Genomic DNA, 227,320 nt, shown 5'->3' on the forward strand with positions numbered 1-227,320 from the left:
GGATCGGTAGCGGGGCAAGCAGCGTCGGCGGTGTGCGCCCGTCGGGCATCGTTTATTACCAAAGCAGCGCTGCCGATCTGACCCGGCAGGGCGTGCACCGCCTCCCTCCGCCCATCTCGCGGGGTCAACAGCCAGACCGGCCAAGCCGGGGCGTGGCGCCGGCCCCGTGTGCCTATCCAGCCTTCACCAGCACCGCACTTTCGAACTCCAGCACCTTCGCGCCGGTCGAATCGTGCGCCTCGCAGACGATCGTCAGCAGCCGCCAGCCGGGCCGTGAGGCCAGCGCTCGATGCGCGAGCGCGCGGCGTGTGAAGGTGATCGTCTCGCCCGCATAGACCGGCTTCAGCCATTTGAGGTTCTGGAAGCCGGGCGAGGGGCCGAACTCGGGCTGCGGGCCGGGACCTGCCCATTCTCCCGTCGCGGCATCCTCGCGCTTTGCGAGGTTGTATTTCATCCACGTCGCAGCCGTGTGCCAGCCTGAAGCGCACAGCCGCCCGAAGACGCTGTGCTCGGCTTCCTTTTCGTCCATGTGGAAGCGCTGCGGATCGTACTTCGCCGCGAAGGCCTTGATCTCGTCGGCCTCGAACCGGTGCGAGCCAAGCGTGATCGTCTCGCCGAGGCGGAAATATTCGTCCAGCGTCATGCGGCCGCTCCCGTCGCGCGCTTCAGGAACATGCCGGTGTTCTGGAGTTCCAGCACTACCTCGCCGCGCTGGTTCGTCAGTTCGTGCTTCACCGTGACAAAGCCGAGATTGGGTCGGGATGAAGAGGCGCGCGTGCCGGTCACCGTGCTTGTGCCGCGCAGCGTATCGCCCGCCAGCACCGGCCTCTTCCAGCGCACATAGTCGATGCCGGGCGAGCCCTGCGAGGTGGAATCGAGCAGGAAGCCGTCGCACATCAGCCGCATGAACATGCAGCAGGTGTGCCAGCCGGAGGCTGCCAGACCGCCCAGAATACTGGCCTTGCCCGCTTCCTCGTCGAGATGCATCGGCTGGGCGTCGAACTCGCTCGCGAACTCGATGATCTCCTGCGCCGTAACATGCTTGGTGCCGAGATCGATCGTCGCGCCTTCGGCGAAATCCTCGAACGCCCACTTCTTCTCGGTCATCGGCAAATCCTGTTCAAGGTTGAACAGCCATTGTGACGGCGCCGGACTGGCTATGCAATGACCCTCGGTATCATTGCCTTGGGCCAGTCGAGGCCCTCACGTGTTGAACTTGAACAGCAGCACGTCGCCGTCCTGCACGACATATTCCTTGCCTTCGTCGCGTGCCTTGCCGGCTTCTTTGGCCGGCGTTTCGCCGCCCAGCGTCACGTAGTCGTTGAAGGCGATCGTCTGCGCCCGGATGAAGCCGCGCTCGAAGTCGGTGTGGATCACGCCTGCCGCCTGCGGCGCCTTCGCGCCCTTCTGCACGGTCCAGGCGCGGGTCTCCTTCGGGCCGGCCGTGAAGTAGGTGATGAGGCTGAGGAGGTCGTAGCCGGCGCGGATGAGGCGGTCGAGGCCCGGCTCTTCAAGGCCAAGGTCTCCGAGAAACTCCGCGGCCTCCTCGTCGGCCAGTTGCGCCACTTCCGCTTCGATGGCGGCGGAAATGACGACCGACTTCGCGCCCTGCGCCTCGGCCATTTTTGCCACGGCCTCGGTGTGCTCGTTGCCGGTCGCCGCCTCGGCCTCGGCGACGTTGCAGACATACAGCACGGGCTTGGACGTCAGCAGGTTTAGGCCTTCGAGGATTTTGAGGTCGTCGGGCGCGATGCCGTTCAGCATCATGCGAACCGGCTTGCCTTCTTGTAGCAGGGCCAACGCCTGCTCCATCACCGGCAGAAGCGTGGTGGCTTCCCTATCCTTGGTGCTTGCGCGCTTGCGCATCTGCACGATGCGGCGCTCGAGGCTTTCAAGGTCCGAAAGCATGAGCTCCGTCTCGACCGTCTCGGCGTCGGCCACCGGATTGATGCGACCCTCGACATGAGTGATGTCGTCGTCCTCGAAGCAGCGCAGCACGTGCACGATGGCGTCGACCTCGCGGATGTTGGCGAGGAACTGGTTGCCCAGCCCTTCACCCTTAGATGCGCCGCGCACGAGGCCCGCAATGTCCACGAAGGAGATACGCGTCGGGATGATCTCCTTCGACTTTGCGATATCCGCTATCTGGCGCAGCCTCGTGTCCGGCACGGCCACTTCGCCGGTGTTCGGCTCGATGGTGCAGAAGGGGTAGTTGGCGGCCTGTGCCGCAGCGGTCTTGGTCAGCGCATTGAACAGCGTCGACTTGCCGACGTTGGGAAGCCCAACGATGCCGCATTTGAAGCCCATGATGTGGTCCTATCGGGAGAAGAGATTTTGCACAGGGCTATGGGCGAAAGGGCAGACCATCGTCAACCCCCTGCGGCCTTGGTGCGGCTACGTGGCGACGCTCCAGCCGAGCCATGCGGCAAGCGCCACGACTGCCAATCCCATCAGCGCCAGGATGCCGTCCTTGGCGAGCATTGCAAGGCAGAAGAGCATCACCGCAGAGGCGATTATCGTAGCCGACATGGGCACCAGCTCGAAAATGGGCGTCACGATGGCTAGGCAGACACACACCGCAGCCCAAAACCGCTCGAGCGGCGGCGATACCAGAAACGCCAGCCTCTTGCCCGTCAGCCCATCTACGAGGCGCGCTGGCTTGGACAGAAATGAAACCGCCTTGTCGAGCCGCGTCTTTGAAATTTCGCGCTCCAGCAGAAGCCGGGGCAGCCATAGCTTGTGCCGCCCCACAACCATCTGGATTGCGATCAGAACGATCAGCAGGCCGCAGAAAGACGATACGCCGAACACCGCGCTTGCCGGCGAAATCATGATGAGAGCCGGAACCATGATAAGCGGAGGGAACGCGCCATCGCCAATCTGATCGACAATATCAGCCACCGAAACGCGCTTTTCGCCTTCGGCCGCGTCCTCGACACAGTCGAGCACGTCCTCGATCGATTCTGGCTCGCAGTTCTCTTCCATGCTGTTCGAGACGCGTGGGCAAGCCGAAGGTTCCGGCCTTGCAGCCGTCAATCGGTCTTGGAGACGCGATAGCGGCTGTGGACCGCACCGTTCGCAAGCGGTTTGGCGAAGTCCAGGTCGAGCCATCTATCGGCACCCGCGCCGCCGAATGCCGGGAGGCCCGAACCGAGGATGACCGGTATGGTGCCGATCTCGATGGTGTCCAGCAGGCCTGCATCGAGAAACTGCCGGGCGAGGTCGCCGCCGCCGAACATCCATATCCGTCCGGTCGCGCCTCGGCGGCGCAAGCTTTGCAGCAGTTCTGCGGGGCTGCCGGCCATGGCCTCGACGCCGTCGGGTGCATCGGCGATGGACCTGCTGGTGGCGACCGCGGTCGGCCAGCGGTTATAGTCCCAGCGGCCGCCCCTTCGTGCTGCGTCATAGGAACCGCGGCCCATCACGATGCCGCTCAACGAATCCAGGAACGCGTCGAAATCGTAGTCCGCATCCGCCGGAAACCGTTCCAGCCAGTCGAAGCTGCCGTCCGGGCGGGCGATGTAGCCGTCGAGGCTCATTGCGAACATGTAGATCACGTCGCTGCCGTGCATGGGAATCACTCCTTGTTGCCAAAGAGCTTTCGTAGCATGGCGGCCATCGGGCCACTGTCAGGAGCGTTGACGGCGGGCTGCTTGGGCCGCGCCTGCCGGATGTGGCTTTGCGCCTTGGGGGCCGGTTTCGCAGGCTTCGGTGTTTCCGTGCCCTGCACGGCGAGGCTGGTCTTGTTCATGAAGCCGTTGTCGTCGCCGGCCACGAGCATGGCTGCGTTTTCGGCTATGGCGTCCAGCAGCGGGTCCAACCACTCGCGGTCGGCCTTGGCAAAATCGCCCAGCACGTGGTGCGTCACCATCTCCTTGATGCCGGGATGGCCGATGCCGATGCGCACGCGGCGGTATTCCTTGCCGCAATGGGCGTCGATCGAGCGGATGCCGTTATGGCCGCCTGCGCCTCCGGCGGTCTTGATACGCACCTTGCCGGCAGCGAGATCCAGCTCGTCGTAAAGCACTGTGAGATCGGCTGGCGTCAGCTTGTGGAAGCGCATGGCCTCGCCGACCGACTGGCCGGAGAGATTCATGAACGTCTGCGGCTTGATGAGCAGCACTTTTTCACCGCCGAGCCTGCCTTCGCAGATCAGCCCCTGGAACTTCTTCGACCAGGGCGAAAAGGAATGGCGGCGGGCTATCGCGTCCGCCGCCATGAAGCCGACATTGTGCCGGTTGTTCTCGTATTTCGAGCCGGGGTTGCCCAGACCAACGATGAGCTGCATCCGTGCGCTCCCCGGTTAAGCGACTATTCCTCGTCGCCCTCTTCTTCCGTCGTCTCGGTGGTCGCTTCCTCGGACTCTTCGGCCTCGGACTTGAGGACGGCCGGTGCGGCGATCGTGGCGATGGTGAAGTCGCGGTCGGTGATCGTTGGCTTCACATCCTTCGGCAGCTTGACGGCCGAGATGTGGATAGAATCGCCGATGTCCGTGCCGGCGAGATCGACCTCGATGAAGTCGGGGATCTCGTTGGCGGGCACATGCGCTTCGATGTCGTGGCGCACGATGTTCAGCACGCCGCCGCGCTTGATGCCGGCCGACTTCTCGTCATTGATGAAGTGAACCGGGATGTTCACCGTGACGACCGTGTTCTTGCTGACGCGCAGAAAGTCGACGTGTACGGGGAAGTCGCGGACCGGATCGAGCTGGTAGTCCTTGGGCAGAACCTGATGCTTCTTACCGTCCACATCGATCGTGGCGATGGTGGTCATGAAACCGCCGCCGTGGATCTTGTAGTACAGGTCCTTGTAGTTCAGGGCGATGGCAAGCGGGGTCTGCTTGTCGCCGTAAATGACTGCTGGCACCTTGCCGTTGCGACGAAGTTCACGGGCGGACCCCTTACCGACCGTTTCGCGCGCCTCGGCCTTGAGCTCGTAAGACTGGCTCATGGCATTTCCTTTCGTTTCATAGCTGGAGCGTTTGCGAGCCTGAGCCCCCAAACGTCGAAAGCGGCATACACCGGAGCATGATCTTTTCCGAAAACCGGCGAACCACTTTTCGGGATCATGCGTCGGGACAGCCGCTCCCATCCGCGTTGCCTCCAAGGGTGTCTACGCGGGTGGCGGTCCTATAGCGGAAGAGGTGGCTGCGTGCAAGCGCGCAGCCCTTTGCGACTAGCGGCCCTGCAGGACGCGCACCACCGCTGGCGTGAGCTGGCCGCGTGCGCCGGAATTGATGTCGCCGCGCGTCAGCCGGCCGGACGTGATGCCGTTGGTTATGCGCTGGCAGTAGGTGCGTGGAGCATTGCGAACCGACGTGTTCATCACTGTCGCCATCGCCTGCCGCTGGTTCAGCGGCTTCGCGCGGATGTTCGTGACGCAGTTGTTGACGAACTGGGTGCGAAGCCCCGGGCTCCCGCGCAACGCCTCGCGGCTGGCATCGTAATTCGTCTGCGTTACGCAGCCCGACAGCATCAACGCCGCGGCCGCAGCCAACGCCGGCTTCATCAAAGACATGGCTTCCCTCCAGAATGCATGCCCCGCCCGGAGCCGATCTTTCCGATAATCTTCAAGGTTGCAATAGGGTGCAACCTTGAATGGTTGTCGAATCCACAACGCAGGAAGTCAGATTTTCGCACGCAGTTCGCGTGCGCCGGGCAGGAATATCGTCAGCAGGCCGAGGAAGGGCAGATAGGAACAGACCAGAAATACCCATTCGATGCCGCGCAGGTCTGCCAGCACGCCAAGCACGGCCGCGGCGATGCCGCCCATGCCGAAGGCGAAGCCGAAGAAGATGCCCGCGATCATGCCTACGCGGCCGGGCACCAGCTCCTGCGCGAACACCACGATGGCCGGAAAGGCCGACGCGATGATGACGCCGATGATGAAGGACAGCACGCCGCTCCAGAACAGATCCGCGTAGGGCAGGGCCAGCGTGAAGGGCAGTACGCCCAGGATCGAGAACCAGATGACGGTGCGCGAGCCGAAGCGGTCGCCCACCGGCCCGCCCATCACAGTGCCCAGCGCCATCGCGCCGAGGAACAGGAACAGCATCATCTGCGATTGCTGGACGGTGACGTCGAACCTCTCGATCAGGAAGAAGGTGTAATAGCTGGTGATGCTGGCCGTGTAGATGTTCTTGGTGAAGACCAGCAGAGCCAGAACCACGAGCGCGATGATAATGCGGCGGCGTGGCAGCGGCAGCGTCGTGCTTGCAGGCGGCCGTCCGGCATTGGCCGCATGGTAGCGGCCGTACCAGTTGCCCACCTGCTTCAGGATGACGATGCCCAGAAGCGCCAGCACCGAAAACCACGCGACGCTCGTCTGGCCGCGCGGCACGACGATGAAGGCGGCCAGCAGCGGGCCGATGGCGGTGCCGAAATTGCCGCCTACCTGAAACAGCGATTGCGCCAGCCCGTAGCGCCCGCCCGACGCCATGCGCGCGACGCGCGACGCTTCGGGGTGGAAGATCGCCGATCCGATGCCGATCATGCCTGCGCCCAGCAACAGCAGCGGATAGCTGGACGCGAAGGCCAGCAGCAGCAGGCCGCACATGCTCGACGCCATGCCCACCGGCAGAGACTGGGGCATGGGGCGCTTGTCGGTGTAGAGCCCGATGGCGGGTTGCAGCAGCGAGGCGGTGACCTGGAAGGTCAGCGTCAGGAGGCCGATCTGCCAGAAGGCGAGCGCGTAATCTTCCTTCAGCATCGGATAGATCGCCGCCAGCAGCGACTGCAGCACGTCGTTGAGGAGGTGGCACAGGCTCACCGCCAGTATGACGGGGAAGACGGTGCTTTCGGCAATGGGGCGTACCGGGCCCGCGGTCGTGTCGGCCAAGATAGGCATCCTGATTGTACGGCAGGCTGCATAGACCCATTGCAGGCGGCGTCCTTCGTGGTTTGGTCGAATAGTTTCGCGAGTGGGCCAACCTGTCGAGAGCTTGATGCAACGCAGACACTTCGGCGCCGCGCCGCTGATGCCCGACGATCTCCAGAGTCGGCTCGACTGGATCGAGGCGGCGCCGGGGCAGGTGGTGGCGGCGGCGAGCGACTTTCCGGATGGCCACATGGTGGAGCCGCACCGCCACGGCAGGGCGCAACTCATGCATGCGCTGTCTGGGGTGGTGATGGTTTCGACGGCACAGGGCCGCTGGATGGTCCCCCCCGACCACGCGATGTGGATACCTGCGGGCGTCGAGCATTGGGTAGAGATGCTGGGGCTGGTGAGGATGCGCTCGGCCTATGTCGCGCCCGGAGCCGCTCCCGGCCTGCCGGAAGGATTGCGCGTGCTGGCGATGAGCGAACTCATGCACAGCCTGATCGTGGAAGCGGTGCAGATACGCGCGGCCGACGGCACGGATGCCAGGGCGAGCGCGCTGATGCAGCTTATCCTGCTGGAAATCCCCCGCCTTGAGGAACGCCCGTTTGCGCTGCCCTTTCCGGCCGATGCACGGCTCGCAAGGCTGTGCCGCCGTTTCCTGACAGCCCCGACACCGCATGTCGCCATCGACGAATGGGCAAACGAAGCGGGTATGAGCAGGCGCAGCTTTACCCGCGCCTTCCTGCGCGAGACGGGCCTGAGCCTTTCCGTCTGGCGACGGCAGGCGACGCTTTTTGCCGCCCTGCCGCGGCTGGCGGAGGGAGCGGCTGTGACTCAGGTGGCGCTTGACCTCGGCTACGACAGCGCGCCTGCCTTCACGACCATGTTCCGCCGTATGCTCGGCGCTTCGCCGCGCAGCTATATCAGCCAGACGGTACAGGATTGAGTCGGGACTTTGTCATGGCGCTGTCGCGTAGGTCGCGGTAGGGGACGTCCATGGATCAAAGCAACATTGCACACGAACCCGTCCAGCCAGACATGGCCGAGCTTTTCCGCGTCTTCGGCAAAATCGGGCTGCTGTCGTTCGGTGGGCCTGCCGGCCAGATCGCGCTGATGCACCGCATCCTCGTCGATGAGAAGCGCTGGCTCGACGAGCCGCGTTTCCTCCACGCCCTCAACTACTGCATGCTCCTGCCGGGGCCGGAGGCGATGCAGCTTGCGACCTATGCCGGCTGGCTGCTCCGCGGCGTCAAAGGCGGGCTCATTGCCGGCCTGCTGTTCGTGCTGCCGGGTGCGGCAGTGCTGATGGCGCTGTCCACGGTCTATCTGCTCGCTGGCGAGGTGACGATCGTGCAGGGTCTGCTCTTCGGCCTCAAGGCAGCCGTGTTGGCTGTCGTGGTGGAGGCGTTGGCCAAGGTGTCGAAACGGGCGCTGAAGAACCAGTGGATGGTCGCGCTGGCGATCCTCGCCTTCGTCTCGATCGCCTTCCTGCAGCTGCCGTTTCCGGTCATCGTGCTGGGAGCGGCCGTCATCGGCGCGCTTGGCCATGTCCTTGCCAATGGCGACGGCAAGGCTGTCGGCGCGCCTGCACCGGAGCTGCCATTGCCGGAATGGGCCCAGCCTTCGTGGGGGCGCTTCATGCGCACCAGCGCCATCTGGCTCGCCGTGTGGCTGGTGCCGCTGTTCCTGCTCCACGCGATCCTCGGCGGCAATCACGTCTTTTCGCAGGAAGCGAACTTCTTCTCCATCATGGCGGCGGTCACCTTCGGCGGGGCCTATGCGGTGCTCGCCTGGGTCGCGCAGCAGGCGGTCGAGGTCTATGGCTGGCTGCGCCCGGACGAGATGCTGACGGGCCTCGGCCTGGCCGAAACCACCCCCGGCCCGCTGATCCTCGTGCTCGCCTTCGTCGGCTTCCTCGGCGGCGCGCGGCTATCGGGGCTCGATCCGGTTCTGGGCGGGCTGGGCGGTGGGCTGGTGGCGCTATGGTTCACCTTCGCGCCGTGCTTCCTGTGGATTTTCGCCGGCGCGCCCTATGTGGAGACCGTTCGCAACGTGCGTTGGCTGTCAACGGCATTGGCCGCAGTCACAGCCGCCGTCGTCGGCGTCATCGCCAATCTGGCGCTTTGGTTCGGGCTGCACGTGCTGTTCGCCGACATCGAGGAGGTCGCGGTGGGGCCGGCACTCCTGATGGTGCCCGACCTTTCGAGCATCGACCTTGCCGCGGCGCTGATCGCGCTTGCCGCCGGCATCGCGTTGCTGCGCCTGCACGTCAACATGATCGCCGTGCTTGCGGCGGCCGCTCTGGTGGGCATGGTTTGGGTTCTGGCGGCCTGACCGCCGCCTGCTAAGACGCTAGTCGAACAGGCTGGAGACGGATTCTTCGCTGGCCGTGCGCGAGATCGCCTCGCCGATCAGGTCGGCGATGGAAACGACGCGGATGTTGTGCGCGGCCTCTACAGCCGAGGTCGGCTGGATTGAATCGGTAATCACAAGCTCCTTGAGCTTGGACGAGGTGATGCGGGTGACGGCGCCGCCCGAAAGCACGCCGTGGGTGATGTAAGCCGTCACGCTGGTCGCGCCGTTGGCCAGCAGCGCGTCGGCCGCGTTGCACAGCGTGCCGCCCGAATCCACGATATCGTCGATCAGCAGGCAGTCCTTGCCGCGCACGTCGCCGATGATGTTCATGACCTCGGATTCGCCCGGTTTCTCGCGGCGCTTGTCGACGATTGCCAGCAGTGCATCCAGCCGCTTAGCGAGCGCGCGGGCGCGCACCACGCCGCCCACGTCGGGCGACACTACCATGACGTTCGGCAGTTCGTAGTTCTTCTTCACGTCGCGCGCCATCACAGGCACGGCAAAGAGGTTGTCGGTAGGAATGTCGAAGAAGCCCTGGATCTGGCCGGCATGCAGGTCCAACGTCAGCACGCGGTCCGCGCCCGCCTGCGTGACAAGGTTCGCCACCAGCTTGGCCGAGATGGGCGTGCGGCCGGAGGCGCGGCGATCCTGCCTTGCATAGCCGAAATACGGTATCACCGCCGTGATGCGCCGGGCCGAGGAGCGACGGAAGGCGTCGATCATGATCAGCAGTTCCATCAGGTGGTCGTTTGCGGGGTAGGAGGTGGACTGAAGGACGAAGACGTCCTCGCCGCGCACGTTCTCCTGTATCTCGACGAAGATTTCCTGATCGGCGAACCGGCGTACCGTCGCCTTGCCGATCTGGATGTTGAGATATCGGGAGACGGCTTCGGCCAGCACCCGGTTGGAGTTGCCCGCAAAGAGTTTCATGGAGTTTCCCCGGCGAAGGATATGAGCGGGCTTTTAGCGGTGTGAGTTCTTATTGCAAGCGCGAAGGCAGCTTTTGCCGCTTCAACCCAAAGAAACCGACTCCCGCCGCACCGTCACCCGGGCCGCCCGGCAAGCCATGTGGCGAGATCGTCCACCGTGCGGTCGGCTATGGTTTCCATGGTGGACGGGTCGACGGAGGGCCATCCCTCGCCGCCGCGAGACGGTGCGCTGGCCTGCCCCTGTATGCGGTGAACGCGGGTTCCGGCCGGGTCCATCACGTCCCAGACATAGATCACGGTGGTCTGGCCATCATCCGAGAAGGCCGAGAAGTAACCCTTCATCACGTGTGTGGCCGAGCTTTCGCCTGCGCCCACAAGCGTGATGCCGCGCGCGCTGGCGCGTGTGGAAAGCCGCGCGGCGAGCGGTGTCGAGGCCTCGCCCGAAGCGCCTACCACCGGTGCGAATTGCACCCGCGCATCGGTGTTGATCGCCGCGACGGTCGCAGGCGGCTGGCTTGCCGTTGCAGCGGGCGGCTGCGCGGCCGGCTGTTCGATCGGCAGTTGGGTCTGTGTTTGCGGCGGCGGGGTGGGCGTGTCGGTGCTGACGAGCGCGGACGGTTCCAGAACATCCTGCGTGCTGGTGCAGGCGGCCAGCGCGGCGGCAGCGCCGAGCAGCATCGCCGTAAGGGCGGAGCGTCTCATCCCAAGGGTCCTCCTGCGCACGCCAAACGGGACGGCCCTTTCAAGGCCAGCCGCTACGCGCACCGGTTGTCGTCCCTCCATAATGGAGTCACCGGACGATCAAGTCGAGATCATGGCGAGAAAGAGGCTTGGGATCGTTTTCCGTCGTAAGGTAGGTGCGGCCCAGCGTCATCGCCGTCTCGCTGTCGGAATCCATGATAATCATGTGCGCGAAAAGCGTCATGTCCGGCGCGATGGGCTCCGGGTTGCCGGCGTAGAACATCGGCATGTCCATCCACGACGGCGTGAAGCGCGCGCCTACAGAATAGCCGCAGGCATTCAGCCTGTGGCGCGTCAGCCCATGGGCTTCCATCACACGGGCGTGTGCGTCGAACACGTCGCCGAAGGTCTTGCCCGGCACCATCGCCTTCTCCACCGCTATCAGCGCGTCGCGTGCAGCATCGAAAAGCTCCTGATGCCGCTTCGAAACCTTGCCCGTCAGCACCGTGCGCATCATCGGCGCGTGGTAGTGGTGGAACACGCCGGCCCATTCGAGCGTGAGCTGGTCGTTCTTGTTGAGCTTGCGGCGGCCGGCCTTGTAGCGGCACAGCAGCGCGTCGGCGCCCGAGCCGATGATGAACTCGTTGGCCGGATAGTCGCCGCCGCCGGCAAAGACGGCCGCCTGCATCGCCGCCAGGATCGCGCCTTCGTCGCCCCCCTGCTTGACGAGTGGAAGGGCGGCGTCGAGCGCGTCGTCGGAGAGGGCTGCGGCCTTCTGTGCCTTGGTGATCTCGGCAGCGCTCTTCAGCAGGCGCAGGCGGCTGACGATGTCTGAGGCGTCTTCCGTGGTGCCGAAGGTCTTGAGTTCCTCGTCCAGCAACCGGCCGTTCTTCGCCGTCAGCCCGTGGGTGTCGTATTCCACGCCGATGCGGCAGCCCAAGAGGTCGAGGTCGTTGAGCAGATTGCGCAACTCGGCAGCCGGGTTGGCGCCGTCACGGTCGGTCCACACGACTATGTTGTCGAGGATCGATGTGTGGCGAGCCTGGCGCAGGTCGGCCGACCGCGTCATCAGCACCATCGAGCCGTCCGCCTTCACCACGAGGCACTGGAAGAAGCAGAAGCCGAACGTGTCGTATCCGGTCAGCCAATACATGCTCTCCTGCGCAAACAGCAGCATCGCATCGAGCTTGCGCTCGGCCATCTCGATGACGAGACGGTCGCGTCTGGCGTCAAACTCGGTCTTTTCAAAATGCAGCGCCATCAGCGGTCCTCCAGAACGATCGCCGAAACCTGGCGTCCATAGTCGGGCTCCCTGCGGTGCGTTGCGCGCCGGTAGGAGAAGAAACTGTCCTCGTCCGCGTAGGTGCAGCGACCAATCATCCCGGCCGATACACCCGCCCGTGCCAGCCTGTCGACCGTGTAGCGGTTGAGATCGAACATCGCGTGCCCCGCATTGGCGGACGCGGCGAAATAGGCGTCGTTGGCGGCATCGGCTTCGATGAACCGCGCGACGAATTCCGGCCCGACCTCGTAGTTGTCGGGCCCGATCGATGGACCGAGCACGGCTACGATGCGCTCGCGCCTGGCCCCGAGTTCCTCCATCGCGTCGACGGTCGCTTCCAGAACGCCCGTCAGCGCGCCCTTCCAGCCTGCGTGCGCGGCGCCGATGACGCCCGCCTGCGCGTCGGCATAGAGCACAGGGCCGCAATCTGCGGCCAGAACGCCGAGGGCGATGCCGGGACGATCCGTGACCATCGCGTCGGCCTTCGGTCGCGGCGAGGAAAACGGCTCGCGCACGATCAGCGCGTCTGCAGAGTGGACCTGATAGAGCGTGACGAGGGCCGCAGGCTTCACGCCCATCCAGGAGGCGACGCGGGCGCGATTCTCCGCTACGCGGTCGCTGTCGTCCTGCGATCCGACGCCGACATTGAGCCCTTTGTAGATGCCGTCCGACACGCCGCCGGCACGCGTGAAGAACCCGTGCCTGATGCCCTTTTCGGCGAATCTGTCCAGCACCGGAGACCGGATCGGGTCCGGTCGAACTGTTTCAAGCATGCGCCGCCTTTGTTCCTTCCGGCCGCTCTTCCCGCACCCTTGGATGTCGTTCTCGCGGCGGCCGATTTGCGCGCGGATCGTGGGACAGGGGAGGGGGAAAAGTCAATCCGCTGTCTCGAACGGTGGCAGCGACACGCCCTGCGGCGCTATCATCAGCACCTTGAACAGCGAGCCCATCGCGTCCGGCCCCGCAAGCCGTTCCGCCTCGGTTTGAAGGCGCTTCCGGGTCGCTTCATCGGCCCTTTCGCCAAGTGCCCCGGCGCGCTCCAGCAGTCCCATGCCCAGCAGAAACTGGCCCTGCGTCATCATGCGCGCGCTCAGCCCGTGCGTGCGCGCAACCTCGGCAAGCGCCGCGAAATCCACATGCGAGGTCAGGTCTGCCGCGCCGGGATTTGCCAGCACCTCGTCGAACGCGTGAGCGCGGACGGCCTGAAGCGTATCGCCGAGGCCCGGCTGCACGTGGCCGTAGTCGATGAACAGGCCCGCCCCGCCGTGGCGGGCGATCCGCGCGGCAATCTCATCCATCAACGCCTCCCGGGCGGGCGCTGCCTCGAAGATCGCGCCGTCGGGAGCCTCGTTCGCGGCGCGTGGCAGCAGCGCTGGGTCGATGCCGGCAGCGCCGACGCCAAAGGTCAACTCGCCCGCCTCGTCCAGCGCCACCATGCGCTCGCACCAACCCAGCGGCGTCTTGACGAACTGGCGGACGGGCAGGGCGTCGAAGAGCTCGTTGCCGACAATGACCAGCGGCAGCGACGGCAGGCTGGCGATGTCGGCAAACCATGTGGGTTTCGCCCTGCCGCTCGCGAGCTTCGCCTTCTGGATTTCAACCAGTCGCGGGCTCGCCTCGACCATGGCAACGCGCGCCAGCGTGACGAAGGAAGGGTCCAGCCTGCCAAGCGTCCGCAGCATGTCCGCCATCAGCGTGCCGCGGCCGGGGCCGATCTCGGCCAGAACCGATGGAACCGGTTTGCCCAGCGCCGCCCACGCAGACCAGGCCCATACCGCCAGCAACTCGCCGAACATCTGGCTGATTTCGGGCGCGGTGGTGAAGTCGCCCGCCGCACCGAACGGTTCGCGTGTGGTGTAGTAGCCGGCGTCGGGGTCGAACAGGCATGTCGCCATATAGTCCGCGACCGTGATGGGGCCTGACGCCGCGATGAGCCGCGCGAGGCGATCCTTCAGCGCGGTCATCGGGTGGCTTCGGCCGCCCTTTTGGCCCGCAGCATCGCCCATACGCCCAGCAGCACCATCGGCAGCGAGAGAACCATGCCGGTGGTGAGCCAGCCGCCGGCCAGATAGCCGATATGCGCGTCGGGCTCGCGGAAGAACTCCACGAAGATGCGCGCGGCGCCGTACCACGCCACCATCGCGCCTGCCACGAATCCGGGTTGCTTCAGCTTGAACCCCGAATGGGTCAGCAGCCGCAGGACGATGAAAAGCGCCAGCCCCTCGAGCAGCGCCTCGTAAAGCTGGCTCGGGTGGCGCGGCTCGGGCCCGCCATTGGGGAACACGAAGGCCCACGGGACGTCGGTCGGCCTCCCCCACAGCTCGGAATTGATGAAGTTCGTCACCCGCACCAGCCCGAAGCCGACGGGGGCGCTTGCGGCGATCACGTCGAACAGGCTCCACGGGCTGAAGCCTCGCCTCCGCGCAAACAGGATCATCGCGATGGTGACGCCTGCAAGCCCGCCGTGGAACGACATGCCGCCCTGCCACACGGCGAGTATCTCCGCCGGTCGCTCGATATAGCGCGCGAGATCGTAGAACAGGATGTAGCCGATGCGGCCGCCCAAGACGACGCCGGCCGCCGCCCACAGCAGGAAGTCGTCGATGTCTTCATGCGTCATCGGCGCGCTTCCGCCCGCCCACAGCCTGTCGTTGGAAATCAGCCTTCTGGAATACCACCACGCGAACAGGATGCCGATCACGTAGCCCAGCCCGTACCAGTGGATCGCCAGTGGTCCGATCTGGACGATCACCGGGTCGATCTGGGGGAAGGGCAGGGCGGCCAGCGGCAGGAGAAGTTCGGTCACGTCTGGCGTCCCGGTGCCGGTTTCGTTGGCGACCATATGAGCGCAGGGCAAGGCGAGGTCAAGAAGGCAGGCCGCGACGCCCTGCGCCTTGCATTCGTCCGCGGCCCCCACTACTTCCATATCCGGAAACGAGAGTGAGGCGCTGCCATGTCGACCGGACCCAACCGCATCCTGGACGAGTTCGCAAAGCTGATGACCGATGCCGCCGGCGCGGCGCAGGGCGTTCGCCGTGAGGTCGAGACGGCCTTCCGCGGGCAGGCCGAACGCATCCTCAATTCAATGGATATCGTGCAGCGCGAGGAGTTCGAGGCCGTCCGCGAGATGGCGCTCAAGGCGCGGGCCGAAAACGAAAAGCTCTCGGCGCGCATTGCGGAGCTTGAAGAAAAGCTTGGCCTCGGCGGCTCCGGCGAAGCGGAGAAGGCTTCTCCCAGGGCCCGTACGAAAAAAACTTAGTAAATTTCCGCTTAACTTTTCCACATGGCGCCGTCGCGAAAAACGCTTGTGCGAGAGTCGCTTAGACTCTGCCATTGAATCTGCTTGTGAATCTCTATCCACACCGCATGTGGGTCTGTCCCCAAAAAGGGGCTGTTCACGCGACTCTGCATCAATACACTGAATTTGTTGCATGATTCGAGACGCCAATCCGGCGGCTTCTCATGTGTCGGGTAGTGGGGTCCGGCAGAGCCTTGTATGCGTTGCTCGCCGCCTTTCTTCCTCAGTAGCTGTTTCTCGTACCGCGTGCACCGCAACAGGGGCGTACGCGAACGCCTCCTCATGACTGACGGGAAGAGATTTCTCCATGGACTTGCTTGAACTGGACGTAGCCCGCGACCTCCACCCGGTGGATGTCATCGAGCACGTCGCGAACATGAACGACTGGTCGTTCGAGCGCACCGGAGACGACGAGATCGCCATCTCGGTCGCCGGGACATGGACCGACTACCATGTCTCGTTTTCATGGATGGAGGACTTCGAGGCGCTGCACCTTGCCTGCGCTTTTGACATCAAGGTTCCGGAGAACCGTGCACTGGAAGTGATGCGCCTTTTGTCGCTCATCAACGAGCAGATGCTTTTCGGGCATTTCGACCTGTGGGAGCAGGAGGGCGCCATCATGTTTCGCCAGGCGCTGCTGCTTGCCGGCGGGGCCGAGCCTACCAGCCAGCAGGTCGAGGTGCTTCTGTCCTCCGCTCTCGAAGCCTGCGAGTGCTACTTCCAGGCGTTCCAGTTCGTCGTCTGGTCCGGCTCGAGCGCGCGCGACGCCCTGTCGAACGTGCTGTTCGAGACCCAGGGTTCCTGCTGAAGGCTTTGCAGCGATGAGCGGCGACAACGCGTTGCGGCCCGAGATAACCTTTGCGGATTTCGATAGCATCGACATTCGCGTAGGCACCATCATTGCCGCCGAGCCCTATCCGGAGGCGCGCAAGCCCGCCATCAAGCTGCGCATCGATTTCGGCCCGGAGATCGGCGAGAAGAAGACTTCGGCGCAATTGACCCGGCACTACACGCCCGAGACGCTGACCGGACGGCAGGTAATGGCGGTGGTCAACTTTCCACCGCGCCAGATCGGCAAGTTCATGTCGGAAGTGCTGACGTTGGGCTTTCCCGACGAGGATGGCGAGGTGGTGCTGGCCGCCGTGGACAAGCCCGTGCCTAACGGCGGCAAGCTGTTCTGACCGAACCGCCATTTCCGGCGAGCAGGACGATGATCCACGAAGACGAATACGTTGCCGGCAACCCGCGCTTTGCAGGCAGCCGCCTGCTGGTCGTGCTGACCGGATGCTCAGGCGGCGGAAAGTCGACCTTGCTAGGCGAGCTTTCGCGTAGGGGCTACGAAGTGCGTCCCGAGGCCGGCCGGCAGGTGGTGCGCGAGCAGATGCATCTCGGTGGCGACGGCCTGCCCTGGGCCGATGTGCTGAAGTTTGCCGAACTGACCGCCTCGCGGACGATGTACCAGTTCAATATGGCGGTGCCCCAGGAGCGCCCGATCTTCTTCGACCGATCTCTGGTCGATCTCGTGTCTCATCTGAGGCTGAAGCAGCTTACGGTCCCGGCGTATCTCGACCGGGCCGTGCAGCTCTATCGCTACGCGCCCAGCGTTTTCGTCACGCCGCCGTGGCGCGAAATCTACGTGAACGAGGCCGAACGCTCGAAGACGTTCGAGGAAGCCTGTCTCGAGTACGAAGCTCTCGTTGTCGGGTATGAGGCGGCTGGCTATCTGCTTGTCGAGGTGCCGAGGCTCGAGGTCGGCAAGCGCGCGGATTTCATTATCGAGCGTCTGTGACGAGCGGGCGGCCTCAGGCTGGAATGCGGATCACGGCGCGAAGGCCGCCCGCAGGGCTGTCGTCCAGCGTGATGTCGCCGCCATGGCTGCGGGCGATGTCGCGGGCGATGGAGAGCCCCAGACCCGTGCCGCTTGCATCCTGATTGCGCGCATCGTCCAGCCGCACGAAGGGCTTGAACACGTCCTCGCGCTTGTCGGCCGGGATGCCGGGCCCATCGTCATCGACGATGATGAGCAGCGATCCGCGCGCGTGGGTGGCGACGATGTCTACGTTCTTCGCATAGCGGAAGGCGTTGCCGACAACGTTGCCGAGCAGGCGCGCGAACGCGTTGGGCCGAACGTGCACTTCCGGGCTGCCGGTCAGCGAGGTGGAGAGCCTGCGCCTGCGCAGCTTGGCTTCCTCGGAAAGCTTTTCGAGCAGCGCGGCAAGGTCCAGCAGCCCGGTGTCCTCGCCAGCCTCGCCGCGCGCAAAGGCGAGATAGCCTTCCAGCATTGACTGCATGTCGTCGATATCCTGATCGAGCGCTTCACGGTCCATCTTGCTGCCACCCAGCGCCAACTGGAGCTTGAAGCGGGTGAGGATGGTACGCAGGTCGTGGCTCACGCCGGTGAGCATCGCGGTCCGCTGCTCGATCTGGCGCTCTATGCGCTCACGCATCAGGATGAACGCAGCGCCGGCGCGGCGCACCTCGTCCGCGCCGCGCGGACGGAAGTCGCTAGGCATCGGCCGCCCCTTGCCGAAGCTCTCGGCGGCTTCCGCGAGGTTGAGGATGGGCCTGATCTGGTTGCGCAGGAAGGCGACCGCGATGGTCAACAGCACCAGCGACGTGCCTACCATCCACAACAGGAAGATGTGTGTGTTGGACGCGTAGGTCTGGCTGCGCCGCGCAAAGACGCGCAGCACCTTGTCCTCCAGCCGCACCCTGATCTCGACGATGTTTGAGTTGCCCACCGTGTCGAGCCAGTACGGGCGGTTGATCTGCTGGTTGATCTGTTCGCTGAGCGAATAGTCGAGGATCGAGAAGAACGGCTTCGGGCCGGGCGCCGGCAGCGGGTCGGGTGGCAATATGTCGATCTTGAGCTGCAGCCGGTCCTGCGCGATGCGGATCACGTCGGCATAGTTGTCGCCGGGCGGATAGGTCTCGATCATGTCGATGACGGCGGCGATGTCGCGGGTGACGGCGGCCGACAGGCGCTGGGTGACCGTCTGCCAGTGCCTTTCCATGAAAACGAAGGCAATGACCGACTGAAGCAGGATCATCGGCGCGATGACGATAATGAGCGAGCGCGCGTAGAGGCGCTTCGGCATGTGGCGGGCGACCAGCCGCCAGAAGCGCCCGAAGCCGCGCGAAAGCGCGCGGGGCAGGTTCGAGGAACGGTCAGCCTGCCTCGTCTCGTCTCGCGCCGTTATGTCGGAACTCGCCATCAGCCCTTTCCCGCGCCGCTTCCAGGGCACGGTTCAAGTCTATTCCACACTCAGCCTGTATCCAACACCGCGCACTGTCTGGAGCCAAACGGGGTTGGACGGGTCACGCTCGATCTTGCGGCGCAGCCGGTTGATCTGCACGTCGATGGTGCGTTCGCCCACTTCGGAGTCCGAGCCTACCAGCTCGTGGCGCGGGATGGTGTCGCCGGCACGCTCGGCGAAGATGGCGAGTATTTCCTGTTCGCGATCGGTGAGCTTCAGCACCTCGCCGCCCCTCTTCAGCTCGCGCCGCGAAATCTGGAACGTGTAGGGGCCGAAGACGATCTGCTCCAGCTTGGGCGTCTGCTGAGGGCCGCCCCGACGCAGGATGTTGTTGAGGCGCAGCAGCAGTTCCCGCGGATCGAAAGGCTTGGGCAGGTAATCGTCGGCGCCAGCCTCCAGCCCGGCGATGCGGCTGTCGGTTTCAGACAGGGCCGTCAGCATGAGTATCGGAACGTTCTTTTCCGTGCGCAGAGATTCGGTGAGCTGGACCCCCGTCTCGCCCGGCATCATCACGTCCAGCACGATGAGGTCGAAGTCGAGGCCCGTCAGCTTGCGCCGGGCTTCCGCCGCGTTGCCGGCCACCGTCACGCGATAGCCGTTCTCCGTCAGGAACTGTTTCAGCAGGGTACGGATGCGGGTGTCGTCGTCCACGACCAGCAGGTGAGGGGCGTCATCGCCGGGAATGTTCAAATCCTGCGTCATGGGCAAGTCCTTCAAATGCTGCGCGCCCCGTGGCGCAATCCTAGCCCGCCTCTCTCTCCCGGTCATCCCGGTAGTCGCCGTCAGCCACAGTTTCGCCTGCGATCTGAGCTCGCTGCTCCGGATTTACCATACCCATGAGGAACCGCTCGATGGCGCCGCGGTCTTGCGGGGCGGCCTCCGCCAGTGCCGCAGCGATGCGGCGGGATTGCGGCGCGGCCAGCGCCAGCGCCAGCGCGCGGCCCTTCGCTGTCGGATAGAGCTCGCGCTGCCGGCGGTCTCGCGGACCCTGAACCTGGATGATGTGGCCGGTGTCGATAAGCTGCTTGAGCACGCGCGCGAGGCTCTGCTTGGTGATCTTCAGCACTTCCAGCAGCTCGGCCACCGTAAGGCCGGGCCTGCGGTTGACGAAGTGGACGACGCGGTGATGCGCGCGGCCGAAGCCGTATTCTCCCAGGATCTGGTCGGGGTCCGACGTGAAGTCGCGATAGGCAAAGAAGAACAGCTCGATGATCGAGAAGTCGATGCCGTCCTCGCCCGTCAGTGCGGATTTGATCGGATCGCCGGCCCTGACTTCAGCCTTTGTCATGTCGCGCTCGTTGCTGCTGTCGCTCAATTTATGTCAGCCTTGTTGACATAAATTGGGGCGGATGGTAATTTTTGCCAAACTTTCGAGCCGAATGCGAACGAAAAGAAAAGCCGGGCACGGTTTACCCGGAACTTCCTTCAATCCGCCTCGCATCCGACGTAAAGTTGCGGTTCTGCACATCCGGTTAGGCGATCGTGCGCCGCGCGTCCAACAAAAACAGGGCTTTGGGCCTCTAGGGAGACATCTATGGCATCCGTTCCTTTCGACCAGCTTGACGGTCACATCTGGATGAACGGCGAATTCGTCAAATGGGCGGACGCGAAAATTCATGTGCTGACCCATGGCCTGCACTATGCCAGCGCGGTGTTCGAGGGGGAGCGGGCCTATGGCGGCGAAATCTTCAAGCTGACCGAGCACACAGAGCGGCTGCACGAATCCGCGCGCCTGCTGGGCTTCACCATTCCCTATTCCGTCGCCGAGATCGACGATGCGTGCCGCGACCTGCTGCGCATGCAGGGCTTCTCCGACGCCTATGTCCGCCCGATCGCGTGGCGCGGCTCGGAGATGATGGGCGTCTCGGCCCAAAACAACCGCATCAATTGCGCCATCGCCATCTGGCAGTGGCCGAGCTATTTCGATCCCGAGCAGCGTCTCAAGGGCATCAGGCTCGACATGGCCGAGTATCGCCGGCCCGATCCGCGTACCGCGCCGTCGAAGTCAAAGGCGGCGGGCCTCTACATGATCTGCACGCTCTCGAAGCATGCAGCAGAATCCAAGGGCTATGCCGACGCACTGATGCTCGACTGGCGCGGTCAGGTCGCGGAAGCCACGGGCGCAAACGTCTTCTTCGTCAAGGACGGCAAGATCCACACGCCCAAGCCCGACTGTTTCCTCGACGGCATCACCCGCCGCACCGTGATCGATCTTGCGCGCGCGCGCGGCATCGAGGTCATCGAACGGGCGATCATGCCGGAAGAGCTGGAGGGCTTCGAGCAGGCTTTCCTCACCGGCACGGCAGCGGAAGTGACGCCTGTTGCCGAGATCGGCCAGTACCGCTTTGTGGTCGGCGACATCGCCCGCACGCTGATGGAAGACTACATGGCCGAAGTTCAGCCGAAGCGTGCGGTAGCAGCCGAGTAAAGGTTGCCGCAGCACGGGGGATGGTTGTCCCCCGCGACACGCTCGGTAGCGTAGACGTCGGCGCGATCCTGACCGCCATCGTCGGCACAGTGATGAAGAACCGCGGCTGAGTTTCGAGAGTTTGCGTATGCGGGGCGGCTTGCGGGCCGCCCTTTTCGTTTCTGCTAGGGCGGTCTATGTCAGGCTGCAAAAGGAGACCGTCATGGGTGAATTGAGAGCCGGGATCGTTCCCGTCACGCCGTTTCAGCAGAACTGCACCATTCTGTTCGACGAAGCGGAGAAGCGGGGCGTGGTGGTAGACCCCGGCGGCGACGTTCCGCACATTCTTGCCGCCATCCGCGACAACGGGCTGACGATAGAGGCGATCTGGATCACCCATGGTCATATCGACCATGCCGGCGGCGCTATGGAGTTGAAGGAAGCGCTAGGCGTCGACATCATCGGCCCGCACAAAGACGATCAGCCGCTTTTGTCGCGCATTGAGGCACAGGCGCAGATGTACGGCATTCAGGGTGTGCGCGACTGCACGCCCGACCGATATCTGGATGAAGGCGAGACGGTTTCATTCGCCGGCCACGATTTCGAGGTGCTGCACTGCCCCGGCCATGCGCCGGGCCATGTCGTGTTCTACAACCGTGCCGCCAGGTTCGCGCATGTCGGCGACGTGCTGTTCCACCGCTCCATCGGGCGCACGGATTTGCCGGGCGGCGACCACGACACCCTTATCCGCTCGATCAAGGAAAAGCTGCTGCCTCTTGGCGACGATGTCGGCTTCATCTGCGGCCATGGGCCGGGAAGCCGTTTCGGCGACGAACGCCGCGAGAACCAGTTTCTGGTCTGATTGGCATGCTGCGGAGACGATCTCGCAGCAAAGCCGAAAACCCCGCCAGCCTGCATGGCGGGGTTCACAATCCGCATCGCGGACGGTTCACATGACTGTCAGGTTGACAGCCTTGGGGCCTTTGCCGCGCTTGTCGGGCTCGGTCTCGAACGACACCTTCTGGCCGTCCTCGAGGCCCGGCAGTCCCGATGCCTGAACGGCCGAGATATGGACGAAAACGTCCTTCTGGCCGTCATCCGGCGTGATAAAGCCGAAACCCTTGGCATGATTGAAGAATTTCACAGTTCCGCTCTGGGGCATGGGAAGCTCCTTATCTCCCACTGTTCATCTATTGCGGGGTGTCATTCCCGCACAATCTCGCGCCTTACCTGGGGGAGAAGAAACAGCTTTCCTCGCGTCGGGGTATTGCCGAAAGCCCTCTTGTTCACGCGGTCGTCCCGGTCAGCAGGGCCTTGAATGGTCTTGCTCTGTAGCACTGGCACCGGGGGGTATCCTATTCCAGTCTCCGGGCCGGCAAATGCCCGAACGGAAGAAATAGTCCTTCATTTTCGCGTTGCGGGCAAGCAAAAGATTTGCGCGACACGCCGATGAGCCTGCCGCCGTTCTTGCGTCCAAAGAACTGTATCTGGAATGCTTATGCCTGCCGCGTTTATGTCAGCCCGGCTGGAAGAAAACCGCCTCGGAAAACGTGAAATCGAGCGCGTCGCCTTCCGGTTGCCGCGTGGTCTGCACCGGCGCCGACTGTGCCCAGACGACGGCTTCCGGAAAGCCTTGGCGGTCGTCGCCCGGCAGCATCAGGAATGTCAGCCCCCGTGCCAGCAGATGTCGGGCGATCGGGCCGAGTGCGGCGCGGATGAACTGCCTGTCTCGCGCCAGCACGATCTGCGCGCCCGGCAGGCCGCGGCGGCGCAGCCTTGCGCAGATCAGCGGGTGGCAGATGCCGTCGAGTTCGACGCCTAAGGCCACGCAGCCCAGCGTTGCGTGTTCGTCGAGGAGGCGGCGGTGGCCGTCGCTTATCCGGCCCGTTGGAATGTCGTGCACCCGCAAGATCCGGGCGCTGCGGCCAGGGCGAAACGCCGCCGCCGGCAGGGGGATGACCAGCGCGCCATGCGAGCGGTCCTCAAACCCGACATTGCGGTTGATCTCGCGCATCGAAGGCGATGCGGTCAGGTCGGTGTAGTCGATGGCGGCATCGGCGGCCAGACGGCGCATCAGAAGCGCCGCCATCCATTCGTGTCCCGGCCGCAGGTAGAACGCCCCGAGATTGACGACCTTCTGCGGCGTTCCGGTATAGGCGGTGCGCGTGGAGGGTATGGTCAGGCAGATGCCGGCATCGGCGCCGCGGGCGGAGACGATCTGCCCAACCGAGGGCTCGCCGATATGCGACGCATAGGCAAGCAGGCGTTCCAGCCCGGCGCGCCAGGCCTCGGGCGAACGATCGGCAAAGCCTTCGGCCAGCAGCGTCACCGCAGCGTCGGTTTCGCCCGAATGGATCGGCCGCAGTTTCAAGTTTCCCCCCGGAACATTGCTTGACGGTTCATGTAGATGACAACGAATCTACCGTCGCGAATGTTCATATTACATTGAGGGGAACGGTCGCAAACCGCTTACGCGGCGACCCTGACGCGCATCGACAGCATCATTTCAAGATCGTGCAGCGTGTCGATCTGCAGGATGTCGAAATCCTCGTCGGCAAGGTCGATGCCGTAATCGGTTTCCAGCATGGTCAGGACTTCGGTCGCGGCCAGCGAATCCAGCCGGCCCGTCGAAAACAGGGCCTCGTGCTCGCCGACCGGCGGCAGGCCGCGATCCGCCATCACCGCGAATATGGTTTCCCTCAGGCGTGCGCTTGCAAGCTGTGTCATGCGATTGCTCCGGAAGTTGCGACGGCCAGCGCGGGACGGTCCTTCGGCTGGGTTTCGGTTTGCGAGGCGGCGTCGAGGGTCGCCGCCAGCGCCCTGCGGTCCACCTTGCCGTTGATGTTGACGGGCAGGGTATCGAGAATGCGGATCGGGTCCGGCATCATGTAGCGGGGCAGCGTCTTCAGAAGCGCGGCGGCGATCTCGTCGGCTGGCAGGGCGCTGTTGCAGAAGCCCACCAGCCCCTGCGCGGATCCGTCGATCACCGGCCACGCTACGACGGCCACCATGTCGGTGCCCGCCGCGCGGCGCAGGTGCATTTCCACTTCTTCCAACTCGATGCGGTTGCCCTTTACCTTGACCTGGTTATCGGTGCGGCCGAGATGGTGGAACACGCCGTTTTCGTCGCGCATGCCCAGGTCGCCGGTCAGATACCAGCGGCGGCCGTCTATCTTGCGGAAGCGGTCGGCCGTCTGCTCCGGCGCCCCGAAATAGCCAATCGCAAGCTGTGGGCCGGACAGTGCGATCTCGCCCGGCGTGCCGTCCACCAGCGGCTTCTGCCGGGCGTCGAGGATCGCGATGTCCATGTTTTCATAGGGCGTGCCGATTGCGACGATGCCGCGGCTGGGCGTGGTGACGGCGGGGGCGGTGAGGCGCTGGCGCATGCAGACCACAGTGCCTTCGGTGGGGCCGTAGATGTTCTCGACGACACCGTTAGGCGTCGCTTCTGCCCAGGCCCGCGCGGCCTCGACCGGCAGCGGTTCGCCGCAGAAGATGGAGAGGCGCAGGCTGGGAAACACGCCCGGCTTGAGCGACCTGTTCCGGCGCATCATGGCGACCAGCGTCGGCACCGACATCCATACCGTGAGGTTGCGTGCGCGCACGAACCGGCCGGGAGCCAGCATTTCGAGCGCCGAAAGCACATGCAGAGATGCGCCGGCTTCGACGCAAAGGAAAAGATTGTGCACGGTAAGGTCGAAAGTGACGTCGCAGGTCTCGGCCAGCCTGTCGTCGCAGGTGAGCTGCGTCCACAGCCTTGTCTGTTCCAGGTAGCTCGCCAGCGAGCCGGCCGAGATCATCACGCCCTTCGGCAAGCCCGTCGTGCCGGAGGTGAAGATGATGTAGGCAGTATCGTCCGCACCCACCTGCGCCGGTTCGCGCATTGGTCGGCTGCCGATGTCACCGAGGCGAACCACGTCCTTGCCGGACGGGGCTTCGATATCGCGCGCGCCGTCGGCGATGATGATCTGGCGGGGTGCCGCCTCCATCACGGCAGGCGTCAGCAGGCCGGCGCCCTTCGCGTCCACCACAAGCGCGTCCAGCTCCAGCATCCGCAGAAGCGCGACGATGCGTTCCTCCGGCCATTTCAGGTTCAGCGGGACGTAGGCCGCGCCAGCGAGGCCAGCGGCGAGGATGCCGGCATATGCCTCCATGCTACGCGTCGCGAGCACGCCGACGCGGCGCGGCCGCCCGCTTTCGCAGAGGTATCCGGCCAGCCGCGAGACGGTTTCACCCATCTCGCCGTAGGTCATGTCGCGTTCGGTATCGGAATAGAAGAGCCTGTCGGGATATTGCCCGACCGAGCGGAGGAAGCCGGCCGATATGTTGTAGGTCGCCGTCATCTGCGTTCCTCGTTCCGCCTGCCCTGTTGCAAGGATGAGTGGAAGAGAATTACCGCACCGGCCCACGCGCCCGCAACGTTAGCCTGTTCTTAACCTTAACCGCCGGCAGCTGTGGGTAGCGCCGCCGAACGTCCCTGCGAATCCTCCTGACACTAGGCTGGCGCCGCCGCCTGCTAGAAGGCGGGAATACACCCACCCGAGGAATTTCGATGCTCCAGGTCCACACCGTCCCCGCCCTCCTGCCGGTCGATACCGCTGTCGTGGAACTGCGCCAGTACACGCTCCATCCCGGCGCGAGGGAAACCCTCGTGGCGCTGTTCGACAAGGAGTTCGTCGAAACGCAGGAAGCGTGCGGCATGTCGGTTCTCGGCCAGTTTCGGGACCTCGACCGGCCCGACCATTTCGTCTGGCTGCGCGGGTTCGCCGACATGGACCGCAGGGCCGAGGCGCTCGCGGCATTCTACGACGGCCCGGTCTGGCGGCGGCACCGCGATGCAGCCAACGCGACGATGATCGATTCCGACGACGTGCTGCTTCTGCGCCCATCGGCTCCGGCCCCCATCGCGCTGTTGGACCGCGGGGATCGTCCTTCCGGTGCGTCTGAACTGCCGGGCTCCGTTTTCGAGGCTGTGATCTGCCCGGTTGCGCCCGAGGAACTGGACGCCTTCGCCCAATGGTTCGCTTCCGAGATGGAGCCGGCGTTGAACGAAGCCGGCGGGGATGTCGTGGCCAGCTTCGTCACCGAGCCTGCACGCAACACCTATCCGCGCCTGCCCGTGCGGGAAGATGCTTCCGTCTTCGTCTGGCTCGCACAGCTGAAGGCGGGAAGCCCGCTGCTGCACCCTGAGCAGTCGCGGGTGGGCGCTGCCCTTTCGCGTGAACTCGCCGGTCGCACCGAACCCGTCCGTCTGCGCCTTGCGCCGACTGCCCGGTCGCTGTTGCGCTAGATCTTCGGCAACACCTCTTCGGCAACTGTCTTGCGATAAAGATGCCACGTGGCGTGGCCGAGAATGGGGATCACCACCACAAGCCCCGCAAAGAGCGGCAGGCTGCCCAGAAACAGCAGGATCGCCACGATCAGCCCCCAGCAGAGAATTTGCAGGGGATTGGCCATGAAGACCCGCGCCGAGGTGTGGATGGCCGACCATGCGCCGACATCGCGGTCGATCAGCAGCGGGAAGGCGACCACCGTCGTGGACAGTACGATCACCGCGAAGACGAAGCCGATCGTGTTGCCGACGATGATGAGCGACCAGCCGCCGGCAGTCCCGAACAGTTGCGACAGGAAAGCCGGGATCGATGCGGGCGGCTGCGACCCCATCAGTGAGACGTAGAGAGCCTGAGCCACCAGCAGCCACGCAATGAAGATCGCGAAAAGCATGAGGCCGACGGCCGCGATGGAGGGCAGGGCGGGCGAGCGGCGCAGTTCCAGCGCATGCCGCCATGAGGTTTCCATGCCCAGTTCGCGCCTGCGGCTGATCTCGTAAAGGCCGATCGCTGCGAAGGGTCCAATCAGGGCGAACCCGGAGGCCAGCGGGAACAGCATCGGCAGGGCGTTGCCGCCCGATGTCCATGCGGCCAGCACGACGCCGATCAGCGGATACATGACGATGATGAACATGATGTGCGAGGGCTTCGCCATGAAGTCCTCGCGCCCGGCGCGCAGGCAATCGTACAGATCGCCGATATCGATGGTGCGTACCGCCGGGTAGGCCGTAGAGCCCTGTGCTCCCGCGTAGACGTGAAAGTTCGCCATGACCGTTCCTCCAACCGCTTGCGCGATTGTGGGTTTCGATACCCGGCCACCTCTGCCACTCACACCCGCCCGGGACGGTGGCCGTTTCGACCCACAACCCGTTGAGCCCCAGACATAGCACGATCGTCGCGCCGCGTCGCTGGCGATGCTGCGATTTCGTTGGCTTGCGGCGCGTGGCGATAGTATCTTTGGCCGTCCAGCGGGGGCTTTCGCGATGAATGCCGACGACTACATGCCGGACGCCGCGACGGTAGCGGCGATCGAGAAGGATATCGCAAACTACAATACAAGACGTGCGCATGCCCGACGCGAAATCGACCGTCGGATGCCGATGTTGCTTGGGCTTTACGCGCTCGGCTGCTTCGCGGCCTTTGTGCTTCTCCTTGCCAACTTCGGGTCGCTGCCGGAGAAGCTGGCGATGTTCCTGCTCGTGGGTGGCGGCATCGGCGCGATAGCGGGCGGCGTAGGCGTGGCGAACCATGCGCGTCGGCCGGGTGTCGACACGCAGCAGCAGTTTCGCAATCACATGCTGCCGGTGCTGTTCGGCTTCGTGGAGAACCTGCGCTACTCGCAGGGATACGAGCCGCGCAGCTTCTCGCGCATGCCGGATGCCGTGAAGGGGAGCTTCAACAAGAAGACCTTCGGCGACATCATCACCGGCAGGCTGGGGGACAAAAGGTTCGAGATTTACGAGACGACGCTGGTCTACAACAGCAAGAACAGTTCGACCGTGGCGTTCAAGGGCCTGGTCCTGGGGTGCGGCACGGCGGAGGAAATGCCGGGCACGCTCGTTGCGGTGCGCCGTCCGCCCTCCGGCTTCAAGCAGTCGGTAGACGCGCTGATGCGCTCTTTGAGCGGGCTTTTCGGCGGCCAGCGGCTGGAGACGGTGCTGAGCCGCAGTCGTCTCGACAACACCTACGAGTTTATCACCGACAGGCCGGACGAGGCGAGGGCGCTGCTGAAGGGCCGCACCGGCGAAGTTCTGGCCTGGGTGAACCAGACATGGCGCAGCGACAGGCCGCGACTGGCCGTGCGGCGCGCCGAACTTTTCGTCCTGCTGCCCAGCACGAAGGACTTCTTCGAACTGCCACCGCTGGAAAGGCCGCTCGACTATGGCGCGCATCTGGCTCCGATGGTTCGCGACTTCGCCTCGCTTCTGGCCATCGTGGAGGAGGTGCAGCGCGGCCCGCTGCCGGTGCCTGATCCCGACGAGGTCCAGGCGGCGGCGCTAACTGAAGAGCCGGCGGCAGCTGCCGAGGAAGGTTTCGTGCGGCTTCTCGACGACGTGCCGCCGGTAGATAACAAGAACTGATCGGTCCCCCCGAAGTGTCGAGCATGGCTGGACCAACAAATCCTTGTGTTTGTATCGGTTTCGTGCGATGAGTGCAGTGTTCGGGCATTTGCTGACCCGGAGACTGGACCGTTAAGGACGACCTTTCCCCGACATTGTGAACTCTCGACGATCCGCGATCCTGCGCATGTCGCGCAGACGCAGCTTACCAAAGGGAACAGGAGTTTTCCCCCCATGGCCCAGACCGGCACCGTAAAATTCTTCAATGCAACCAAGGGCTTCGGCTTCATCACGCCGGATGACGGCGCGAAGGATGTGTTCGTCCACATTTCCGCAGTCGAGGCCTCTGGCCTGCGCACCCTCGTCGACGGCCAGAAGGTCTCGTTCGACGTGGAGCCCGACCGCATGGGCAAAGGCCCGAAGGCGGTCAACCTTTCCGCAGCCTGATTGCGGCTTGCGCCGGTTCCACCGGCGCGCTTGCGATTGAGAAAGCGGCGCGAGCCATCGCGCCGCTTTTCTTTTATTGCCGTGTATGCTGACACCCTCCTGTCAGCAGCCGGTGGTGGCCTGCAGCCAGTTCCGCGACGCCTCTTTCCATTCGTCCTGACTCTGCCCATATTCCGGCCATGGCCAAAGCTCCCGACAAGAAGACCGCTTCGCGCGCGAATGACGACGCGTTCGGCGCCCGTTCGCGCAAGAGTCCGCTGACGGACTATCTCGACGCTTCCGAACCGCTCCATCGAGACGGTTTCGGCGAGACGGCGCAAACAGAGTTTCAGGGGGCTCCGCTGACAGGTTCCGTTTCCGATTGGGCCGAGCAGATCGCGCAGGAGGCCGACAAGGGGGCACCGAAACCTGCCCGGAAGATACCCGAGCGTTCGTCCGCGCCCACGCGCTCGGCGCGCGGCACGTCGATGGGCGGGGCAGCCTCGCCGAAGGAGCGCGCGGCCGCGGGCCTAAACCCGGTCGCCGGTCTCGACATCGCGCTTGAGGATGTGGAGAAGCTTTCCTCGTCGGGTGTGACCGCCACGGTCGCAGCACTGTCGCGGCTGATCGAGACGGGCGATCCCAATCTGCGCAAGGAGGCGTGGGTTCCCCACCGTCCCGCCCGCCCCGACAAGTCGGAAGGCGGCATCGAGCTGCGCATGGAGACGCCGTTCAAGCCATCCGGCGACCAGCCGACGGCCATCGCCGATCTCGTCAGCGGCGTGAAGGAGCTCGATCGAACCCAGGTGCTGCTGGGCGTCACCGGCTCCGGCAAGACGTTCACGATGGCCAAGGTGATCGAGGAAACGCAGCGCCCGGCGCTCATCCTCGCGCCCAACAAGACGCTGGCGGCCCAGCTCTACGGCGAGTTCAAGAGCTTCTTCCCCAACAACGCGGTCGAGTATTTCGTCTCCTACTACGACTACTACCAGCCCGAGGCCTACGTACCGCGCTCGGACACCTATATCGAGAAGGAATCGTCCATCAACGAGCAGATCGACCGCATGCGCCACTCGGCGACGCGCTCGCTGCTGGAGCGCGACGATGTCATCATCGTCGCCTCGGTGTCGTGCATCTACGGTATCGGCTCGGTCGAGACCTACACGGCCATGACCTTCCAGATGGAAGTGGGCGACAGGCTCGACCAGCGCCAGCTTCTGGCCGATCTTGTGGCGCAGCAGTACAAGCGGCAGGACATCAACTTCACGCGCGGCTCGTTCCGCGTGCGCGGCGACACGCTCGAACTGTTCCCCGCGCACCTTGACGATCGGGCATGGCGCATCACGCTGTTCGGCGACGAGATCGAGGCGATCACCGAGTTCGATCCGCTGACCGGGCACAAGACCGGCGACCTCAAGAGCGTCAAGATCTACGCGAACTCGCACTACGTGACGCCGCGGCCGACGCTCAACCAGGCGATCAAGTCGATCAAGGAAGAGCTCAAGTTCCGCCTCGTCGAACTGGAGCAGGCCGGGCGGCTGCTGGAGGCGCAGCGGCTGGAGCAGCGCACGCGCTTCGATCTTGAGATGCTGGAGGCGACCGGATCCTGTGCCGGCATCGAGAACTATTCGCGCTACCTGACCGGCCGTGCACCAGGCGAGCCGCCGCCGACGCTGTTCGAATATGTGCCCGACAACGCCATCGTCTTCATCGACGAAAGCCACGTAACGGTGCCGCAGATCGGCGGCATGTATCGCGGCGACTTCAGGCGCAAGGCGACGCTGGCCGAATACGGCTTCCGCCTGCCGTCGTGCATGGACAACCGGCCATTGCGCTTCGAGGAGTGGGACGCGATGCGCCCGCTTACCGTCGCGGTGTCGGCGACGCCTGGCGGTTGGGAGATGGAACAGTCGGGCGGCGTCTTCGCCGAGCAGGTCATCCGCCCCACCGGCCTGATCGACCCGCCGGTGGAGGTGAGGCCCGCCCGTTCGCAGGTGGACGACGTGCTGGGCGAAATCCGCGAAACCATCGCCAAGGGTTATCGCACACTCTGCACCGTGCTCACCAAGCGCATGGCCGAGGAACTGACGGAGTATCTGCACGAGCAGGGCGTGCGCGTCCGCTACATGCACTCCGACATCGACACGCTGGAGCGTATTGAAATCCTGCGCGATTTGCGGCTCGGCGCGTTCGACGTGCTCGTCGGCATCAACCTGCTGCGCGAGGGCCTCGACATTCCCGAATGCGGCTTCGTGGCGATCCTCGATGCCGACAAGGAAGGTTTTCTGCGTTCCGAGACATCGCTGATCCAGACCATCGGGCGCGCAGCGCGCAACGTCGACGGCAAGGTCATTCTCTACGCCGACAACATAACGGGCTCGATGGAGCGTGCGATGGCGGAGACCAACCGCCGCCGCGAGAAGCAGCTCGCCTATAACGAGGAGCATGGTATCACGCCCGAGAGCGTGAAGAAGAACATCGGCGACATCCTCAATTCGGTCTACGAGCGCGACCACGTGCGCCCGGACATCTCCGGTGTCACCAAGAGCGGCCAACTCGTCGGCAACAACCTCAAGGCGCATCTGGAGCATCTGGAAAAAGAGATGCGCGACGCAGCGGCCGATCTCGACTTCGAGCGCGCGGCGCGGCTGCGAGACGAGGTCAAGCGCTTGCGTGAGACCGAGCTTGCCATCGCAGACGATCCGCTGGCACGCGAGGTCGAGATGGAGAGCCCGGATTCGGGACGGCGCAAGGGCCAGCACAACAAGGGCAAGGCACGACACCGCACCGTCGGTGACGATGGCGGCCTGTTCCGCAAGCCGGACCTCGACGAGATGGGCACCTCCGGCGATCATTCGACGCCGGCTGGCAGCAGCCTTTTCAGGAAGAACACGCTGGACGAGATGACCGTCGGCCGGACCGAGAAGCCGGTGCGGGGGCACGTGCCGGCCAAGCCCGATCTCTCGCGTACATCCGAGGAGGAGGCCAAGCCCGTCCGGCGAGAGCGTGCCGGTATTGGGTCTTATGAAGATCCGGCTGATGCGCGCAAGGAGACGCGCAGGTCAAGAAAGACCGGCAGGCCGGGCCGCTGAGACAAGTTCGCTGGAGAACGCCCTGCGTTTGCGGGCGTAGTGCCTTAGGGCAGGGGACGCATCAGGCGTTGCTGTATTCCGAAAGGCCGGCGCTGACCATGTTCAGCGGCAGCCTGCTACCGCCGCGATAGGCCGCGACGACACGCTCGGCTACGGCATCGCGCCGCGCTTTTTCGCGCGAGGTAACGCCCAGTTCCCGGCACACAGCCTCGATGATGGGTTGCATGGTCGCGAGCTCCTGCTGCGAAAGGACATTGCCTGTCGCGCGCCCGCCTTTCATAATCGTTACAGCCGAAGGCATCCTGGCGTTCCTCTCCCAATCGCAGCCTTCGCTGCGCTTTGCATGCCCGTTCCGCCATTAATTTTTTCAGTGTATGCCGATTTTCGGCCGCATCAAGGCGAGATTCGCCGATTCTGCGGTCGAAAGGCGGGTGTGACGCATTTGCCGCACGGCAGTGGAGCTCAAGTCGGTTCCCCAATGCCCGCTGGACCAGTTCATTCATCTTTGCCGGCTTTGATTTCGGGTGCGCCAGCGTGCTAATCCGCGACTGCACTCCATCTTCCGGCGTTTCGATGCTCCGCACAAATCAAACTGCTTCTGAGGGCCCGCTGCGAGCGAGGCGTCCGTGACCGCGACCGTCTTCGCCGCCGTCCTCCTGGCCGCGGCCATGCACGCGACATGGAACGCCCTGCTCAAAGTGAGGCTCGATCGCTTCGCCGCGGTGTCGCTGATGAGTTTCGGCATGGGCGTGGCGGTGCTGCCGGCGCTGCCGTTCGTTGACGTGCCGTCCGGCATCACCTGGATGTGGATCGCGATCTCCGTCGTCCTGCATATCGGCTACAACTATTTTCTCGCGCGCGCCTACGAGACGGGCGATCTCGGGCAGGCCTATCCGCTCGCACGCGGGACGGCGCCGCTGCTGACGACCGTCGGCGGACTCGTCCTGATCGGCGAGGTACCGGGCGCGATTGCGGTCGGCGGCATCCTGCTGCTTTGCGCGGGCACATTCGTCATGTCGCTGCGCGGCGGGTCGCTGCAAGGGTTCGGCGGGCGGCCGGTCGTCTACGCGCTGCTCACCTCGGTCTTCATCGCGGGGTACACCCTCGCCGACGGGTCGGGCGCACGCTCGGCGTCTACCGCCATCAGCTATATCGTCTGGCTCTTCGTGCTGGAGGGCATCGCCGCCATCGCCTCATGCTTCATGATCCGCGGCACCAAGACGATCCGCATCATGCTCCCGGAATGGAAGATTTGCCTCTTCGCCGGACTGCTCAGCGCACTCGGCTACGGCATCGTCATCTGGGCGATGACCAAGGCCCCGATCGCGGCGGTCGCCGCGCTGCGCGAAAGCTCGATCCTGTTTGCGATGGTGCTGTCCGTCGTCATGCTGGGCGAGACGATGACGCGCTGGCGCGTCGCTGCTGCGCTGCTGATCGTCGGGGGCGTGGTTGCGCTCCGGCTCGGCTAGCTACTCCAAAAACGCTCATGCGCGACGGATACATTCTCGTCATGATGCGTTGCTAGCAATCGTGTTCCACGACTGAGGGGATTCCATTCATGAAGATCGCGGTTCTCGGTGGCGACGGTTTCATCGGCTGGCCGACCTGCCTTCACCTTTCGGATGCTGGCCACGACGTCCACATTCTCGACAACCTGTCGCGCCGGTGGATAGACACCGAACTGGGCGTGCAGTCGCTCACCCCGATGGACTCGATACAGGAGCGCACGCGCATCTGGTATCAGGAGACCGGGCGGCGCATCCACTTCCACCTGATCGACCTTGCCCGCGATTACGAAATCCTCAAGGGCTGGCTGGCGGCAGAGAGGCCGGACGCCATCGTCCACTTCGCCGAGCAGCGCGCCGCGCCCTATTCGATGAAAAGCGACCGGCACAAGAACTACACGGTCAACAACAACGTCAACGCGACGCACAACCTGCTCAACGCGCTGGTTGAAACCGGGCTCGACGCGCATCTGGTGCATCTCGGCACCATGGGCGTCTACGGCTACTCGACGGTCGGCGCAGCGATTCCCGAGGGCTACCTGCCGGTCGGTGTCGATACGATGGCGGGCGAGACGGTCAAGCAGGACATCCTCTATCCCGCCAATCCCGGCTCGATCTACCATATGACCAAGTGCCTGGATCAGCTTCTGTTCCAGTTCTACGCGAAGAACGACAGCCTGCGCATCACCGACCTGCATCAGGGCATCGTGTGGGGTACCCATACCGCGCAGACCCGCCGCCACGTCCAGCTCATCAACCGCTTCGACTATGACGGCGACTACGGCACGGTGCTCAACCGCTTTCTGATCCAGGCCGCGATCGACTATCCGCTGACGGTCCATGGCAGCGGCGGGCAGACGCGCGCCTTCATCCACGTCCAGGACTCGGTGCGCTGTATCGAGCTTGCGCTGCAGAACCCCCCGACACGCGGCGACCGCGTGAAGATATTCAACCAGATGACCGAGACCCATCGCGTTCGCGATCTGGCCGAGATGATCTCGCGCCTCACCGGCGCGCGCATTGCCTGGCTGCCCAACCCCCGCAAGGAGGCGGCGGAGAACGATCTGGTGGTACACAACGAGCAGTTCCTCGAGCTTGGTCTCAAGCCGATCACGCTGGAGGAGGGGTTGCTGGAAGAAGTCATCGACGTGGCAAAGAAATACGCCTACCGCGTCGACCGCAGCCGCATCCCGGCCGTATCCGCCTGGACGAAGGATATCGCGCCGGTGATCGAGCGCGACCCGGAAGGCAAGCGGCTGAAGAGTGTGAGCTAGGGCGCGGCCCTTATTTGCATGATACCCCGCTACGCCTACGCCACTCTCGTCACCAATGCGGACTACGCGCTCGGGGCGACCGCGCTTATGCGGTCGCTCAGGTTGACGGGCACGGACGCCGACCTTGTCGTGATGCACACCGGTGGCGTGGACGAAGCCGCGCTACGGCCCCTGGCGGCTCTCGGCGCGCGGCTTTACCGCGCCGACCTGCTGCCGACCTCCGACGCCTTCAACGAAAGGCACCAGCGCGCCCGCATTCATGCGGGCAACCCTTTCACCAAGGGCCGAAAGCCGGGTTTCCACACCCCGCTCGATAATTTCGCCAAGCTCAGGCTGTGGGAGTTGGAGGAATACGAGCGCGTCGTCTTCATCGACGCCGACGCCGTCGTGGTGCGCAACATCGACCGGCTGTTCCTCTACCCCGAATTCAGCGCCGCGCCGAACGTCTACGAAGGCCTAGCCGACTTTCACCGTCTCAATTCCGGCGTTTTCGTCGCCAAACCTTCGCCCGTGACATTCGACGCCATGCTCTCCCGCCTAGACGCGCCCGACGCCTACTGGCCGCGCACCGACCAGACGTTCCTGCAAAGCTTCTTCCCGCACTGGCACGGCATGCCGGTGTTCTACAACATGCTCCAGTATGTGTGGTTCAACCTGCCCGAGCTGTGGGACTGGAAGTCGGTGCACGTCGTGCACTATCAGTACGAGAAGCCGTGGGAGGCCGACCATCCTAAGTCTGCGATGCTCGCCCCCCTCATCGATCTCTGGAAAGCCTATCTCGCCGGCGAAGCACCGGATGTCGACCGACTGCCCAACCCGAAGCCCAGTGCAGTGAAGGAGTAGCGATGCCGACCACGCTGGTTTCCGGCGGTGCGGGTTATGTGGGGCGGTTCATTGTCAATGCGTTGATCGAAGGCGGCCACGACGTCGTCGTGATGGGGCGCAGCCAGCCGGCGGCGGAGCTGTTCATCGCTCCGGTGCGTTTCGTGGAAGGAACGCTCGACGCCGCGCGCGACCAGACTGCAAGCTTTGCCGGCGTGGAGCATTTCGTGCACGCCGCGTTCGACCATGTTCCCGGCCGCTACCGGGGCGGCGAGGGCGACGATCCTGCGGGTTTCCGGGCACGCAACGTGGATGGCTCCATCGCCCTGTTTCAGCAGGCGAAGGCAGCGGGCATCAAGCGCGCGGTCTTCATCTCGTCGCGCGCCGTTTACGGAACACAGCCGCCCGGATCGCTGCTTTCCGAGGAGACGTCGCCGCACCCCGATACGCTCTATGGCGACGTCAAACTGACGGTGGAACGGCGCCTTCATGCGCTCTCCAACGCGGCGTTCGTCACCGCTTCTCTTCGTGTCACCGGCGTATACGGTCCTGCGGGACCCGGCCGGCCGGACGACAAATGGACCCTGCTGATCCGCGACTGGCTCGCCGGCAAGCCGATCGAGCCGCGCGTCGGCAGCGAGGTTCATGGGAAGGATGTCGGCAGGGCGGTGGCTCTCATGCTGGACGCGCCCAGGGACGAGGTCAGCGGCGAGGTCTTCAACGTCTCGGACCTGATGGTCGATCGAAGCGACGTGCTGGCCGCGGCACAGCAGGCAACCGGCGCTTCCCTGCCGCTTCCGCCGCTGGCGGATGCCTCCCGCTTCAACCGGATGCAGACCGACAAGATTGCAGCGCTTGGCTGGCGGCCGGGCGGGGCGAAACTGATGCGCGAGACCGTGCGCGGGCTGGCGGAGCGGCTCAAGGTCGTGACCTGACGAACGTTCACATGGTGATTCAACAAACTGCGATGTTGAATCGCATCTTTCGCGCAAGCGACTGATTTTGCTCGATTATGGAACCAGCGCTTTCGGCGCCATGTCGAGATGCAGATGCGATCCATGATAGGGGTGCGCCTCGCACACGGCCTCGTCCAGTTCGACGCCCAGCCCCGGCTCGGCCGAGGGTATGACGTGCCCGTCCTGCCATTCGATCTTCTTCTTCAGCAGGGTGGCGTGGAAGCCGTCCCACTGTTTCAGCGATTCCAGAATGAGGAAGTTCGGCAGCGTTACCGCAAGCTGGATGTTGGCCGCGCCCACAATCGGGCCGCAATAGCAGTGCGGCGCGATCTGGATGTGGAACGCCTCCGCCATCGCCGCGATCTTCTTCGTCTCCAGAATGCCGCCTGAGCGTCCCAGATCAGGCTGGAGGATGGTCGCGGCGCGGTTCTCGATGACGCGCGCGAACTCCCACTTGGTGGTCAGCCGCTCGCCGGTGGCGATGGGGATCGACGTGCCGCGCGCCACCTGTGCCATCACTTCCGGCATGTCGGGGGGCACCGGCTCCTCGAACCACAGCGGATCGTAAGGCTCTATCGCGCGCGCCATGCGCAGCGCGCCCGACGCCGTGAACTGGCCGTGCGTGCCGAACAGGATATCCGCCCTGGTGCCTACGGCATCGCGGATGGCCTTCACCATGCGCGCGGACGTGTCTATGTCGACCAGCCGCGGCTGGTGACCGTCGAAGGCGGTGTACGGCCCTGCGGGATCGAGCTTGACCGCGTCGAAGCCCTGCCGGACATATTCCGCCGCGCATTCGGCTGCCAGTTCCGGGTCGTTGTAGACGTTGCGGTCGGGGTTGTCGGCTTCCGACGGCACCACGCTGCCCTCGTGCGGATAAAGGTAGGTATAGGATCGCAGCGTCTCGTGCACGCGCCCGCCCAAAAGCATGTAGACCGGCTTTCCGGCTTCCTTGCCGATGATGTCCCAGCACGCCATCTCCAGCGCCGAAACGCAGCCCATCATCGAGATGTCGGGGCGTTGAGAGAAGCCGGAAGAATAGGCGCGGCGGAAGAAGGTCTCGATATCGTGCGGGTCGCGCCCGACAAGGTAGCGTTCCGCGCAATCCTCGATCATCTTTGCCGTAACATGGGGGCCGAACGTGGCGCTGTAGGCCTCGCCGTAGCCGACCACGCCGCCGTCCGTCGTCAGTTTCACGAAGATGAAATAGCGGCCGCCGATGCCGGGGGGCGGGTTGCCGACAACCCATGTCTTGACGTCGGTGATCTTCATGCGTTGTCCTCCAGCACCATTTCGCCGCCTTTCCAGCCGGTCATGATCGCGGCGGCGTTGGTGTTGCCAGACACGACGTTCGGAAAGACCGAGGCGTCGATCACGCGCAGCCCTTCCAGACCATGCACCTTCAGGCGCGGCGAGACCACCGCGGTGGCAGCGTCCGGCCCCATACGGCAGGTGGAGACGGGATGGTAGACCGTGCCCGAGCGCTTGCGGAAATCCTCGATCAGGTCCTCGTCACTGCGGATGGACGGGCCGGGCAGCACTTCCTCGTCGATCGCCTCAGCGATTGCCGGGGCCGCGGCTATCGTGCGCAGGAACTTCACTGCCGCCAACATCTCTGCAACGTCGTGATCCGTCGAAAACGCGTTGGCGACGATCTTCGGGTGCTCCTGCGGGTCGGTGGAACGGATGGTGATCGCGCCGCGGCTGGTAGGGCGGCAGTTCGACAGGCCGATGGAAAAGCCCGGCCATGGGTCGGGTGACAGGATCGGCCGCTCGCCGGGCTTCGGCAGCACGGTCGAGAACGCCTGGAAATAAAGCTGCATGTTGGGGCGGGCGAGAGCGGGGTCGGTGCGGAAGAACCCACCGCCCTGGTTCATGCTCATCGACAGCGGCCCGTTGCGCAGCAGCAGATAGCGCGCGCCCACCAGCATCTTGCCCCACCACGGCCTCAGAAGCTGGTTCAGCGTGGCCGACTTCGCGCGCCATGTGTAGTTGATGCCCTGATGGTCCTGCAGGTGCGCGCCTACATTGTCATTGGCTTCCAGCACGGAAATCCCGTTGTCGCGCAGCAGCGCGGCAGGGCCGATGCCCGAAAGCTGAAGAAGCTGCGGCGAATTGATGGAGCCACCCGAGACGATGACCTCTCGCCCCGCGCGCGCCTCACGTTTGTGGCCGCCTTGCAGATATTCGACGCCGACCGCGCGCCTGCCCTCGAAAAGGATGCGCGTCGCCAGCGCCCCCGTCTCGACATGCACGTTGGCGCGCTTCATCGCCGGGCGCAGGAACGCGCGCGCCGCAGACATGCGCCGTCCGTTGCGGGTGGTGATCTGGTAGACGCCGACGCCTTCCTGCCGCTCGCCGTTGAAATCGGGATTGAGCGGCAGCCCAGCCTGCTGCACGGCCTGAAGGTAGAGGTTGCACAGTGGGTGGACGAAGCGCGTCAACTCGGTCACATGCACCGGGCCGCCGCGCCCGCGCCACGCATCCTCGCCGGCCTCGTTGTCCTCTATGGCCTTGAAGAGGGGAAGCACGTCGTCATAGCCCCATCCGGGGTTGCCCGCATCGCGCCAGTCGTCGAAATCCTCGCGCTGACCGCGCACCCACACCATGGCATTGATGGAGCTGGACCCGCCCAGCACCTTGCCGCGCGGCCAGTGGTCGGCATTGCCCGCCAGCCCCGGATCGGGCTCTGCGCGATAGTTCCAGTTCACGGCCGGGTCGAAGAACGTCTTGCCGTAGCCCAGCGGCATCTGGACGAAGAAGCGCCGGTCGCTTCCGCCGGCTTCCAGCACAAGCACCGTATGCCTGCCGCTGGCCGAAAGCCGCTCGGCAACAACCGAGCCCGCCGACCCCGAGCCGATCACGATGAAATCGAACTGCTTCATGAAACGATTGCGGCGAGCGCGCTAACCCCTTGTGTTTTGAGTCAGCTTAGCCTTTCAAGAGCTTGTGCGTCACGGGCGCATTCCGTCACCGCTTGTGAAAAATGCGACCGGCGGTTACCCATGCGTTCAGCCATGAACGAGGAGCATCCATGAACCGCAACGACGTCAATCCTGTCGGCGAACTCACGCTGCGTACGCTGGCGATGCCCGCCGACGCCAATGCCGCCGGCGACATCTTCGGCGGTTGGGTCATGGCGCAGATGGACCTTGCCTGCGGCATCCGCGCTGCCGAGCGGGCCAGGGGCAGGGTGGTGACGGCGGCGGTGAAGGAGATGGCTTTCGCCAAGCCGATGAAGGTGGGCGACACGCTTTGCGTCTATATCGACATCACCAGGGTCGGCCGCACCTCCATGACCCTGCGCGTCGAGGCGTGGGCCCAGCGCTACCTCTCCGACCTGATGGAGCGCGTCACGCACGCGGATTTCGTCATGGTCGCGCTCGATGGCGAGGGCAAGCCCAAGCCGGTCCCCGCAGAGGGCTGAACTCAGGGCCTATCCCTGTGCCCCGTCGAAGCGTGCGCGTGCATCGTTGATGCGCTGGATGTTCGTGCGCGCCCAGCCGGCCAGCGCGTGCACGGGCGCGCGCAGTTCGCGGCCCAGTTCGGTCAGTTCATAGTCCACACGGGGTGGGATGGTGGGATAGACGGTCCGCGTCACCAGCCCGTCGCGCTCCAGCCCGCGCAGCGTCGTCGTCAGCATCTTCTGCGAGATGTTACCGATCAGCCGGCGCAACTCGTTGAAGCGCATCGGCCCCTCGCTCAGATGCTCGACCACCAGCACCGTCCACTTGTCGCCGACCCGGGACAGCACGTCACTCACGGCCTGGCAGGCGGTTTCGTCACGGTGACTCAGTGTCAACAAAGTGCCTCCTTGTGCGGCGCAATACCAGTTTCATATATAGCCCCAGTATCTAACGGATACCAGAATCCCGCGAAAGGATAACACAATGGCAAAGCCAAAGATTGGGGTAATCATCGGTTCCACGCGCCCGGGCCGCTTCGGCGACAAGCCGGCGGAGTGGGTCGCAGAGCTTGCGAAGGCAACCGGTGAGTTCGACGTCGAGATCATCGATCTGCGCGACTTCCCGCTGCCGTTCTTCGACGAGCAGGCTTCCCCGGCATGGGCGCCCTCGCAGGCCGACGGCGCCAAGGCTTGGCAGGACAAGGTCGCCAGCCTCGACGGCTACATCATCACTGCTGCCGAGTACAATCGGAGCCCCACCGGCGTTCTCAAGAACGCGCTCGACTACGCCTATAACGAGTGGAACAACAAGCCGGTCGCGTTCGTCGGCTATGGCGGCGTCGGCGGCGCACGCGCGGTAGAGCAGCTGCGCCTGATCTCCGTCGAGTTGCAGATGTCCCCGATCCGCAACGGCGTCCACATCGTATGGGCCGACTATGCGCAGGTCGCTTCCGGCGACAAGAAGCTTTCCGATTTCGCCCATCTCAACCAGGCAGCCGGCGACATGCTGAAGCAGTTCTCCTGGTGGGTCAAAGCGCTCAAGACCGCGCGCGACAACGACACGGCGACCGCCAAGGCTGCCTGATCCTGATTTCGAAAGGCACGACGCGGAGCAGACCTCCCCTCCGCGTCGTGCCTTTTTCTTATTGGTTGGGCATCATCTCGCGGTGAATCTTCACCGCACGCGAGGCAAGCACCTTGTCGATACGGCGGCCGTCGAGGTCGACGACCTCGAAACGCCAGCCATGTGCCTCCACATATTCGCCGGTCTCGGGCAGGTGGTGCATGTGGGAAAGCACGAAGCCTGCAAGCGTCTCGTAGTCCCGCTTCTCCGGCAGCCTGATCGTCAGCAGATCGGCCATCTCGTCCGTCGGCAGGTAGCCCGCCAGCAGCCACGACCCGTCCTCGCGCTGAACCGCTGCCGGCTCGTCGCCGACGTCCAGATCGGACTTGAATACGCCGGTGATCGTTTCGAGGATGTCGGCGGGCGTCACCACGCCTTCGAAATCGCCGTACTCGTCATGCACGAGCGCGATCGGGATATCCGCTTCCTTGAGCGTCGTCAGCACGTCGAGCGCATCCGCGTTGTCGTGGACGATCGGCGCCGGACGAACCAGCGCGGCGAGGTCGAAGGTCCGCCTGCCGATAAGCATCGCCAGCGCGTCGCGCGTGCGGATGACGCCGATCATCTTGTCGACGCTGCCTTCGGCCACCGGCACCACCGAATGGCTGGTTTCGATGAGCTTTCTGCGCAGGTTGGCCTTGCTGTCGAGGCTGTCGAGCCAGTCGACCTCGGTGCGCGGCGTCATGATCGCACGGACGCTCCGGTCGGCCAGCCGCATCACGCCGGCAATCATCTTGCGCTCGTCGCTCTCGACCACGCCGTGGCTCTCCGCTTCCGCGATCAGGCTGGCAATTTCCTCGTCCGTGACCTTCGTTTCGCTTTCCTCGCCCTGGCCGAGCAGGCGCAGCACGAACTTGCCGGATACGTCGAGCAGCCACACCAGCGGCGCGCCGACGATGGAGAGCAGGCGCATCAGCGGCGCAACGCGCGAGGCGACCGCCTCGGGGTTGCGCAACGCGATCTGCTTGGGCACCAACTCCCCGATGATCAGCGAACCGTAGGTGATGATGGCGACCACTGAGCCGACGCCAAGCGTGCCAGCGAGGCCCGGCGACACCCCGGCCTCCGTCAGCCAGGCCGTCAGACGCAGGCCCAGCGTCGCGCCCGAAAAAGCGCCAGACAACACGCCGACAAGCGTGATGCCGATCTGTACCGTGGACAGGAAGCGGCCCGGGTTCGAGGCCAGCTTAGCTGCGGTCGCGGCTCCCGACTGGCCCCGGTCGGCCATCGCCTTGAGGCGTGAGGGCCGGGACGAAACCACTGCGAGTTCCGACATGGCAAGAAGGCCGTTGATGCAGATGAGTACAACGACGACGGCAATTTCAATTGTGAGCATGCCATCGCAATAGCATCGGCAATCGCGTCAGGCGACAGGAATCTTGACGTGGCGGCAACGCAGATCAGCGGCAGGCGACGTAGCCGTTCGACCGGTCCTTGATGTCGAAATGGAAATGGTCGGCATGGGCGGCGTTGTAGCCGGGGCCGAGAACGGTCGTGAAATACTGGCAACCGCCCGACCGCACATTGTTCAGCAGGCTGCGCTGGCGGAAGCTGAACCAGCCCGGCTTGCGCACGTCGATGTCGCGGCCGTTGCTTAGCTCGATGCGCATCACATCGAGCGCGTTGCCCTGCGAGTGCTCCGACGGCGTGCTGGTGCCCGCGATGCGGCGGCACGAATAGCTCGATCCCTGATGGATGGTCTTGACGCCGGACAGGTAGCGCCAGCGTGCAGAGGGTGAAAGCTGCTCCCGCGTCCAGCTGGCGAATGAAGCCGCCATGGCGCAGGTCAGCGTGGCCGCCGGCTTCATCTCGATGTTGCCCGGCAGCATGGAAACCTGGACCGGATGAGCGATGCCGCACGACGCCCCGTCGTTGATCGGCGCGAGGTCACGATAGGTGACGCCCAGCCTGCGCAGGACGCGGCGGCATTCCACCTCGCTTGCCGGCATGTCGAGGCCGGAAGGGCGTGACATGAAGGGGTAGGCCGCCTCGCGTATGCCGGAGGGGGTCAGGCGGGCCAGCCCGCGCGGCTGCGAGGAGAATGCCGAGGTGCGCGTCTGGTTGTCGACCGTCGGCTTCAGCGACAGCACGTTCATCACCGAACAGGATGAAAAGGCCAGCGCGCCCAGGCCGATGGCCACAACCGCCATTGCCGTGCGCACGCGATGGCTGACCGACGCGCGAACTTTCGCTGCCCCGTTACGCATTACTCCGGGCATCCCGTCTTCCCTGTCCCAACAGGAAGACGATGCTAGCGCCAAAGGGTAAAGGAAATTCCAGCGCGTGGGTTCACGCCTGTGGCCGAAATGCGGCCCCGCCTACTGGCAGAAGGTCGAGCCGCCGCGACGTTCGGCCATGTCGAAATGGAAGTGGTCCGCGTGGTCCGCGTCGCTGCCCGGCCCGAGAACGGTCTTGAACGGCCCGCAGGCGGCATCCCGTATCGCCGAAATCAGCCGTGCCCTGCGTGGTTCCGCACGCTGATAGGCGCGCACTTCGATCCGGGTTTCGTCTTCAAGCTCGAGCGCGCCCCAGTCTAGCGCGTTTGCGAAGGCGTGTTCCGACAGCGTCTGTGTGCCATTGCGCGGGCGGCAGACGTATGAAGACACCTGATCGATTGCGGTGAGGTCCGAGCCGAACTCCTCGCGGGTCATGGGAATGACATGGTCGCGCACGAAGGTGGCTGTCGCCTCCGCCATCGCGCAGGTCAGCACGGCCTGCGGTCGCAGTTCGACTTCGCCGGGCAGCGAGGTAACCGTCAGGGGATGAGGGGCCGAACAGCCCGATTCCTCTTTCAGCGGCTCGTGTTCGGAGAATTCCACGCCGAGTTCGCGCAGCCTTGCGCGACATGCGACTTCGTCTGCCGGCATCGGCTCATCCTTCGCCTCCTCCTGCTTCGGCGCATCCGTCGCTTCTGCCGGCTCGTCGGCTGTCTCCTGCGCCGGATCATCAGCCTCTTGCGGACCAGCCGTTTGCTCAGGCCGCGAATCGGGCGCGTCCATCTTTGCAGGAAGCTCTTCGGTATCGGCGGATTGTGCCCGCTCCGGCAAAGGCGAGGGCGCCTGCATGGTCGAGGGCAGTTCCTCCTCCGCCTCCTGTGCCATCGCCGGGGGGCAGAAAGTGGCAACCAGCGCCATCGAAAGGAATATCCGCAAAGCGGTTGCCGGCATCATCCTCCGGACATGGGACCGATCGAGGGGAGCGGCAATGGCCCGCACCATCACTTAGCGTTACCGCGCCTTACGCTCCTATCGCCTCGAGCCCTTCTTCCAGCCAGTCGCCCAGCATGGGCATGCCCAGCAGATAGCCGGAAGCGCGGCGGCCGGCTCCGCGCTGGCGGGCCTCTGCCACGGCATTGTCCCATTCCTTGATGTCGAAGTCGCCCCGGCCGATCCAGGCCATGGCTATGAGCTCGGCAGCCTCGTCGACGTTGAGGTCGTTGATGAGCGCGCGCAGCTCGCGTTCCGTAAGGTCCTCGACCTCTTCTTCCGCCAGCCCGTCGTGGTGGTGGGCATCGCGCGACTGGTCGTCCAACTCGATCTCATGTTCGTTGCCAGCCTCGTATTCGTGGTTCAGCGCGGCGCTGATGGCCTTCGCCTTGAGGATGAAAAGGCGCACCGTGTCGGGGTCGATCGTCAGATCCCATTCTTGCTCGACGGGCTTCTGCAACGGGTTTCCTCCTGCTTGCCTTCTTATGATAGCGGATTTCCCGTGATTTTCACCGGGCAGATGTGCGATGCGTAGCGGCATCCCTCCCTCCTGTGTCGTCGGGCATTATCATGTCGCTGCTTCTCTCTCCCAAGGTCCTTCCGGTCCTGATGCTCATCGCGTCCAACATCTTCATGACGTTCGCGTGGTACGGCCACCTCAAGTTCAAGTCCGCGCCGCTCGTCACGGTCGTGATGATCAGCTGGGGCATCGCCTTCGTCGAATACTGGTTCGCCGTGCCGGCCAACCGCATCGGCCATCAGGTCTATTCGGCGGCCGAGCTCAAGACGATCCAGGAGGTCGTCACGCTCTCCGTCTTCGTGGTGTTTTCGGTGCTCTACCTGAAGGAAGGGATCACGTGGAACCACGTCGCAGGCTTCGCACTGATCGCCGGTGGCGCGGCGCTGATCTTCCGCGCATAATTTGCCGGCAAGCGGCAATTGTTGTCTGGACCAGTCAAAATTGTTCGTGAAAACTGCGCCGGAATTGTTATATTTAAGCGAACAGGCATTGAACGGTTCGTTGGCCGCGGCTCCCGGACCGTTTTCTTTTTGTGTCTCGCGCCAGTGGCGCGGGCCTGAAGAAGGAAGGAAAGGCGACTGATATGAACAAGGTCCCGATGACCGTCGGTGGGTTCGAGACGCTGAAGGAAGAGCTGCGCTGGCGCCAGCAGGAAGAGCGTCCACGCATCATCGAGGCGATTTCGGAAGCGCGTTCGCACGGCGATCTTTCGGAGAACGCCGAATACCATGCCGCCAAGGAATCGCAGAGCCTCAACGAAGGCCGCGTCAACGAGCTGGAAGACCTGATCGCGCGGGCCGACGTCATCGACGTGTCGAAGCTGTCTGGCGACAAGATCAAGTTCGGCGCGACCGTCGTGCTCCTCGACGAGGACACCGAGGAAGAGAAGACCTACCAGATCGTCGGCGACCAGGAGGCTGACGTGAAGGCGGGGCGCATCTCCATCTCCTCGCCCATTGCGCGCGCGCTGATCGGCAAGGAAGTGGGCGACGAGGTCGAGGTCAACGCACCAGGCGGCGCGCGCGGCTACGAGATCGTGGAGCTGCGCTGGGCGTGAACGATACCGGGCAGGCCGGCGCGGCGGCTCAAGTCGACATGTCGCGCCTGCTGGTCGTCGCTCCCAACTTCAAGCGCCGGCTTTCGGGCGTAACCAGCACCATCATCCAGCTCGTACCGTTGCAGGCGAGGGCCATCGGCATCGCGACGCTTGGGCCTGGCCTGCCGCCAAGTCTGCCCGCGATGAAATGGCGGCAGGTCGCCTCGCTCTGGCGGCGGCCTCTCGGCGCGCGTTTTCGCGTCTGGCACGCACGCCGAAACGTCGAAATGCTGGCAGGCGTGGTTCTGCGCGATGTCCTCCGGATGCCGCTGAAGCTGCTCTTCACCTCGGCTTCGCAGCGCGAGCACACCGGATGGACGCGCTTTCTCATCCGCCGGATGGACGCGGTCGTGGCGACCAGCCGCAAGACGGCCGCCTATCTGACCGTCCCCAATACCGTCGTCATGCACGGCATCGACACGGCGCGGTTCCACCCGGCTGCCGACCGCGCCGATGCAGCAACTGCGGTGGGGCTTAATGCGCAACAGCTATATGTCGGCTGCTTCGGGCGTGTCCGCCGGCAGAAGGGCACGGACCTGTTCGTCGACGCGATGATCGCACTTCTGCCGCATCATCCACGCTGGTCTGCCGTCATCGCTGGGCGTGCGACCGCACAGCACAAGGCGTTCGAGGATGAATTGCGTGCCCGCGTGGCGGCAGCCGGCTTGTCGGACCGCATCCTCTTCGTTGGCGAGCACCGCGACATCGAGCGCTGGTACCGCGCCCTGTCGCTGTTCGTGGCGCCGCAGCGATGGGAGGGCTTCGGCCTCACGCCACTGGAAGCGATGGCGAGCGGCGTGCCGGTCGTGGCGACCGATGTCGGCGCATTTTCCGAACTGATCCTCGAGGGCGAAACGGGGACCGTGATCCCCGCTGATGATGTTGAGGCGATGCGGATGGCGATCGAGCCCTATATGGCCGATCCCGACACGGCCTTCGCCGATGGACGGCGGGGGCGGGCGCATGTCGAGGCGAATTTTGGTCTGGACCGCGAGGCGGACCGATTGATCCGCATCTACAAAGACCTTCTATTGCCGGGATAGAAACAGGACGAACTGTCGGGAAGGCTGGTCGACATGGCGGGGCTCATCGAATCTCTCGAAAAGGCGATCACGAAGCTTTACCGCAAGCGCATCGCGCGACGTCTCTACGAGCAGTCGTCCAAAGCGGTCGAGCGCGGCCCGTTCAAGGGCATGAAGCTCATCGCGTTCTCGCATATTTCAAGCGCCCCGCTGGCTCTCAAGCTGTTCGGCCTCTACGAGCAGGAAGTGGTGGCGTTTCTCACCTCGCTGAAGGACCGGGACACGCTCATCAATCTTGGCGCGGGCGATGGCTATTACAGCGTCGGCCTCATCCGCGCCGGCATCGTCAAGCGGGCGCTCAGCTTCGAGATAGACGAGAAGGGCCGCAGGGCGATTGCTGACAACGCGGCGCAGAACGGTGTCGCAGGCAGCGTCTCGATCTTCGGCGCGGCCGATGCGGGCTTGCTGGATACATTGACGGCCGAGGGGGTCGATCCGGCATCGACCATCCTGTTGTGCGACATCGAGGGAGCCGAGTTCGACGTCATCGACGACCCGCTCGTCGCGGCGTTGCAAGGTGTGGCGTTTGCCATCGAGCTGCATGATTTCCGCTTTGCCGACGGTGCCCGGCGTCTTGAAGCGCTCACCGCGCGGTTGTCGCAAACCCACGATGTCGAGATCGTCAAGGCGGGGCCGGCCGACTGGTCAGGCATCGCCGAGCTGGAGGCGCTGCACGACAACGCACGTGCACTGGTAACCTCAGACGGACGCAAGAAGTTGGGACTTTGGCTCTTTGCGCGTCCGAAAACCGTTTAGTCGAGCAAGTAGAACGAGTTGTTGCGCGAACGGCCCATCAGCCGATAGCCGCGCTTTGCGAAGGCGGCCGCGCAGGCGGGGTAGTCTTCGCCGTTTCCCGGATGCTCGATCACGATGCGGCGCGGCAGCAGCGCCACGTCGCTGCGCTCTATGAACGGCGCAAGCACCCTGTCCTCGTGGCCCTCGATGTCGATCTTCAGCCCATCGATGCGTTCGACACCTGCCTCTGCGAGGATCGACGACAGCGTGCGGATCGGTATCGAGCCCGCCACTTCATCCTCCACCGATACGATGGCTATGTCGTTCTTGCGGATGCTGAGCGAGCCCATGCCTTCGCGGTCACTGACCGCGCAGGAAAAAATGGAGATGTTGTCGAGACCGGACGCACTCGCGTTCCAGGCAAGTCGCCTTGCCATCAGCCGGTTGGCGTCGATGGCGACGACCTTGCCCTGCGGCCCAGCCTGCTTTGCCAGCGGCAGGGTGTAGAGGCCGATATTTGCACCGATATCGAGGAATGTGCCGCCGGGGGGCACACCTTGGATCAGGAAGTCGATATCGGCGGCGTTGTAGGCGGGGTTCAGCAATATGCCGAACTCGATGAGGTTGTTTCGTCCGCGCAGGCGATAGGCGCACCCGCGAAAGGTGACGTCCAGCGGGCGCTCGCCGCCGCCCATGATGAGGCGCGTCATCGTCCTGCGGAAAAGCCCTCGATGCAGCACGCTTCCCGCAGCCAACGCGATCAGCGCCTTCTGCCGCGCATTGGGCGCGAAGTGGCCGAATGGCAGATGCTCGTCGTTGTCGACGCCTTCATGTTCGCTGCTGGGGAGCGGTCTTGTCGCCGAAACCATCGTGGTTACTCGCCTATGCCGACCAGCCCCTCGTCCTTGACCTGCTTGATCGTCAGCGCCGTGCGCACGGTGTCTACGTTTGGCGCAGACGTCAGTTCCTCGATCACAAAGGTCTGGAACGTCGTCAGGTCGCTCGCAACGCAGTGAAGCATGAAGTCGGATTCGCCCGAAACCATCCATGCCCGCCGCACGATCGGCCAGTTGCGCGTACGTTCCGCGAACGCCTTGAGCTCGGCGTCCGACTGGTGCTGCAAGCCGATGAGGCAGAAGGCCACGACATCGAGGCCCAGTTCGCGGGCGTTCAGCAATGCGCGATAGCCGCGAATGACGCCTGCGTCCTCCAGCCGCTTTACCCGCCTCAGGCAGGGCGGGGCCGAAATGCCGACGCGGCGCGACAGCTCGACATTGGTCATCCGGCCGTCGTTCTGAAGCTCCTTGAGGATTTTCCAGTCGATGGCGTCGAGATCGGCCTTTATGGGCATATGGCAGTTCCGGCGGGCGAGGGTGAGTGAGAATCTGTCGCGACTGGGTGGCGAAACTAACGGATAATGTCCGTCTCTCCAAAGCTTTTCGGGTGCGGCGCACCGCTTTGTGTCGCCAGGCGGGCACGATACCGTGACTTTCCCCAGCCTAGTGGCGGGCGGAACAATTCGTCGCCTTGCAAGGGGTGTACCACAACACCTAGATTAGGCGGAGAATAAGCGAAACCGTTTCACGGCAGTTCACACACGCGCCCGCGAGGGGCAGCGCAGCGGCGGAAGGCATAGTCATGACAGCGAAACACGCGCCTGTCCTCATCATCGGCTCTGGCCCTGCCGGCTATACGGCGGCAATCTATGCCGCGCGCGCGCTGCTCGAGCCGGTGTTGATATCGGGCATGCAGCAGGGCGGGCAGCTCACCATCACCACCGATGTCGAGAACTATCCGGGCTTTGCCGATCCGATCCAGGGCCCGTGGCTGATGGAGCAGATGCGCGCGCAGGCCGAGCATGTTGGTGCCGAAATCGTCGTGGACCTGGTCACCAACGTGGACATCGACGTGCGGCCGTTCCGCGTCTCGACGGATTCGGGCGCCCAGTACACCTGCGACGCGCTGATCGTGGCGACGGGCGCGCAGGCCAAGTGGCTGGGCATCCCCAGCGAGGAAACCTTCATGGGCTTCGGCGTTTCGGCCTGCGCCACCTGCGACGGCTTCTTCTACCGCGGCAAGGATGTGGTGGTCGTGGGCGGCGGCAACACGGCCGTCGAGGAAGCGCTATACCTCGCCAACATCGCCAGGAGCGTGACTGTCATCCACCGCCGCGACGAGTTCCGCGCCGAGCGCATCCTGCAGGAGCGCCTGTTCAAGAAGGATAACGTCAAGGTCGTCTGGGACCATGTGGTGGACGAGATCGTCGGCGACGTGCGCAAGGCGCCGCTGCCGCCGTCGGTCAACGGTCTTAAACTCAGGAACATCCGGACCGGCGAAGTCTCCGAGATGAACGTCGATGGCCTGTTCGTCGCGATCGGCCATGCGCCGGCGGTCGACCTGTTCGCCGGCAAGCTCAAGCAGAAGCCCAACGGCTATCTGTGGACTGCGGCGGATTCGACGGCGACCGATGTGCCCGGCGTCTTCGCGGCCGGCGACGTGACCGACGACATCTATCGTCAGGCGGTAACTGCTGCCGGCATGGGCTGCATGGCAGCGCTCGAGGCCGAGCGCTACATCGCCGAAATGGAAGCTCACCGCGAAGCGGCCGAATAGCCGCCCCGCATTCTGGTTGAGGGGACCGGATCTATGGCTCTGGACTGGGACAAGCTGCGCGTCTTCCACGCGGCCGCCGAGGCGGGGTCGTTCACCCACGCCGCCGAAACGCTGCGCCTGTCGCAGTCGGCGATTTCGCGGCAGGTGAGCGCGCTGGAACAGGATGTCGGCGTGGCGCTTTTCCATCGCCACGCGCGCGGCCTCGTGCTGACCGAGCAGGGCGAGATGCTCTATCAGACCGCGCACGAAGTGCTGATGAAGCTGGAAAGCGTGCGCATGCGGCTGACCGAGGCGAAAGATCGCCCGTCCGGGCCGCTGCGCGTCACCACGACGGTGGGGCTGGGCTCCGGCTGGCTGACCGAGCGCGTGCAGGAATTCCTCGACCTTTATCCGGAAATCCAGCTTCAGCTCATCCTCGCCAACGAAGAGCTTGATCTTACGCTTCGCCAGGCCGACTGCGCGATCCGCCTGCGCCAGCCTCAGCAGCCCGATCTCATCCAGCGCAAGCTGTTCACGGTGCATTTCCACCTCTACGCGTCGCCGTCCTATGTGAACAAGCACGGGAAGCCGCGCTCGATCGAGGAACTCGACCAGCATCGCATCGTCACGTTCGGCGAGCCGGTTCCGTTTCATCTGGCAGACATGAACTGGCTGGAAACGGCCGGGAGGCCCGAAGGATCGAGGCGCCACGCATCGCTGCAGATCAACAACATCATGTCGATCAAGGTTGCCGTCGAGCGCGGGGCCGGTATCGCGATGCTGCCCGACTACATGGTCGAGAAGGACTCAGGCCTCGTCCAGCTGATGCCCGAGACCGAAGTGCCGTCCTTCGACACCTATTTCTGCTACCCGGACGCCATGAAGAACCAGGTGAAGCTGCATGTCTTCCGCGATTTCCTCATCGCCAAGGCTCGGAGCTGGTCGTACTGATCCTGCCGATAAAACAGGCATCGTAGGGCGAGTGGGTAATCATCGTGCATCCTCTTTCAGCCATGCAGAAGTCGCATAGGTGCATTGCAAAATACCTTGCTTGCAATTTGGGCAGATAGAGCCCATATCCTAATCATCTCCCGGGCGCGTTCCTCCTCCCATTAGCGCCCGCGAGTGTTCCCCTCTGGAGGTTTTGCCTAACGGCACTTCCAACAACTTCAGCCGGATCCTTCCAGATCCGGCTTTTTTCTTGCCTGCATGACGGGCGTGGCCAAATCGTCTTGGCTATCCATCCGCACAACTCATCTGGCCTTCGTGCTGGCTTGGCCGCGTATGCGCACCATGCCGCCTCACCATGTAACGGTGACTTGTAACTCCCCGTAACCTGCACATGCGGGCCGAACGCGGCTAATGATTTCTGCAGGACGCGGTGGCGCGACGATGCCACGGGGGATGGGGGCATCTCCTGCAGCTTCGGCGCGCAATGCAAACATCGTGTCCCTTCCATAACCGTCTCCGGGCTTGCTCGGCAAAAAGCGGCGGACCTGACGAAATCGGCTAACCCGGTCGCGGTCTGCAAGAAAAACGGCGCCAGTCCCAAGAGCTGGCGCCGTTTTCTTTTGTGCAGACGTCAGGCGGCCTTGCCGTGGGCGTTCATCACGTCGTCCGCCAGGCGGCCGGTCAGTTCGGCCATGTGGTCGAACCTTGCAACGTAGGTCGCCACGCCGGCGGTGGCCGAACGCAGCTCGACGATCAGATTGCCGATCTCTGCCTGGGGCATCGTCGCTTCCACGACGTCCCATCCGTCCCACCCCGGCCGTCCGTCGAAGCCCAGTATCTGGCCGCGCCGCTGGGGCACGATCGCCGTGACCTTGGCTGTCGTGTCCGACGGCGTATAGATTTCCACCTTGAGGATCGGTTCGAGCAGCACCGGCGAGCAAGCCGCCATGCCTTCCTTCATGCCCAGCCGTGCGGCCTGCTGGAAGGCCATGTCGGACGAATCCACCGTGTGGTAGGAGCCGTCGGCCAGGTTCACGGCCACGTCCACGACCGGGAAGCCGAGCGGTCCGGCCTTGAGATAATCGCGTATCCCGTTCTCGACCGAGGGAATGTACTGCTTGGGCACGACGCCGCCGGTGATGGTGTCGGTGAACGCGAAGCCCGCGCCGCGCTCCAGCGGCTTGATGTCCAGCACCACGTCGCCGAACTGGCCGTGGCCTCCGGACTGCTTCTTGTGACGGCCGCGCTGGGTCACCGATTTGCGGATCGTCTCGCGATAGGGCACCTGCGGCGGGTGGGATTCGACCGCGATCTGGTACTTGCCCTCCAGCCGCTCCACGGTGACGCGCAGATGCATCTCGCCATGGCCGGAGATGATCGTTTCGCCTGTGTCCTGGTTCTGCTCCATCGACAGCGACGGGTCTTCCTGCAGCAGTCGCTGCAGGCTGGCCGAAAGCTTTACGTCGTCCTTGCGCTCGCGCGGCCGCAGCGCCGTCGTGTAGACCGGCGGCGGCACGTCGAGGCTGACCAGCGGCCCCACGCCCTTGGCGGTGCTGAGCGTATCGCCGGTGGCGATGTCGTCCAGCTTGCCCAGCGCCACCGTCTCGCCTTCCTCCGCAGCCGCGATCTTGGACTGGTCTTTGCCCAGCATGCGGTAGAGCCCGGACACCTTTCCGCCGGCGCCGCTGGAGGCAAACACCTCGCTTGCATCCGCGATGCGTCCCGCAAGCACGCGCGCCATCGAAAGCTTGCCGCCGTGTGGGGTGTGCACCGTCTTCATGATCTGCAGTGCCGGCTTGCCGTCTGGAACGCCCAGCCGAGCGCGCGTCGCGTCTGCATCCGGCGCGTCATGGCGGATGGCCTTGAGCAGCCGGAGGACGCCGTTGCCCTTCTCTGCCGAACCGATCAGCACCGGCGTCACCGAGCCTTCGCGAAGGTCGGCAGCTAGGTCGTCGAAGATTTCGTCGCGGGGCGGCTCGATCTCTTCGAGAAGCTGTTCCATCAGCGCATCGTCGTGATCGGCCAGCGTCTCCAGCATCGAGAAACGCGCCTCGATTTCCCGCGCCTTGTCGTCGTCGGGGATTTCGGTGATCTCGCTTTCGGCGTGCTCGCGATAGACGTAGGCGCGCTCCAGCGCCAGGTCGATCGACCCGACGACGATGCCGTCCTTGCGCAGCGGTATCTGGCGCAGCAGCAGGGGCGTCGAGCTTGCCGGCTGAAGCAGCTTCAGCGTGTCGCGCACGCCGGCGCTCGCCTTGTCGATCTTGTTGAGAAAAAGCATGCGCGGGACGCCCATGGCGTCGAGCTGGCGCATGATGAGCTGGAGGGCGGGGAATTTCTTCTCGTCCGGTTCGGCCACGACGATGGCGAGGTCGCAGGCCGCCAGCACCGGCTGCGCCTCAAAGGCGAATTCGATTGAGCCGGGGCAATCGACGAAGGTGATGCTTTCGCCCATGAAGTCCGTCGTGGCGAAGGTTGCCTCGACGCTCATCTGGTGCGCGCGGGCTTCCGCGGAATGGTCGCCCACCGTGCTGCCCGACGCTACCGTGTTCTGTCTCTGGATGGCGCCTGTCCGCGCCAGAAGCGCTTCAAGCAGCGTTGTCTTTCCGCTCGCGAAGGGACCGACGATGGCTACGCATTTCGGTCCCTTGCGTCGTTCTCCGGCTCTTTTACCCATGGTGACCAGACCTCCTCTCACGCGTTTCCTCATGAGCGGCGGCCGGCCCGCGGCCGTCGCGTGGCCACGACGGCTCTGCGGCCGTGCGGGGCCATGAGGCATCGTCACACGGGACAGGGATCAGGGCAAGAGGGAGACGGGCGGCAGGGGCCGCCCGCGTTGCAGATCAGGTCAGCGAGCCGGCGAAGCGCTGGATGCGCGTGCAGGCTTCTTCCAGCGCCTCGTCCGATGCGGCATACGAGATGCGGAAGTTGGGGCCGAGGCCGAATGCCGAACCGTGGACGACCGCCACGCCTTCGGCTTCCAGCAGTTCGGTGATGAAGTCCTCGTCGGTCTCGATCACCTTGCCGGCAGCCGTTTTCCTGCCGATCAGCCCCTCGCACGAGGGGTAGACGTAGAACGCGCCTTCGGGCGTCGGGCAGGTGATGCCGCGCGCCTGGTTGAGCATCGAGACCACGAGGTCGCGACGGCCCTGGAAGACGGCCTTGTTCTTCTGGATGAAGTCCTGCGGTCCGTTGAGCGCCTCGACGGAAGCCCATTGCGCGATGGTGCATGCGCCGGAGGTCTGCTGGCCCTGGATCATGTCCATCGCCTTGATGAGCGCGAGCGGGCCTGCTGCATAGCCGATGCGCCAGCCGGTCATCGCATAGGCTTTGGACACGCCGTTCATCGTCAGCGTGCGTTCGTAGAGTGCAGGCTCCACCTCGGCGATCGTCCTGAAGACGAAGTCGCCATAGGTCAGGTGCTCGTACATGTCGTCGGTCAGCGTCCAGACATGCGGGTGCTTCAGGAGCACGTCGGCCAGCGCGCGCAGCTCTGCCTCGCTGTAGGCCGCGCCGGACGGGTTGGACGGCGAGTTCATCAACAGCCACTTGGTCTTCGGCGTGATCGCCTTTTCGAGCACTTCGGCCGTCAGCTTGAAGCCATTGTCGATCGATGTGTCGGCGAAGACCGGCGTGCCGCCACACAGCGCCACCATCTCCGGGTAGCTTACCCAGTAGGGGCGGGGCACGATCACCTCGTCGCCGGGGTTCAGCGTCGCCATGAAGGCGTTGAACAGGATCTGCTTGCCGCCGGTGCCGACGATGGTCTGCTCGGGCTTGTAGTCGAGATTGTTCTCGCGCTTGAACTTCCTGGCGATGGCCTCGCGCAGCGGCACGATGCCCGACACCGGCGGATACTTCGTCTCGCCGCGGCGGATGGCCTCGATGGCCGCGTTCTTGATGTTGTCGGGCGTGTCGAAATCCGGTTCGCCTGCACCCAGCGAGATTACGTCGCGGCCTTTGGCCTTCAGCTCGCGTGCTTTCTGCGTGACCGCGATGGTCGCGGAAGGCTTTACGCGTGAAAGGGCATCGGCGAGGAAGGCCATGATCTGTCTCCGGTGGGAAATGGCCGCTGGTCGCGACCGGCTTTGGACGGCGATCTAATGTCGCATCGGGCCGGGAATCGCAAGCGCGGAAAGCATCGGGAGCGCGGGTTTCATCCCATTAACAGACGGTAAATCCTTCGGTGGGAAGTTGTCGGCACACGCATTGCAGGGGGCGTGGAGGAAACTGCTTGGCGCGCAGCATCGCCCTTGCGCATGTCGACATCGACGAGCATCGCATCGCGACCGGTGCGTGGGGGCCGTTTACACTGAAGTCCGCGTTCCAGCCTATCTTCTCCTTCGATCGCGGCAAGCTCGTGATGGCGGCCTTCGAAGGATTGCTGCGGCCTTTCCGCGACGGCGAGGTGATGTCGCCGCCTGCGTTCTTCGCCTCCCTTTCGGCGGCAGAAAGGCTGCATGTAGAAACCCTGGCGCGCACGCTGCATATTCTCAACGCCGGAGCGCATCTCGATCCGGCAAAGAAGCTCTTCATCAATTTCGACCCGTCCGTGTTCTCGGATAGGGAAATCATCGCCAATGCGCTGCGCGACATGCGGCTGACGATGCATGAAGCAGGCATCGACGCCCGCGACGTGGTCTGCGAGGTGACGGAGCAACGCTCGACCTCCCAGCAGGCGCTTGAGGGATTTGTCGCGGCGCTCCGCGACGACGGGTTTCGCATCGCGGTAGACGATTACGGCGCGCAGCAATCCGACATGGAGCGGATTTCCGCGCTCAAGCCGGACATCGTCAAATTCGACGGCCGCTGGATCGCGCGGCTCATGGAAACCCGGCAGGGGGTGGCGCTTCTGGCGCTGATGGTGGGTGAGTTTTCGGCGCGCGGCATCACCGTCGTTTTCGAGGGCATCGAGGAAGGCTGGCAGATCGAGGTTGCCGAGGCTGCTGGCGCACACATGGTGCAGGGCTTCGCGCTGGCCAGGCCCGAGCTGGCCCCGACGAGCTTCGCCGTCCTGCACCCGGACCCGCAGGGGCCCGCCGCGACGGATGCGCACGTGCGACAGCGCCGCGTCGGCGGCAGTTCGGCAAAAGCCTTCGGTCGCCGCGTGGCGTCATGACGATGCTCGAGCAGCTGGACCGGGGGATATCCGCCGACGAGATCGGCATCGAAACCGCGCGCCACGGCAATCTGGTGCTGCGCAGCGCCTTCCAGCTCATCTACCGGCGCGACGGTGACACGCTGCGCGCGGTGGCGGCGGAGGGGTTCCTGCGTCCATTCGACAAGGGCATGCCGATTGCGCCGCGCCCTTTCCTTGCGTCGCTCAAGGCGGCCGAACGCGCGCTCGTGGAGCGTTACGCCGTGGCGCTGCACCTTGCGAACCACCGTCACATCGATGTCGAGGGCCTCGATCACGTGCTGGCGGTGGGCATCGGGGCCGGCTTCGCAGATGATCTCCCGTTGTTCCTCGTCCGCGCGGAGGTGCCGGCGTCGCGACTGATCTGCACCTTCCGCAATCCGTCCGCGTTCGCTCCCGGCACACTCAGCGTGGTCGCGCGCACGCTCAAGGCGCTCGGCGCGCGCGTCGCCATCGGCGGTCTGGTCGAGGAGCAACCTCCGGTGGGTGCGATCCGCTCGCTAGAGCCCGATATCGCCCGGATCGATGGGTCATGGTTCCGCCGCGTGGCTGAAAGCGAAAGCGCCCGCAGGCTCCTGCCGGACCTCGTCGGCGGGTTCAGGGCACAGGGCGCGCAGGTGCTCGTCGAAGGCATAGAGACGCGCCACCAGCTTGCCGCTGCGCTGGAGGCGGGGGTAGATCTCTTTCAGGGGTTTCTTCTTTCAAGCCCGCTTCTGGCCGGCACGGCCATCGATACCGCCACGATCGACCTTCCAGATATCTTCTCCGACGAGGCCAACGTCATACCGTTGTTCGGGCCGCTGTTCGGCCGCGCGTGACCCATCAGCCGCGTTGAAGGCAGGTCCAAAACTTGTCATTGGAGCGATCGCTCCTTTCCCGGTACGAAAATCCGAACTGGAAAAGGGGACGCCAATGCTCACGCTTTATGGAATGCACGACAGCGGCAACTGCTACAAGCCGCGCCTGCTGATGGCAAAGCTCGGCCGGCCGTTCCGCCATGTCGAGGTCAACTCCATCACGGGTGCGACGCGCGAGCCGGGCTTCCTCGCCAAGAACCCCAACGGCAAAGTGCCGCTTCTCGAGATGGAAGATGGATCGCTGCTGGCGGAATCGAACGCGATTCTCCTTTATCTGGCAGAAGGCACCCGGTTCGTGCCGGAGGACGCCTACGAGCGCGCGCTGGTTTATCAGTGGTTGTTCTTCGAGCAATATAGCCACGAGCCGTTCATCGCCGTGCGCCGCGCCCTCAAGAAGTATCCCGAGCGCGCGAGCCAGGCGACGCCCGAGCGCATGGCTCAGCTTCTGGAAGGGGGGCACAGGGCGCTGGACGTGATGGAGCGGCAGCTTGGCAGGACGCCCTTCATGGCGGGCTCTGCGATCAGCGTGGCGGACATCGCGTTGTTTGCCTACACGCAGGACGCGTCCTTTGCCGGCTACGAGATGGGGAGATTCCCGCACGTTTCGAAGTGGCTCGATCGGGTGCGCGCCGACGACGGCCATGTCTCGCTCGACTGGCTGCCATAAGGCGAGCAGCACGTTTCAAAGCCGCGGCGTTGATTTTCATATGATTTTCGTTTTGCCATCGGAATGCTGTGGAACATTCGTTGCGAAGTTTCACGAAAATGAAACAAAACTGTTGCCGAGCCGTCACATAGCGTCAATACTCCCGATTGCGGAACCGGCCAGCCAGTGGCGCAGCCTTTTTGCGGCGCAACGGGCCGGGTCTTTCGCCAACGAATAACGGGAGTGCAACATGAAGACCCAAGGCTTTGCGGCAGGCCTCGCCGCGACAATCACCATTTTGTCCACATCTGCCGCATTCGCGGTCACCGAGATCTCGTGGTGGCATGCGATGACCGGCGCGAACAACGAAGTCGTCGAGACGCTCTCCAAGGAATTCAACGAGAGCCAGAGCGAATACAAGGTCGTCCCCGTCTTCAAGGGAACCTATCCCGAGACGCTGAACGCCGGCATCGCCGCCTTCCGCGCCCGCCAGTCGCCGCACATCATCCAGGTCTTCGACGTCGGCACCGGTGTCATGATGGCCGCCGAAGGTGCCATTCGTCCGGTCGCCGACGTGCTGCCGCTGGGCGGCCGCGACTTCAACAAGGACGAGTACCTGCCGGGCATCGTCGCCTATTACTCCAAGCCCGACGGCACGATGCTGTCGTTCCCCTACAACTCTTCCTCGCCGATCCTCTATTACAACAAGGATCACTTCGAGAAGGCCGGTCTCGACACCGAGAACCCGCCCAAGACGTGGCCGGAAGTGTTCGATGCGGCCAGAAAGATCAAGGAATCGGGTGCGGCGCCATGCGGTCTCACCTCCACTTGGCTGACCTGGATTGGCCTTGAGAACTTCGCCGCATGGAACAACCTCCAGTACGGCACCAACGAGAACGGCCTGGCCTCGACCGATGTCGAGCTCAAGATCAACGAAGGCCTGTTCGTCACGCATTTCCAGAACATCGCCGATCTGGCCAAGGACGACACGTTCCGCTACGGCGGCCGTACGTCGGAAGCCAAGCAGCTCTTCCTGTCGGGCGAATGCTCCATCTTCACCGAATCGTCCGGCGGCCTCGGCGACGTGATCAATTCGGGCATGAACTATGGCCTCGGCCAGCTTCCCTACTACCCGGAGGCCGAAGGCGCACCGCAGAACACCATCCCCGGCGGCGCCAGCCTCTGGGTGTTCGAGGGTCACACGGACGAGGAATACAAGGGCGTCGCGACGTTCTTCAACTTCCTCTCGCAGACCGAAATCCAGGAGCGCCTGCATCAGGTTTCGGGCTACCTGCCGGTGACGATGGAAGCATATGAAGCCACCAAGGCTTCCGGCTTCTACGATGAGAACCCGGGCCGCGAAATCCCGATCACTCAGATGATGGGCAAGGCGCCGACCGAGAACTCGCGCGGCGTGCGACTCGTCAACCTGCCGCAGGTCCGCGACATCCAGAACGAAGAGTTCGAAAAGATGCTGGCCGGCGATCAGGACGCACAGACGGCTCTCAACAACGCCGTCGAGCGTTCCAACGCTGCCATTCAGCAGGCAATCGGCAACTAAGCCGCCGCGCCTTCAACTCGACCGCCCGCGCGCCAGCCGCGCGGGCGGTTCTTGCACAGTCGAGGAGGCCACTTGTCCCCGCGCGTCACCTTCCCAAACAAGATACTGCCATACGCGCTGCTGCTGCCGCAGCTGGTGATCGTGGGCATATTCTTCTACTGGCCGGCCAGCCAGGCGCTCTACCAGTCCGTCCTGCGGGAGGACCCGTTCGGCCTGCGCAGCACCTTCGTAGGGCTGGCGAATTTCCGGCGCGTGCTCAACGACCCGAACTATCTCAACGCGGTGCAGAACACCGCCGTGTTCTCTGTGGCCGTGGCCTTCCTGGCGATGGCGGTGGCTCTGCTTTTGGCGGTGATGGCCGACAAGATCATCAAGGGCAAGGGTTTCTACCGCACCATGCTGATCTGGCCCTACGCGGTCGCCCCGGCCATTGCGGGCATGGTGTGGCTGTTCATGTTTAACCCGACCATGGGCACGTTCGCGTTCATGCTGCGCTCGTCGGGCTATGCGTGGGATCCGCTGCTCAAGGGCGACCAGGCGATGCTGCTGGTCATCGTGGCCGCCGCGTGGAAGCAGATTTCCTACAATTTCCTGTTCTTCGTCGCCGGCCTGCAGGCCATTCCCAAGACGCTGATCGAAGCTGCCGCCATCGACGGTGCGGGCGAAACCAAGCGTTTCTGGACGATCGTGTTTCCGCTTCTGGCGCCGATCACGTTCTTCCTGCTGGTCATCAACACGACCTACGCATTCTTCGACACCTTCGGCATCATCCATGCCGTCACCGGCGGCGGGCCGGGCAAGGCAACCGAGACGCTGGTCTACAAGGTCTATCACGACGGCTTCGTGAACCTGATCCTGGGCGACTCGGCGGCGCAGTCGGTGATCCTCATGGTCATCGTGATCGCGCTCACGGCCATTCAGTTCCGCTACGTGGAAAAGAAGGTGCACTATGGCTGATACGACCGCACCCCAGTCCACCGCCGCAGTCCTCGGCCGGCGCGAGGAAGGCGCGATGCTCGGCATCAGCCGTACCTCGCGCTACATCGCCCACGCAATCCTGATCCTCGGCGTCATCGTCGTCGCCTTTCCGATCTATTACACCTTCGTGGCCTCGACCCATTCGCTGCAGACGATCCTGCGCCCGCCGCTGCCCTTGCTGCCGGGCGACCGCTTCTTCGACAATTACTATCAGGCGCTGTTCGGCGGCGTGGGCCGCATCGGCGGCGTCAGCGTCGATTTGCTGCTGTTTAACACCACGGTGATGGCGCTCGGCATCGCGGTCGGCAAGATCATCATTTCGGTGCTGTCGGCCTTCGCTATCGTGTTCTTCCGGTTTCCGGGGCGTATGTTCTTCTTCTGGGTCATCTTCATCACCCTGATGCTGCCGGTCGAGGTGCGCATCCTGCCGACCTACAAGGTCATGGTCGATCTCGGGCTCATCGACACCTATACCGGCCTCATCCTGCCGCTGATGGCGTCGGCGACGGCGACGCTGCTGTTCCGGCAGTTCTTCCTCACGATCCCCGGCGAGCTGGTGGAGGCTGCGCGTGTCGATGGCGCCGGGCCGTGGCGCTTCTTCAAGGACATCCTCCTGCCCCTGTCGAAGACGAACATCGCAGCGCTTTTCGTCATCATGTTCATCTACGGATGGACGCAGTACCTCTGGCCGCTGCTGGTCACAAACCGCAACGACATGAACACCATCGTCATCGCGCTGAGGAAGATGATCTCCTTTGCCGACGCCGACACCCAATGGCACCTCGTGATGGTGACCTCCATCCTGGCGATCCTGCCCCCGATCATGGTGGTGCTGTTCATGCAGCGCTGGTTCGTGAAGGGTCTGGTAGAAACCGAGAAGTGAGAAGTTCACGCTTATGGCGACAGTCGAACTCAAAGACGTAAGAAAGACCTATGGCGGCCGTGTGGAGGCCGTGAAGGGCGTGTCCATCGACATTCCGGATGGCGCCATGTGCGTGCTGGTCGGCCCGTCCGGCTGCGGCAAGTCCACACTGCTGCGCATGATCGCGGGGCTGGAGGAGATCACGTCGGGCACGGTTTCCATCGGCGGCGAGGTGGTCAACACGCGCGGTCCGGCCGAGCGCGACATCGCGATGGTGTTTCAGAACTACGCGCTCTACCCGCATATGAAGGTCTACGACAACATGGCCTACGGCCTGCGCAATCGCGGCATGGCCAAGGACGAGATCGACCGGCGGGTGCGCGAGGCGGCAGCCACGCTGGGCCTTGCCGAATTGCTGGAGCGCAGGCCGCGCGAGCTTTCGGGCGGCCAGCGCCAGCGCGTCGCCATGGGCCGCGCCATCGTGCGCAGCCCCAAGGCGTTCCTGTTCGACGAGCCGCTGTCGAATCTGGACGCCAAGCTGCGCGGCCAGATGCGCATCGAGATCAAGAACCTCCAGCGCGCGCTGGGCGTCACGAGCGTCTACGTGACCCACGATCAGGTCGAGGCGATGACGCTCGCCGACACGCTCGTGGTGATGAATGGCGGCATTGCGGAGCAGATCGATACCCCGATGGCGATCTACGAGAAGCCGGCCAGCATCTTCGTTGCGGGCTTCATCGGCTCGCCGGCGATGAACCTTCTGGCTGCGCACGGCGCGGAGCAAGGCAAAGGTCTGACGCTTGCTTCGGGCGGCGCGATCAAGCCGCGCGACCTCGCGGCGCCCGAGGCGGGTCGGCAGGTGCTGCTCGGCGTGCGGCCCGAGCATCTCACGCTGGTTTCCGACAGCAAGAATGCCGACATCGAGATGAAGGTGACCGCGGTGGAAACGCTGGGCGCCGATACGCTGGCGCATGGCAGGCCTGTCGCTGGCGACGCGCGGGGAGGGGAACTCATCGCCCGGCTGCCGGGCAGCGTGCGCATCAGCGAGGATGATGTCCTGCCGCTGGCGATCGATGCCGGTGCTGCGCATCTGTTCGATGCCGGAACCGGCAAGCGCATCTGAGAAAAGTTAAAGCGATCAGGCGGGACGCATGAAATCGTCCCGCCATCGCATCGGGCAATCCGGCCGGCCTGCTTGCGAGGCTGGCCGCCAGTACATCCGTGACTTGCCAGCACAAAACCGACCCGGGTCGGTCCTGCGCGAGCGCCAGCCATGATTGCCGAAGAGCCCGACCGGCCTTTCCGCCATCCGTCGCTGACGGTCGATCAAGCATCTCTCGATGCGATCCGTCGGGCTGAGGCGCATGTGGGTATCGCCGTCCGGCAGTTCAAGGGCGGAGCCTTGCTGCGCTTACGAAACGTATTTCCAGGTTGTCGGCGCGCTGCGGCCGATCGTGTCCACCACGTCGTTCAGCGCGTCGATATCCACATAGTAGAAGCGGGAGAGCTGCACGGCGATTTCGTCGCGGGCGAAGCCGCGGGCCATGAGAAATTCGGCTGCGACGGTAAGCTCGGCGCGTTCCGTCAGGCGGCGCTTCGCACCGTCATCGGATGGAAGAAGCATGATCATATCCCTGTCGTTCTGTTCTTGTCGTTGTGACGCACGGCGCACGTACCGGGAACCTTGGGGGAACTCGGAAGCACAGGACGAATACTGGGAGAAACGATCCGTTCGGACTTGAGATTGCGAATCGGATGCCCTGATTATGGCAGTTCGGCCCGATTGCACAAGAAGAAGTCACGGAGGCGCAAGCTTCGCGCAAGGTTCACACAAGAAGATTTCGCAGGTCAGAAGGTGAAAGACGCTTGGGCAGGCGCCGGCGGGGCGAGGTCTACCCCTTCATGCGCCAGCAGCCGCTCCTTGGTGGCAGAGCCGCCGGGGGCGGAAAAGCCGCCGATCTTCCCGCCGGCCGCAAGAATGCGATGGCACGGCACCACCAGCGGCAGCGGGTTGCGTCCCAGTGCCTGGCCCGTCTCGCGCGCCATCTTCGGGAAGCCTGCCCTGTCGCAGAGCTCGCCATAGGTGGTGATCTCACCCTGCGCCAGCTTCAGCGCCGCGGCGTAGATGGCACGTCGGAAAGGGTCCACGCCGGCAAGATCGAGCGGCAACGCGGAAAAATCGACGGTCTCGCCCTGCGCATAGCGGCGGATGAGCGCGACGGCGTCGGTCACGAAAGACGGCACGTCCCGTCCCGCCGGCCCCACAGTGCCGCTGGCCGCCCATTTCACGATATGCCGTTCGGCGGCCTCGTGGGTCTTCTCCGGCAGCGCAAGCCGGCTCAACCCAGCATCGCTCCATGCGATGGCTACGAAGCCGAGCGCGGTTTCGAAAACAAGATGGCCGGACAAGGGGCTTCTCCCATCGACTCGGGTTCAATCTATCACGTCCGTATGAACGAACAAATAGGGAACTTCGCCTATGCTGACACGTCCGCTGTCACCTTGGGGCATGCCGGCTTGCGGCGTGCGTGTCGCTGTTGTATGGCTCGGGCGGGTGGAGAGCACGAGATCGACGAAGAAAGAGCGCGCATTTGCCTCGATTGCGTTCCGACATCGCGCTTTGCGCACTGCTTGCCACCAGCCTGCTGTCTGCTTGCACGACGGCCGATCTGGCCAATGATCCCCAGCTTCGCGCCCAGCTTGAACAGTCGACCGTCGAGGCCGACGATCCGGCCTTGCCCGACGAAGTAGCCGCCGTGCCGGAAACTCTTCAGCGCGAGGTCGCCGAGGTTGCTGCTGATGCGTCGGCCGTTGAGGTTGCAGCCGAGGCGGCAAGCTTCACGCCGTCCGCATTCGCCGGCCCGACGCCCGACAACCCTGCCACCGCCGCTATCCAGCCCCGCAAGATTGCAGCCCGGAGCCCGGAGCTCGACGCGCTCATAGCCCGCTATGCTGCGCACCATGAAATTCCCGTCGAGCTTCTGCGCCGGGTGGTCAATCGCGAAAGCACCTTCAATCCCGCCGCCCGCAACGGCCCTTATTGGGGGCTGATGCAGATCCTGCCGCAGACCGCGCGCACAATGGGCTTCAAGGGCTCGCCCGAGGGGCTGCTCGATGCCGAGACCAACCTGATGTATGCCGGCAAGTATCTGCGCGGCGCCTATCTGGTGGCCGGCGGCAACCACGATCTCGCGGTGCGCTTCTATTCGCGCGGCTATTATTACGACGCCAAGCGCAAGGGCCTGCTGGAAGCAACGGGGCTCCGCCCCGCGCGCAGCCGCATGCCCGGCTCTTCCTGAGGCCGTTCTTCCGGCCAGTCACGCCCCTATCGGCACTTTCAGCTCCTGACCCGGAAAGATCAGGTTCGGATCGGATATCAGCAGCGGGTTGGCGCGCACGATGCGCTGGACCTGCGCCGAACTGCCGTAATGCTCCTGCGCGATCTTCGACAGCGTATCTCCGGCCCGCACCACATGGCGGCGAAAGCCTATATAGTTCGGCACGATGCGCGGCCCGTATATCACCGGCACGATCACCTTGTTGATCTCCGAGCCGTCCTGCGCACTTTCCTCAAAGACCTCGACGAACAGGCGGTCGAGCTGGAATGCGGCGTTGCCGATCGCCGCCTGCACCTGAAACTGGCCGTGCTCGCCCGTGCCGCCGCCCACATTGAAGAAGCCGGTGCGCTCGTCGTGGCCCTCGTGCACGCGCCAGTTCAACGTGGCCTCGAAGCCCTGGCCGATCCCTGCGATCAGCACCGGGTCGCCGACGAGGTCGAAGGGCTTCGGCTGCTGGATGAAATTGGGCATGGCGATGATCCCTCTCTCGCGTTCGCCCTGCCCGTCTTTCCCCTCTCAATATTAGGCGAAACTGATGGAAAAGGGGAGGGCTGACGTTCCGCCTCGAGCAACCGCAGGTGGCCGGTCACTTTGCCGTGAATCGCGACGTGTCGCGGTGATTTCGCCGCAGATCGCGTCTAGCTGCGTTTCCATGATCCAGATGAATCGCCGCAGCATCCTCGCCCTTCCGCTTCTCGCCGGTTTCGCCACCGTCGCGCGCGCGACGGAAAACGAAATCCTGGCCGAGCGCGTCGCCCCGTTGCTCGACCGCGCGGAGGGGCTCGAGCCTCTGAAGGCCGTGGTCATCGCGCGCAATGGGCGCGTGGTGGCCGAGCGCGGCTATGGCGGCAATTCGCCTTCACGGCCCACCAACATCAAGTCGGCTTCCAAGTCGGTGGTGTCGGCCATGGTGGGCATCGCCATCGGCAAAGGCCTGCTGGAGAGCGCGGACCAGAAGATCGCGCCTCTCTTGCGTGCCGACCTGCCGGCCGATGCCGACCCGCGCCTCGATGACGTCACCATCGGCAACCTTCTGTCGATGCAGGCCGGGCTGGGCCGTACGTCGGGGCCGAACTACGGGCGCTGGGTTGCCAGCCGGAACTGGGTGCGCGCCGCGCTCGCCATGCCGTTCGAGGACGATCCCGGCGGACGCATGCTCTATTCGACCGGCTCCACGCATCTGCTTTCGGCCATCCTCACCCGCGTCAGCGGCCGCACCATGCTGGACCTCGCGCGCGAATGGTTCGACCCGCTCGACGGGTTTGCCATCGGCGGGTGGGAGCGTGACCCGCAGGGCATCTATCTGGGCGGCAACCAGATGGCGATGAGCACGCATTCGCTGATCGCGTTCGGCGAACTTTATCGCAATGGCGGACGCACGGCCGAAGGCACGCGCATCGTGCCTGCCGACTGGATCGAGCAGTCGTGGCAGCCGCGCACGCGTTCGCCCTTCAACGGCTACCGCTACGGCTATGGCTGGTTCCTGCACGGCATCGGCGGGCAGGAGGTGCGCTTCGCCTGGGGGCATGGCGGGCAGATGCTCTACATCGTGCCGGAGTTGAGCCTCACCGTCGCCATGACGTCCGACGAGAACCAGCGCTCGGCGCGCAACGGCCACCGGGACGACCTCAACGCGTTGCTTGCCGGGATCATTGCGCAGATTTGAGCTAACCGCTTACTGCTAATTAAGGGCTTTGTGCTTCAATGTGCGCATGACCAAAAAGCCCGAGTCCAAACCCGCAGCCGGCGGGGCCGAAAAGCCGCAAGCCAAGCGTTCCAAGCTCAAGCTTGCACTGTTCGCCCTCGTGCCGCTCGTGCTTGCCGGCGCCGGTTATGGCGGCTGGACCTTCTATGCAACCGCCGCGCATCATGCCGTTGGGGACCATGCGGGCAAGCCCGACCCCATCGCCGTTTCCGCGGTGCCGACGGAGATCGCGGCCGAATCCTCCTTCACCCACTCGCACGGTCTCGCCCGGATCATCGAGCACAGGTGCGGCCGCATCAGGATCGACCAGCTCAAGGCGCTCAGCCAGGAAGAAGCGCGCGCCGACGGCATGCTGGCGGCACTTTCGTGGGAGGCTGCGGCACGCCGCACCGCGGCGTTGAACGACATGACATGTCCGCGCTTCCTTTCCGAGATCCGCAGCGCCAATGCCAAGGCGGCCGCCGTCCTGGAAGCCCGCGCGTCGGCTGACAAGAAGTCCGGCGGACACTGACCGCAGGCGCGGCTACTCTCCCAGCACAACCTCCACCTGCTCGCGCAGCCACATATGCGCGCTGTCGCGGTCGTAGCGGCGGTGCCAGTACATGCCCATGTCCATGTCGGCAAATCCCACCGGCAGCTCGAAAATATCCAGCTTGAGCCGGTCGCGCACCCGGTGTGCGAACTGCACCGGGAGCGAGCCGATCACGTGACCCTGCGCGATGGCGAGCGCGATGGCCTGAAAGTGCGGGAGCGTCAGCACCACGCGCCGGCGGCGGCCTATCGCGCCGAGGGCGGAGTCCAGCCCGGTCGACAGCCCGCCATCGGTCGAGCAGATCGCCTGCGGCAGGGCGCAGAACAGGTCGAGCGGCATCGTCTCGCCGGGCGCGACGCCCGCCTGCGCCAGCGCGTCGTGACCCGCCTTGGCGACCGCCACCAGCCGCGACTTGAACAGGAATTGGAACGCCGCCCATTCGGGGATATCCACCGGCGGTGACAGGGTCAGGTCGATGGAGCCTTCTGTCAGAACGTGCGGCATAGCGCGTGGGCCCCCGTCGAGAAACTGCAGCAGCACGTTCGGCGCCGCGGCAAGAACGCGTACCGAGAGTTGCGGCATCAGCAGCGTCGAGAAATAGTCCGACCCCAGCAGCCGAAAGGTGCGGCCCGACCGCGCCGGATCGAACACAGCCTGTTCCGTCAGCGCCTGGTCGATGCGCACCATCGCGTCCCTCACCGTCTCGGCCAGCGAAAGCGCGCGCGGGGTAGGCACCATCATGTTGCCTTCGCGGACGAAGAGCTGGTCTCCGACGAGGTGGCGCAGCCGGTTGAGCGCCGAACTCACGGCAGGCTGGCTGAGGCCGACGCGCTCGCCCGCCTTGGTCACGCTGCGCTCCTGCATCAGCGCGTCGAACACGCGCAGGAGGTTGAGATCGAGCGAGGCGAAATTCATCGGGTCAATCCAGCCGATACGATCATTCAATTACCGGTAGAAACCGCCCCAGCGTAATCTATCCGTGGCCTGTTGGTCGAGGACGCATTGTCGAGCAAGGAGGAATGCAGATGGCTACCTACGTGATCGTTCACGGTGCCTGGCACCATGGAGACCTGATGCGGCCGGTCGCCGCCCATCTCGAGGAGGAGGGGCACACGGTCCACACACCCACCATCCGCGGCAACGCGCCCGGCGACCCGAAGCGCACCTCGCTGGAAGACGCCATCGGCTCGATCGTCGCCTATATCGAGGCCGAAAGTCTGTTCGACATCGTGCTTGTCGGGCACAGCTACGGCGGCATGGTCATCACCGGCGTGGCCGATCGCGTGCGGCCCGGCACGATCCGCCGCCTGGTCTACTGGAACGCCTTCGTGCCCAATGACGGCGAGGCGCTCAACGATCTCGTGCCCGACTATTTCACCGCGATGTTCGACCAGATGTCGGAGGCCGACGGGACCGTCATGATGCCCTTTCCCATCTGGCGCGAAGCGCTCACCAACGACATGAGCGAGGAGGAGTCGAAGGCCGCCTACGACAGGCTCGTGCCGCAGCCCTACCGGACCTTCACCGACAAGATCAGTCTGTCGCGCCCACCGGCGGCGTTCGAGATGCCCAAATCCTACATCAATTTCACCGAGGATACCGGCATGCCGTCCAACATGCCCTGGCATCCGCGGCTGTCGGCAAAGCTCGGCCTGTTCCGCCTCGTGCAGGGGTCAGGCAGCCACGGCGTCGGCTTCAGCAACCCCGCGCTCGCGGCCGAGCGCATCGCCACCGCCGGCCGCGATTGACCGCCGGAACTCCTACTGCGCGGCTTCCACCATCGCCCTGTCGGCTTCGCCCACGCGCACCTCGTCGGTGTGGGCGAAGCCCTTGGTATAATCGAGCACCGAGATCACCTCGGGCCGAAGCTCGAACACCGCGACGCCGGAAACGTCTAGCCCGGTCATCATCGGCCCATATTCCGGATACTTCTTCGGCAGCTCATCCATGAGGATTGTGCGGATCGTCGCCTCGTCGCTGACCGGAAAGGCGCGCGCCGCCATCGACAGGCCCGCAATCGCCATCGGGTCGGTGGTGTCGTGATCGATCGTCAACGAGACGCGGTTGTCGCGTGCGAGGTTCTTCGCCTTCTGGGTATCCTTGCCGGTCATGAACCACAGCGTCAGCCCCTTGCTGACATAGCCCACCGTCGTGGCCTGCGGCCAGCCGTCGGGGCGCAGCGTGGCGAGCGTGAGAATGCGGTGCTCGTCGAGCAGCTTCAGGATCGTGGCGTGAAGATCTGCATCCATCAAAGCCTCCTGTCGTGGAAACGGCAGCAGGGTAGGACGCGGAGCAAGGCGAGGCGTTGACGTGGGTCAAAGGGGTGGGCGAAGCCCTTGCTATAATCGAGCACGGAGATCACCTTCGGCCGAAGCTCGAACACCGCGATGCTACTCAAAGTCGGTCAAGTGAAATCGCCTCATGCAGGCAGGAATCACAAACTGCTGAATAAAACCCGGAGGCTTGCGCGAGCGCGATGAAGGCGGACACTATGCCAGTCGCTAGAGACGAACCCACGACGGTGGCAGATGCAATACGCAACAGGAGAGACAATGAAAGTTGGCGATGAGGTGGTCGCCGATGGGATAAGAGGCTTGGTCGTCTGCGATTTCGATAGCCGCGAGTTTGCAGAAGGCTACGTAGACTGGGACAGTCCTACAATCGCAATGCTCGGTGGGGGCACTCTGTTATCTGGCGTTATGATCATGACCGTCGAAGCCGGCATGATCCACTATGTAGAAGGAAGCGGCGTGATCGAACGCGTCACATCCTAGAGTAGACAACCACTCCCCTATTTTGCTCGGTTTATGAATTCACGACCTAAGCCGCGTCAGCCATGCCTTGTGTCGGCGCGACTGTTGCTACGACGGCATCGGCTGACCATTCGCGAAAACCCGGGTCAGTGCGCAACGCGTCGAGACTGCGGGGCGAGGGGAGCGGTCCCTGCCAATCCTCGAAGGCGAATGCCAACGCTATGCCAGCTTCATGAATTGCGTCGTCAAGCGTGTCGGCAACCGTTGTCACTCCCGGCACGTCGGGAAACGATACGCCGTAGCCGCTTCCCTCTTCCTTGTGGATCAGTGCGATGTAGTGGGTCGCCATCTCAATCCTTTGCCAGCCGGCTTGTGCGTAGATCGAGCGCACGGTGCATGCCGGTAAATCTTGCGCGGATGCATGATGATCACGAGACGACCGTCAGGATGGCGGTATTCGTGGTGTGTGAGCCGCGCACCGAGACAAGCGCGAAACCATCCTGCTGCAATTGCCTGATGATATCGCGACTATGTCTCAGCATCATTCTACCCGAAATACCCCTGCAGCGGCCGCACTTCCAGGCTCCCCGCCTTCAGGGCCGCGATCGCCTCGGCCGCGGCCGCAGCGCCGGCCATCGTCGTGTAATAGGGCACCTTTTGCATCAGGGTCGCGCGGCGTAGCGACTTGGAGTCCGACACGGCCTTCTGGCTGTCGGTAGTGTTGAACACGAGCTGGACCTGCCGGTTGCGGATGGCGTCCTCGATATGGGGGCGGCCTTCCAGCACCTTGTTGATCTTCTCGGCCGCAACCCCGTTCTCGGCAAGGAAACGCTGGGTACCGCCGGTGGCGAGCACGCGGAAGCCGAGATCGGCGAGGCGCTTCACCGAAGGCAGGATTTTCACCTTGTCGCCGTCGCGCACCGAGACAAACAGCGTGCCCGAGCGCGGCAGGTCTACACCCGCTCCGAGCTGGCTCTTGGCGAAGGCCAGCGCGAAGTCTGTGTCGAGGCCCATCACCTCGCCGGTCGACTTCATCTCCGGCCCCAGCAGCGTGTCGACGCCGGGGAAGCGGGCGAACGGGAAGACGGCTTCCTTCACCGCGACATGCTTGAGCTGCGACAGGTCCGGCTTGCTGCCATAGTGGCCGAACGCGCCGTCGAGCTTTTCGCCGGCCATGATGCGGGCCGCGATCTTGGCGATCGGGCGGCCGACCGTCTTGGCGACGAAGGGCACGGTGCGCGATGCGCGGGGGTTGACCTCCAGCACGAAGATTTCGCCGTTCTTGATGGCGAATTGCACGTTCATCAGGCCGCCGACATTGAGCCCCTTGGCAAGCGCCGCCGTCTGCCGCTCCAGTTCGTCCACCACGTCCTTGCCGAGCGAGTGCACCGGCAGCGAGCAGGCGCTGTCGCCTGAATGGATGCCGGCTTCCTCGATGTGCTCCATGATGCCGGAGACATAGACGTTGTCCCCGTCGCACAGCGCATCGACATCCACCTCGATGGCTTCCGACAGGTAGGTGTCGAACAGCAGCGGGTTCTTGCCCAGCAGCGTGTTGATCTGGCCGGTCTTGTCGTTCGGGTATTTCTGCTTGATGTCCTCCGGCACGAGGCCGGGCACGGTGTCGAGCAGGTAGGTCTGGAGCTGGCCTTCCTCGAAGATGATCTGCATGGCGCGCCCGCCCAGCACGTAGGAGGGGCGCACCACCAGCGGGAAGCCGAGCTCGGAGGCCACTGTGCGCGCCTGCTCGACCGAAAACGCGATGCCGTTCTTCGGCTGCTTCAGGTTCAGCTTCTTCAGGAGCTTCTGGAAACGGTCGCGGTCCTCTGCAAGGTCGATCATGTCGGGCGCGGTGCCGAGGATGGGGATGCCTGCCTGTTCCAGCGCTTCGGCCAGCTTCAGCGGTGTCTGGCCGCCGAACTGCACGATCACGCCGTGCAGCGTGCCGGCCTTCTGTTCGGCGCGCAGGATTTCCAGCACGTCCTCGTCCGTCAGCGGCTCGAAGTAGAGGCGGTCGGAGGTGTCGTAGTCGGTCGAGACCGTCTCCGGGTTGCAGTTGACCATGATGGTCTCGTACCCGGCATCCGACAGCGCGAAGCAGGCATGGCAGCAGCAATAGTCGAACTCGATGCCCTGGCCGATGCGGTTCGGGCCGCCGCCCAGGATGACGACCTTCTTCTTGTCGGACACCTTGGCCTCGTCGGCCAGCGTGCCCGCGAACGGCACCTCGTAGGTGGAGTACATGTAGGCCGTGGGCGAGGCGAACTCGGCCGCGCAGGTGTCGATGCGCTTGTAGACCGGGTGTACGTCGAGCGTTTGGCGAATCTTTTGAATCTCTTCGGCGTCCTTCTTCACGAGGGACGCGAGGCGGGCGTCGGAGAAGCCCATCGCCTTCAGCATGCGCAGGTTGTCGGCATCCTCTGGCAGGCCATGCTCGCGGATGCGGGCTTCCATCTGGATGATGCCGTCGATCTGCTCGAGGAACCACGGGTCTATCTTGCACATGGCGTGCACGTCTTCCAGCGACGTGCCGGTGCGGATCGCCTGCGCCACCATGCGCAGCCGGTCGGGCGTCGGCGTGCCGAGCGCGGCGCGGATGGCGTTCTTGTCGTCGCCCTGGTTCAGGCCGGGGATCTCGATCTCGTCCAGCCCGGTCAGCCCCGTCTCCAGCCCGCGCAGCGCCTTCTGCAGCGATTCCTGGAAGGTGCGCCCGATGGCCATCACCTCGCCGACCGACTTCATCGCTGTGGTCAGCGTCGGCTCCGCACCGGGGAATTTCTCGAACGCGAAGCGCGGGATCTTGGTGACGACGTAGTCGATGGAAGGCTCGAACGAGGCGGGCGTCGCGCCGCCCGTGATGTCGTTGTCGAGCTCGTCCAGCGTGTAGCCCACCGCGAGCCGTGCCGCCACCTTGGCGATCGGGAAGCCGGTGGCCTTGGAGGCCAGCGCCGACGAACGCGAGACGCGCGGGTTCATCTCGATGACGACGAGGCGGCCGTCGGCGGGGTTGACGGCGAACTGCACGTTCGAGCCGCCGGTCTCAACGCCGATCTCGCGCAGCACCGCGATCGAGGCGTTGCGCATCATCTGGTATTCCTTGTCCGTCAGCGTAAGCGCTGGCGCGACCGTGATCGAGTCGCCGGTGTGGACGCCCATCGGGTCGAGGTTCTCGATGGAGCAGATGATGATGCAGTTGTCCGCTTTGTCGCGGACCACCTCCATCTCGTACTCCTTCCAGCCCAGCACCGACTCTTCGATAAGCACCTCCGTGGTGGGGGAGGCGTCGAGGCCGGAATTGATGATGTCGAAGAACTCGGCGCGGTTGTAGGCGATGCCACCGCCGGTGCCGCCCATGGTGAAGGAAGGGCGGATGATGGCGGGCAGGCCGACATGGTCCAGCGCCTGTGCTGCCACGCCCATGGCGTGCGCGATGTAGCGCTGCTTGCGGTCGCCTTCGCCGAGGTTCCACTCGGTCTCCAGCGCGTCGAGCGCGGCGTCGAGGTTTTCAGGGTTCGACGCCTTCACCTCCGCGCGGCGCGCCTCGTGCTGCTTGCGGTCGGCGTCCTTGACGTCGGATGCGTTGGCCAGCATCGAGCGCGGCGTTTCCAGCCCGATCCGCGCCATCGCCTCACGGAACAGCGAGCGGTCCTCGGCCATGTCGATAGCCTCGGCGTTGGCGCCGATCATCTCGACATTGTAGCGGTCCAGCACGCCCATGCGGCGCAGCGACAAAGCGGTGTTCAGCGCGGTCTGGCCGCCCATGGTCGGCAGCAGCGCGTCCGGGCGCTCCTTGGCGATGATCTTGGCAACGACTTCCGGCGTGATCGGCTCGATGTAGGTCGCGTCGGCCAGCTCCGGGTCGGTCATGATCGTGGCCGGGTTGGAGTTGACGAGGATGATGCGGTAGCCCTCGGCCTTCAACGCCTTGCATGCCTGCGTTCCCGAATAGTCGAACTCGCATGCCTGGCCGATGACGATGGGGCCGGCGCCGATGATGAGGATCGACTTTATGTCGGTGCGTTTTGGCATGGGATGTCCGTTCGGCAGGCGCTTGCGCAGAACCCCGACAGGGAACGGCCCGGCCGGTGCGCAAGGGGTGGAATCTGTCAGGCTAGGCGGGCCTTATAGGGTATGGAGAGGGGGGAGGGAACCCCGGAAATGGGGCAATCCAGCGGAAAGACCTCCGGCGTTCGGCGCGCTCCGGTCCGCGTGCTGGCGTACGGCGCGAAGCGCGCGGGGCGAAGGCTTGTTTCGGCCTTGTCCGTCTGGAACACTCGGATCGTGAAAGGACGCTGCTTCGATGCGAAGATTGCCGTGCCTTGCCGTTATGTTTGCCGCGCTTCTCGCGCCGCAGCAGGCCGCCGCCTTCATGCTGGTTCCCGACGAGGCTGGGCATGGCCGCTATGTAGTGGTCATCGAAACCGCCTCGGGCGACCACGTGCCGCTCGACCTGCTGCCGCCCGGCTTCCGCCAGCTCGGCGGTCCGGCCTGGGCGGGCGAGGGGCTGACCTTCCGCTGGCGCTATTTCCGCAGCCCGGAGCAGGGGCGCGCTGTGGTGGTGTTCGACGAGGACGACCGGGCGGTGATGGAGTTCGCGTTCTCCGGCGACGAGCTTGCCGACGGCGATACCATCGCGGCCGCCGCAGCGCTGGTGGATGGCGAAGGCCGTGCGATCACCACCATCTACGCCTCCGCGCGAGTTAAGGGTCGGCACTTCGAGAATGGCGAGACGGCCTCCACGCTTCATGCCCCCATCGGCATCGCGCCCGACGGCTGGGACGAGGTCGCCGGCTTCACCTTCTTCACGATGAAATACTATGCGATCCAGAACCTCGACGAGGCCGGCGTGGCCGTCGCGATGCGCCGTGCGGTGCACCGCGTGACGGCGGGTACGGGAACGGAAGAGTGGGCGCGTCCCCGCGACTGAGCCCCGGTCAGTGCCCGGACGAGAGCTTGAGCCCGACGATGCCCGCGACCAGCAGTGCGATAGACACGATGCGTCCGGCGGTTGCCGCTTCCCCCATGAACAGGACGCCGACCACGAAGGCGCCGGCAGCCCCGATGCCGGTCCAGATAGCGTAGGCTGTGCCCAGCGGCAGCGCCTTCAGGGACATCGACAGGAACAGGAAGCTGACGGCCATGGCGGCCACGGTCACGGCCGTCGGGCCCACGCGGGTGAAGCCTTCGGAATATTTCATCGACGTTGCCCAGACGACCTCGAACAGGCCGGCAATGCCCAGGAAGACCCATGCCATGATACGTTTCCTTCAACGAAAAGCCGCATGACGTGCGGCTCACCGGATGCTATATATATCCGACCAGACGGTTTGAAAAGAGGCTAGGCGCATGGGCAGGAAAAGAACGATCGACAGGGACGCCCTGCTCGATGTGGCCGAAGCGATCGTGGCCGAGCAGGGCGCCGGGCGGCTGACATTCGACGAAATCGCCAAACGCGCCGGCGTCAGCAAGGGCGGCGTGCTCTACTGCTTCGCCTCAAAGCAGGAGCTGGTTGCCGCGATGACGCGCCGCGACCTCGATCGTTTCGCGGCCGAGGTGGCGGCGCATCGCGCGCAGGCCGGCGAGGGCACGTCTGCCGGGATGCGTGCCCACCTTGCCGCCACCCGACACGAGAGTCACGCACTGGCCGCACGCGCGGCAAGCCTCATGGCGACGCTCGCCGAAACGCCGGAACATGCGGGGCTGCTGCGCGACTATTATCGCGAGCTTCTGGCCCGGCTCGGCGGCGACGGGCGCTCGCGCGTGGCCCTGTTTGCCGCCGAAGGCGCATTTCTGCTGCGCGGGCTCGGGCTGGTCGATTTCAGCGAAGCGGAGTGGAACGCGCTGTTTGCCGATATCGAAGGCCAGATCGCGCGCCCTGTCGGTACGGAAAGCAAATCTTAGCACAGCGCGCCTATACTTTGCCTCCAGCGGTAAGGGGGCCACCGTGGCGGATAGCAAGAGCGACATTCTGGGCTTGCAGATCGAGGCGCTTTACAAGGGTGCGCCCGCGTCCCTGTTGAGCATCGTCGGAGCCTTCATCGCGCTCTGCGTCTATTGGCGGCCGGGTCTGGAAATGCCGCTGGCCATCTTCTTCTTCGCCGTCTGCGCCGTCGCGATAACCCACGTCGCCAGCGCTGCGGTGCGCCATGCGGGTTACCGCGACCGTTGGAGCCCGCTTGCATGGTCGCGGCTGGCGCGCGGCATTTATCTCCTGTCGGGCACGTTCTGGGGACTGGGCTCGGCTTTCATGCTGGCTCACGGCAGCGTCGAGCAGGCTATCGTGGCATGCTGCCTGCTGATGGGAGCCATCACGGTGACCTTTCCGGCAGCCGTCTACGTGCCCGCCTACAACCTCTTCCAGATACCGGCGCTGGTGTTCGTGGCCTGCGGCCTCGCGGTGAGCGGGATGGATTACGGGATCGTGCTTGCCGCCGCTGCGCTCATGCTTTGCGCCGTCATGTCGGTGATCGGGCAGGGGGTCGGCTCGCAGCTTGCTCTGGCTCTGGCGCTTTCGGAAGAAAACAGCCGCCTCGTCGCCAGGCTGGAGGAGCGCGGCGCGGCACTCGAAGTCGCCAATGCGGAGCTGTTTGCCCAAAGCAACACCGACCCGCTGACGGGCGTCGCCAACCGTCGCCAGTTGATGAGTTTCTTGCGCGAGGTCGGCGGCCGGTGCGCGCTTCTGGTCGTCGATGTGGATCACTTCAAGAGCTACAATGACAGCTTCGGCCACGCCGAAGGCGACACCTGCCTGAAGCTGATAGCCCGCACGCTGGAAGGCGGCGTGATCGCCGGGCGCGACCTCGTCGCCCGTCAGGGCGGCGAGGAGTTCGTCGTCGTGCTGGCCGACCGGTCGCTCAAGGACGCCGAACTGCTTGCAGAACAGCTGCGCGCCTCCATCGAGGCTCTGGAGGGGCGCAGGAAGGCGCAGCTTCGGCGCGGCGTCACCATCAGCATCGGCCTGGCATGGCGCGGCACGAAACGCGACAAGCCGATCGCCGATCTCATGCAGGAGGCCGACGCCGCGCTCTACGAAGCCAAGCGCACCGGCCGCAACCGCGTCTGCCATGGCGGCAGTGACGATGCGGCGCGGGTGGTCGCCTGACGCTACGCCGCCGCCATTTGCGCGCGCGCTCCGCCGATCATCAACGCGGCCTTTGCCGCTTCCCTGCCCTTATGCACGAAGTGGGACCGGAAGATCGCCTTGTGATATTCGGTCTCCTGAAAATGGTGAGGCGTCAGCGAGACGGATAGAACCGGCACGCCGGTGTCGAGGCCTGCCCGCATAAGGCCGTCCACGACCGCCTGTGCCACGAAATCGTGCCGGTAGATGCCGCCATCCACCACAAGGGCTGCGGCGGCAACCGCGGCGTAGCGGCCGGATGCGGCCAGGTCGCGCGCCAGAAGCGGCATCTCGAAAGCGCCGGGAACGTCGAACACGTCGACCCGATCGTCCGGGATGAGTTCGAGGAAACCGTCGAGCGCCCGGTCGACGATATCCGAATGCCAGTTGGCTTTGACGAAGGCGTAGCGGGCGGGTGTCATCGTGATCTCCTTTGGCTGTGACACGTCACCCAAGGCGATCACGCGCAGGACGGACGCCCGAAGGCATCCGCGCCGCCCGTTCTCTTCCATCCGGACTCTGACCGTCGGCTCAGGCATCGCACCTGATCTGCTGACCCTTCCGCAAGGAAGGCGCTCGCGGGCTCGCAACTTGCGCTGCATACCGCCGGTGGGGAATTTCGCCCCGCCCTGAGAACGGGGCAATGCTAGAATTTCCGCATGGCGGCTGGCAAGCCTCGCCGAGACACACTTATGATCCGCCCACGACTCATCGCATGAGGGCACGTCATGAGCGGTTTGCTTGCGCTTCTCGACGATGTTGCCGCGCTGGCCAAGCTGGCTGCGGCGAATGTGGACGACATAGCGGGGCAGGCTGCCAAGGTAGGCACCAAAGTTGCCGCTTCCGTGCTGGACGACACGGCCAAGGCCGGCGCAAAGGCGGCCGGCGTGGTCATCGACGACACGGCGGTGACGCCGAAATACGTCCACAACCTGCCCGCAGCGCGCGAGCTTCCCATTGTCTGGAAAATCGCGCGCGGTTCCATCTTCAACAAGCTGGTGCTGCTGCTTCCCGTCGCGTTGCTGCTGGACTGGCTGGCCCCGTGGCTGATGACGCCGCTGCTGATGATCGGCGGCGCCTATCTCTGCTACGAGGGTGCCGAAAAGGTTCTCCACCTGTTTGCCGCCGGCGACGATCTTGAGGAAGAGCCGCAGACGCTCGACGCCGCCACGCTCGAAGAGGCGCGCGTGGCAGGCGCGATCAAGACCGATTTCGTGCTCTCGGCGGAAATCATGACCATCGCGCTGGCCGCCATCGAGGCAGAAGGGCTGCTGGCGCGCGGCATCGTACTCGCCCTTGTGGCCATCGGCATCACCGTTCTGGTGTACGGCGCCGTCGCAATATTGGTGAAGGCGGATGACGCAGGGCTGGTGATGGCGCAGGCGGGACGTCTGCGCACGACCCGCGCGCTGGGGCGCGGCATCGTCAAGGGCATGCCTGGCGTGATGACCGCCATCTCGACCATCGGCACTGCGGCGATGCTGTGGGTCGGCGGTTCCATCGTGCTGCACGGGCTGGAGGCGTTCGGCTTCGGCGCGGTCAGTCACCTCATCGAAGGCGTGGCGGAGCGCGCCGCCCATATCGCAGGCGCGGGCGAAGAGGCGATACGCTGGATTGTAACGGCGGCGCTGGACGGCGTATTCGGGCTCGCCCTGGGTACCGTGCTGGTTTTGCTGGTGAACCGCCTTGTCGCGCCGGTGTTGGCGGCCGCACGAAAATAATAATCACCCAAATGGTTGACTAATTGGGTTGGGCAATATATTCAACCATAAGGGTGAATGAATGGACGACGAAACGCTCTCACGCATATTGAAGGCAGCCGGCGACACCACGCGGCGGCGGATCCTGACGCTGCTGGTGCAGGAAGGTGCCTTGAGGGTGACGGCCCTGGCCGCCCATTTCGACATGTCCCTGAACTCCGTCTCCAAGCACATCAAGGTGCTGGAGGAGGCAGGGCTGGTCACCCGCCGCACCGTGGGCCGCGAGCATTTCATCGCGGCTGAACTCGAGCCACTGAAGGTGACCGAGGCATGGTTCGGCGACTTGAAGTCCATCTGGGAACTGCGCCTCGAGGCGCTGGAAGAGTTGCTGGTCGCGAAGGATGACGACAATGCCCCAACAGGAAATGCGCGAAGCGGGACTGCCCGCAATGGAACTGCATGAACTGGAACTGAAAGTGAGCCGCCGGATACCGGCACCGCGTGAAACCGTCTTCAACGCATGGCTTTCGCCCGACCTGATGGCGAAGTTCATGCAGCCCTCCACCACGCGGGTCGGGCCTTCGACGGTCGAGAACGATCCGGTCAGGGGCGGGCGTTTCTCGATACTGATGAGAACGCCTGAGAAAGACGTGCCCCATGCCGGCACCTATCTGGCGATCGATCCGCACTCGCACCTGTCCTTCACGTGGGAGTCGCCGCATTCGCTCGACGACAGCGTCGTCAGCATTGACTTCGCCGAGCCGGAACCGGGCGTCACCGACGTAATGCTCAGACAGGTGAAGTTCAGGAGCGAGCAGGCGCGTGACGGCCATACGCAAGGCTGGACGCTGATCCTCCAATGCCTGGAAGAAACGCTCGGCTGACGGGAGGCGACCATGCTGCTTCAGGACAAGACCGCCGTGATATACGGAGGCGGCGGGGCGATCGGCTCGGCCGTCGCGCGGGTGTTCGCACGGGAGGGCGCACGGGTGTTCGTGGGCGGGCGCTCCATGGAAAGGCTCGATCGCGTCATTAGCGATATAAGCACTTCCGGCGGGATCGCCCAAGCCTCGCAGATCGACGTGCTTGACGAGCAAGCGGTCGATGAACACGCGGCGATGGTTGCTGCCGAGGCGGGCGGGATAGACATCGCGCTCAACGCAGTCAGCTTTCCGCACGATCAGGGGACGCCCATTGCCGATCTCTCGCAGGAGACGTTCATGCTGCCGGTCGACCGGTTCCTGCGCGCTTTGTTCATCACGTCGAAAGCAGTTGCTCCTTACATGGGCTTGCGGCGGCAGGGTGTGATCCTGACGCTGTCGGCGCCCGGCGCGACCATGGCTGCTGGTGGGCATCTCGGCCACGCGGCATCAATGGCCGGCACCGAGGCGTTCTCCCGCGTGCTGGCGGATGAACTCGGCCCACGCAACATCCGGGTCGTGTGCATGCGTCCGCACGCAATCGCCGACGCGCCGGCCGTAGGCTCCTACACCGGCGCTCTGTTCGCGCCCAAGGCCGAGGCGATGGGGCTCTCCGTAAAGGAATGGCTTGGCGGTGCGGCGCAGGCGACCATGCTCAGGCGCCTCCCGCGACTGGACGACGTTTCCGAAACCGCGGCGTTTCTCGCCTCGGACCGTGCGGCCGCGATGACCGGCGCGGTGGCCAACCTTACCTGCGGCGCGATTGCGGACTGAACCACATCTTCAGATGCGGCCGGTCAGCCCGGCCTGGCGGGCGCGTTGCGGTCCGCCAGGCCACGCATAAAGTTTTGCCTCCGGCAGTGGAGGGGAGAGCGTGCATAAAATGCGCGCCTCGGCCCGCGACTGGACGCCGATGGGGCTTGCGCCGAAGCTGGCCGCACGCTGGCCTCCGTCGCGCATGGAGCGCGTGACGTAGCCCTGCCCGACGCGGAAGAACAGGTCGAGGTTCTTCTGTGTCGCCAGTTCTATCAGGGGCGTGAGTGTCGTCTGGCCTGTCATGCGTCGCTGGCGAAAAGTGGACTTGCCGGACGCTAGCCTCCCTGATTTAACACTTGATTAACGATAAGCGGGGGCTGGCGATGCGCATCGTGGCCGGGCTGTTGGTGGGCATCCTGATAGGGGCGCTTGCGGCGCTGGCCCTGTCGGTTGCCGCAACATGGATTTTCGACATCTCGCAAATGGAAGGCGCCTATGCGATGGGCGTCGCGTTCTTCTACATGCCCGCAGGCGCGCTTATCGGCGGGATCGCCGGGGCAATCTTCGCATCGACGCGCTGAGCCGGCATTTCAAAATCCACATGACCGGATGCAACGCTTTGGCTAGTCTGCGGTTGTAGAGCGCCGGCATTCAGCAGGGGCCGGCGCGTGCGAGGGAGCAGGACCATGCGCTGGAGAGGTCGCCGCGAAAGCAGCAATGTCGAGGATCGCCGCGGTCAGGGTGGGGGCATACCCGGTGGTTTCGGCCGCGGTGGACGAGGCATCCCCATCCCCATAGGGCGTGCCGGCGGTGGCGGCATCTCGGGTATATTGCTGCTGGTAGTGCTGTTCTTCGTGCTGCGCGCCTGCGGCATAGACCCGATGCAGATCCTCGAAGGCGGCCCGGTCAACCCTCAGGTGTCAGAGCAGAGCGCACCCGGCGCCCAGCCCACCGACGAGGAGGGCCAGTTCGTCTCGGTCGTCCTGGCTGAGACGGAAGACGTCTGGAACGGCATCTTCCAGGCTGAGGGCCAGACCTATCGCGAGCCGACAATGGTGCTGTTCACCGATCAGGTGCAGTCGGCCTGCGGGTTCGCGTCGTCGGCGTCCGGGCCGTTCTACTGCCCCGGCGATTCGCGCGTCTATATCGACCTCGGCTTCTTCCGCGAGCTATCGCAGCGCTTCGGCGCGTCGGGCGATTTCGCGCAGGCCTACGTCATCGCGCACGAGGTCGGCCATCACGTCCAGAACCTCATCGGCGTCCTGCCCGAGTTCAACCGCCAGCGCCAGTCGATGAGCCCGACGCAGGCCAACGAGATGTCGATGCGGGTCGAGTTGCAGGCCGACTGCTTCGCCGGCATCTGGGCGCATTACACCGACCAGAAGGGCCTCCTGGAAGAAGGCGACATCGAGGAAGCCCTCAATGCTGCGCACCAGATCGGCGACGACACGCTTCAGCGCCGCACGCAGGGCTATGTCGTGCCCGAGAGCTTCAACCACGGCACGTCCGAACAGCGCATGACATGGTTCTCCAACGGCTTCCGCAACGGCCGGCTGGAAGATTGCGACACGTTCAACAACGACATCTGATGTAGGTGGGGGGACTTCCAAGTCCCCATCCACAATCTGGCTGATGCAAGCGCTAGGGCGGCGAGCAATTCTAGCGCCTATCCCGTAGCCTACGCGACGATATGGGTCTGGGAGTTCAGTCCCACATAAGGCGACCAATGGCCTGGTTAGATCCCATCTCTTTTTGCCTCCGCCGGCATGCTGTCGTGCGATGGAAGTGTCGAACGGCATCGGCTGCGTCGCGGCAGGCTCTTCGATCTTCGATAAATGGCTTCGTGGGATAACATCAACTACCCACAAGGTTCGGGATCGCCAGAACAAGCCCGGGGAACGCGATCATCAGCCCAACAACGACGAAGTCGATGATTAGAAACCACCATATGCCGCGGAAGATCGCAGAAGTCGAGACGCGATCGCCTACGACGCTTTTCACCACGAAGACGTTGAGACCGACCGGCGGCGTTATCATGCCCACCTCGAGCAACTTTACGATGAGAACGCCGTACCAGATCATGCTTGCGTCCGACGCGACCATCACCGGCAGGATCACCGGCAGCGTGAGTAGCAGGGCGCCCATCGGTTCCAGAATGAGCCCCAACAATACGAAGAGTACGGTCAGGCCGATCGCCAGTATCCATGGCTCGGCGCCGAAGCTTATGACGAACTCGGACAGAACGCCTGCGACATCGCTGATCGACAGAAAGCGCGTCAGAAGATTAGCGCCGATCGTGATCACGAAGATTGTCGCGGTCGTGTAGGTGGTTTCACGAATCGCATTCCACGCAACCCGCCAGCTGAGCGTCCTGTTGAGAGCGGCAACGCCGAAGGATGCGAGGGCACCGACAGCGCCGGCTTCAGTGGCGGTGAAAACGCCGGAGAAAAGGCCGCCGAACACTATGCAGATCAGAAGCAGCGTCGGCCAGACCTCCTTGAACGCCTGCGTGCGGGCGCCAGACTGGATCTTTTCCATCGACCTGGGTGCGAGAGACGGGTTGAGCTTCACTCGGATCAGAATGACGACGATGTAGGACAGGGCGGTGAGCAGGCCCGCGCCGATGCCGCCCAAGAAGAGTAGGCTGACCGGGGTCTGGGTAAAGGTACCAAAGATGATAAGGAGGATGGACGGCGGTATCAATGCGCCTACGGTGCCCGCCGCAGCAATGCTGCCAGTTGCAAGCTCTGGCTTGTAACCCGCCCGCAACATTTCCGGTACGGCGATGCGTCCCATGGCCGCCGCGCAGGCGACGCTCGAGCCCGTTACGGTCGCGAAACCCGCCGAGCCCACCACGGCGGTAATGGCAAGACCTCCCGGCAACCTCACGAACAACACGCGACAAAGGTTGAACAACCCGCGGGTCAGGCCAGCGTGGAAACAAACGAAGCCCATCAACAGAAACATCGGGATGGAACTGAGTGTCCACTTTGCGATGAAGTCGTAGACGACTGCTGAAAGAACGCCGAAGGCCCCTCGTTCCCCGATGAGGATGAACAGGCCTACGAACGACACGGAGGTCAGCGCCACTGCGATCGGGATTCTTGCCAGAATGAGGAAGACCGCCAGCCCGATGCCGGCGAAACCGATTAGGAGGTCGCTCATTCTTCGGGGTCCTCGCGGTTGCCGAATCCGAGGCTGTCTTGAGCGGGGTAGAAGAAGACGACACAACGGTAGATCAATGTCAGGGTCATCAGAGCGAACCCGACCGGAAGAAAATAATAGGAGGGCCAGATGTCGAGCCGTACGCCTTGCGTGAACACGAACGCGCCGACCTCGCGCTTGCTTTCGGCATCCAGAAAGGTCCGGTACGTGAGCACCGCGTAGACGACGATCGACAAGAGCCATGAGATGAAAAGCGCAAAAGTCTGCAGCGACTTCGACAGCATCTGGGTGACGACTTCGACGGAGATGTGCGCATTCATGCGCTCGGCGAATGCAAGCGGCAGGAACGCGATGCCGACCATGTAGTAGTTGGATACGATCTCCACCGTTGCGGGGAATCCGCGCGCAGATGCGTAGCGCGCAAAGACATCGACCGACACGTGGATCATCATCGCAACGACCAGGATCGCGGCTATGATCTGCGTAGCATCGAGGGCGCGGGCTAGAATGCGGCCCATCGTTGTGATCATGGCTGGATGCTCCCGGGAAGGTTGTGCCGCCCGCACGGCTTCAAGGTGCAGGCGGCACATACGTTACATACCGTAGGTAGCCTTGTCCGCCTCGCCATACATGTTCTCGCGGAACAGTTCGGCGACCTGATCGGCATTCGCGGGATCAATGTTTGCTACTAGCCCTTCCCATTTGGCGACGAGGGCGTTGAAGCGTTCGATCTTGCCCTGCGCATCCGTCACTCCGAACGACTCCTCGTTGAGCCGGGCGATCTCTGTGAGGTCTTCCTGGACAAATGCGTTCTTGGCATCGAGCATCGCCTGCTCGGGCTCGACCACGGTTACCCCGATCTCCGCCACGCCCTTCTCATGATAGGCAGTGTCGTCTGCATAAGTATTGGCGACGGATCGCCCGATGGACTCGGCTGCCAGATCCATTACGGCTAGACGGGTCTTTTCATCCCATCCGCGCCACGCGTCGAGATTGGTGTTGAATAGAGCGTTGATGTAAAGAGAGCCGATTGGCATGTCCGTGACGTGCTTCGCCACGTCCTTGAGGCTCAGCGTTACAAGCGCCTCGTAGGGGTGGACGTTCACGTCGATAGTGCCCTGCGAAAAGCCTTCGTAGATATCGCCTGCAGGCAGGTTCACCTGAGCCGCTTCCATCGCTTCGGCCCAGCGACCGTAAGCTGAGAAGCTGCGGATACGTTTGCCCTTAAGGTCGTCAAGCGAAGCAAGCGGCGTCGTTGAAATGAGGCGATAGGGGGCCGTTGACGTGAAGCCAAGGAACACCTGCCCCTGCGCGATCCACTCGTTGCGGCACGCTTCGTCAGTGAAGCAGTACTCGCTCGCCGCGCCGGCCATTGCCACGATGTTGGTTCCGGTCATGCCAAGGTCGCCGATGAGGTTCGACTCCTTCAGTTCCGCACGATGATATGAGGCCACCACGTAGCCGATGTCGGCGACGCCGTCGCGTATCCCGGGAAAGGTCTCGCTGAAATTGAGCAGCGACGAGCCGGCGAATAGCCGTGCATCGAGCGCACCGTCAGTACGCGCCGACAGGTTCTCGGCAAAGTATTTAGGTCCGGAAACAATCGGCGAATTGTCCGGCATACCGATCGCGAAACGCAGTGTATCCGCTCCGGCAGCGGAAAGCGTGATCACGGACAATGCCGTGGCCGCGCAGAGACAACGAATAAGGCTAACCATTCTAACTCCTCCCAACTTCGCAGAATGAAACGAAATTCACTCAATGAATTTCATGAATCTGATGCCAATGCAAATTAAATGTTGTGATGCAACTCGCGCATCGCCAGATGAAATGATTGGCCTACCATGTGTCGATGCGCCTTTGCCCTTGGCGCTTCACCGGGCCTGCCGCCGAGAAGGCGGAAAGAATACGGTGGCGTGATTCCGACGGGTCAATGACGTCGTCGATTTCGAGCACTGCGGCCACATTCAGCGCCTTGCCCCGTTCGTAAAGCTGATCGACGAGCCTGCGGAAAAGCGCCTCGCGCTCAGGACCTTCCGCCGCGGCAGCGAGGTCTGCACGGTATGCCAGCCGAACCGCTCCTTCGAGGCCCATGCCGCCGAACTCGCCCGTCGGCCACGATAACGTGGCTGCGGTGGCGGCGAAGCTTCCTCCGCCCATCGCCATCGCTCCCAGCCCATACGCCTTGCGCACGACAAGCGTCACCATCGGCACCTGAATTGACGCGGCGGTGACAAACATGCGCGACACGTGCCGCACAAGTGCTGTCTTCTCCGCTTCGGGTCCCACCATGAAGCCCGGAGTGTCGCACAGCGACAGCAGCGGCAGGCCGAAACTGTCGCAAAGCTGCATGAAGCGAGTGGCCTTGTCGGCGCAGTCGGCGTCGATAGCGCCGCCAAGTACACGCGAGTCGTTGGCTAGAATGCCGACGGCCCGGCCTTCCAGCCGCACTAGCGCGGTAACGAGGCCTGGAGCGAACGCCCGTCGCAGTTCCATCACCGAACCGGTGTCGGCAAGCTGCTCGATAAGCGTACGGACGTCGAAAGCCCGCAGACGGTTTTCAGGCACCACATGGCGCAGCAGGCGTTGGTCTGCGGCTTCCCAGCCAGAAAGATCGCCTTGGAAATAGGAAAGGTAGCGCCGGGCCTCCGCTACAGCCGCCGCCTCGTCCTCGACCACCAGATCGACGACGCCGTTGGGGGCCTGAACGGCAATCGGCCCGACATCGTCGGGTTGGACTATGCCCAGCCCGCCGCCTTCGATCATGGCGGGACCGGCCATGCCGATCGTTGAATCTTTCGTTGCAATGATGACGTCGCAGCAACCCAGCATCGCTGCGTTGCCCGCAAAGCAGCGGCCTGTCACGATGCCGATCAGGGGCACCTTGCCGTTCAAGGCGGCGAGCCGGTGGAATGTCATCGACGACAGGCCGCTTACGCCGGTGAAATCGGTGTCACCAGGACGGCCCCCACCGCCCTCGGCCCACACCATGACGGGGATCGACCAGTTGTCGGCGAGCGCCAGCATCCGATCCTTCTTGTGGTGCGCGTTGATGCCCTGCGTTCCGGCCAGAACGGTATAGTCGTAGGCGAGCGCCATGCACCGGCTCTTCTCCGGCGTGAAGCTATCGGAGTTGACGCTGCCGACTGCGGCGATCATTCCATCGGCGGGGCTTATGCGAAGCAATTCGTCGATGGAGCGTCGCGAGCGCTGCGCTGCAAGGGTCAAGCTCCCATATTCGACGTAACGGGTCTCGTCGAAGAAATCGGCGAGGTTCTCGCGGATCATGCGCTTGCCGATCTTGCTGCGGCGGGCCACGGCTTCGGGACGACCAACGTCCGCCAGGCTACTTCGCCGCTCCAGCAGTTCGGCAAGTTCAGGGCGAACACGGTCGAGGTCTTGGCCGTTCTCGACGGCTTCTGTAGCCAGTTCCGCACCACCGGGCCGCAGGAAGAATACGGCGGCTGCCGGTTCGGTCACTTCTCCTAACTCGCACAAGACGGAGGTGATGGTGCCCGCCGCTTCGGCGCTGATCGCCATCTGCATCTTCATGGCCTCGACGAGCGCAAGCTGCTGTCCTTTTGCAACGGTTTGCCCCAACTCTACATCTATCTGAACGATCATGCCGGGCATCGGTACCGTTACTGCCATCTCGCCATCGGGCGGCTCGATGGCGGCGATGCGTCGCGCAGGGGCCGAAGGCATGTCTTTCTTATGGTCGTCGTCGCGGAAATCCTGCGCGGCCAATGCGAGGAGATCGGGCAGCCTTTGCTCGACGAAGCGTGTATGAAATTCGAGCCTTGCGACCGAAGGTTGCGCAACCAGCCCTCGAAGGAATGAGAGGTTCGTCTCTACGCCGAGCACTCTCATTTGCTCGAGCACCCGGCTCAGCTTTCCCACAGCCGTGGCAAAGTCCGATCCGCGCGAAACGGCAATCACTTTAGCGAGCAGGGAATCGTAGGACGGGCTGATCCGATAGCCGGTATAGGCGAGCGTATCGACACGGATGCCAGGTCCTGTAGGCAGGTCAATGGCTGCTATGGTACCGCCCGATGGAATGGTGGTGCCATCCGGCATCAGCTGTTCCATGTTCACGCGGGCCTGGATCGCATAGCCCCGCGGGAGAGGAGGGGATGAGGGATCCAGACCTAACTCTCCAAGCCTTTCGCCGAAGCCGATTCGCAACTGCGTGGCGACTAGGTCTACGCCGGTGACCTCTTCCGTCACGGTGTGCTCGACCTGCAACCGCGGGTTCGCTTCCATGAAATAGAATGCGTCTGCGTCAGTATCGACAAGGAATTCGAAGGTTCCGAGACTTCGATAACCAACATCGCGCGCCAGCTTCAGCGCTGCTTCGATCACGCGACTACGCAACTTTTCTGGAAGGCCGGGGCAGGGGGCGATCTCGATGAGTTTCTGATGACGACGCTGCAGGCTGCATTCACGATCCCACAGATGCGTGACCTGGCCGGCGCCGTCTCCAACCACCTGCACTTCCACGTGGCGCGCACGCGCGATGAAACGTTCAATGTAGACGGCGTCCTGACCGAAGCTCGTGCGCGCCTCGGAGCGACATACCGCATACGAATCCGCAAGATCGTTCGAGCTTGTGACAATGCGCATTCCGCGCCCGCCACCACCGGCGACGGCCTTGATCATCGCCACGGCATCCGGGCCAAGCCCGTCGAAGAACCTGTGGGCCTCTTCGACGGATATGCCAGCGCGCGACCCCTCGGGCAGGGGTACCCCTAACCGGGCAGCCGCCTCTCGCGCGCTGACCTTGTCGCCGAAGACTGCCAGAGTTTCTGGTCGGGGGCCTATGAACGCGATGCCTGCGGCTTCGCAAGCGCGTGCAAATTCCGCGCTCTCACTCAGAAAGCCGTAGCCCGGATGTATCGCGTCACAACACTCATCGCTTGCGATTGCAATGATGCGGGCAATATCGAGATAGGCGGCTGGGCCAACACCTTCCAGCGCGCGCCAGCGATCTACATGCCGCAGATGCAGGCATTCTCTGTCGTCCTGGGGTGCGATGCCGACGCTCGTAAAGCCCAGTTCGGAGGCAGCACGCGCGATCCGGATGGCAATCTCGCCACGGTTGGCGATGAGGATTGTTCTGTTGGTCAAGTCGAACTGCCTGTAACGCGGATGGTTTGGTGCCCGTTGAAAGCGCCTGTGCGGGATGTCAGTCCTGGCGCTTCGCATACACCCCTGCCTTTTCCCGGTCCCATGCATCGCCGGCGGTCAGCCCGACATTGCGCAGGACATGCTTCTCGATCTTCTGGGTCGGCGTCTTGGGAAGGTCGGCTACAAAGCGCACGTAGCGCGGGATCATGAAGTAAGCGAGATGCGGCCGCAGAAACTCGATCAATGAAGCGGGATCGAGCTTTTGACCCTCCACAAGAGACAGGACCGCGAGAACCTCGCTCTCGCTGATTTCGCTATCGACCGCGACCGCGGCAGCCTCCCGTATGGCGGGATGAGCCATCAGCGCGGCCTCGACCTCGAAGGAGGAGATGTTTTCCCCGCGCCGGCGGATCGTGTCCTTGAGCCTGTCGACGAAGAAGTAATTTCCGTTCGCGTCCCTGCGGAACGTGTCTCCCGTATGGAACCAGCCATTCCGCCAAGCCTTGGCGGTAGCTTCCGGGTCGCCGTAGTAGCCGTGCATCATCGCCCACGGGCGATCCGTACGTATGATGAGTTCGCCGCTTTCGCCCACGGGAACTTCGCAGTCCCATTCGTCGACGATGCGCAGTTCTACGCCATCTCGCGCGCGGCCGCAGGTCCCTTTGGTCGTAGGGTTGGGCTCAGAGACGATGGGAAGCGACACCTCCGTCATGTTGAACGAGGTGTAGATGTCGAAGCCGAAGCGACGGCGAAGTTCCGCAGCGTCATCGTCCAATGGCTGTTGGATGATGTAGCGCAAATGCCCCAGTTTCTCTTCAGCGCATTCCGGTTGAGACAAAAGGAACCGCGTCATGACGCCGAGGAGAATCGCGAATGTGGCCTTGGTTTCGGCGATCGTCTGCCAGAACGCGCTGGTGCGAAAACGCTCGATCACCGCAACGGAACCGCCGCGTCCCATCATCATCATGCAGGGTAGCACTCCCGCGACATGGTACATCGGCAGGTTCACCAGATAGCGATCGTCCGCACCGAGGAAGTGCACGGCCTTGCCGGCGGTTTCGATATGCAGGTACGAACACATCACACCCTTCGAAGGGCCGGTGGTGCCTGAGGTGTAGAGGATGCACTGCATGTCGAACGGCAGGATTTCCCTCTGGAGGGCAGCGGGTTCTTCACCTGCCTCATCGAGCATTGACGCGCTGACGCGAGGAACGTTGCCGTCTCCCAAGGCTCCAGTGCCGAAGACGACGAGCTTTTCGAGGGCTCCGCGATCCACGGCTTCGATATGTTCGATCAGCCCATCGACGGTGACGAAAATCTTTGCGCCCGAATTACGGATCACTCGTTCGAGCAGGGATCCGCGATAGGCAGGATTGACGTGGACGGCGACAGCGCCAAGATAGTTCGCTGCAAACCACACACGAAGCGCATCGGGGCCATTCGGCAGCGCAATCAGCAGCATGTCGCCCTGCGCGAGTCCGAGCGCCTGTAGGCCTGCGGCTGTCCGCCGCGTTTCCTGAACGGTGCGTGCGTACGACCATTCGACGCCCCCCTCGAATGTGGCATAGGTCCGTTCCGGATGCTCTCCGGCGCGCTTCTCCAGCAGATAACGCAGAACGCAGTCTTCCGAAGCCGGGATGCGCACATCGTGGGTGTGATGGCGTGGCTGCGATGTCGGTTGCGCGTTCTGCTTCAATTTCCGTCCCTCCCTGGCCTGGGCGCATGCATCACAGGCTGCGACATCGCGCGTCTTGGCGAAGTCAATCCGAGGCAAGATCCATGGCGATGTTTTGAAGATGCCCGCTCCAAAGCTGTGCAAATGTTGATTGCCCAGCAAGCGCGCCAAAGCCGCCAGCGGCTGGCTTTCGGTCTGTCGGCCAACCCGCCGAACCGAGTGAGGCGATGAAATTCATCTTCTGATTTCCTCCCGCACGCAGACTATTGGTGGCCGGACGAGAGGTCAACAGAATTTCACATGATGCTACTCATTTCATCAGGCGGTATGGCGGCTGACGCCGGCGGATTCGACTTCCTGCTTGGAGTGCAATGATCGGCGCGCAAGAATCGCAATCGGCTCGAAGCCGTAACCTTCCCCTCTCCGGTGGATCAGCCCGGCATGTGTGCCGCCGAAATGCGATGCCAGGAGCACTGCGTTGCGGCTGGCGCAGAAGTCGAGCAAGGACATCCGTGTGCGATAGGCCGTCGCTCGATCTTCGCACAGTGACGAACCCCAATCAGGCCGATAGACCTGCAAGGGGTGATGGAAGCTGTCGGCGGCGAAGAGAAAGGTGTCGGGGCCGTTCTCCAGTATAAAGGCGAGTTGCGTTGCGGTGTGGCCGGGCACTTGCATCGCACGAAGGCCGGGGAACACCTCGGCGTCGTCATCTATAAGATCCAGCTGCCCTGCCTCCACTATGGGGGTAATCGCTTCTCGCAGGATCGAAGCCTGTTCGGGGTAGAGTGCGAGGCCGGCGCCGTCTGCTTGCCAGTGTGCATATTCCCGCCTGCCGACAACGTAGCGGGCGTTGCGAAATGCCGGCTCCCATCTGCCGTCGATGCACTGTGTATTGTTCTTTATGTGGTCCGTGTGCAAGTGGGTCAGCAGCACCATATCGATGTCTGATGGTGCAATACCTGCTGCGGCAAGGCTCATGAAGAAAGGCGCATTGGCGAGGCCCTTGTCCTGGTGACGGCCGCGACCGGTATCTACAAGGACAAGTTTGCCATCCAGTCGGAACGTCCAGCCATGAATGCTTGAGACGAGTTTGCCCTTCTCGGCATCATAGTACGGCATGGTGCCGACGAGCGGCGCCTCGGCGAAAACGTGAGGCGAAAAATCGGGAAAAAGGCTCTCTGGCGGAAAAGCCGCGCCCATCGATTCATTGATAGGAGTTAGGTCGAGCGCGCCGCTGTCTATGGTGTTCACATCCTGCCTCTCGCTCGATCCCGTCATCCGCATCGTTACTCGCGCTATGAACTTGTGCCGGGAGCGCTTCAAGGGTGCAGGAGCGCCATATCGTGATGGCAGTACCCGCTCGCCGTTGACTATGGCTGGTGGTAGCCGAGCTGGCTGCGGATGCGCTTTGCGACTTCCTGAAGCCGCTTGAGATGGACCGGTTTGCCGTTTTTGATGAGTTGCGGTGTCAGGCCTGCAATCGAGATCGCGCATACCGGGTGGTTCTCATTGTCGAATACCGGCACAGCCAGTGCAGTCAGCCCCAGCGCAACGTCGTCGATAGCGCACTCCCATCCCTGTTCCCGGATGAGTGCGAGACGCTTGCGCAGTTCCTTTTTCGACGTGATGGACTTCTCGCTCAGCTTTTCCATCGGTTGGGAAATCAACCGCTCAATCTCCTCATCGGGCTGGTAGGCGAGCAGCAATTTCGGCGCACCGCCGCAATTGAGCGGCAGTGTGCCGCCAACCTGCCACCAGTGAACCTCCAGGCCGCGCATGTCGTGCACGCGGTCGAGGCAGACTGCCGCGCCTTCCTTGAAGATCGAAAGGAAGGTGGTCACGCTGAATTCGCTGGCAAGCTCCACCAGTGCGGGCTGGGCGATCGCCCTGAGATCCTGGGTGTCACCTACATTGGATGCGAGGTCGCGAATGGCCCGACCCAGCCGGTAGTGATGGGTGAGCGGGTCCTGCGCGATATAGTTGCTCTGCATGAGGGTAAGAAGGAGTCTGCGCGTGGTGCCCTTGTCCAGGCCCGTGACGCTACTGACCTCGGCCAGCGTCTGCAAGTCCTTGCCCGCAAAGGAATTCAGAACCACCAGCGCGCGCGTTACCGCACGCACGTTCTGCACCGACGAGCCGGTGGTTTGATTCCCCGCCATGTTTATCTTCTTCCCAGCCATTGATACCAATCCCGCAACCTGGAATGTCGGACGCCGACATGTCAGTCAAAGGGCGATACGATGCGCTATCTGAACGCTACCATACCGGCGTTCGTCAAGTCCCTATGCCGGGTGGATCACTCAACCTCACAGAAACATGCCTACACGCCAGGCGTGCAGCGGCGTTATCGGCTCAAGGCCAGCGATGGTCGCGGAACTGCTCGCGCAGTGTCCCCTTCTGAATCTTGCCGGTTGCAGTGTGCGGAATTTCATCGACCACGACTACGTCGTCCGGTAGCCACCACTTCGCTATCTTTCCCTCCATGAACGCCAGCAGTGCCTCGCGCGTGGGCGCACGGCCTGGCTTTGGAACGACGATGAGGAGAGGTCGCTCGTCCCATTTCGGATGCGGTCGACCGATCGCGGCAGCCTCCGCCACGTCTGGATGGCTGACGGCGAGGTTTTCGAGATCGATGGTCGAGATCCACTCGCCCCCTGACTTGATGACATCCTTGGCGCGATCCGTAATCTGCATGTAGCCCATGGGATCAATATGAGCGACATCGCCCGTGTCGAACCAGCCCTCGGGAGTAAAGCTGGCGCTTCCCGCGCCGCGATAATAGGCACTTGCGACCGCGAAACCCCTCACCTTGAGATTGCCGAAAGACTGGCCGTCCCAGGGTTTTTCCACATCGTCGTCGTCAGTAATTTTCATTTCGACCCCGAAAGGGGCGTGACCCTGCTTCTGGCGGATGCTCATAAGTGCGTCGCTGCTGTAATCCGCATATTCAGGCTTGATGGTAGCCAGTGTTCCCACCGGACTCATTTCGGTCATGCCCCACGCGTGAATGACCTCGACGTCATAATCTCGCTGGAATTTTTCGGTGACGACGCGAGGGCAGGCGGCTCCACCTATTACAACGCGCTGGAGCCATGGCAGCTTCAGGCCTTTGGCCTCAAGATGCTGCAGCAGCATCAGCCATACGGTCGGTACGGCAGCGCTGAAAGTCACGCGCTCCGTATCCAGCAACTCGAAAATCGACGCGCCGTCCATCTTCTGGCCCGGCATTACGAGCTTAGCCCCAACCAGCGGGCAACTGTGCGCAAGTCCCCATGCATTGGCGTGGAACATCGGCACCACGGGCATGACGACATCGCGAGACGACAGGTTCATCGCGTCGGGAAATGCGTTCCTCATGGCGTGAAGCACGTTGGACCGGTGCGAGTAGAGCGCTCCCTTTGGATTGCCGGTCGTGCCTGACGTATAACACATGCCGGAGGCCGCCTTCTCATCAAGCTCGAGCCATCCGAAATCGCCATCGGCATCGAGGAGCCAATCCTCGTAAGATATCGCGTTCGGCAGGCTCGTCTGCGGCATATGCGTTGCATCGGTCAGGACGATCACCCGCCGCAGGGTCGACACCGATGGCGCAATACCCTCAAGCAGGGGCACTAGCGACAGATCGACAAATATCGCCCGATCCTCCGCGTCGTTCATGATCCAGCTGATCTGCTCGGGAAACAGGCGGGGATTGAGCGTATGGTAGACGCCGCCCATACCCATGATGCCGTACCATGTCGCCAAGTGTCGGCCGGTGTTCCATGCAAGCGTCGCGATGCGGTCACCGGGGACGAAGCCCTCCCCGTCGAGAAGTTGCGCCACTTTCAGCGCCGTTGCGCGAACGTCGGCATATGTCGTTCGCGTGATTTCGCCTTCGACCGAACGCGAGACGACTTCACGCCTGCCGTGCTGGATTGCGGCATAGTCGATAATCTTATGACAGAGCAGCGGCCAGTCCTGCATTAATCCATTCATGACCATCCTCACGTTGCACTAGGGATTGAACTCGACCATGGACGAGAAAAGCGCGCCTGCAACGGTCGCTGCCCTTCTAGTCCATGGTTGTCCTGGGAGGACTAACCCTTCAGTCCGAGCGATCCGGGGTTCATCAAGCCCCGCGGGTCGACCGCCTTCTTGACGTCGCATAGCAACGACCAAGTGCTGTCGTTGAGGATTTCGCGGAATGGATAGTCGCGTGCGACCTGCCAACTCACACCACCCAAAGAAGCGTAGAGCTCCTGCGTCCCTCGCCGCAGCCGGGCGACTGCGTCACGGGCCTGTGGGTTGGCAGCTCTATCGCGCCAGGGCTTCACGACTTCTGCGCCCAGGCTCTGCTCGTGGAGAGAGGTGATTTCGTCCATCCAGTAAAAGGCGGGCTCGATGAAGAACTCGTTGCCCACGGTCATTGTCATGATCGTGTAGACGATACCGTGTTCGGCCATGTCCGCCGCCCGCTCGGCGAAATAGGCGTCGTTTGCCTGAACGACGCGCTCGGCGTCGCCAAGGGGAAACACGGCGTGGATGGGCACCCAGCGCTCTCCATTGAGGCCGAGCATCCCGCGCACGGGCGAAAACGGCTTGGACCGCATCACTTTGGGTACGCTGTTGGGGAGGCTCTTGCCGGTGCGTTCGCCGATCGCCCTGAGTGTCGAGACGTTGACGGCCAGTTCCGGTGCGTTGCGTGCCTCAGTAACGATATGAAGCGTGTAGGGATGCTTCATCAGGAAAGAGGTGCCGGAGGTGGCTACGTCAACCGCGTTCTTCACACCTGCCAGCAGGGACTTGCCGGCGCTGGCCACGTTGCCCAGCGTTTTGAGGCTGTCGGAAAGGCGGTTGACGCTGGCCGAATGCTGCGCCTTGGTTCGATCGATCCCGAACCCTTCGGAAACCATGCGGGTTCTCGCCATGGCTGTCTGTGCAAGCGCCATGTCCTTGAGGCTTTCGAAGCCGAAGGTCAGATAGTCGACTTCGGCTGGCTTGGGCCAGAGCCGCAACGTGGCGCCTGCCTTGATGCCCATTGCGCCGTTGTCGCCGAGGAACATGCCTGTGAGGTCGGGGCCGCCGAAACGGGTAAAGGGCTTGGTGCCCTTGCGTCCTCCGGAGCCTGTGGTGACGATCCGCCCATCGGCGAGAACCAACGTGATGCCGAGGACGCTTTCGGCCACCGTTCCGTTGAGTGCCGAACCAAAGAACGCGCTGTTTTGCGAGAGGGCACCGCCTACTGTGGCGCGAATGCCTGAAAGCGGCCCCCAGTATCCGGTCCGCAGGTTGGTCCCTTCAAGGGCCTCGTTGACCTCTTCCCACGTCACGCCTGCTTCAACCGTTATGTACATGTCGGTCGTGTTGACCTCGACGATGCGGTTCATGTTGCGCGCATCGATAACGATGGAGTCAGACCGCTCGGGCAGGTAGCCCTTGGTGTAGGACATGCCGCCGCCGCGCGGAACGACTGCGACGCCCGCCTCTGTTGCAAGGCATACGGCAGCGGAAAGTTCTTCGGCATTCGAAGGCATGACCACCGCAAGCGGCGCGATGCCCGGCTGCCAAAAGATATCGTTGGCATAGAAGAGCCGCGTCTCATGGTCCGCCTTCACGCGGTCTTCGCCCAGCGCCTGTTCAAGCGCGGCGATAACCATCAGGTCGTCGGTTCTGATGTGTTCACTGATCGACATGCCATCCTCCATTGCAGTCCACAATTCGAATAGGAGTTGCAAATGATCGTGTCAATCAGTACCATCAGGTTCACGATGTGAAACGGTATGTGCCAGTTCAAGGTTCGTTGCGGCCACAGTCGCGAGCCCGTTCAGCAAACATCTTCCCCCTTCCAAACAATCGATCGTGTCATAGAATGACATACGGGTCATGGATTGACAGCCTGCGCTGGCGATGTATAGGCTGCCCGACGTTGGTGGAGGCTGACAGGGAGGCACTTCTTCACGCATTGCGGAATGGACGAGACATGCCATCGTGGCATGGTGAGCCAAAGCCGCAGACGTTTCCCCGGAGAAACGATTGGCCATATCCATAAGGATGGTGGGCGGGTTCGTGCGCGCTCAGATCGGCCTGCGTGTTTGAGGTGACAGATTGCCAGCTTCCCGGCGGAAACGCCGATCGCCACCGCCCGAGAAGGGCGGCAGCCAAGTTGGAGGAAGTTGATGATCATGAAGACTGGAACTATGCGTCTTGGAGCAGCTCTCGCGGCTGCCGCATTCTCCCTGGCGGGCTCCGCCTGGGCCGATCCCGCCCCCGGTCAGTACAATATCGGGATTATCAGCGACGATACGGGTCCGCTGGCTGCAGCGGGCATCTCCTATCATCGCGGCGCCGATCTCGCCATCGAGGAGATCAACGCCAACGGCTTTGCCGGTGAGGGTGTAACGCTTAACCTCCTCGTCAAGGACAGCGCCACGGATGCGGCGCGCGCCGTCCAGGCGATGACTCAGTTCGCGGCCGACCGTACCGTGCTGGCAACTACCTGCTGCATCATCACGCCCATCGCGGGCGCCCTGTCGCCGATCGCCATGAACAACAACCTGCCGCTGGTCATCTACGGGGCCACCCGCGAAGGCCTGCCTCAGGAGCCGTATGTCACCTCGGTCGTGGCGTTGCCTGGGCCGCAGGAGGTGATGATGTCGGAACGTCTGGCTAGCGAGCTGAAGCCCAAGCGCGTCGCCTACTATACAACGGGTGACAACGACATCTTCCTGGCCCGCGCGCACGCCGTTAAGGCTGTGTTCGAGGAGGCCGGTGCCGAAACGGTCGCCGAGATTTCGACGCTGGCCAACGACACCGACTTCACTGGTCCTGCAACGCAGGGCATGGGCACCAATCCCGACGTCATCATGGTAATGACGACGCAGCAGCCTGCCGTGGGTATCATTTCGGCGTTGCGCCAGCGCGGCTACGAGGGTCTGATCGGGACGTCGGAGGTGATCTCCCCGCCGGCCATTTACCAGAAGTCTGGTGATCTTATTGAAGGTATTCCCTTTGCGCTGTCGTTCCAGCCCGGCCTGTCGGACAGCCCTGAGGCGACGACCTTCATCGAGGCTTATCAGGCCAAGTATAACGAGCTTCCGGACGTCTACTCCGCCCAGGGTTACACCGCGATCCACTACATCGCTCAGGGCATGAAGGCGATCGACGGCGAACCCACCCGCGAGAAGCTGGCCGAGGAAATGTGGAAGATCACCTCGATCGATCACAACCTGTATGGCGGTCAGGAAATCGTCAACGGACAGGCCCAGATTCCGGAGACGTTGATCGTCAACTGGAACAGCGACGGCGAAGTCGCCCTCTGGGAGAACCAGTAACATGCAACTGTTCCTCGAGCAGCTTGTAAACGGGATTGCGCTCGGTTCGCTGTATGGTCTGTTCGGCATAGGGTTCGGGCTGGTTTTCGCCACGCTTGGGATTCTGAACACGGCCCACGGCGCTTATGCCAGCTGGGCCGCCATCATCGGCTACTTCGCCGTGGTATGGTATGATGTGTCTTTTCCGGTCGCGATCGCCGTCGGTGTCATCGGTGGCGGCGTGCTGGCAATACTCGTCGATCAGATCGGTTTTCAGCCGCTCAGGAACAGAAAGACGGGCATGCTGGGGGCATTGATCACCAGCATCGCCTTTCTCATCATATTGGACAGCCTTGCGGGCATGGCGACAAACCATCAAAGCTGGGCTTTCCCGTCACGGACCTATCCGCGCGGTATGCTCGATCTGGGCTTCATGCGCATTCCGTACATGCAGCTGATCATCATCGGCGCGATGGTGTTTTGTGCCGCCGGCATCTATTTGCTTATACAGAAGACACGGATCGGCGCGGCCATGCGCGCCGTCGGCTGGAATGCCGAAGCTGCTTCGCTCGGCGGCGTCAACGCCCGCATGGTCATCCTACTGACAGCCTTCCTCGCCGGTGCGACATCCGGCCTGGCAGGCGTTCTCGGCGGAGCCGCGACCTCCAACATCTCCTACATGCTCGGCGAGGGGCTCTTGCTCAAGGGCTTCGCGGCAGTGGTGGTGGGCGGCTACGACGACGTCCGCGGAACCGTGCTGGCCGGCATCCTGCTCGGCATTTGCGAAGTGTTCATTGCGCAATACCTGTCGACCACGTTCCGCGACGGCTTCACCTACATCCTGCTGCTCACCTTCCTCGTGATGCGGCCCCGCGGCATCTTCGGCAGCGGCAACTTTATGAGAGCCTGACGATGGAAGCCATTCTGGATTTCTGGGCAGCGTATTCTGCCACCATAGCCTTCGGCCTTGTAAACTCGTTCATCGCGTTGAGCTGTTATGCCGTGCTTTCGGCTGGCGTTCTCAGTTTCACAACGGTGATGTTCGCAGCGGTCGGCGGCTTCGTCGCCGCACAGATGATCGGCATGTTTGCCCTTCCTCCGCTGGTTGCCTTCCTGTTTGCAGGCGTTGCCGGAGGCGTGGCGGCTGCGGTCATTGCGGTCATATTCCTTCGTCTTGAAACGCACTGGATGGCACTCGCCAGCCTTGCGCTTGTGCTGATCACACGTGTCGTGGTGCTCAACACGCCGACCCTTACCGGCGGTGTCCAGGGCATGCTCGTTCCCGTCCGCGTGAGTGTCCTTGAACTTTTCCTCGCGCTCGCGGTCACGGCGTTCGTATTCTACCGGATGCACAATTCCTGGTACGGGCTGGTGTCGCGGGCGGTGCGGGAGGACCCATCGGTGGCATCCACCATGGGGATCAGCACCTATCGCGTTCAGTTCATCGCGTTCCTCATCAGCGGCGCTGTGGGGGGCATTGGCGGTGCCGCGCTCGCGACAACGCTTCAGTTTATCTCGGCCGACACCTACTTCCTGGCACTCGCTTTCACCATGATCGCGTCGACCGTCCTCGGCGGCTCGTTCCACTGGTTCGGCCCGATTGTCGGCGCTTTCGTGTTCACTGCTCTGCCAACCACGATGCAGGCGGTTCTGCCGGAAATCCAGGACGTCGCAAAAGGGGTCGTGCTGCTCGTCATCATGATTCTTCTGCCTCGTGGCCTGGTCGATCCCCGGGTACTCAAGCTGCGCCTGTCGCGCAGCCCAAAAACCGCGGAGCAGCCTGATGCATGATACGCCGACACTGCTGCAACTGCGTGCCGTCGCCAAACATTTCGGCGGGGTCGCCGCCGTCGGAGGACTATCGACCACCGTACGCAAGGGCACTGTCCACGGGCTGATCGGCCCCAATGGTGCAGGCAAGACCACGGTGATCAACTTGATCACCGGACTCTTCCACCCCACCGACGGAGAAATCCTGTTCGACGGCCACAATCTCGAAGCGAAACCGCCGCATGAAATCGCGGCCCTGGGCATCAGCCGTACGTATCAGAACGTACGCCTGTTCAGCGGCATGTCAGCGCTTGAGCAAGTGCTGACAGGCTGTTTCCTCAAACGCGGTTCCAGCTTGTTCGCCTCTTTCGCAGGCCTGCCGGCCGCGCGGAGAAACTGGGAAGAGGCGAGAGCAAAATCGCTGTTGCTTCTCGCTCGGGTGGGCATGGCAGGCAAGGCTGACGTTCTGGCCGAAACGCTATCCTACGGCGAGCAGAGGCGTATCGAGATAGCGCGCGCGCTTGGCTCGGACCCCAAGCTTCTTCTGCTCGATGAGCCCACCGCCGGCATGAACCATGCCGAGAGCCAGGCAATAGGCCAGCTCGTGCATGAACTGCGCGATAGCGGCCTCACCATCCTCATGGTGGAACACAATATGGGGCTGGTCACTGAATTCTGTGACAGCTGCACGGTCATGAATTTCGGCAAGCTTCTCGCAGAGGGCACTCCTCGGAGCTGCATCGACGACCCTGAAGTGCAGGCTGCTTATTTTGGACGGAAGAACGATGCTAAACGTATCCAACCTGTCGGCTAGCTATGGCGCGATCCGCGCGGTCAAAGGCATCAGCCTGAAGGTCGGGCAGGGTTCTCTCTGCGTTGTCCTTGGTTCAAACGGTGCCGGAAAATCGACCACCCTGCGTAGCATCGCGGGGCTCCATCGGCCTGTCGAGGGATCGATAACGCTTCAGGACCGGGAAATCTCGCGTCTCAAGATTCACCAGGTCGTTCGTCATGGTCTTGCCCTTGTGCCGGAAGGCCGAATGGTCGTGGCGCCTCTGACGGTAGAGGAGAACCTGGATCTCAGCGGATTTGCCGGCCGCGGCAGCGATCGCAGCGACCGTGAGCGTGTCTACGAATTGTTTCCCCGTCTCAAGGAGCGGCGACAGCAGAAAGCGGGTCTCCTGTCGGGCGGAGAGCAGCAGATGCTCGCCATCGGCCGCGCACTCATGACCCAGCCTCAGGTTCTGGTTCTTGACGAGCCGTCCATGGGCCTCGCGCCATCGATCGTGGATCTCGTGTTCGACGCCATCGTGGCGCTTCACAAGCAGGGTCAGTCGATCCTGCTGGTGGAGCAAAACGCGGCGATTGCCCTGTCGGTCTGCGATTATGGTTATGTGATGCGGCGGGGCGAGATCGTGGTGGAGGGCACTGCCGAAATGCTTCGGGAAAGCCCCGAGGTTATGAAGGCCTATCTCTCCTGAGCCAGTCGGTCGCTAGGGTCTCGACCTTACCGGCTCTCACATCGGCCAAGCGGAGGGTTTGGCGTGAAGACACGCATTACGCAACTATTCGGCATCCGCCATCCGATCATCCAGGGCGGAATGCACATGGTCGGCTACGCCGAACTTGCCGCCGCTGTGTCAAATGCCGGCGGGCTCGGTATCATTACTGGCCTTACCCAGAAGACACCGGACAACCTCGCCCGTGAAATCGCCCGCTGCCGCGAGATGACTGACGCGCCTTTCGGCGTCAATCTCACCTTCTTGCCTATGGTCTCATCGCCCGACTATCCGGGCTTGGTAGATGCGATCATTCGCGGCGGCATCAAGATTGTCGAGACGGCCGGCAACAATCCTCAGCAATACCTGCCGGCGTTGAAGGAGGCGGGTATCAAGGTGATCCACAAGTGCACCTCCGTCAGACATGCGCTCAAGGCCCAGTCGATTGGTTGCGACGCGCTGTCGATCGACGGCTTCGAATGCGGTGGTCATCCGGGCGAGGACGACATTCCGAACATGATCCTGCTGCCGCGCGCCGCCGACGCCTTGGAAGTGCCGTTCGTCGCGTCTGGTGGCATGGCCGACGGCCGGTCGCTGGTGGCCGCGCTGGCTCTTGGCGCGGATGGCGTGAACATGGGAACGCGTTTTCTCGCGACACGGGAGGCGCCCGTCCATGAAAACGTCAAGGCGGCGATCGTCGCTGCCAGCGAGCGCGACACGCGTCTGATCATGAGACCGTTGAGAAATACCGAGCGCGTTCTCGTCAATTCTGCGGTTGAGCGTATCCTGGAGATGGAACAGGCGCGGGGCCGGGACCTGCGTTTCGAGGATATCGCAGACGAGGTGTCTGGCGTCTATGGGGCCGTCATGAAGGAGGGCAAGCCCGATATCGGCGCATGGTCCTGTGGCATGGTTGCAGGCCTTATCGACGACGTGCCCAGCGTGAGTGACTTGATCGCCCGCATCATGTCGCAGGCCGACGCCATCATTCGAGATCGTCTTGCCGCTATGGTGCCATGATGCCGGGGTTGTTCGATACCGTCGTTACGGAAGTGGATGGCGTGCTGTGCGGACCTGCTCGACAGCCGCGTCAGATGCTGTCCGACCAGAGTTATGCAGGCCACGCCTCTATCCACGACGACGCGACGGCGCGGAAACTCGGATTTCAGGGCGGCACCATCGAAGGGCCGACACACTTCTCTCAGTTCGCACCCCTTTGTTGCAGCATCTGGGGTGAGCAGTGGCTCGCAACGGGCTGCATCTCGGTTCACTATCGAGCGCCGTCTTTCGATGGCGAGGACGTCATTGCGTGGTTGCGCCGGCCGGGCATCGACGAACGGCAGGCCCAAATATGGATGACCAAGACAGACGGTGTCGAGGTCTTGCGCGGCACCGTCTCCATGGAACCAAGTGCAGCGCAGACCGCACTGGAGGAGAGGATGGCGGGACTGGTTCTCTTGCAGGATGCCGTCATCCTGCGTGACGTGAGCGTGGGCACAAAGGTTCCCAGAGTTGCGGTGAGGATGGCCCCCGGCGCACGAATGGGCTTGCTCTATCCATTCTCGCTCGCCGATAAGTTACGCGTCATTACGGAGCCCTCGCCAGCCTATTCAGACGATCACAACCCCTGGGGCAGGCGGATTGTGCCGATGGAGATGATAAGCGTGCTGATGCAGCACACATGGGACGATACGCTGATCGGTGTGCGCGGGCCCGCCGTCGGGCTGTTCGCGGATCAGGAAATTCGTCTGCTCGGAGGGCCCGTTTTCGTCGATGTTCCTTATGAGGTCGAGCGAGAAGTGGTTTTTCTCAGTGGCAGCCCCCGCACTGAAAGCGTCTGGGTGCGCACGATGCTTTACGAAGCGGGCGGCACGAAGCCAGTAGCGCAGATGCTGCTCAATTGTGCGATCATGAAGGAAACTTACGCCGGCTATGAAGCCGAGCGTGAGGCGCTCTATCGACGATGAATACGTCATCGCCAGCTTGGGAACGGCGATAGGAGACAAGAGGCGGTCATCGGCCGCCTCTTCTCTCTGTCATTGCAAACGTTCAGGCCGCGTCACGACCGGGAGAGTCTTCAAGATATTTCAGCTGTAGCCGCTCGATCTCCTCGAAACCGATCAGGCTGACGAATTCGTGGTGCACCATGCGCTTGTGCGGCAGGTTGCGCGAGTGCTTGTCTTTGACGAGCTGCGCAAGGTTTTCCTGAAGAACCTGCGCGACGCTCATCAGGGGAACGAGCGGGAACGTTGCAAGGCCGGCCACGCTCTCGATGTCGACTGGAGCCAGTTCCTGCTCCAGCCAACCCAGAACCTGAAGCGAGAGCGGGACGCCGGCTTCCTGACGCAACGCCCTGAGCGCATCGAGATTACGAAACGTGTTGCTGATCGGCTGAACGACGTCCGCTCCCGCCGCCACATAGGCCTTGGCACGCGCTATAGCCTCGGGCACGGAAGACGCATCGGTGCGGGCTACAATGAGCATATTGGGGTTGCAACGGGCTTCGACCGCGGCTTCGATCTTGCGTGCAGCCTCCTCCATTGGAATGGTCTCCACACCGGAAACGCAGATCGGGCAGCGCTTGGGTGCTACCTGATCTTCCATGATGACTGCCGCTGTGCCCGCGTTCTCGAACTCCCGGACAGAACGCATGACGTTGATTGCATTGCCGTAGCCGGTGTCGATATCGGCGACCACCGGGAGATCGACTGCATTGACGACGTTACGCACTACGCCGACATTCTCCGTAAGCGTATAGAGTTCGGCATCGGGCATGCCTAGCAGCGATGCTGACACGCCAAATCCGCTGGTCATGATGGCCTCGAAACCTGCGCGTTCGATCATCTTGGCGGAGAAGGCGTCGTATGCGCCGCCCATCCATACGGTTTTCTGGGCGAGTACACGTTCACGGAATTCGGGGCTTGGGCCACGATGCATCATCTTTAACTCCCTTCCTGCTGCTGACCGTTCTTGCCGGCAGCCTCGCGTTGCTTGATGTAACCGACCAGTCCACCGGCGGAGAGCGTTCCCCGGTCGGCATCCGAGAGAGGCTCGATCGGCAGCGACGTACCTTTGGTAAGGTTGCGAACCTCGTTGGCGTCGTAATCGACCTCAATCTCGTCCCAACGTTCGACCATGCCCAAAATGCCCGGGCATGTGGCCTGCGGGAAACCCATGTTGATCTCACCGCGCCAATATCCGGGCGAGAAGGATTCGCAGACGACACCTGCAATGCCCATGTGGCGCATTGCGCGCATCGGCGGATAATGTGGATGGCCATAGCCGAAATTATGGTTGCCGACGAGGATGTCGCCCGGCTTCACCTTGTTGCGGAAGTCAGGGTCGTAAGCCTCCATCGCCACCGCCGCCAACTCCTCGATGTCGGTGATCTTGATGTTCTTGACGCCGACGATCTGGTCGATGTCGAAGTCGATTTCATCGAAGATGAATGCAACCCGGCCGCGGAGTGTTTTCAATGTCATCGCATGTACTTTCTGGGATCTGCGATCTTTCCCTCGATCGCCGATGCGGCGACGGTGGCAGCGCTGCACAGATAGATCTCTGAGTCGGGACTGCCCATGCGCCCTTTGACATTAAGCGTTCCCGTGGAGACGGCGCGCTGCTTGACTGTCATGGTGCCCATTCGCCCGAAGCAATAATCGCATGTCGGGGCCGAGACGAACGCGCCTGCTTCGGCCAGGATGGAGATGAGGCCTTCACGGCCGGCGGCGGCCATGATTTCCTGGCTGGTGGGAACCACATTCAGCTGGAAGCCGGGGGCGACTTGGCGCCCTTCTAGGATTTGCGCAGCAACCCGCAGGTCTTCGATGCGTCCCGATGCACATGAGCCAAGGTAGCCGACATTGAGCTCCAGTCCGAGATAGTCGGTGAGGTTGCGTGAATTCGCGGGAGTAGGGGGAATGACGATCAGCGGCTCAAGCTGGTCGAGGTCAATCTCATAAACCGCAGAATACTCTGCGTCGGGATCGCTGTAGAACGGCTCGATCTTCTTCCTGGCGCGAGGCAGGGCGTAGGCCAGGCGTTCTTCGTCGGGATTGACGATTGCAGTGATCGCGCCGGTGAACATTGCGAGCCCGGTAATGGTCTGGAGACCTTCCGTGGATAGCTGCGAAAGTGCTGGGCCACCAAGCTCCAGAACCTGGAAGCGGCAGGAGGCAGGTCCCATTACGCGTACCAGATGATGGAACACGTCGCGTGCCATGACGCCCCTGCCCAGCGTGCCGACCAGATTCACTCGAACCGTCTTGGGCACCTTTATCGAAATGCGCTCGCGCACCAATGCCTCGAGCAGGCTGTGGCGAATACCCATTGCCAGTGTTCCGAAGGTGCCGAGTTGGCTGATATGGCCGTCGAAATGGACCACGAATGCACCCGGCACGGCATAGCCGACTTCGGAGGCGACCTGGTGGCCGATGCCCTTGCGCTCGTAGAGCGGGACGTTGTTTTCCGCACACCAGTTGCGGGTGATGATGTGAAGTTCTTCCTCTTTCGGCGTCGCGGCGGGCACCATGTGATCGATGAACATCGCGTAGCGGTCTGGCTCTGCAACTCGGTCGATGCCGAACTCCTCTTTCATCTGTCTGAAATACACGTCGGTATATCCGGGGAAGTCGTAGGCGATGACATAGTCGGGCTTTGCCATTACCTCGTCGCCGGCCTTGACGTGGTCCTTGCCGGACACCCGAGCCAGTATCTTTTCCGCTATCGTGTAGCCCATGTCAGGTTCACCCAGTGTCGGCGGAAGGTTGCCTACCGCCTGTGTTCGTTGTTGCGGTTCGACTCATTCCGGCGTGACAGGCGAAAAGCCGTAGCCTCGGTCGGTGCGAAAAATCCGGCCAGCGTGAGGGGCGCCGAAATGCATCGGCATCAGGAGCGCGTCGTTGTCAGCGCAATAGTCGAGCAGTCTGCGCCTGGTGGTTTCCGCCAGATCGACATGTTCGCAAAAGCGGCTTGTCACTTGCGGCTCGTAAACCTGAACCGGATAGTGGACCACATCGGCCGATATCACGAAGTTGCCGCCTGCGGATTCGTATTTCACCATAAGCTGGTTGAGCGTATGGCCGGGCGCCTCCTCGACCGTCAGGCCAGGAACGATCTCGTCACCACTGTTCACGAATTCTGCTTTTCCCGCGGCCACGATCGGCAGGACGCTGTCTTCGATCACTGCCACGTTTTCCGGGAACAGGCTGGGGCCTTTTCCGTCGCCGGTCCAGTGCTCGTATTCCTTGCGGCCGAAAATGTAGCGGGCGTTGGGAAAGGCTGGAACCCACTGTCCATCGACCTTGCGCGTGTTCCAGCCAACGTGGTCGATATGCAGATGGGTACAGAAGACGATGTCTATATCTTCCGGATCAAACCCCGCAGCCGCAAGATTTTCCATGAATGGAAGATCCAGCATGTGAAAACGCTGGAATATCGGTAGCGCGCGGCTTTTGCCGTTACCCGAACACGTGTCGATGAGGATGTTTTTCCCGTCCAGCGTAACAAGCCAGGAGTGGATGCTGCTCCACGAGCGCCCACTCTGCGCGTCGAAGAAGGTTTTGCCTCCCGCGACCGGATGACGTTCGAACATCGCGGGCTCGAATTTTCGGAGCATGAATTCGGGCGGATAGCCGAGTTCCGACACTTCCTCAATTCGCCTGACTACCGCATCGCCTACCCTGAAATGCGCCACGAGCTCCTCCTTTTCCTCGTGAGGTCTAGGTCTAAGCCTTGGGCGATGAGCGTGTCAATATGCAATGATAGTGTCATACCGTGAAATACAAACGGCTATAGCAAGGCGCGACCATGTTATCTGGTGATTTATGGGTTATCTATTGACCCTGTCTGGATAGTTCCATAACGATACGACGTTTAGTGGCCGGGCAGGTGCTTCGGCATCGCGCCGAGCGGGAGCGAAACTCTGCTGGCGGCGACGGGAAGGAGCCTCATGACGATCAAGGGCAAGGCCTGCATTGCGGGCGTCTATGAACATCCGACGCGCCGCGCGGACGACATTTCACTGGCTGAACTCCATGCGGATGTAATTCGCGGTGCGCTAGACGATGCCGGCCTTTCTATCGGCGATGTGGACGGCTTTTTCTGCGACGGTGATGCCCCGGGCCTCGGTGCGTTGTCCATGCTGGACTATCTGGGAATGCGCGTGCGGCACGTCGAGGCTTCGGAGAGCGGCGGCGCTACCTACCTGTCACATGTCGCCCACGCCGCGCAGGCAATTGCGGCGGGCAAGCTGAACGTAGCCGTTATATCGATGGCTGGTCGCCCGCGCGCTGAGGCGGCTGCGGGCGGTGTTGCGCCCCGGCCGTTCCCCCCATCCACTCCCGACCTGCAGTTCGAGCTTCCCTATGGTGCGGAGTTGGTCAACGAATATGCGCTTGCCGCCATGCGCCATATGTACGAGTTCGGCACCACTGCCGAGCAGCTTGCATGGGTCAAGGTCGCCGCGTCGCAACATGCTCAGCACAATCCTCATGCGATGATGCCCAAGCCCGTGACGGTCGAAGACGTGTTGGCCTCGCCGATGATCGCCGATCCGCTGCATCGACTGGATTGCTGCATCGTCAGCGACGGGGGTGGCGCTGCAATCGTGGTACGGCCGGAGATCGCGCGTGATCTGAAGCGCAGATCCGTCACCGTGTTGGGTCACGGTGAGGCAGCCAAGCATCAGAATGGCGGCAGGATAGACCTTACCTACTCGGCAGCCGCGTGGGCCGGGGCGGATGCCTTCGCCGAAGCCGGTCTTAAGCCGCGGGACATCGACTATGCCTCGATCTACGACAGTTTCACCATCACGGTTATCACGCAGCTTGAGGATCTGGGCTTCTGCGCCAAGGGCGAGGGCGGTCGTTTCGTCGCCGACGGGGGGATCATATCGGGGGTGGGCCGGCTTCCGGTCAACACCGATGGCGGCGGTCTGTGCAACAATCACCCCGGCTATCGCGGCGGGATGACCAAGATTATCGAGGCGGTGCGCCAGCTTCGAGGCGAGGCCGCACAGGCGGTGCAGGTCAAGGATTGCCGGCTTGCGTTGGCGCAGGCGATGGGCGGGTCGCTTGGCACGCGCCATGCCGCTGCCACACTTATTCTGGAGGCGCAGTGATGGCGGACATACTCGGCGAACGTGTTGCGGCCAGCCCTGACCCCACAGTCGATACCAGAGCCTATTGGGAAGCGTCCAACGAAGGTCGCCTCCTGATCGGACGTTGCAAGTCGTGCGGCGAAAAGCATTTCTATCCGCGGACCCGATGCCCTCGATGTCTGGCTGCGGATACTGAGCTGGTGGAAGCTACAGGCAACGGAACCCTCTATTCCTACAGCGTCATGCGGAGAGCGAAAGTGCCCTACGCTGTCGCGTATGTCGCACTGGAGGAAGGTGTGACGATGATGACCAACATCGTCGGGTGTTCGCCTGACGATCTCAATATCGGCATGAAAGTCAAAGTCGATTTTCGGGTCAGCGAGAACGGCCAGAAGGTGCCGATGTTCCGGCCGGCGTGACCCCTTCCGGTTACGAAGAGGGTGACGATGGACTACGAGCAGATAATCTACGAGCGGGCGGACGGCATCCTTACGATCACGCTCAATCGCCCCGACCGAATGAACGCTTTCACCTATCGTATGCGCGATGAGTTGCTGGATGCCTTTGCAAGGGCGGAAGGCGACGACGAAATACAGTCGGTTATCATTACCGGGGCAGGGCGCTCTTTTTGCGCCGGTGCGGACCTTGCGGGTGGCGAAAGTTCGTTTGCCGGGGTGGATGCCGAATGGCGAGATGGAGGGGGGATGGTCGCTTTGGCGATGTATGCCTTCAACAAGCCTATCGTTGCGGCCTTCAACGGTGCCGCTGCAGGCATCGGTGCAACGCTGTGCCTGCCGGCGGATATTCGCATCGCTTCGGAGCACGCGAAGTTCGGTTTCGTCTTCACGCGGCGCGGCATCGTGCTCGAAAGCTGCGCTTCGTGGTTTTTGCCGCGCATCGTGGGCATTGAACAGGCTTTGCGATGGTCCTTGTCCGGCAGGGTCTTTTCCGCGGCGGAGGCGCTGGCAGGCCGGCTGATATCCGAGGTGGTGCCGCCAGGTGAACTTCTGCCCCGTGCGCGGGAAATCTGCGGCGACCTGACAGAGCAGACGAGTGCGGTCTCGGTCGCGCTCGTGCGGCAGATGCTGTGGCGGATGTCCGCCACAAGCCATCCCATGGAGGCGCATCGTGTCGAGTCGGCGATGTTTTCCGCCATGGGCTCATCGCCGGACGCCGCAGAAGGTGTCGCAGCTTTCCTTGAGAAGCGACCCGCCCGCTTTGCCATGCGGGCGTCATCCGATATGCCGGAAGCCTATCCGTGGTGGGAGGAGCCCCGCTTCACACCACTAAACGATACCTGACGGCGTCTCCGCTTACGCACCCCTGATGGCTGCGGCGGCTCCGCCTCTCTCCTCATCCTCCAGTACCCGGCGCAGAAGCTTGCCGGCAGCGCTGCGTGGAAGTTCGCTGCGCAGTTCCAGCCCTGTCGGCAGTTCATATCGACCGACCCGCTCCGAGAGGAAGGTACGCAAGGCGTCGAGCGTCATCGGCTTCGTCCCGGGCTTCATGGTGACGAAAGCCTTAACCGTCTGGCCGCGATAATCGTCCGGGACCCCGATCACCATAACCTCAGCGATGTCCGGATGTTCGTAGATCGCGTTTTCGATGTTGGTTGGATAGATGTTGAAACCACTTGAGATGATCAGGCTCTTCTTTCGGTCAACGAGATAGTAGAGGCCATCTTCGTCGCGATAGCCGATATCGCCGGTCAGAAAATAGCCGTCAACGAAAGCGGCGGCGTTTTCCTCCGGACGGTTCCAGTATCCGCGGCAGACATTTGGACCTCGTATCCGCAACTCGCCGGTCTCGTTGTCGCCCAGCACACGCGTCGACTCGTCGAGCGCGACCACCTCCAGCTCGATACCCGGTTGCGGTATGCCAATGATGCCTGGTTTCACCTGCGCTGACTGCGGAATGAGCGTACCGACAGGGGCTGCCTCCGTAAGTCCCCAGCCGCCGAGCAGCTTGCACCCGACCATGCGCTCGATCCGTTGTGCGATTTCTCCGGGAAGTGGTGCGCCCCCGGAAATACAGAACCGAAGCGAACTGAAATCACGGCTCTCTGCTCCGGGGTGACCCGAAACTGCAATCCACATCGTCGGAACTCCAGCAAAGATCGTTAGTCTTTCCTCCTCGATCTGGCTGATAACGGCTTCGACGTCGAAGCGTGGGTGCAGAAAGACGCAACATCCTTCGCGGAACTGGCGAAGAAGCAGAAAAAGCATGGCGAAGGAGTGAAAGAGGGGCAGGACGCCAAGGACGCGCTCTTCGCCGGGCTGTTCCGCCCGCACGTCCTTCCAGTGCACGGCAATGTCTATCGCTGCCGTCAGGTTGCCATGAGTCAACATAGCCGCCTTGGGGTGGCCGGTCGTACCGCCGGTGTATTGAAGCACCGCGATATCGTCGGTCGACGGCATCGGCCAGAACGCAGGATGCTGCGAAGCCATCAGTTCGTCGATTGGCGAGAATCGGCGGTCGTCCGGCAGCGGCGCTACCTCGTCGGTCCCTGCGCCCCATCGCTTTTCGCTCGCAACCCAGATGCGCTCCAGGCCCGACGCATCGGCTATGGCGGCGCAGTTTGCCAGCATGGCCGCCTGATCGGTCGTGATCAGCAGGTGCGCGCCGGTGTCGGACAGCTTGAAGCTCAGTTCGCGCGGGGCGTCCATAGGGCTCAGGCTGACCAGTCGCGCGCCGATGCGCATCAGCGCATAGAATACGATATAGTAGGAGGCAGTGTTCGGTAGGTACACGGCAACCGCATCGCCCTTTTTGACGCCGGCATGGAGCAACCCGGCCGCCAGGCTGACGGACTCCTGCCTGATCTCACCGAAGGAAAGGTGGTTGCCGCGATAGACCAGCGCCGTCTTGGTGCCGTAACGCGCCACGGCTTCGTCCATCATTGCCGGAATGGGTTTGGTCACGATCTCCACATCCCAACGGCAGGTCGAGGGATATGCCTTCTCCCAAGGATGTATTTTGCGAGCTGGGTTCTGCTGCTCTTCCGTCATCGTATCGTCTCCTGCGCCTTGATCGTCGAATGCGGTTCCCACGCCAAGGTGCGCCTTTCAGTGTTGCGCCGGATCGTCTTCCGCAAGGAGGTGAGGAGGCGCGTGCACGCTCAAACCTCCATCTACCGGGATGATGGCGCCCGTCACGTAGCCGCCGCCGTGACCACAGAGAAACAAGACGGTTGCGGCAATGTCTTGCGCCCGTCCGATCCTGCGAAGGGGGAGGACCGATGCGGCATGTTCACGGCCGGCATCTTTTTCGAGCGCGAACGACGTCATTTTCGTCTCGAAGGGACCGGGTGCGATGGCGTTGACGGTAATTCCGCGTGGGCCCAGCTCATTAGCCAGGATGCGAGTCAGATGATGGACCCCTGCCTTGGAGGCAGCATAGGAATAAGCGTCTCCACCACAGGGAATCATGCCCGCGCTTGAGCCGATGTTGATGACGCGTGAGGGGCCATGAGGTCCGGCTGAAGCCTCCAGCATCGGTACGAGATCGCGCGTCAGCGAAAAAAGACCCGTAAGGTTTGTCGCCAGAACCTTCGACCAGCCTCCCCATGGAAACGCCTCCAAACGCGCGCCCCAGGTGGTTCCTGCATTGTTGATCAGGATATCGAGACGTTCGCAGCGTTGTTCTATCGAGTTGGTAAGCCGCCGCACTCCGTCTTCGTTCGATATGTCGCCTTCCATAGCTTCGCACGAACCAAAGGCGCTCAGTTCTGCGGCGGTCTGCTCACATGCGGCAAGCTTTCTGGATGCAAGGATAACCCGTGCGCCGCTGCGCACTAGCGCTTCGGCGGCATGGCGACCCAGTCCCGTCGCACCTCCGGTGATGAGCGCGGTGCGACCCCGTGAGGAGAACAGCGCGTCAGCGTCCATTAGTAGCCCAACTCGGAGGCGACTTTGTCGGCGTGGTATGTGTAACCGCCAAGCAACTCGGAGGAGAGCCTGGCCGCCTTCAGATAAAGCCCGACATCATGCTCTTCGGTCATGCCGATGCCGCCGTGCAACTGCAGGCATTCGGCAACGGCGTTGGACGCGACGTCGCTCGTCTTGGCCTTGGCAACGGCGACGTACAGCTTTGCCCGCGGATCGCCGGCGTCCAGCGCGATAGCGGCGCGCTGCGTCGCCGACCATGCGTCTTCCAGATCGCAGTGCATCTGCGCGAGCCGATGCTGAAGCGCCTGAAACGAGGCCAGCGACCTGTCGAACTGCTTGCGCTCGCGCAGATATTCCACAGTGCGCCCGAATATCTCCTCGACCGTGCCGCAGGTGTTGGCCGCAAGCCACACACACGCGACTTTAAACGCCATATCCAGCGCATCCTCGCCGAGGTCGACGCTGCCGGCCAGGGCGAAATTCTCGAAGTTGACAGCTGTCAACAGGCGGCCGTCGGCCATGCGCGTCGCAACTCTGGATACTTCCCCGGTCCCGACCGGCGCAAAAACGAGGGTCCTGCCATTCGGCGTCGCGGCCGCCACGAGGAGTGCATCGGCCGATGCCGTGTCCACCGCCCATTCAGCCTTGCCGCTAAGCTTGCCCTGCGGGGAAATCTGTACGGTCGGCTGGTCGTGATTTTCCAGCGCTAGGCCCACAATGCAGTCTCCCTGGGCGATGCGCGAAAGCCAGTCACGCGACAAGTCCCTTTTCCCGAACCTAGCCAGAGTGCAAGCGGCGACCGTCGCGCCCAGCAATGGCGATGTCACCAGCTTCCGGCCCAGTTCCCTCGCCGCCAAAGCGGCAGTCATCATGTCCAGGGCCGCGCCACCGAATTCCTCCGGGACGAGAACTCCACCGAGACCGGAATCGGTTACGTGTCGAAGCGTTTCTGGCCCGTAGGCAACCTTCGGTTCGGCGGCAAGGAGCTCGCGCGCAGTGCGCAAGGAGATCGCCGCGGCCATCTGTCTGGTGCTGCCCCGCACCATTTCCTGTTCGTTTGAAAGGATGAATGACATGTCAGGCCTTCGGGAGTTCGAGGATTTGCTTGGCGATGATTTCGAGCATGATCTCCGTCGTGCCACCTTCGATGGAATTACCCTTGCTGCGAAGCCAGCCTTTGCCGACCCCGCTCAGCGACGCGCCGTCGGCCCAGCCAAAAGCACCGGGACCTTCGAGAGAGACGAGAAGCTCCTGACGGCGCTTGTTCAACTCCGTACCTCCAAGCTTCAGAACCGCCGATCGCGCGCCAAGCGAGCCGCCGCTCTCCAGTTCCTCCAGATACCGCAGACGGGTCGCCTCAAACGCAAGGGTATTGACAGCGGCGCGCGCGATTTCGGCACGCAGGAGTTCGTCCGACAGCCGCCCGCCCGTCGCCGCCGCGGCTTTGGCTGCTGCCGCGTCGAGTTCTTCTGCATCGAAGAGATTGCTGCCGCCGCGCGCGATCATCTCACGCTCGTGGGTCAAGAGATACTTCGCAACATCCCAGCCCCGGTTAACGCTGCCGACGACGTTTCCTGCCGGCACCTCCACCTCGTCGAAGAAGGTCTCGCAAAACGGCGAACTGCCGGAAATCAGACGGATGGGCTTGGTAGAAACCCCCGGTGTCAGCATGTCGATCAGCAGGAATGTGATGCCAAGCTGCTTCTTTACGGCAGGATCGGTGCGCACGAGGCAGAAGATCCAATCGGCCTTGTCGGCATACGACGTCCAGATCTTCTGCCCGTTGACCACAAACTTGTCGCCATCCTGGCGCGCCGAGGTGCGCAGCGCGGCAAGATCCGACCCTGCGCCCGGTTCGGAATAGCCCTGGCACCAGCGGATCTCACCGCGAGCGATACGTGGCAGATGGAGACGCTTCTGTTCATCCGTGCCGAACGCCAGCAGCGCCGGTCCGATCATGGAGATGCCAAAACCCTCCAGGGGTGGGCGCGCCCCGAGCCGGTTCATCTCTTCGCGCAGGATCAGGCACTGCTCGGGTGTAAGGCCGGCGCCGCCATACTCTGCTGGCCAGTCGGGTACCGTCCAGCCTTTGGCAAGCATCAGTCGGAACCAGTCTTTCTGCTCGCGGCTCTCGAAAGACCAGTTACGGCCGCCCCAGCAGACCCCATCCTCGCCGCTCTGCGCGACCCGCATCGCGGCAGGACAGTTCGCCTCCAGCCATGTGCGCGTCTCAAGTCGAAAAGCTTCCAAGTCAGGCCTCCCTAAAAAATACTGCTTGGTATCATTTCTTTCTCGTGCAAGTCTAGATGCGCGTCGCGCGATGTTCTGAATTTTCACCGCGAGTTGTGGCTGGACGCGCGCCGTCGTCAGGCGACGATGCCGCGCACCGTGATGGATATGATGCTCGCCGCCAACGCCGCCAAATCGTCTGAAGATTGCCCACGGCGCGGACGGTACCAGAGCGCGGTGCTGTTGAGCGCTCCGAGCAGCGCCCTTGTGGTCAACGCAGGATCGACCGCGCGAAATACGTTCTGTTCCACGCCTTCGGCGATTACTTGCGTGAACATGTCTTCGTAACGGTCACGCTGGCGCAGAATCTGGGTTATGGCCGATCTCTGGGATACGGTCATGGCGCGGCGGCGATGCCTCTCCAGTCCATCCATCGTGACGACATGGTAGGGCAACGCCTGCATGACCAGCAGAGCATGGGCGCTGGCCATCGCCTCCAGCTGGGAAAGCGGATCCGCCGTCGCAACGTTGGCGGCGCGCACGGCATCTTCGGCCCGCTGCATACCCTCCTGCATCACGCCGATCAGCAGCGCTGCCTTGGACGGGTAGCTGTAATAGATCCGTCCCTTCGTGGAGCGTATCTGTTTGGCGACGGTGTCGATGGTTGTCGCCTCGTAGCCCGCGACCATGAAACATTGCGCGGCGGCATCGAGGATGCGAAGCCGGTTTTCTTCCGTGTTTGCGGCGTTGGCGCGGACTTTTGTCGACATGGATATGAGCACTAGCACGGTCGGTTCCGTGGGTGTAGCCGCGTGACGCGGCAATCCAACTATTTCGCTAGATGAAAGATATATCGACTGTTGACACGATATTGAGGCGCGTGGTTCATGCCTGCGTTCTTGTTTCGGGAGGTTTCATGCACAACTCGCATGTTAAAGGTCGCGTCGTTCGTATAGTCATGTCGAACCCGCCGGTGAACGCACTGAACCTCTCGGCGCGTCGTCACGTACTTTCAGGCATCGAGGCGGCCATGGCCGACGAAAGCGTCGTGGGGGTCGTGCTGCTCGGCGATGGCGGTCGGTTCTCCGGCGGCGCGGATGTACGGGAGTTCAACAAGCCGGACGCGCGCTCCTTCCCGTCCATCATAGACGTTGGCAAAGCGATACAGGCAAGCCCGAAACCGGTGGTAGCCGCAATAGATGGCGTGGCGCTTGGTGGGGGTCTCGAACTGGCAATGTTCTGCCATTTGCGCGTGGCATCGTCCAGCGCAAGGCTTGGTCTGCCCGAGGCTTCGTTGGGACTGTTGCCAGGTGCAGGGGGCACGCAACGCCTGCCTCGACTGGTCGGCGCGGAGAGGGCGATCGATTGGATGGTGCGCGCGAAGGTTGTCGGTGCGCACGATGCTTTGACGGTCGGCTTGATAGACGAGGTTGTCTCGTCCGACGTGGGCCAGGCGGCTGAAGCGTTGGTATGGCGTCATCTTGCTTCCGGAAACGCACTTCCTGTTGCGATCGACCGTGTCATTGAAGTGCCCGGCGATGCCGGCGAGTTCTTCGAGGCGTCCCGTGCCGCCGTACGCGCGATGAAGCGCGGACCCGCGCCTGAGGCGATCGTGGACTGCGTTGAGGCGGCGGCCACGATGCCGCATGACCGGGCGGCGGATGTGGAGCTGCAATCGTTTGATCGGTTGTCTCGTACGCCGGAATCATTGGCGTTGCGTCACCTGTTTTTCGCCGAGCGGGCGGCAGCGCGGATCGACGGACTGAATCCGGCGGTGAAGCCGCTCAATATCGGCGAGGTTGGGGTGCTCGGTGCCGGTACGATGGGAACGGGCATCGCAATGGCATTCGCCAACGCGGGCTATGATGTTTGGCTGACCGACACCAACCCTCAAGCCATGCAGCGCAGCCGCGCCGTTCGAGCCAAGGCCTACGAATCGGCGAAGAAGCGGGGTCGCATGTCGGTCGAGGCGGCCGACCAAGCATCCGGCCGGATTCGAGAGAGTTCCACTATCCATGATCTGGAGGGATGCGAACTGGTGATCGAGGCCGTCGTCGAGAAGCAGGATGTCAAGGAAGCCGCCCTCGGCCAGCTAGCTCGGCTTCTGGGTCCCCATGCGGTCATCGCGTCCAACACCTCCTACCTCAACATCGATGCGTTGGCTGCTTCCACCGGTCGTCCCCAGGATGTTCTGGGCCTCCACTTCTTTAGCCCCGCGCATGTCATGAAACTTGTCGAGGTGGTACGAGGCCGCGAAACCTCGGACCGTGTGCTTGCGACCGCCATGGACGTGGTGAAGCGGATCGGCAAAATGGGCGTGGTGGCCGGCGTTTGCGACGGTTTCATCGGCAACCGAATGGTCGATCAGTATTTCCTCAGTGCGAACGAACTGCTCATGGAGGGCGCGACGCCCAACCAAGTGGATGACGCCATCCGCGATTTCGGCTTCGCAATGGGGCCTTTCGCCATGTCGGACATGGCCGGCAACGACATTGGTTGGCTCTCGCGCAGGCGCAGAATTGCCGCCGATCCAGACTACCGTTTTCCCGCCATCGCAGATGCGATCTGCGAACGTGGGTGGCATGGACAGAAAGCCGGCAAGGGCTACTTCGTCTATGAAAATGGCAGCCGCGAGCCCGGGAAAAACGCTGAGTTTGAGGCGCTCTTGCGCGACCTGAGGGCGCAGGCCGGCATTGAGGCGCGGCGCTTCGAGCCTGCGGAAATCGTCGAGCGCTGCGTGTTCGCGCTGGTTAACGAGGGTGCCCGTATCCTCGAAGAAGTGATCGCCCAGCGCGCCTCCGACATAGATGTCGTCTACGTTCGAGGTTATGGCTTTCCTGACCTCAGGGGCGGGCCCATGCACTATGCCGAGTCGATCGGATTAGACCGCGTGTTGCGGGCGATAGAGGGCTATCGCGACGAAAGAGGAGACCAACGCTGGAGCCCCGCCCCACTACTGGTATCACGCGCCGCTGGCTCCGGTCGCTTCGACGCCTGACGCGATCATGGTCTCGTGACCATCAAGACCTACCCAGGACGTTCAGGCCACGGATCGCAAAGCGGCGCGCCAGCGGTGCCAGTTCGGTGGCATTCGATCCAGCTGCGTTGCCCTGCTTTGCCCGGTCAGCGATGCCGACGAATATGACGGCGAAGCGAAACAACGCAAAAGCCTTGTGAAATGGCAGCAGCTTTAGAGGCCGCATGCTTCCTTTCATGTACCGCGCTACGAATGTCTCCTCGCTTGGCAACCCCCGCTCGCCGAGGTCGATGCCGAGCAATCCGCCATACTCGTCGGTTGCCGTATTCCAGGCGATACAGCAATAGCCCAAGTCGGCTAGCGGATGACCGAGCGTAGCCAGTTCCCAGTCCAGGATCGCGACCACCTGTGGCTTCGTCGGGTGAAACAGCAAATTCCCGAGGCGGAAATCTCCGTGGGCGATGCTCAGTTCGCCGTCATCGGGCGGCATGGCGGCGACCAGCAGGTCTGCCAGTCTGTCGAGTTCGGGAATGGGGTCGCTGGTCGAGCCTCGCCATTGCTTTAGCCAGCGGTTCATCTGCCGCTCGAAATAATTGCCCTGGCGACCAAAATCGGAAAGGCCGACTTCGGCAGGTCTGACGGCGTGCATAAGCGCCATCGCGTCTGCTGCTGCCAGCCAGATTTCCATGCGTTCGTGAGCTGCGAGAGCCGCTAGGGAGGTGTCGTCGAAGACGCGCCCTTCGACCCGCTCCATAAGATAGAAAGGGGTGCCCAATACCGCAGCATCCGCGCTGAAGTGGAGCGGCTTCGGCACTGGTACCGGCGTCGGCCACAGCGCTTGCTGCACGCGAAACTCTCGATCGACCGCGTGAGCTCCGGGAAGGAGGGGGCCTGGCGGCTGCTTGCGCAGCACCATCCTGCGGTCGCCATGCGTGACGAAGTAGGTTGGGTTGGATTGGCCGCCGCTTGCCCTCTCGACCTTTAGGACATCGCGCGCCCCGAGCAGCGCGTCGAGATAGGCCCGCAGCGCTTCCAAGGGGAAATCAACCTGCGTCATTCGCCCGCCTGCCAGCTCCAGAAAGTACCGCCTTCCTTTTCAAGGAAGCGGTTGAGCACCATCTTGTGCACCTCGTCGGCGCCATCCACCAAGCGGGCCTGTCGGGCGTAGCGGTAAATCCATTCCAGGATGGTATCCTTCGAATAGCCTCGCGCACCGTTGAGCTGGATCGCCGTGTCGGCTGCCTGATGAAGAACGTTGGCCACTTGAACCTTAGCCATCGAGACCTCTTTGCGTGCGAACGATCCCTGATCGAGCGCCCATGCGGCCTTCATCACCAGCAGGCGCCCGATCTCGATCTTCATCGCGAGGTCGCCGAGCATGAGCTGAACGCTTTCACGATCCGCCAGCCGCTGGCCGAAACCTTCGCGCCGCGCCGCATAGTCAGTCGCAATTTCCACGCAGCGCTTGGACAGGCCCAGCCAGCGCATGCAATGCGTCAGCCGCGCCGGCCCGAGGCGGATCTGCGTGACCTTGAGCCCTTCGCCCTCACGGAGAAGTATCTCGCTGGCGGGTACCTCGAGTCCCTCGAAAACGAGCTCGCAATGACCGCCATGTTCCTCTGGGCCCATGATCTCGATGCGACGTTCGATGCGCCAACCCGGCTGGTCGCGGTCAAACATGAAAGCCGTAAGGCCCTTGCGCGGATCACTGGACGTGCGCGCCATGAGCACGAAGTGCTGTGCTTCCTCGGCGCCGGTAATGAACCATTTGCGCCCGGTGATGACATAGTGGTCGCCGCGCTTTTCCGCCTTGGTCATCGTCATCGAAGGGTCGGATCCCGAGCCCGGATGCGGTTCCGTCATGGCGAAGGCGGAACGAACTTTTCCCTCAACAATGGGCTTCAGCCAGCGCTCCTTCTGCGCGTCGGTTCCGACTGCTTCCAGCACCATCATGTTGCCATCGTCGGGCGCTGCGGAATTGAACACGGCGGGGCCGAAGATGGAGCGGTTCATCGCTTCGTAGCAAACGGCCATTCCAACCTTGCCGACGTCTTGCCCGCCGGTTTCCTTTTTCAACTGAAGGCACCACAGGCCTTCGGCGCGAGCCTTTGCGCGCACATGATCCAGCAGATCGACGCGAATGTTTTCATGTGCGTCGTAATTTGCCCCATCCGCCTCTAAGGGAAGGACATGGGTATCGACGAATGCCGCAATCCGACGACGAAAATCCTCGATCCGGGGCGATACGGTGTAGTCCATTTGGCGGGTCCTTACAGTGAAGAAACGAGATGGCCGCCGTCGGCGGCGAGGCTTGCGCCTGTAATGTACGACCCTGCATCGGAGGCTAGCAGCAGCAGTGCTCCGTCCAGTTCCCCTGCTTTTCCAAGCCGCCGCATCGGAATGCGCCTGACCATCGCCTCACCTGCCGGTGTGGCGAAGAAATCACGGTTGATATCGGTTTCGATGTAACCAGGGCAAAGCGCGTTTACGCGGATACCGAACCGCGCCCACTCCAGCGCCAGCGAGCGCGTCAGGTGAATAGCACCGGCTTTGGACGCTGCGTAAGCCGACAGGCTGCCGGCCGTACGAAACCCGATGATCGATGCGATGTTTACGATCGCACCTCCACGCGATCTCTCGCGCATGTGTCGCGCCGCTGCCTGCGCGACCATGAACACGCCCTTGAGATTGGTGTCGATGACGCTGTCCCATTCGCCCTCAGACAGTTCCATCGCCGTAGCCGAGCCGGAAATACCTGCATTGTTGACGACTATGTCGAGCGGGGCGGGGAGTTCGTTGAAGGCAGCGTCCACGGATGCCTTGCTGGAAACGTCGAGGGTTACGATATCCGCCTTTCCTGCGTTGCCGATGATCTCGTCTCGCAATTGCTGCAACGCTTCGCGTCGGCGAGCACCCAGGACGACATGGACGCCGCGCCCGGCCAGCAGGCGGGCGAAATGCGCTCCCAGCCCCGAGGAGGCACCCGTGACCAGCGCGCATTTGCCCGAAAGATCCTCAAACATCGCATTCCTCAACAAAATATCGATCGAGCGCTCGATATTTTTCTCGCGCTTCGCACGGAAGGTGTCAAGTGTTATCAGCGAAGGTGACGGGCACACGGACAGGCCGGGAGATCATTGATGGGAACGCAGATCGCGCTGAAGGACTACGGCGATTTTTCCATGGAGGGATTGTGCGCGGCCATCCTTGTCAAGCATCAGGATGCCGTACGCGTGCGCAATCCACGGATCGCCGTCGCCAAGCTCGCGAAGATAGTTGACACCATTCTGACCCTGTCGAACAGGCAGGGGTTTCATGCCACTTCGCTACGCGAGATTTCCACCGCCTCGGGTGTCAGCATGGGCGGGCTCTACGCCTATTTCGATAGCAAGGACACATTATTGATGATGATACTGGGGCAAGTGTCCTCGTCAGTGCATGAGGTGTTTGCCGCTGCGCCTGTAGAGGTTAGGCTTGATCCCGCAAGTCATTTGAAGTGGCTGGTCACTGCGCATGTGATGCTGACTGAAACGATGCTTCCCTGGTTCGCATTCGCCTTCATGGAGGCCAAGTCCTTCCCAAAGGAGGGGCGCAGAGCAGCAGTGGCCAGCGAGGAAGCGATCGAGCACATGTTCACGCAAGTGCTCGAGGCGGGCGCGAAGGAGGGCCGTTTCGTCACCGACGATCCTCGTTTCGTCGCCGCCCTCATCAAGCCGATGTTGCAGGATTGGTACGTAAAGCGGGCTAAGTGGCGTCGTCGTGGCCTTTCCGCCAGCGACTATGCGCAAAAACTTTGCGCCTTCCTGGACGCAGCCGTTGGAAAACCCGGCCGACCTGGCGACTGAAAGCAAGCTCTTCTGTAGGCCGCATCGTCGTCGATCTTGGTTATGGCTGGGAACACCCCCTGATCGAACTGGTCGGCAAGAGAGGGGTACAGGTGATGTGACCTCAAGAATCCAATGTCGAGGTCACATGTCGATCTGGTGGTAGCCCAGCGCTTCCTCGAGTTCTTCCTGTTCGTAGCCGAAATGCGAGACGACGAAGCGCTCCAGCGCCTCGAAGGCTTCGCGCAGCGGTGCGAAGGTCGTGGGGCCCGGCTCGTTCATGGCATCGACGGCTGCTTCCTCCATCCGCTCGATGAGCTGGTGGATGATCTCGTGCTCGGCCATCAGCCGCTCCACCACCTTGCGCAGGCCCTCGCTGCCCTGCTCGGCGAGCGCGGGGAAGATGTAGCGGTCCTCGATCGTGTGGTGTGCGGTCAGCATTCCGCATTCCTGCCCGCAGATGTTGCCGAAGGCGCGATAATTGTGCCGCATGTCGAGCGCCGAGAGCGCCTGTCCCAGCTCTTCGCCTGCGCCCTTCTCGCCCGCCGCCACATGCTCCATCGCCTGGCGAACCTGGCCCATCTGGCGCAGGTGCATCTCGTGGATCATGGCGAGCCGTCGGCCCTGCAGGCGCTGTGCGTGGGTCGCGCCTTCGATCCGGGGCGCCTTGGGGCGCGTGCTGTCGTCCAGCAGGTTGATGGTGATTGTCATGGGAGGGCAGTATCCATTGGTAACTACCCGATAGTTAATGTGGCCTGCGATTTATGCAAGTGCGCGTGCGGGCGTCTTTCGGCGATGTCGCCTTTGTCTTTCCACGCCAACGGGTTAGTCTTCGCATTTGATGCAACCGGAAACCCGGACGAGGTGACATGCCCCTGATGCGGAAGGGTGCGATCATGGCGGGTGGTCTTGCGACCGCGCTTGCCGCAGGGCAGGCGCCGGAATTTGCCCAGCAATATCGCCAACGGCTCGGCGGAGCGATCGAGGAGATGCAGGCCGTCGTCTCGCGCTTCGACGAGGATGCCGCGCGCAATGGGTTGAACAGGGAGGAGGCGCTGTCGCGTTACGGCCAGTCGCTGGATGCCTTCCTGCAGGACCGGGGTATCTCCATGCGCGAGGCCATAGCGCGTCATGAAAGCCTCTGGTCGCAGGCGGTTCGCATGGGCACCCTGCCGCCGATTGCGCGGCCTCTCGCTCTGGCCCGCGACTACGACCGTCGCCTGATGGAAGGCGCATGGCGCGATTTCGAGCCGGCGCTGCCCATCACGCCGCACGGGCTGGCATGGGCAGCAGCCGGGTTCGGCGTCGGCGCGGCGCTGGTTGCGCTGCTTTCGCGGTTGCTTGGCCTCGGGCCGCGCAAGCGCCGGCCCGCATCCCGGCAATACCGGTAAGCTGACCTACCGTTCAGCCAGTGCCGGCTCGCCCTTGCGCTCGCGGATCAGGTTGGCGAAGCGGCGGAACAGGTAGTGCGAATCCTGCGGGCCGGGCGAGGCTTCGGGATGGTGCTGCACGGAGAAGACCGGCTTGCCGGCCAGCGCGATGCCGCAGTTGGACCCGTCGAACAGCGAAACGTGAGTCTCTTCAACGCCTTCCGGCAGGGACTTCGAATCCACCGCGAAGCCGTGGTTCATCGATACGATCTCCACCTTGCCGGTGGTGTGGTCCTTCACCGGGTGGTTGGCGCCGTGGTGGCCCTGATGCATCTTTTCCGTCTTCGCGCCGACGGCCAGCGCCAGCATCTGGTGGCCGAGGCAGATGCCGAAGACCGGCAGGTCGGCCTTCAGCAGGTCCTTGATGACGGGCACGGCATAGTCGCCCGTTGCGGCCGGATCGCCGGGGCCGTTCGACAGGAACACGCCGTCCGGCTTCATCGCCAGAATGTCCTCGGCGGCCGTCTTGGCGGGCACCACCGTCACCTTGGCGTCGAGGCCAGCCAGCAGGCGCAGGATGTTGCGCTTGACCCCGTAGTCGATGGCCACCACGTGCATGGAGGGCTCGGCCCGCTCGCCATAGCCTTCGTTCCAGACCCACGGCGTCTCGGACCAGACCGACGACTGGCCGGAGGTGACGTCCTTCGCAAGGTCGAGTCCCACGAGGCCCGACCAGGCCTGCGCCTCCTTCGTCAGCGCCTCGATGTCGAACACCCCGTCAGGCGAATGCGCGATCACGGCGTTCGGCGCACCCTTTTCGCGGATGAGGGAGGTGAGCGCGCGGGTGTCGATGCCGCTCATGGCGATGATGCCGCGCCGCTTGAGCCATTCGCCCAGCGTTTCGGCAGAGCGGTAGCTCGAGGGCGATGTGATGTCGGCCTTGAAGATCGCGCCCACCGCGCCCGCTCGCGCCGCCGGGTTCAGGTCTTCGATGTCTTCTGCGTTGGCGCCGATATTGCCGATGTGCGGGAAGGTGAAGGTGACGATCTGGCCGGCATAGGACGGATCGGTCAGGATTTCCTGATAGCCCGTCAGCGCCGTATTGAAGCAGACCTCGGCGACGACGCGGCCGGTCGCGCCCAGCCCGAAACCTTCGATGACGGTGCCGTCAGCCAGCACCAGCACGGCGGTGGCTTTTCTCTTCGTCCAGGGGGCGGTCGCTTCGTTCGTCGTCATGGCCGTTCTCCATTCATGAGAGGCCGCGCTTGAAATCGTCCCGCAGCCGGGACATATCGCGCAGGCATATGCGCGGCGGGGTGCCGTGAGCCTCTGTCGCGCATTGATATAGTATCGGCCGGTCCATAGGCGAAGGGCCGTGCGCGGTCAATGACCGGTAGCCGCCGGAACGCGAAAGAGAAGGGGACGAGGTGATGCGGGCCAAGATCGCACTGAAGCTCAAGGAAGCTCAGAAGAACCAGGACAAGGAGCGGATATCGACCCTGCGGCTGATAAACGCCGCGATCCAGGATCGCGACATCGCCAATCGCGGCGCGGGCAAGGACCCTGTCAGCGACGAGGATATCCTGCAGATCCTCACCAAGATGGTGAAGCAGCGCGAGGAATCGGCCAAGGCGTTTGAAGATGGCGGCCGCGCCGAACTCGCCGCCAAGGAGCGCTCGGAAATCGGCATCATCAAGGAATTCCTGCCGAGCCAGATGGACGATGCCGCAGTGCGCGGCGCGATCGGCGAGGCGATCAGGGAAACCGGCGCCGAGGGCGTGCGAGACATGGGCAAGGTGATGGCGGTGCTGAAAGAGCGCTATCCGGGCCGCATCGATTTTTCTAAGGCGAGCGCCACGGTCAAGGAAATGCTGGCATAGCGCCCGACAGGCGGCGCGGTAAATGCGCCGCCACCTGTTGCCTCACTCCGCAGCTTTCAGTCGCGTGCCCCCCAGCAGGCCCTGTTCCTCCAGCACCGGATAGGCGATTGAGGCCAGCAGCGAGTTGATCTGCTTGAGGTCGCGGATCGTGTCGAGATGCAGGGTGCTGGTTTCGAGGCTCTTCTTGGCGCCTTCGCGCAGCCGCTCGAAATGGCGCTGGCTCGTTTCGCGTTCGATGTCGCGCATCCTGTCCTTCTCGCGAACCAGTTGCAACGCGGTGGACGAATCGCGCGAGATCAGCACGTTGAAGGCCAGCCTTGCATTGGACAGCACGGATGCGTGCAGGTTCGACAGTTCGCGCCAGCCCTCCGGGGTAAAGGTCAGCCCGCGGTCGAGCTTCTTCTTCACGTGCACCAGCATGTTGCGCACGATGATGTCGCCCACCTGCTCCAGCTTGACGCAGGCGTCCAGCAGTTCGCCGGTGCGGCGCTCCTCGTCCTCGCTCATGTCGTCGGTGGTGATGCGCGCCAGGTAGAGCTTGATGGCCGCGTGCTTTCGGTCCACCCGGTCGTCGAGCGCGGCCAGCGCATCCATGCGCGCCCGGTCCGGCTCCTCATAGAGTTCCATGATGTTCTTGAGCATCACTTCGACGGTCTCGCACACGCCCACGACGGCGCGGGTGACGTTGGCGAGCGCGCGCGAGGGCGTGCCCAGCGCTTCGGGGTCCAGCGCGCTTGCTTCCTTGTCTTCCAGCGTCACGGGGGCTGCCGGCGCCGCATAGGACGCCCATCGCTCGACGCCGCGCGTCACGAGGCCGGCGAAGGGCAGGCCGAGGATCACCAGCGCGAGGTTGAAGGCGATGTGGGCGTGCACCAGTTGCAGCGGCGCGCTTGCGCCCAGCATGTCCAGCGGCGGTGCGAACCACACCAGCCCGGTCAGTGCCAGCATCGCGCCGATGCCGCGGATAACGAGGTTGCCCAGCGGCACGGTACGGCTTGCCGGCGGCATGGCGCGCGACAGCATGGCGGCAATCAGCCCGCCACCGAGGTTTGCGCCCAGCACCATCACGACGCCCAGCTCGGCCGGCACGAGGCCGCGCGCGGCCAGCGCGACCACCAGCAGGATGAACGCGACGCTCGAGTGGAACAGCCATGTCGCCAGTGCGGCGATCAGGAAGGCGGTGATCGGGTCGCCCGACAGGTAGTTGATGATGACGGGCAGGATGCGGCTTTCGCGCAGCGGCTCCGATGCATCGCCAATCAGTTGCAGCGACAGGATCAGCAGGCCGACGCCCACCAGAATGCGCCCGAACTGTCGCCACGCCCTGCGCTCGGTCGCCAGGAAGATCGCGGTTCCGGTGAACAGCGCCGCCGGCACCAGCAGCGACAGGTCGAAGGTCAGAAGCTTGACCACGAAGGCGGAACCGAGATCGGCCCCCAGCACGGCGACGAGGCCGGCGGCGCTGGAAACGATGCCCGATCCCGCGAACGACCCCACCAGCAGCGACACGGCCGTCGCGCTCTGAAAGGCGATGGCCAGCGCGCCGCCGGCCGCCACCGCCAGAAGCGGGTTCTTCAGCGTGCCGCGAAGCTTGCGGCGAAGCACGTCGCCATAGGCGCGCTCGACGCCGGTGCGCACCATGCGCGTGGCCCACAACAGCAGGGCGACGGCGCCTGCCAGATGTACGAGAACGACGGAGCCGGTCATGACGCGGCGCTGGCGCGCGCGGCGCGGAATGCGGATCGGGAGAGGAGAATCATGGTGTGCAAATCACGGAAAAGCGTTTTGGTTCCCGGCTATTATATCTTAGCCGGGTAAGCTTTGCATGACTTATTTTGCGGCCATGAGGCACTGCGCACAGCTATGCGCAGCGCTTTCGTCCGTCAGGCAGCGGAAGCGGTCTCCACCTTCGGCATGTTCTGCGCGGTCTGGTCCGCGAACCGGTCGATCGGTCCCGGCCTGCCCAGCAGATAGCCCTGACCGATCTGGCACAGCTCCTTCGACAGGAACTCGAGCTCGGCCGAGGTTTCCACGCCCTCGGCAAGCACTGGCAGGCCGAGGCCCCGGCCGATGCCCAGCACGGCCTTGACGATGGTGGCGGCCTGCGGGTTGGTGTCGACCGAGCGGATGAAGGAGCCGTCGATCTTGATCTTGTCGAACGGGAAGGCGCGCAGGTTGGACAGCGACGAGTAGCCGGTGCCGAAGTCGTCCATCGCGACCTTCACGCCCAGTGCCTTTATCTGGCGCAGCGTGGTGAGCGCACGGTTCATGTCGCGCACCAGCGCCGTCTCGGTGATCTCGATCTCCAGCCGGTGCGGCGCAAGCCCGGTGCGCACCAGTATCTCGTGGACGGTGCGGGTGAAGTCCGGGCTGTGAAGCTGCACTGCCGAGACGTTGACGGCCACGGTGATGTTGTCTGCCCAGCTTGCGGCGTCCGCGCAGGCGCGCTCCAGCACCCATTCGCCGATGGTGACGATGCTGCCGCTCTCCTCGGCGACGGGGATGAAGACGGCCGGCGAAACGTTGCCGCGCTGCGGGTGTGACCAGCGCAGCAGCGCCTCGAAACCGATGGTTTCGCCGGTGTCGAGCTTCTTTTGCGGCTGGTAGGCGAGGCTCAGCTCCTCGCGCGGAATGGCGTATCGAAGCTCGTGCTCCATCATCCGGCGCGAGCGGACTTCCTGGCCCATGCTCTTTTCAAAGTGACGCCACGTGTCGCGGCCGTCAGACTTGGCGCAGTAGAGTGCGGTGTCGGCATGGCTCACCAGCGTCTCGGCATCCGTCGCATCGCCGGGGCACAGCGCGATGCCGATGCTGGTCGACATCAGCCCTTCGTTGGCGGCGTTGCGGTTCGCCTCGCGGAACGCCTGCAGGATCGCCTGTGCGACCTTCTGCCCGCCGGAAGGCTCCGAAAGGTCGGGAACGATGACGGCGAACTCGTCGCCGCCGAGGCGCGCCAGCATCTGGTTATCTTTCAGCACGGACGAGGCGCATTCGGCCACGCGCTGCAGCATGGCATCGCCGGCCGCGTGGCCGAACAGGTCGTTGACCTCCTTGAAGCGGTCGAGGTCGAGGCACAGCAGGGCCAGGTACCGGTCGCTGGCGTTCCAGTGCGCCTTGATCTCGCGCTCCAGCCTTTCGTTGAAGGCGCGGCGGTTGGGCAGGCCGGTCAGCGTGTCGTGCATGGCGAGATGGCGGATGTCGGCCTCGGCCTTGCGGCGCTCGCGCAGGTCGCGCAGCGCGAACACCGTGTGCGGCGTGCCGTCATAGTCGATCTCGCGCTGGATGACTTCGACCGGCAGGCGGTCGCCGTTCGCATGTACGATTGCGGTTTCCTGCCCGGTGTCGGTTGCCTTGGCGCTGTCCACGAGCACGAGCGAGGAAAAGGCGGCGTCGAGCATATCGCCCATCGTGCGGCCGGTCATGGCGAGGAAGCTCGCATTGGCGGTGACGATCCGCCCTTCGCGGCATACGACGAGGCCTTCCACGGCGGCGTTCACGAGGTCGCGCATGCGCTGTTCTTCCGCGCGCGAGCGGCTCACGTCACGGATATCGACCCACAGAGCGATGGCGGAGAACAGCAGGATGGAGAAGGCGGCGGCAGCCACGCCGGCGGCCAGCCAGGTCGCGGAAATCGACGATGCCGGGATCTCGACGGACACATCGGGCTGGATGGTCACGGCTGCCATGGCGATGAAATGAAGCCCGCAGATGCCGACCGTCAGCGTCAGGGCCGCGCCGACCTGGCGCCAGCCGCGCTGGCCCGAAAGGGCGATCTGCATGGAAAGCGCTCCGAGCGCGACTGCGACCACGAGGGCTGCCGCGACGAAGCGCTGGTCCCAGACAAGGAAACCCTGCACCTCGAAGGCCGACATGCCGGTGAAGTGCATCGCCGCGATGCCGCCGCCCAGGATCGAGCCGCCGACAAGCCGATGGTCGAGCGTGTCGCGCGCCGTGGCGACGCCGATGCCAAGGCCAGTCACGGCAACTGCGATTACCAGAGAAAGCACTGTCAGTTCGGCGTCGTAGGCAGTTGGCATCGCCGGCGAGAAGGCCAGCATGGCCACGAAATGCGTGGCCCATATGCCGAAGCCTATCGAAGCGGCCGAAAGGGCGATCCAGGCCTTGCGGCCGCTCCGCTCGTCTCCGCGCACGTGATCGAGCAGCTTGACCGCGGTCAGCGCCGAGATGGCGCAGATGACCGCCGCTAGAACAACGAGCCTGAGATCGTGCTCGTTGACGATGCAGTTATAGACAGTAAGCATGCCCTGATCGCCCCCGCGAAAAACCCTTACGCCTGAATCGGTTATCTCCCTTATTTGAAGCAGATTGAAAATCTCTTTAAATGCGGGGGGCTATACTGCGTGAATGACGGTTTTTTGCCGCGATTCGGGCAAAGCGTGATGCTCTTCGGCAGATGCGAAGAGGCGCCGTTACTGCAACGGGACGGAAACCCTCAGCCTGGCACCGTAGCTTTTTGTATCGCCGCCGATACCGGAATAGTTGAGCGACAGTCCAACGGCCGCGCCGGCGGGCAAGCGTACATCGGTCCCGGCATTGATGCGGCCATAGAAGTCGGTAGTGTTTTCGCTTGCATCGCTGCGTCGAAATTCGCTTACCGCTTCCAGCCGAAGATTGGGTTCGATAACCGTCCCGCCCTCCAGCATGTGGCGATAGGCGATGCCGGGGCCGAATGCGAACTGTCCGATGCCGACGTCGAGCGTCGGAACCGCGACGCCGAGGCTGTCGATATAGGCGCGGGACTGTTCGGAGAACCACGAGAACCCTGCCTGTGGCGTGAACGTCCACGCGCCATGCGTCCAGTGGCCCGTGAGCCTGGCGCTGGCCAGCCAGCGGAAGGTGTCGAAGCCGTCGACATAGGTGCCGAACGGGCTGATGTCGTTGTCCGACGTACCGGCGGCGGCCACCAGATCGAGGAACAGGTGCTCGGAGAGGCGGGAGGTCGCGTATGGTCCGGCCAGCCAGCCGGTACCGCGGACGAAGCTTCCATCGAGAGCGGGCGACTGCCTCAAATGATCGACCTGCAGGAACGCGCCTACCAGCAGGTTGCGGTTGACAAGATAGTCGGCGCCGAGTGCCGCAATGGCGAACCGGCCGTCCTCGCCAGACGTGTCGAAGCGGCCATAGGTGGCATCGAACCACACGTCGAAGCGGGAAGGCTGTTCATTGCCGGCCAGCCGGTCGATCTGGGCCAGGCTCGTCGACATGGATAATGCGCCACCGTCGATCATGCCCGGCAGGTAGGAACTGAGCATCGACACGGGATTGCCCATCGAAGGTGCTACGCCGTTGAGGCGGTCGATCCGACGCTGCATGTCCGTCTGGTGCGACATGATGATGCCGCCGCGCGCTTCGAGTAACGCGCCGATCATCTGCGTGGTCTGCTCTGCGGAGTTCAGCGACGCGAAGGTGCAGGTCACCGCTTCGCCTGCCGCCAGAGTGATGGAGGCCGTGCGGGCCTCGACGTTGCCGAGGCTGTCCGGATCACTGCAGGTAATGGCAACCAGCGCGAAGCCGTCGGTTTCTTGCGCCGTAACGCTGTAGACGCCTGCCGGAAGCTGTATGGGCACACTTTGGGCCTGGCCTCCGCTCGTCGCAAGCGAGAGGTTGAGGCCGGCGGTGGGCGACGTGAAGGCAAACGTGCCATCCGATCCGCTCGCGGTCTGGCGGATCACCACGGTGCCCAGCGACCTGACCCGTTGGACGAGTTGCGGCGAAGCGCTTCCTGTGTGGCTGGCAGTGCCGACATATGTAGCCGTGACACTAAAGTCGCCGCCAGAGTGCGGGACGGTGGTGAACGACGCCAGTCCTCCGGATAACTCTACGGGAGGCTTGTCTGAACCATCGATGGTAAAGGTGACCGCTCCGTCGGGTTCGTTGCCTGGCAGAGAGGATACAACCGTTGCTGTGAAGGTCACGGGTTGGCCCGGATCGCTCGGGTTGGCGCTGGAAACCAGGGTAGTGGTGGTGGCGATCTGCCCGACGGTTTGTGTCAGTGTACCGCTAGAGCCCAAGTGGTTTTGGTCACCGGAATATTGAGCCGTGACCAGATTGGCGCCTGGAACGAACCGGTTGGTTGAGAAGGTCGCCACCCCTCCGGAACCCAGCGAGGCCGATGTCTGTGAAGAGCCATCAATGAAGAAGGTAACGAAACCCGTTGGTATGCCGCTCCCGGATTGTGCTGTAACGGTAGCCGTGAACTCTACACTGTCGCCTGCGCCGGAGGGGTTCTGACTGGAAACGATTGTGGTCGTGGTCCCGTCCTGCATGACGACCTGCACCAGCGAGTCGGATGATGCGGTGAAATTTGTATCGCCTGAATAGTCGGCGGCGACGTTAGTCAGGCCATCGGGCAATTCTGCCGTCGAGAAGATTGCCTGACCGGCGTTGTTCAGGGCAACCGGAGCTTGCGGAACGCCATCGATTGAGAACTTCATGGTGCCGGTCGGCGTACTCGCCCCCGACGTCGTCGTAACCGTCGCCGTAAACGTAACGTTTTCTCCTGCGTTGGACGGGTTCTGGCTGGAAACAAGCGTGGTGGTCGTGCCAAGCACTTCCACGAACTGCAACAGCAGCGCCTCCGAAATGGTGTAATCTGCATCGCCGGAGTACCTGGCAACGATTGTATGCGGTCCTGGCGCGAGCGTGTCGGCGGAAAACGATGCACGGCCGTTGACGTCTAAAGGCACCGCCGGTTGCGACAAGCCGTCGATTTCGAAAACAACCGAACCGGTCGGCGTGCCGCCGCCGGGGCCCCCGGTCACGGTCGCCGTGAAAACTACGGGCTCACCCGCATTGGACGGATTCTGGCTGGATACAAGCGCGGTGGTTGTTCCGATCTGGTCGACGGTCTGCGTGAACGCGGTTGATGAGTGCCAGTGCATATCGTCGCCATCGTAATCGGCGATAATTCCGTTCGTTCCTATTGGAAGTTGGTCGGTTGTGAAGGTCGCTTCGCCGTTCGCGTCCAACAGAACGCTTGGCTCTGTGACTCCGTTGACGGTGAACGATACCGAACCTGTCGGCACGAAGGCGGAGGCAGCGGACGAGACGGTAGCAGTGAATGTAATGCTATCTCCGACAATGGAAGGGTTCTGGCTGGAGACAAGTCCCACCGTCGAAGCGATCCAGTCGACTGTCTGAGTCAGCGATTCATCGGAGGCGAGATAGTTAGCGTCGCCGGAGTATTCTGCAGTGATCTGGTAGGTTCTCGGCAAGAGGGTCGATATCGTCAAGGCTGCTGTGCCGCCAGCGTCCAGTGCGACCGGGGGCTGCGGTGCGCCATCGACACCGAAGGTTACCGACCCGGTTGGTACGCCTCCGCCTGATGCCGCCGTAACCGTAGCGGTAAAAGTGACGCTGTCACCTGCACTAGACGGATTCAACGAGGACGCGAGAGCCGTGACGGTATCTCCCTCGTCTACGACCAGTGTGTAGGAAACACTGCCGGTGTAGTTGGTGTTATCCGTCGCGGTCACCGTGAAAGGATAGGAGCCCGCCATTGTAGGCAAGCCTGAAATCAGCCCCCCAGCGGAAACGGTAAGCCAAGCGGGCGCGTCCGCACTGCTGAAGCTGTATGGCGCCGTGCCATCGCTGGCGATCAGTTGCGCGAAGTAGACAGCACCAACCTCGCCCGCCGAAAGTGTCGCAGGCGCAATCGTGATCGGGGGTCGGGTGAAAACCTGAACGAAGGGCGTGGCGGTAGAGCCCGCGAGGTTGGTGTCTCCGCCATACTCGGCGGTTATCGTATAGGTTCTCTCTTCGCCGTCACCTATAATGACGCTGGCGTTACCATTCGCATCGATCGGGATGTCGAAAGGGGTGCTGCCGTCGACTCGGAAACTTACTGTTCCGGTTGCTGTGCCAAGGCCTATGTCGCTCGAAACTGCGGCGGTAATGACCACGCTTTGATTACTGTCGGCGGGGTTCCGGCTCGAAGTGATGACAGTAGTTGTCGTGGCGCGGTCAACGGTTAGCGTTGCGCCAGACAAACCTATGCTGCCTCCATAATCGCCGTCACCTTGGTAGGATGCCTGAAAGGAGTGGGTCCCGGCGGGAATGCTGTTCGTCGTGTAGGTCGCGGTGTTGCCTGAAAGCGTTGCGGTGCCTGTAAGAAGGGGCGAGCCGAATGGGCCTATGGCAAACTCGACGCTTCCTGTCGGCGTTCCGCCTCCATTCGGTGTGACGATGGCGGTGAAGGTCACGTTTTGTCCGTACTGCGAGGTTGTCGGATTGACGCTGACAGTCGTGTTTGTCCCGCCGCCTCCTGCTCGGGGAACGTCGAAACGCGTCGTCGCGACCGACCAGTTGCCGCCGACGTGCTGGCCGGAGGCCGAAAGCAACAGCACGATGTTGCCTGCGGCCATGTCCGTTGCAGTGGTCGTGTAGGTCGCCGTGCAGTTGAAGCTGCCGCCAGGAGGGACGTTCCCCGGAAAAGCGCAGTTCGGCGTGATCTTTTCGTTTCCGTCCTCGATCCCGTTGAAGGCGATTAGATCGAAGCCGCCCGAATGCACGGTTATGTCGAAATTGATAAGCTGACCTGCCGTGCTGAAAGTGGCAGGCGTTGCCGTCAATGACATGGTTTGTGCAAGCGCTCCGGTTGCGGAGACAGTCAACAGGCCAGTTAAGGCCAGGACCTTTTGAAGTGTATATCCGATGGGGTGCCGGCGGCTTGCTAGGCGGAAAGTCTTGAGGCGGAGAGCAGGCATTGCCAACAGAAACAATGCCACCACTATCGTGGCGGTGGAAGAAATCATCACTTGCCCCAACCCTTACGCTTGCTTGGCGTACATCGATGCCCTGCTGAACGAATTTTGATAGTTCCGTTGCGGTGTCGGAGTCAATCTGCGCGTGCATCTTTTCATTAGGTGTCGCATACGTTGCGCTTGTGAAAAGCGGGCAAGACCCGGCCGGGGGAGTCGCGTTGTGGGGGCGGAACGCCTATATCGGGGAAAAGAGAATTCCCCCGATGCGCTTTTCACCTTCCTTTCTCGACGAGATACGCGACCGCGTGCCGATTTCATCGGTGATCGGCCAGCGCGTGACGTGGGATCGGCGCAAGACCAATGCGCAGCGCGGCGACTACTGGGCCTGCTGTCCGTTCCATGGAGAGAAGTCTCCCTCCTTCCACTGCGAGGACCGCAAGGGCCGCTATCACTGCTTCGGCTGCGGCGTATCCGGCGACCATTTCAAGTTCCTGACCGAGCTAGACGGCATGGGTTTCCCCGAGGCGGTCGAGCGTATCGCCGAGATGGCGGGCGTGCCCATGCCTGCCCGCGACGAGCAGGCCGAGCGCCGCGAGCGCGAGCGCACCACGCTGACCGACGTGATGGAGCTTGCGACGAAGTTCTTTCAGGACAAGCTCCAGAGCGCCGAGGGCGCGAAGGCGCGTGCCTATCTGCGCGAGCGCGGACTCACCTCGGTGACCCAGCAGGCCTTCCGGCTTGGCTACTCGCCCGACAGCCGCAACGCGCTCAAGGAGCATCTGGCCGCCAAGGGCGCGACGAAGGAGCAGATCGAGGCGTGCGGGCTGGTCGTCCACGGGCCCGACATTCCCGTATCCTACGATCGCTTCCGCGACCGGGTGATGTTCCCGATAGAAGACAGCCGGGGCAGGGTGATCGCGTTTGGCGGGCGCGCACTGTCGGCCGACGTGCCTGCCAAGTACCTCAATTCCAACGACACGGAGCTCTTTCACAAGGGCAACGTGCTCTACAATTTCTCCCGTGCGCGGCGTGCGCAGACAAAAGCCGGAACCGTGATCGCGGTCGAAGGCTATATGGACGTGATCGCCCTGGCGCAGGCGGGGTTCGAGAATGCGGTGGCCCCGCTCGGCACCGCGCTGACCGAAAACCAGCTCGACCTCTTGTGGCGCATGACGGGCGAGCCGGTGCTGTGCTTCGACGGCGACCAGGCGGGGCTCAAGGCGGCATGGCGGGCGGCCGACCTCGCTCTGCCTCTGGTGCAGGCGGGCCGCACCGTGCGTTTCGCGCTGCTGCCTGAAGGGCAGGACCCCGACGATCTGGTCAAGGCGAACGGTCCCGAAGCGTTCCGCGAGGTGTTGGCTCAGGCGCGGCCGCTGGCCGAGATGCTGTGGTTGCGCGAAACGTCGGGCGGCGTGTTCGATACGCCCGAGCGGCGGGCGGAACTGGAGCGCACGCTGCGCGAGCTCACCTCGCGAATCAAGGACGAGAGCGTTCGCCGTCACTACAGCCAGGACATGCGCGAGCGCGTTCAGGCCTTCTTCGGGCGCGAGCGGCCTCGTGACAACCGCTTCGGCGGGCAGGACCGGACAGGCGGCGGGCGCGGGCGTCCGGGGCAGGCTGCGGGGCGAACGCCCATGACGGACAGTCTGGCGCGCTCCGCTCTCGTCAAGGGAAACAGCGGCCCGCTGCCGCTGCGCGACACCGCGATGCTGGTGGCCATGGTCAACCACCCGACACTGATGGACGATTATTTCGACGCCTTCGAGCACATGGATTTGCCGCATCCGGAACTCAAGCGTCTCCACGCGGCGCTGCTCGACGCGGTTGCCCACGGCATCGAACACGAGCGTGCGGCGCTGATCGGTGTGCTGGAGATGGCGGGACTGGCCGGATCGTGGCAGGCGGCCGTGGCGCTGGTTCGCCGCGCGCGGCTGTGGCCGGCGCTGGAGGATGCCGCGCTCGACGATGCCCGCGAGGCGTTCAACCAGCTCGCCGCCCTTCATTCGCGCACGAGGGAACTGCGCAGGCAGCGCTCCAGCGTCGAGGCGGCACTGGCCGAAGCGGTGGAAAGTGGCGAGGAGCAGTCGTGCCAGCACCTCCTGCACGTCCTCAACGCCATCAGCATGGACATCGCCAACCTCGAAAGGCTGGAGGCGTTGGTCGATGGGTTCGGCGTGTCGTCCGGGCGTGCCCAGGGCGCCTGAGGCGAGGGGCACTTGTCGAAACCGGGCACGCTCTCTACATAGGCGCTGCGAGGCTGGTGGCCTCGCGGCATGATCTTGCCATCTGGATGGCAAGATGCCGGCTTACACGCAATTGATTCGCTTTTTTTGCCCGAATCAGCTCTAGCCGCTTGACCTTCCGCGTGAATGACGGAATCAGGACGATCGCAATCGATAAATGCGGGCAGGACCCGTATTTGACCGAATTAAAGGCGCGGCTGGTTGGACGGGCAAGGGTGTGCGCCATATATGCCGGATACCAGGGTTAATCGGGAATTAAGGCAAACGCAGCTATCGCCGTCTACGCGCGAACGACACCCGTCCTGACGCGTATGCAGGGGCTTTGACCGCCCCGACGAAGCTTCCGCCGCTTGGAGAAAGAACAATATGGCGACAAAAGAGAAGGAAGAGGTCGAAAACGAACGCGAGGGTGCGACCGACGGTCCCCTGCTCGACCTTTCCGACGACGCTGTCAAGAAGATGATAAAGCTCGCCAAGAAGCGCGGCTATGTCACCCTCACCGAACTGAACGCAGTCCTTCCTTCCGAGGAAACCGACCCCGACCGCATCGAAGACATCAACGCGATGCTGTCCGACATGGGCATCAACGTCGTTGAGGACGACGAGGCGGGCGAGGAGGGCGAGGCCGACGGCTCCGACGCCGAGGAAGACGCCAACGAGCTTGCCGAGCAGACCGGCACCGCCGTCGTCGCCGCGACGACCAAGAAGGAGCCGACCGACCGCACCGACGACCCCGTGCGCATGTACCTGCGCGAGATGGGCTCTGTGGAGCTTCTGTCGCGCGAGGGCGAGATCGCCATCGCCAAGCGCATCGAGGCCGGCCGCGAGACGATGATCGCCGGCCTGTGCGAGAGCCCGCTGACCTTCCAGGCCATCATCATCTGGCGCGACGAGCTCAACGAATCGAAGATCCTCCTGCGCGAGATCATCGACCTCGAGGCCACCTATGCCGGCCCGGAGGCCAAGCAGGCCCCGACGGTGGAGCGCGCCGACGAGGACGAGAAGCCGAAGGCCGACGACAAGGTCCGCCGCGGCCGCGAAGACGACGACATCACCAATGTCGGCGGCGAGAGCCGGCCGGAGGAAGAGGACGACGAGGAAGACGAGACCAACCTGTCGCTCGCCGCGATGGAGGCCGAACTTCGTCCGCAGGTGATGGAGACGCTCGACGTCATCGCATCGACCTACAAGAAGCTGCGCAAGCTGCAGGACCAGCAGGTCGAGGCACGCCTTGCCGCCAGCGGGGCGCTGTCTTCCAGCCAGGAGCGGTCGTACAAGAAGCTCAAGGAAGAGCTGATTACGGCGGTGAAGTCGCTGTCGCTCAACCAGGCCCGCATCGAGGCGCTGGTCGAGCAGCTCTACGACATCAACAAGCGTCTGGTTCAGAACGAGGGCAAGCTGCTTCGTCTGGCCGAGAGCTACGGCGTGCGCCGCGAGGAGTTCCTGAGGGAATATCAGGGCACCGAGCTCGACCCGAACTGGCTGAAGTCGATCGCCAACCTGTCCAGCCGCGGCTGGAAGGAGTTCTACCAGAACGAAAAAGAGACGATCAAGGAAATCCGCGGCGAGATCCAGAACCTCGCGACCGAGACCGCCATCTCGATCCTCGAGTTCCGCAAGATCGTCAATCAGGTGCAGAAGGGCGAGCGCGAGGCGGCCATCGCCAAGAAGGAGATGGTCGAGGCGAACCTGCGTCTCGTGATCTCCATCGCCAAGAAGTACACGAACCGCGGCCTGCAGTTCCTCGATCTCATCCAGGAAGGCAATATTGGCCTGATGAAGGCGGTGGACAAGTTCGAGTACCGCAGAGGCTACAAGTTCTCGACCTACGCCACCTGGTGGATCCGGCAGGCGATCACCCGCTCGATCGCCGATCAGGCCCGCACCATCCGTATTCCCGTGCACATGATCGAGACGATCAACAAGATCGTGCGCACCTCGCGCCAGATGCTGCACGAGATCGGCCGCGAGCCGACGCCGGAAGAGCTGGCCGAGAAGCTGGCGATGCCGCTGGAGAAGGTGCGCAAGGTCCTCAAGATCGCCAAGGAGCCGATCTCGCTCGAAACCCCCGTGGGCGACGAGGAAGACTCGCACCTCGGCGATTTCATCGAGGACAAGATGGCGATCCTGCCCATCGACGCGGCGATCCAGGCGAATTTGCGCGAGACGACCACGCGCGTTCTGGCCTCGCTCACGCCGCGCGAGGAGCGCGTGCTGCGCATGCGTTTCGGCATCGGCATGAACACCGATCACACGCTGGAGGAAGTCGGCCAGCAGTTCTCGGTCACGCGCGAGCGCATCCGCCAGATCGAGGCCAAGGCGCTGCGCAAGCTCAAGCACCCGAGCCGGTCGCGCAAGCTGCGTTCGTTCCTCGACAGCTGACGCTTCGGCCCTCAGCGACATTTCGAGCCGGTGCCATCGAAAGGTGGTGCCGGCTCATTCGTTTTGAGGGGTGGCAACGCCATTTGGGCCGTCGGATCGGCTCTCGTCGGGCTTTGCCGCCTTGCCGGTGAAGCGCATGCTGCGAGCAGGGCGAAGGAGCGAAAACCGGCGCCGCGCGCCAACCCGTGCCACGGCGGCCGAGGGAGGTGTGACATGTCCACTTACATCGTGCTCGTGAACTGGACCGACCAGGGCATGAAGGCCGTGAGCGATTCTCCGAAGCGGCTCGACGCGGCCAGGAAGCTTCTGGCCGACATGGGCGGCACGTTCCGGGAGTTTTACCTGACCATGGGCGATGCCGACATGGTGGCCGTCTGCGAAGCGCCCGACGACGCGGTGATGGCGCGCTTCGGGCTCAAGCTCGCCATGGGCGGAAATGTGCGGACGAGGACGCTGAAGGCCTTCCCCGAAGCCGCCTACCGCGAAATCATCAACTCGCTGGGCTGATCGTTTGCCGGCCGAAAGCCGCGAGGGCGGCCATGAGGGGCCGCCCTATTTCGTTGCGCGATGCTCTAGCCATCGACCAGGATGTCGAAACCGCCATAAATCATGCGCTTGCCGTCGAAGGGCATGTCCATCGACATCATGCGCTCGTCCTGCATCAGCTTTTCCCACGCGTCGTCACGAACCGCCTTGCTCGGCCACATGATCCAGGACAGCACGATGGTCTCGTCTTCCTTGGCCTGCACGGAGCGGTGAAAATCCGTAACTTCGCCCCTGGGCACCTCGTTGCCCCATGCCTCGACGCAGGCGGTGGCACCATGTTCCTTGAAAAGGGCAGAAGTTTCCGCTGCGTGCTTGAGATATTCGGCCTTGTTTGCCGTCGGCACTGCGGCCACCATTCCGTCGATGTAACTCATGACCATTCTCCTCTGTTGGCTTGAGAATGATGGCAGCATAGGTTATAAAATACAAGTATGAAGTTAGAAAAAATAACTAGCAAGCCGCGCCGCTATGATGACGCATGCGGAACCGCCCACGCGCTCGATCTCGTCGGCGAGCGCTGGGCGCTTCTGGTGATGCGCGAGCTGATGCTGGGGCCGCGCCGGTTCGGCGACCTCAAGGCCGACCTGCCGGGCATCAGCGCCAACGTGCTGACGCAGCGGCTGGAGGGGCTGGAGGCAGCAGGCGTGGCGCGGCGGCGCAAGCTGCCGCCGCCTGCATCCGTACAGGTCTATGAGCTGACCGATTGGGGGCGCGAAAGCGAACCCGTCATCCTCGGCCTTGGGCGGTGGGGTGCGCGCTCGCCGTTGCTGGACCCCAAAATGCCGTTGAGCGCCGTTTCGATGATGCTGTCGCTGCGCGCGATGTTCGATCCGGCGCGCGCGGGCGATATCGACGTCACCATTGCGTTTCGCTGCGGCGACGGCGCCTACTGGGCCACGGTAAGGGATGGCCAACTGACCGGCGAACGGGGCGAGGCGCGCGATGCCGACGTGACCATAACCGGTACACCGGGCTCGATCGTCGGCTCGATCTACGGCTTCACCGATCTGGCCGTGCTGGAGAGGGAAGGAGCCGTCACGGTCGAAGGCGACCGGCAGGCGCTCGCCGCCTTTTCCGCCATCTTCGAGCTGCCGGAAAAGGCGGCGGGTTGAGCCGGCCTATTCCGGGACACCCTCCCGTCCGGACGTCGTCTCGATGTGGATACGGAAGAAGACGTGCCTTGATTGATCTGAAATGGGCGGCCGGACGGGTTTGAGCGCACCGGGCTCCCACCAGTCGGCGTGCCGGCTCAGAAGCGCCCAGGCATGCTCCCGCTGGTGCTTGAAGCCGATGCGGTCGGGTAGTTCCTCGAATGGGCCTTCCGCGACGACGCTTCTCCAGCCCCCTGCCGTTGCCTCCTCCACCAGCAGGGCCACGGCCGGGTTCGTGCGCATCGTGTCCAGCTTGCGGCCTGGCATCGTGAAGGCATATGCCCAGCCATCGGCATAGGCATAGAACAGCGGCACGACATAGGGCCGGTTATCGCGTGCGCAAGCGAGTTTGGCGACGCGGTTTGCTGACAGTGCTGCGAGGCACTCCGCCTTCGAAAGCTCTCGGACGATCATGCGCGGCCTCCTTTCGGCCACGCATGATGCCCCCAAATCCGGCAAGCGTCCTTGTCCCGGATCAATGCCGGCAGGTCAGATACGATTTCCCCCGGCATCGAACAGGAAGCATTGCGCCGGGTCGAGACGCACTTCCACCGCTGAACCGGGGCTTGCAGCACTTGCACCCCTGAGCTGGGCGATGATCGTCGCGTCGTCGCCGGGCGCTGTATAGAGATAGGCGATGGAGCCCAGCCGCTCTATGGCGGTGCAGGGCAGGGAGACGGCAACGGCACCTTCACCGCCTTCGGCCAGATGTTCGGGCCGAACGCCGAGCGTCACCGTCGCGGGAAGCGTTTCTGGCATGACACGTGGGCGGATTGATAGCCCGGACAGCCCGAGCGCGGCCACGTCCAGCAGCATCGCGCCGTCGTTCATGCCTGTCACGGTCGCTTCCACGAAGTTCATGCGCGGCGAGCCGATGAAGCCGGCGACGAAGCGGTTGTCCGGGTCGGAATAGAGCTGCATGGGGCTGCCGATCTGCTCCACGAGCCCTGCACGCAGAACCACGATCCTGTCGGCAAGCGTCATCGCCTCGACCTGGTCGTGCGTGACGTACACCATGGTCGCGCCGAGATCCCTGTGCAGCTTGGCGATCTCCAGCCGCATCCGCACGCGCAGCTCTGCGTCGAGATTCGACAGCGGTTCGTCGAACAGGAAAATGTCGGGATTGCGCACGATGGCGCGGCCGATGGCGACGCGCTGGCGTTGGCCGCCCGATAGCTGGCGCGGCTTGCGGTCGAGATAGTCGGTCAGGTGCAGCATCTCGGCCGCCTGCCGCACCAGTTTCTCGCGCTCGGGTTTGGCCATGCCTGCCATTTCGAGGCCGAAACCCATGTTCTCGGCAACGCTCATATGGGGGTAAAGCGCGTAGGTCTGGAACACCATGGCGATGCCGCGCTTGGCGGGATCGACGCCGGTCACGTCGCGCTCGCCTATCCTGATGGAACCCGAGGCGGAACGTTCCAGGCCGGCGATCAGGCGCAGAAGCGTCGATTTCCCGCAACCGGACGGCCCGACGAAGACGACGAACTCGCCGCTTTGCGCCGACAGAGAAACGCCGCGTATCACTTCGGTCGCGCCGAAGGACTTGTAAAGGTTTTCGATCGTCAATGCAGCCATTGCGAGTTTCCTATTTGACCGCGCCTTCGGTGAGACCGCTGACGAAGCCACGGCCGATGAGGGCGAAGATCGCGACCACCGGAACGATGGCGACGGTCGCACCTGCGAGCAGAAGGCCCCAGTCGATCTGGTACTGGCCGATGATGCCCGAGAAGCCGACCGGCAGCGTCCGCTTGGCGTCCGAGAGGATGAGGACCGAGGCGAAGACATATTCGGTCCAGGCGGTCACGAAGGCGTAGATGCCAACCGATGCGATGCCCGGCGCGATGAGCGGGATCATGATCCGGCGCAGGATGGTCAGCGTCGGCGCACCGTCCATGACGGCGGCTTCCTCGATCTCCTTGGGCACGCCGGCGAGGAACGAGCGCAGCATCCAGATGGAGAATGGCAGGGCGAAGGCGACGTTGACGATGATGAGCGCCGGCAGCCGGTCCACCAGCCCGACCTTGGCGAAAAGTCCGAACAGCGGGATCAGCACCACGATGGATGGGAAGGCGTATGCCAGCAGGATCGTGCGGTAGAGCACGCCCCGCGCCGGAAAGACGAGCCGGAAGAAGGCGTAGGCCGCCGGGATCGCCAGCAGCAGCGTCAGCACCGTGGAAGACGCCGCCACGATCAGGCTGTTGACGAGGTAGACCGGGTATGCGGACGCGTCGAAAAGCTTCTGGTAGTGCTGCAGCGTGAAGCTCTGCGGAAACATCGTCGGCGTGCGCGCGATGATTTCCTGCGGGATCTTGATCGACCCCGACACCACCCACCAGAAAGGCAGACCCACCAGCGTCACGAAGAAGGCGATGCAGGCGACGAGCGCCGCGTTGAGGCCGAGCGAGCGGTTCATCGGTCGTCGCTCCTGTCGAGCGCGCGGGTGGCGACGATGGCGAACGCCATCAGCATCAGGGTCGCCAGCACCGAGATGGTCGCCGCCTCCGAAAGCCGGTAGCCCTTGAAGGCGGTCTCGTAGATCAGCACCGGCAGCGTGCGCGAGCCGCCCGCCGGGCCGCCGCTGGTCAGAAGCCAGATGATGTCGAACACGTTGAACGAGAGCAGGGTGCCTATCACCGCCAGCACGCCCAGCGTCGGCGCCAGCAGCGGCCAGGTAATGCGGCGGAAACGCTGCCACGGGCTGGCGCCGTCGATGCGCGCGGCTTCATAGAGCTCGTCGGGAATGCGCGTCAGGCCGGCCAGCATCATCAGCGCGATAAAGGGAAACCAGCGCCAGGAATTGATGAAGACGAGCGTGGCGAGCGCCGTCCACGGCGTCGCGAAGAACCCCACCGGCCGCTCCACGATGCCGGCCTGTATCAGCAGCGGGTTTATCATGCCGCCCGAAGTCGAGAACAGCCATCGCCAGATCACCACGACCACGACGGTCGGCACGATCCATGTGAGGATCACCCATGTGCGCGCGATGCGCACGCCGGGGAATTTTTCGTTGAGCACCAGTGCGACGGCCAGCGCCAGCGCGGTCTGGAGAACGGCGTTGGCCACCACCCACACGAGGCTCAGCCGGGCGGCGCTCCAGAATGCCGGGTTGGCCAGCACGCGCTCGTAGTTGTCGAGACCGACGAAGTTGCCGGGCGCGCCGATGACGCGCACGTCCTGCAACGAGAGCTGTACCGCCTGTACCAGCGGCCACCCGAGAGTGGCCGCCAGAAAGAGGAGTGCCGGCGCGACGAGTGCGAAGGCGAGCGCTTTCGACTGTGGCATCCGGCTTTCTCCGTTAAGCGCCTACTGCGCCACTTCTTCCATGCGCGCCTGACCGGCCGCAACGGCTTCAGCCGCTGACTGGCCCGACACGACGATCGACTGCAGCGTCTCGGCGATGATGTTCTGTGCCGAAATCGCGGCGATCGACGGGAAGGTGCGGCCGCTGGTAAAGCCGAACAGGCGGCCGTTCTGCGAGTTCTCGATCACGGTCTCGATCTGCTCGCGGTACTTCTCCACCATCGGGTCGGACCAGAAGGTCTCAGCCTCCGCGCCGTCCGCCGTCACCGGCATGAACAGGCCCGGCTCCATGTTGAGGAAGCGGCCGTAGTTCTCCGGCTCCAGCAGGAACGAGACGAACTTCTTGGAGGCCTCCATCTTCGCCTCGTCGGTCGACAGCAGCATCACGGCGTTGGCGTAGGAGATGGTGTTGTGCTCGCCGCCGTCCTTGCTGGGGATCGCCGCCACGCCCAGGTCGGACGCGTCGCCTTCTGCCTGCGTGTCGTAGGTGGCGATGACGGAGAACTGCATCACCATCGCGCAGGTCTGCGAGGAGAAGCAGGCTTCCGCCTCGCCCCATGTCCACGAGGTCGAGTCGGCCGGCGAGAACTGGTGCAGGTCGGTGTAGAACTCGTAGGCGCCGACGGTCTCCGGGTTGTCGAAGCGCAGCGTGCCGTCCTCGTTGTAAATTTCGGTCGCCCCGCCATTGACCATCACCGAATAGACGGTCTGGTCGGTGTAGAGCTGCTTGTTGGCCGGCAGGCCCATGCCCGACACGCCGTCTACCGACAATTTCTCGGCCGCCGCGCGCCACTCGTCCCAGGTGGTCGGAACCTCGACGCCCGCGGCCTCCAGCACGCTCTTCCGGTACCACAGGTTCATGGCCATGTTGTACAGAGGCACGGCCCACACGCCGCCGTCATAGGAATAGGCCTCGACGGTGGAGTCGACGAAATCGTGCTTCTCGTCCAGTTCCTTGACGAAGTCCTCGACCGAAGTCAGCGCGCCGATGTCCTTGAGGATCGGCGTGAAGTCGGGGATGGCGAACAGCATGTCCGGGCCCTGTCCGGCGGCCAGCGCGGCGGGTGTCTTGGCGTAGACCTCGCCCCAGTTCTGCGGCTCCTGCTTCACGACGATGCCGGGGTTGGCGGCATTGAACGCGTCGATCAGCTCCTGCACGCGGGCAACGCGGTGCGGCGGCTGCTCCATGTGCCACAGCGTGACCTCGACCGCGTCCTGCGCGAGTGCGGCGGCAGGCATGAGCATTGTGGTGGCAAGCGCAAGTTTCAGTATGTTTTTCATCTCGGTGTTCCCTTTCCTCACTCCACTAAGCCCCGGAAGCACTTTCAAAGATGCGGGTTTCGGGGCCGAAACCGCGCGATCAGTTTCTGGTTGATGTCCTTTGCGCCCGGCATGTTGGCGCTCAGATAGATCGGCGGGTCGCCGTCGCCGGCCAGTTCGGCCGCGACACCGGCCATGATGGCGTTGATGATCGTGACGCCGATGGCGGTCGAAACGGGCCCGACCTTCAACTCGCTGCCCGGCACGGAAATCACCGCGTCTCCGGGGGGCGAGCCGTTGTCGAGCACGATGTCGGCAAGGTCTGCCAGCCGCTCGCGCCCATTGGCGGTTGCCGTCGAATAGGCCACCGACGTGATGGCGATCACCGTCGCCCCGCGCTCGCGCCCGATGCGGGCCGCTTCCAGCGGTGCGGCGTTGACGCCCGAGTTGGACGAGACGAACAGCACGTCGTCCGGCCCGATCGGATAGCGCTCGAAGATCGGCCGCACGATGCCGTCCATGCGCTCGTAGGCGGTACCTGCCACCGCGCCCTCGTGCAGCATGGTCGGCCCTGCGAGGATCGGCACGGTCAGCGCCAGACCGCCGGCGCGGAAATGCACTTCCTCGGAAAGCATGTGCGAGTGCCCGGTGCCGAACACGTAGACGAGGCCGTCGCGGCGCGCGGTTTCGACGATTGCCGCCTGCGCGCGCGCCATGGGTTCGGCCAGCGCGGTGCGCAGTGCCGTCAGCCTTGCGATCAGATCGCCGAAATACGCGTCTTCTACGGTGCTCATGCGGCGGTTCCGTCTCCCAGCGACAGGTTGACTTTCATGACGAAGAAATCGCCGCGATAGGTGGAGCGCACGAACTCGAATGCGTTGCCGTTCTGGTCGCGGGTCAGTCGGGTTAGGTTGAGCACCGGCGAGCCGGGCTCGGCGTGCAGCGTGCGCGCCACATGGGCGTCGGCTAGCCCGGCCATCAGCGTCTGCTCGGCGCGGGTCGGCACGATGCCGAACTGCGCGCCCAGCGTGGCGTAGAGCGAGCTGGTGCGGAAGTCGGCTAGCTCCAGCAGGCCGGGCGCGCGGTCTGCGACGACGTCGGTGGTTTCCAGCGCCACGGGCAAGCCGTCGACGAAACGCACGCGGGTCAGGCTGTGAACCTGCGCGGCGGCGGAAAGCGAAAGCGCGCGCGCGGTAACCTCGTCGGCCCTGCGCGTGGCGGACGCCACGATCACGCTCGATGTCTGGCGGCCCTGCCGCCTGATTTCCTCGGTAAAGCCGCTCAGCGTCTCCAGCCGCTGCTCCATGATCCGGCTGCCGACGAAGGTGCCTTGCCCGGTGCGGGTCTCGACCAGCCCCTTCGACAGCAGATGGCGCAGCGCCTGCCGCGCGGTCATGCGGCTCACGCCCATGCGTTCTGAAAGTGCGCGCTCGGATTCGATCTTCTCGCCGGCCTTCAGCGAGCCGGCCTCGATCTCGGCCTCGAGATCGGTCGCGATCCTCAGATAGAGCGGCGCATTGTCCATTCACGCTTCCCCGAGCTGGTATAGTCCAGCTTCATAGTGGTATATACCACTTACTGTTGCGCTATCCCGTGGGCGAGTCAAGCGTGTTGTTCAGCCGAGAAGACGGTCGCGCGCGGTGCGGTAGCGGTCGAGGGCAGGGGCCAGGGCGCGGGCGGATGCGGCGTCCGGTTCGTAGCGCCGTCCGCTTCCCGCGATGGCGGCGGAGGCATCGTTGATGCTGGCGAAATCGCCCGCCGCCGTCGCGGCGAGAAGGGCCGCGCCCCGCGCACCGAACTGCGAACCTTCCGGCACTTCGACGGGCTTGCCTATCAGGTCGCTTATCATCTGCACCCAGTCGGGGTTCTGCGCGCCGCCGCCCGTCAGCAGCACGCGGTCGCCGTCGAAGCCCAGCGCGTCGAACAGGTCGCGCATGGCGAAGGCGACGCCTTCCAGAACGGCGCGGAACAGGCTGGCGCGGTCGTGACGCGGCGACAGGCCGGCAAACTGAGCGCGGGCTGCATGGTCCACCTTCGGCGCGATGATGCCGCTCTCCGACAGGTAGGGCAGGTAGACGAGGCCGTTTGCGCCGGGCGGCACGGAGCGGAGCATCTCGTCGAGCAGGGCGAAACGGTCCTGCCGGGCGGCGAGATCGGGCGCGAGCGCGTCGAACGCCCAGTCGAGGTTCAGCGTGCCGGCAACGTTGACCATGGCGCGATACCAGCGATGGCCGGGCAGGGTGAACAGCAGGCCGAGATCGGCGGGCTCGAACACCGGCCGCTCGTGCACCACCCCCACCATGCAGGTCGTGCCGAGCACGGCGGTCGCCGTTCCGGCCTTGAGGCCGCCGGCCCCGATGACTGTCGCCGCCACGTCACCCGCGCCCACCGCCACAGGCAGGCCTTCCGGCAGCCCGATCGCGCGTGCTGCTTCCGGCGTCAGCCCGCCGGCAAAGCTCTCCGAATCCATTACCGGCGGCAGTAGGTCTCGATAGGCTTCGAGCCCGAACAGCCCGATCATCGCGTCGCTGCGCGTGCGCCTCTCTGCCGAGCCGGGAATGACGGAGGCTTCCGTGCGATCCGTGGCGACCTTGCCGGTCAGGCGAAGCCGCAGGAAATCCTTGTAGCTCAGCACATGCGACGTGCGGGCAACCGTCGCCGCCTCGTTTTCTGCGAGCCACGCCAGTACCGGCAGCGTGCATCCCTGCTGCATGACCGAGCCGGAAGACGCAAAGATCGTGCGCAGAAATTCCGGATTGCGCCCCCTATGCGCCTCGATCAGCGGTTGCGCCCGACTGTCTTCCCAGGTGATGCCGGGCCGTGTTGGCTTGCCGTTTCCGTCCGTCAGCCACGCGCCTACCATCGCGGCGGTGATGCCGATGCCGCGTATGCGTGAAGCGTCCTTGCGGATCTCGCGCACCGCCCGCGCCATCACATCCACGGCGGCGGCCCACGCTTCCTCGGGGTCCAATTCGCTCCAGCCGGTATGCGGCCGGCGCAGCGTCGTTCGATGCCGGGCCTCCGCGAGCTGGTTGCCGGCCAGGTCGAAGATCGCTGCCTTGGTAAGCGAGGTACCGGCGTCGAGGCCGAGATAGAGGCTGTCGCTCACAGTTCCTCCGCCAGCCAGACGGATTTGACGTTCAGATCGTCGTCGAGATGGACGAGGTCGGCGCGCGCGCCTGGCACGAGCCGGCCTCGCACATCGCCGATGCGCAGGAAGTCGGCAGGATCGGCCGTGGCGCGGCGCAGCGTGTCCTCCACGCTCATGCCGGTCTTCGCCACCAGAAAGCGCAACGACGAGGCCATGTCGATGTCGGAGCCGGCCAGCGTGCCGTCCTCCAGCGTCAGGCGCGGGCAGAAGTCTCCGCGATGGCGGCGCACCGTCCGCCCGTTCAGTTGGAACTCGTCCTCGTCACTGCCCACGAGCGACATGGCGTCGGTAACGAGGAATATCCGCGCTGGGCCGGCCTTGGCCGCGAAGGCGACCTCGAGCGCGCGGGGGTCGACATGGTGGCCATCGGCGATAATGCCGGTCCACACGTCGCCTCGCGTCAGCACTGCGCCGACAAGGCCGGGCTCGCGGTGCGTCAGCGGGCTCATCGCGTTGTAGAGATGCGTCGCGCCGCGCGCGCCGGCATCGAAAAGCGCTTCGGCCTCGTCGGCCGTGCATTCGGCATGGCCGAGCGAAACGATGACGCCTGCCTTTGCCAGCCTGGCGACGGCTTCCGGTGTGGCGTTCCGAGGGGCGAGTGTCACCATCAGAGAGCCCAGCTTTTCGGCGGCGCTCGCATAAAGCGCGATGTCGTCGTCCTTCAGCGGTCGCATCAGTTCGGCCAGATGCGCGCCCTTGCGCGCCGGGTCGAGATGCGGCCCTTCGAGGTGCAGGCCGATGACGCCCGGAACCTGCGCGGCAATGGCGGCCTCGATCGTGGCTGCCGTGCGCTCGCGCGTGTCGGTTATCAGCGTCGGCAGCAGGGCCGTCGTGCCGTAGCGGCGGTGCGCCGCGGCAATCGCACCCATGCCTTCGGCGGTCGGGTTTTCGTTCAGCAGCACGCCGCCGCCGCCATTCACCTGCACGTCGATGAAGCCGGGCGAAAGGATGCCGCCAGCAAGGTCGGTGACACTCAGGCCGGCGGGTGCTGCGCCTCGCGCCAGCGCGATGATGCGGCCGTCTTCCACGATCAGGTGGCTGTCGTCATGGCAGCGCTCCCCGTCGAAGATGCGGGCTCCCGTGATCGCTGTGCGGCTCATCACATCGTCTCCGTAACCTTGCGCAGGTTCACCGGCCGGTCGGGGTCGAGCCCGCGCAGGCGCGTCGTGGTCTCCACGATCCTGTACCATGCCAGCGCGAATACCAGCGCGTCGGTGGCATAGTGGCCCGTCGTGGGCGTGCGCAGGCTGCCCGCGTCCGTCTCAAGCAGCTCCCGCGTCGAGATGACGGTGACGCGACCACCCAGTTCGCGCAGGCGGGCAAGGCCGTCCAGCGTGCCTGAGGCTGCGGCGTCGTCGGCCACGAAGGCCACGACCGGAAACCCCGGCTGCACCAGTTGCAGCGGGCCGTGCATCAGTTCCGCCGTAGAGAACGCCTCGGCATGGATGCCCGCCGTCTCCTTTGCCTTGAGGGCTGCTTCCAGTGCGATGCCGAAGGCCGGGCCGCGTCCGGTCACGTAGAGCGAGTCCGCATCGGCAAGCTCCTCTGCGATCCGCTGGCCCGCATCGTCGGGCAGTTGCGCCAGCGCGTCCGGCAGCGCGTCCAGCCCGGCAAGCAACGCTTCGTCCTTCGCTGCTTTCGCGACGATTGCCAGCAGCGCGGCGCAGGAAGCCAGATAGCTCTTGGTCGCCGCCACGCTCCGTTCCTCGCCGGCATGGATCGGCAGGACGAGGTCGGCGGCATGCGCCAGCGGGCTGTCGGCGGTGTTGACGATGGCCAGCGTGCGCGCGCCGCCCCGTGCGGCTGCGGCCTGCAAGGCGACGATGTCGGGACTCGCGCCCGACTGCGAAACCGTCATGTGCAGCCCGCCATCGAGCCTTAGCCTCGCGCCGTAGACGGACGCGACGGAGGGGCCGATGGATGCGACCGGCCGGCCCGTCAGGATTTCGCAGGCATATTTGAATGCGGTAACGGCGTGATCCGAAGAGCCGCGTGCCGCCGTGGTGAGCGGTCCGGACCCATCTGCCAGAAGGGCAGCCGCCTCTTCTATCGTCCGGGCCTCGTCGGTCAGGAGACGGCGTATCGCGGCGGCGGCCTCGCCGGCTTCGCGACGCATCAGGGTCTCGGTCATGTGAGGTCTCCGCCGTCCAGCTTCGCCACGAAGCCGTAGGCGTCGCCGCGATAATGCGATTTCGTGTATTCGATGGGCGTGTCGTCTGACAGAAACGAGACGCGCTCGAGAAGCATGGCCGCTGACCCCGGCGGAACCGCGAGCAGCCCGGCAACATCCTCGTCCAGCGACACGGCGCGCATGCGTTGGATGCCGCGTGCGGGCGAAAGGTCTTGTGCGGAAAGCGCTGCGTAGAGCGAGCCTTCGCCAAGCTGTACGGCCTGCGTCAACGCTTCGGGCAGGCTTGCCACCTCGATGCCCAGCGGCTCGCCATCGACCAGCCGAAGGCGGCTCAGGCGAACCACCCTGTCGCCGCCCTTCAGCGTCAGTGCCGCCAGTTCCTCATCCGTCGCCTCGCCGTGCGCCAGATCCAGCAGCCTGCTCGTCGCGTTGCGGCCTCTGCGCGCCATGTCTTCCGAAAAAGACGAGAGGTGCCACAAGGGCTGCTCGAAAGCCGGGGTCGCGCCGCGCACGTAATTGCCACTGCCGGCCCGTGCCTCGATCAGTCCGTCCTCTGCCAGCGCGCGGTAGGCGGCGCGAACCGTAACCCTCGACAGGCCCAGATCTTCCGCCAGCCCGCGTTCGGTCGGTAGCGCCGTACCCGCAGCCAGATCACCTCGGGCTATGGCTTCGCCGATCGATCGCGCCAGCTGCCGGTAGGCAGGACCGGACGCTGCGGGATCGTACAGGACACGTGAAGAAGACTGTCGCATGGCTGCCGGTAATACCAGAAAGATACCAAAATAAAAATGGCTTACTGGGGATCATCCGACCCTACCATTTGGTAGGTCCGCGAAGGGCAAAACCGGGTCGACGAAAGGAGGGCTTGCGACGCCCCTAGCGGGCTGCGCTGCGCGTCAGTTTTGGCGGCTCGTGGGAGTAGAGCTGGTCGCCCGCATCGGCCGTGGCAGGTATTCCGCCGCCGTCCGAAAGCTCCGCGATCAGCCGTTTGCGGGCGGCGACGAACGCTCGAAACTCGTCGGTCGGCCTGCCGGCCGTGGCGATCAGCAGGCCGCGCAACGCCAGCTCCGCCTTCTGGCGAAGGCTGAGCAGTCTGCCGACATTCAACGAAATCAATGATTTGACTATGCCGGCGGCGCGCAGGCGCTTGTCGTAGGCGAAGGCATCGCTGTGCAGGAAGTCGCGCCGGGCGTCCTTCGGCGCGAGCTTCCACGCTTCGCGCTGAAGCAGCTGGACCGCCCGCTTCAGGTCCAGTTCGCGGCGCAGCCATGTCGCCTTGCCGCCCAGATCGCGCGTCGTCTGCTCGCCATTCTCCGCCCACACCGCCTTGGGCTCCATGGCCACATAGATCGGCTCCACGACCGAGAAGGTCCGCATGTACTCCTGCAATGTGGCAGTGCATTCGTAACCGATTTCTAGTGGGCTTTTCGAGCGGGCCGACCAGAAGACTCCGCCGTTCGAAATGCCGATTCCGGGGAGCAGTGAAAGCCGAAATATTTCAGGCTGATAGATGCCTTCCAGGAACATCCTGTCGAGGAGGCCGAACTCGCTCAGCCGGGCCTGCGGCGTGCCGCTCGCAAACTCCACGAACTGGTTGCGGAAGACCAGCTCCACGCCGTGGCGCCGGCTGATCGCGACGTTGTCCTCGATGAAATCCTTCAGGATGAGATTGTCGTCCTCCACCACGCAGAAATAGGCTGCGCCGTGTGGGTCGGCCCGGCTGAAGCACTTGTCGATGTTCCTGGACGCGTATCGCTGCGGATCATTACGGTGGTAGCGGATGCGGGGGTCGGCGAGCTCCCGGCACACCGCCCTGGCGGACCCGTCCGGATCGTCGTCGAACACGTCGCAGACCCAGTTTGCCCATGTCTGGTCGCGCATCGACTGAAGGCAGCGCCGCAGTGCATCCGGCCGCCGGTAGGTCGGCGTGCGGATGCTGACCAGCGGCCTTGAAGCCTTGCTCACAGCGCGCCTCCCGCATCGGCCAGCAGAGGCGGGGCTGGGGATACGTTGCCGGCCAGGGCCGCCTCTTCGGGCAATTCGGCGTCGTCGGAGACGATCACCGCGTGCTCGAATTCGATGACGAAGGGCAGGGCGAACTGTCCCGCCTTGCCTATGGCTATGACGCTGGTTTGGTTCTGCAATCCCAGCCGCGCGAGGTCGGCCAGTTGTGCGATGTCTTCCGCGCCGGGCGGGGCCGTATCGGTTCGTTCCCGATAGGCCGGGACGACGAAGGGCCGGGCATCCGCGCCGATGCCGGCTGCATGCATGAGGGCCGTCGCGCGCTGCGGCTCTATGTCCGGACCGTGCAGCAGCAGCGTCGTCCTAGACGGGCCGCCGGTCGCGCCATGGCCGCGGCTGCGCGACATGTGCTCGCGAGCCGACTGGAACAGCGGAGACAGCAGCCATGGGTCCGTCACGAGTTGAAGTCCCGCGCCGACAAGCGCGCGACGCTTGATGTGGCTGACGAGCTTTTCGAAGGAGAGCGCCCGGCAGAGCGAAGCCCGGCGCGCGTCCAGAAGTGCGCGTATCTCCGGCTGCATCCTGCGATGGTCTTTCACCAGCCGGTCATGCGCCCCGATCATCGCCGTCACATGGGTTTCCGACAGGCGATGGGAGAGCGATGTCGAATGTCGGCGGTAGAAATAAAGCGGCGTGCGGTGCAGGACGAGCTTCGCGCCGGCCAGCAGGCAGCGGAGCAGAAAATCGTAGTCCTCTCCGATCCACGCCGTCTCGTCATAGGCGATGCCGGCAATCGCCTTGCGGCGGAACAGGGGTTTCAGGTAGCCCAGCGCGGGAAGCTGCGAGCCGAGCGAGTTGCTGAGCACGAACAGTTCGGGAGTGATCGTATCGGGTACGGCCCGCCGCGCGGAGCCGATGAGAGTGTGGCCGGCGGTGCGATCGGCCTGCGAAAAGTAGAGCAGGTCGTCGGCCACGATGTCGGCATCGCGTGCCTCGGCCAGAAGAAGCAACCTCTCCAGCCGCTGTGGGTGCAGCAGATCGTCGGAATCGACGATGGCGATCCAGTCGCCCCTCGCTGCGGCGATGGCCGCATTGCGTGCCGCGCCGGGACCGCGGTTGCTTGCGCCGGCTATCACCTTCACGCGGGGATCGGTCGCTGCATAGCCTTGCGCCACCGCGACGCTACCGTCGGATGACGCGTCGTCGTAGATCACGAGTTCCATGTCGCGCAGGGTCTGGCCGAGAACCGACTGGATTGCCGCGGGCAGATGAACTGCGCCGTTATGGTTGGCCATGATAACGGACACGCCCACCGGCTGTCCCTCGGAGGGCTTTCGCGAAGCCGCCGTCATGGGCGCACTATCCCGACGAAGCCGGTAATCGCATCAAAACTGAAGCCGAAATAGCGCATGCGCCGCCCGTTCGAGTTGGCACTCCGGCGTGACGATAGCACTGCATTGCTGCATTGCAACAATAAACACACAGATTCGCCTTGTGCCTTATCTGGCTAAATATTCAGCGCCTGAATGGTTGGTTTTGTAGGCGCGTGCCTAAAACATATGCAAAATTGGCATCTATTGCTCAATTTTGCTGCAACATGGGGAGAATTTGACCCGACGATTTACGGAGATTAGCCATTTTATATTTAATCAACTTTCATTTCAGCAGATTTTGTCGATCACCGTAGGCATATTTGCTGCTTTATGGGCTTGCCTCACCGCTGGAATGGTGGCAGCCTCTGCTGCAATGCAACATACGGAATTGACCGATGTTTCATCAGGCAGTCGCTCGCTTTTTTAAGAGTTCATTTTTCGCCGCGCTGGCCGCGGTCGCCAGCGCCGTTGACGCCGGTGCACAGACGAATGTTTCTTTCGTCGACGATTTCAATCGTTTCGATCTGGGACGCTGGTACGTCGCAGACGGGTGGGCGAATGGCGACTGGCAGAACTGCACATGGTCGAAGCGCCAGATCGCCCTGTCGGAAGGCGTGCTCAGCCTTTCCTTCGAGAAGCGGCCGTACGGGCTGCGCAACTATGTGTGCGGCGAAATCCAGACGCATCACAGTTTCCACTACGGCACCTACGAAGCCCGGATGAAGACGGATACGGGCTCGGGCATCAATGCCGCGTTCTTCACCTATATCGGACCTGTCCATAACAAGCCGCACGACGAGATCGACTTCGAGGTGCTGACGAAAGATACCTCGACCGTCAGCGTCAACACCTATGTCTCCGGGCAACCGAAGAATGGCGGCGTGGTGCCGGTGGAGGGCGGCACCGATGCAGGCTTCAACGACTACGCCTTCGTATGGGAGCCGGACCGGCTGCGGTGGTACGTCAACGGGGAGCTGATGCATGAGGCGGAGAACACGGCAGAACTGCCGACCAACGCGCAGAAGATCTATTTCAGCATCTGGGGGACGGAAACGCTGAACGACTGGATGGGGCCGTTCGAGGATCCCGGCCGCAAGCTGTTCCTCTACCTCGATCGGGTGGCTTTCACGGTGCTGGGCGAGGAGTGCCAGTTTCCCGAATCCATAGTCTGCACGCTGGACTGAGCATGGCTACAGGTCGCCAGTTCCGTAAGAGAGGCGTTTCGCGATGAGCGACATACGCGGCCGGCTGGCGCAGGGCTCGATCTGGATTCTGCTTGCGCGGGTGGCGACGAACGGGTCCGCCTTCGTCGGTACGCTGGTGCTGGCAAGGCTGCTGACGCCCGACGATTTCGGCCTCGTCGCAATAGCCGCCACCATCGCCTTCATCATCGCGTCGATCACCGAGCTGTCGCTGTCGTCGGCGCTGATCCACCTCAAGGAGATCGACGACGATCACCTGAGCACGGCCTTCACGCTCAACATGCTTCGCAGCGGCATCCTCGGCGCGCTGATCGCGGCGCTTGCGTCGCCCGTCGCATGGCTCTACGGCGAGCCGCGACTGGTCGCCGTCATGATCGCGGTCAGCGCGGTGATCCTTGTCTCGGGCCTGTCCAATCCGCGCATGGTCGTCTTCGCCAGAAACCTGTCCTTCCGGCAGGAAGCGCTGGTTCTGGGCGCAAACAAGGTGCTGGGGGTCATCGCCTCAATCACGGTCGCCCTCGTGTTCCGGTCGTACTGGGCCATCGTCGCCGGCCTTGCCGTCGCGCAACTCGTTTCAATCCTGCTGTCCTACGTGATGGTGCCTTTCAGGCCCCGCCTTACGTTGCGGCGCGCCAGGGGGTTGTTGTCTTATTCGGTGTGGCTGTCGCTGGGGCAGGCGATCAACACGCTGAACTGGAAATCCGACCATCTGTTCATCGGCTACATGGCGGGCAACTCGGCGCTCGGCTTCTATACGCTGGGCGACAATCTCGCCCAGTTGCCGACTCGCGAGGCGACCGCACCGCTTTCGCAGACGCTTTTTCCGGGCTTTGCCAAACTGCGTGACGAGACCGAACGTCTGCGCAGGGCTTATCGGCGCGCCCAGGCGCTGCTGTGCATGATCGCATTGCCGGCAGGGTTCGGGCTGGCGATGGTGGCCGAGCCGATGGTGCTGTTCGCCATCGGGGAGAAGTGGGCGCCGGTCATCCCGATCATCCAGCTTCTAGGCGGCATCTTCGCCATCCAGACATTGGCGAGCGCCGTCCAGCCGATGGCGCTGGCCATGGGCGTGACACGTACGCTGTTCAATCGCGATGCGCTGAATTTCGGCATCCGGATGCCGCTCATCATCGGCGGGCTGCTGACCGGCGGGTTGATGGGCGCGGTCTATGCGCGCTGCGTCAGCGGCGTCGTATCGACCTTCATCAACATGCTTCTGGCCCGGCGGCTGCTGGACCTGCCGCTGCGTACCCAGATCACCGACAATGCGAGGACGATCGCGGCAACGGCGGTGATGGTGGGTGGCTTGTCGCTGCTGTTCGACAGCATGCCTTCCGACCCGGCCGCCTTCATCGCCGTGAAGCATCTGGTCGGCATGGTGGTCACCGGGGCGGGGCTCTACATCGTCGCACTCGCCATAGCGTGGCTGGCTTGTGGCAGGCCCGAAGGACCGGAGCGCGAACTGGTCCAGATCGTCACCAAGCTTGCCTCCCCCATCGCCAACCTGGTCGCCCGTCGACCCGGGCCGGCTTCTTCGGAGTAGCGAATGCAGAGTTCTGGAACCGCCGCAATCATGGAGACGCAATCGGCCTCGGGCGCCGTTGCTGCGGATGGGACGCAGGGCATACCCAAGATCGTCCATTATGTCTGGGTGGGCACGCGGGCACTGCCAGACGAAGATCGCAGGCGTGTCGATGCGTGGCAGAAGATCATGCCCGACTGGGAGTTTCGCCGGTGGGGCAACGACGATGTGGATTTCTCCAGCCCTTTCATCCGTGGCGCTTTCTCGGTGCGCGCATGGAACCGCGTGTCGGACTACACGCGGATGGACGCGCTTGCGCGGATAGGCGGCGTCTACCTCGATACCGACGTCGATATCGTCCGGCCATTCGATCCGCTTCTGTCCAACCGGGCGTTTCTAGGGTTTCAGACGGGCGACGAAAATCCGTCGGAGATGGTCAATGGCGCGGTGTTCGGCAGCGTTGCCGGACACTGGCTGCCCACGGCCATCCGCGACCATTTCAACACGAAGGTGAAGGGCCATCTGGATATCGGCTCGTTTGCCGGACCGGGTCTTCTCACGCACATGCTGCGTGAGAAAGGGCTTCAAAGCTACCGCGACGAGCCCTTCACCGTCGCCGACGTGACGCTGTACCCCAGGCGCTATTTCTACCCCTACTGGTGGGCCGACGAGTTCCACCCCGACTGCATCGTCGAGGACACGTTCGCGGTTCACCGATGGGCCGAGACCTGGGTGGCCAAGCCGGGCCTCAAGGCCAGATGGAAACGCAAATTCTTCAACCGGTTCGGCAGGCATATGCCGGAGCTGGCGCTTTACGTAACCCGTGCCGTCGCCCGTCGGGCGGCGAGCTAAAAGAGGAAATCACATGCAGACTATCGCAATCGTCGATACGTCGATCTGCACCGACAATCTCGGTGACGAGATCATCATGGACGCGGTCAACGCCGTGGTTTGGGAGCTGTTCCCCAAGGCCTACATCTTCCGCGTGCCCAGCCACGAAGCGCTTTCGGACCGGACTCTCGGCTTCATCGGCAAGGCGGACTTCTGCTTCATCGGCGGGACGAACCTTCTCTCCTCCGACATCAGGCCGGACGGCCTGTGGCGGCTGAAGGCGACGGATGCGCCGCACTATGGCGCGGCACAGACCGTGTGCCTCGGCACCGGCTGGAACGACTACATGCCGGAGCCCACCGCGGAGACGCGATCCATCCTCAAGCAGGCGCTGTCCGCCGACCTGACCCACGCAGTCAGGGACAACTACACGCGGGCGCATCTCGAGCGAGCCGGCTTGCAGACGACCTCGACCTGCTGCCCCACGACATGGTCGCTGACGCCGGAGCATTGCGCGACGATACCGACGAAGCGTGCGCCGTCGGCGGTCTTCACCCTGACCGCGTGGCGGCCGGACCCGGCTGCGGACAGGGCGTTCGTCGAACTGCTGCGACAACGCTACTCGAAGGTTCACTTCTTCCCGCAGATGCAGGACGACTGGGAATATTTCCGCTCGTTCGGGTGGGAGGATATCGAAGTGGTTACACCGACCACCGAAGGGTACACGCGCTTTCTGGAAAGCGAGGATGTCGACTTCATCGGCACGCGCCTGCACGGCGGCATACGCGCCCTGCAGAAGGGCCGGCGCGCACTCATCCTTGCGATCGACAATCGGGCGGCCGAGATCGGAAAGGACGTGGCCCTGCCCGTCGTGGACCGGACGGCGACGGACGAGATCGCCAACTGGATCGACGGCGGGGCGGCGACCGCCATCACGATACCGCAGGCCGCGATCGACCGCTGGAAGGCGCAGTTCACAGGCGAGGGGCGCGTACCGGCAACTGCAAGGCTCCGTCCGCCACCGGTGCAGGCGGGGGCAGGCAGCAGGCTTGTTCGGCGCGCCAAGCACGCGCTGGGAAGGGCGTTGCGAAATTGACGATCGACGAAGCCCTACGCCCTGTCGAGGGTAGCAAACCGGGATCGAGCCCGTTCCCGGACATGCCGACCTTCCAGCTCGACATATTGAGCCTGCCATCCTCGACGCAGCGGCGCGAGCGCATGGCGGCGATGCTTGATGGCGCGGGTATCGAAAACTGGCGGTTCTTCGACGCCGTTCCGCCCGAAGAATGCCTGTTGCCCTACGATGAAGCGGCGGCTTTCAAGGCTTATGGATCGACGCTTTCGCGCGCCGAAATAAGCTGTGCCGCCAGCCATATCGGCATCATCGAGCGTTTCGTGCGGGAGGGCGACGCCGACTATCTGGTGGTGTTCGAAGACGACATAGTCATCGACCCGACGCTGAACATCGCCGGCTATCTGCAGATCATGCAGCTTGCGGGCATCGAGTACATGAAGATGTACGCGCGGTTCTTCGTTCCGGCACGGTTCATCACGTCGTTCAATCGCTTCGTGCTCTACCGGTTCCTGTTTCCGCCGCTGGGAACGCAGGCCTACATCCTGTCGCGCAAGGGTGCGCGGGCGATGCTGGACGGTTTCGTCAGACACGGCAGCATCGACATGCCGATCGACCAGCTGATGGACTGTCACGAGCGTGCGGTGCTGCCGATCTACACGATCTATCCGTTTCAGGTGATGGAGCTGAACGTGCCCACCACCATTCACGACGCCGCGAATGTGGAGAGCAAGGAAGCGCGCAACCGGATGCTGATGGCCAGCGGGCCATCCGCGCCGCGACGGTTCGAACTTCTGGAAAAGTTTGTCCGCAAGTATCGCAACATGCGTATGGAGCGGATCGACAGGCAGACGCGGGATGCCATCAAGCAGATGCTGACGGATCTCGGGTCCATCCGGCTTTGATTTAGGCAACGCTGCAATAGCAGATCAAGGAGACAAGAGGCATCAACTAGCGGGCGGGGGTAAGGATCATGATGAGACTTACCTATTTTCAGGGCCATGTGCCCAATTTCGGCGACGAACTGAACCCCTACGTGTTCGACCGGCTGCTGCCGGAGGGGTTTCTGGACGACAATGACGACGAGCTGCTGCTCGGAATCGGCTCGATCATCCTCGACAGCATGCCCAGGGAACCCCTCAAGCATGTGGTGGGGTCCGGTCACGCCTACCTCGATCCGCCGGACGTGGCGGATGGAAACTGGAACATCGTCTTCGTTCGCGGGCCGCGCACCGCGTCGAACCTCGGCCTTCCTCCGTCGAAGGCGATCTGCGACGGTGCGGTCCTACTTCGCGCGCTGGACGACCTGCCCTCGCCGGACGAGAGCGATGAGATCGCCTTTATGCCGCATTATGAAAGCCTCGATCGCGGCTTCTGGCAGGCGGCTTGCGACCTTGCCGGCATCACGATGATCGACCCGAGGGACGACATAGAATCCATCATATCGCGCATCCGCGGGCTGCGGGTTCTCGTGACCGAGGCGATGCACGGGGCGATCGTCGCCGACGCGGTGCGAACGCCATGGGTGGCGGTGCGCAACCTCAACAAGCATCACCGGCACAAGTGGGACGACTGGGCCGACGCGCTCGACATCGACCTGCGCCGTCATCCGCTCGGCCCATCCAGCACGATGGAGCTTTACGTGACGCTGTCGGGCGGGCGAGGGCAGGTGAACGGCCGGGCCGGGAGATGGAGCCGGTCGCGTCTGGCAAGGCCGCTGGACAAGGCGCTGCTGCACAATGCCGCGCGCAACCTGCTGCGGCTGGCAAAATGCGAACCCCAGCTCAGCGACGATGTCGCCATCGAACGCGCGACCGACAGGGCAGTGACTGCGGTGTCGGACTTCGTCAGCAGCCGGAGCTAGAGCGCGTCGCGATCTTTCAGATTCGCTCCATGTGCTTTAGCTGCCTGTTTTGAGGCATGTCTTCGTGCCGAAACCGATTCCCACTTTCGGGAGACATGCCTTAGCAGGTGACGGCGAGCGACGAATAGAGCGCGAGGTAGTCGGTCGCCGCGCGTTCCATGGACAGCCGCTCGTTCATGTAGGCGCGCGGCTCGAAGGACCCGAGCCGCGACCAGAACAGCGGCAGCACGTCCTCGAAATCGTCAATCCTGAACGTCATGCCGCATCGCTCATCGAAATAGGGCACGCTGGAAACGGTGAGTTTGGGGCTGGCGAACCGTCTCAGGATCGGATCGACAAGCTCGCCCTCGTCCCATGCCAGTACCGGCACGTTGGCGGCCATGGCTTCCTGATAGGCAAGGCCCTGCGTCTCATGCTCGCACAAGAACAGCAGCGCTCGGCATTCCTTCAGCGCGCTGTCGTAGTCCGACCGGATATGTCCGCCGTAGCGCAGGACCCTGTGCGAGCGCCCGGCCTTGTCCAGGCGCTCCGTGACGCGGTCGAGCACCTCAGGAACGCGCTGGTCGCGGTGCCAGCGGATCTTGTCGTAGATTAGGAAATCCACCGGCTTGTCGGCCAGCGCCATTTGCGGGCCAGTGTATCTGTCGACGCCCGCGGGCCAGACGCGCAGCTTGTCGCCACAATAGGGGCGGTTGTAGTCGACCGCCCACTGGCACGGCTGGATGAGGATGCGCATTCTTTCCTGCCCGGCGATCTGCACCGTCCTGTCCGGCAGGCCGAGATCGCCATGGCCGAACACGACGGGATTGGGCAGGTCGACGGCTTCGATGACGCCGGGATAGCCGGCCAGCCCGATCGGATAGTGGGGACGGGCCCTTGCCGCGGCGAAATCATTTATCCGGACGTTGCACCCGGCCGCCCGCAGTGACCGCACCAGTGACAGGAAGGCTGTGTAGAAGCCCGTGTGAACCTGCCGGCGTCGCAGGGAACGCCAGGCGTAGCGCGCTATGCGGCGACCGTTGGAATAGAGGCTGCCGCCGACACCGGGCAGGGCGTAGCGCTCGTAGCCGTGATAGAACAGGAGAACCAGCGGTGCGCCCGAAACGTCGGTTTCAAGTGCGGGAAACGGCATGGTTTCGCGTTCGGCCAACGCCATCAACGCAACCTCCGGGGCAGGGCATAGATGGGTTGGGCAACCAGCTGATGCGGGCTTCGCTCTGCGTCCCGTCGGGCCTGCCTGCGATGATGCCGCCTGTGCTGCATCGCGTATACCAGCGCGCAGATGGCGATGATGGTGACGATGCTGAACTGGAAGTAGGTGGTCACTTCGAGAAAGCTGGTGCAGATGACCTGGGTCATGAAAGCGGCAAAGAAAGCGCTTTCGGGCGAGGGTGAACGAAGAGCCCAGACGAGTACGCCGAAGAACGCGCCGTAGAGCATCAGAACCTGAATGCCGACGCCGATAATGCCGATCTCGACCGCGTTGGAAAGATAGGTGTTATGGAAGTTGAAGCCGCTGCGGCTGGCGATGCCGAACAAATCCCATAGCACCTCGGCCGGGATGTTGCCATGAACCCAGAACGCCTGGTAGCCGACGCCGAGCCATGGCCGGTCGGCAATCATCATCATCGCGACTTCCCACAGGTCGGTGCGTCCGGTGAGCGTGTCGTCCTTGCCCGACAGGTTGAGGAAGCCGGACATGAGGGTCTCGCCATAGATCACGAGAAAGGCTGCTGCGATGATGCCGATGCAGACTGTGAAGCCGCCGGCAAGAAGGAGCAGGAGAGGTGGAAGCCTGCGCAGCAGCAGGACGGTGATTCCGACGCCGAGCGCTGGAACGATGAGGGTCATCGCGCCGGTCGATTGAGCGAGTATGAGCAGCGGGCCGCAGACCAGCAGCCCGCCCGCGGCCCCCCACCTGATGGGCCAGGGGCTTCCCCGGTCGAAAACGATGGCGAGCGCCGCCAATGCGAAGCCGGTGATGACGCCGGCAAAGGCGTTCTTGCTGCCGAAAATGCCGATCCAGGCTCCGATATCGTCGCGCACACGCCCGAACAGCAGGCTGCCGACGACGCCGAAGCCGTAAATCCAGAACAGGCAGCGCACGAATGCGATGGGGGCTACGCGACCCGCAATGACGATTGCAACGGCGATGGTGAGCGCAAGCTGGATCGAATGACGCAGCGAGTTCGACGGATAGTCGGACCACAGAACGGAAAGCGCGCAGAAAGCCGGCAATGCGAACAGATACCAGTGGCGCACCAGCACCTGCATGCTTGCGAAGGGTTTGGATATCACCAGCAGCGAACCGGCGAGCAGGAACAGAAGCGCCGCGCGAGAGCCGAAGAGAGGATTGAGGATGAGCGCGGCAAGCGCGACGATCGTCAGGCTGACGGCGACATGGATGCGCAGAGGTCGCCGCGAGACGTGGTCGAGCGTCTCGTAGGTCGCGAAGGTCAACCGGGCAGCCCCGGTGCGGTCTTCAGCGTGGTGCGGACCGAGATGATGTCGCCCGGCAGAACAGGAGTGTTCTCGCCCGCCGAAATCTGCTGCGTCACGCCATCGACCACACGCGTCAGCTCGAACGTCGTGTCCGGCTCGCCGCCCAGCACGCCGGGCAGGGTGCTGGCGAAGGAAACCGCCTCGGACAGGAGCCCGGCGTACATTTCCTGCCGCAGGGTGGCCTCGTCCAGCTCGGCTTCGGTCTTCTGGCGCTCCTGCGCAACCTCCGCCTCGATGTTGTTGCGCAGCCCGATGATCTCCTGCTCGGTCTTGCTGATTTCCTGCCGGGCGCGGAGCATGGATGTTTCCAGGTCAAGCTGCTTGCCTTCCATGTCGGCGATGGTGCGCTCTATGCCGAGCACGCGCGTGTTGACGACCAGCCCCTTCTGGGCGAGCGAGTCGACATCCGAAAGCTCGCGCCTTGCCAAGTCGATCTGGCGCTGCTGGGTGACGGACTTCTGCTCCAGCGCGGTGACCTCCCGTTGCAGCAGGTCGCGGAGGTCGTTGAGCACGTCGAGTTGCAGCGTCAGCTTGCGGTTGCGCGCAGTAAGGATCGACATTTCGTCGGCCATGATCGAACTGACGCGGGCGAGGCCCTCGAGCTCTTCGGCAACGGCGAAGCCTTCCTCGCCCTTCGCTTCGGCCTCAAGGCGGGCGCGGCGGACAAGAAGGCGCACCCGGTCCTGCGATGCGATGGCATGCTGGCCGCGGGCATTGATGAAGTCGCGTTCAATACGTGCGCCTTCAAGCCGGCGCTGGCCGCCGGCAAGGCTGACCGCCTTCAGCACCGTTATGCCGGGAACGAAGGCGTACTGGCCCGGCGCCTGAACGTCACCGTTGATGTAGAACGGGCGGTAGGTGGCGATCTCGACCGATGCCTGCGGCTTGTCTGACAGGCCGAAGCTCTGCTGGAGCGTATCGGAAATCGCCTTCGAGATTTCAGCGGTGGTGAGGCCGCCTGCTTCCATCTCGCCCACGAAGGGCACAGACAGCCTGCCTGCCGAGTCGATCATGTATTCGCCGCTGATCGCGGTCCATTCGCGAAATGCGCCTTCGACGGTCTGCCACTCGACCACGCGAATGCGAAGCTTGTCCTGGCTGCCGAGCAGATAATCGTCCGCCTTTGCAGGCATCAGCGAAGCAAGCACGATGGCGATTGCAAACGCGGTGCGCGCGCCAAGTGTGCCGAGCGTGTTACGCATCATGGAAACTCCTGCGTTGCGCGCCTTTAGCGGCGCGCCTCAGTAACTGCCCCGCGAGAGACAGACGGCCGGTACGGTAAGGAGAATGATCCGCAGGTCGCCTGCAAGCGACCAGTTCTCGATGTACTGGCGGTCGAAGGCGACGCGCGCCTCGTAGGACACGTCGCTGCGGCCGCTGACCTGCCACAGGCCGGTGAGGCCGGGACGGGACTTGAGGTAGCAATCGGCGAACGGGCCGTAATGCTCGAGCTCGGCGTGAACCACGGGCCGCGGGCCCACGATGCTCATATCGCCCTGCAGGATGTTGAGAAGCTGTGGCAGCTCGTCGAGGCTGAGCTTGCGAAGCACGTGACCGACGCGGGTGACGCGCGGATCGTTCCGGAGCTTGCGCGTCGCGAGCCATTCATCGCGTGCGGCGGGGTTGTCACGCAGATGGGCCGCGAGAACTTCGTCGCCGTTTACCATCATGGTGCGGAACTTCAGGCAGGCAAAGCTGCGGCCGCCGCGCCCGATGCGGGCGTGACCGTAGAAGGCCGGGCCGGGGTCCGTGATCTTCACCAGCGCGACCAGGAAGAGAAACAGCGGCAGCAGGGCGACGATGCCAAGGGAAGCGGCAACCACGTCGAACGCCCGCTTGAGCGTTCCACCCACCGGCGGCGTCCCATAGGACAACACCCTGGGGGAATCGAGATGTGCCGACTTCGCGAGATCACGCATTGAACGACCTATCCGAAGAACAATCCAATACGGCGACGATAGCATTCTAATGGTGCGTTGCAACATAATATTATCAAAAAATCATGAAAGATTTTTTCTTACCGTGATCGAAACAATACTGTGATATTGCGCAATACATGTGCAAATTGACCAATTATTGTACATCGACTGTGTGTCATGTGAGTGACGGCCGTGGATGTGCTCAATTTTCGATCTCCGCTGCCTTCATCGTTTCTCAAGAGCTCGCTGCTATGAGGGGCGGGCGAGGGGAATTTGCGTAGCATGCGTAACGGGTTATCCCATTGTCGGGCGGGCCGATGGACGGTGGCGAAAGCGCAGGCAGATGCGCCTGAAGCCGCAGTCGCGACAGCGTTCTGGTTGCATTGCAGCAAAGTGCCGCCGTGTGGGGCTGAGAGCCGGCACGTCTTGCGGGAAACCGCCGCTGGATTTATCCTACCTTTTGCCGGCATAGCGCGCAGTGCGGCGCGACGCGGGCGAGGAGGTCTGGTTTCGCAAACGCGTTCACGCGCGCTGCGATGCCGGGGAGGAAGTGAATTGATCGCAGGAGCCTGGGTCACCTCTGAGGAGCGGGTCGCATGAGCCTGCCCAAATTCATAGTGGGATCGCTGCTGGCGATCGCCATCGTTCTGGTGTGGTCGCTGGCAGACGGGGCCGGCATCGGAACCATCCTGCTGCGCCTGGTCGTCAGTGTCGTGCTGGTGCAGGTGGGCTATGCGATCTTCATCCTCGCGCTGGTAGCGATGCGCCCCGGCAATACGCCGCGCAAGAAAGAGGCGAAGGAAACCGTCAGCGGGCCGACGATCAGCCATGGCAAGCAAAGACCGTCGTCGCATTAGAGCCGGCATAGCATCCCAACCGCTCACGTCGAGGCCTGTTCTCCCGCCAGCAGCCGTGAAAGCTGGCTGTGGGGATCCTTGCTGAGCTTGTCGAAGCGTCCCGACTCCACAACGCGTCCATTCTCAATGGCGATCACCCGGTCGGCGAACGAAATCATCGAGGGGCGGTGCGCGATGGTAAGGATCGTCATCCGGCCGCGCAGCGCCTTGATGGATTGCGCTATAACCGTCTGGTTCTGCCAGTCGATCGCGCTCGTCGCCTCGTCGAGGATGAGCAGCGCGGGCTTGCGCAGCAACGCGCGGGCAAGCGCGATGCGCTGACGCTCGCCACCCGAGAGCCGCGCACCCCGATCGCCGATCACGGTTTGCAGACCTTTGTCGAGACGCTCGACGAACGGTGCAGCCATCGCCAAGCGCAAGGCCTCCCACATCTCGTCCTCGCCTGCCTCGGGCGCAGCCAAACGAAGGTTTGCGGCGATTGTGTCGTGCAGCAGAAAAACGTCCTGCGACACGTAGGCGACATGCGCGCGCCACGCGCGCATCAAGGACTGATCGAGCGGCCGGCCGTCGATCTCGATCGCCCCCGAGGCCGGCTCGATCAGCCCCATGAGCAGGTCGGCTATGGTGCTCTTGCCGGAACCGGAGGGCCCGATAAGGGCAGTGATGCCGTTAGCCGGCATCGAGAAGGTGACGCCCTCGATAGCAGGACGTCTTGCGGAGGCGTCGTAACCGAAAGTCAGGTCGCGGACCTTGATTTCCTTCTTAGGGTCGAAGCGGGCGGCTTCATCGACGCCCGGCCGTCCTGCCGGCTCACGCGCGGCATCGAATTTAGCGCGGACGGCTTCGGTTGCGTGGAAGGCCGGCAGGTTCATGACGATCTGCTGCACATAGGTCTGCGTTTCCATGAAGCGCGGCGCGATACGCATGAAGACCAGCAGCAGGACGACGGTCTCGGCCAGCGATAGCCGGTAGATCATAAGCGCGACATAGACGACGATGCAGACGCTGACCGCGCTGGCGATCTGGAACAGGGCCGTCGCCACCGTGCTAAGCCCGACATAGCGAGCATTGTCGTTTCTGATGCGCGTCAGCGTGTTGCGCAGGCGATCGAAATAGAGTTCCTCGGCGTTCATGCTCTTGGCGAGCTTCAGGCCGTGCAGGAACTCCGAGACGATGCGGAACTGGTCCTTGCGGTTGGTCGTGATCGTGTGGCCGTGAAGCGCGGCGCGCCTGCGGAAGGGTCGCAGGGTTACGAAGATCACGCATCCTACGGCCATGGCGACAAGTGTCATCGGGACGGATATCAGCAGCGATATCAGGAGATATGCCGAGAGCAGGACGCCCACCTGTGCGAGCAGGATGAGATAGTAGGCTGCGCCCTGCACGCGCTCGATATCGCTGTTGAGAGCGTGCTCGACATCGGCCGAACGCATCGTGCCGAACACGCCCCATCGCGCGCGCCCGATGCTTTCGAACAGGCGCATGCGCACGCCGTTGACGAAGTCGTCCAGCAAGGCCGCCATGTAGACCGACTTGACGCGGTTGAAGCCAGCCTGGGCGATGACCAGCAGCAGGAGCGCGGCGAGCGCCACACCCAGCGGAAATTCCAGCGCCGGCGTGGTCCAGCCTGGGAGGTGGATCGACGGGATACGGACGGCGAAATCCGCCCCGCTGCCGGCGGCGGAATGCAGGATCGGGATCAACAGCAGGATGGAAAAGCCCTCGGTCAGGCTTGCCAGCACGAGGAAGGCGATGGCTATGGCGATGCGCCGCCTGCCGTCGGCCAGCACGAAGCGGGCGAAGGCCGCGATGTCCCGCACCGAATAGGTCCCGGGCGGCGAGCTCTCGGTCGCCAGGGGCGGGGCTTCAGCGAGAGCTGCCTTGCCCATCTCAGCTATCCGAGGCCAGGTCTTCGCGCACGAGCGCTGCGATTTCCGGCAGCCTGTCGAGGCCGTTCGGCACTGTCAGGCGGCGCATGCCGACAAGACCGGCGAGCCGGGCGCACTGGTCGAGGTGACGTGTCGCTTCGCTTCCCTGAAGCGCGTCACGACCGAAGCGCGTCACATAGGAAAACTGCATCAGGCCGAGCAGGGACGCCTTTGCCGAAAGTGGCTCGACGGCCGCGGCCTCGCCGCGCTGAAGCAGATAAATCCGACGGGCCGGAATGGGGGTCGTCGCGAAGGAAGACGGCACGCGATGCTGCCGCTTGAGGATTGCGGGATGCACCGACGGCTCCACGAACGCATCCGCGATGCGCACGGCCTGGGCGGCGTTCTCCGACAGCTTGAGCTGGGGAAAGCCGAGTTCGACGCGTGCGGCATTCCCCATATCTCTGGAGAGGACGACCAGATCGTCGGTCAGCAGTGCGTGTCCAGCTTCGAGAAGAGCTGCCGCCGTGGTCGATTTGCCCGCGCCCTTGTCGCCGACGAAGATGGCGCAGCGGCCGCCGAGCGTCGTTGCGCTGGCGTGCAGGATCAGATGGCCACGTCGGTGAAGGAGCATGCCCAGGACCGGCCCGAGCAGCGGCAGCGCCAACAGCCGCTCATCGACGCCGGGGGCGGGGTCGATCTCGATCAGTCCCGTTCCCACCACCCGGAAACGGCCGACCTGCTGCCACGAGAAATAGAGCTCTTCTTCCGAGAAGATGTGCATGTAGGAGACGGGATGCGGTTCGCGAGAGGGGATCGAGGCAAGCCTGATTTCGACGTCGGCTGCGGTGGCCGCGTTGCCCGAGGCCAGCATCAGTTCGGGCAGGGCGACCTGCGAAGCGATGTCGAGCCCGAAGGCGCGATAGCGCGCATGCGCCTCGAGTGTCTCATCGTATCGAGGCGGGCAGGCTTCGCCGCAGGCGGCTGTCGTGTGGATCGTCATGCCATGACTCCCTGGCGGCGCAGCAGGCCAAGCCACATCGACAGGGATGCGGCGCGCCATACTGCCTGAACCTCGTCAAAGGGGGCGTTGTCTGGGTCGCGCAGCAGCCTTTCGCATGCAGCGCGGGCTGCGCCGATGTTGACGAACGGTGCGATGCTTTCGCTGTCGGCCCCGAATGTGCGCTCCAGCAGGGCGCGATGGTTGCGCACCATGCCGCCGGTGAGGTTCGGGCCGAAATTGACCTTGCTGTGCCGCCACTGCACCGCGGACGGCAGGATGCCGCCCATCGCCTGTCGCAGGACGTAGCGCGTCCAACCGTCGTTCAGCTTGGCTTCGGCCGGCAGCGACAGGCAGAATTCGGCCAGCCGCTTGTCCCAGAAAGGATAGCGTTGCTCGATGCCGAAATGCGCGGCCGATTTGTCCAGCACCTCGAAGGCATGGGAGATGAGACCGCTGGTGAGTTTCCACCGGTGGGACAGCATCTCGCTTGAAAGCGCCACGCCCGGCATCCGCGCGAAGCGATGGGCGCGCTCGGCGAGGTTGGTCCTGCGGGCAAGGTCCGGATTGACGAGGCCGAGCGGGTCGGCCGTCTGCCGGCTGAGGCGGGAGACGAGGCGGCGTCGAGCGCGCTCCAGCCGCGCAACCGGGCCGTAGATCGTGAGCAGCCCCAGATATGTCTGGGTGGCGCTGGTGGCGTGAACCCGCGCGACGCCGCGCAATTCGCGCCATAGCGCCAGCCACCGGCCTTCTGCTGCAAGTTCGTGCAGCCGGCCGTAGCCATGGGAGACCACCTCGTCGCCGCCATGACCGTCCAGGAGGACGCGGACGCCATCGTTGCGCGCGGCCGAAAGAAGCTGGCGCGTTGCCGACAGGCCGGGGGCAAGGAAGGTGCTTTCCTGCTCATCCAGGATCGTCTCGAACTCGCGAAAGGGAGCATGCTCGACAAGCGGAATGAAGTTGGCAGCAAAACCACCCTGCGCCAGCACCGCGTCGATATAGGGACGCTCGTCCATCGACGAGCCGCGCTCGAAGACCATCGAATAGGACGGCAGCGCCTTCTGAGAGCCGACTGCCCGGAGATCGCGCGCGACACAGGCGATAGACGAGGAATCGAGACCGCCGCTGAGCATCGTCCCCAGCGCCTGGGTGCCGCGCATGCGCACCCGTACGGCTTCCGTGAAGAGATGCCTGAACTGTTCGATCGCGTCGGGGCCGGGGTTCGGCCGAGGCTCGATGCGATAGTATTGCCGGACGGCGAGGGTGCGGCCGTCCGTCGAAAGACAATGCCCCGCTGGAAGACGACGAAGCTGGGAATAGACGGTTGCCGCGCTGTCGTCCGGCATGCCAGCCAGCATCCCCGCCACATGGTCCTGGTCGAGGGTTGCGGTCACGCCCGTTGCCAGAAGCGACTTCATTTCGGACGCGAATACAAAACCGGACGGGCCGAGGTGGTAGTAGAAGGGCTTCACGCCGAATTGGTCGCGCGCGCAATAAAACTCGCGGCGGTCGCCGTCCCAAATGGCAAAGGCGAAATCGCCTTCCAGCCTTTCGGCGCAAGCCCTCTCCCAGCGCAGATAGGCGTAAAGTATCATCTCCGCGTCGCTCGCTTCGCGATCACGCATGCCCAGACGCGCCAACAATTCGTCGCGGTTGTCGAGCCGGCAGTCCGCCACCACGACATAACGACCGGCGAAACGGACAAGCGGTCCGCCGGTCGTCTCAGCCGTGGTGTTGAGCCAGCAATGGCCGAGATGCGCCGCGCCTGACGACCAGGTTGCACTGCCGTCGCGCGCGCGGTGCTTCATCGCCGCGACCATGCGATCGATGAGGGGGGCCGTCGTGGGCGCATTTGCTGGGAAAATGCCGGCGATCCCGCTCATGGTGCGTCTCAGCCGATGACGTGAAGCTGGTTGTAGCCGGCAAGCGAGCTAGCGCTGCCGCCCAGGACGATGCAGTCGCCGCTGACAAGCCAGGCGTGGGCGCGGATGCGGGCCAGCGAGCCGCGCTCCACGCCCAGATGAATCTGAGCCTTGTAGCCGTGGCGGGCCAGCAGATACTGGCCCGCCAGCGCCTGTGTCAGGCAGGTGGCTCCCGGAACGAGCCGCGCCGTCGCCGCGACGCCCCATGATACACGGCGAAGGATTTGCACGGGGGCAGGCCCGCCGACAGGCATAGCCGCGATGTGGTCGCTGACCACACGAAACCGGCCGAGGGTAAGGCCGCCGCGAATGACCGCCACGACTGCCAGGCAGTGGAGCAGGAAGAGGCGACGCCTGAAAGGGGGGATGCCCTCATCCTGCATGTTCGGCCTGCTCCCAACGGATGAGACCGGCGGTCTCCAGCCTCGAAAGCAGGGTCTGCACGTCGCTAACGCAGCGCGCCGGCTCCACATCGTAAGTCGCCGTTACCCGATCGACTATTTCCGAAACGGGCAAAGGCGTCCTTATCTGTTCCCAGATGAAGGCGCCAACATCGTTCAGGCTGAAATAGGTGTTTCCTGCGAGATCGAGCAGCGCAACGCCGCTTCCGAACTCGCATGCGACCACCTGAGGTGAAGAAACAACGGCATTCTTACTGGTACTCATCATTTACATCACCAGGAACACGTTGCGCAGCGGTCAATGCCCACATCATCTTTTCTTCTTTTGCAGGCGATGGTGGGTGACGGAGATTTCGGGTTCAGTATTTCAGGAGAATTTCCGGATAAGCTCCGTCACCCCTTAGGTTCGCCCCCTATTGATGGGAGCGGTCCCTGTCAGATCACGAGAAGGTCAGATCGCCGAAAGGCGTACCCGTCGGGAAAGTCGCGTCGAGCGCAGTACCGGTCGAAGCGCCCTGAGTAATCTGCTCGATCGAACCATGAGCTTCGAGGTTCGGAGTCTCGTATTCTCTTTTCGGGGTGCTGGTTTTCATTTGCTCACTCCATTGTGTGGTGGGGCTACGGCAAGTTGTCTGCCGGCAGGCAATGCTGCGCTGCAATAGCTGCATGGCCGCATTTAGCTGTCAAGCACCATTTACGTTTCGTTATCCATCTTGTACTTCATTTTGCGTGATTTCATCATGCGAGAATGAATAAAATTCGATGTAAGACTCTTTCTTGGCTAAGGAGATGAAATTGCTTGTGGGCGCTAACTAACTGATTTTCCTAATATGAGGAAAAATTGTGCAGCGCAAAAATTATGCACATGATGTACATTTGCGCATCATGCATAGTTTGCAGGCTAATGTTGAAGAAAAGACAAGTCATAAATGGTGTTCATCCTGTCGTTTATTGTATAGGCTGCAATTGTGGGTATCCGTTGCAGCGACCCTGCGCGGGAGCCGGGCGGCCGACGATCGGAGGCGAACAGGAAGAGCGAGATGCAGGAAACGGGTGTTGCGATGCGCGAGACGAGCGAGGGGCTGGCGATGCCGGCAACGTGCGTCCGTGCCGCCGCCGCCCCGGATTTTCGACAGCGCCTACCCGCGACGGAAGGGGAACTGGCGGGCGAGATCGCACTGGTGCGCGCCGCCTTGGCGCGTTTCCTGAAACTGCAGCATGATGGCATTGCCGAGCCGATCTCGCAGGAGCGCGAGTTGCTGACACTCGTGCGCCTCAACAAGATCGGGAACGTGCTGCGGTTCGAGCGAGACGATTTCGTATCGAATGATGCCTGGAGCCGCACCGGCGGCTTTCTCGATGCCTACCGCCGCAAGACGAACGCGATCAATTCGGCAACGCTTTCCGCTACGCTGCACGCAGCGGCCGGCCTTAGGGAGGAGAAGGTCGATTTCGTCCTGTTCAAAGGGCCGCTGCAGCAGAAAGAGCTTTACGGCAACTATTACGCGAAGCCTTCCGGAGACGTGGACATTCTGGTGCATCCAGGGGACTTCGCCAGCGCGCGCGCCTGCCTGATGCGTCATGGTTACGGTGTCGAACGGCGTGCGAATTCGCTATGGTGGTCTCATTTTCTCGGCGAGCAGCATATGGTGCGCGACGGCGGAGCTGCCGGAGTGATCGACCTTCATCACCGGTTGCAGCAGCCGGGCATGCCGCGCCCGCGTGACAGCGCGCTTTTCATGGCCCGCGCCGCCACGATTGATTTGGCCGGAACCGCCCTGCCGTTTCTGGACCCGGCGGACACGGTTCTGCTTTCCTCTATCAGCATCGCGAAGGCGTTCTTCAATCGCGAGCCCTGCGCGTCGCATGTGTGCGACCTCCATGCCGGCCTGCGCCGCATGGATACTGACGGTCGGCAGGCATTGGTCGCAAGGGCGCGGGACGAGGGCCTGCACGGCACGCTGATGCTGGGGGTGAGAACCTGCTGGAGCCTTCTGGGCGTATGGCATGACGGACTGTCGGGACAATCGGGCGAGGTTCTGCCCGCGACGGGCGACGATGAACTGCGTCTCATGATCCTGGCTCCATGGCTTAACGCCATCGATTGGCCCAAGCGCCGCGACATCCTGTGGAACCTCTGCGACCGGCGCTACCGGCGCTTCATGGTCGAGGCAGCATGGGCGGCTTCGTCGGAGGTCGGTCGCCGGCTGTGGGCGGAGCGCGGCAATGCATAGCGCGAGCGTTTCGACAGCGATCGAGGTCGCAATCATCATTGCGGCGAAGGATGCGGCAGCAACCATCGGCGAGGCGGTGGTTTCGGCGCTGGCGGAAACGGAAACGCGCGAGGTGATCGTGGTCGATGACGGTTCCTCCGACGGGACATCACCGGCGGCCTGGGCCGCCGATGATGGCAGCGGGCGGCTGAGCGTCATCAGGCTCGATGCCAATCGCGGCCCTTCCCATGCGCGAAACCTCGCCATCGAGCGGTCGACATCGCCTTTCATTGCGATACTGGATGCCGACGACAGGATCTTGAAGGGCCGCTTCCGCACATTCGACGCCACCGCGCGATGGGATATCGCGGCAGACAACATCCTGTTCGTGGACGAGCGGGCTGCCCTTTCACTTGCGGACATCGCGATGCCGGCGGCGTGCAGCGCCCCGCGTTTGTTGAGCCTGGACGATTTCATCGACGGCAACATCTCGCGGCGTGGGATGAATCGCGGAGAATTCGGCTTCCTCAAGCCGGTCATCCGGCGCAGCTTTCTCGATGCGCACGGGCTGCGCTATTCGCGGCATCTGAGGCTGGGCGAGGACTACGACCTTTACGCCCGCGCACTGATCTGCGGAGCCGTATTCGAACTGCTGCCGAGCTGCGGGTATCTCGCGCGGGTGCGCGCCAACTCGCTGAGCGGAAGACATCGGACGGAGGATTTGCGCCGGCTGGCGGCTGCGTCGCGGGCGCTGCTGCGCGCCGACGGGCTGGCCGACAGTTCGCGGCAGCGGCTGCAGGTGCATGCGCGGCAGGTGCGCGACAAGTACAGGCTACGGCGGTTCCTCGATCTCAAGCGCCGCTCGCCGTTGGCGGCGGCAGGCTTCCTGCTGTCGAGCGCGCAGGGGGCGCGCGCGGTCATCCGCGGCGTGCTTGCCGACAAAGTTGCCGCGGCGCGAAGGGCGTTGGCACCAATGAATGCCCGGCAGAATCGCGAGCCGTTCCGGTTCCTGTTTCCCGTAAGGCCGGTGGAAGCGAATGTGGAAAAATGAAAATGGACCAGCGCGAGGCGTCGCCGCAGCGCATCCACACCCGAAGATGAATGTCGCGGCGAACCGCGCTATGAATGGAGGCAGGCGATGGAATCGGAGAATTGCGCGAATGGCCTCGATGTTTTCCTTCAGAACCCGTAGCTCGGATCGCGATCGGAACACGGATATGCAACGCATGAACAGGCTTTGCACACTCGCCAGGGAGATTGCAGCCGAAGTCTCCAAAGAGCGGGAAGGCCTGAAAGGCCGTCGCCAGCGGGAGGCCGACAGCGCGGCTTTCCTGATGGAGGCGACCGCGAACGGCGACGCCGGCTCGGCCAGCCGGCTCGACACGCTCTCGGCGTCCATCATGCAGGCGGAGGACCGCCTCGCGATGCTGGATAGGCAACTGGAATGGCTGGGCAGCCTGGATGAGACGATGGGGGGATACCCGGCGGCACCGGAGAACGCGTGACCGGGGAAACCGGCCAGCGCCTTCGACATCGTCGCGAATGCCGGCGGCTCGGCCGTTCCGAAAGAATATTTCTTTCGGCATTTAATATTTATGTCATACCGGTAATGTAACGTGAGATTGGAGCAGAATCACGATAGTTGGATTCTGCCTTTGCCGTAATCACGGCGTGATTAAATTTCGAATTTTGTGCAGAAATTTTGTGCAACGCGGCAAAATATAGCTGCAGTGCAACAAGTCTTCTTGCGGTGCAAAAAATTGTCCTTTAGGCTTAGTGCATCGGGGCAATTGTTGGTGTCGCCTGATGCTGCGGGTTCTCTATCTCGTTCATGACATTTGTGAGCCTGCCGTGCGTCGGCGGGTCATGATGCTGAAGGCTGGAGGCGCGCGAGTGACGCTGGCCGGGTTTCGCCGGTCGTCCGCTTCGCCCGCCGATCTCGGCGACGTGGTGCCAGTCGATCTGGGTACGACGAAAGACGCCGGCTTTGGGCAAAGGATCGCGGCTGTCGCGCGGGTGGCGATGACCATTCAGGGCCGCCTTGGCGGGGATGGCGTGCCAGACGTGATCGTCTGCCGCAATCTGGAGATGCTGGCGCTGGCCGCCCGCCTGCGAGCGCTTTACGCCTGGGCGCGGGTGCCCGTTGCCTACGAATGCCTGGACATCCACCGGCTTATGCTGCGGGAGGACGCTTTGGGTGCGGCCATGCGCGCCCTCGAGCGGTATCTGGCGCGCGACGTGAGCCTGCTGATGACGAGCTCACCAGCCTTCGTGCGGCACTATTTTCGTGCACGAAACCAGGTTTCGTCTCCTGTGGAACTGCTTGAAAACAAGCATTTCGAACCGATGGAGACCGGAGGCAACGCGTTGCACCGGCTGGAGCGCGCGCCCTGGCGGATCGGTTGGTTCGGCGCGCTGCGCTGCCGCCGCTCGCTGTTGACGCTGGCCGATTTCGTACGCGCCATGGATGGGCGTTTCGAGGTGGTATTGCGGGGGAAGCCGGCGCTGACCGCCATTCCCGACTTCCACGACATCGTCGCGGCGGAGCCGCATCTGCGCTTCGAGGGACCGTACCGCAACCCCGAAGACATCGCGGACATATACCGAGAGGTGCACTTCTCGTGGGTCGTCGACTATTTCGAGGCGGGACTGAATTCGTCCTGGCTTCTGCCGAACCGTCTCTATGAAGGGTGCCGCTTCGGCGCGATCCCCATCGCGGTTGCGGGTACGGAGACGGCGCTGTTCCTGCGCCATCGCGGCATAGGCGTGCAATTGCCCGACCTGTCGACCGACCAGCTGGTGGAAATGCTGGGCGATATGGATACCACGACCGTCGAACAGCTCCGGGGCAAGGTTCTGGAGCAGGATCGCAAGACCTGGACCTTCGACGGCGAAGACTGCCGAAAGCTCGTGACGCTGCTGAGCCGACTGAACCTGCATCCCCCCGAAGCTTCGATGAAACCGGCCTGAAGGCCTGCCGCGAGAGTGCTCATGACGGATCCTTCTTCTCATTTCCCCCGGGTTCTCATCGTCATCCCCTGCCTCAACGAGGTGGCGCACATCGAAAGCGTTCTCGATCAGTTGACAGGTTCGGTCGAGAGGCTGGGCGCGACAGTAGCGGTTGCCGACGGCGCCAGCCGCGACGGGACGCGGGAGCTGGTGGCAGAGCTGGCGCATAGCAGCCAATGGCTGCATCTCGTCGACAATCCCGGACGGCTGCAAAGCGCAGGCATCAACAAGGTCGTGCGCGAACACGGCGACGCGTTCGATTTCCTCATCCGTGTGGATGCCCATGGCATCTACCCGGAAGACTATTGCGATCGGCTGGTGGAGGAGGCGTTTGCGACGGGAGCCGACGCTGTCGTGGTATCCATGCTGACCTCCGGTTCCGGCCTGTTCCAGAGTGCGGCAGCCATCGCGCAGAACTCCAAACTCGGGAACGGCGGCTCAGCCCATCGATCTGCGACGATGGGGCAGTGGGTGGAGCACGGCCACCATGCGCTGATGAGCGTGAGGTCCTTCCTCGCCGTCGGCGGCTACGACGAGACGTTCTCTCACAATGAGGATGCGGAGTTCGATTTTCGCCTGCGGCAGGCCGGCGGCCGCATCTGGCTGACAAGCGCCACGCAGATGACCTATCTGCCACGCGCTACACTGCCGACGCTTTTCGCACAATATCTAAAATATGGGCGTGGACGCGCGCGTAACGTGCTCAAGCATCGCATCGTACCGCGCGTCCGGCAGATGATCCCGCTACTGGTCGCACCGAGCGTGCTGTTGGCAGCCCTGAGCCCGATACACTGGGCGGCTGCGGTGCCGATGCTGCTGTGGATGCTGGTGTGCCTCGGGTTCGGCACGGCTGCGGGCATCGCGGCGAAACGGCCAGAGCATTTCCTCGCCGGCGTCTCAGTCATGGTCATGCACCTCGCCTGGTCGCTTGGCTTCTGGCAGCAGCTGCTCGCATCGACGATGGTTCCGACGAGGCCGAGTCATGGATAGCGACGGCAGCCCGATCCAGATCGACGTCTGCGTCTGCACGTTCCGGCGGGCGGAACTGGAGGCGACCCTGCGCTCGCTGGCTGCGATGAATGTGCCGGACAGATACCGGATGCGCGTCATCGTCGCCGACAATGACGATGTCCGCAGCGCCGAGCAGCTGGTGCGTCGACTTGCGGACGAGCTGCGGTTGCCGTTTCACTACATCCATTGTCCCGCGCGCAACATTTCCATTGCGCGCAACGCTTGCCTCGATGCGGCCGATGCCGATTTCGTCGCGTTCATCGACGATGACGAGACGGCGACGCCGGAATGGGTCGCGCAGCTCATTGACGAGGCCGACGCAACCGACGCTTCGGTGATCCTTGGGCCTGTTAGCGTGCATTATGCGCCGGACGCGCCACGGTGGATGCGCGAGGGAGACTTCCATTCCACCCGTCCGGTGTGGGTCGCCGGCAAAATCCGCACCGGCTACACCTGCAATGTCCTGTTGCGGATGGACGATACCAGCATTCGCGGTCGCCGCTTCAGCCTGGCGCGCGGCCAGACCGGAGGCGAGGATACCGAGTTCTTCGCGGGGGTCGTGGATGCAGGGGGCTCCATCGCCTATGCCCCCGATGCACTCGTCGAAGAACGCGTGCCGGCTGCACGGGCCACGATGAGCTGGCTGGTCAGGCGCAGGTTCCGTTTCGGCCAAACCCACGGCGCGTTGCTGCGCAGTCGCCAGCCCGCCGCCAGCATGCCCGTGCAGGTCACGATTGCCGCCGCCAAGTTCTTCTACTGCCTGGCGGCGACAGCACTGACGGCACCGAGCCCCGTGCGCCGGAATACGAATCTGCTGCGCGGAATCCTGCACGCCGGCACCGTCAGCGGTTTGGCCGGCCTCCGCGAACTGCGCCAGTACGGAGGGCCAACCGTGGCGCGGGCGGAGGGGCAAAGCACATGAAACGACCGTCGTCTACAGCCGTCGAAAAACCATACCCAACCCGTTCCGCTTCAAGGGGATGTCATGACCAGTGTTCGTAAAGCGATAATTCCTGTTGCCGGCCTGGGCACACGAATGCTTCCGGCGACCAAGGCGGTGCCGAAGGAGATGCTGCCCATCGTCGATCGACCGGTGATCCAGTATGCGGTGGACGAGGCGAGGGAAGCAGGCATCGAGCACATCGTGTTCGTGACCGGGCGCAACAAATCGGCCATCGAGGACTATTTCGACCAGATGCCCGAGCTGTCGGACACGCTTGGCAAAGCAGGCAAGCACGAACAGCTTCGTTCGCTCGAACAGCTGTTGCCGCAGGCCGGTGCAACCACCTTCACACGCCAGCAGGCGCCGCTCGGTCTCGGCCATGCGGTGTGGTGCGCCCGCGAGGTCGTCGGCAACGAGCCCTTCGCACTGATCCTGCCGGACATGGTGGGCTTCGGCGACAAGGGTTGCCTTGCGGAAATCATGGAACTCTTTTCGGTGACCGGCGGCAACGTTATCTCGGTCGAGGCGTGCGATCCGAACATGACCCACAAATACGGCATCGTCGGCAAGGGTGCGCCGATCGCCGACGGCTTTCAGGTCACCGCCATGGTCGAGAAGCCTGCACCAGCCGAAGCGCCGTCGAACCTCTACATCAACGGCCGCTATATCCTCCAGCCGGAAATATTCGGGCTGCTGGCCAACCAGCAAAGAGGCGCTGGCGGCGAAATCCAGCTGACGGACTCGATGGAAAGGCTGGCCGAGACGCAGGCATTCTATGCGAGGCCTTTCACGGGGCGCATGTACGATTGCGGCTCCAAAGAGGGCTTCGTGGAAGCAAACGTCGCCTTCGCGCTGAAGCGGCATGACACCCGACATTCCATCATCGGCAATATCGACGCGCTGGTGCGCGAGCACGCACCTCTGGTCGAGGCCGCATAGCCATCGGCAACGCAATCACGTCCGCATCCGCGCGACAGACGAGAAGCGAATGACATATCCAACCTTTCCACTGGACAACAGGATGAACCCCAAGCAGCCCGAAAGTGGCGGCAACGAGTTCATCGACGTCGAGAACCTGCTGCGGATGGCATTGCGCCAGACCAAGGTTGTCGCCGTCTCGGCGGTCATCGCGCTTCTGCTGGGTATCGTCTATCTCCAGACGACACCGCCGACCTATGTGGCAACGTCGCGCATCCTCGTGGATGAAAACCTTAGCAAGGTGATCGACGAGGTATCTCCGATCGCTTCCAGCATGCAGACCGAAGCCGCCATGCTGAGCCAGATCGAGGTGCTGCGTTCGGCGCGGCTTGCCGCCGTGGTGGCCGACAAGCTGAACCTGCATCGCAACGAAGACTTCATGAGCCCGCCGACCTCGCTGGTGCAGCGAACCATCGGGCAGGTGCGTATGTCGCTTTCCTACATGCTCTCGCTGGTGCGGCCGGCAGATCCGGCGACGCAGGCGCGGAGACAGGAGTTCGAGGAACTGGACGAGGCGACGCGCGACGCGCTCATGTCCTCGTCGCGCCGGCGCGCGGCCGTCGGACGCCTGCAAGCCAACCTGCTTGCCCAGCGAGTGGGGCGCAGCCTCGTCATCGTGATCGGCTTCCAGTCGCACGACCCGAACCTCGCAGCCGCGATCACCCGAGCCTATGCGGAGGCGTATCTGGGCGACCAGCTCAACGCCAGCTTTGAAGCGACGGAGCAGGCGGCGGTCTGGCTCGAAGGCCGCCTGACCGAGCTGCGCGAAAGCTCGCAGGCAGCCGCGCTGGAGGTCGAGCGTTACCGGGCGGAAAACGGACTGGCAGAAACGCAGGGCCAGCTTGTGAGTGAGCAGCAGCTTTCGGAGCTTTCCGCCCAGCTTATCAGTGCGCAGGCGGACGCCGCCCGAGCGCTGGCGCGCTTCGAGCAGTTCGAGGTCATGACGAGCGCGGCTTCGTCGCCGGATATTTCGCAGATGGTCGCGCCGGTAGGCGTCGAGGTGGGGCCGGCCTTCGGAGAGTTGCGGACGCGCCATCAGAACCTCTCGCGGCGCAAGGCCGACATCGAAGCCAATTTCGGTGCCGAGCATCCGCAGGCCGTGGCGCTGGGACGCGAGATAGCGCAGATCACCCGACTGATGGTCGAGGAGATTGCGCAGATCACGGAAAGCTACCGCAACGAATATCGAGTGGCGCTGGCCCGCGAGCGCACGCTGCGCCAGAGCGTGGCAGACGCGACCGGCCGCAGCGCGCAGGCCAACCAGTCGCAGGTGCGGCTTCGAGAACTGGAGCAGCAGGCGACGGCTCTGAGGGCGTTGTATCAGTCGTTCCTGGATCGATACGAGCAGACGACGCAGCAGCAGTCGTTTCCAGTGGCCAAGGTTCGCGTCATCTCCGAGGCAACGCCTCCGGGCGGCGCGTCGAGCCCGCGCTCAATCATGGTGCTCGGGCTTTCCCTTGTGCTGGGCCTCATGATGGGCGGAGCGCTCGGCGCTCTCAACGAGTTCAACGAACGCTTCTTCCGCGTCGGCAAGGATGTGAGCGAAGGTCTCGGCTTCCGCTTCCTCGGTTACCTGCCGCTGCTCTCGGCCCACGGGGCGAAGCACGGCAAGAAGCGCGGCAAGGACGGCCGAACCTATCTTGCAGGTGACGAGCCGCTGGCGCTTGCCGCCACGGATCACCGGCGGCGGATGCGGGTCAGCGTGGATGCGCCGCTGTCGATGTTTGCCGAAACATTCCGCAGTGCCAAGATCGCGTGCGACGTGGTGCTTCAGGCAAACTCGAGCAAGGTCATCGGCATGATCTCGGTGCTGCCGGGCGAGGGCAAATCTACGGTTGCCGCCAACCTCGCCGAGCTGCTGGCCGCCAGCGGCGCACGCACGCTGCTGATAGATGGCGACCTGCGAAACCCCGGTCTTACAAGGCATCTGGGCATACAGGTGCAGACCGGCGTGATCGACGCGGTGGTCAATCCGGACAACTGGCGCTCCGCTATCAAATACAACCGGCAGACCGGGCTGGCGATCCTGCCCGGGCTGGTGCGCGGGCGGTTCTCCCACACGAGCGAGGCTCTTTCCTCAGCCGGCATGCGACGGCTGATCGAGGATGCGCGGACGAGTTTCGACTACGTCATCGTCGACCTGCCTCCGGTCGGGCCGGTGGTCGATGCAAAGGCTTTCTCACCGCTGGTCGACGGGTTCATTGCCGTCGTCGAATGGGGCAAGACGCCGCGCGCCATCGTCCACTCCGCCATCCGGAACGAGCCGCTGATCGCTTCCAAGGTGCTGGGCGTGGTGCTGAACAAGGTGCGACTCGACAAGCTGCCGCGCTACGGCTCGTTCGGCGGCTCGGAACAGTTCATCAAGAGGTATTCAAGCTACTATCTGGATGATCCGGAGCAGCAGGCGTCTTCCGGGAAGGCCCAAGCTCGCGCGAAAACAGAAACTGAACGCGCGTAGCCCTGATGCGGACGGCAGTCAGCACGCCGGTCGCATAGCAGGCTGTGTCGATGCCGATACGACGGCTGGCGAGCTGCGGTTGGCGCACGCGGGTGTGGCCATGCACGACCCATCGATCCGGAAGGTCGAGGCTTTCGAGAAATCCGGCCCCGATCATGAGGAGGTCGTCCTCCTTCTGCTCGGCAAGCGGGACTTCTGGACGGATGCCGGCATGCACAAAGACGAGCTTGTCGGAATGGGCAAGCACGGGCAGCGAGCGCAGGAACGCGACATGCGCTTCGGGAAAGCTTTGCCTGATGAAGGCGTCCAGCTGCGCCGGGCGGCGGTAAATCTCGTCCAGATAGGCGACGTCGATGCCGTAGGAGGCAAGCGTCTTCTCCGCGCCCAGCGTCATCCAGTCGCCCAGGTCCAGCCTTCCCTCGATGAAATCGAGCATGGCGACGTCGTGATTGCCGGCCAGGCAGATGCGATCAAAGCCTTCCGGGGGAGGCTGCAGCAGGTGCTCCACGACCTGCCGCGACGCCGGCCCGCGATCGACGTAGTCGCCAAGGCACACGATCAGCTTGGGTCCATCCAACGCGGCTGCGTCACGAACTATCCTGCGCTCGAGCGCCAGCAGTTCGTCGTAGCATCCATGGATGTCGCCAATGGCGTAGACCGTAGTGCCTTCGAGGTCGAGGTGGAGGCGTTCCCGGCGCGGCTGACGCCGCCATGGCCAGATCCTCCGGGTAATTCGCATTGGCAAGGCTGTCCGTCGCGTATCGTGTTTCTGTTGCATCCTAGCTGGTTGAGGCGAAGGCTGCGATGGCGTTTTCGCATCGCGCTGACTATGTTTCCCGCCGTTCAACGATTCCCCGGCAGGACATGGCCAAAGACATCAAAGACCTCGCCCCGCGCATCGCCGAAGAGATCGGTGCAAAGCCCCATCAGGCGCAAGCCGCGATCGCGCTTCTGGACGAAGGCGCGACGGTGCCGTTCATCGCCCGCTACCGCAAGGAAGTGACCGGCGGGCTGGATGACACGCAGTTGCGCCTGCTGGCGGAGCGGCTGGTCTATCTGCGCGAGCTGGAAGCACGGCGCGAAGCGATCCTCAATTCGATCCGCGAGCAGGGCAAGCTTACGCCGGAACTGGAGGCGGGCATCGCGGCCGCGCCGACAAAGGCCGAGCTGGAAGATATCTACCTGCCCTACAAGCCCAAGCGCCGCACCAAGGCGGAAATCGCGCGCGAACGCGGCCTCGGGCCGCTGGCCGAAGCGATACTGGCGGATCGCGCGGCCGTGCCTGCAGACCTTGCGGCGGGATATGTCAGCGATGAGGTGCCGGACGCCAAGGCGGCGCTTGAAGGCGCGCGCGATATTCTCGCAGAGCAGTTCGCCGAGAACGCGGAGCTGGTCGGACGCCTGCGCGGCTACATGAAGGAGCGCGCCGTCCTGCGGGCGCGGGTGCTGGACGGCAAGCAGGAAGCGGGCGCGAAATTCTCCGACTATTTCGACCACTCCGAGCGCTGGGCGGGCGTGCCGAGCCATCGTGCGCTGGCCATGCTGCGCGGGCGCAACGAGGACGTGTTGAGCCTCGACCTCGAGGTCGATGCCGACGACCCTTCACCGGTGAAGCCTGCCGTGCGCATGATTGCGGCCGCCTTTGGCATTGGGGGTACCGCGCCGGGCAATGTGTGGCTGATGGAGGTTGCGGGCTGGACATGGCGGGTGAAGCTGTCTTTGCACCTCTCGCTCGACCTGATGCGCGATCTGCGCGAACGGGCGGATGAGGAGGCGATCAACGTCTTCGCGCGCAACCTGAAGGATCTGCTGCTGGCAGCGCCGGCGGGCTCGCGCGCTACGATGGGCCTCGACCCCGGCATTCGCACGGGCGTCAAGGTTGCGATCGTGGACGGCACCGGAAAGCTGCTCGCTACCACCACCGTCTATCCGTTCCCGCCGAAGAACGATGTGCGCGGGGCGCAGGCCGAGCTTGCGGCGCTCATCCGCCGGCACGATGTGGAGCTTGTCGCCATCGGCAACGGCACAGGCAGCCGCGAGACGGAGAGGCTGGTCGCCGACTTGCTGGGTGACATGCCGGCGCCCAAGCCGCTGAAGGTCATCGTGTCGGAAGCAGGCGCGTCGGTCTATTCCGCCTCCGAAACGGCTGCGGCCGAATTTCCGAGCCTCGACGTGTCGTTGCGCGGTGCGGTTTCCATCGCGCGCCGCCTTCAGGACCCGCTCGCAGAACTGGTCAAGATCGAGCCGAAATCCATCGGCGTCGGGCAGTACCAGCACGACGTCGACCAGTACCGGCTGGCGCGCTCGCTCGACGCCGTGGTCGAGGACGCCGTGAACGCCGTCGGCGTCGATCTCAATACGGCATCCGCGCCGCTGCTTTCGCGCGTTTCGGGGCTCGGTGCGTCGCTGGCAGAGGCGATCGTCGCGCATCGAGATACCAACGGACCGTTCCGCAGCCGCGAGCAGCTACTCGATGTGGCGCGGCTGGGCCAGCGCACGTTCGAGCAGAGCGCCGGCTTCCTGCGCATCCGCGACGGCGACGAGCCGCTGGATGCGTCCTCAGTTCACCCCGAAGCCTACGGCGTGGCGCGAAAGATCATTCAGGCCTGCGGCCGCGACGTTCGCGCGCTGATGGCCGATGGCGCTTCGCTCAAGGCGCTCGATCCACGCGTGTTCGTGGACGAGCGGTTCGGCCTGCCGACAGTGCGCGACATCATGGCGGAGCTGGAAAAGCCCGGCCGCGACCCCCGCCCGGCGTTCAAGACAGCGATGTTTGCCGATGGCATCGACGACATCAAAGACCTGAAGCCGGGCATGCTGCTGGAGGGAACCGTTACCAACGTCGCAGCCTTCGGCGCGTTCGTGGATATCGGCGTGCATCAGGACGGGCTGGTCCACGTCTCGCAACTGGCTGACCGTTTCGTCAAGGACCCGCATGAGGTGGTCAAGGCCGGTGACGTGGTCAAGGTCCGCGTGGTGGAGGTCGACGTCAAGCGCAAGCGCATAGGCCTTTCTATGCGCAAGGACGGTAGGGATGCGTCGAGGCCCGCCGGTCGCGGCGGCGACAGGCCGTCACCAGACGGACGCCCGCGCGATCAGGATCGACGCGACAAGCCGAAAGCGCCGCCGCAGCAGGGCGGGCTCGGCGCGGCGCTGGCAGAGGCGATGAACCGACGCAAGACCTGACGGCGCGGACTGGACCGGAGGCTCTCGTCAGGCCAGATGCCGGCGGAACCACTCCAGCGTTCGCTCCCAGGCAAGCTTTGCCGCTTCCTCGTCGTAGCGCGGGGTCGAATCGTTGTGGAAACCGTGGTTTGTGCCGGGATAGATGTGCGCCTCGTACGTCTTTCCCTGTTCCTGCAAGGCCGCCTCATAGGCCGGCCACCCGGCGTTCACGTTGGCGTCGTTCTCCGCAAAGTGGAGAAGGAGGGGGGCGTTGATACGCGGCACCTCTTCCACCGGCGCCTGCCGCCCGTAGAATGGCACGGCTGCCGCGAGGTCTGCAAATGCTACTGCTGCGGCGTTGGAAACACCGCCGCCGTAACAGAAGCCGGTGATGCCGACCTTGTCCGTCGTGGCCTCATGGGCGGTGAGGAAATCTATCGCGGCGAAGAAGTCGTTCATCAGCTTTTCGGGATCGACCGATTGCTGCAACTCACGGCCTTTCTCGTCATTGCCGGGATATCCGCCGACCGAGGTGAGGCCGTCGGGCGCGAGCGCCGCGAAGCCCGCCTTGCCAAGGCGACGCGCAACGTCCTCGATATACGGGTTGAGCCCGCGGTTCTCGTGCACCACGACAACGCCCGCGACCGGGCCTTCCGCATTGGCGGGCAGGACAAGATAGCCGCGCACCTCGCCATGACCGTCGGGCGAAGGGTAGGTGATGTATTCGGCGACGATGTCGGGGTCAGTGAACTGAACCTGCTGGGCGAGCGCATAGTTTGGGCTCAGCGTCGCAAGCAGTGTCGCGGCGGTCATGCCGCCAACGGTGAACCGCGCTGCCCTGTCGAGAAACTCGCGCTTCGTAATCCTGCCGTGGGCGTAGAAATCGTAGAGCTTCAGAAGCTCCTGCGGAAAATCCTTTGCGGTCAGACGTGTCATGCCGGCTCCTCCTCTTTCTGGCCGGCGCATTATGGCGCGTATCGCACTGTCTACAGATCACAATCGCGAAATCGCTAGGCCTTTCTGGGCCGGGCGATGTCGTTCGAGCCTTCGGCTTCGGGGCCGAAGCCGTAGCTCATGCGCTTCATCTGGGCGATTACGCGCTCCATTTCGTCGTCTGGCAGCACCGGTGGTTCGCCAAGGGTTAGCGCCTGCACATACATGCGCGAAAGAGTCTCAACCTCGATGGCCAGCCACAACGCCGCCTCCAGGCTCTTGCCCAGCGAGATTTGCCCATGCTGGCCAAGCAGGCAGGCAAGCCTCCCTTCGAGCGCTTCGAGCGCTGCATCCGACAGCGCCTGCGTGCCGAAAGTCGCGTAGCGCGCGCAGCGGATCGTGGCGCCGCCGGCAACGCCCGTCATGTAGTGGAAGGAGGGGATGGTCTTGTGGTGGCAGGCAAGCGTGGTCGCATAGACCGAGTGGCAATGCAGCACGACGTCGATGTCTTCGCGGGCCTTTAGGATGTCGCGGTGGAAGCGCCACTCGGACGACGGGCGGCGGCCGACATAGGTGCCGTCGAAGTCCATCTCGACTATGTCCTCCGGCGTCATCGTGTCGTAGGGCAGGCCTGACGGCGTAATCAGGAAGCCGCTGCCGGCGCGGACGGACAGATTGCCCGCAGTGCCCTGATTGATGCCGCTGGTGTTCATGCGGCGGCAGATCGACACCATCTCGTCGCGCAGTTGTTTGTGTTCCATTGCCCTGTCCTGTCAGTCCATTTGAAAGACGCGTTCGAGTTGCACCGTCACCGGTCGGTTGAGCTCGTCCACCTGCATGATGTCGGCCATAAAATCCCACCAGCGACGGTTGATCTCCGTATTCGGCAAATCGTCCATCGTGTGGTCGTCTGCCCGCACGAGCGTGGCGAAGAGGTGATTGGTCTCTGGGTCCAGCCAGATCGAATAGTCGGATATGCCAGCCTCGCGCAAAGCGGCCTTCATCTGCGGCCAAAGCTCGTCATGCCGCCCGCGGTATTCGAGTGCCTGGCCCGGGTTGAGCGTCATCCGGAAGGCTATGCGTTCAGGCATTGCCACCTCCTAGACTATGCCGCCGCCGCCCGATGCGACGGCGGGGCGGTCGTGCGCCACCTTCTGCCGGTATCCCGCGCGCCTGTAAGCCGCCACCGGGTCGATTGCGCCGCCGCTCTCCAGGCGTGCCATGGCGAGGATGGGCTCGACATCGGTGCGGTAGGCCGCCTTGAGCGTCTGGGTCGCCATCAGCGCGTCGTTGTCGTCCTGAAAAGTCGCCAGGGCGTCGCGATCCACCAGCAGCGCCTGCGCATAGGCACGCTGCACCTCCACCGCCGACAGCATCAGGCTCTCGATGGGGTCGGTGACGTTGTGGCTCTGATCGAGCATATGGGCTGGTTCGAAGCCCTTCGCGCCCGAAATCTCTGCATCGGCCAGTTCATTGAACACAAGGAACAGCCGATAAGGGTCGATGGAGCCCGCATCCAGATCGTCGTCGCCATACTTGCTGTCATTGAAGTGGAAGCCGCCCAGCTTGCCGAACTGGATCAGCCGCGAGACGATCATCTCTATGTTGACGTTGGGCGCATGGTGGCCGAGGTCCACGAGGCAGAAGGCCTTGGGTCCGAGTTCCTTCGCGATGATGTAGTTGGTGCCCCAGTCCTGCACGACGGTGGAGTAGAAGGCCGGCTCGTACATCTTGTGCTCTGTGAAGAGGCGCCAGTCATCGGGCAAGCCGGCATAGATGTCGGCCATCGCATCCAGATAGCGCGAGAAGGCGCGGGCGAAGTTCACCTGACCGGGGAAGTTCGAGCCATCGCCGATCCACACCGTCAGGGCTTTCGAGCCGAGGGTGCGGCCGATCTCGATGCATTCCAGATTGTGCTCGACCGCCTGCCGGCGCACGGCCGCATCGGCATGGGAGAGCGAGCCGTATTTGTAGGAAAGTTTCTGGTCCTGCGCATCCGAAAAGGTGTTGGAGTTCATCGCGTCGAAGCTAAGGCCGAAGCGCGCGGCCGCCTGCTTCAGCCGCTTCGGGTCGGCCTTGTCCCATGGGATATGCAGGGAGACCGATGGCGTGGCGCGGGTAAGCTGTTGGATGACGGCACAATCCTCGATCTTGTCGAAGATGTCGCGCGGCTCGCCCACGCCGGGAAACCGGGCAAACCGTGTACCGCCCGTGCCGACACCCCATGAGGGGATGGCGACGCCGAACGCGCGCACCCTGGCGAGTATGTCGTCGATGGCGATGCCGCGCCGCGAAAGCTGTTCGCCAAGCGCGGCGTAGTCTGCCTTCAGCGCCTTCTCGCGCGCCTCGTTGTCCTGCGAGACGATATCGGCCTCAATGATCGTTTCCATCTTAACGTCCTCCCGTGCCTACCACCGGAATGCCGGCAGCAGGAAATCCGGCGCAGCGCCGTGTTCGGCGAACAGCGCCGCGCGGTCCCGGTCGCTGGCGGCCTCCAGAATGCCCGTTGTCACCAGTGCGGTGTTCAGCCCCGCAGCCCGCCCGCCCGCTATGTCGTGCTCGACGCTGTCGCCGACGCAGACGACGGCTGCGGGATCTGGGTTGCGCAGCATCTCCAGCGCGGTCGTGTAGATCTGTGCGAAGGGCTTGCCGATCCACGTCACTTTTCCACCAAGCTCCTCATACAGTTCGGCAATCCGACCGGCTCCGAAGCGGGGGCCACCTGGTGTCAGCATGATCTTGTCGGGATTGGTGCAAAGACAGGCCACGCCGCGGGCCGCGGCGGGCTCCAGCAGACGGCGATAGTGCTCGAGATCGTAGCGGTCGCCTTCGCTGGCCGACAGGAGGACTATATCGGCCGCAGCGCCATCCTGCGTGAGCGTAAGCGGCAGGCCATCGACCGCGGAGCGGTCGCCGTCGCGGGCGATGAGCAGGCAGCGCAGGGTCGATGACTGACGCAGGTCGGCTTCGAGCATCCGCCAGGCGACCTCGCCCGACGACAGAAAATAATCCCAGCTTCCCGGCGCAAAGCCGAGCCGCACCAGTCGCGTCTCGTTGGGCGCCGAGCGCTTCCCCGAATTTGACAGCAGGAGCGTGCGCTTGCCTGCGGCCTTGAGTTGCAGCAGCGCATCGATCGCACCGGGGTAGGGCGCAACGCCGTCATGCAGCACGCCGAACTGGTCGAGCAGAAAAATATCGAACCGCTCTGCGAGCTCACGTATGCCGGCAAGATGGAGAATGGCGCTCATGCGCGTGCCGCCTGCGTGGCCATCAGCGCCAACCGTGCCGTGCCTGCGGCCGCCTTTTCTGAGTGCGCGGGCAGGAAGGGTACGCCGAGCAGTTTTTGCCGCATGGCCGTCCATGCGGGATTGGCCGCACCGCCACCTACGCTGCGGATGGAGCGCAGTGCGGGTGCGCCAAGCTCGGCCAGCCGCGCGTAGCCCTGCCTTTCGATTTCCGCCATGCCCTCCAGCATGGCCTTGAGGAACTCCGCGTCGTCGGCAGGGCGCGGGGTTAGCCGGGGTGCGTATGCGCCGTCATTGACGGGAAAGCGCTCGCCGGGTTTCAGCAGTGGATAGTAGTCGAGACCGGTTTGCGTGTCGGGGTCGATCCCGGCGGACAGGCGCTCGATTTCTTCGCTGCCGAAGAACTGTGCCAGCACGGCACCGCCGCTGTTGGAGGCTCCGCCGGCAAGCCAAAGGCCGGCGATCCGATGGCTGTAGACGCCGTATGCCGGCGCGAATACGGGCCGGTCACACAGAAACTTGAGCGTCAGCGTGGAGCCGAGCGCCGTCACGCCATCGCCCGGCCTGTCGGCCCCGGTCGAAAGGAAGGACGCGCAGCCGTCTGTCGTGCCGGCGACTACAATGACACCGGCGTCGAGGCCGAAAGCCTGTGCGGCGTTCGCGGTGATCCGTCCAATGGGCTCTCCCGGCGTGACCACGCGCGGCAGCAGATCGATGCGCAGTCCGGTCTCGGCCAGCCATTGCGGCCATGCGCCCGAGACCGGATCGTACCCGGTTTTGAGCGCATTGTTCTCGTCGGTGGTGTCGAAGCGGCCCGCCAGTTTCCCGGCCATCCAGTCTGCCTGATGGAGGATTTTTGCAGCACCGGGCACAGCCTGGAACATCAGTGCCTTGGCGAGCCCTGAGGTCGGGCCGTGAGCGGCGCTGTCGGGCCCGATCAGCGGCGCAATGCGGGCAAGGAGTGCCGTATCCTCGACCGCGTCGTTGTACATCAGCGGCCGGGCGAGTGGCGTACCGTGTGCGTCCACAGGCAGCAGCGTGCCGGATGTGCCGTCCACTGCGACGGCGCGCACGCGCGAGCGGTCGAGGGACGACAGGGTGACTTTGAGCGCGGCGTGCACCGCTTGCCACCAGACATGCGGGTCGCGAATGTCGGCGCCATGGTCCGACAGGGCCGACGACCCTTCCGCCACGACCTCGAAATCCGGCGTCATCGCCACCGCGCGTGCGCCGGAGGTGCCAAGGTCGATGCCGATTGCGAGAGGCGTTGTCATGTGTCTAGGCGGACCTTCGTGCGGCCTTGGCGAGGGCCTGCCGGTATTTCTCTGCGTCCCAATCCGTGAGTTGCAGGTGCTCCTCGCGGGTCAGGACCCGAAGGTCGGCTCCGGCCGGGATGCGGGCTGCGACGTCGGCAAGGCAGCGCGCCATCGCGTCGGAGTTTGGCGGCACGTCTTCGCGCATTAACACTCCTGCGCCCGGAAAGACGATTGCGGGGGGAGGTGCGCCAACGCGCGCGGCCAAATGGTCGATGCTTTCCGATGGGCCAGCGATCACCGAGCCCTCGCCAAGGAAGATGACATGGTCGGGATAAAGGCTTCCCGACGCGGCAATGGCGGTGTTGTGCGGGTCGGTGGCGAGTGCGTGGGCGGCTTCCGATGCCGGTAGACGGTAGGCCGAGCCCTCGGCCAGCGCTTTCAGATAGCCGGTATCGGCAGGCGGCGCCGTGCGCGGCACGATGGCCAGCCGGCGCGTCACCTCGTCCAGAAGTGCCTCCGCGTCGGCAACCGTGTCCGCTGCCACCACGAGGCCGTGATTGGCGAGGACCAGCACGTCGGGATGTCCAGCGGAATGCTCCCGTATCGCAAGGGCCAGCGGCAGGCCAGGCCGCGCATAGGGCACGAGCGCCCAGTTCAGCCCTTCGAGGCGCGACGCGATGAGTTCGCGGCAATTCTTCTGCACCGCCATGGCGATGGTGTTGACGCAGTGGGTGTGCAGGACGACGCGTTGCGGCATGAGCGCATGAACCGTCGTCTCGATCGATGGGCGTAGGCCGGAGGGATTCTGGGCGGCCAGCGTGAACTGCTCCGCACGCTCGGCCGCGGGATCGACAGCGTCGACCGCCGCCAACAGTGGCGCGATCCGCACCGGCACCATGATGTCGCGCTCCAGCGCATGCGCGAGCCACGTGCCGGAGGCCTTGATCCAAAGCGTGCCTTCGTCCTTGAGCGAGGTATTCCCGCCGGCGCCCTGAGTGAGAAGCGGATCAGCTCCGATCCGTGCCGAAAGCGTCCGCAGGGCGGCAAGTTCACCATGCGGCGAAACCGGTGCGGACATTTGCGGCAATCCTTTCTGCGCCAGATGCGAGAGGTGGGGACGCGTCGTAACGCGTCCCCGAAATTCGAGCTAGAAGTCGAAGTCGTTGATGTTGTCCTTGGTGAACACAAACGGTGCGCCCAGAAGGATTTCCGACCCGTTGATGACCTGGAGTTCGCCCAGCTTGCCGGCCTCCACCGAGGTCGCGCCCGGCTCGAGCGTTCCGTCGGCGACCGCGCGCAGCACATAGGCAGCGGCGTAGCCGAGGTCGACCGGGTTCCACAGCACGACCGACTTGACGCAGTCGGACGCGACATAGGGCTTCATCGCGTTGGGCGTGGCGAGGCCTACGACGGCGACGTTGCCGCACTGGCCGGCCTGTGTCACCGCGTCGGCGGCGGCGGGCGTAGCCACGCTGGTCATGCCGAGAATGCCCTTCATCTCATCGCCGTATTTGTTGATGAGGGTATTGGCCTGGTTGAAGGACAGGATGTTGTCTTCCTGCGCCTCGACCGTCTCCAACCACTTCATGTTCGGATAGCATTCGGCCTGATAAGCCTCCATCTCGGCGATCCAGCGCGCCTGGTTCGGCGTGGTGAACGTAGAGGTGACGATGGCGAACGCGCCGTCCTCGCCGATCTCCGCAGCCAATGCGTCGATCATCGACTTGGCGATGCCGTTGAATTCCGCCTGGTTGACGAACCACTGCCGTGCGTCCGGTTCCGAGTTGGCGTCGTAGCCGACGACGTTGATGCCGGCTGCCAGCGCTTTCTTCAGCACAGGCGAGATAGCCACCGGGTCGTTGGCCGCAAACAGGATGCCGTCCACGCCGCTGGTGATGTAGTTGTCGATCAGCGTGATCTGATCGTCGATGTTGGCGCGGCTCGGACCATCGGTCTTGGCGTCCATGGTGCCCATCTCGGCGGCGGCATCGGCGATGCCCTTCGATGTGGCGTTGAAGTAGCCGATGCCCACCAGCTTCGGTACGTCGACTACGGTGATGGTCTTGCCGTTACGATCCGGCGCGTTGGTGGGCTGGCCACCGTCGTAGGGTACCGACGCTGCCGCCGCAGCCGTGCCATCGCAGGCGAGGGGATTGGTCGGCAGGTCGTCGCCGCCGGTCCAACTCGACTGCGCGTGGCTGAGGCTGGTCGAGAACGACAAGGCCAAAATTGCTGATAGAACTATTCTACCCATGTTTTCCTCCACTGACCGCGGGGCACCTGCGAGCGGCAGTGCCCGGCGAAGGTTTACCGACTATCGAGATCCGCTCCTCTCGAAGATGTTGCTGACCAGAATGGCCAGTATCAGCACGGCGCCGATGAGCATGATCGTGCCGTCGCCCTTGACACCGGCGAGCGACAGGCCGTTTTTCAACGCCTGTATGAGGCACAGGCCGATGATCGTGCCGATGATAGTGCCGCGCCCACCGAAGATTGATGTGCCGCCCAGCACCACCGCGGTGATGGCGTCGAGCTCTATGCCGGTGCCCATGTCGGAGCGCGTGGTAGACACGCGCGAAACGAAGATGACGGCTGCCAGCGAGGCCGCGAAACCGGAAGCGGTGTAGAGGGCCAGCTTGGTCGTCTCGACCGGCAGGCCGGAGAAGCGGCTTGCTACCTCGTTCGAGCCAATGGCGTAGACCGTGCGGCCCCATCGCGTATAGGCGAGGATGACGGAGGCGATGACGGCCGCAGCGAACAATATCCAGAGTTGCGTGGGCACGCCGAGCACTTCGCCCTGTCCCAACACGTAGAACCAGTCCGGATAGCCGCGCACCGAGCGCGCCTGGCTGATGCCTTCGGCCAGGCCGCGATAGAGCGCCAGCGTCGCCAGCGTCGCGATCAGCGGCGGCACGCGGAAGCGGGTGATGATGAAGCCGTTGAGGAAGCCCGCGAACGTGCCGGCGGCAATCGCGGCCGCCATGGCCATCGGCAGCGGCATGCCGACATTCTGCCAGAAAACGCCGAGAAGTATGGCGACGAGGCCCAGGATGGAGCCGACCGAGAGGTCGATGCCGCCTGTCGCGATGACGAACGTCATGGCGATGGCGATCAGGCCGATCTCCGTCATCAGCCGGCCCTGGTTGAGCAGGTTGGCGACCGTAAAGAAGCGATCCGACTGGAACGACAGAACCACCAGCACCAGAACCAGCAGCAGGGCGAGGAAGGTCTCGTGACGAATGAGGGCGCGCCAGTTCATCGCACCACCCTCATGCCCTGCCGCGCCGACGCAGCATGTCTGCCAGCACCGTTGCGAGGATCAGGAGACCGATGACGGCGCGGAGCCAATAGGCCGAGACGTTGATGAAGATCAGTGCCGAGCCGATGGTGGCGAACAGGATGGTAGCCAGCGTCGAGCCGATGACCGTTCCGGTTCCGCCGAGGATGGAGACGCCGCCGATGACGGTGGCGGTGATGATCGTCAGCTCCAGATTTGGGGGGACGGTCGACTGGATCACCTGAAGCTGCGTGGCAAACAGGATCGCGGCAAGTCCCGCGAACGCGCCGTGGATGGCGAAGACGGAAACCAGACGGCGCTCGACGGGAATGCCCGTGGCCACCGCCGCTTCAGGATTGCCACCGATTGCGTAGATCGAGCGACCGAAGGCCGAATAGCGCATCCACAGGAAGGCGGCGACGGTGAGCACGATCATGAAGATCAGCGGCACGGGAATGGAGAACAGCCGCTTCTGCGCGATCAGGAAATCGGGCGGGAGATCGGTGATCCACGTCCCGCCGGTGACGCCGATCAGGCCTCCGCGCAGGATGGACAGCGCACCCAGCGTGACCACGATGGATGGTATTCGCCCATAGGCCACCAGCACGCCGATGACGGTGTTGACCGCCATACCGACCAAGATCGGCGCGGTGAGAGCGAACCATATCGGGTAGCCGGAGACGGCCAGCGTACCGGCGATGGTGGCCAGAACGCCGATGAGTGCGCCCACGGACACGTCGATATTGCCCGTCATGATGACCATCGCCATGCCGATGGCCGCGACTGCGATATAGGCGTTGCCGGAAAAGATGGTGATGAGGTTGTTGGTGTTGACGAAGCGCGGATTGATGAACGTCACCACCACGAACAACAGCACGATGGCACCCAGCACGACGCATTCCTGCCCGTAATCGGCAAACAGGCGGCGCAGAAAACCCTGGCGCCGTGCGCCGTTGCGCGGCCGGATGGGAGGCAGATCGACGGCTGCGGTCATCACGCTGCCTCCGCGTTGCGGTGGGCTGTCATGGCTGCGCCGACACGCTCGGGCGTAGCATCCGCACGGTCTATCTCTGCGGTGACGCGTCCGCCGCTCATCACCAGTATCCTGTCGCTCATGCCGAGCACTTCGGGCAGTTCGCTGGAGATCATGATGATAGCCACGCCGCGCTTCACCAATTCACCCATTATGGTGTGGATTTCGGCCTTGGCCCCGACGTCGACTCCACGGGTGGGCTCGTCGAGGATGAGCACCCTGGGCTCGGTCTCGAGCCACTTCGCGATGACAACCTTCTGCTGGTTGCCGCCCGAAAGCTCGCCCACCGGTTGGCCGATGTTGCGGCACCGGATGCCGAAGCGCCGGACCGCCGCAAGCGCCCTGTCGGCTTCCGCCCGGCCCCTGATGAAGATGCCCGACGACAGCCGTTCTATCGTCGCCATCGAGACGTTCTTGCGTATCGCCATGGACTTGACGAGACCCTGCAATCCACGGTCTTCCGGAACGTAGGCGATGCCGAGATCGCGCGCCTGACGCGGAGAGGCGATGCGGACGGCGTCGCCTTCGAGCAGGATTTCGCCGGACGTTGCGGGCGTCATGCCGAACAGGGTGAGTGCGAGCTCGGTGCGCCCACTGCCGACGAGGCCTGCGATGCCGAGGATCTCGCCTCGCCGCAGCGAGAATGAGATGTCCTGCACATGCCTGCCGTGGTTGAGGTTCTTGACCTCCAGCACGGTGTCGCCAATCTCGGCCTCGGCCTTGGGGAACAGGCTGTCGATCGGACGGCCGACCATCATAGACACGAGCTTCTGCTCGTTCACCTCGCCGATGTCGCAGGTGGCCACGTGGGCTCCGTCGCGAAGCACGGTCACCCTGTCGGCCAAGGCAAAGATTTCCGACATGCGGTGGCTGACATAGACGATGCCGACGCCTCGCGCGCGCAGCTGCCTCACCACCTGCATCAGCCGCTGTACGTCGGATTCCACCAGCGAAGCGGTCGGCTCGTCCATGATGAGGATGCGTGCATTGCGCGACAGTGCCTTGGCGATCTCGACACGCTGGCGCTGGGCGACCGACAGTGACAACACCTTGGCATCGACGTCCAGATCGTGGGTGTCGAGCTGGTCGAGAAGGTCGCGCGTGCGCTCGCGGACCGTCGGCCAATCGATCAAGCCCAGCCGCGTGCGCGGATAGTGACCGAGGAACACGTTTTCCGCGACGGTGAGTTCGGGAAACAGCAGCAGTTCCTGATAGACGGTGGCGATGCCCGCGGCGGTCGCGTCGCTCGTGGCCGCGAACTTGACCTCATCGCCATCGACGACGATGGCGCCGCTGTCAGGTTTGTACAGGCCGGCCAGCATCTTGATGAGGGTGGACTTGCCGGCGCCGTTTTCGCCCAGCAGGGCGTGGACCTCGCCTTGCCGAACGTCGAAGCTGACATCCTTAAGAACCTTGACCCCGACGAACGACTTGGACATGCCGGTGAGGCTGACAAAGGGTTTCGGTTGGCTCATCGCGCAGCCTCCCTCGGCATTCGGGCAGCCTGACGCCTGCCTTCCGCCATGGCCCGCCAGCGGTCGCGGTAGGTCTCCAGACCGGCGATGGTGCTGGCGGTGACGGGCAAGGTCTCGTCGGCAAAGGGCGACAGCCCTTGCGCCTTGAAGGCAAGGGCCGCAGCGCCGGTGGCCGATCCTTCGCTCATGGTGGAGCGGACGACTGCCTGGGAGGGGCGCAACTGCGCCAGCATGGCGGTAAACAGGTCGATCTTCGCCAACCCGCCGTCGATGATGAGCAGATTGTCCGACCGGATAAGGTCGAGCGAAAGATCGGTCATCATGGCGACGTAGAGCGCGGCGACGGCGGCGCGCTCCTCGCCTTCGACACTGCCTCCGACAATCTCGCCCGTGGTCTCGGGGAATGGCCCGCCGGCCGACCACGACGGCATGGCGAAAATGCCTCGCGCCATCACGCGCTCCACCGCGTCGCGTCCGATGGGACGGTCCCAGCCGTTGCTGATGAGATCGTACTCGCGCCCGCCCATGAAGCGCAGCGACGGTGCCGGCTCACCGTTTACCGTGACGTTGGCTATCATGTCGCGCTCGCCGTCCAGCGCGTCGAGTGGGCAATCGAGATTGATGATGATGACCCAGGTGCCGGTAGACACGAGCGTGAAGCCGGACAGGCCTGTCATGCGATAATAGGCGAGCGCGGCGTTGGAATCGTGCACGCCGTTGTGCACGGCAAGCGTTCGGCTGCTGCCGTCGGCCAGCGTGATCTCGGTCGTACCGACGACCGATCCCGCCGGCGCGATCTCGGGAAACAGCTTTCGCCAGCCCATCCGGTCGACAAGAGAGCTGAAATCGCGCTTCAGCGGCGCCCATAGCTGGTTGTGCGCGCCGAGATAAGACCACTCGGCGAGCGGGCGGCCGGTGAAGCGCCAGACCCAGTATTGCGGGAAGCATAGGATCGATTCCGTTGCCGCAAAGGCGTCGGGCTCCTCCACTTCCAGCCAGTGGATGTGGCGCGCGATGGAAAAGCCGAGCGGGAGCCAAGGCGTATAGCTTTCCGAAAAATCGGGCAGCAGGGGGTCGATTTCGGCTGCCACCGCCGCGGGGATTTCCTGCTCGTAGTCGAGGATCGGATGCAGAAGCTCGCGCCCGCGCACCAGCGCGAACGCGCAGCCATGCGCCGAGATCATGAGGCCGGTGACGCCGTGCGCAGCCACGACTTCGGCCAGTTCGCGGTTCATCCACGAAAACAGCGCGTCGTCGTCCAGCACGCTGCGGCCGCGAAAATCCTTCCAGACCGGTTTGGTGCGGCGTTCGTCCAGCAGCGCGCCCTCGGGCGAAAAGACGAACATTTTCGAGTTCGTCTTGCCGAGGTCGAACACCGCCAGCGCGCCGGTCATGGCTCGCCCCCCGCAGAAACGACGTGCAGCGTCACCCCGGCAGCATCCAGCATCTTGGCGTGCTGATCCGAGATGCCGTCGTCTGTAATGAGCGTCCCGACGCGCGACAGCGGCAGCGCGACGTTGCGGGCGTGAATGGCGAATTTGCGGCTGTCGGCCAGAACGACGATCTGGTCGGCGTTGGTGCTGAGTTCCTGAATGGAGCGCACCATCAGGGGGTGCGATTCCAGCAGCCCGTCCGCGCTGATGCCCTGCGCGCCCAGGAAGAACTTGGAGGCATAGAAGGATGTCGGCTGAGCGGGAGAATAGATGACGCGCGGCTCGCGGTGCAGGTCGCCTCCGGCAATCGTCAGCGTGCACTTGCCCTGTTCGCCTAGATAGGCGGCGAGCGGCATGGAATTGGTGAACAGGCGGATGTTGCGGTCCGCGAGCTTGACGCCAAGATGAAAGCAGCTCGATCCGCCATTGACGATGACGGCGTCGCCATCGGCCACCATGGTCGCGGCGCGGTCGGCGATCTGCCGCTTTGCGTCCACCGCAAGGTCGCGGTTTTCGTCGTAAGGGCGGGCGAAGGCGGTTGCCTGCGAGGCGCCGTCGAGCGCGGAAACGCCACCATAGACCTTACGGGCCGCGCCCGAGCCGTCGATCTTGTCGATGTCGCGGCGGATGGTAGCCGCCGAAACGCCCAGCCGCTCCTGAAGATCGCGCACGGACGCAAATGGCCTGTCGCGCAGGATCTCGATGATCTGTCGCTGACGGATCAGGTCGCTCACGCATTCTCCTCCCGTGGCGTCACCAAAAGGCGTCGTCATGAAGTAAGTTACGCAGATTGGCGCTTTAGGCAAGCGGTTTGTGATAAAGATCAATCATATTGCAGCGCAAACAGAGTATATGCGCTGCAACATGAGCGACTTGCATCTTTTTGCGATTGACAATGAGCATGGGTTGGCATGAATTTCATGTGGGCGAGCGGCCCATGGGAGGACTTCGAGATGGCCGAAGAGCGATCCGCGCGACTGGACAATCTATGGGATGATGCCCGGGCTGCCGCGATGAGCGAGCCGGACCGGCTGGTGTACCGCTCGAACCTGCTGGGCTCGGACAAGCGGGTGACCAATTACGGTGGCGGCAACACCTCTTCCAAGGTCACCCAGAAAGACCCGCTGACAGGCGAGGATGTCGAGGTTCTCTGGGTGAAGGGGTCCGGCGGCGACAGCGCCTCGATCAAGCTGGATGGCTTCGCCACCCTCTACATGGATCGACTGGAGGCGCTGAAGCGACTATATCGTGGTGTCGATCATGAAGACGAGATGGTCGGCTACCTCCCGCACTGCACCTTCAACCTCAATCCCCGCGCGGCATCGATCGACACGCCGCTGCATGCTTTCGTGCCGCGCAGCTATGTGGATCACATGCATCCAGACGCGATCATCGCGATCGCGGCGGCAAAGGATTCAAAAGCGCTGACGAAGGAGATCTTCGGTGACGCCATCGGCTGGCTCCCGTGGAAGCGGCCGGGCTTCGAATTGGGCCTGTGGCTGGAAAAATTCTGCCGAGAGAACCCCGACGCGAAAGGCGTGGTGCTGGAAAGCCACGGACTGTTCACATGGGGTGACACGCCGAAGGCGTGCTACACCACCACCATCGACACCATCAATCAGGCGATCGATTGGTTCGAGAAGCAGACGGGGGGCAGGGCGGCTTTCGGTGGCGCGGCTGCAAGCGCGCTCCCTGCCGCCGAACGTCGCGCGATAGCAGCACGGCTGATGCCGAGGATACGCGGCCTGATTTCGCAAAACGGCATCCACAAGGTCGGGCATTTCGACGATTCCGCTGCCGTGCTGGAGTTCGTCAACGCGCAGCAGCTCGAACCGCTAGCGGCGCTCGGCACATCATGTCCGGACCATTTCCTGCGCACGAAGATACGACCGCTGGTGATCGGGTTTGATCCCGCGAAGCCTGACGTGGACAACGTGATTGCCGGACTGCCAGCGGCACTGGAAGACTACCGCGCCGGCTACCAGGCCTATTACAACCGCTGCCGCCATCCGGATTCACCGGGTGTGCGCGACCCTAACGCTGTGGTGTATCTGATGCCCGGCGTGGGAATGTTTACGTTCGCGGCCGACAAGGCGACCGCGCGCATCTCCGCCGAGTTCTACGTCAACGCCATAAACGTGATGCGTGGCGCGTCCGCCGTTTCCACCTATGTGGGTCTGGCGGAGCAGGAAGCTTTCGACATCGAATACTGGCAACTGGAAGAAGCCAAGCTCCAGCGGATGCCGAAGCCCAAGTCGCTGGCCGGCAGGGTCGCCTTCGTGACCGGCGGGGCCGGGGGCATCGGCAAGGCGACGGCGGTTCGGTTGCTGCGCGAGGGCGCATGCGTTGTGCTGGCCGATATCGATGCACCGGCGCTGGAAAACGCGAGTGCTGAACTGGGCAAGGCTTTCGGAACGGATTTCGTGCGGACGACGCAGTTCGACGTCACCGACGAGACGGCGGTGGCGGCAGCCTACGCGCATGCGGCGGTAGAGTATGGCGGCGTCGACATCCTCGTCTCCAACGCCGGGATTTCGTCGTCCGCACCTATCGAAGACACCGAATTGTCCATGTGGAACCGCAACATGGACATTCTGGCCAAGGGGTACTTCCTCGTCTCGCGCGAGGCGTTCCGGGTCTTCAAGCAGCAGCAGATCGGAGGCAACATCGTCTTCATCGCATCGAAGAACGCGCTTGCCGCCTCGCCCAACGCGGCGGCCTACTGCACTGCCAAGGCGGCGGAAATCCACCTGGCGCGCTGCCTGGCGCTGGAGGGCGCGGAGGACCAGATAAGGGTCAACACGGTCAACCCGGACGCGGTGCTGCGCGGCTCCAAGATATGGACGGGCGAATGGCGCGAGCAGCGTGCTGCGGCCTATGCGATGGAGCCAGATCAGCTCGAGGAACATTACCGCAAGCGCTCCATGCTCAAGCGCTCGGTGTTCCCCGAGGATATTGCCGAGGCTGTCTACTTTCTCGCCTCGGACCTGTCGGCCAAATCGACCGGCAACATCATCAATGTCGATGCGGGCAACGCCCAGAGCTTTACGCGGTAGTCCGCTTTATCAGCGCTGGCCGTCCATCTCGGCCAGCTTGCGCACCCGGCGGCGGAAATCCTCGTCGGTCGAGAACTCTGCTTTCAGGTAGGCTTCAACCAGATCCTTGGCGAGCCACGGCCCGACGATCTGCGCGCCGATACACATGACGTTCACGTCGTCATGCTCGACCGACTGGTGGGCGGAATGGACATCATGGCAGACGGCCGCGCGGATGCCCTTGACCTTGTTGGCGGCGATCGATGCGCCGACACCGGTGCCACATACCATCAGCCCGCGCTCGGCTTCGCCGGCTGAGATGCGGTCGGTTACCTGCCGCGCGATGTCGGGAAAATCGACAGGGTTCGGATCATACGAACCGACATCCTCCACCTCGTGCCCGAGCGATTTGACGAACTCGACGATCGTCGCCTTGAGCGGGTAGCCTGCGTGATCCGAGCCAATGACGATGCGCATGTTTTCTCCGTATCCGTTTGTGTCAGCGAAGCATTGACGGCAGCCACAGGACCAGGCCGTCAGCGAAGGTGATGATGGCAAGCGTGGCCAGCAGCGGCACGTAGAAGGGAATGAGTGCCCTCAAAAGCTGGCGCAGCGTGATGCCGGCGATGTTGGTGAGCAGGAAAAGCGACAGCCCCATCGGCGGTGTCAGCAGCCCGAACATCAGGTTGAAGATCACAACGATCCCGAGGTGAACCGGATCGATCCCGGCCATCACCAGCGGCGGTGCTATCACCGGCACGACCAGAAGGGTGGCAGTGGTGGAATCCAGGAACATGCCCGCGATAAAGAAGATGAGGTTGGCGATAAGAAGCAGCATCAGCGGGTCGGTGCTGAACTGGAGTATCCAGCGCGAGAAGCTCTGGGGAACCTGCTCGACCGCCAGTATCCAGCCGAAAAGGGCTGCCACGGCGACAATGATGAGGATCGCACTTGTGCTCTTGACCGTCATCATGAGCGCGCTGCCGAGGTGGGGCAGAGTCAGTTCACGATAGAAGACCAAGCTGATGAAGACGACGTAGACGACCGTGACGGCGGCCGCTTCGGTGGGCGTGAACATGCCGAGCAGCATACCGGCAATCATCAGAACGGGCGCGATCAGCGCGGGCAATGCCGGTAGCAGCGAGACGAACAGCTCTCGCAGGGTGGGCCAGCGCTCGGCGCGGGGCAGCTTGTAGCGATAGGACAGCACGACCGTCGTCAGCATCAGCAGCGCCACGCAAATGAGCGCCGGCACGATGCCCGCCAGCAGAAGCTGGACTATGGAGACGCTGGTGACCGAGCCATAGACGATCAGCGGTATGCTGGGCGGGAAGATCGGCCCGACGACGGCGGATGCACCGGTAACGGCTGCGGAGAAGGGCGCCGTGAAGCCCTTTTTCTTCATCGCCTCGATCTCGATACGGCCGAGACCGCCTACATCTGCCAGCGCCGCGCCGGACATGCCCGAGAAGACGAGGCTCGAGAAGATGTTGACCTGCGCCAGCCCGCCCGGAACGCGGCCAACGGCCGTGTCGGCGAAACGGAAGATGCGGTCGGTGATGCCCGCGGAATTCATCAGATTGCCGACGAAGATGAAGATCGGCACCGCGACGAGCGGGAACGAATCGAGCGCGTAGGTGATGCGCTGCGCCAGAAGGCCGAAAGGCAGCCCCTCGATCAGTACATAGACGATGGAGGGTATGAGGATGGCGTAGACAACGGGAAAGCCCGCAATGAAGAGAAGCAGGAAACCTGCAATGACGGCCAGACCCATCTTACAGCACCTTGGTGTGTTCGCGGGGCGGGTTGCGCAGGTCGCGCAGGTGCAGCAACGCGGCTGCGGCGAACCCGAAGAACGTGGATCCTAGGAACAGCCAGAAGGGTATCTTCAGCGTCGGCGTTGCGTTGGTGAGGTTGCGGAAGATGGTCTGCCACGTGACCCAAGCGATGAAGGCGGCAGCCGCAAATCCCAGAAATGCGATGACCAACACGGCAGCCTTCTGCATCGCCGGAGGCAGCGCCTCGCGGAACTCGGCCATCACGATGTTCTCGTGGTCCATCACCACGAGCGGAAATGCCGTAAAGACGAGCACGATAAGCAGAAAGCGGGTGAACTCCTCCGCCCCGATGATCGCCGCGCCGAAAAGATCGCGCATCACCACCTGGGTGAAAGGCACGACCACGAGCAGGACGAGAACGAGGGCGCAGAACGCCATCAGGATGGTACGAAGATGCCGCATGACTTTTCCCCGTGATGCGCCGGCGGCCCGTGTTGCGGCCGCCGGGCGTCGCGATGCGTGTTATTCGACCGCTGCGATCTGCTCGATGTAGGTCGCGTAGTCGGGGAAGTCGGTTCGGATCTGCGCCAGCACCGAATCGCGGAAGGCGGCGATGTCGAGCCCTTCGGCCTCTGTGACGACGGTCATGCCGTGGCCCTTAAGCTCTTCGACGAGCTCGGCTTCGGACTCGGTCGCCCACTGGAGCGATTCCTGCGCCTTCTTGTCCAGCACCTCGGTGATGGCCTGTCGCTGCTCTTCTTCGAGCCCCTGCCAGATCTCCTCGTTGATGAAGACCGCAAGCACCGACTGCATATGCGCTGTCATGGCGACGTGCGACTGCACCTCGTATAGCTTGTTGGCGCTGATCATGGTGAGAGGATTTTCCTGCCCGACGACGAGACCCGTCATCAGGGCGGTCGGCAGTTCGGCAACCTCGACCGGCGTCGGCACTGCCCCAAAGCCCTTGACCATCGAGACCCAGAGATCGAGTGGAACGGCGCGGAACGGCTTGCCGGAGAGGTCGGCGGGCGACTTCACCTCGAAGTTGGACGAGATCTGGCGCGCGCCGCGATAGATGCGGCCGATGATGCGCACGCCGCCCTCGGCGACGAGGCGCTCGTTGATGGCCTGCAGGGCAGGCGAGGTCGCCGGGTCGGTGGCAGCCAGCGAGTGTGCGCCGTCGCGATAGATGAATGGGGCGTTGAACACGGCTACCTCGGGCACGATGCGCGCCAGCGAGGCGAAGTCGTGATGCCCCATCGAGATGGAACCCATGCGAACGCCGTCGACCATTTCGGCGACGCCGCCGAGCTGGCTGGCGGGGTAGACCTGTACGGTCACGGCGCCGCCGGTCGCTTCAGCGATCTCCGCGGACGCTTCGGCCGCATAGATCGTCTGGATGTCACCTTCCGCCCCGACATGCGCGTAGCGCAGATCGGCGGCGGAAGCGGCGCCCGCAAGTAGGCCCCATGCGAGCACGATGCCGGTGAGCCGGCTGATTGGCTTGAAGTGGTTCATAGTGTCTCCTTCCCTGTTTTCAGTCGTGTTTTTGATTGTCAGTCTTTTTCCTGCGGCGCCGCCTTTCTCGAAAATGCAGCGATGAAGCTCTTGCGGCGCAGTTCATCGCCGATGGCGAAATGGTCGCGCAGCTTCTGGTCGGCAGCGTCGGGATCGCGCGCGAGGATCGACAGGAAGACGTCGCGATGGGCCTCGACCAGATAGTCGATGATGCCCGGCGTGCCGCTGGTCTCCAGGCGGCGCTGGACGTGGCTGCGCTTCAGAAGCTCGGAGATCGACTGGTAAAGCGTGACGAGCGCCGGGCTGCGGCTGGCTTCCACGATCGCCATGTGGAAGGCGAAGTCGGCCTCGCCGCCGTCGTCCACATCGTGCAGCGTTTCCATCAGCCGGTGAAGAAGGCTGCCGATGCGCGACACGTCGCCATCCGTCGCGCGGACGCAGGCAAGCCGTATCGCCTGGCACTCGATGGCCACACGCGCCTGCATGATGTCGTCCATCATGTCGGGTTGCTGTGCGAGGCAGAAGGTGAAGAAGTCGCTCAACACGCCGATGTCGGCCTTGCGCACATAGGCGCCCTTGCCGTGGCGGATATCGAGAAAACCGAGCATCGCCAGCGAGCGAAGCGCTTCGCGCAGCACCGGACGCGACACGCCCAGCCGAAGGCACAGTTCGCGCTCGCCCAGAAGCCTGTCCCCGACGGTCAACGTGCGCGAAAGAAGCTGCTCGCGGAAGAAGGCATACACCTTCTCGGTTCCCGCAAGATCGTCGGCGCTTTCGTTCAGGATCGCAGTCATCTATCTGGCCAAACAGTGGTCATACCACATTGGCGCAGAAATCATGCGAGAGTCAACCTGTGGTGCAGAGTGGTGAACAAAATGGTTTCAACTGGTATTACCTGTATGAGGCGATCGGGCCGAAGGGTGGCTGCCTCGCAGCGGCGCCGATTTTCCTGTGCGCATCCCGGCTCGGGCTTTCGTGTGCCCGGCCGTTGCGGCATGGTCTGGCTTGACCGGAAATCGGTCAGAGTCAGGAACAGCTTGAGGATCGAGACCGATGACAGAATTCCGCGCGTCGGTGCGCGACGCGACCGAAGCGGACATGGACGCGGTCTGCGCAATCTACGCGCATCATGTGTTGCACGGCCTGGCAACCTTTGAGGAAGTGCCACCTTCCGTCGACGAAATGAAGACGCGCCGAGCAGCGGTTCTTGCCGCCGGGCTACCCTATCTGGTCGCGGAGCTTGAAGGCCGCATCGTCGGCTATGCCTATGCGACGGCCTATCGGCCGCGGCCTGCCTACCGTTTCTCCATCGAGGATTCCGTCTATGTCGAGGACGGGCTGGCGGGAAATGGGATAGGGAGTGGGTTGCTCACCGCGCTTATCGCACGGTGCGAGACGGGGCCGTGGCGGCAGATGCTGGCCGTGATCGGCAACAGCGGAAATGAAGGCTCCATAGCGCTGCACAAGCGCATGGGCTTCACGCATACCGGCACGTTCAAATCCGTTGGCTTCAAGCTTGGCCGGTGGGTGGATACGGTGCTCATGCAGCGGCCGCTGGGCGAGGGCGACGCGACGCTACCGGGGTCGCGCGAATAGGCCACCTATCACTGCTTCCAGCACCCTGAGGTGCTCGTCCGCCGGAGCGCCGGCCTCTATGGCGAGTGCCGCACGGTCGAACATGGCGCCGAGCTGCGCGGCCAGCGCGTCAAGCGGCAGGCTGGGCAGGTCTCCCGCTTCGATCGCGAGACCAAGCCCCTGCTTCAAAGTGCGTCCTCCGTAGCGCGCATCGATCTCGTCCATCTCGGCTCGGCCGAGTACGGCCGGCCCGTCCAGCAGCAGCAGGCGCGTGCGGCCTGGCACCGACATCGCATGGAGGAAGGCTTCGCCGCCCTTTAGCAGAGCGTCGCGCGGGGTCATCGTCTCCGGCGCGTCGCGCTCGATCTCCTCAGCCACCGCCTGCGATTCCGCCTCGACGACGGCGCGCAGCAGCGCCTGCTTGTCGGCGAAATGGTGATAGAGCGCGCCGCGCGTGACGCCGGCGGCGGTTACGATCTCGGGCGTGCCCGTTTCCGCATATGACTTTTCAACGAAAAGCTCCCGCGCTGCGGAAATGAGTGCGCCGCGCGTCGCCTCCGTGCGTTCACGATTAGACCGGCGCCTTAAATTTTGCTGTTGCATACATGCAGCCTGTATGTTAATTGAAAAATACATGCAGATTGTATGTTAATAGCGAAGGAAAGGAAAGACCGTGAAAGCCACCAGCTACTATCCTGTCATCATGACCGACGATGTCGTCGGTACCACTGCCTTCTACGTAGAGCATTTCAGCTTCAAGGTGCTGTTCGAGAGCGACTGGTACGTGCATCTTGCGTCCACCGAAGACGAGACGATCAACCTGGCCGTTCTCGACGGCACCCACGAGACGATTCCCGAGGTCGGCAGGGGGCGCGTGTCAGGGCTGCTGCTGAACTTTGAGGTCGAAGACGTGGATGCCATTCACGACCGGCTGGTGGCTGCCGGCCTGCCGGTGCTGCGCTCGCTGCGCGACGAGGATTTCGGCCAGCGCCACTTCATCACCGCCGATCCAAATGGCGTGCTGATCGACATCATCAAGCCGATCCCGCCGAACGCCGACTACGCCGCGCAGTATGCACCCGAGGCGCTGCCGGAGTAATGTCAGCATTGGGGTGCGGCGATCTTGCAAGAACCTTCCGCCCGGTTCTTGATAGGCTGCACCCCGAGAGGACCAGCGGCATGGAAAAGATCGACTTCAAGAAGGCCATGAAGCCGCTTTGGCAGCCGGCGGCGGGAAAATTCAGCATCGTGGACGTGCCGGCCATGCAGTTCGCGATGGTGGACGGGCGCGGTGACCCGAACACATCGCCCGCCTATGCGCATGCGATCGAGTGGCTCTACGCGGTCAGCTATCCTCTCAAATTCATGTCGAAGAAGGAACTCGGCCGCGACTACGCCGTGATGCCGCTGGAGGGGCTGTGGTGGGCGGACGACACGGAAAGTTTCATCAAGCGGGACAAAGCGGCATGGCACTGGACAATGATGGTCATGCAACCTGTCTGGATAACTCAGGAGATGTTTGCAGTTGCGGTCGACAAGGCGCGTGGCAAGCTTGGCGAACCGCCCGCAAGCCTTCGGCTGGAGACTTACGCCGAAGGTCTCAGCGTCCAGACACTGCACGTCGGCTCCTATGACGACGAGGGGCCGGTATTGCAGCGTCTGCATGCCGAGTTCATTCCGCAGAACGGGCTTGCCGAGACCGGCCGCCATCATGAGATTTACCTGTCCGACCCGCGCAGGACGGTTCCGGAGAAGCTGAAGACCATTTTGCGCCAGCCTGTGCGGCCTGCGTGAGGACAAATGCCTCAGAGCACGCTCACCCTATCCACCTCAGGCCCCGGCCTCTACGAATTTACCGACCGCGTAGCTGCGTTCGTGCGGGGCGCCGGTACGGAGACGGGCGTGGTGACGGTATTCGTGCGTCACACCTCATGCTCGCTGGTGATCCAGGAAAACGCAGATCCGGATGTGAGGCGCGACCTCGATGCGTTCTTCCGGCGACTGGTTCCGCCGTCCACCGACCCCTCGATGCGGTGGGTGGTTCATACTACCGAGGGACCGGATGACATGCCGGCGCATATCAAGGCCGCACTGACGGCCGTGTCGCTCTCCATTCCCGTTTCCGGCGGGCGAATGGTGCTGGGCACATGGCAGGGCATCTACCTGTTCGAGCATCGCGACAGCCCCCATCGACGCGAGGTGGTGCTGCATCTTGGCGCGTGACGCACATCGCGGTTTCCCTTGCCCGGCTGCCGGGGTTATAGGTGGGTATCGTACAACAAGACTGCGTTTGGCGCGGCGATGACGGGAGACGGCGATGTCGTTCTGGAAAAAGCTCTTTGGTGGAGGCGATGCCGGTGGCGCTGAGCCTGCCGGTGATCCGGTGGAGCACAAGGGGTTCCTCATCCGCGCGACGCCCTTCACGGAAGGCGGGCAATACCAGACCTGCGGCATTATCTCGAAGGAGATCGACGGCGAGGTGAAAGAGCACCGGTTCATCCGGGCAGACCGCTTTCCCTCCCGGGACGATGCCATTGACGTGACGTTGCGAAAAGCGCGGCAGATCATCGACGAGCAGGGCGACCGGATATTCAAATGAGTTGCTCGCGGTGGCCGTTCGCGTGCCGGTCGGCGGCACTTCGGATGGGGAACTGACACGCCCAGGCAGGCAATAGACGGGGAGGATTTGATGTCGCTGGCAGGAAAGACGCTGTTCATCTCGGGAGGCTCGCGCGGCATCGGGCTTGCGATCGCGCTTCGGGCGGCGCGTGACGGCGCAAACGTGACCATTGCAGCCAAGACCGCCGAGCCCCACCCGAAGCTGCCGGGCACGATCTACACGGCCGCGGAAGAAATCGAAAAGGCTGGGGGCAAGGCGATGCCGGTTTTGTGCGATATCCGCGAGGAAGCGCAGGTGGGAGCGGCGGTGGAAAAGACCGTCGAGACCTTCGGCGGCATCGACATCTGCATTAACAACGCAAGCGCGATCAACCTGACCGGAACGCTGGCGACCGATATGAAGCGCTACGATCTAATGCACCAGATCAACACGCGTGGTACGTTCCTTGTGTCGAAAATGTGCATTCAGCATCTGAAGTTGGCGGCAAATCCTCACATATTGAATCTGGCGCCGCCGCTCGACATGCAGGCCAAGTGGTTCAAGAACCATGTCGCCTACACGATGGCGAAGTTCGGGATGTCGATGTGTACGCTGGGCATGAGCGCGGAGTTCGCCCGTGACGGCATCGCGGTCAACTCGTTGTGGCCGTTGACGGCCATCGACACAGCGGCGGTGCGCAATCTTCTCGGCGGCGAAGCCGTCGCTTCGATGAGCCGTTCGCCGCAGATCATGGCGGATGCCGCCCACGCGATCCTGACCAGACCTTCACGCGAGACAACCGGAAATTTCTTCATCGACGAGGAAGTGCTGCGTGCGGAAGGGGTGACCGACTTCTCCGTCTATGCGCCCGGCGCGACCGGCCCGCTCGCAGGGGATTTCTTCGTGCCGGACGAGGTTTTCGAGCGGACGGACACGAAGGTGGCGCGCACTTTCGGCTAGTCAACCGAACATCAGTCCCTGAACGAAATCGGGAAGCGTCTGCGTAGCCCTCAATGCGATCTTTAGGTCGGCTCGCACTGCGCGTGGCACCGTACCGATCTCCACCCTGTTCGAGACAGGTACGCCGGCTTCCAGGTCGCGGCTCTGCTGTTCCAGCACAAGCGTCACGAACATCCGGTGCGCTTCAAGCAACCTTGCTATGTCCTCCATGTTGCCGAGGTTTTTCGCCGCAAGCCCTTCAAGCCTTTCTCGCGTCGAGCGGCGACGAATGTCGTGGCGGATGGCAAGCGCGCGTGCGGCGGTGACGATCGGAAACAGGCCATAAAGCTTTAGGTCGATGCGGCCTTCGCTGGTCCTCGGATTACCCAGGAAGGTGAACGGGCTGGGGGCGGAAAACAGCTTCTCGCCCATCAGCTTGGCAAAAGGGGGCTGGTCGGTTGCCGTCGCAAAGGCATGTTCGAAGAGTTCCGCCCCCAAGGCGAGGTCGCCGTGGACCGGGCGCTGATCGAAGAAGATGTCGACGTTGAGCAAATCTTCGGCGCGTGATCGCCCGACCCAGTCTGCGATGCGAGCCCGCCAAGTGGCAGCCGATCCGCGCCATTGCGCGTTCTTCGCCATCACGCCGCCCTTGCAGTAGGGGATGCCCGCAGCATCTAGAATGTCGGCAACGCGGCTCCCCAGATCGGCAAACCATCGATCTGCCTCCCGGTCCGGCTCGCCTTGCGCAAACACGATCGCGTTGTCCTGATCGGGAGCAAGCAGGCTTTCGCCGCGTCCTCCAGAGCCCAGCACCATCAGCGCATAGGGGCAAGGCGGCGCGCCTAGACCCTCCTCCTTCATCGCCGCTTCAGCGAGTTCGGCCGCGCGGCGCGTCATGACGCGTATTTCCTCGCTGACGACGCCGGCCACAAGGCGGGCGTCCAAATCTTCGGCAGCGAGGCTGCGTGCGACTGCGGGGAGCGTTGCCCAGGCCTGGGCCATCTCGCTTGCGCTGGCGGCTGCACCGATGGCGTCGTCCAGACTGATTGCGGAACCCGCCCGCAGGCGCAACAGGTCGCGCGCCGAGATGACGCCGGACAGCCGCTCGTTTTCGTCACGGACGGCCAGGTGGCGGATCTTCAGCCGCTCCATGCGGGCGATGGCGCGGTAGACGAACGCCTCACCCGATATGCTGGCCAACGGGCGCGAGGCGAAATCGCCGGCCCTCATCCCGAGTGCGTCCGCGCCGTGGGCAGCGATGCGGCGCATCACGTCCCGCTCGGTCAGGATGCCGTATTGCGACACCGGCCCCAGAGGTTCGCCGTCAGCACTCACGAAGACGGAGCTGATGCGCCGCTCCGTCATCAGGTCTATTGCGGCCTTTGCGGCCATATCTTCGCGGATCGTGGCGACGGGGCTCGTCATCAGGTCGCGCACGCGGTGCCGGTATGCGTAGGGATCGACAGGGCTGATCGAGGCCGACAGGTCCGGCCGGGATACGGGTTCGGCCCATCCGGCACGATGGGCGCTTTCGAGCTGCGATGCCAGAGAGAGGCATGCGCGCTCCGCCTCGGCAAGGGTGCGGATCCCGCGCTGGGCCAGATGGGGAACCAGCGCTACGAAGATTTCCGCCGCGGCATGCGCGTCGCCGATGGCGCTGTGCCGGCCGGCAATGCGCACGCCGAGCCAGCCGGCAAGCGTGTCAAGCGATTCTTCGGGAAGGCGGGGGTTGGCAATCGCGCCAAGCAGGCGAACGCACAGCGCGCGCGGCTTGGTCCAGTGCAGATCTGCCCGCGACGCCTCGCTTTCCAGCACGGCGAGATCGAAGCCTATGGAATGGCCGATGAGAACACGTGCGCCGCAAAAGGACTGGAACGCACGGAGCGCGTCTGAAAAGGGCGGCGCGCCGCGGACGGCAGCGTCGTCGATGCCGTGAATGGCGGTCGAGGAAAGCGAGATTGGTTCGCCCGGGTCGACAAAAGTGTCGAACGTATCATCCGATCGCACCTTGCCGAGGGCAATCGCAACGCCTGCCAACTGCACGATACGCGCCCTTGCAGTATCCAGCCCGGTCGTTTCGGTATCGATCGCGACCGCATCCAGTGCGGCTAGCGGCATCGCTCCGCCTATGGCCTTCATGGAACTCCTCCTGCCGTGCAATGTGTCATTGCGAGGCGGGCAAGTCACCGGGAAGAAAGTCGAATACCGGATAAGACAAGGCCCGGCCGGGGAGGGGGAAACCGGCCGGGCCTCGCGCCACGATCCCCCGATCAGAGGGATGGGGCAGGGAACTCTGGTGGTCGGGGCCTATTGCCCCGACCACTTTTATGTGGGGATACGCATATGGCTTTTCAAAGGCCTCATGCGCGGTCCGCCAGCTGTCACTGCTGGGCAGAGGCGACCGGTGCCACCAGCGGCGTGATACGGCGCATCGCGACACGGCGGTTCTGGCGCTCTGGTTCCTCGGTCGCGACCTTCAGGTAGCGTTCGCCATAACCCTGAGTGACCAGGTTCTCCGGCGGAATGCCGAACACGTTGGTCAGCGCCATGGCGACCGACTCCGCGCGCCTGTCGGACAGGGCAAGGTTCGCCTCATCCGAGCCGACCGCATCGGTGTGACCCTCGATCAGGAACGTCTCGGCCGGATTCTGATCCAGCAGACGCTCCATGGCAGTAGCCACGCCTTCCAGCCGCGCGATCTCGCTCTCCGCGATGGAAGCCGAGCCGAACTCGAAGGTTATGGTGTCGAGGTCGATGCGGCGCACGCTGTCGCGAACGCGTGCCGAGTACTTCACCTCGTCGATCGTGTAGAGGCGGCGTACCGGCTCGACCGGCGGCTGGTAAAGGAAGTCGTAATATACATCCTCATTGCGCACGTTTCGTGCATCTAGAATGTATTCCTCGCGAGGAATAGTCAGCCTCAGCGGCGGAAGATCAAGAGCAGGGTCACGCCATTGGCGACGCTCGTCCCGGTCGCGACGGTCTGCATAGACGAGCACGTATTCGGTGCCGTCCGGCATGATGCGCGAGCGGCGCACGATGTCGCCGTAGCGGTCGCGGATCGTCACCACCTGCACGCCGTTCGGGCGGACCACCGTCTCGCGATAGCGGCCGCGCGGAAGTTCCTCATAGTACACTTCCTCGGCGCCGCGGCCGATACGTTCCCGATCGTCGCTCTGCACGATGGTTTGGTTGTTGAACTGGATCACGATGCGATCACCGATCTCACGCAGCACATCCATTCCTTCGCGACGTTCGGCGCGTTCCTCGCGACGTTCGACACGGCGGCCTTCCTCGGCCCGCAGAGATTCGATCTGTACGGGCTCTTCAAGCTGCTGTGCGTCCTGGTCGGAGGTCGGAGGCGGGCCAGCGTCTTCGACCGGCGCAGGCTGTGCCTGCTCGCCGCCAGCTTCAGGCTGCGGTGCCTCTTCCTTCTGGCTGTCGAGGATCGGCGCTTCGCCTTCAGCAGGCTCCTGCATCTCCGTTTCGGCGTCGGGGGCCGGAGCTTGCTCTTCTGCGGCGGGGGCTTCCTCCTGCTCGAACTGCAGGCCGCCACCCTCGGCAGGCTGCTCAGCTTCCGGTTCGGGCGCAGGTTCTGCTTCCGCAGGGGCGTCTTCTGCTGCCGGGGCCTCTTCAGCGGGCTCTTCCGCTTCGGGCTGCATATCCTGTTCAGGCTCGGCAGGTTGCTCGAACTGGAGGCCATTCTGTGCAGGCGCTTCTTCCTCTACCGCGGGAGCCTCGGGCTCCACCGGCTCTTCGGCAGGCGCTTCCTCAGCGGGAGCCTCATCAGCTGGTGCTTCATCAGCAGGAGCCTCCTCTGCGGGTGCTTCCTCGGCAGGTGCTTCTTCTTCCGGGGCTTCGTCGGCAGGCGCCTCTTCTACCGGGGGTTCTTCGGCAGGTGCCTCTTCAGCCGGCGCTTCTTCGGCTGTGGGAGCTTCCTCTTCGCTCTGTCCTTCTTCCTCCTGCTCGCGAAGCCGGCGAAGTTCTTCTTCCGTCAGTTCGCCTTCTGTCGCCTGTGCGAGCAAAAGCTGAGAGGATGCCTGCTGTGCGACCCGGACGGGTTCGACCGTTTTGGCGGCAGCCGCATGCGGCGAGGCCTGCGCCTGCGCGGTCGCCATAACCAGCGCCAGCGCCGTGCCTGCAAGAATACTTGCTCGGTTCGTCATCAATTTCTCTCCTGTACGATCGTCCCGTTCGCCACCGCAACTTAGAACGCGGCAGTTTGTTCCGCTTTTGCAGCCTCTTGGGCGAAAGCCGGGCGATTACGCGGCAAAAGCGCGGCCGCGCGTACAGGTTCTTGACCCGGCGCCCTCAAGCGCGCAAACGAGCGCGATGACGCAGCCTTTCTGGAAGAAGAAGACGCTCGATGAGATGTCTCCCGCCGAATGGGAGGCGCTTTGTGACGGCTGCGGAAAATGCTGTCTCGCCAAGCTGGAGGACGAAGACACCGGAGAAATCCACTGGACCAGCGTGGGTTGCCGGCTGTTTGACGCCGGGCGCTGCACCTGCCGCGACTATGCTCATCGGTTGGAAGTCGTGCCGGATTGCGTCGGCCTCACGCCCGAGAAGGTGCGGTCGATCACGTGGCTTCCGCGAACTTGTGCCTATCGTCTGGTGGCTGAGGGAAATGACCTCTACTGGTGGCATTACCTGATATCGGGCAGCCGCGAAACGGTTCACGAGGCGGGCGTATCGGTCAGGGGCCGCGTGACCGCCAACGAAGACGATCTCGGCGAGCCGGAGGAATATTTCGACCACATGCTGAGCGAGGAGCCCTGATGCGGCGGGTGTCGCGCACGCGACGGTCCGCGGTGCAACAAGCGGGCCGCATGACCGGTTCCGCGTTCAGACAGACCCTGCCAACCATAAGGAACGACCTTCCATGAGCGAAGCCGAAACCCTCAAGCTGATCGAGCGCTATGTCGCCGCTTTCAACGCCGGCGACCGGGAGGCCATGCTTGCCTGCCTTTCCGAGGATGTCGCGCACGACATCAACCAGGGCGGGCGCGAGATCGGCAAGGACAAGTTCCGCTGGTTTCTCGGCATGATGGACAAGCACTATCGCGAGCAGCTTTCGGACGTTGCGATCATGGTCGGCCAGGGTGGCGGCCGGGCAGCCGCCGAGTTCACCGTGCGCGGAACCTACCTTTCCACGGCAGAGGGTCTTCCGGAGGCGAATGGCCAGACCTATTCGCTGCCTGCCGGTATCTTCTTCGAGGTCGATGACGGGCTGATCTCTCGCGTGACGACCTATTACAACCTTTCGGACTGGACAGCTCAGGTCTCGAAGGGCTGAAGCGGTGGAGGTGCGAAGGCTGACCCGTTCCGAAGTCCAAGCAGCCTTCGACGACCTCGCGCGTCTTCGGATCGAAGTCTTTCGCGACTTCCCCTATCTCTACGATGGTGACCCAGACTACGAGCGGCGCTATCTTGCAACTTACCTAGCTTCGCCGGGCGCCGTCGTCATCGGCGCGCTGGACGGGGACAGGCTGGTGGGTGCTGCGACGGCCTCGCCCCTGGCGGATCATTTCGAGGAGTTCGGCAGACCGTTCGTGGAGAGGGGGCTCGATCCGGCCGATTTCTTCTATTTCGGGGAGTCCGTCCTTGAGAAAGCCTGTCGCGGGCGCGGTGTCGGGGTGCGCTTCTTCGAGGAGCGTGAGGCGTCAGCACTCGAGGCCGGGTTTGCCAACTGCGTCTTTTCCGCCGTTATCCGCCCGGCGGATCATCCTCTGCGGCCGGCAGGCTATCAACCGCTGGACGGGTTCTGGAGCCGCCGTGGCTACGCACGCATCGACGGGCTGGAAACCAGCTTTTCCTGGCGAGACGTCGGTGAAGCCCAAGAGACCGTCAAGCCGATGGAATATTGGTCAAAACGGCTCTGAGGATGCCTGAACATGCGATGAACGGGCGGTTCGCAGCCGGTTCAGCTTCGCGATGGCAAGTTCGCGTTCATCGACGCAAATTGCTTACGGAGAGACACCATGTTCAAGATCATCAAGACTGCGGCCCTTTCCGCCCTGATCGGCTTCGGCGCGCTGGCTTCCATGCCGGCAGCCGCCCAGGCGCAGAGCGGCGGCATCTATTTCGGCTTCGGCAATGTCGGCCCCAACGTCGGACTCCACTTCAACGATCGCGGCCGGCACGACTATCGTGGGCGCCATCACCGCGGCCGGGACCATTATCGCGGCTGCTCGCCCCGTGAGGCGGTGCACAAGGCTTCGCGCATGGGCCTGCGTCATGCGCGCGTCGTTGGCGCAAACCGTCATACCGTTCGCGTCGAAGGGCGCGGCCACGGCTATCGCTATGCATCCGTGACTTTCGCAAACAGGCATCACTGCCCGGTCATCCGCTGATCCGGCGGGAAAGGCACTTGAAGAAGGGGCCGGCTCATCGCCGGCCCTTTCTCATTTACTGCTTGAGTTCGAAAGTCACGTTCACCTGGATGCGATAGGTGTTTTCGCCGGCCTCGACAGGCACCGCATCGGCGGCGGCCTCCATGCGGTAGGCGCGCTGGCCCATCGGCACCGGCGGCGGGGTGAAGGCCTGTTCTGAAATCTCGACAATGCCGCCAAGGCTGACGCCTGCTGCTTCGGCAAGCGTTCGTGCGCGGGTGACCGCGTCTTCTACAGCGCGCTTGCGCGCCTCGGTGGTCGCTGCCGCCGGGTCGTCATTGGTGAAGGAGATGCTACCACCCTGGTTGACGCCCAGCGTGACCGAACGGTCGATGATCTCGCCCACGGCCGCTACGTCTCGCACCCGGACGGTTAGCGTATTCGAGACCTGATATGCGACGATGCGGGGCTGCTGCTCGCCGTCGTTGTTCTGGGGGTAGACATAGCGCGGATTGATCTGAAGGCCGGCTGTCTGCAGGTCGCGGGCCTCGATCCCGGCTTCCTTCATCGCCTCGATCACGGCTGCCATCGCCTCGTTGTTGGCGTCGAGCGCCTCACGTGCCGTAGCAGCCTCCCGCATCACCGCAAGCGAAACGATCGCCATATCCGGCGCCACGGCACTCTCGCCTTCACCGGTGACGATGATTCGAGGCTGAGAGTTGGCCTGCGACATATCCTGTGCGGCTGCGGCATGGGGAATGGCAAGCGCGGCGGCAAGCAGCAGCGGCACATATCTGCGGTTCATCTGGATCTCCGATGCGGTTGGTTGTCCCTCCATGCCGGGATAGGAAGCGATTATGGGTGGATTGCGGCGGCAGTCTTGTGCGGAAGCAAAAAAGCAACTAGGTCAGCGGCGTGGGGCCTGTAGCTCAATGGTTAGAGCCGGCGGCTCATAACCGCTTGGTTGGGGGTTCGAGTCCCTCCGGGCCCACCATTTCATAGTCGCGGTGAGGCGGGGCCTAATCTTCGCGCAATTGCTTGGGCCCCAGCGTCTGAAGTCTGGTCAGTCGTTGATACTTCCGTTCTAGACCATCAGCTGTCCGACATCTCATCTGGAAGCGTTCATTGGTTGTTGCGCGAAGCGTCGATCGTTTCCCGCAATGCGTCTGCGAGCTGCCGCCGTGTGTAGGGCTTTGCAAGTGGCCGGAAACGCATGGTGGCGCCGATGCTCTCGATGTCGGCGTAGCCTGTTGTCAGCAAAACCGGGAGGTTCGGATCACGGGCGCTGATTTCGTCTGCCATGGCGCGGCCATCGATCGGGCCGGGCATGACCACGTCGGAGAATACCAGATCGAACGGGCCGTCCGTTTCCAAGGTTCGCAATGCCTCCGTCGCATTGCCCGCGCATGTGACGGAATAGCCAAGCGAAACGAGCGTCCCGGAAGCGAAATCACGCACCATCTCGTCGTCCTCGACGACGAGAACACGCTCGCACCCACCCTGCACCGCCGCGGTCCTGGGGGGCTCGGCGACAGCATCAGCCAACATCAGTCGGGGGAAGAATAGTGAAATGGTTGTGCCGTAGTCCGGCTCCGACTGGATTTCGATGCGGCCTCCGGATTGCCGCATGAAGCCGTAAACCATGCTGAGGCCCAGCCCGCTGCCTTTGCCGAACGGCTTGGTCGTGAAAAAGGGCTCAAAGGCCTTCGCGCGCGTCTCTGCGTCCATGCCGATGCCGTTGTCAGCGATGCGGATGACAGCATCGTTGCCGTCCTGCGCCGTCGAAATGGTCAGTCTACCGCCTGCCGGCATCGCGTCGCGGGCATTGATGCAGAGATTCATGATGGACGCTTCCAGTTGCGCCGCATCCGCTCTCACGTGACCTGCCGTCCCATCGAGCTCGAAGCCCAGGATGATCGTTTCCCCGAGCGCGGTTCCCAGCAAGCCCTCCATGGCCCTGATGGATTTGTTGATACTCAGGGGCGCTGGCTCCAGAGGCTGCCTTCCCGCGAAGGTGAGAAGCTGGCGCGTGAGGGCGGCGCCTTGCCGGGAGGCCTTGTGGTTCAGCTTTGCGATCGCGGAAAGGCGCGGGTCGGCAATTTCGTCGGCCAGGGTCTCCGCCGTCCCGATGATAACCGTCAGCAGGTTGTTGAAGTCATGGGCGACGCCGCCTGTCAGTTGACCTATCGCTTCCAGCCGCTGTGCCTGCAGCCGTTTTGCCTCGTTCAGTCTTGTCTCGGTCACGTCGCGTACACCACCGACCATCCTGATCGCCGTGCCGGCGGTATTGCGGATGATATGGCCTTGATCGAGCACCTCGGCATAGGTGCCTGTTCCGCGGCGGAAGCGATACTCTTCCAGCCAAGTGTTCGCGTTCCCATCGATCGCGGCGAGTATGCTGGACACGACGCGCGCACGGTCGTCCGGATGTATCTTGGCTTCCCATATCCGGAAGCCATCCTCGACGGGTACGTCGTCATGCCCGAAGACGGATGCGATGTTGCTGTTCCACTGGACATCACCGGTCGCAATGTCCCAGTCCCAGATCGCGTCCGTCGTCATCATCGCGACGATCGAGAAGCGTTCTTCGCTTTCGGCCAACCGTTCGGCTGCGCTTTTTCTGTCTGTGATGTCACGACCCGTGGCGACGAAATGGGTGGCGCGCCCGTCCGGGCCGATAATCGGCGCGATGCTCATGCCCACCCAATATTCGCGCCCGTCCCTGGTGTAGTTGATGATTTCAGCCCGGATCGCCCTCGGCAGCGCGATTGCTTGCCTGATCTCATCGATGGTTGCGGCGTCGGTGCGCTGACCCTGGAGAAATTTCGGGGAACGGCCAAGCGCCTCCTCGCGTGAGTAGCCGGTGATTCGGACAAAGGCGTCGTTGACATAGACGATCTTCTGATCGCCCCCGGGCTGCGAGGGCGCGTCCGTGATGATGACGAAGTCCTCGATCCTCGAGATGGCCATTTCGAGCATATGCAAATGCTGTTCGTCTGCATGCCGCGTCGTCACATCACGGAAATAGATGGTCAACCCGGCCGTCCCCGGATAGGCGGTGACCGAGAACCAGGCGTTCAGCGACTCGTAGAACACTTCGAAATCCGCTGTCGTATTCTCACGAACGGCCCGCTCGTAGTGCTGCCTGATGATACCTGACGAGGCTTCCGGGAATTCCTCCCAGATCAGGCGCCCCAGCAGCGTCGAACGCGGGCGCTCAAGCAGGCGCTCGGCCTGGCGGTTGAGATAGGTGAAGCGCCAATCGGTATCGAGTTGGAAAAACGCATCGCTGATGTTTTCCATCGACTCGGCGAAACGACGTTCAAGATCCATCGCTGCATGCTCCAGCCGCTTGCGTTCGTCGATATCCTGGAGGGCGCCCTGGATACGGGAAACACGGCCCGTGTCATCGTAGATGGCGACGCCGATCGCTCGAACCCATTTTCTCCGGCCCGCGCCGTCGATTATCTCCAACTCGATGTCGTACGGCTCCCCGGTCGCCACGCACGATTCGAAGTGCCGCGTGATCGTGTCTCGCCATTCCGGAGCAAAATAGCCGATCCCTTCGTCGAGGGTGACCGTCTTTCCCTTCGGTCTTTCGTGGATCGCCCAGGTTTCGTCCGACCACTCGATCCGCCGGTCGGGCAGGTGCACCACCCATCCACCAAGTTTCGCGGCCTTGCTGGCGATTTCGAGAAGCGCCCGGTTTTCATGACGACCGCGAGGCTTGCGCCGCGCTCGGTTGTAACGAATGCCCCCCGCAATCAGGAGAGCGGCTCCGACCAGCCAAAGCCAGGCATCCGGCGGTGGGGCGAGAACGAGAACGGTTGTGCCGCCTATCAGCAATCCGGTCACAATCCGGTCCGCTGCACAATGTCTGAGCCAGGTCACCAGCGAGCGAAAGACGCTTCCGGCTTTTGCGTATGCTCCGCGCATGGTCTGTGTCGTCCTCGGCAGTAGTGTTCCCAAACGTGTCGATAATTTTGGCGGGCGCAGCAATCCATAAGTGGTCGCGGCACTTTAACCCTTTTTAAATTTGGGAAAGCGGTCGCTTAATTAAGGGTGGGCCTAATCGGTGCATCAACCGTGGAGTTCCGTGCCTTGATGGGGCAGCGGAGTTCGGTGAGCATCGGGGCCAACCTTTGACAACGAAGAAGAAATCGACCTATCTGAGCCGCGTCGAATCCGATTACTTCAGCCGCAACTGGTATCGCCGCGGCGCAAGGCTCCTTTGCCATCTCCTCTTCACCAGCAAGAAGCTGCGCAAAGCGCAGTTCGCTCGTTGCCTCGTCGTTGAAATCAGCGAAGGGGATGCGACCGTGCGTATAGGGGCGACGCAGATTCCCGATGAACTGTATCTCGTTATCGGCAAGTTCGAAGTCGTCGTGGGCTGCATCGTGGTTCGGCGCGATCTGGGGCTCCTGCATCTTCGCTTCGTGAAATTGCTGAAGCCGGAACTCGTCGATCGGCTGTCGCGCATGAAGCCGCGGCTTCCCACCTTGGAAAGCCCCAAGCCGGAACCCATATCTGCGAGCGAAGGCGCGCAGCCAATGCGGCGTCCCATGCCCTCTCTGCCCCATGGCGCACAGGAAAGAGGCATGGACCAGTTCACCGAGCATTCGAAAAAGCTATGAACATAATGATCATCGACGATCAGCGAGACGTCGTTGATATGATGCGGCTGAACTGGTCGGATACCCGCGACCGGCTGGATTGCCTGACATCCGTGAGGCAGGCGAACCGCTTCATAAACTCGAACGAACTCGCCGCCTACGACTGTATCCTCATCGACATCAACCTGCCTGACGGAAGTGGGCTGGAACTGCTTCGCGCGGCGCGCTCGCGTTCCGATGTTCCCATCATCATGATCTCGGGAGCCGGTGACGCCGACAGCCGTGCGGATGCCATCAGCGTTGGAGCAGACGATTACGTCATGAAGCCGTTCAGCGTGAAGGAATTGCGCGCGCGCGTCCATCGGGTGCATGAGGCGCGGCTGGGCCGCCACGACCGGCGACAGAGCGTTGCGTTCAGGATCGGCAATATCGATTGCGATATCAAGCGCCTGTCAATGGATTTCGAGGGCGCCAGCCGGACGCTAACCGCTCTCGAAGGACGCATACTGCAGGTTCTCTACGCCAGTTCCGGCGAGGACTGCCACAAGACGAGCATTGCGCGTCAGGCGCTCTTTCGCGAGCACGACCCGCGCGACAAGACGATCGACGTCTACATCAACCGGCTCCGCGGCAAGCTCGCGGAACTCGATATCGCAAGCGGCGATTGCATAAAGACGATCCGGGGCGTGGGCTATCGCCTGAGCGATCTCCCACAATAGCAGGGATAGGGGCACCATGCTTGAGCGCGTTGATCGTCAGGTGATGTCCGCGGACTGGAGCGGAACTGGCGGAAGCCACGAAGCGGCCCGCGTCGAACGGGTGAAACAGCTTTCCATCGTGACGGCCGGCCCGGACCCCGTGCTCGATGCATTGGTCGATGCGGCCTGCCATGCCGCCGATACACCGATCGGCCTCATCACCTTGCTCGATGGTGAACGCCAGTGGTTCAAGTCGAAGCGGGGGATCGAAGGCTACGGCTCCATCAGGGCGAGCGCCTTTTGCGACTACACGATCCGGTCTTCGAGACCCTTCATCGTGTCGGATGCAACCCGCGATATTCGCTTCGCCGACAATCCCTTCGTCACCGGAAGCGAGGGGATCCGCTTCTATGCCGGCGTCCCGCTGGAGATAGAGCCAGGGCTTCGTCTCGGCTCGCTTTGCGTTCTCGACCGCGTGCCGCGGCGCCTCGGCGCCGACGTGCGCGATTTGCTGGATCGGCTGGCACGGTGTGCCGTAGAACGTCTGCTGCAGTCGGAAGACCGGTATCTGTTGTCCCGTATCGACTCCACCCGGCTCGGTCGCGCAAAAGCGGAGAAGGCGGCCTTGGCTCTCGCGGAGGATGCGCTTGAGAAGGGCATCTTCACGCTTCACTTCCAACCCAAGATAGCGCTCGATACGGGGCGACGTGTGGGATTCGAGGCTTTGCTGAGGCTCAGGAAGCCCGATGGATCCGTGATCGGTCCGGCGACCTTTGCTGCAGCGCTCGACGAACCGACGATTTCTAGGCGCATCGGCAGTTACGTCCTGCGGAGCACCACGGAACAGGCTAGAGCGTGGCGGGCTGCGGGCGTCGATTTCGGACACATCGCCGTCAACGTTTCCTCCTCGCAATTCATCGCGCTTCCTGGCGGCCCAAGCCTCATCGATGAAGTTCTGGATGTTACCCGGTCGGCAGGACTATCCCCCAGGGATATCCAGATCGAGGTCACGGAAGGGGTGATGCTGTCGGAGCACGGCGGCGATGTCGGCGCCCAGCTTGAGGCGCTGCGAGCGGCAGGCTTCATCGTTGCCTTCGACGACTTCGGCACTGGCTTTGCGTCTCTCGTTCACCTGAAGGAGTTCGCCTATGACCAGATCAAGGTCGATGGCAGCTTCGTGCGTGCCATGACAGGCTCCGGCGCTGACCATGCCATCGTGAAGGCGATCGTCGACATGGCCAATGCGATGGGAAAGCACGTCGTCGCCGAGGGTGTGGAAACCCAAGCCGAACGCAACGCGCTGCAAGCGCTAGGCTGTCACTACGGCCAGGGGTTTCTCTTCGGCCGGCCGTGCGATGCAGTTGATATCAGTTTCCCGTCCGGGCGCTGAACCGCAGGACAAGCCGAGGGTTCACGAACTCCCTTGCTGAGGGCCGTAGCGTAGATGGAGTTGCCCATCATCGCCCGGCGCACTGCCTTGGTTCACCGCGTCTGTTGCAATTCTGCTTCGACCGCGGCCAGTCCCCGCAGACCTTCGCGGTCGCCGGTGCCGGCGACCGCCCGGAAGACGCGGCGGGCGTCGCCGGTCCTGTTGAGGCGCAGATAGGCGTAGCCGCGCAGCACCATCAGGTCGATACGCTCGGGCGCAATCTGGGCGCGCTGGTCCAGTGCCAGCAGTGTCTCTACATAGCGACCGCGCTCGAACGCGCCGGCCGCGCGCTGGGCCAGGATGGCCGTTTGCAGTTCGTTTGCCCGCGCCGGCGTCTGCGGGGCCGCCACGGCGGCAACCGCCGCCTCGTCGACCAATTCGGAACGCAGATATGCAAGGCTTTGTCCCCACGCGGCATCCCGCCTGATACGCTCTGACGAAGCCTGAAGGGCTATCTCGAATGCACGCGCGGCCTCGACCGGTCGGTTCGCGTCCATCAGGCACCAGCCTTGCTGCAGCGACGCCTCCGGGCCGGGAGATGCCGATCCCGCGCCGCAGGACGACCGGCGCGTGGGCTGCGTTGGTGTATTCGTGGCGGGAGCCAGCGTCGCTGTCGCCGGTGCTGCCTGAGGCGCTACGTTTGGGGCAATCGGGGAGGTTGGCGCATAGGCGGACGCGGCAATCCCAGTCTGCGGCATAGCAGCCGGCGCGGCCGCAGGTGCCGAGCTACGTTGCTGCACCGGTGGGGCAGGCGTTGTGGGAACGGCCGGGGCGGGCTCGGTGACGGCCAAGCCCACCTGCTGGATACGGTCCGAGCGCCCGGCCCAGATGCGCTTGATGTCGGCAAGTCCCGCCGCGTCGCCCAAAAGGTGTCGGGTCAGCGCGAGGCCGTAGGCCGAAGGCTCGTCGTCGGGGTTCCAGCCCAGCGCCGTCGAGAACCACTGGCCCGCCGTCTCGTGCTGTTCCCACGCCCGGGCATACCAGCCCAGCTGGCGGGCGGCCGCGACATCACGCGCCGCCGCGACCTCTGCGACGATGCGTGTGAGCACCTCGGCTGCAAGGGTAGGCCGGGGTTCCGTGCCGAGCAGGTTGGCGGCGGCACCCAGATAGACGTTGCGCGTATCCTCCGTCTCGCCGCGCCATGGATAGATGATTTCCTCGGCCTCGGCATGTTGCCCGCGCGCCATGAGCGCCAGGGCAAGGCCTTCCGAAGCGTCTGCGGAATCCTCGCTTTCGCGCGCCATGCGAAACCATTTCTCGGCTTCGACATAATTCTCGCGCTGCAGGTAGTACCAGCCGAGCAGCCGCGCGTCGGAGGCCGCACGCCCCTCGCTCGCCAGCCGGTCCACCCGCGCAAGTTGCTCGGCCGGCACGGTGGCCGTCGCGTCCTCGCCGCCGCGCGCTACCGCGTTGCGGGCGAGGTCGTCGCGCACCGGTGCGAACTCGCCGGTGCCGGCATCGTCGAAGCGCTCGAGCGCCAACAATTCATCGAGCATGGGCTGGTCGAGCAGCTGGCTCGCATTCTGGAGCGTGGCCCGCCGCTCCTGTGCGTTGTCGCAACTGGTGAGGATGTAGCGATAGGCATCCTGCGCCCGCGCCAGACGCTCCGTGCGCGCAAAGGCTTCAGCGACGCGCCACAGCACGTCCACCTCGCCGCAGGTCAGGAGTTGCGGGTTTTCCGAGCCGAGCCGGATGACCGTCTCGTACTGATCGATCTCGGATGCGTTTATGAGACGCTCCCGCGCTTCCGCCAGCGCCAGCCGGTCGAGCAGGTCGGCAGGAGGCTGCCAGCCCTGTTCGTCGCCCTGGCGTTGTGCGATAGCCTGCCGCGCCTCGGCGAGCCGGCCCTGGGAGTAAAGCTCCCATACAGCTTCCAGTTGCTCGTCCACATTGACCGGCACGGCAAGCGGGTCGGCCGGTGGGGTCCAGTCCGGATAGAGTGCGCGCAGGCGGGCGATTTCGATTTCCAGCCGTCGCGTGTCCCCCTGCCGGGCGAAGAAGCGGAGGGCCGTCTCATCCACGTTGGCAGGGGTGGGCGCAGCCTGAGGCGTTGCCTCAGCGGCCGGCGCCTGTGCCAGCTGCGGCGGCATCTGCTCCTCTGCCGAGGGCGCTTCATCGAGGCGGTGTGGGGCACCAGTGCCCGTCACCTCGCCCGAAACGGCTGGGTCCTCGATGCGCCAGTGCGTGGACGCCTGCGCCATCGCCGGCGCGGCAAGAGCCAGAGAGACAAGACAGACGCTTCCCGAAGCGGCGAGCCACCGCGTTGTCACAGGCATTGCGGGTGAGCCTCCCTGATGCCGGCGAGCGAGAGCAGGTGCAGCGTCGAGGGATAGTAGACGGTCGGCTCGAAACGGCGCAGGTCTTCAGGCAACGTCGTGCCATCCAAAACGCATCCCGCAAACGCCTGTATGATGCGGTAGCCTGCGTCCATAAGTTCTTCCTTCACCGCGCCCGTTTCGAGGTCGACCAGTGCTACCCCTCCATTCGCACCGGCAATTCCATCCCGCAGACGTCTCAACAACTCCATGTCTCCATCCTGCGCACGCATGAGATAGAGAGGGATTCGCAGGGCATTATAGCTGAATTCGGCAGCAAAACCCTCCGCCGGTTTCAGCGTGTCCCCAATTGCCAGCCAGTCGGGCGGCAGCTTCCTGTCGCCGAACGCTGCCGCTCGCACAAGCTCGACGCCGCTCTGCCCGAGGCTCTCCCAGCCGGCTTCCGGCGCAAGCTCCGCCATCACCGGCAACGCTTCGAAAATCCAGTAAGACAGGTTGACGACGGGCCCGTCGGGTCGATCGGCCGCGTCGAACCCGACGGCGCCGGGCCGCAGCAGGGTCCGGCCGTCGAAGTCGTAGATGGCGTGAGCCGCGAGCGCCTCGGCGATCTGCCGGGCGCTATCCACGAAGCGCTGCTCGCTCCAGCCGCGCCCGGCGAGTGCCAGCGCATAGGCGATCAGCAGGTCGCCGTCGGACGCGTTGTTCGGGTCCGTGACCGGCGGGGTGGCAGCAGGATCCCATTTCCATACCGCAAGCCCGTCGTCCCGCAGCATCAGCCGGGTGCGGGTGAAGGACCAGATATGTTCGAAGCCGGCGCGGTCGTCGGCAAGCCAGGCCAGCAGCAGGCCGTAGCCCTGTCCCTCGCTGTGCGAAATGTCTCCGTTCGCGTCGTCCACGACGCGGCCGTCCTCGCGCACGAAACGCGCCTTGTAGGCGACCCATTCCTGCGGTTCGACCGAAGGGGTGCGGTTTTGGGGGAGGGCATTCATGGGCCAGAAGACCGCGATCATGCAAAGGACGGTGAGGATATGCTTCACCTGCGTCTCCCCAGCCGGGATAGAAGCCCCGATGTTCCGATGCCGAGCAAGACGCAGGCGACAACCAGCAGGAGCGAATAGGACAGGATGTTGGCCGACAGCCAGTTGGCGACGATCAGGCGATAGTTGGTGAAGGAGGGTGGCTGCGATTCGACGAAGGATGCCGACGCCACGGGCCTGGACATCGTCGTCCGCAGGTCGCTGCCCAGTGTCGTGACCCTGCCCGAAAGCTGTCCCCATGTGCGGTGATCGGCCAGTCCGGCGGAGCCGGCGGCAAGTTGGTCCGTGCTCGGTGCGGCAATCACGGTCCACACGCCGTTGCCCGCCGGATTGGTGCCCTGCGCTATTAGCAGCGCATCGGCCTGCGAGGGGAGATAGGCGGTGTCGTCTGTGGGCGTGAAGCGCATCATGTCGATGGTGATGCCGAAGGTGCGCGAGAACCAGTCGCCTATATCGCCGAAGCCGGGGCGTTCCATCTGGCGCCTCCAGTCGTCCAGGCTGGCCTGATCGGGTCCCTGTCCGGCGGGTGCCGCCGCTGCTGTTGTCCACGAAGTGCGACTATCCTCGTTGACGCCCACCTGGGCCAGCACGCCGGCCGGGATGGCGTTGATCGCACCGATGAATATCGCGTCCTGTTGCCGGGCCGCATCGGTCGAGGTTGTCGCGGAAACCGGTATGGTGCGCCCCGCCGCAAGCGCGATGCGCGCGAGCATGTTCGCGGCGGTGGAGATGCCGGCGAGGTCGTCTCGTTCCAGCACGATGGCGACCGGGTCGTTGGCCAGGCCATAGGGATAGCCTGTGCCCGCCGTGGCGGACAGGTTCGGATATTGCCCGATGCGCCCGAAATCGGGCATCACGAAGCGCGAAGTGTCGAAAACCGCAAAGCGCGGCGTCTCGTCCGCCGCCGCGCCGGGCAGGCAGGCGTCGTCCTGCTCGGTCAGCAGCTCGGCCTCGACGGTGACCTCGTTAAGACCCGGCCGGAAATGCCTCATGGTCACCTTGATCGGCATCTGGTTGAGGATCGCGCCGCGCCGCTCAGTCAGCTGCATGGAAGCTGCGATATTGCCGTTGACGTAGACGTTGATAGACGAGCCGGGCAGAACCGCCGACGAATAGGCCGCGTCCAGAAGCAGCCGCGCCTCGCCATAGGAGCCGGCATAGAAGTCGGCCGGAATGGCGAAAGTGAAGCTGCGCATGTATCGCCTGCCCGAAAACTGCTCGGAAGGGATGCCCAGTTCGGCAAAGGTGAGGTTGCGCTGCTCGTACACCATGGGCGCGTTGGGGGTGCGCCACGATTCCGTTATGAGCGCTTCGCGCCGCGTGCCGCCCGCCCGGTCCACTGGGGCGAGGAGCTGGTCTATCGCCGCTCTCCATTCCTCGCGGCTGCGGCCGCTCACCACCAGCGTCGGTACGCTTTCGCCGTTGCGCGGCAGGAAGGTCGTCACCGAACCCTGCGCGGCACCGGGGGGCAACGTTCCCGCGGCCATCTGAAGTTCCTCAAGCGAACCCAAAAGCACGCGCAGCGACTGGTCGCGCCGTTCAGGATCGATGGCGCTGGCGATCGAAAACTCCAGGTTGGTCTGGTTGGCGTAGAGCGCGACGGCCTGCGCAAGCCGCAGGATATCCGCGGTCATGTCCAGCCGCTCCATCGCGGGCGCGACGATCTCCACCATGGTCCGACCCTCGGCATCCGGCGCGAGGGCGCGCAGGTCGCTCACGCCGACGAAAGTGTTTGCGGCGGAATCGGAGAATGAGAGGTAGGTCTGGGCCGCGTAGATCTCGGTCCACAATTCGTAGGTCGATGCGATGGTGCAGTCGGTGCGGTGGCGGTGGCGCACGCGCATGGTCAGATCGTTGCGCCCCGCCCGCAACAGCCCCGGCGGAACGGCGGCCTCGATGGAGGCGACGCCGTCGGCCGACCGCACCGCCTGATCGGCCACGACCGTGTTGTTGATGAAGACCTGGAGGCGCGAGCTTTCCGGCGCGGCTACCACGGCGTTCTGATAGCCCAGATGCAGTGTCGCGGCCGAAGCGGCCTGCGCGGCCGTGAGATGGACGGCCCAGCTGCGCGATGCGCTTTCGCCGCCAAGAACCAGATTGCCGTCCGGCAGCAGCTGGCGGCGAGCCTCGGCGGCTGGCTGCGTTGGCCGAACCGGCTGCACGGGCTGCGCTGCTTCGGGCTCGGGCTCTTCCTCCACGTCATCTTCCGTTGGCGCCGGTTGGGGCAGCGGTTCCGCTTCTTCCACCGGTGGGCGCTCAGGTGTCATGTCGAACGGTTGCTGCTGGGCGGCAGCGCCAGACGCGCCTGCCACCAGCAATGCGGCCAGCAGCAATCTCATGCTTTTGCCCCGCTGGGCAGCGGCGCTTCCTGAACCTGGGAGCCGCGGACGCCGCGCATGAAATAGACCAGGCCTCGCCAGGTCTGGAAGAAGGAGAGGCGCAGGAACCAGACCGTGCCCAGCAAGACGCCGGGGTTGCGCCTGCGTGTATGCTGAAACTGCGTCCATTGCTCCGCGTTGGCGAAGATCAGATCGGCCACGAGACGGTGATGCTCAGGCGCCGAGCGTATGTAGCGGCAGCCGATCATGACGCCTTCGCCGTCCTTCTCGCTGTTGCGGATATCGATGGGGAGCATTGCCCGTTCGCCGCCGGATTGCGGGATGAAACGAAGGTTGGCGTGCCCCTGCGCTATCAGCGGCTGTACGTTCTTCCCGTATACGCGCACTCGCGCGCCGTTCACCGACACATCCTCGATCGTGGCGGGAAGCCACTGGCCATCTTGCCCGAACTCGCAGCGGCGGTTGACCTTCACGCGCCTCGTGGCCGTCCATTCGCGGCGCTCCGAAACGACACCCAGCGCACAGCCGGCGAGGATCAGGTTCAGCAGGTTCCAGCCGCCGACCACCAGCGTGACGTCCGCCTTCCACGGTTCGGCATAGACCCGCCATGCAGTGACGGCCACGCCCACAAGCAGCACCGCGAAGATGACGAAGAACGGCCGGCTCAGCTCCGACAGCCGGCTGGTGGAAACCGATTCGTCCTTGGCGGTCACCTTGAAGGTGGGCTTTCGCGGGTTGAGCATCACCGACACGACGGCTGGCAGCAGGTGCACCGACTGGATGTATTCGTAGAGCTCCGAAATCCATGGCCAGCGGAAATTGCCGTAGAGATAGTTCTGCATCATCAGGTTCACGACCATGTAGCTGAGCGTGTAGGCGAGGAACTCGCCCCCCGATGCCGTGAAGATCTGAAGGTCGAAGAACAGATAGAAAAGCGGCGCGAACAGGAAGATCGTGCGCGGAAACGGAAACAGCCAGAACAGCGTGGACGACATGTAGCACAGCCGCTGCGGCAGGCTCAGCCCGCGCTTGAGCGGCGGGAAACGGAACCGCAATATCTGCATCATCCCCTGCGCCCAGCGGCTGCGCTGGCCGATGAAGCTGGCAAACGTCGTCGGCTGGAGCCCTGCGATGAGCGGCTTGTCGACATAGACGCTGTTCCACCCGCGCGAGTGAAGCTCAACCGCCGTCTCGCAATCCTCGGTGATGCTGATGCCGGAGAAGCCCTGCGTTTCTTCCAGCGCCTTGCGGTTCAGCACGGCGGCAGAGCCGCAGAAGAACGACGCGTTCCACTTGTCGAGACCGCGCTGGATGATGCCGTAGAACATCTCGTTTTCTGACGGCATCTTCTCGAAAGTCCGCAGATTACGTTCCAGCGGATCGGGGTTCAGGAAGAAGTGGGGCGTCTGGACGAGGAAGAGCTTCGGGTCTTCGTTGAAATAGCCCACCGTCTCGCGCAGGAAGCTGCGGGCCGGCGCGTGGTCGGCGTCGAACACGGCGATCAGCGCGCCAGTCGAATGGGCAAGGCCGTTATTGAGATTGCCGGCCTTTGCGTGCTCGTTGCGCTCGCGCGTCAGGTAGTTCGCCCCCAGATCCGCGCACAGCTTCTGCAATTCGGCGTGGCGTTCTTCGGCCTCCTGCGCTGCCACGACGTTGTCGGCATTGCGCTTCTGCACGGTTC

Annotated in this window: 216 protein-coding genes, 1 tRNA gene and 1 riboswitch (1 of these 218 cut by a window edge); of the genes, 94 read left to right on the forward strand and 123 right to left on the reverse strand. The window is 63.6% G+C overall.

What is annotated here, in order from left to right; all coding sequences use genetic code 11:
- Positions 1-172: 172 nt before the first annotated feature.
- The 9 genes from FY036_RS17095 to FY036_RS17135 all read right to left on the reverse strand — a co-directional run bounded on the left by FY036_RS17095 (position 173) and on the right by FY036_RS17135 (position 6,846).
- Positions 173-643, reverse strand: a complete 471-nt coding sequence (locus FY036_RS17095; RefSeq protein WP_148915973.1) for a MaoC family dehydratase — start codon at positions 641-643, stop codon at positions 173-175.
- Entirely contained in the window at positions 640-1,107 is a 468-nt protein-coding gene (locus FY036_RS17100; protein ID WP_148915974.1) for a MaoC family dehydratase, read from the reverse strand. Before FY036_RS17100 ends, FY036_RS17095 begins: the two co-directional genes overlap by 4 nt.
- 96 nt (positions 1,108-1,203) lie before the next feature.
- On the reverse strand, positions 1,204-2,307 hold the full coding sequence (gene ychF, locus FY036_RS17105; RefSeq protein ID WP_148915975.1) for a redox-regulated ATPase YchF: 1,104 nt from the start codon (positions 2,305-2,307) through the stop codon (positions 1,204-1,206).
- 87 nt (positions 2,308-2,394) lie between these two features.
- On the reverse strand, positions 2,395-2,985 hold the full coding sequence (locus FY036_RS17110) for an exopolysaccharide biosynthesis protein (RefSeq protein WP_161601157.1): 591 nt from the start codon (positions 2,983-2,985) through the stop codon (positions 2,395-2,397).
- Between the two features lie 47 nt (positions 2,986-3,032).
- Positions 3,033-3,572 (reverse strand): dihydrofolate reductase family protein, encoded by a 540-nt coding sequence (locus tag FY036_RS17115; protein WP_148915977.1) that lies wholly within the window; start codon positions 3,570-3,572, stop codon positions 3,033-3,035.
- 5 nt (positions 3,573-3,577) lie between these two features.
- Positions 3,578-4,288, reverse strand: a complete 711-nt coding sequence (pth, locus tag FY036_RS17120; protein ID WP_148915978.1) for an aminoacyl-tRNA hydrolase — start codon at positions 4,286-4,288, stop codon at positions 3,578-3,580.
- A 23-nt stretch (positions 4,289-4,311) separates the two neighbouring features.
- Positions 4,312-4,950, reverse strand: a complete 639-nt coding sequence (locus FY036_RS17125; RefSeq protein ID WP_148915979.1) for a 50S ribosomal protein L25/general stress protein Ctc — start codon at positions 4,948-4,950, stop codon at positions 4,312-4,314.
- Between the two features lie 225 nt (positions 4,951-5,175).
- On the reverse strand, positions 5,176-5,517 hold the full coding sequence (locus tag FY036_RS17130) for a hypothetical protein (RefSeq protein ID WP_148915980.1): 342 nt from the start codon (positions 5,515-5,517) through the stop codon (positions 5,176-5,178).
- A gap of 108 nt (positions 5,518-5,625) precedes the next feature.
- On the reverse strand, positions 5,626-6,846 hold the full coding sequence (locus FY036_RS17135) for an MFS transporter (protein ID WP_148915981.1): 1,221 nt from the start codon (positions 6,844-6,846) through the stop codon (positions 5,626-5,628).
- Between the two features lie 97 nt (positions 6,847-6,943).
- Here FY036_RS17135 and FY036_RS17140 point away from each other — a divergent pair, with 97 nt between their 5' ends.
- Together FY036_RS17140 and chrA are read left to right on the forward strand one after the other, a co-directional pair.
- Positions 6,944-7,765, forward strand: a complete 822-nt coding sequence (locus FY036_RS17140) for an AraC family transcriptional regulator (protein ID WP_148915982.1) — start codon at positions 6,944-6,946, stop codon at positions 7,763-7,765.
- A gap of 50 nt (positions 7,766-7,815) precedes the next feature.
- Positions 7,816-9,153, forward strand: a complete 1,338-nt coding sequence (gene chrA, locus FY036_RS17145; RefSeq protein WP_148915983.1) for a chromate efflux transporter — start codon at positions 7,816-7,818, stop codon at positions 9,151-9,153.
- A gap of 18 nt (positions 9,154-9,171) precedes the next feature.
- On the opposite strand, the gene FY036_RS17150 is transcribed toward chrA, so the two are convergent.
- The 6 genes from FY036_RS17150 to lgt form a co-directional block, all read right to left on the reverse strand.
- Entirely contained in the window at positions 9,172-10,104 is a 933-nt protein-coding gene (locus tag FY036_RS17150) for a ribose-phosphate pyrophosphokinase (protein WP_148915984.1), read from the reverse strand.
- A 113-nt stretch (positions 10,105-10,217) separates the two neighbouring features.
- Positions 10,218-10,805: a hypothetical protein gene (locus FY036_RS17155; protein ID WP_148915985.1), complete on the reverse strand. Its 588-nt coding sequence runs from the start codon at positions 10,803-10,805 to the stop codon at positions 10,218-10,220.
- An 88-nt stretch (positions 10,806-10,893) separates the two neighbouring features.
- Positions 10,894-12,045, reverse strand: a complete 1,152-nt coding sequence (locus FY036_RS17160; protein WP_148915986.1) for a M24 family metallopeptidase — start codon at positions 12,043-12,045, stop codon at positions 10,894-10,896.
- Positions 12,045-12,839 (reverse strand): peptidoglycan editing factor PgeF, encoded by a 795-nt coding sequence (gene pgeF, locus FY036_RS17165; protein WP_148915987.1) that lies wholly within the window; start codon positions 12,837-12,839, stop codon positions 12,045-12,047. The genes FY036_RS17160 and pgeF overlap by 1 nt, the downstream gene beginning before the upstream one ends.
- A 102-nt stretch (positions 12,840-12,941) precedes the next feature.
- Complete coding sequence (locus tag FY036_RS17170; protein WP_148915988.1) at positions 12,942-14,030, reverse strand: class I SAM-dependent methyltransferase; 1,089 nt, start codon at positions 14,028-14,030, stop codon at positions 12,942-12,944.
- Entirely contained in the window at positions 14,027-14,872 is an 846-nt protein-coding gene (lgt, locus tag FY036_RS17175) for a prolipoprotein diacylglyceryl transferase (protein ID WP_148915989.1), read from the reverse strand. Before lgt ends, FY036_RS17170 begins: the two co-directional genes overlap by 4 nt.
- A gap of 147 nt (positions 14,873-15,019) precedes the next feature.
- On the opposite strand from lgt, the gene FY036_RS17180 reads away from it, so the two are divergent.
- The 4 genes from FY036_RS17180 (at position 15,020) to FY036_RS17195 (ending at position 17,153) form a co-directional block, all read left to right on the forward strand.
- Positions 15,020-15,325: an accessory factor UbiK family protein gene (locus FY036_RS17180; protein ID WP_148915990.1), complete on the forward strand. Its 306-nt coding sequence runs from the start codon at positions 15,020-15,022 to the stop codon at positions 15,323-15,325.
- Positions 15,326-15,671: 346 nt separating this feature from the next.
- Positions 15,672-16,172 (forward strand): type III secretion system chaperone family protein, encoded by a 501-nt coding sequence (locus FY036_RS17185; RefSeq protein WP_148915991.1) that lies wholly within the window; start codon positions 15,672-15,674, stop codon positions 16,170-16,172.
- Between the two features lie 13 nt (positions 16,173-16,185).
- Positions 16,186-16,545, forward strand: coding sequence for a tRNA-binding protein (locus tag FY036_RS17190; RefSeq protein ID WP_148915992.1), 360 nt, complete (start codon positions 16,186-16,188; stop codon positions 16,543-16,545).
- 29 nt (positions 16,546-16,574) lie between these two features.
- A complete protein-coding gene (locus FY036_RS17195) occupies positions 16,575-17,153 on the forward strand; it encodes an AAA family ATPase (RefSeq protein WP_148915993.1) in 579 nt (192 codons plus the stop codon).
- 13 nt (positions 17,154-17,166) lie between these two features.
- Here the strand turns inward: FY036_RS17195 and FY036_RS17200 are convergent, their stop codons facing one another.
- From FY036_RS17200 to FY036_RS17210, 3 genes are all read right to left on the reverse strand, one after another.
- Positions 17,167-18,462: an ATP-binding protein gene (locus FY036_RS17200; protein ID WP_235897714.1), complete on the reverse strand. Its 1,296-nt coding sequence runs from the start codon at positions 18,460-18,462 to the stop codon at positions 17,167-17,169.
- Between the two features lie 156 nt (positions 18,463-18,618).
- Positions 18,619-19,323 carry a response regulator gene (locus tag FY036_RS17205; RefSeq protein WP_148915995.1) on the reverse strand — a complete coding sequence of 235 codons (705 nt, stop codon included), beginning with the start codon at positions 19,321-19,323 and terminating at the stop codon, positions 18,619-18,621.
- A 40-nt stretch (positions 19,324-19,363) separates the two neighbouring features.
- On the reverse strand, positions 19,364-19,909 hold the full coding sequence (locus FY036_RS17210; protein ID WP_148915996.1) for a MarR family winged helix-turn-helix transcriptional regulator: 546 nt from the start codon (positions 19,907-19,909) through the stop codon (positions 19,364-19,366).
- Between the two features lie 246 nt (positions 19,910-20,155).
- Between FY036_RS17210 and FY036_RS17215 the strand changes: the two genes are divergently transcribed.
- Together FY036_RS17215 and FY036_RS17220 are read left to right on the forward strand one after the other, a co-directional pair.
- Positions 20,156-21,049, forward strand: coding sequence for a branched-chain amino acid aminotransferase (locus tag FY036_RS17215; RefSeq protein ID WP_148915997.1), 894 nt, complete (start codon positions 20,156-20,158; stop codon positions 21,047-21,049).
- Positions 21,050-21,251: 202 nt separating this feature from the next.
- Complete coding sequence (locus FY036_RS17220; RefSeq protein WP_148915998.1) at positions 21,252-21,890, forward strand: MBL fold metallo-hydrolase; 639 nt, start codon at positions 21,252-21,254, stop codon at positions 21,888-21,890.
- Positions 21,891-21,977: 87 nt separating this feature from the next.
- Here FY036_RS17220 and FY036_RS17225 read toward each other — a convergent pair whose 3' ends face one another.
- The 4 genes from FY036_RS17225 to FY036_RS17240 all read right to left on the reverse strand — a co-directional run bounded on the left by FY036_RS17225 (position 21,978) and on the right by FY036_RS17240 (position 25,371).
- The gene (locus FY036_RS17225; RefSeq protein ID WP_148915999.1) at positions 21,978-22,190 is read right to left on the reverse strand and encodes a cold-shock protein; all 213 of its coding nucleotides are present in this window, start codon (positions 22,188-22,190) and stop codon (positions 21,978-21,980) included.
- Positions 22,191-22,544: 354 nt separating this feature from the next.
- Positions 22,545-23,399: a hypothetical protein gene (locus tag FY036_RS17230; RefSeq protein WP_148916000.1), complete on the reverse strand. Its 855-nt coding sequence runs from the start codon at positions 23,397-23,399 to the stop codon at positions 22,545-22,547.
- A gap of 98 nt (positions 23,400-23,497) precedes the next feature.
- A complete protein-coding gene (locus tag FY036_RS17235; RefSeq protein ID WP_148916001.1) occupies positions 23,498-23,755 on the reverse strand; it encodes a phosphopantetheine-binding protein in 258 nt (85 codons plus the stop codon).
- Positions 23,752-25,371, reverse strand: coding sequence for an AMP-binding protein (locus FY036_RS17240; RefSeq protein WP_148916002.1), 1,620 nt, complete (start codon positions 25,369-25,371; stop codon positions 23,752-23,754). The genes FY036_RS17235 and FY036_RS17240 overlap by 4 nt, the downstream gene beginning before the upstream one ends.
- A 209-nt stretch (positions 25,372-25,580) precedes the next feature.
- On the opposite strand from FY036_RS17240, the gene FY036_RS17245 reads away from it, so the two are divergent.
- Positions 25,581-26,318, forward strand: coding sequence for an NIPSNAP family protein (locus FY036_RS17245; protein WP_148916003.1), 738 nt, complete (start codon positions 25,581-25,583; stop codon positions 26,316-26,318).
- Here the strand turns inward: FY036_RS17245 and FY036_RS17250 are convergent.
- Positions 26,315-27,127, reverse strand: coding sequence for a DUF2189 domain-containing protein (locus tag FY036_RS17250; RefSeq protein ID WP_148916004.1), 813 nt, complete (start codon positions 27,125-27,127; stop codon positions 26,315-26,317). The genes FY036_RS17245 and FY036_RS17250 overlap by 4 nt on opposite strands.
- 214 nt (positions 27,128-27,341) lie before the next feature.
- Here FY036_RS17250 and FY036_RS17255 point away from each other — a divergent pair, with 214 nt between their 5' ends.
- From FY036_RS17255 to uvrB, 3 genes are all read left to right on the forward strand, one after another.
- Positions 27,342-28,439: a DUF3137 domain-containing protein gene (locus FY036_RS17255; protein WP_161601158.1), complete on the forward strand. Its 1,098-nt coding sequence runs from the start codon at positions 27,342-27,344 to the stop codon at positions 28,437-28,439.
- A 213-nt stretch (positions 28,440-28,652) separates the two neighbouring features.
- Complete coding sequence (locus tag FY036_RS17260) at positions 28,653-28,865, forward strand: cold-shock protein (protein WP_148916006.1); 213 nt, start codon at positions 28,653-28,655, stop codon at positions 28,863-28,865.
- A gap of 179 nt (positions 28,866-29,044) precedes the next feature.
- On the forward strand, positions 29,045-31,936 hold the full coding sequence (uvrB, locus tag FY036_RS17265; RefSeq protein ID WP_148916007.1) for an excinuclease ABC subunit UvrB: 2,892 nt from the start codon (positions 29,045-29,047) through the stop codon (positions 31,934-31,936).
- A 61-nt stretch (positions 31,937-31,997) separates the two neighbouring features.
- Here uvrB and FY036_RS23820 read toward each other — a convergent pair whose 3' ends face one another.
- Complete coding sequence (locus FY036_RS23820; RefSeq protein ID WP_161601159.1) at positions 31,998-32,162, reverse strand: hypothetical protein; 165 nt, start codon at positions 32,160-32,162, stop codon at positions 31,998-32,000.
- A 400-nt stretch (positions 32,163-32,562) separates the two neighbouring features.
- On the opposite strand from FY036_RS23820, the gene FY036_RS17270 reads away from it, so the two are divergent.
- The 4 genes from FY036_RS17270 (at position 32,563) to FY036_RS17285 (ending at position 36,472) form a co-directional block, all read left to right on the forward strand.
- Positions 32,563-33,405, forward strand: a complete 843-nt coding sequence (locus FY036_RS17270; protein WP_148916008.1) for an EamA family transporter — start codon at positions 32,563-32,565, stop codon at positions 33,403-33,405.
- Between the two features lie 89 nt (positions 33,406-33,494).
- On the forward strand, positions 33,495-34,715 hold the full coding sequence (locus tag FY036_RS17275) for an NAD-dependent epimerase/dehydratase family protein (protein ID WP_148916009.1): 1,221 nt from the start codon (positions 33,495-33,497) through the stop codon (positions 34,713-34,715).
- A gap of 18 nt (positions 34,716-34,733) precedes the next feature.
- Positions 34,734-35,558: a glycosyltransferase gene (locus FY036_RS17280; protein WP_148916010.1), complete on the forward strand. Its 825-nt coding sequence runs from the start codon at positions 34,734-34,736 to the stop codon at positions 35,556-35,558.
- 2 nt (positions 35,559-35,560) lie between these two features.
- Positions 35,561-36,472, forward strand: a complete 912-nt coding sequence (locus FY036_RS17285) for an NAD-dependent epimerase/dehydratase family protein (protein WP_148916011.1) — start codon at positions 35,561-35,563, stop codon at positions 36,470-36,472.
- A 75-nt stretch (positions 36,473-36,547) separates the two neighbouring features.
- Here FY036_RS17285 and FY036_RS17290 read toward each other — a convergent pair whose 3' ends face one another.
- Positions 36,548-37,765, reverse strand: a complete 1,218-nt coding sequence (locus FY036_RS17290; RefSeq protein ID WP_148916012.1) for a mandelate racemase/muconate lactonizing enzyme family protein — start codon at positions 37,763-37,765, stop codon at positions 36,548-36,550.
- The gene (locus FY036_RS17295) at positions 37,762-39,378 is read right to left on the reverse strand and encodes a GMC family oxidoreductase (protein ID WP_148916013.1); all 1,617 of its coding nucleotides are present in this window, start codon (positions 39,376-39,378) and stop codon (positions 37,762-37,764) included. The genes FY036_RS17290 and FY036_RS17295 overlap by 4 nt, the downstream gene beginning before the upstream one ends.
- A gap of 149 nt (positions 39,379-39,527) precedes the next feature.
- Between FY036_RS17295 and FY036_RS17300 the strand changes: the two genes are divergently transcribed.
- Positions 39,528-39,920 (forward strand): acyl-CoA thioesterase, encoded by a 393-nt coding sequence (locus FY036_RS17300; RefSeq protein WP_148916014.1) that lies wholly within the window; start codon positions 39,528-39,530, stop codon positions 39,918-39,920.
- Positions 39,921-39,929: 9 nt separating this feature from the next.
- Here FY036_RS17300 and FY036_RS17305 read toward each other — a convergent pair whose 3' ends face one another.
- The gene (locus tag FY036_RS17305; RefSeq protein WP_235897703.1) at positions 39,930-40,295 is read right to left on the reverse strand and encodes a winged helix-turn-helix transcriptional regulator; all 366 of its coding nucleotides are present in this window, start codon (positions 40,293-40,295) and stop codon (positions 39,930-39,932) included.
- An 88-nt stretch (positions 40,296-40,383) separates the two neighbouring features.
- Between FY036_RS17305 and FY036_RS17310 the strand changes: the two genes are divergently transcribed.
- A complete protein-coding gene (locus FY036_RS17310; protein ID WP_148916016.1) occupies positions 40,384-40,983 on the forward strand; it encodes an NADPH-dependent FMN reductase in 600 nt (199 codons plus the stop codon).
- Positions 40,984-41,041: 58 nt separating this feature from the next.
- Here the strand turns inward: FY036_RS17310 and FY036_RS17315 are convergent, their stop codons facing one another.
- The 4 genes from FY036_RS17315 to FY036_RS17330 all read right to left on the reverse strand — a co-directional run bounded on the left by FY036_RS17315 (position 41,042) and on the right by FY036_RS17330 (position 44,688).
- Positions 41,042-42,358, reverse strand: coding sequence for a hemolysin family protein (locus FY036_RS17315; protein ID WP_148916017.1), 1,317 nt, complete (start codon positions 42,356-42,358; stop codon positions 41,042-41,044).
- A gap of 64 nt (positions 42,359-42,422) precedes the next feature.
- Positions 42,423-43,241 (reverse strand): extensin-like domain-containing protein, encoded by an 819-nt coding sequence (locus FY036_RS17320; RefSeq protein WP_148916018.1) that lies wholly within the window; start codon positions 43,239-43,241, stop codon positions 42,423-42,425.
- Between the two features lie 99 nt (positions 43,242-43,340).
- Positions 43,341-44,156 (reverse strand): extensin-like domain-containing protein, encoded by an 816-nt coding sequence (locus tag FY036_RS17325; RefSeq protein WP_161601160.1) that lies wholly within the window; start codon positions 44,154-44,156, stop codon positions 43,341-43,343.
- Positions 44,157-44,259: 103 nt separating this feature from the next.
- Positions 44,260-44,688 (reverse strand): DUF3775 domain-containing protein, encoded by a 429-nt coding sequence (locus FY036_RS17330; RefSeq protein ID WP_148916020.1) that lies wholly within the window; start codon positions 44,686-44,688, stop codon positions 44,260-44,262.
- A 110-nt stretch (positions 44,689-44,798) separates the two neighbouring features.
- On the opposite strand from FY036_RS17330, the gene FY036_RS17335 reads away from it, so the two are divergent.
- The 4 genes from FY036_RS17335 to FY036_RS17350 all read left to right on the forward strand — a co-directional run bounded on the left by FY036_RS17335 (position 44,799) and on the right by FY036_RS17350 (position 47,682).
- Positions 44,799-45,149, forward strand: coding sequence for a DMT family protein (locus FY036_RS17335; protein ID WP_148916021.1), 351 nt, complete (start codon positions 44,799-44,801; stop codon positions 45,147-45,149).
- A gap of 182 nt (positions 45,150-45,331) precedes the next feature.
- Complete coding sequence (gene greA, locus FY036_RS17340) at positions 45,332-45,805, forward strand: transcription elongation factor GreA (RefSeq protein ID WP_148916022.1); 474 nt, start codon at positions 45,332-45,334, stop codon at positions 45,803-45,805.
- Between the two features lie 38 nt (positions 45,806-45,843).
- Positions 45,844-46,887: a glycosyltransferase family 4 protein gene (locus tag FY036_RS17345; RefSeq protein ID WP_148916288.1), complete on the forward strand. Its 1,044-nt coding sequence runs from the start codon at positions 45,844-45,846 to the stop codon at positions 46,885-46,887.
- 33 nt (positions 46,888-46,920) lie between these two features.
- Entirely contained in the window at positions 46,921-47,682 is a 762-nt protein-coding gene (locus FY036_RS17350) for a hypothetical protein (protein ID WP_148916023.1), read from the forward strand.
- Here the strand turns inward: FY036_RS17350 and FY036_RS17355 are convergent.
- Positions 47,679-48,530, reverse strand: coding sequence for an FkbM family methyltransferase (locus FY036_RS17355; protein WP_148916024.1), 852 nt, complete (start codon positions 48,528-48,530; stop codon positions 47,679-47,681). The genes FY036_RS17350 and FY036_RS17355 overlap by 4 nt on opposite strands.
- A gap of 5 nt (positions 48,531-48,535) precedes the next feature.
- Positions 48,536-49,012: an Lrp/AsnC family transcriptional regulator gene (locus FY036_RS17360; RefSeq protein WP_148916025.1), complete on the reverse strand. Its 477-nt coding sequence runs from the start codon at positions 49,010-49,012 to the stop codon at positions 48,536-48,538.
- 287 nt (positions 49,013-49,299) lie between these two features.
- On the opposite strand from FY036_RS17360, the gene trxB reads away from it, so the two are divergent.
- Positions 49,300-50,274: a thioredoxin-disulfide reductase gene (trxB, locus tag FY036_RS17365; protein ID WP_148916026.1), complete on the forward strand. Its 975-nt coding sequence runs from the start codon at positions 49,300-49,302 to the stop codon at positions 50,272-50,274.
- Between the two features lie 33 nt (positions 50,275-50,307).
- A complete protein-coding gene (locus FY036_RS17370; protein ID WP_148916027.1) occupies positions 50,308-51,204 on the forward strand; it encodes a LysR family transcriptional regulator in 897 nt (298 codons plus the stop codon).
- A 631-nt stretch (positions 51,205-51,835) separates the two neighbouring features.
- Here the strand turns inward: FY036_RS17370 and FY036_RS17375 are convergent.
- Both FY036_RS17375 and FY036_RS17380 read right to left on the reverse strand, forming a co-directional pair.
- Positions 51,836-53,881, reverse strand: a complete 2,046-nt coding sequence (locus tag FY036_RS17375; RefSeq protein WP_148916028.1) for an elongation factor G — start codon at positions 53,879-53,881, stop codon at positions 51,836-51,838.
- Between the two features lie 166 nt (positions 53,882-54,047).
- Positions 54,048-55,250, reverse strand: coding sequence for a pyridoxal phosphate-dependent aminotransferase (locus FY036_RS17380; protein WP_148916029.1), 1,203 nt, complete (start codon positions 55,248-55,250; stop codon positions 54,048-54,050).
- Between the two features lie 188 nt (positions 55,251-55,438).
- Between FY036_RS17380 and FY036_RS17385 the strand changes: the two genes are divergently transcribed.
- The 7 genes from FY036_RS17385 to FY036_RS17415 all read left to right on the forward strand — a co-directional run bounded on the left by FY036_RS17385 (position 55,439) and on the right by FY036_RS17415 (position 62,368).
- Complete coding sequence (locus FY036_RS17385) at positions 55,439-56,323, forward strand: EAL domain-containing protein (RefSeq protein ID WP_148916030.1); 885 nt, start codon at positions 55,439-55,441, stop codon at positions 56,321-56,323.
- A gap of 2 nt (positions 56,324-56,325) precedes the next feature.
- Positions 56,326-57,159, forward strand: coding sequence for an EAL domain-containing protein (locus FY036_RS17390; protein ID WP_161601161.1), 834 nt, complete (start codon positions 56,326-56,328; stop codon positions 57,157-57,159).
- A 94-nt stretch (positions 57,160-57,253) separates the two neighbouring features.
- Positions 57,254-57,865: a glutathione S-transferase family protein gene (locus tag FY036_RS17395; protein ID WP_148916032.1), complete on the forward strand. Its 612-nt coding sequence runs from the start codon at positions 57,254-57,256 to the stop codon at positions 57,863-57,865.
- Between the two features lie 229 nt (positions 57,866-58,094).
- The gene (gene ugpB / locus FY036_RS17400) at positions 58,095-59,405 is read left to right on the forward strand and encodes a sn-glycerol-3-phosphate ABC transporter substrate-binding protein UgpB (RefSeq protein ID WP_148916033.1); all 1,311 of its coding nucleotides are present in this window, start codon (positions 58,095-58,097) and stop codon (positions 59,403-59,405) included.
- Between the two features lie 72 nt (positions 59,406-59,477).
- Entirely contained in the window at positions 59,478-60,362 is an 885-nt protein-coding gene (gene ugpA, locus FY036_RS17405; protein WP_148916034.1) for a sn-glycerol-3-phosphate ABC transporter permease UgpA, read from the forward strand.
- A 55-nt stretch (positions 60,363-60,417) separates the two neighbouring features.
- Positions 60,418-61,266, forward strand: coding sequence for a sn-glycerol-3-phosphate ABC transporter permease UgpE (gene ugpE / locus FY036_RS17410; RefSeq protein WP_148916289.1), 849 nt, complete (start codon positions 60,418-60,420; stop codon positions 61,264-61,266).
- 13 nt (positions 61,267-61,279) lie between these two features.
- On the forward strand, positions 61,280-62,368 hold the full coding sequence (locus tag FY036_RS17415; RefSeq protein WP_148916035.1) for a sn-glycerol-3-phosphate import ATP-binding protein UgpC: 1,089 nt from the start codon (positions 61,280-61,282) through the stop codon (positions 62,366-62,368).
- Between the two features lie 288 nt (positions 62,369-62,656).
- Here FY036_RS17415 and FY036_RS17420 read toward each other — a convergent pair whose 3' ends face one another.
- Both FY036_RS17420 and FY036_RS17425 read right to left on the reverse strand, forming a co-directional pair.
- Positions 62,657-62,869, reverse strand: coding sequence for a hypothetical protein (locus FY036_RS17420; RefSeq protein ID WP_148916036.1), 213 nt, complete (start codon positions 62,867-62,869; stop codon positions 62,657-62,659).
- 224 nt (positions 62,870-63,093) lie between these two features.
- Complete coding sequence (locus FY036_RS17425; RefSeq protein WP_148916037.1) at positions 63,094-63,654, reverse strand: methylated-DNA--[protein]-cysteine S-methyltransferase; 561 nt, start codon at positions 63,652-63,654, stop codon at positions 63,094-63,096.
- A gap of 182 nt (positions 63,655-63,836) precedes the next feature.
- On the opposite strand from FY036_RS17425, the gene FY036_RS17430 reads away from it, so the two are divergent.
- Positions 63,837-64,544: a lytic transglycosylase domain-containing protein gene (locus FY036_RS17430; RefSeq protein WP_235897704.1), complete on the forward strand. Its 708-nt coding sequence runs from the start codon at positions 63,837-63,839 to the stop codon at positions 64,542-64,544.
- 18 nt (positions 64,545-64,562) lie between these two features.
- Here the strand turns inward: FY036_RS17430 and FY036_RS17435 are convergent, their stop codons facing one another.
- On the reverse strand, positions 64,563-65,054 hold the full coding sequence (locus FY036_RS17435; RefSeq protein WP_148916038.1) for a Gmad2 immunoglobulin-like domain-containing protein: 492 nt from the start codon (positions 65,052-65,054) through the stop codon (positions 64,563-64,565).
- 190 nt (positions 65,055-65,244) lie between these two features.
- On the opposite strand from FY036_RS17435, the gene FY036_RS17440 reads away from it, so the two are divergent.
- A complete protein-coding gene (locus FY036_RS17440) occupies positions 65,245-66,249 on the forward strand; it encodes a serine hydrolase domain-containing protein (RefSeq protein ID WP_407941192.1) in 1,005 nt (334 codons plus the stop codon).
- A gap of 46 nt (positions 66,250-66,295) precedes the next feature.
- Entirely contained in the window at positions 66,296-66,799 is a 504-nt protein-coding gene (locus FY036_RS17445) for a flagellar basal body-associated FliL family protein (protein ID WP_148916040.1), read from the forward strand.
- A gap of 12 nt (positions 66,800-66,811) precedes the next feature.
- On the opposite strand, the gene FY036_RS17450 is transcribed toward FY036_RS17445, so the two are convergent.
- The gene (locus tag FY036_RS17450) at positions 66,812-67,735 is read right to left on the reverse strand and encodes a LysR family transcriptional regulator (RefSeq protein WP_148916041.1); all 924 of its coding nucleotides are present in this window, start codon (positions 67,733-67,735) and stop codon (positions 66,812-66,814) included.
- A gap of 110 nt (positions 67,736-67,845) precedes the next feature.
- On the opposite strand from FY036_RS17450, the gene FY036_RS17455 reads away from it, so the two are divergent.
- Positions 67,846-68,568, forward strand: a complete 723-nt coding sequence (locus FY036_RS17455) for an alpha/beta fold hydrolase (protein ID WP_148916042.1) — start codon at positions 67,846-67,848, stop codon at positions 68,566-68,568.
- Between the two features lie 12 nt (positions 68,569-68,580).
- Here the strand turns inward: FY036_RS17455 and FY036_RS17460 are convergent, their stop codons facing one another.
- Positions 68,581-69,069 carry a pyridoxamine 5'-phosphate oxidase family protein gene (locus tag FY036_RS17460; protein ID WP_148916043.1) on the reverse strand — a complete coding sequence of 163 codons (489 nt, stop codon included), beginning with the start codon at positions 69,067-69,069 and terminating at the stop codon, positions 68,581-68,583.
- Positions 69,070-69,372: 303 nt separating this feature from the next.
- On the opposite strand from FY036_RS17460, the gene FY036_RS17465 reads away from it, so the two are divergent.
- The gene (locus tag FY036_RS17465) at positions 69,373-69,594 is read left to right on the forward strand and encodes a hypothetical protein (protein ID WP_148916044.1); all 222 of its coding nucleotides are present in this window, start codon (positions 69,373-69,375) and stop codon (positions 69,592-69,594) included.
- Between the two features lie 46 nt (positions 69,595-69,640).
- On the opposite strand, the gene FY036_RS17470 is transcribed toward FY036_RS17465, so the two are convergent.
- Together FY036_RS17470 and carB are read right to left on the reverse strand one after the other, a co-directional pair.
- Entirely contained in the window at positions 69,641-69,964 is a 324-nt protein-coding gene (locus tag FY036_RS17470) for a type II toxin-antitoxin system HicB family antitoxin (protein ID WP_235897705.1), read from the reverse strand.
- Between the two features lie 155 nt (positions 69,965-70,119).
- Entirely contained in the window at positions 70,120-73,602 is a 3,483-nt protein-coding gene (carB, locus tag FY036_RS17480; protein ID WP_148916045.1) for a carbamoyl-phosphate synthase large subunit, read from the reverse strand.
- Positions 73,603-73,873: 271 nt separating this feature from the next.
- On the opposite strand from carB, the gene FY036_RS17485 reads away from it, so the two are divergent.
- The gene (locus FY036_RS17485; RefSeq protein WP_148916046.1) at positions 73,874-74,500 is read left to right on the forward strand and encodes a hypothetical protein; all 627 of its coding nucleotides are present in this window, start codon (positions 73,874-73,876) and stop codon (positions 74,498-74,500) included.
- A gap of 7 nt (positions 74,501-74,507) precedes the next feature.
- Here FY036_RS17485 and sugE read toward each other — a convergent pair whose 3' ends face one another.
- Positions 74,508-74,828, reverse strand: coding sequence for a quaternary ammonium compound efflux SMR transporter SugE (sugE, locus tag FY036_RS17490; RefSeq protein WP_148916047.1), 321 nt, complete (start codon positions 74,826-74,828; stop codon positions 74,508-74,510).
- Between the two features lie 91 nt (positions 74,829-74,919).
- Here sugE and FY036_RS17495 point away from each other — a divergent pair, with 91 nt between their 5' ends.
- On the forward strand, positions 74,920-75,474 hold the full coding sequence (locus tag FY036_RS17495; RefSeq protein WP_148916048.1) for a TetR/AcrR family transcriptional regulator: 555 nt from the start codon (positions 74,920-74,922) through the stop codon (positions 75,472-75,474).
- Positions 75,475-75,517: 43 nt separating this feature from the next.
- Entirely contained in the window at positions 75,518-76,675 is a 1,158-nt protein-coding gene (locus FY036_RS17500) for a GGDEF domain-containing protein (protein ID WP_148916049.1), read from the forward strand.
- Positions 76,676-76,677: 2 nt separating this feature from the next.
- On the opposite strand, the gene FY036_RS17505 is transcribed toward FY036_RS17500, so the two are convergent.
- Positions 76,678-77,115: a 6,7-dimethyl-8-ribityllumazine synthase gene (locus FY036_RS17505; protein WP_148916050.1), complete on the reverse strand. Its 438-nt coding sequence runs from the start codon at positions 77,113-77,115 to the stop codon at positions 76,678-76,680.
- Between the two features lie 74 nt (positions 77,116-77,189).
- Positions 77,190-77,334, reverse strand: a riboswitch (FMN riboswitch).
- A gap of 87 nt (positions 77,335-77,421) precedes the next feature.
- On the opposite strand from FY036_RS17505, the gene FY036_RS17510 reads away from it, so the two are divergent.
- The 4 genes from FY036_RS17510 (at position 77,422) to FY036_RS17525 (ending at position 80,087) form a co-directional block, all read left to right on the forward strand.
- Entirely contained in the window at positions 77,422-78,414 is a 993-nt protein-coding gene (locus FY036_RS17510; protein ID WP_148916051.1) for a DUF808 domain-containing protein, read from the forward strand.
- A gap of 61 nt (positions 78,415-78,475) precedes the next feature.
- The gene (locus tag FY036_RS17515; protein ID WP_148916052.1) at positions 78,476-78,856 is read left to right on the forward strand and encodes an ArsR/SmtB family transcription factor; all 381 of its coding nucleotides are present in this window, start codon (positions 78,476-78,478) and stop codon (positions 78,854-78,856) included.
- A complete protein-coding gene (locus FY036_RS17520) occupies positions 78,804-79,277 on the forward strand; it encodes an SRPBCC family protein (protein ID WP_235897706.1) in 474 nt (157 codons plus the stop codon). The genes FY036_RS17515 and FY036_RS17520 overlap by 53 nt, the downstream gene beginning before the upstream one ends.
- Positions 79,278-79,289: 12 nt before the next feature.
- Positions 79,290-80,087: an SDR family NAD(P)-dependent oxidoreductase gene (locus tag FY036_RS17525; RefSeq protein WP_148916053.1), complete on the forward strand. Its 798-nt coding sequence runs from the start codon at positions 79,290-79,292 to the stop codon at positions 80,085-80,087.
- Positions 80,088-80,096: 9 nt separating this feature from the next.
- On the opposite strand, the gene FY036_RS17530 is transcribed toward FY036_RS17525, so the two are convergent.
- Positions 80,097-80,372 carry a hypothetical protein gene (locus FY036_RS17530; RefSeq protein ID WP_148916054.1) on the reverse strand — a complete coding sequence of 92 codons (276 nt, stop codon included), beginning with the start codon at positions 80,370-80,372 and terminating at the stop codon, positions 80,097-80,099.
- A 53-nt stretch (positions 80,373-80,425) separates the two neighbouring features.
- Here FY036_RS17530 and FY036_RS17535 point away from each other — a divergent pair, with 53 nt between their 5' ends.
- A complete protein-coding gene (locus FY036_RS17535; RefSeq protein WP_210247468.1) occupies positions 80,426-80,650 on the forward strand; it encodes a hypothetical protein in 225 nt (74 codons plus the stop codon).
- A 105-nt stretch (positions 80,651-80,755) separates the two neighbouring features.
- Positions 80,756-81,658 carry a KPN_02809 family neutral zinc metallopeptidase gene (gene ypfJ / locus FY036_RS17540; protein ID WP_148916056.1) on the forward strand — a complete coding sequence of 301 codons (903 nt, stop codon included), beginning with the start codon at positions 80,756-80,758 and terminating at the stop codon, positions 81,656-81,658.
- A gap of 265 nt (positions 81,659-81,923) precedes the next feature.
- Here ypfJ and FY036_RS17545 read toward each other — a convergent pair whose 3' ends face one another.
- The 9 genes from FY036_RS17545 to FY036_RS17585 all read right to left on the reverse strand — a co-directional run bounded on the left by FY036_RS17545 (position 81,924) and on the right by FY036_RS17585 (position 95,708).
- The gene (locus FY036_RS17545; RefSeq protein ID WP_148916057.1) at positions 81,924-83,234 is read right to left on the reverse strand and encodes a TRAP transporter large permease; all 1,311 of its coding nucleotides are present in this window, start codon (positions 83,232-83,234) and stop codon (positions 81,924-81,926) included.
- Positions 83,231-83,764: a TRAP transporter small permease gene (locus tag FY036_RS17550; protein WP_161601162.1), complete on the reverse strand. Its 534-nt coding sequence runs from the start codon at positions 83,762-83,764 to the stop codon at positions 83,231-83,233. Before FY036_RS17550 ends, FY036_RS17545 begins: the two co-directional genes overlap by 4 nt.
- A 63-nt stretch (positions 83,765-83,827) precedes the next feature.
- Positions 83,828-84,907: a C4-dicarboxylate TRAP transporter substrate-binding protein gene (locus FY036_RS17555; RefSeq protein ID WP_161601163.1), complete on the reverse strand. Its 1,080-nt coding sequence runs from the start codon at positions 84,905-84,907 to the stop codon at positions 83,828-83,830.
- A 166-nt stretch (positions 84,908-85,073) separates the two neighbouring features.
- Positions 85,074-88,361, reverse strand: a complete 3,288-nt coding sequence (locus FY036_RS17560; protein WP_201744795.1) for a carboxyl transferase domain-containing protein — start codon at positions 88,359-88,361, stop codon at positions 85,074-85,076.
- Positions 88,362-88,419: 58 nt separating this feature from the next.
- Positions 88,420-90,207: an AMP-binding protein gene (locus FY036_RS17565; RefSeq protein WP_201744796.1), complete on the reverse strand. Its 1,788-nt coding sequence runs from the start codon at positions 90,205-90,207 to the stop codon at positions 88,420-88,422.
- 147 nt (positions 90,208-90,354) lie between these two features.
- Positions 90,355-91,287 (reverse strand): MBL fold metallo-hydrolase, encoded by a 933-nt coding sequence (locus tag FY036_RS17570; protein ID WP_161601164.1) that lies wholly within the window; start codon positions 91,285-91,287, stop codon positions 90,355-90,357.
- 119 nt (positions 91,288-91,406) lie between these two features.
- Positions 91,407-92,216: an IclR family transcriptional regulator gene (locus FY036_RS17575; RefSeq protein ID WP_148916062.1), complete on the reverse strand. Its 810-nt coding sequence runs from the start codon at positions 92,214-92,216 to the stop codon at positions 91,407-91,409.
- 172 nt (positions 92,217-92,388) lie between these two features.
- Positions 92,389-94,011, reverse strand: coding sequence for a long-chain-fatty-acid--CoA ligase (locus tag FY036_RS17580; protein WP_148916063.1), 1,623 nt, complete (start codon positions 94,009-94,011; stop codon positions 92,389-92,391).
- Between the two features lie 101 nt (positions 94,012-94,112).
- The gene (locus FY036_RS17585; RefSeq protein ID WP_148916064.1) at positions 94,113-95,708 is read right to left on the reverse strand and encodes an FAD-binding oxidoreductase; all 1,596 of its coding nucleotides are present in this window, start codon (positions 95,706-95,708) and stop codon (positions 94,113-94,115) included.
- A gap of 483 nt (positions 95,709-96,191) precedes the next feature.
- On the opposite strand from FY036_RS17585, the gene FY036_RS17590 reads away from it, so the two are divergent.
- The 7 genes from FY036_RS17590 (at position 96,192) to FY036_RS17620 (ending at position 102,561) form a co-directional block, all read left to right on the forward strand.
- Positions 96,192-97,346, forward strand: coding sequence for an ABC transporter substrate-binding protein (locus FY036_RS17590; RefSeq protein ID WP_148916065.1), 1,155 nt, complete (start codon positions 96,192-96,194; stop codon positions 97,344-97,346).
- A gap of 1 nt (position 97,347) precedes the next feature.
- Positions 97,348-98,235: a branched-chain amino acid ABC transporter permease gene (locus FY036_RS17595; protein ID WP_148916066.1), complete on the forward strand. Its 888-nt coding sequence runs from the start codon at positions 97,348-97,350 to the stop codon at positions 98,233-98,235.
- 2 nt (positions 98,236-98,237) lie between these two features.
- Entirely contained in the window at positions 98,238-99,116 is an 879-nt protein-coding gene (locus FY036_RS17600; RefSeq protein WP_148916067.1) for a branched-chain amino acid ABC transporter permease, read from the forward strand.
- The gene (locus FY036_RS17605; RefSeq protein WP_148916068.1) at positions 99,109-99,909 is read left to right on the forward strand and encodes an ABC transporter ATP-binding protein; all 801 of its coding nucleotides are present in this window, start codon (positions 99,109-99,111) and stop codon (positions 99,907-99,909) included. Before FY036_RS17600 ends, FY036_RS17605 begins: the two co-directional genes overlap by 8 nt.
- Positions 99,881-100,576 carry an ABC transporter ATP-binding protein gene (locus FY036_RS17610; protein ID WP_148916069.1) on the forward strand — a complete coding sequence of 232 codons (696 nt, stop codon included), beginning with the start codon at positions 99,881-99,883 and terminating at the stop codon, positions 100,574-100,576. Before FY036_RS17605 ends, FY036_RS17610 begins: the two co-directional genes overlap by 29 nt.
- 63 nt (positions 100,577-100,639) lie before the next feature.
- A complete protein-coding gene (locus tag FY036_RS17615; protein WP_148916070.1) occupies positions 100,640-101,614 on the forward strand; it encodes an NAD(P)H-dependent flavin oxidoreductase in 975 nt (324 codons plus the stop codon).
- Positions 101,611-102,561 carry a hypothetical protein gene (locus FY036_RS17620; protein ID WP_407941191.1) on the forward strand — a complete coding sequence of 317 codons (951 nt, stop codon included), beginning with the start codon at positions 101,611-101,613 and terminating at the stop codon, positions 102,559-102,561. Before FY036_RS17615 ends, FY036_RS17620 begins: the two co-directional genes overlap by 4 nt.
- A gap of 82 nt (positions 102,562-102,643) precedes the next feature.
- Here FY036_RS17620 and FY036_RS17625 read toward each other — a convergent pair whose 3' ends face one another.
- The 4 genes from FY036_RS17625 to FY036_RS17640 all read right to left on the reverse strand — a co-directional run bounded on the left by FY036_RS17625 (position 102,644) and on the right by FY036_RS17640 (position 106,289).
- Complete coding sequence (locus FY036_RS17625) at positions 102,644-103,534, reverse strand: isocitrate lyase/PEP mutase family protein (RefSeq protein WP_148916071.1); 891 nt, start codon at positions 103,532-103,534, stop codon at positions 102,644-102,646.
- Between the two features lie 2 nt (positions 103,535-103,536).
- A complete protein-coding gene (locus FY036_RS17630) occupies positions 103,537-104,145 on the reverse strand; it encodes a 3-isopropylmalate dehydratase small subunit (RefSeq protein ID WP_201744797.1) in 609 nt (202 codons plus the stop codon).
- Positions 104,073-105,296, reverse strand: a complete 1,224-nt coding sequence (locus tag FY036_RS17635; protein ID WP_210247469.1) for a 3-isopropylmalate dehydratase large subunit — start codon at positions 105,294-105,296, stop codon at positions 104,073-104,075. Before FY036_RS17635 ends, FY036_RS17630 begins: the two co-directional genes overlap by 73 nt.
- Positions 105,297-105,395: 99 nt before the next feature.
- Entirely contained in the window at positions 105,396-106,289 is an 894-nt protein-coding gene (locus tag FY036_RS17640) for an MBL fold metallo-hydrolase (RefSeq protein ID WP_148916073.1), read from the reverse strand.
- Between the two features lie 255 nt (positions 106,290-106,544).
- On the opposite strand from FY036_RS17640, the gene FY036_RS17645 reads away from it, so the two are divergent.
- Genes FY036_RS17645 through FY036_RS17655 form a run of 3 tightly spaced genes read left to right on the forward strand, consistent with a single transcriptional unit; the run spans position 106,545 to position 108,994 of the window.
- The gene (locus tag FY036_RS17645; RefSeq protein ID WP_148916074.1) at positions 106,545-107,714 is read left to right on the forward strand and encodes a thiolase domain-containing protein; all 1,170 of its coding nucleotides are present in this window, start codon (positions 106,545-106,547) and stop codon (positions 107,712-107,714) included.
- Positions 107,714-108,112 (forward strand): Zn-ribbon domain-containing OB-fold protein, encoded by a 399-nt coding sequence (locus tag FY036_RS17650; protein ID WP_148916075.1) that lies wholly within the window; start codon positions 107,714-107,716, stop codon positions 108,110-108,112. Before FY036_RS17645 ends, FY036_RS17650 begins: the two co-directional genes overlap by 1 nt.
- Before the next feature lie 27 nt (positions 108,113-108,139).
- On the forward strand, positions 108,140-108,994 hold the full coding sequence (locus tag FY036_RS17655; protein ID WP_148916076.1) for an enoyl-CoA hydratase-related protein: 855 nt from the start codon (positions 108,140-108,142) through the stop codon (positions 108,992-108,994).
- Positions 108,995-109,006: 12 nt separating this feature from the next.
- Here FY036_RS17655 and FY036_RS17660 read toward each other — a convergent pair whose 3' ends face one another.
- The 5 genes from FY036_RS17660 to FY036_RS17680 form a co-directional block, all read right to left on the reverse strand.
- Positions 109,007-110,701 (reverse strand): AMP-binding protein, encoded by a 1,695-nt coding sequence (locus FY036_RS17660; protein WP_148916077.1) that lies wholly within the window; start codon positions 110,699-110,701, stop codon positions 109,007-109,009.
- A gap of 57 nt (positions 110,702-110,758) precedes the next feature.
- Positions 110,759-111,580: an SDR family oxidoreductase gene (locus FY036_RS17665; protein ID WP_148916078.1), complete on the reverse strand. Its 822-nt coding sequence runs from the start codon at positions 111,578-111,580 to the stop codon at positions 110,759-110,761.
- Positions 111,580-112,656, reverse strand: a complete 1,077-nt coding sequence (locus FY036_RS17670) for an acyl-CoA dehydrogenase family protein (RefSeq protein ID WP_148916079.1) — start codon at positions 112,654-112,656, stop codon at positions 111,580-111,582. Before FY036_RS17670 ends, FY036_RS17665 begins: the two co-directional genes overlap by 1 nt.
- Before the next feature lies 1 nt (position 112,657).
- Entirely contained in the window at positions 112,658-113,773 is a 1,116-nt protein-coding gene (locus FY036_RS17675) for an acyl-CoA dehydrogenase family protein (RefSeq protein ID WP_235897709.1), read from the reverse strand.
- 173 nt (positions 113,774-113,946) lie between these two features.
- Positions 113,947-114,579 (reverse strand): TetR/AcrR family transcriptional regulator, encoded by a 633-nt coding sequence (locus tag FY036_RS17680; protein WP_148916080.1) that lies wholly within the window; start codon positions 114,577-114,579, stop codon positions 113,947-113,949.
- Positions 114,580-114,725: 146 nt separating this feature from the next.
- Here FY036_RS17680 and FY036_RS17685 point away from each other — a divergent pair, with 146 nt between their 5' ends.
- Positions 114,726-116,807: a 3-hydroxyacyl-CoA dehydrogenase NAD-binding domain-containing protein gene (locus FY036_RS17685; RefSeq protein ID WP_148916081.1), complete on the forward strand. Its 2,082-nt coding sequence runs from the start codon at positions 114,726-114,728 to the stop codon at positions 116,805-116,807.
- 22 nt (positions 116,808-116,829) lie between these two features.
- Here the strand turns inward: FY036_RS17685 and FY036_RS17690 are convergent, their stop codons facing one another.
- From FY036_RS17690 to FY036_RS17700, 3 genes are read right to left on the reverse strand one after another with little or no spacing between them, the layout of a single operon-like run.
- Entirely contained in the window at positions 116,830-117,843 is a 1,014-nt protein-coding gene (locus FY036_RS17690) for a phosphotransferase family protein (protein ID WP_148916082.1), read from the reverse strand.
- Positions 117,840-119,045 carry an acyl-CoA dehydrogenase family protein gene (locus FY036_RS17695; RefSeq protein WP_148916083.1) on the reverse strand — a complete coding sequence of 402 codons (1,206 nt, stop codon included), beginning with the start codon at positions 119,043-119,045 and terminating at the stop codon, positions 117,840-117,842. The genes FY036_RS17690 and FY036_RS17695 overlap by 4 nt, the downstream gene beginning before the upstream one ends.
- 11 nt (positions 119,046-119,056) lie before the next feature.
- Positions 119,057-119,809 carry an SDR family NAD(P)-dependent oxidoreductase gene (locus tag FY036_RS17700; protein ID WP_148916297.1) on the reverse strand — a complete coding sequence of 251 codons (753 nt, stop codon included), beginning with the start codon at positions 119,807-119,809 and terminating at the stop codon, positions 119,057-119,059.
- 117 nt (positions 119,810-119,926) lie between these two features.
- Between FY036_RS17700 and FY036_RS17705 the strand changes: the two genes are divergently transcribed.
- A complete protein-coding gene (locus tag FY036_RS17705; protein ID WP_148916084.1) occupies positions 119,927-120,631 on the forward strand; it encodes a TetR/AcrR family transcriptional regulator in 705 nt (234 codons plus the stop codon).
- A gap of 123 nt (positions 120,632-120,754) precedes the next feature.
- Here FY036_RS17705 and FY036_RS17710 read toward each other — a convergent pair whose 3' ends face one another.
- Positions 120,755-121,321, reverse strand: a complete 567-nt coding sequence (locus FY036_RS17710; protein WP_148916085.1) for a hemerythrin domain-containing protein — start codon at positions 121,319-121,321, stop codon at positions 120,755-120,757.
- A gap of 158 nt (positions 121,322-121,479) precedes the next feature.
- On the opposite strand from FY036_RS17710, the gene FY036_RS17715 reads away from it, so the two are divergent.
- Positions 121,480-122,001 (forward strand): DUF2937 family protein, encoded by a 522-nt coding sequence (locus FY036_RS17715; protein WP_148916086.1) that lies wholly within the window; start codon positions 121,480-121,482, stop codon positions 121,999-122,001.
- A 6-nt stretch (positions 122,002-122,007) separates the two neighbouring features.
- Here FY036_RS17715 and carA read toward each other — a convergent pair whose 3' ends face one another.
- On the reverse strand, positions 122,008-123,216 hold the full coding sequence (gene carA, locus FY036_RS17720) for a glutamine-hydrolyzing carbamoyl-phosphate synthase small subunit (RefSeq protein ID WP_148916087.1): 1,209 nt from the start codon (positions 123,214-123,216) through the stop codon (positions 122,008-122,010).
- A gap of 194 nt (positions 123,217-123,410) precedes the next feature.
- On the opposite strand from carA, the gene FY036_RS17725 reads away from it, so the two are divergent.
- Positions 123,411-123,860 carry a GatB/YqeY domain-containing protein gene (locus tag FY036_RS17725; protein ID WP_148916088.1) on the forward strand — a complete coding sequence of 150 codons (450 nt, stop codon included), beginning with the start codon at positions 123,411-123,413 and terminating at the stop codon, positions 123,858-123,860.
- A 42-nt stretch (positions 123,861-123,902) separates the two neighbouring features.
- Here FY036_RS17725 and FY036_RS17730 read toward each other — a convergent pair whose 3' ends face one another.
- The 3 genes from FY036_RS17730 to FY036_RS17740 all read right to left on the reverse strand — a co-directional run bounded on the left by FY036_RS17730 (position 123,903) and on the right by FY036_RS17740 (position 132,634).
- Positions 123,903-125,567 carry a Na/Pi cotransporter family protein gene (locus FY036_RS17730; RefSeq protein WP_148916089.1) on the reverse strand — a complete coding sequence of 555 codons (1,665 nt, stop codon included), beginning with the start codon at positions 125,565-125,567 and terminating at the stop codon, positions 123,903-123,905.
- A gap of 176 nt (positions 125,568-125,743) precedes the next feature.
- Complete coding sequence (locus FY036_RS17735; protein ID WP_148916090.1) at positions 125,744-128,122, reverse strand: bifunctional diguanylate cyclase/phosphodiesterase; 2,379 nt, start codon at positions 128,120-128,122, stop codon at positions 125,744-125,746.
- A gap of 168 nt (positions 128,123-128,290) precedes the next feature.
- Positions 128,291-132,634, reverse strand: coding sequence for an Ig-like domain repeat protein (locus FY036_RS17740; RefSeq protein ID WP_148916091.1), 4,344 nt, complete (start codon positions 132,632-132,634; stop codon positions 128,291-128,293).
- Between the two features lie 212 nt (positions 132,635-132,846).
- On the opposite strand from FY036_RS17740, the gene dnaG reads away from it, so the two are divergent.
- The 3 genes from dnaG (at position 132,847) to FY036_RS17755 (ending at position 137,715) form a co-directional block, all read left to right on the forward strand.
- On the forward strand, positions 132,847-134,787 hold the full coding sequence (gene dnaG / locus FY036_RS17745) for a DNA primase (RefSeq protein ID WP_148916092.1): 1,941 nt from the start codon (positions 132,847-132,849) through the stop codon (positions 134,785-134,787).
- A 405-nt stretch (positions 134,788-135,192) separates the two neighbouring features.
- Entirely contained in the window at positions 135,193-137,208 is a 2,016-nt protein-coding gene (gene rpoD / locus FY036_RS17750; RefSeq protein ID WP_148916093.1) for an RNA polymerase sigma factor RpoD, read from the forward strand.
- Between the two features lie 213 nt (positions 137,209-137,421).
- Positions 137,422-137,715, forward strand: a complete 294-nt coding sequence (locus FY036_RS17755; protein ID WP_148916094.1) for a GYD domain-containing protein — start codon at positions 137,422-137,424, stop codon at positions 137,713-137,715.
- Between the two features lie 65 nt (positions 137,716-137,780).
- On the opposite strand, the gene FY036_RS17760 is transcribed toward FY036_RS17755, so the two are convergent.
- Positions 137,781-138,128, reverse strand: coding sequence for a DUF1428 domain-containing protein (locus FY036_RS17760; RefSeq protein WP_148916095.1), 348 nt, complete (start codon positions 138,126-138,128; stop codon positions 137,781-137,783).
- A 57-nt stretch (positions 138,129-138,185) separates the two neighbouring features.
- Between FY036_RS17760 and FY036_RS17765 the strand changes: the two genes are divergently transcribed.
- Entirely contained in the window at positions 138,186-138,866 is a 681-nt protein-coding gene (locus FY036_RS17765) for a winged helix-turn-helix transcriptional regulator (RefSeq protein WP_148916096.1), read from the forward strand.
- Positions 138,867-138,872: 6 nt separating this feature from the next.
- Here the strand turns inward: FY036_RS17765 and FY036_RS17770 are convergent, their stop codons facing one another.
- The 13 genes from FY036_RS17770 to FY036_RS17830 all read right to left on the reverse strand — a co-directional run bounded on the left by FY036_RS17770 (position 138,873) and on the right by FY036_RS17830 (position 152,061).
- On the reverse strand, positions 138,873-139,319 hold the full coding sequence (locus tag FY036_RS17770) for a pyridoxamine 5'-phosphate oxidase family protein (protein ID WP_148916097.1): 447 nt from the start codon (positions 139,317-139,319) through the stop codon (positions 138,873-138,875).
- Positions 139,320-139,394: 75 nt separating this feature from the next.
- Entirely contained in the window at positions 139,395-140,480 is a 1,086-nt protein-coding gene (locus FY036_RS17775; protein WP_148916098.1) for an ABC transporter ATP-binding protein, read from the reverse strand.
- A 10-nt stretch (positions 140,481-140,490) separates the two neighbouring features.
- On the reverse strand, positions 140,491-141,318 hold the full coding sequence (locus FY036_RS17780) for a carbohydrate ABC transporter permease (protein ID WP_148916099.1): 828 nt from the start codon (positions 141,316-141,318) through the stop codon (positions 140,491-140,493).
- Positions 141,315-142,187 carry a carbohydrate ABC transporter permease gene (locus tag FY036_RS17785; RefSeq protein WP_148916100.1) on the reverse strand — a complete coding sequence of 291 codons (873 nt, stop codon included), beginning with the start codon at positions 142,185-142,187 and terminating at the stop codon, positions 141,315-141,317. Before FY036_RS17785 ends, FY036_RS17780 begins: the two co-directional genes overlap by 4 nt.
- A gap of 21 nt (positions 142,188-142,208) precedes the next feature.
- Positions 142,209-143,486, reverse strand: a complete 1,278-nt coding sequence (locus tag FY036_RS17790) for an ABC transporter substrate-binding protein (protein WP_148916101.1) — start codon at positions 143,484-143,486, stop codon at positions 142,209-142,211.
- 44 nt (positions 143,487-143,530) lie between these two features.
- A complete protein-coding gene (locus FY036_RS17795) occupies positions 143,531-144,259 on the reverse strand; it encodes an SIS domain-containing protein (protein WP_148916102.1) in 729 nt (242 codons plus the stop codon).
- Complete coding sequence (locus FY036_RS17800) at positions 144,256-144,990, reverse strand: GntR family transcriptional regulator (RefSeq protein ID WP_148916103.1); 735 nt, start codon at positions 144,988-144,990, stop codon at positions 144,256-144,258. The genes FY036_RS17795 and FY036_RS17800 overlap by 4 nt, the downstream gene beginning before the upstream one ends.
- Before the next feature lie 90 nt (positions 144,991-145,080).
- Complete coding sequence (locus FY036_RS17805) at positions 145,081-146,574, reverse strand: FGGY-family carbohydrate kinase (RefSeq protein ID WP_148916104.1); 1,494 nt, start codon at positions 146,572-146,574, stop codon at positions 145,081-145,083.
- Positions 146,571-147,719, reverse strand: a complete 1,149-nt coding sequence (gene nagA / locus FY036_RS17810; RefSeq protein WP_201744799.1) for an N-acetylglucosamine-6-phosphate deacetylase — start codon at positions 147,717-147,719, stop codon at positions 146,571-146,573. The genes FY036_RS17805 and nagA overlap by 4 nt, the downstream gene beginning before the upstream one ends.
- Positions 147,716-148,747 carry an SIS domain-containing protein gene (locus FY036_RS17815; RefSeq protein WP_148916106.1) on the reverse strand — a complete coding sequence of 344 codons (1,032 nt, stop codon included), beginning with the start codon at positions 148,745-148,747 and terminating at the stop codon, positions 147,716-147,718. The genes nagA and FY036_RS17815 overlap by 4 nt, the downstream gene beginning before the upstream one ends.
- Entirely contained in the window at positions 148,744-149,499 is a 756-nt protein-coding gene (locus tag FY036_RS17820; RefSeq protein ID WP_148916107.1) for a GntR family transcriptional regulator, read from the reverse strand. The genes FY036_RS17815 and FY036_RS17820 overlap by 4 nt, the downstream gene beginning before the upstream one ends.
- A gap of 124 nt (positions 149,500-149,623) precedes the next feature.
- On the reverse strand, positions 149,624-150,712 hold the full coding sequence (locus FY036_RS17825) for a glycosyltransferase family 2 protein (RefSeq protein ID WP_148916108.1): 1,089 nt from the start codon (positions 150,710-150,712) through the stop codon (positions 149,624-149,626).
- Positions 150,709-152,061 (reverse strand): glycosyltransferase family 2 protein, encoded by a 1,353-nt coding sequence (locus FY036_RS17830; RefSeq protein WP_148916109.1) that lies wholly within the window; start codon positions 152,059-152,061, stop codon positions 150,709-150,711. The genes FY036_RS17825 and FY036_RS17830 overlap by 4 nt, the downstream gene beginning before the upstream one ends.
- A gap of 416 nt (positions 152,062-152,477) precedes the next feature.
- Between FY036_RS17830 and exoK the strand changes: the two genes are divergently transcribed.
- The 6 genes from exoK to FY036_RS17860 all read left to right on the forward strand — a co-directional run bounded on the left by exoK (position 152,478) and on the right by FY036_RS17860 (position 158,573).
- Positions 152,478-153,266, forward strand: coding sequence for an endo-1,3-1,4-beta-glycanase ExoK (exoK, locus tag FY036_RS17835; protein WP_148916110.1), 789 nt, complete (start codon positions 152,478-152,480; stop codon positions 153,264-153,266).
- A gap of 43 nt (positions 153,267-153,309) precedes the next feature.
- Entirely contained in the window at positions 153,310-154,827 is a 1,518-nt protein-coding gene (locus FY036_RS17840) for a lipopolysaccharide biosynthesis protein (protein ID WP_148916111.1), read from the forward strand.
- 3 nt (positions 154,828-154,830) lie between these two features.
- Positions 154,831-155,658 carry a glycosyltransferase gene (locus FY036_RS17845; protein WP_148916112.1) on the forward strand — a complete coding sequence of 276 codons (828 nt, stop codon included), beginning with the start codon at positions 154,831-154,833 and terminating at the stop codon, positions 155,656-155,658.
- A gap of 13 nt (positions 155,659-155,671) precedes the next feature.
- Entirely contained in the window at positions 155,672-156,733 is a 1,062-nt protein-coding gene (locus FY036_RS17850; protein WP_148916113.1) for a polysaccharide pyruvyl transferase family protein, read from the forward strand.
- Positions 156,730-157,614: a glycosyltransferase family 25 protein gene (locus FY036_RS17855; RefSeq protein WP_148916114.1), complete on the forward strand. Its 885-nt coding sequence runs from the start codon at positions 156,730-156,732 to the stop codon at positions 157,612-157,614. Before FY036_RS17850 ends, FY036_RS17855 begins: the two co-directional genes overlap by 4 nt.
- A gap of 68 nt (positions 157,615-157,682) precedes the next feature.
- Positions 157,683-158,573, forward strand: a complete 891-nt coding sequence (locus FY036_RS17860; protein ID WP_235897710.1) for a polysaccharide pyruvyl transferase family protein — start codon at positions 157,683-157,685, stop codon at positions 158,571-158,573.
- Between the two features lie 100 nt (positions 158,574-158,673).
- Here FY036_RS17860 and FY036_RS17865 read toward each other — a convergent pair whose 3' ends face one another.
- The 4 genes from FY036_RS17865 to FY036_RS17880 are packed head-to-tail and all read right to left on the reverse strand — an operon-like array spanning position 158,674 to position 162,994.
- A complete protein-coding gene (locus tag FY036_RS17865) occupies positions 158,674-159,729 on the reverse strand; it encodes a glycosyltransferase (protein WP_148916115.1) in 1,056 nt (351 codons plus the stop codon).
- Entirely contained in the window at positions 159,729-161,033 is a 1,305-nt protein-coding gene (locus FY036_RS17870; protein WP_148916116.1) for an O-antigen ligase family protein, read from the reverse strand. Before FY036_RS17870 ends, FY036_RS17865 begins: the two co-directional genes overlap by 1 nt.
- Positions 161,030-162,280, reverse strand: coding sequence for a polysaccharide biosynthesis/export family protein (locus FY036_RS17875; protein WP_148916117.1), 1,251 nt, complete (start codon positions 162,278-162,280; stop codon positions 161,030-161,032). The genes FY036_RS17870 and FY036_RS17875 overlap by 4 nt, the downstream gene beginning before the upstream one ends.
- Positions 162,281-162,316: 36 nt before the next feature.
- Positions 162,317-162,994 (reverse strand): sugar transferase, encoded by a 678-nt coding sequence (locus FY036_RS17880; RefSeq protein WP_148916118.1) that lies wholly within the window; start codon positions 162,992-162,994, stop codon positions 162,317-162,319.
- Between the two features lie 596 nt (positions 162,995-163,590).
- Here FY036_RS17880 and FY036_RS17885 point away from each other — a divergent pair.
- The gene (locus tag FY036_RS17885) at positions 163,591-163,851 is read left to right on the forward strand and encodes an exopolysaccharide production repressor exox (protein WP_148916119.1); all 261 of its coding nucleotides are present in this window, start codon (positions 163,591-163,593) and stop codon (positions 163,849-163,851) included.
- Positions 163,852-163,874: 23 nt separating this feature from the next.
- Here FY036_RS17885 and FY036_RS17890 read toward each other — a convergent pair whose 3' ends face one another.
- The 6 genes from FY036_RS17890 to FY036_RS17915 all read right to left on the reverse strand — a co-directional run bounded on the left by FY036_RS17890 (position 163,875) and on the right by FY036_RS17915 (position 169,635).
- Positions 163,875-165,740: an ABC transporter ATP-binding protein gene (locus tag FY036_RS17890; protein ID WP_148916120.1), complete on the reverse strand. Its 1,866-nt coding sequence runs from the start codon at positions 165,738-165,740 to the stop codon at positions 163,875-163,877.
- Position 165,741: 1 nt separating this feature from the next.
- Positions 165,742-166,722: a phosphoenolpyruvate carboxykinase (ATP) gene (locus FY036_RS17895; protein ID WP_148916121.1), complete on the reverse strand. Its 981-nt coding sequence runs from the start codon at positions 166,720-166,722 to the stop codon at positions 165,742-165,744.
- Positions 166,719-168,602, reverse strand: a complete 1,884-nt coding sequence (gene asnB, locus FY036_RS17900) for an asparagine synthase (glutamine-hydrolyzing) (RefSeq protein WP_148916122.1) — start codon at positions 168,600-168,602, stop codon at positions 166,719-166,721. The genes FY036_RS17895 and asnB overlap by 4 nt, the downstream gene beginning before the upstream one ends.
- An 8-nt stretch (positions 168,603-168,610) precedes the next feature.
- Complete coding sequence (locus FY036_RS17905) at positions 168,611-169,024, reverse strand: lasso peptide biosynthesis B2 protein (protein WP_148916123.1); 414 nt, start codon at positions 169,022-169,024, stop codon at positions 168,611-168,613.
- A complete protein-coding gene (locus FY036_RS17910) occupies positions 169,014-169,310 on the reverse strand; it encodes a PqqD family protein (RefSeq protein ID WP_148916124.1) in 297 nt (98 codons plus the stop codon). Before FY036_RS17910 ends, FY036_RS17905 begins: the two co-directional genes overlap by 11 nt.
- Positions 169,311-169,482: 172 nt before the next feature.
- Positions 169,483-169,635 (reverse strand): putative RiPP precursor, encoded by a 153-nt coding sequence (locus FY036_RS17915; RefSeq protein WP_148916125.1) that lies wholly within the window; start codon positions 169,633-169,635, stop codon positions 169,483-169,485.
- A gap of 447 nt (positions 169,636-170,082) precedes the next feature.
- Between FY036_RS17915 and FY036_RS17920 the strand changes: the two genes are divergently transcribed.
- The 8 genes from FY036_RS17920 (at position 170,083) to FY036_RS17955 (ending at position 179,654) form a co-directional block, all read left to right on the forward strand.
- The gene (locus tag FY036_RS17920) at positions 170,083-171,276 is read left to right on the forward strand and encodes a nucleotidyltransferase family protein (RefSeq protein WP_148916126.1); all 1,194 of its coding nucleotides are present in this window, start codon (positions 170,083-170,085) and stop codon (positions 171,274-171,276) included.
- Positions 171,269-172,306, forward strand: a complete 1,038-nt coding sequence (locus FY036_RS17925) for a glycosyltransferase family 2 protein (protein WP_148916127.1) — start codon at positions 171,269-171,271, stop codon at positions 172,304-172,306. The genes FY036_RS17920 and FY036_RS17925 overlap by 8 nt, the downstream gene beginning before the upstream one ends.
- Before the next feature lie 175 nt (positions 172,307-172,481).
- Positions 172,482-172,760, forward strand: coding sequence for a hypothetical protein (locus FY036_RS17930; RefSeq protein ID WP_148916128.1), 279 nt, complete (start codon positions 172,482-172,484; stop codon positions 172,758-172,760).
- Positions 172,761-173,061: 301 nt separating this feature from the next.
- Positions 173,062-174,225 (forward strand): glycosyltransferase family protein, encoded by a 1,164-nt coding sequence (locus FY036_RS17935; RefSeq protein ID WP_148916129.1) that lies wholly within the window; start codon positions 173,062-173,064, stop codon positions 174,223-174,225.
- A 21-nt stretch (positions 174,226-174,246) separates the two neighbouring features.
- On the forward strand, positions 174,247-175,254 hold the full coding sequence (locus FY036_RS17940; protein ID WP_148916130.1) for a glycosyltransferase family 2 protein: 1,008 nt from the start codon (positions 174,247-174,249) through the stop codon (positions 175,252-175,254).
- Complete coding sequence (locus FY036_RS17945; RefSeq protein WP_148916131.1) at positions 175,247-176,197, forward strand: glycosyltransferase; 951 nt, start codon at positions 175,247-175,249, stop codon at positions 176,195-176,197. Before FY036_RS17940 ends, FY036_RS17945 begins: the two co-directional genes overlap by 8 nt.
- A 63-nt stretch (positions 176,198-176,260) precedes the next feature.
- The gene (gene galU / locus FY036_RS17950) at positions 176,261-177,157 is read left to right on the forward strand and encodes a UTP--glucose-1-phosphate uridylyltransferase GalU (protein ID WP_148916132.1); all 897 of its coding nucleotides are present in this window, start codon (positions 176,261-176,263) and stop codon (positions 177,155-177,157) included.
- Positions 177,158-177,206: 49 nt separating this feature from the next.
- Complete coding sequence (locus FY036_RS17955; protein ID WP_148916133.1) at positions 177,207-179,654, forward strand: polysaccharide biosynthesis tyrosine autokinase; 2,448 nt, start codon at positions 177,207-177,209, stop codon at positions 179,652-179,654.
- Here the strand turns inward: FY036_RS17955 and FY036_RS17960 are convergent.
- Positions 179,557-180,393, reverse strand: coding sequence for a metallophosphoesterase (locus FY036_RS17960; RefSeq protein ID WP_148916134.1), 837 nt, complete (start codon positions 180,391-180,393; stop codon positions 179,557-179,559). The genes FY036_RS17955 and FY036_RS17960 overlap by 98 nt on opposite strands.
- A gap of 125 nt (positions 180,394-180,518) precedes the next feature.
- Between FY036_RS17960 and FY036_RS17965 the strand changes: the two genes are divergently transcribed.
- A complete protein-coding gene (locus FY036_RS17965) occupies positions 180,519-182,840 on the forward strand; it encodes a Tex family protein (protein WP_148916135.1) in 2,322 nt (773 codons plus the stop codon).
- A gap of 27 nt (positions 182,841-182,867) precedes the next feature.
- On the opposite strand, the gene yghX is transcribed toward FY036_RS17965, so the two are convergent.
- The 13 genes from yghX to FY036_RS18030 form a co-directional block, all read right to left on the reverse strand.
- The gene (yghX, locus tag FY036_RS17970) at positions 182,868-183,755 is read right to left on the reverse strand and encodes a YghX family hydrolase (protein ID WP_148916136.1); all 888 of its coding nucleotides are present in this window, start codon (positions 183,753-183,755) and stop codon (positions 182,868-182,870) included.
- 74 nt (positions 183,756-183,829) lie between these two features.
- On the reverse strand, positions 183,830-184,513 hold the full coding sequence (locus FY036_RS17975; RefSeq protein ID WP_148916137.1) for a class II aldolase/adducin family protein: 684 nt from the start codon (positions 184,511-184,513) through the stop codon (positions 183,830-183,832).
- Positions 184,514-184,525: 12 nt separating this feature from the next.
- The gene (rhaM, locus tag FY036_RS17980) at positions 184,526-184,843 is read right to left on the reverse strand and encodes an L-rhamnose mutarotase (RefSeq protein ID WP_148916138.1); all 318 of its coding nucleotides are present in this window, start codon (positions 184,841-184,843) and stop codon (positions 184,526-184,528) included.
- Between the two features lie 9 nt (positions 184,844-184,852).
- Complete coding sequence (gene rhaI, locus FY036_RS17985) at positions 184,853-186,142, reverse strand: L-rhamnose catabolism isomerase (protein ID WP_148916139.1); 1,290 nt, start codon at positions 186,140-186,142, stop codon at positions 184,853-184,855.
- An 18-nt stretch (positions 186,143-186,160) separates the two neighbouring features.
- Complete coding sequence (locus FY036_RS17990) at positions 186,161-187,000, reverse strand: TIGR01459 family HAD-type hydrolase (RefSeq protein WP_148916140.1); 840 nt, start codon at positions 186,998-187,000, stop codon at positions 186,161-186,163.
- Positions 186,997-188,271 carry an FGGY-family carbohydrate kinase gene (locus FY036_RS17995; RefSeq protein WP_148916141.1) on the reverse strand — a complete coding sequence of 425 codons (1,275 nt, stop codon included), beginning with the start codon at positions 188,269-188,271 and terminating at the stop codon, positions 186,997-186,999. Before FY036_RS17995 ends, FY036_RS17990 begins: the two co-directional genes overlap by 4 nt.
- 4 nt (positions 188,272-188,275) lie before the next feature.
- On the reverse strand, positions 188,276-189,331 hold the full coding sequence (locus FY036_RS18000) for a class II aldolase/adducin family protein (protein ID WP_148916142.1): 1,056 nt from the start codon (positions 189,329-189,331) through the stop codon (positions 188,276-188,278).
- Positions 189,332-189,400: 69 nt separating this feature from the next.
- Complete coding sequence (locus FY036_RS18005; protein ID WP_148916143.1) at positions 189,401-190,507, reverse strand: autoinducer 2 ABC transporter substrate-binding protein; 1,107 nt, start codon at positions 190,505-190,507, stop codon at positions 189,401-189,403.
- Between the two features lie 60 nt (positions 190,508-190,567).
- Complete coding sequence (locus FY036_RS18010) at positions 190,568-191,512, reverse strand: ABC transporter permease (RefSeq protein ID WP_148916144.1); 945 nt, start codon at positions 191,510-191,512, stop codon at positions 190,568-190,570.
- Positions 191,513-191,522: 10 nt separating this feature from the next.
- A complete protein-coding gene (locus FY036_RS18015) occupies positions 191,523-192,524 on the reverse strand; it encodes an ABC transporter permease (RefSeq protein ID WP_148916145.1) in 1,002 nt (333 codons plus the stop codon).
- The gene (locus tag FY036_RS18020) at positions 192,524-194,038 is read right to left on the reverse strand and encodes a sugar ABC transporter ATP-binding protein (protein ID WP_148916146.1); all 1,515 of its coding nucleotides are present in this window, start codon (positions 194,036-194,038) and stop codon (positions 192,524-192,526) included. The genes FY036_RS18015 and FY036_RS18020 overlap by 1 nt, the downstream gene beginning before the upstream one ends.
- Positions 194,035-195,432 carry an FGGY-family carbohydrate kinase gene (locus FY036_RS18025; protein ID WP_148916147.1) on the reverse strand — a complete coding sequence of 466 codons (1,398 nt, stop codon included), beginning with the start codon at positions 195,430-195,432 and terminating at the stop codon, positions 194,035-194,037. Before FY036_RS18025 ends, FY036_RS18020 begins: the two co-directional genes overlap by 4 nt.
- Positions 195,429-196,205: a DeoR/GlpR family DNA-binding transcription regulator gene (locus tag FY036_RS18030; protein ID WP_148916148.1), complete on the reverse strand. Its 777-nt coding sequence runs from the start codon at positions 196,203-196,205 to the stop codon at positions 195,429-195,431. Before FY036_RS18030 ends, FY036_RS18025 begins: the two co-directional genes overlap by 4 nt.
- A gap of 219 nt (positions 196,206-196,424) precedes the next feature.
- On the opposite strand from FY036_RS18030, the gene FY036_RS18035 reads away from it, so the two are divergent.
- A complete protein-coding gene (locus FY036_RS18035) occupies positions 196,425-198,527 on the forward strand; it encodes a bifunctional rhamnulose-1-phosphate aldolase/short-chain dehydrogenase (protein ID WP_148916299.1) in 2,103 nt (700 codons plus the stop codon).
- 9 nt (positions 198,528-198,536) lie between these two features.
- Here FY036_RS18035 and rpiB read toward each other — a convergent pair whose 3' ends face one another.
- Genes rpiB through FY036_RS18060 form a run of 5 tightly spaced genes read right to left on the reverse strand, consistent with a single transcriptional unit; the run spans position 198,537 to position 202,596 of the window.
- Positions 198,537-198,983 carry a ribose 5-phosphate isomerase B gene (rpiB, locus tag FY036_RS18040; protein ID WP_148916149.1) on the reverse strand — a complete coding sequence of 149 codons (447 nt, stop codon included), beginning with the start codon at positions 198,981-198,983 and terminating at the stop codon, positions 198,537-198,539.
- Between the two features lie 22 nt (positions 198,984-199,005).
- Positions 199,006-200,280, reverse strand: coding sequence for a TRAP transporter large permease (locus FY036_RS18045; RefSeq protein ID WP_148916150.1), 1,275 nt, complete (start codon positions 200,278-200,280; stop codon positions 199,006-199,008).
- Between the two features lies 1 nt (position 200,281).
- On the reverse strand, positions 200,282-200,746 hold the full coding sequence (locus tag FY036_RS18050) for a TRAP transporter small permease (RefSeq protein ID WP_148916151.1): 465 nt from the start codon (positions 200,744-200,746) through the stop codon (positions 200,282-200,284).
- A 60-nt stretch (positions 200,747-200,806) separates the two neighbouring features.
- The gene (locus FY036_RS18055) at positions 200,807-201,802 is read right to left on the reverse strand and encodes a TRAP transporter substrate-binding protein (RefSeq protein ID WP_148916152.1); all 996 of its coding nucleotides are present in this window, start codon (positions 201,800-201,802) and stop codon (positions 200,807-200,809) included.
- Positions 201,803-201,840: 38 nt separating this feature from the next.
- The gene (locus FY036_RS18060) at positions 201,841-202,596 is read right to left on the reverse strand and encodes a FadR/GntR family transcriptional regulator (protein WP_148916153.1); all 756 of its coding nucleotides are present in this window, start codon (positions 202,594-202,596) and stop codon (positions 201,841-201,843) included.
- Between the two features lie 259 nt (positions 202,597-202,855).
- Here FY036_RS18060 and FY036_RS18065 point away from each other — a divergent pair, with 259 nt between their 5' ends.
- Positions 202,856-203,398 (forward strand): GNAT family N-acetyltransferase, encoded by a 543-nt coding sequence (locus tag FY036_RS18065; protein ID WP_148916154.1) that lies wholly within the window; start codon positions 202,856-202,858, stop codon positions 203,396-203,398.
- Here FY036_RS18065 and FY036_RS18070 read toward each other — a convergent pair.
- Positions 203,378-203,980 carry a TetR/AcrR family transcriptional regulator gene (locus FY036_RS18070; RefSeq protein ID WP_148916155.1) on the reverse strand — a complete coding sequence of 201 codons (603 nt, stop codon included), beginning with the start codon at positions 203,978-203,980 and terminating at the stop codon, positions 203,378-203,380. The genes FY036_RS18065 and FY036_RS18070 overlap by 21 nt on opposite strands.
- Before the next feature lie 70 nt (positions 203,981-204,050).
- On the opposite strand from FY036_RS18070, the gene FY036_RS18075 reads away from it, so the two are divergent.
- From FY036_RS18075 to FY036_RS18095, 5 genes are all read left to right on the forward strand, one after another.
- Positions 204,051-204,476, forward strand: coding sequence for a VOC family protein (locus FY036_RS18075; RefSeq protein WP_148916156.1), 426 nt, complete (start codon positions 204,051-204,053; stop codon positions 204,474-204,476).
- A gap of 80 nt (positions 204,477-204,556) precedes the next feature.
- The gene (locus tag FY036_RS18080; RefSeq protein ID WP_148916157.1) at positions 204,557-205,171 is read left to right on the forward strand and encodes a GyrI-like domain-containing protein; all 615 of its coding nucleotides are present in this window, start codon (positions 204,557-204,559) and stop codon (positions 205,169-205,171) included.
- A gap of 6 nt (positions 205,172-205,177) precedes the next feature.
- Complete coding sequence (locus tag FY036_RS18085; RefSeq protein WP_148916158.1) at positions 205,178-205,600, forward strand: secondary thiamine-phosphate synthase enzyme YjbQ; 423 nt, start codon at positions 205,178-205,180, stop codon at positions 205,598-205,600.
- A gap of 94 nt (positions 205,601-205,694) precedes the next feature.
- Entirely contained in the window at positions 205,695-205,976 is a 282-nt protein-coding gene (locus FY036_RS18090; protein WP_148916159.1) for an HlyU family transcriptional regulator, read from the forward strand.
- Between the two features lie 90 nt (positions 205,977-206,066).
- Positions 206,067-206,936 (forward strand): SDR family oxidoreductase, encoded by an 870-nt coding sequence (locus FY036_RS18095; RefSeq protein WP_148916160.1) that lies wholly within the window; start codon positions 206,067-206,069, stop codon positions 206,934-206,936.
- On the opposite strand, the gene FY036_RS18100 is transcribed toward FY036_RS18095, so the two are convergent.
- Together FY036_RS18100 and FY036_RS18105 are read right to left on the reverse strand one after the other, a co-directional pair.
- Positions 206,937-209,054 carry a DUF294 nucleotidyltransferase-like domain-containing protein gene (locus FY036_RS18100; RefSeq protein WP_148916161.1) on the reverse strand — a complete coding sequence of 706 codons (2,118 nt, stop codon included), beginning with the start codon at positions 209,052-209,054 and terminating at the stop codon, positions 206,937-206,939.
- 242 nt (positions 209,055-209,296) lie between these two features.
- On the reverse strand, positions 209,297-211,081 hold the full coding sequence (locus FY036_RS18105) for an OmpA family protein (RefSeq protein ID WP_148916162.1): 1,785 nt from the start codon (positions 211,079-211,081) through the stop codon (positions 209,297-209,299).
- A 166-nt stretch (positions 211,082-211,247) separates the two neighbouring features.
- Here FY036_RS18105 and FY036_RS18110 point away from each other — a divergent pair, with 166 nt between their 5' ends.
- The 4 genes from FY036_RS18110 (at position 211,248) to FY036_RS18125 (ending at position 213,268) form a co-directional block, all read left to right on the forward strand.
- A complete protein-coding gene (locus FY036_RS18110; RefSeq protein ID WP_148916163.1) occupies positions 211,248-211,694 on the forward strand; it encodes a YcgN family cysteine cluster protein in 447 nt (148 codons plus the stop codon).
- Positions 211,695-211,797: 103 nt separating this feature from the next.
- Positions 211,798-212,211, forward strand: coding sequence for a ketosteroid isomerase-related protein (locus tag FY036_RS18115; protein ID WP_148916164.1), 414 nt, complete (start codon positions 211,798-211,800; stop codon positions 212,209-212,211).
- Between the two features lie 4 nt (positions 212,212-212,215).
- Positions 212,216-212,797: a GNAT family N-acetyltransferase gene (locus FY036_RS18120; protein ID WP_201744800.1), complete on the forward strand. Its 582-nt coding sequence runs from the start codon at positions 212,216-212,218 to the stop codon at positions 212,795-212,797.
- A 99-nt stretch (positions 212,798-212,896) separates the two neighbouring features.
- Complete coding sequence (locus FY036_RS18125) at positions 212,897-213,268, forward strand: hypothetical protein (protein ID WP_148916165.1); 372 nt, start codon at positions 212,897-212,899, stop codon at positions 213,266-213,268.
- A gap of 55 nt (positions 213,269-213,323) precedes the next feature.
- On the opposite strand, the gene FY036_RS18130 is transcribed toward FY036_RS18125, so the two are convergent.
- Positions 213,324-214,052, reverse strand: coding sequence for an SIMPL domain-containing protein (locus FY036_RS18130; RefSeq protein WP_148916166.1), 729 nt, complete (start codon positions 214,050-214,052; stop codon positions 213,324-213,326).
- Between the two features lie 113 nt (positions 214,053-214,165).
- Between FY036_RS18130 and FY036_RS18135 the strand changes: the two genes are divergently transcribed.
- A tRNA-Ile gene (locus FY036_RS18135) sits at positions 214,166-214,241 on the forward strand.
- A 128-nt stretch (positions 214,242-214,369) separates the two neighbouring features.
- Here FY036_RS18135 and FY036_RS18140 read toward each other — a convergent pair.
- Complete coding sequence (locus FY036_RS18140) at positions 214,370-217,183, reverse strand: hybrid sensor histidine kinase/response regulator (RefSeq protein WP_148916167.1); 2,814 nt, start codon at positions 217,181-217,183, stop codon at positions 214,370-214,372.
- 206 nt (positions 217,184-217,389) lie between these two features.
- Between FY036_RS18140 and FY036_RS18145 the strand changes: the two genes are divergently transcribed.
- The 3 genes from FY036_RS18145 to FY036_RS18155 are packed head-to-tail and all read left to right on the forward strand — an operon-like array spanning position 217,390 to position 219,948.
- Complete coding sequence (locus FY036_RS18145; protein ID WP_148916168.1) at positions 217,390-217,881, forward strand: hypothetical protein; 492 nt, start codon at positions 217,390-217,392, stop codon at positions 217,879-217,881.
- Complete coding sequence (locus tag FY036_RS18150; protein ID WP_148916169.1) at positions 217,878-218,579, forward strand: response regulator transcription factor; 702 nt, start codon at positions 217,878-217,880, stop codon at positions 218,577-218,579. The genes FY036_RS18145 and FY036_RS18150 overlap by 4 nt, the downstream gene beginning before the upstream one ends.
- Positions 218,580-218,595: 16 nt before the next feature.
- Positions 218,596-219,948: a sensor domain-containing phosphodiesterase gene (locus FY036_RS18155; RefSeq protein ID WP_148916170.1), complete on the forward strand. Its 1,353-nt coding sequence runs from the start codon at positions 218,596-218,598 to the stop codon at positions 219,946-219,948.
- Positions 219,949-220,040: 92 nt separating this feature from the next.
- Here the strand turns inward: FY036_RS18155 and FY036_RS18160 are convergent, their stop codons facing one another.
- The 4 genes in view from FY036_RS18160 to bcsA are tightly spaced (each overlapping or abutting the next) and all read right to left on the reverse strand, a layout consistent with a single transcriptional unit that may run on beyond the window.
- Positions 220,041-222,263, reverse strand: a complete 2,223-nt coding sequence (locus FY036_RS18160; RefSeq protein WP_148916171.1) for a tetratricopeptide repeat protein — start codon at positions 222,261-222,263, stop codon at positions 220,041-220,043.
- Positions 222,254-223,300: a glycosyl hydrolase family 8 gene (locus FY036_RS18165; protein WP_201744801.1), complete on the reverse strand. Its 1,047-nt coding sequence runs from the start codon at positions 223,298-223,300 to the stop codon at positions 222,254-222,256. Before FY036_RS18165 ends, FY036_RS18160 begins: the two co-directional genes overlap by 10 nt.
- The gene (locus FY036_RS18170; RefSeq protein ID WP_148916172.1) at positions 223,297-225,639 is read right to left on the reverse strand and encodes a cellulose biosynthesis cyclic di-GMP-binding regulatory protein BcsB; all 2,343 of its coding nucleotides are present in this window, start codon (positions 225,637-225,639) and stop codon (positions 223,297-223,299) included. Before FY036_RS18170 ends, FY036_RS18165 begins: the two co-directional genes overlap by 4 nt.
- Positions 225,636-227,320 carry the 3' portion of a UDP-forming cellulose synthase catalytic subunit gene (bcsA, locus tag FY036_RS18175; protein ID WP_148916173.1) on the reverse strand. The gene runs 508 nt beyond the window's last position, so the window shows 1,685 of its 2,193 coding nt (coding positions 509-2,193); the start codon falls outside the window, past its right edge — the gene reads right to left on this strand; its stop codon occupies positions 225,636-225,638. The genes FY036_RS18170 and bcsA overlap by 4 nt, the downstream gene beginning before the upstream one ends.

The sequence above is a fragment of the Neoaquamicrobium microcysteis genome, from assembly GCF_008180155.1.
GTDB classification, from domain to species: Bacteria; Pseudomonadota; Alphaproteobacteria; order Rhizobiales; family Rhizobiaceae; genus Aerobium; species Aerobium microcysteis.

Coding starts and splice junctions, on each gene's coding strand:
- FY036_RS17695 (WP_148916083.1), bottom strand. CDS start 119,045: ATGGACTACACCGTATCGCCCCGGATCGAGGATTTTCGTCGTCGGATT.
- FY036_RS18055 (WP_148916152.1), bottom strand. CDS start 201,802: ATGAACCACTTCAAGCCAATCAGCCGGCTCACCGGCATCGTGCTCGCA.
- yghX (WP_148916136.1), bottom strand. CDS start 183,755: ATGACACGTCTGACCGCAAAGGATTTTCCGCAGGAGCTTCTGAAGCTC.
- FY036_RS17990 (WP_148916140.1), bottom strand. CDS start 187,000: ATGAGCGCCATTCTCCATCTTGCCGGCATACGTGAGCTCGCAGAGCGG.
- galU (WP_148916132.1), top strand. CDS start 176,261: ATGACCAGTGTTCGTAAAGCGATAATTCCTGTTGCCGGCCTGGGCACA.
- FY036_RS17530 (WP_148916054.1), bottom strand. CDS start 80,372: ATGACAGGCCAGACGACACTCACGCCCCTGATAGAACTGGCGACACAG.
- FY036_RS18005 (WP_148916143.1), bottom strand. CDS start 190,507: ATGGGTAGAATAGTTCTATCAGCAATTTTGGCCTTGTCGTTCTCGACC.
- FY036_RS17520 (WP_235897706.1), top strand. CDS start 78,804: ATGCCCCAACAGGAAATGCGCGAAGCGGGACTGCCCGCAATGGAACTG.
- FY036_RS17960 (WP_148916134.1), bottom strand. CDS start 180,393: ATGCGAATTACCCGGAGGATCTGGCCATGGCGGCGTCAGCCGCGCCGG.
- FY036_RS17760 (WP_148916095.1), bottom strand. CDS start 138,128: ATGAGTTACATCGACGGAATGGTGGCCGCAGTGCCGACGGCAAACAAG.
- FY036_RS18045 (WP_148916150.1), bottom strand. CDS start 200,280: ATGGGTCTGGCCGTCATTGCAGGTTTCCTGCTTCTCTTCATTGCGGGC.
- FY036_RS17095 (WP_148915973.1), bottom strand. CDS start 643: ATGACGCTGGACGAATATTTCCGCCTCGGCGAGACGATCACGCTTGGC.
- FY036_RS17495 (WP_148916048.1), top strand. CDS start 74,920: ATGGGCAGGAAAAGAACGATCGACAGGGACGCCCTGCTCGATGTGGCC.
- ychF (WP_148915975.1), bottom strand. CDS start 2,307: ATGGGCTTCAAATGCGGCATCGTTGGGCTTCCCAACGTCGGCAAGTCG.
- FY036_RS17885 (WP_148916119.1), top strand. CDS start 163,591: ATGAGCCTGCCCAAATTCATAGTGGGATCGCTGCTGGCGATCGCCATC.
- FY036_RS17110 (WP_161601157.1), bottom strand. CDS start 2,985: ATGGAAGAGAACTGCGAGCCAGAATCGATCGAGGACGTGCTCGACTGT.
- FY036_RS18125 (WP_148916165.1), top strand. CDS start 212,897: ATGTTCAAGATCATCAAGACTGCGGCCCTTTCCGCCCTGATCGGCTTC.
- FY036_RS18025 (WP_148916147.1), bottom strand. CDS start 195,432: ATGACCGGCGCGCTGGCGGTGTTCGACCTCGGCAAGACGAACTCGAAA.
- carA (WP_148916087.1), bottom strand. CDS start 123,216: ATGACGACGAACGAAGCGACCGCCCCCTGGACGAAGAGAAAAGCCACC.
- rpoD (WP_148916093.1), top strand. CDS start 135,193: ATGGCGACAAAAGAGAAGGAAGAGGTCGAAAACGAACGCGAGGGTGCG.
- FY036_RS17920 (WP_148916126.1), top strand. CDS start 170,083: ATGCAGGAAACGGGTGTTGCGATGCGCGAGACGAGCGAGGGGCTGGCG.
- FY036_RS17865 (WP_148916115.1), bottom strand. CDS start 159,729: ATGGCGTTGGCCGAACGCGAAACCATGCCGTTTCCCGCACTTGAAACC.
- FY036_RS17580 (WP_148916063.1), bottom strand. CDS start 94,011: ATGAATGGATTAATGCAGGACTGGCCGCTGCTCTGTCATAAGATTATC.
- FY036_RS17945 (WP_148916131.1), top strand. CDS start 175,247: ATGGATAGCGACGGCAGCCCGATCCAGATCGACGTCTGCGTCTGCACG.
- FY036_RS17225 (WP_148915999.1), bottom strand. CDS start 22,190: ATGCCCCAGAGCGGAACTGTGAAATTCTTCAATCATGCCAAGGGTTTC.
- FY036_RS17665 (WP_148916078.1), bottom strand. CDS start 111,580: ATGGACGCTGACGCGCTGTTCTCCTCACGGGGTCGCACCGCGCTCATC.
- FY036_RS23820 (WP_161601159.1), bottom strand. CDS start 32,162: ATGCAACCCATCATCGAGGCTGTGTGCCGGGAACTGGGCGTTACCTCG.
- FY036_RS17625 (WP_148916071.1), bottom strand. CDS start 103,534: ATGATGCATCGTGGCCCAAGCCCCGAATTCCGTGAACGTGTACTCGCC.
- FY036_RS17840 (WP_148916111.1), top strand. CDS start 153,310: ATGAGCGACATACGCGGCCGGCTGGCGCAGGGCTCGATCTGGATTCTG.
- FY036_RS17465 (WP_148916044.1), top strand. CDS start 69,373: ATGAAAGTTGGCGATGAGGTGGTCGCCGATGGGATAAGAGGCTTGGTC.
- FY036_RS18020 (WP_148916146.1), bottom strand. CDS start 194,038: ATGAGCCAACCGAAACCCTTTGTCAGCCTCACCGGCATGTCCAAGTCG.
- FY036_RS17390 (WP_161601161.1), top strand. CDS start 56,326: ATGCTCGAGCAGCTGGACCGGGGGATATCCGCCGACGAGATCGGCATC.
- FY036_RS17380 (WP_148916029.1), bottom strand. CDS start 55,250: ATGGCCTTCCTCGCCGATGCCCTTTCACGCGTAAAGCCTTCCGCGACC.
- FY036_RS17155 (WP_148915985.1), bottom strand. CDS start 10,805: ATGAGACGCTCCGCCCTTACGGCGATGCTGCTCGGCGCTGCCGCCGCG.
- FY036_RS17205 (WP_148915995.1), bottom strand. CDS start 19,323: ATGACGCAGGATTTGAACATTCCCGGCGATGACGCCCCTCACCTGCTG.
- FY036_RS17895 (WP_148916121.1), bottom strand. CDS start 166,722: ATGACGATCCACACGACAGCCGCCTGCGGCGAAGCCTGCCCGCCTCGA.
- FY036_RS17690 (WP_148916082.1), bottom strand. CDS start 117,843: ATGACGCAGGTTGATTTCCCCTTGGAAGCGCTGCGGGCCTATCTCGAC.
- FY036_RS17600 (WP_148916067.1), top strand. CDS start 98,238: ATGGAAGCCATTCTGGATTTCTGGGCAGCGTATTCTGCCACCATAGCC.
- FY036_RS17220 (WP_148915998.1), top strand. CDS start 21,252: ATGGGTGAATTGAGAGCCGGGATCGTTCCCGTCACGCCGTTTCAGCAG.
- rhaI (WP_148916139.1), bottom strand. CDS start 186,142: ATGGAAACGATCATTGAGGCCGATATCGTCTCGCAGGACAACGAGGCG.
- FY036_RS17830 (WP_148916109.1), bottom strand. CDS start 152,061: ATGACGGCGGCTTCGCGAAAGCCCTCCGAGGGACAGCCGGTGGGCGTG.
- FY036_RS17320 (WP_148916018.1), bottom strand. CDS start 43,241: ATGCCCGGAGTAATGCGTAACGGGGCAGCGAAAGTTCGCGCGTCGGTC.
- FY036_RS17670 (WP_148916079.1), bottom strand. CDS start 112,656: ATGTCATTCATCCTTTCAAACGAACAGGAAATGGTGCGGGGCAGCACC.
- rhaM (WP_148916138.1), bottom strand. CDS start 184,843: ATGCCTGAACGCATAGCCTTCCGGATGACGCTCAACCCGGGCCAGGCA.
- FY036_RS17890 (WP_148916120.1), bottom strand. CDS start 165,740: ATGGGCAAGGCAGCTCTCGCTGAAGCCCCGCCCCTGGCGACCGAGAGC.
- sugE (WP_148916047.1), bottom strand. CDS start 74,828: ATGGCATGGGTCTTCCTGGGCATTGCCGGCCTGTTCGAGGTCGTCTGG.
- carB (WP_148916045.1), bottom strand. CDS start 73,602: ATGCCAAAACGCACCGACATAAAGTCGATCCTCATCATCGGCGCCGGC.
- FY036_RS17115 (WP_148915977.1), bottom strand. CDS start 3,572: ATGCACGGCAGCGACGTGATCTACATGTTCGCAATGAGCCTCGACGGC.
- FY036_RS17420 (WP_148916036.1), bottom strand. CDS start 62,869: ATGCTTCTTCCATCCGATGACGGTGCGAAGCGCCGCCTGACGGAACGC.
- FY036_RS17240 (WP_148916002.1), bottom strand. CDS start 25,371: ATGACGGCGACCTACAACATATCGGCCGGCTTCCTCCGCTCGGTCGGG.
- FY036_RS17140 (WP_148915982.1), top strand. CDS start 6,944: ATGCAACGCAGACACTTCGGCGCCGCGCCGCTGATGCCCGACGATCTC.
- FY036_RS17355 (WP_148916024.1), bottom strand. CDS start 48,530: ATGGTTTCGGCGACAAGACCGCTCCCCAGCAGCGAACATGAAGGCGTC.
- FY036_RS17360 (WP_148916025.1), bottom strand. CDS start 49,012: ATGCCCATAAAGGCCGATCTCGACGCCATCGACTGGAAAATCCTCAAG.
- FY036_RS17245 (WP_148916003.1), top strand. CDS start 25,581: ATGCTCCAGGTCCACACCGTCCCCGCCCTCCTGCCGGTCGATACCGCT.
- FY036_RS17645 (WP_148916074.1), top strand. CDS start 106,545: ATGACGATCAAGGGCAAGGCCTGCATTGCGGGCGTCTATGAACATCCG.
- FY036_RS17715 (WP_148916086.1), top strand. CDS start 121,480: ATGCCCCTGATGCGGAAGGGTGCGATCATGGCGGGTGGTCTTGCGACC.
- FY036_RS18010 (WP_148916144.1), bottom strand. CDS start 191,512: ATGAACTGGCGCGCCCTCATTCGTCACGAGACCTTCCTCGCCCTGCTG.
- FY036_RS17675 (WP_235897709.1), bottom strand. CDS start 113,773: ATGCGGGTCGCGCAGAGCGGCGAGGATGGGGTCTGCTGGGGCGGCCGT.
- FY036_RS18095 (WP_148916160.1), top strand. CDS start 206,067: ATGTCGCTGGCAGGAAAGACGCTGTTCATCTCGGGAGGCTCGCGCGGC.
- FY036_RS18060 (WP_148916153.1), bottom strand. CDS start 202,596: ATGACTGCGATCCTGAACGAAAGCGCCGACGATCTTGCGGGAACCGAG.
- FY036_RS17295 (WP_148916013.1), bottom strand. CDS start 39,378: ATGAAGCAGTTCGATTTCATCGTGATCGGCTCGGGGTCGGCGGGCTCG.
- FY036_RS17880 (WP_148916118.1), bottom strand. CDS start 162,994: ATGCGTGATCTCGCGAAGTCGGCACATCTCGATTCCCCCAGGGTGTTG.
- FY036_RS17485 (WP_148916046.1), top strand. CDS start 73,874: ATGCGAAGATTGCCGTGCCTTGCCGTTATGTTTGCCGCGCTTCTCGCG.
- FY036_RS17650 (WP_148916075.1), top strand. CDS start 107,714: ATGGCGGACATACTCGGCGAACGTGTTGCGGCCAGCCCTGACCCCACA.
- FY036_RS17875 (WP_148916117.1), bottom strand. CDS start 162,280: ATGATGCGTAACACGCTCGGCACACTTGGCGCGCGCACCGCGTTTGCA.
- FY036_RS17605 (WP_148916068.1), top strand. CDS start 99,109: ATGCATGATACGCCGACACTGCTGCAACTGCGTGCCGTCGCCAAACAT.
- ypfJ (WP_148916056.1), top strand. CDS start 80,756: ATGCGCTGGAGAGGTCGCCGCGAAAGCAGCAATGTCGAGGATCGCCGC.
- FY036_RS17700 (WP_148916297.1), bottom strand. CDS start 119,809: ATGTTTGAGGATCTTTCGGGCAAATGCGCGCTGGTCACGGGTGCCTCC.
- FY036_RS17965 (WP_148916135.1), top strand. CDS start 180,519: ATGGCCAAAGACATCAAAGACCTCGCCCCGCGCATCGCCGAAGAGATC.
- FY036_RS17610 (WP_148916069.1), top strand. CDS start 99,881: ATGCTAAACGTATCCAACCTGTCGGCTAGCTATGGCGCGATCCGCGCG.
- FY036_RS17930 (WP_148916128.1), top strand. CDS start 172,482: ATGAACAGGCTTTGCACACTCGCCAGGGAGATTGCAGCCGAAGTCTCC.
- FY036_RS17280 (WP_148916010.1), top strand. CDS start 34,734: ATGATACCCCGCTACGCCTACGCCACTCTCGTCACCAATGCGGACTAC.
- FY036_RS17150 (WP_148915984.1), bottom strand. CDS start 10,104: ATGAAACTCTTTGCGGGCAACTCCAACCGGGTGCTGGCCGAAGCCGTC.
- FY036_RS17780 (WP_148916099.1), bottom strand. CDS start 141,318: ATGAACCGCTCGCTCGGCCTCAACGCGGCGCTCGTCGCCTGCATCGCC.
- FY036_RS17170 (WP_148915988.1), bottom strand. CDS start 14,030: ATGACCGCGCTGAAGGATCGCCTCGCGCGGCTCATCGCGGCGTCAGGC.
- FY036_RS17395 (WP_148916032.1), top strand. CDS start 57,254: ATGCTCACGCTTTATGGAATGCACGACAGCGGCAACTGCTACAAGCCG.
- FY036_RS17370 (WP_148916027.1), top strand. CDS start 50,308: ATGGCTCTGGACTGGGACAAGCTGCGCGTCTTCCACGCGGCCGCCGAG.
- pth (WP_148915978.1), bottom strand. CDS start 4,288: ATGCAGCTCATCGTTGGTCTGGGCAACCCCGGCTCGAAATACGAGAAC.
- trxB (WP_148916026.1), top strand. CDS start 49,300: ATGACAGCGAAACACGCGCCTGTCCTCATCATCGGCTCTGGCCCTGCC.
- ugpB (WP_148916033.1), top strand. CDS start 58,095: ATGAAGACCCAAGGCTTTGCGGCAGGCCTCGCCGCGACAATCACCATT.
- FY036_RS17860 (WP_235897710.1), top strand. CDS start 157,683: ATGATGAGACTTACCTATTTTCAGGGCCATGTGCCCAATTTCGGCGAC.
- FY036_RS17135 (WP_148915981.1), bottom strand. CDS start 6,846: ATGCCTATCTTGGCCGACACGACCGCGGGCCCGGTACGCCCCATTGCC.
- FY036_RS18070 (WP_148916155.1), bottom strand. CDS start 203,980: ATGCAACAGCAAAATTTAAGGCGCCGGTCTAATCGTGAACGCACGGAG.
- FY036_RS17290 (WP_148916012.1), bottom strand. CDS start 37,765: ATGAAGATCACCGACGTCAAGACATGGGTTGTCGGCAACCCGCCCCCC.
- FY036_RS17925 (WP_148916127.1), top strand. CDS start 171,269: ATGCATAGCGCGAGCGTTTCGACAGCGATCGAGGTCGCAATCATCATT.
- exoK (WP_148916110.1), top strand. CDS start 152,478: ATGTTTCATCAGGCAGTCGCTCGCTTTTTTAAGAGTTCATTTTTCGCC.
- FY036_RS17785 (WP_148916100.1), bottom strand. CDS start 142,187: ATGCCACAGTCGAAAGCGCTCGCCTTCGCACTCGTCGCGCCGGCACTC.
- FY036_RS17190 (WP_148915992.1), top strand. CDS start 16,186: ATGAGCGGCGACAACGCGTTGCGGCCCGAGATAACCTTTGCGGATTTC.
- FY036_RS17100 (WP_148915974.1), bottom strand. CDS start 1,107: ATGACCGAGAAGAAGTGGGCGTTCGAGGATTTCGCCGAAGGCGCGACG.
- FY036_RS17415 (WP_148916035.1), top strand. CDS start 61,280: ATGGCGACAGTCGAACTCAAAGACGTAAGAAAGACCTATGGCGGCCGT.
- pgeF (WP_148915987.1), bottom strand. CDS start 12,839: ATGCTTGAAACAGTTCGACCGGACCCGATCCGGTCTCCGGTGCTGGAC.
- FY036_RS17515 (WP_148916052.1), top strand. CDS start 78,476: ATGGACGACGAAACGCTCTCACGCATATTGAAGGCAGCCGGCGACACC.
- FY036_RS17195 (WP_148915993.1), top strand. CDS start 16,575: ATGATCCACGAAGACGAATACGTTGCCGGCAACCCGCGCTTTGCAGGC.
- FY036_RS17235 (WP_148916001.1), bottom strand. CDS start 23,755: ATGACACAGCTTGCAAGCGCACGCCTGAGGGAAACCATATTCGCGGTG.
- FY036_RS17350 (WP_148916023.1), top strand. CDS start 46,921: ATGGCGGGGCTCATCGAATCTCTCGAAAAGGCGATCACGAAGCTTTAC.
- FY036_RS18150 (WP_148916169.1), top strand. CDS start 217,878: ATGAACATAATGATCATCGACGATCAGCGAGACGTCGTTGATATGATG.
- FY036_RS18100 (WP_148916161.1), bottom strand. CDS start 209,054: ATGAAGGCCATAGGCGGAGCGATGCCGCTAGCCGCACTGGATGCGGTC.
- FY036_RS17775 (WP_148916098.1), bottom strand. CDS start 140,480: ATGGCTGCATTGACGATCGAAAACCTTTACAAGTCCTTCGGCGCGACC.
- FY036_RS17725 (WP_148916088.1), top strand. CDS start 123,411: ATGCGGGCCAAGATCGCACTGAAGCTCAAGGAAGCTCAGAAGAACCAG.
- FY036_RS17435 (WP_148916038.1), bottom strand. CDS start 65,054: ATGCCCAATTTCATCCAGCAGCCGAAGCCCTTCGACCTCGTCGGCGAC.
- FY036_RS17185 (WP_148915991.1), top strand. CDS start 15,672: ATGGACTTGCTTGAACTGGACGTAGCCCGCGACCTCCACCCGGTGGAT.
- FY036_RS17585 (WP_148916064.1), bottom strand. CDS start 95,708: ATGTCGATCAGTGAACACATCAGAACCGACGACCTGATGGTTATCGCC.
- asnB (WP_148916122.1), bottom strand. CDS start 168,602: ATGAGCGGGATCGCCGGCATTTTCCCAGCAAATGCGCCCACGACGGCC.
- FY036_RS17325 (WP_161601160.1), bottom strand. CDS start 44,156: ATGGCGCTGGTTGCCACTTTCTGCCCCCCGGCGATGGCACAGGAGGCG.
- FY036_RS17845 (WP_148916112.1), top strand. CDS start 154,831: ATGCAGAGTTCTGGAACCGCCGCAATCATGGAGACGCAATCGGCCTCG.
- FY036_RS17210 (WP_148915996.1), bottom strand. CDS start 19,909: ATGACAAAGGCTGAAGTCAGGGCCGGCGATCCGATCAAATCCGCACTG.
- FY036_RS17450 (WP_148916041.1), bottom strand. CDS start 67,735: ATGAATTTCGCCTCGCTCGATCTCAACCTCCTGCGCGTGTTCGACGCG.
- FY036_RS17250 (WP_148916004.1), bottom strand. CDS start 27,127: ATGGCGAACTTTCACGTCTACGCGGGAGCACAGGGCTCTACGGCCTAC.
- FY036_RS17550 (WP_161601162.1), bottom strand. CDS start 83,764: ATGATCACAACGATGGGCCGCATTCTAGCCCGCGCCCTCGATGCTACG.
- FY036_RS17655 (WP_148916076.1), top strand. CDS start 108,140: ATGGACTACGAGCAGATAATCTACGAGCGGGCGGACGGCATCCTTACG.
- FY036_RS18140 (WP_148916167.1), bottom strand. CDS start 217,183: ATGCGCGGAGCATACGCAAAAGCCGGAAGCGTCTTTCGCTCGCTGGTG.
- FY036_RS17620 (WP_407941191.1), top strand. CDS start 101,611: ATGATGCCGGGGTTGTTCGATACCGTCGTTACGGAAGTGGATGGCGTG.
- FY036_RS18105 (WP_148916162.1), bottom strand. CDS start 211,081: ATGACGAACCGAGCAAGTATTCTTGCAGGCACGGCGCTGGCGCTGGTT.
- FY036_RS18015 (WP_148916145.1), bottom strand. CDS start 192,524: ATGACCGCAGCCGTCGATCTGCCTCCCATCCGGCCGCGCAACGGCGCA.
- rpiB (WP_148916149.1), bottom strand. CDS start 198,983: ATGCGCATCGTCATTGGCTCGGATCACGCAGGCTACCCGCTCAAGGCG.
- FY036_RS17975 (WP_148916137.1), bottom strand. CDS start 184,513: ATGGAACACAAACAACTGCGCGACGAGATGGTGTCGATCTGCCGCCGC.
- FY036_RS17215 (WP_148915997.1), top strand. CDS start 20,156: ATGGCATCCGTTCCTTTCGACCAGCTTGACGGTCACATCTGGATGAAC.
- FY036_RS17285 (WP_148916011.1), top strand. CDS start 35,561: ATGCCGACCACGCTGGTTTCCGGCGGTGCGGGTTATGTGGGGCGGTTC.
- FY036_RS17260 (WP_148916006.1), top strand. CDS start 28,653: ATGGCCCAGACCGGCACCGTAAAATTCTTCAATGCAACCAAGGGCTTC.
- FY036_RS17125 (WP_148915979.1), bottom strand. CDS start 4,950: ATGAGCCAGTCTTACGAGCTCAAGGCCGAGGCGCGCGAAACGGTCGGT.
- FY036_RS17160 (WP_148915986.1), bottom strand. CDS start 12,045: ATGGCGCTGCATTTTGAAAAGACCGAGTTTGACGCCAGACGCGACCGT.
- FY036_RS17685 (WP_148916081.1), top strand. CDS start 114,726: ATGCACAACTCGCATGTTAAAGGTCGCGTCGTTCGTATAGTCATGTCG.
- FY036_RS17915 (WP_148916125.1), bottom strand. CDS start 169,635: ATGAAAACCAGCACCCCGAAAAGAGAATACGAGACTCCGAACCTCGAA.
- FY036_RS17275 (WP_148916009.1), top strand. CDS start 33,495: ATGAAGATCGCGGTTCTCGGTGGCGACGGTTTCATCGGCTGGCCGACC.
- FY036_RS17770 (WP_148916097.1), bottom strand. CDS start 139,319: ATGATCGTCCGAGAGCTTTCGAAGGCGGAGTGCCTCGCAGCACTGTCA.
- FY036_RS17660 (WP_148916077.1), bottom strand. CDS start 110,701: ATGACGGAAGAGCAGCAGAACCCAGCTCGCAAAATACATCCTTGGGAG.
- FY036_RS17705 (WP_148916084.1), top strand. CDS start 119,927: ATGGGAACGCAGATCGCGCTGAAGGACTACGGCGATTTTTCCATGGAG.
- FY036_RS17935 (WP_148916129.1), top strand. CDS start 173,062: ATGCTGCGGGTTCTCTATCTCGTTCATGACATTTGTGAGCCTGCCGTG.
- FY036_RS17525 (WP_148916053.1), top strand. CDS start 79,290: ATGCTGCTTCAGGACAAGACCGCCGTGATATACGGAGGCGGCGGGGCG.
- FY036_RS17815 (WP_148916106.1), bottom strand. CDS start 148,747: ATGACCGAGACCCTGATGCGTCGCGAAGCCGGCGAGGCCGCCGCCGCG.
- FY036_RS17505 (WP_148916050.1), bottom strand. CDS start 77,115: ATGACACCCGCCCGCTACGCCTTCGTCAAAGCCAACTGGCATTCGGAT.
- FY036_RS17790 (WP_148916101.1), bottom strand. CDS start 143,486: ATGAAAAACATACTGAAACTTGCGCTTGCCACCACAATGCTCATGCCT.
- FY036_RS17755 (WP_148916094.1), top strand. CDS start 137,422: ATGTCCACTTACATCGTGCTCGTGAACTGGACCGACCAGGGCATGAAG.
- FY036_RS17955 (WP_148916133.1), top strand. CDS start 177,207: ATGACATATCCAACCTTTCCACTGGACAACAGGATGAACCCCAAGCAG.
- FY036_RS17200 (WP_235897714.1), bottom strand. CDS start 18,462: ATGCCGAAGCGCCTCTACGCGCGCTCGCTCATTATCGTCATCGCGCCG.
- FY036_RS17460 (WP_148916043.1), bottom strand. CDS start 69,069: ATGGATGCAGATCTTCACGCCACGATCCTGAAGCTGCTCGACGAGCAC.
- FY036_RS17735 (WP_148916090.1), bottom strand. CDS start 128,122: ATGCTTACTGTCTATAACTGCATCGTCAACGAGCACGATCTCAGGCTC.
- dnaG (WP_148916092.1), top strand. CDS start 132,847: ATGCGCTTTTCACCTTCCTTTCTCGACGAGATACGCGACCGCGTGCCG.
- FY036_RS18050 (WP_148916151.1), bottom strand. CDS start 200,746: ATGCGGCATCTTCGTACCATCCTGATGGCGTTCTGCGCCCTCGTTCTC.
- FY036_RS17180 (WP_148915990.1), top strand. CDS start 15,020: ATGTCGACCGGACCCAACCGCATCCTGGACGAGTTCGCAAAGCTGATG.
- FY036_RS17850 (WP_148916113.1), top strand. CDS start 155,672: ATGCAGACTATCGCAATCGTCGATACGTCGATCTGCACCGACAATCTC.
- FY036_RS17445 (WP_148916040.1), top strand. CDS start 66,296: ATGACCAAAAAGCCCGAGTCCAAACCCGCAGCCGGCGGGGCCGAAAAG.
- FY036_RS17255 (WP_161601158.1), top strand. CDS start 27,342: ATGAATGCCGACGACTACATGCCGGACGCCGCGACGGTAGCGGCGATC.
- FY036_RS17345 (WP_148916288.1), top strand. CDS start 45,844: ATGTCGCGCCTGCTGGTCGTCGCTCCCAACTTCAAGCGCCGGCTTTCG.
- FY036_RS17545 (WP_148916057.1), bottom strand. CDS start 83,234: ATGAGCGACCTCCTAATCGGTTTCGCCGGCATCGGGCTGGCGGTCTTC.
- FY036_RS18115 (WP_148916164.1), top strand. CDS start 211,798: ATGAGCGAAGCCGAAACCCTCAAGCTGATCGAGCGCTATGTCGCCGCT.
- FY036_RS17740 (WP_148916091.1), bottom strand. CDS start 132,634: ATGATTTCTTCCACCGCCACGATAGTGGTGGCATTGTTTCTGTTGGCA.
- FY036_RS18080 (WP_148916157.1), top strand. CDS start 204,557: ATGGAAAAGATCGACTTCAAGAAGGCCATGAAGCCGCTTTGGCAGCCG.
- FY036_RS18155 (WP_148916170.1), top strand. CDS start 218,596: ATGCTTGAGCGCGTTGATCGTCAGGTGATGTCCGCGGACTGGAGCGGA.
- FY036_RS17335 (WP_148916021.1), top strand. CDS start 44,799: ATGTCGCTGCTTCTCTCTCCCAAGGTCCTTCCGGTCCTGATGCTCATC.
- chrA (WP_148915983.1), top strand. CDS start 7,816: ATGGATCAAAGCAACATTGCACACGAACCCGTCCAGCCAGACATGGCC.
- FY036_RS17375 (WP_148916028.1), bottom strand. CDS start 53,881: ATGGGTAAAAGAGCCGGAGAACGACGCAAGGGACCGAAATGCGTAGCC.
- FY036_RS18160 (WP_148916171.1), bottom strand. CDS start 222,263: ATGCCTGTGACAACGCGGTGGCTCGCCGCTTCGGGAAGCGTCTGTCTT.
- FY036_RS18000 (WP_148916142.1), bottom strand. CDS start 189,331: ATGTCCGCACCGGTTTCGCCGCATGGTGAACTTGCCGCCCTGCGGACG.
- uvrB (WP_148916007.1), top strand. CDS start 29,045: ATGGCCAAAGCTCCCGACAAGAAGACCGCTTCGCGCGCGAATGACGAC.
- greA (WP_148916022.1), top strand. CDS start 45,332: ATGAACAAGGTCCCGATGACCGTCGGTGGGTTCGAGACGCTGAAGGAA.
- FY036_RS17590 (WP_148916065.1), top strand. CDS start 96,192: ATGATCATGAAGACTGGAACTATGCGTCTTGGAGCAGCTCTCGCGGCT.
- FY036_RS17730 (WP_148916089.1), bottom strand. CDS start 125,567: ATGACCGGCTCCGTCGTTCTCGTACATCTGGCAGGCGCCGTCGCCCTG.
- FY036_RS18035 (WP_148916299.1), top strand. CDS start 196,425: ATGGCCGAAGAGCGATCCGCGCGACTGGACAATCTATGGGATGATGCC.
- FY036_RS18170 (WP_148916172.1), bottom strand. CDS start 225,639: ATGAGATTGCTGCTGGCCGCATTGCTGGTGGCAGGCGCGTCTGGCGCT.
- FY036_RS17765 (WP_148916096.1), top strand. CDS start 138,186: ATGAAGTTAGAAAAAATAACTAGCAAGCCGCGCCGCTATGATGACGCA.
- FY036_RS17940 (WP_148916130.1), top strand. CDS start 174,247: ATGACGGATCCTTCTTCTCATTTCCCCCGGGTTCTCATCGTCATCCCC.
- FY036_RS18065 (WP_148916154.1), top strand. CDS start 202,856: ATGACAGAATTCCGCGCGTCGGTGCGCGACGCGACCGAAGCGGACATG.
- FY036_RS17595 (WP_148916066.1), top strand. CDS start 97,348: ATGCAACTGTTCCTCGAGCAGCTTGTAAACGGGATTGCGCTCGGTTCG.
- FY036_RS18085 (WP_148916158.1), top strand. CDS start 205,178: ATGCCTCAGAGCACGCTCACCCTATCCACCTCAGGCCCCGGCCTCTAC.
- FY036_RS18090 (WP_148916159.1), top strand. CDS start 205,695: ATGTCGTTCTGGAAAAAGCTCTTTGGTGGAGGCGATGCCGGTGGCGCT.
- FY036_RS17455 (WP_148916042.1), top strand. CDS start 67,846: ATGGCTACCTACGTGATCGTTCACGGTGCCTGGCACCATGGAGACCTG.
- FY036_RS18110 (WP_148916163.1), top strand. CDS start 211,248: ATGACGCAGCCTTTCTGGAAGAAGAAGACGCTCGATGAGATGTCTCCC.
- FY036_RS17905 (WP_148916123.1), bottom strand. CDS start 169,024: ATGCAGGATGAGGGCATCCCCCCTTTCAGGCGTCGCCTCTTCCTGCTC.
- FY036_RS17440 (WP_407941192.1), top strand. CDS start 65,245: ATGAATCGCCGCAGCATCCTCGCCCTTCCGCTTCTCGCCGGTTTCGCC.
- FY036_RS17130 (WP_148915980.1), bottom strand. CDS start 5,517: ATGTCTTTGATGAAGCCGGCGTTGGCTGCGGCCGCGGCGTTGATGCTG.
- FY036_RS17300 (WP_148916014.1), top strand. CDS start 39,528: ATGAACCGCAACGACGTCAATCCTGTCGGCGAACTCACGCTGCGTACG.
- FY036_RS17795 (WP_148916102.1), bottom strand. CDS start 144,259: ATGAGCACCGTAGAAGACGCGTATTTCGGCGATCTGATCGCAAGGCTG.
- FY036_RS17995 (WP_148916141.1), bottom strand. CDS start 188,271: ATGACAACGCCTCTCGCAATCGGCATCGACCTTGGCACCTCCGGCGCA.
- FY036_RS17315 (WP_148916017.1), bottom strand. CDS start 42,358: ATGCTCACAATTGAAATTGCCGTCGTCGTTGTACTCATCTGCATCAAC.
- FY036_RS17910 (WP_148916124.1), bottom strand. CDS start 169,310: ATGATGAGTACCAGTAAGAATGCCGTTGTTTCTTCACCTCAGGTGGTC.
- ugpE (WP_148916289.1), top strand. CDS start 60,418: ATGCTCGGCATCAGCCGTACCTCGCGCTACATCGCCCACGCAATCCTG.
- FY036_RS17820 (WP_148916107.1), bottom strand. CDS start 149,499: ATGCGACAGTCTTCTTCACGTGTCCTGTACGATCCCGCAGCGTCCGGT.
- FY036_RS17710 (WP_148916085.1), bottom strand. CDS start 121,321: ATGACAATCACCATCAACCTGCTGGACGACAGCACGCGCCCCAAGGCG.
- FY036_RS17800 (WP_148916103.1), bottom strand. CDS start 144,990: ATGGACAATGCGCCGCTCTATCTGAGGATCGCGACCGATCTCGAGGCC.
- FY036_RS17575 (WP_148916062.1), bottom strand. CDS start 92,216: ATGGCTGGGAAGAAGATAAACATGGCGGGGAATCAAACCACCGGCTCG.
- FY036_RS17510 (WP_148916051.1), top strand. CDS start 77,422: ATGAGCGGTTTGCTTGCGCTTCTCGACGATGTTGCCGCGCTGGCCAAG.
- FY036_RS18130 (WP_148916166.1), bottom strand. CDS start 214,052: ATGAACCGCAGATATGTGCCGCTGCTGCTTGCCGCCGCGCTTGCCATT.
- FY036_RS17310 (WP_148916016.1), top strand. CDS start 40,384: ATGGCAAAGCCAAAGATTGGGGTAATCATCGGTTCCACGCGCCCGGGC.
- FY036_RS17680 (WP_148916080.1), bottom strand. CDS start 114,579: ATGTCGACAAAAGTCCGCGCCAACGCCGCAAACACGGAAGAAAACCGG.